The organism is Amycolatopsis sp. WAC 01376 (genome assembly GCF_003947415.1).
In the GTDB taxonomy this organism is placed as follows: Bacteria; Actinomycetota; Actinomycetes; order Mycobacteriales; family Pseudonocardiaceae; genus Amycolatopsis.
The window spans coordinates 1-192,643 of sequence record NZ_QHKL01000010.1 but is presented as its reverse complement, the minus strand read 5'-3'; the positions used below and the strand labels follow the sequence as shown (position 1 = coordinate 192,643).

The 192,643-nt window shown below is 68.5% G+C and carries 173 protein-coding genes, 4 tRNA genes and 1 pseudogene; 71 read left to right on the top strand and 107 right to left on the bottom strand.

All coding sequences use genetic code 11. From position 1 onward, the window contains the following. The first annotated feature begins 259 nt into the window (after positions 1 to 259). Entirely contained in the window at positions 260 to 1,513 is a 1,254-nt protein-coding gene (locus DMH03_RS38450) for an HNH endonuclease signature motif containing protein (RefSeq protein ID WP_125796909.1), read from the top strand. A gap of 1,116 nt (positions 1,514 to 2,629) precedes the next feature. Here the strand turns inward: DMH03_RS38450 and DMH03_RS38445 are convergent. Then, positions 2,630 to 2,974 (bottom strand): MmcQ/YjbR family DNA-binding protein, encoded by a 345-nt coding sequence (locus tag DMH03_RS38445; protein ID WP_125796908.1) that lies wholly within the window; start codon positions 2,972 to 2,974, stop codon positions 2,630 to 2,632. Positions 2,975 to 3,116: 142 nt separating this feature from the next. Here DMH03_RS38445 and DMH03_RS38440 point away from each other — a divergent pair, with 142 nt between their 5' ends. Continuing rightward, positions 3,117 to 3,746, top strand: a complete 630-nt coding sequence (locus DMH03_RS38440; protein WP_125796907.1) for a class I SAM-dependent methyltransferase — start codon at positions 3,117 to 3,119, stop codon at positions 3,744 to 3,746. A 2-nt stretch (positions 3,747 to 3,748) separates the two neighbouring features. Beyond that, the gene (locus DMH03_RS38435; RefSeq protein WP_125796906.1) at positions 3,749 to 4,543 is read left to right on the top strand and encodes a glycosyltransferase; all 795 of its coding nucleotides are present in this window, start codon (positions 3,749 to 3,751) and stop codon (positions 4,541 to 4,543) included. Here DMH03_RS38435 and DMH03_RS38430 read toward each other — a convergent pair. Next, complete coding sequence (locus tag DMH03_RS38430) at positions 4,461 to 5,057, bottom strand: TetR/AcrR family transcriptional regulator (protein WP_125796905.1); 597 nt, start codon at positions 5,055 to 5,057, stop codon at positions 4,461 to 4,463. The two genes, DMH03_RS38435 and DMH03_RS38430, sit on opposite strands and share 83 nt — an antisense overlap. Positions 5,058 to 5,147: 90 nt before the next feature. Here DMH03_RS38430 and DMH03_RS38425 point away from each other — a divergent pair, with 90 nt between their 5' ends. Continuing rightward, positions 5,148 to 6,530, top strand: coding sequence for a cytochrome P450 (locus tag DMH03_RS38425; RefSeq protein ID WP_125796904.1), 1,383 nt, complete (start codon positions 5,148 to 5,150; stop codon positions 6,528 to 6,530). A gap of 82 nt (positions 6,531 to 6,612) precedes the next feature. After that, entirely contained in the window at positions 6,613 to 7,065 is a 453-nt protein-coding gene (locus DMH03_RS38420) for a carboxymuconolactone decarboxylase family protein (RefSeq protein WP_125796903.1), read from the top strand. A 5-nt stretch (positions 7,066 to 7,070) separates the two neighbouring features. On the opposite strand, the gene DMH03_RS38415 is transcribed toward DMH03_RS38420, so the two are convergent. Continuing rightward, a complete protein-coding gene (locus tag DMH03_RS38415; RefSeq protein ID WP_125796926.1) occupies positions 7,071 to 7,787 on the bottom strand; it encodes a metalloregulator ArsR/SmtB family transcription factor in 717 nt (238 codons plus the stop codon). A gap of 134 nt (positions 7,788 to 7,921) precedes the next feature. Here DMH03_RS38415 and folE point away from each other — a divergent pair, with 134 nt between their 5' ends. Continuing rightward, complete coding sequence (gene folE, locus DMH03_RS38410; protein WP_125796902.1) at positions 7,922 to 8,518, top strand: GTP cyclohydrolase I FolE; 597 nt, start codon at positions 7,922 to 7,924, stop codon at positions 8,516 to 8,518. Here the strand turns inward: folE and DMH03_RS38405 are convergent. Continuing rightward, entirely contained in the window at positions 8,508 to 9,758 is a 1,251-nt protein-coding gene (locus DMH03_RS38405; RefSeq protein WP_125796901.1) for an MFS transporter, read from the bottom strand. The two genes, folE and DMH03_RS38405, sit on opposite strands and share 11 nt — an antisense overlap. Positions 9,759 to 9,881: 123 nt before the next feature. Here DMH03_RS38405 and DMH03_RS43080 point away from each other — a divergent pair. Both DMH03_RS43080 and DMH03_RS38400 read left to right on the top strand, forming a co-directional pair. Then, positions 9,882 to 10,160 (top strand): annotated as a pseudogene (locus tag DMH03_RS43080) (SEFIR domain-containing protein); the annotation flags it as partial. A gap of 90 nt (positions 10,161 to 10,250) precedes the next feature. Beyond that, a complete protein-coding gene (locus DMH03_RS38400; protein WP_370311032.1) occupies positions 10,251 to 12,284 on the top strand; it encodes a P-loop NTPase fold protein in 2,034 nt (677 codons plus the stop codon). On the opposite strand, the gene DMH03_RS38395 is transcribed toward DMH03_RS38400, so the two are convergent. Next, positions 12,233 to 12,973: a flavin reductase family protein gene (locus DMH03_RS38395; RefSeq protein ID WP_233611831.1), complete on the bottom strand. Its 741-nt coding sequence runs from the start codon at positions 12,971 to 12,973 to the stop codon at positions 12,233 to 12,235. The genes DMH03_RS38400 and DMH03_RS38395 overlap by 52 nt on opposite strands. Positions 12,974 to 13,227: 254 nt before the next feature. Between DMH03_RS38395 and DMH03_RS38390 the strand changes: the two genes are divergently transcribed. Continuing rightward, the gene (locus DMH03_RS38390; RefSeq protein ID WP_125796899.1) at positions 13,228 to 15,297 is read left to right on the top strand and encodes an AMP-binding protein; all 2,070 of its coding nucleotides are present in this window, start codon (positions 13,228 to 13,230) and stop codon (positions 15,295 to 15,297) included. Positions 15,298 to 15,316: 19 nt separating this feature from the next. Here DMH03_RS38390 and DMH03_RS38385 read toward each other — a convergent pair whose 3' ends face one another. After that, entirely contained in the window at positions 15,317 to 16,942 is a 1,626-nt protein-coding gene (locus DMH03_RS38385; protein WP_125796898.1) for an AMP-binding protein, read from the bottom strand. 107 nt (positions 16,943 to 17,049) lie between these two features. Here DMH03_RS38385 and DMH03_RS38380 point away from each other — a divergent pair, with 107 nt between their 5' ends. From DMH03_RS38380 to DMH03_RS38370, 3 genes are all read left to right on the top strand, one after another. Further along, positions 17,050 to 17,865 carry a helix-turn-helix transcriptional regulator gene (locus DMH03_RS38380; protein WP_125796897.1) on the top strand — a complete coding sequence of 272 codons (816 nt, stop codon included), beginning with the start codon at positions 17,050 to 17,052 and terminating at the stop codon, positions 17,863 to 17,865. A gap of 295 nt (positions 17,866 to 18,160) precedes the next feature. Further along, on the top strand, positions 18,161 to 19,138 hold the full coding sequence (locus DMH03_RS38375) for a GlxA family transcriptional regulator (protein ID WP_125796896.1): 978 nt from the start codon (positions 18,161 to 18,163) through the stop codon (positions 19,136 to 19,138). Positions 19,139 to 19,216: 78 nt separating this feature from the next. Further along, positions 19,217 to 20,206, top strand: coding sequence for an alpha/beta fold hydrolase (locus DMH03_RS38370; protein WP_125796895.1), 990 nt, complete (start codon positions 19,217 to 19,219; stop codon positions 20,204 to 20,206). A 167-nt stretch (positions 20,207 to 20,373) separates the two neighbouring features. On the opposite strand, the gene DMH03_RS38365 is transcribed toward DMH03_RS38370, so the two are convergent. Both DMH03_RS38365 and DMH03_RS38360 read right to left on the bottom strand, forming a co-directional pair. Then, positions 20,374 to 21,333: a DUF6528 family protein gene (locus DMH03_RS38365; protein ID WP_125796894.1), complete on the bottom strand. Its 960-nt coding sequence runs from the start codon at positions 21,331 to 21,333 to the stop codon at positions 20,374 to 20,376. Positions 21,334 to 21,410: 77 nt separating this feature from the next. Continuing rightward, positions 21,411 to 22,367: a hypothetical protein gene (locus DMH03_RS38360; protein ID WP_125796893.1), complete on the bottom strand. Its 957-nt coding sequence runs from the start codon at positions 22,365 to 22,367 to the stop codon at positions 21,411 to 21,413. A gap of 160 nt (positions 22,368 to 22,527) precedes the next feature. Here DMH03_RS38360 and DMH03_RS38355 point away from each other — a divergent pair, with 160 nt between their 5' ends. Then, the gene (locus DMH03_RS38355) at positions 22,528 to 22,824 is read left to right on the top strand and encodes a dsRBD fold-containing protein (RefSeq protein ID WP_125796892.1); all 297 of its coding nucleotides are present in this window, start codon (positions 22,528 to 22,530) and stop codon (positions 22,822 to 22,824) included. Positions 22,825 to 22,830: 6 nt separating this feature from the next. Here DMH03_RS38355 and DMH03_RS38350 read toward each other — a convergent pair whose 3' ends face one another. Then, entirely contained in the window at positions 22,831 to 24,546 is a 1,716-nt protein-coding gene (locus DMH03_RS38350; RefSeq protein ID WP_125796891.1) for a GAF domain-containing sensor histidine kinase, read from the bottom strand. Between the two features lie 131 nt (positions 24,547 to 24,677). Between DMH03_RS38350 and DMH03_RS38345 the strand changes: the two genes are divergently transcribed. Continuing rightward, positions 24,678 to 25,655: a nitroreductase family protein gene (locus DMH03_RS38345; protein WP_125796890.1), complete on the top strand. Its 978-nt coding sequence runs from the start codon at positions 24,678 to 24,680 to the stop codon at positions 25,653 to 25,655. 9 nt (positions 25,656 to 25,664) lie between these two features. Here DMH03_RS38345 and DMH03_RS38340 read toward each other — a convergent pair whose 3' ends face one another. Continuing rightward, entirely contained in the window at positions 25,665 to 26,297 is a 633-nt protein-coding gene (locus DMH03_RS38340) for a response regulator transcription factor (RefSeq protein WP_199749187.1), read from the bottom strand. A 190-nt stretch (positions 26,298 to 26,487) separates the two neighbouring features. Between DMH03_RS38340 and DMH03_RS38335 the strand changes: the two genes are divergently transcribed. Both DMH03_RS38335 and DMH03_RS38330 read left to right on the top strand, forming a co-directional pair. Beyond that, positions 26,488 to 26,793: an ANTAR domain-containing protein gene (locus DMH03_RS38335; RefSeq protein WP_125796888.1), complete on the top strand. Its 306-nt coding sequence runs from the start codon at positions 26,488 to 26,490 to the stop codon at positions 26,791 to 26,793. 71 nt (positions 26,794 to 26,864) lie between these two features. After that, positions 26,865 to 27,266 carry a response regulator transcription factor gene (locus DMH03_RS38330; protein ID WP_233611830.1) on the top strand — a complete coding sequence of 134 codons (402 nt, stop codon included), beginning with the start codon at positions 26,865 to 26,867 and terminating at the stop codon, positions 27,264 to 27,266. An 8-nt stretch (positions 27,267 to 27,274) separates the two neighbouring features. On the opposite strand, the gene DMH03_RS38325 is transcribed toward DMH03_RS38330, so the two are convergent. The 3 genes from DMH03_RS38325 to DMH03_RS38315 are packed head-to-tail and all read right to left on the bottom strand — an operon-like array spanning position 27,275 to position 33,628. Next, a complete protein-coding gene (locus DMH03_RS38325) occupies positions 27,275 to 31,786 on the bottom strand; it encodes a HAMP domain-containing protein (RefSeq protein WP_125796887.1) in 4,512 nt (1,503 codons plus the stop codon). 49 nt (positions 31,787 to 31,835) lie between these two features. Beyond that, complete coding sequence (locus DMH03_RS38320; RefSeq protein WP_370311030.1) at positions 31,836 to 32,915, bottom strand: PAS domain S-box protein; 1,080 nt, start codon at positions 32,913 to 32,915, stop codon at positions 31,836 to 31,838. 32 nt (positions 32,916 to 32,947) lie between these two features. Continuing rightward, positions 32,948 to 33,628, bottom strand: a complete 681-nt coding sequence (locus tag DMH03_RS38315; protein ID WP_125796886.1) for a response regulator transcription factor — start codon at positions 33,626 to 33,628, stop codon at positions 32,948 to 32,950. Positions 33,629 to 33,882: 254 nt separating this feature from the next. On the opposite strand from DMH03_RS38315, the gene DMH03_RS38310 reads away from it, so the two are divergent. Next, positions 33,883 to 34,137 carry a hypothetical protein gene (locus tag DMH03_RS38310; protein ID WP_125781840.1) on the top strand — a complete coding sequence of 85 codons (255 nt, stop codon included), beginning with the start codon at positions 33,883 to 33,885 and terminating at the stop codon, positions 34,135 to 34,137. A gap of 10 nt (positions 34,138 to 34,147) precedes the next feature. On the opposite strand, the gene DMH03_RS38305 is transcribed toward DMH03_RS38310, so the two are convergent. From DMH03_RS38305 to DMH03_RS38280, 6 genes are all read right to left on the bottom strand, one after another. Further along, entirely contained in the window at positions 34,148 to 34,705 is a 558-nt protein-coding gene (locus tag DMH03_RS38305) for a hypothetical protein (RefSeq protein ID WP_233611828.1), read from the bottom strand. Between the two features lie 426 nt (positions 34,706 to 35,131). Then, positions 35,132 to 35,992 (bottom strand): spermidine synthase, encoded by an 861-nt coding sequence (locus DMH03_RS38300; protein ID WP_125796885.1) that lies wholly within the window; start codon positions 35,990 to 35,992, stop codon positions 35,132 to 35,134. Then, positions 35,992 to 36,363, bottom strand: coding sequence for an adenosylmethionine decarboxylase (speD, locus tag DMH03_RS38295; RefSeq protein WP_125796884.1), 372 nt, complete (start codon positions 36,361 to 36,363; stop codon positions 35,992 to 35,994). The genes DMH03_RS38300 and speD overlap by 1 nt, the downstream gene beginning before the upstream one ends. Continuing rightward, the gene (locus tag DMH03_RS38290) at positions 36,353 to 37,495 is read right to left on the bottom strand and encodes a type III PLP-dependent enzyme (RefSeq protein ID WP_125796883.1); all 1,143 of its coding nucleotides are present in this window, start codon (positions 37,493 to 37,495) and stop codon (positions 36,353 to 36,355) included. Before DMH03_RS38290 ends, speD begins: the two co-directional genes overlap by 11 nt. Before the next feature lie 45 nt (positions 37,496 to 37,540). Next, positions 37,541 to 37,729, bottom strand: coding sequence for a hypothetical protein (locus DMH03_RS38285; RefSeq protein WP_125781848.1), 189 nt, complete (start codon positions 37,727 to 37,729; stop codon positions 37,541 to 37,543). Between the two features lie 139 nt (positions 37,730 to 37,868). Then, positions 37,869 to 39,053 carry an MFS transporter gene (locus tag DMH03_RS38280; RefSeq protein WP_125796882.1) on the bottom strand — a complete coding sequence of 395 codons (1,185 nt, stop codon included), beginning with the start codon at positions 39,051 to 39,053 and terminating at the stop codon, positions 37,869 to 37,871. Between the two features lie 93 nt (positions 39,054 to 39,146). On the opposite strand from DMH03_RS38280, the gene DMH03_RS38275 reads away from it, so the two are divergent. Continuing rightward, positions 39,147 to 39,650, top strand: coding sequence for an Lrp/AsnC family transcriptional regulator (locus DMH03_RS38275; protein ID WP_125781852.1), 504 nt, complete (start codon positions 39,147 to 39,149; stop codon positions 39,648 to 39,650). Between the two features lie 155 nt (positions 39,651 to 39,805). After that, positions 39,806 to 42,190, top strand: coding sequence for an excinuclease ABC subunit UvrA (locus DMH03_RS38270; protein ID WP_125796881.1), 2,385 nt, complete (start codon positions 39,806 to 39,808; stop codon positions 42,188 to 42,190). A gap of 72 nt (positions 42,191 to 42,262) precedes the next feature. Here the strand turns inward: DMH03_RS38270 and ligD are convergent, their stop codons facing one another. After that, entirely contained in the window at positions 42,263 to 43,198 is a 936-nt protein-coding gene (gene ligD / locus DMH03_RS38265) for a non-homologous end-joining DNA ligase (protein WP_125796880.1), read from the bottom strand. Between the two features lie 417 nt (positions 43,199 to 43,615). On the opposite strand from ligD, the gene DMH03_RS38260 reads away from it, so the two are divergent. Then, the gene (locus tag DMH03_RS38260; protein WP_125796879.1) at positions 43,616 to 44,299 is read left to right on the top strand and encodes a TetR/AcrR family transcriptional regulator; all 684 of its coding nucleotides are present in this window, start codon (positions 43,616 to 43,618) and stop codon (positions 44,297 to 44,299) included. Here DMH03_RS38260 and DMH03_RS38255 read toward each other — a convergent pair. Both DMH03_RS38255 and DMH03_RS38250 read right to left on the bottom strand, forming a co-directional pair. Then, a complete protein-coding gene (locus DMH03_RS38255; protein ID WP_125796878.1) occupies positions 44,262 to 44,573 on the bottom strand; it encodes a sporulation protein in 312 nt (103 codons plus the stop codon). The genes DMH03_RS38260 and DMH03_RS38255 overlap by 38 nt on opposite strands. Next, positions 44,573 to 45,139, bottom strand: a complete 567-nt coding sequence (locus DMH03_RS38250) for a TetR/AcrR family transcriptional regulator (RefSeq protein ID WP_125796877.1) — start codon at positions 45,137 to 45,139, stop codon at positions 44,573 to 44,575. The genes DMH03_RS38255 and DMH03_RS38250 overlap by 1 nt, the downstream gene beginning before the upstream one ends. An 81-nt stretch (positions 45,140 to 45,220) precedes the next feature. Between DMH03_RS38250 and DMH03_RS38245 the strand changes: the two genes are divergently transcribed. Continuing rightward, positions 45,221 to 46,351 carry an agmatine/peptidylarginine deiminase gene (locus DMH03_RS38245; protein WP_125796876.1) on the top strand — a complete coding sequence of 377 codons (1,131 nt, stop codon included), beginning with the start codon at positions 45,221 to 45,223 and terminating at the stop codon, positions 46,349 to 46,351. Here the strand turns inward: DMH03_RS38245 and DMH03_RS38240 are convergent. Then, on the bottom strand, positions 46,339 to 46,998 hold the full coding sequence (locus DMH03_RS38240; RefSeq protein ID WP_199749186.1) for a GntR family transcriptional regulator: 660 nt from the start codon (positions 46,996 to 46,998) through the stop codon (positions 46,339 to 46,341). The genes DMH03_RS38245 and DMH03_RS38240 overlap by 13 nt on opposite strands. Before the next feature lie 103 nt (positions 46,999 to 47,101). On the opposite strand from DMH03_RS38240, the gene DMH03_RS38235 reads away from it, so the two are divergent. After that, positions 47,102 to 47,902, top strand: coding sequence for a carbon-nitrogen hydrolase family protein (locus DMH03_RS38235; protein WP_125796875.1), 801 nt, complete (start codon positions 47,102 to 47,104; stop codon positions 47,900 to 47,902). A gap of 110 nt (positions 47,903 to 48,012) precedes the next feature. On the opposite strand, the gene DMH03_RS38230 is transcribed toward DMH03_RS38235, so the two are convergent. From DMH03_RS38230 to DMH03_RS38220, 3 genes are all read right to left on the bottom strand, one after another. Then, on the bottom strand, positions 48,013 to 49,341 hold the full coding sequence (locus DMH03_RS38230) for a S9 family peptidase (protein WP_125796874.1): 1,329 nt from the start codon (positions 49,339 to 49,341) through the stop codon (positions 48,013 to 48,015). Further along, complete coding sequence (locus tag DMH03_RS38225; protein WP_125796873.1) at positions 49,338 to 51,659, bottom strand: penicillin acylase family protein; 2,322 nt, start codon at positions 51,657 to 51,659, stop codon at positions 49,338 to 49,340. The genes DMH03_RS38230 and DMH03_RS38225 overlap by 4 nt, the downstream gene beginning before the upstream one ends. A gap of 97 nt (positions 51,660 to 51,756) precedes the next feature. After that, positions 51,757 to 52,335, bottom strand: coding sequence for a helix-turn-helix transcriptional regulator (locus DMH03_RS38220; protein WP_125796872.1), 579 nt, complete (start codon positions 52,333 to 52,335; stop codon positions 51,757 to 51,759). 250 nt (positions 52,336 to 52,585) lie between these two features. On the opposite strand from DMH03_RS38220, the gene DMH03_RS38215 reads away from it, so the two are divergent. Then, complete coding sequence (locus DMH03_RS38215) at positions 52,586 to 53,788, top strand: lytic transglycosylase domain-containing protein (RefSeq protein ID WP_125796871.1); 1,203 nt, start codon at positions 52,586 to 52,588, stop codon at positions 53,786 to 53,788. A gap of 134 nt (positions 53,789 to 53,922) precedes the next feature. After that, complete coding sequence (locus tag DMH03_RS38210) at positions 53,923 to 54,351, top strand: pyridoxamine 5'-phosphate oxidase family protein (RefSeq protein WP_125796870.1); 429 nt, start codon at positions 53,923 to 53,925, stop codon at positions 54,349 to 54,351. A gap of 48 nt (positions 54,352 to 54,399) precedes the next feature. Here the strand turns inward: DMH03_RS38210 and gcl are convergent, their stop codons facing one another. The 7 genes from gcl to DMH03_RS38175 form a co-directional block, all read right to left on the bottom strand. Next, a complete protein-coding gene (gene gcl, locus DMH03_RS38205) occupies positions 54,400 to 56,094 on the bottom strand; it encodes a glyoxylate carboligase (RefSeq protein ID WP_125796869.1) in 1,695 nt (564 codons plus the stop codon). Positions 56,095 to 56,097: 3 nt separating this feature from the next. Next, positions 56,098 to 56,985, bottom strand: coding sequence for a 2-hydroxy-3-oxopropionate reductase (locus tag DMH03_RS38200; protein ID WP_125796868.1), 888 nt, complete (start codon positions 56,983 to 56,985; stop codon positions 56,098 to 56,100). Continuing rightward, positions 56,982 to 57,809: a hydroxypyruvate isomerase family protein gene (locus DMH03_RS38195; RefSeq protein ID WP_125796867.1), complete on the bottom strand. Its 828-nt coding sequence runs from the start codon at positions 57,807 to 57,809 to the stop codon at positions 56,982 to 56,984. The genes DMH03_RS38200 and DMH03_RS38195 overlap by 4 nt, the downstream gene beginning before the upstream one ends. 508 nt (positions 57,810 to 58,317) lie before the next feature. Further along, the gene (locus DMH03_RS38190) at positions 58,318 to 59,241 is read right to left on the bottom strand and encodes a 2Fe-2S iron-sulfur cluster-binding protein (protein ID WP_125796866.1); all 924 of its coding nucleotides are present in this window, start codon (positions 59,239 to 59,241) and stop codon (positions 58,318 to 58,320) included. Next, a complete protein-coding gene (locus DMH03_RS38185; protein WP_125796865.1) occupies positions 59,238 to 60,995 on the bottom strand; it encodes an NAD(P)H-dependent oxidoreductase subunit E in 1,758 nt (585 codons plus the stop codon). Before DMH03_RS38185 ends, DMH03_RS38190 begins: the two co-directional genes overlap by 4 nt. A 10-nt stretch (positions 60,996 to 61,005) precedes the next feature. Next, entirely contained in the window at positions 61,006 to 62,925 is a 1,920-nt protein-coding gene (locus DMH03_RS38180; protein WP_125796864.1) for a molybdopterin oxidoreductase family protein, read from the bottom strand. A 14-nt stretch (positions 62,926 to 62,939) separates the two neighbouring features. Beyond that, complete coding sequence (locus DMH03_RS38175) at positions 62,940 to 63,932, bottom strand: 2-dehydropantoate 2-reductase (protein ID WP_125796863.1); 993 nt, start codon at positions 63,930 to 63,932, stop codon at positions 62,940 to 62,942. Between the two features lie 349 nt (positions 63,933 to 64,281). Between DMH03_RS38175 and DMH03_RS38170 the strand changes: the two genes are divergently transcribed. Continuing rightward, positions 64,282 to 65,010, top strand: a complete 729-nt coding sequence (locus DMH03_RS38170; protein ID WP_125796862.1) for a GntR family transcriptional regulator — start codon at positions 64,282 to 64,284, stop codon at positions 65,008 to 65,010. 310 nt (positions 65,011 to 65,320) lie between these two features. Here the strand turns inward: DMH03_RS38170 and DMH03_RS38165 are convergent, their stop codons facing one another. From DMH03_RS38165 to DMH03_RS38140, 6 genes are all read right to left on the bottom strand, one after another. Continuing rightward, positions 65,321 to 66,703, bottom strand: coding sequence for an OFA family MFS transporter (locus DMH03_RS38165; protein WP_125796861.1), 1,383 nt, complete (start codon positions 66,701 to 66,703; stop codon positions 65,321 to 65,323). A 34-nt stretch (positions 66,704 to 66,737) separates the two neighbouring features. Further along, entirely contained in the window at positions 66,738 to 68,867 is a 2,130-nt protein-coding gene (locus DMH03_RS38160) for an acetate--CoA ligase family protein (protein ID WP_125796860.1), read from the bottom strand. An 11-nt stretch (positions 68,868 to 68,878) separates the two neighbouring features. Then, positions 68,879 to 70,108: a formyl-CoA transferase gene (frc, locus tag DMH03_RS38155; protein ID WP_125796859.1), complete on the bottom strand. Its 1,230-nt coding sequence runs from the start codon at positions 70,106 to 70,108 to the stop codon at positions 68,879 to 68,881. A 16-nt stretch (positions 70,109 to 70,124) separates the two neighbouring features. Further along, positions 70,125 to 71,864 (bottom strand): thiamine pyrophosphate-binding protein, encoded by a 1,740-nt coding sequence (locus DMH03_RS38150; RefSeq protein WP_199749185.1) that lies wholly within the window; start codon positions 71,862 to 71,864, stop codon positions 70,125 to 70,127. A gap of 269 nt (positions 71,865 to 72,133) precedes the next feature. Then, positions 72,134 to 72,961 (bottom strand): formate dehydrogenase accessory sulfurtransferase FdhD, encoded by an 828-nt coding sequence (gene fdhD, locus DMH03_RS38145; protein ID WP_125796858.1) that lies wholly within the window; start codon positions 72,959 to 72,961, stop codon positions 72,134 to 72,136. Next, entirely contained in the window at positions 72,961 to 74,292 is a 1,332-nt protein-coding gene (locus DMH03_RS38140) for an OFA family MFS transporter (RefSeq protein WP_125796857.1), read from the bottom strand. Before DMH03_RS38140 ends, fdhD begins: the two co-directional genes overlap by 1 nt. 109 nt (positions 74,293 to 74,401) lie before the next feature. On the opposite strand from DMH03_RS38140, the gene DMH03_RS38135 reads away from it, so the two are divergent. Next, the gene (locus tag DMH03_RS38135) at positions 74,402 to 75,556 is read left to right on the top strand and encodes an epoxide hydrolase family protein (protein ID WP_125796856.1); all 1,155 of its coding nucleotides are present in this window, start codon (positions 74,402 to 74,404) and stop codon (positions 75,554 to 75,556) included. A 45-nt stretch (positions 75,557 to 75,601) separates the two neighbouring features. Then, on the top strand, positions 75,602 to 76,417 hold the full coding sequence (locus tag DMH03_RS38130; protein WP_125796855.1) for a MerR family transcriptional regulator: 816 nt from the start codon (positions 75,602 to 75,604) through the stop codon (positions 76,415 to 76,417). Positions 76,418 to 76,770: 353 nt separating this feature from the next. On the opposite strand, the gene DMH03_RS38125 is transcribed toward DMH03_RS38130, so the two are convergent. Then, entirely contained in the window at positions 76,771 to 77,547 is a 777-nt protein-coding gene (locus tag DMH03_RS38125) for an alpha/beta fold hydrolase (protein ID WP_125796854.1), read from the bottom strand. Between the two features lie 51 nt (positions 77,548 to 77,598). On the opposite strand from DMH03_RS38125, the gene DMH03_RS38120 reads away from it, so the two are divergent. Both DMH03_RS38120 and DMH03_RS38115 read left to right on the top strand, forming a co-directional pair. Further along, the gene (locus tag DMH03_RS38120) at positions 77,599 to 78,165 is read left to right on the top strand and encodes a GNAT family N-acetyltransferase (protein ID WP_125796853.1); all 567 of its coding nucleotides are present in this window, start codon (positions 77,599 to 77,601) and stop codon (positions 78,163 to 78,165) included. Beyond that, the gene (locus DMH03_RS38115) at positions 78,162 to 78,788 is read left to right on the top strand and encodes a LysE family translocator (RefSeq protein WP_125796852.1); all 627 of its coding nucleotides are present in this window, start codon (positions 78,162 to 78,164) and stop codon (positions 78,786 to 78,788) included. Before DMH03_RS38120 ends, DMH03_RS38115 begins: the two co-directional genes overlap by 4 nt. Before the next feature lie 22 nt (positions 78,789 to 78,810). Here DMH03_RS38115 and DMH03_RS38110 read toward each other — a convergent pair whose 3' ends face one another. Beyond that, entirely contained in the window at positions 78,811 to 79,869 is a 1,059-nt protein-coding gene (locus DMH03_RS38110; protein ID WP_125796851.1) for a cobalamin-independent methionine synthase II family protein, read from the bottom strand. Positions 79,870 to 80,123: 254 nt separating this feature from the next. Here DMH03_RS38110 and DMH03_RS38105 point away from each other — a divergent pair, with 254 nt between their 5' ends. The 6 genes from DMH03_RS38105 to DMH03_RS38085 all read left to right on the top strand — a co-directional run bounded on the left by DMH03_RS38105 (position 80,124) and on the right by DMH03_RS38085 (position 84,454). Next, entirely contained in the window at positions 80,124 to 80,390 is a 267-nt protein-coding gene (locus tag DMH03_RS38105; RefSeq protein ID WP_125796850.1) for a DUF3040 domain-containing protein, read from the top strand. Positions 80,391 to 80,452: 62 nt separating this feature from the next. After that, a complete protein-coding gene (locus DMH03_RS38100; RefSeq protein ID WP_125796849.1) occupies positions 80,453 to 80,878 on the top strand; it encodes a YciI family protein in 426 nt (141 codons plus the stop codon). Between the two features lie 34 nt (positions 80,879 to 80,912). After that, a complete protein-coding gene (locus DMH03_RS38095) occupies positions 80,913 to 81,962 on the top strand; it encodes a DNA polymerase IV (protein WP_199749184.1) in 1,050 nt (349 codons plus the stop codon). A 252-nt stretch (positions 81,963 to 82,214) separates the two neighbouring features. Then, a complete protein-coding gene (ahcY, locus tag DMH03_RS38090; protein WP_199749183.1) occupies positions 82,215 to 83,690 on the top strand; it encodes an adenosylhomocysteinase in 1,476 nt (491 codons plus the stop codon). Between the two features lie 238 nt (positions 83,691 to 83,928). Beyond that, positions 83,929 to 84,084, top strand: coding sequence for a DUF6131 family protein (locus DMH03_RS42475; protein ID WP_007034891.1), 156 nt, complete (start codon positions 83,929 to 83,931; stop codon positions 84,082 to 84,084). Between the two features lie 148 nt (positions 84,085 to 84,232). Continuing rightward, positions 84,233 to 84,454: a DUF2795 domain-containing protein gene (locus tag DMH03_RS38085; protein WP_125796847.1), complete on the top strand. Its 222-nt coding sequence runs from the start codon at positions 84,233 to 84,235 to the stop codon at positions 84,452 to 84,454. Positions 84,455 to 84,611: 157 nt separating this feature from the next. Here the strand turns inward: DMH03_RS38085 and DMH03_RS38080 are convergent, their stop codons facing one another. The 7 genes from DMH03_RS38080 to DMH03_RS38050 form a co-directional block, all read right to left on the bottom strand. Beyond that, positions 84,612 to 84,824, bottom strand: coding sequence for a hypothetical protein (locus tag DMH03_RS38080; RefSeq protein ID WP_125796918.1), 213 nt, complete (start codon positions 84,822 to 84,824; stop codon positions 84,612 to 84,614). Between the two features lie 466 nt (positions 84,825 to 85,290). Then, positions 85,291 to 86,145, bottom strand: a complete 855-nt coding sequence (locus DMH03_RS38075; RefSeq protein WP_125796846.1) for a Ku protein — start codon at positions 86,143 to 86,145, stop codon at positions 85,291 to 85,293. A gap of 118 nt (positions 86,146 to 86,263) precedes the next feature. Next, on the bottom strand, positions 86,264 to 87,490 hold the full coding sequence (locus tag DMH03_RS38070) for a styrene monooxygenase/indole monooxygenase family protein (RefSeq protein WP_125796845.1): 1,227 nt from the start codon (positions 87,488 to 87,490) through the stop codon (positions 86,264 to 86,266). Positions 87,491 to 87,514: 24 nt separating this feature from the next. Next, complete coding sequence (locus DMH03_RS38065) at positions 87,515 to 88,096, bottom strand: ATP/GTP-binding protein (RefSeq protein ID WP_233611827.1); 582 nt, start codon at positions 88,094 to 88,096, stop codon at positions 87,515 to 87,517. 184 nt (positions 88,097 to 88,280) lie between these two features. Continuing rightward, positions 88,281 to 88,664 (bottom strand): DUF742 domain-containing protein, encoded by a 384-nt coding sequence (locus DMH03_RS38060; RefSeq protein ID WP_125781931.1) that lies wholly within the window; start codon positions 88,662 to 88,664, stop codon positions 88,281 to 88,283. Positions 88,665 to 88,683: 19 nt separating this feature from the next. Next, the gene (locus DMH03_RS38055; protein WP_005159022.1) at positions 88,684 to 89,118 is read right to left on the bottom strand and encodes a roadblock/LC7 domain-containing protein; all 435 of its coding nucleotides are present in this window, start codon (positions 89,116 to 89,118) and stop codon (positions 88,684 to 88,686) included. Beyond that, entirely contained in the window at positions 89,115 to 90,344 is a 1,230-nt protein-coding gene (locus DMH03_RS38050) for a sensor histidine kinase KdpD (protein ID WP_125796843.1), read from the bottom strand. Before DMH03_RS38050 ends, DMH03_RS38055 begins: the two co-directional genes overlap by 4 nt. A 273-nt stretch (positions 90,345 to 90,617) precedes the next feature. Here DMH03_RS38050 and DMH03_RS38045 point away from each other — a divergent pair, with 273 nt between their 5' ends. From DMH03_RS38045 to DMH03_RS38030, 4 genes are all read left to right on the top strand, one after another. Next, entirely contained in the window at positions 90,618 to 91,253 is a 636-nt protein-coding gene (locus DMH03_RS38045; RefSeq protein WP_125796842.1) for a TetR/AcrR family transcriptional regulator, read from the top strand. Between the two features lie 31 nt (positions 91,254 to 91,284). Then, complete coding sequence (locus DMH03_RS38040) at positions 91,285 to 93,018, top strand: ABC transporter ATP-binding protein (RefSeq protein ID WP_125796841.1); 1,734 nt, start codon at positions 91,285 to 91,287, stop codon at positions 93,016 to 93,018. Then, on the top strand, positions 93,018 to 95,048 hold the full coding sequence (locus DMH03_RS38035) for an ABC transporter ATP-binding protein (RefSeq protein WP_125796840.1): 2,031 nt from the start codon (positions 93,018 to 93,020) through the stop codon (positions 95,046 to 95,048). The genes DMH03_RS38040 and DMH03_RS38035 overlap by 1 nt, the downstream gene beginning before the upstream one ends. 112 nt (positions 95,049 to 95,160) lie before the next feature. Further along, positions 95,161 to 96,618, top strand: coding sequence for a DNA polymerase ligase N-terminal domain-containing protein (locus DMH03_RS38030; protein ID WP_125796917.1), 1,458 nt, complete (start codon positions 95,161 to 95,163; stop codon positions 96,616 to 96,618). On the opposite strand, the gene DMH03_RS38025 is transcribed toward DMH03_RS38030, so the two are convergent. From DMH03_RS38025 to DMH03_RS38015, 3 genes are all read right to left on the bottom strand, one after another. Further along, a complete protein-coding gene (locus DMH03_RS38025) occupies positions 96,615 to 96,929 on the bottom strand; it encodes an STAS domain-containing protein (protein ID WP_233611826.1) in 315 nt (104 codons plus the stop codon). The two genes, DMH03_RS38030 and DMH03_RS38025, sit on opposite strands and share 4 nt — an antisense overlap. Positions 96,930 to 97,049: 120 nt before the next feature. Continuing rightward, complete coding sequence (locus tag DMH03_RS38020; RefSeq protein WP_125796838.1) at positions 97,050 to 98,561, bottom strand: CYTH and CHAD domain-containing protein; 1,512 nt, start codon at positions 98,559 to 98,561, stop codon at positions 97,050 to 97,052. 66 nt (positions 98,562 to 98,627) lie between these two features. After that, a complete protein-coding gene (locus DMH03_RS38015; protein WP_125796837.1) occupies positions 98,628 to 99,485 on the bottom strand; it encodes a helix-turn-helix transcriptional regulator in 858 nt (285 codons plus the stop codon). Between the two features lie 842 nt (positions 99,486 to 100,327). Here DMH03_RS38015 and DMH03_RS38010 point away from each other — a divergent pair. Further along, positions 100,328 to 101,449, top strand: a complete 1,122-nt coding sequence (locus tag DMH03_RS38010) for an erythromycin esterase family protein (protein ID WP_125796836.1) — start codon at positions 100,328 to 100,330, stop codon at positions 101,447 to 101,449. A 175-nt stretch (positions 101,450 to 101,624) separates the two neighbouring features. Here DMH03_RS38010 and DMH03_RS38005 read toward each other — a convergent pair whose 3' ends face one another. Next, complete coding sequence (locus DMH03_RS38005) at positions 101,625 to 104,591, bottom strand: BTAD domain-containing putative transcriptional regulator (RefSeq protein ID WP_125796835.1); 2,967 nt, start codon at positions 104,589 to 104,591, stop codon at positions 101,625 to 101,627. Between the two features lie 87 nt (positions 104,592 to 104,678). After that, complete coding sequence (locus DMH03_RS38000) at positions 104,679 to 105,389, bottom strand: DJ-1/PfpI family protein (protein WP_125796834.1); 711 nt, start codon at positions 105,387 to 105,389, stop codon at positions 104,679 to 104,681. A gap of 98 nt (positions 105,390 to 105,487) precedes the next feature. Between DMH03_RS38000 and DMH03_RS37995 the strand changes: the two genes are divergently transcribed. The 3 genes from DMH03_RS37995 (at position 105,488) to DMH03_RS37985 (ending at position 108,269) form a co-directional block, all read left to right on the top strand. After that, the gene (locus DMH03_RS37995) at positions 105,488 to 106,465 is read left to right on the top strand and encodes a GlxA family transcriptional regulator (protein ID WP_125796833.1); all 978 of its coding nucleotides are present in this window, start codon (positions 105,488 to 105,490) and stop codon (positions 106,463 to 106,465) included. A gap of 41 nt (positions 106,466 to 106,506) precedes the next feature. Beyond that, positions 106,507 to 107,901, top strand: a complete 1,395-nt coding sequence (locus tag DMH03_RS37990; RefSeq protein WP_125796832.1) for a YibE/F family protein — start codon at positions 106,507 to 106,509, stop codon at positions 107,899 to 107,901. 98 nt (positions 107,902 to 107,999) lie between these two features. Further along, positions 108,000 to 108,269: a hypothetical protein gene (locus DMH03_RS37985; RefSeq protein WP_125796831.1), complete on the top strand. Its 270-nt coding sequence runs from the start codon at positions 108,000 to 108,002 to the stop codon at positions 108,267 to 108,269. A gap of 63 nt (positions 108,270 to 108,332) precedes the next feature. On the opposite strand, the gene DMH03_RS37980 is transcribed toward DMH03_RS37985, so the two are convergent. After that, the gene (locus DMH03_RS37980; protein ID WP_125796830.1) at positions 108,333 to 108,989 is read right to left on the bottom strand and encodes a hypothetical protein; all 657 of its coding nucleotides are present in this window, start codon (positions 108,987 to 108,989) and stop codon (positions 108,333 to 108,335) included. Then, on the bottom strand, positions 108,989 to 109,597 hold the full coding sequence (locus DMH03_RS37975; protein ID WP_125796829.1) for an MBL fold metallo-hydrolase: 609 nt from the start codon (positions 109,595 to 109,597) through the stop codon (positions 108,989 to 108,991). The genes DMH03_RS37980 and DMH03_RS37975 overlap by 1 nt, the downstream gene beginning before the upstream one ends. Positions 109,598 to 109,754: 157 nt before the next feature. On the opposite strand from DMH03_RS37975, the gene DMH03_RS37970 reads away from it, so the two are divergent. After that, entirely contained in the window at positions 109,755 to 110,612 is an 858-nt protein-coding gene (locus DMH03_RS37970; RefSeq protein WP_125796828.1) for a peptidylprolyl isomerase, read from the top strand. Between the two features lie 75 nt (positions 110,613 to 110,687). Here the strand turns inward: DMH03_RS37970 and DMH03_RS37965 are convergent, their stop codons facing one another. From DMH03_RS37965 to ruvC, 11 genes are all read right to left on the bottom strand, one after another. Beyond that, positions 110,688 to 121,049, bottom strand: a complete 10,362-nt coding sequence (locus DMH03_RS37965; RefSeq protein ID WP_125796827.1) for a non-ribosomal peptide synthetase/type I polyketide synthase — start codon at positions 121,047 to 121,049, stop codon at positions 110,688 to 110,690. Then, positions 121,049 to 122,314: an MFS transporter gene (locus tag DMH03_RS37960; RefSeq protein ID WP_125796826.1), complete on the bottom strand. Its 1,266-nt coding sequence runs from the start codon at positions 122,312 to 122,314 to the stop codon at positions 121,049 to 121,051. Before DMH03_RS37960 ends, DMH03_RS37965 begins: the two co-directional genes overlap by 1 nt. Before the next feature lie 426 nt (positions 122,315 to 122,740). After that, positions 122,741 to 123,520, bottom strand: coding sequence for an enoyl-CoA hydratase/isomerase family protein (locus DMH03_RS37955; protein WP_125796825.1), 780 nt, complete (start codon positions 123,518 to 123,520; stop codon positions 122,741 to 122,743). Positions 123,521 to 123,551: 31 nt separating this feature from the next. Then, a complete protein-coding gene (locus tag DMH03_RS37950; protein ID WP_370311031.1) occupies positions 123,552 to 125,858 on the bottom strand; it encodes a bifunctional (p)ppGpp synthetase/guanosine-3',5'-bis(diphosphate) 3'-pyrophosphohydrolase in 2,307 nt (768 codons plus the stop codon). A 102-nt stretch (positions 125,859 to 125,960) separates the two neighbouring features. Further along, positions 125,961 to 126,479: an adenine phosphoribosyltransferase gene (locus tag DMH03_RS37945; RefSeq protein WP_125788103.1), complete on the bottom strand. Its 519-nt coding sequence runs from the start codon at positions 126,477 to 126,479 to the stop codon at positions 125,961 to 125,963. 107 nt (positions 126,480 to 126,586) lie between these two features. Next, positions 126,587 to 127,732 (bottom strand): protein translocase subunit SecF, encoded by a 1,146-nt coding sequence (secF, locus tag DMH03_RS37940; protein WP_233611834.1) that lies wholly within the window; start codon positions 127,730 to 127,732, stop codon positions 126,587 to 126,589. 56 nt (positions 127,733 to 127,788) lie between these two features. Continuing rightward, entirely contained in the window at positions 127,789 to 129,495 is a 1,707-nt protein-coding gene (gene secD / locus DMH03_RS37935; protein WP_199749182.1) for a protein translocase subunit SecD, read from the bottom strand. A 232-nt stretch (positions 129,496 to 129,727) separates the two neighbouring features. Continuing rightward, a complete protein-coding gene (gene yajC / locus DMH03_RS37930) occupies positions 129,728 to 130,135 on the bottom strand; it encodes a preprotein translocase subunit YajC (RefSeq protein ID WP_125796822.1) in 408 nt (135 codons plus the stop codon). A gap of 146 nt (positions 130,136 to 130,281) precedes the next feature. Beyond that, positions 130,282 to 131,358 (bottom strand): Holliday junction branch migration DNA helicase RuvB, encoded by a 1,077-nt coding sequence (gene ruvB / locus DMH03_RS37925; RefSeq protein ID WP_125788100.1) that lies wholly within the window; start codon positions 131,356 to 131,358, stop codon positions 130,282 to 130,284. A gap of 9 nt (positions 131,359 to 131,367) precedes the next feature. Continuing rightward, a complete protein-coding gene (ruvA, locus tag DMH03_RS37920) occupies positions 131,368 to 131,967 on the bottom strand; it encodes a Holliday junction branch migration protein RuvA (protein WP_125796821.1) in 600 nt (199 codons plus the stop codon). After that, positions 131,964 to 132,563 carry a crossover junction endodeoxyribonuclease RuvC gene (gene ruvC / locus DMH03_RS37915; RefSeq protein WP_125796820.1) on the bottom strand — a complete coding sequence of 200 codons (600 nt, stop codon included), beginning with the start codon at positions 132,561 to 132,563 and terminating at the stop codon, positions 131,964 to 131,966. The genes ruvA and ruvC overlap by 4 nt, the downstream gene beginning before the upstream one ends. 77 nt (positions 132,564 to 132,640) lie before the next feature. Here ruvC and DMH03_RS37910 point away from each other — a divergent pair, with 77 nt between their 5' ends. Continuing rightward, positions 132,641 to 133,087, top strand: a complete 447-nt coding sequence (locus DMH03_RS37910; protein WP_125796819.1) for a cupin domain-containing protein — start codon at positions 132,641 to 132,643, stop codon at positions 133,085 to 133,087. 112 nt (positions 133,088 to 133,199) lie between these two features. Here DMH03_RS37910 and DMH03_RS37905 read toward each other — a convergent pair whose 3' ends face one another. From DMH03_RS37905 to DMH03_RS37885, 5 genes are all read right to left on the bottom strand, one after another. Then, positions 133,200 to 133,730, bottom strand: coding sequence for a DUF4262 domain-containing protein (locus DMH03_RS37905; RefSeq protein WP_125796818.1), 531 nt, complete (start codon positions 133,728 to 133,730; stop codon positions 133,200 to 133,202). A gap of 67 nt (positions 133,731 to 133,797) precedes the next feature. Then, positions 133,798 to 134,547, bottom strand: coding sequence for a YebC/PmpR family DNA-binding transcriptional regulator (locus DMH03_RS37900; protein ID WP_125796817.1), 750 nt, complete (start codon positions 134,545 to 134,547; stop codon positions 133,798 to 133,800). A gap of 50 nt (positions 134,548 to 134,597) precedes the next feature. Continuing rightward, positions 134,598 to 135,227 (bottom strand): pyridoxal 5'-phosphate synthase glutaminase subunit PdxT, encoded by a 630-nt coding sequence (gene pdxT / locus DMH03_RS37895; RefSeq protein WP_125788094.1) that lies wholly within the window; start codon positions 135,225 to 135,227, stop codon positions 134,598 to 134,600. Between the two features lie 54 nt (positions 135,228 to 135,281). Further along, entirely contained in the window at positions 135,282 to 135,602 is a 321-nt protein-coding gene (locus DMH03_RS37890; RefSeq protein WP_005159089.1) for an AzlD domain-containing protein, read from the bottom strand. Continuing rightward, a complete protein-coding gene (locus tag DMH03_RS37885; RefSeq protein ID WP_148106389.1) occupies positions 135,602 to 136,315 on the bottom strand; it encodes an AzlC family ABC transporter permease in 714 nt (237 codons plus the stop codon). Before DMH03_RS37885 ends, DMH03_RS37890 begins: the two co-directional genes overlap by 1 nt. A gap of 68 nt (positions 136,316 to 136,383) precedes the next feature. Here DMH03_RS37885 and DMH03_RS37880 point away from each other — a divergent pair, with 68 nt between their 5' ends. Further along, complete coding sequence (locus DMH03_RS37880) at positions 136,384 to 136,950, top strand: helix-turn-helix domain-containing protein (RefSeq protein WP_125788092.1); 567 nt, start codon at positions 136,384 to 136,386, stop codon at positions 136,948 to 136,950. Here the strand turns inward: DMH03_RS37880 and DMH03_RS37875 are convergent, their stop codons facing one another. Beyond that, a complete protein-coding gene (locus DMH03_RS37875; protein ID WP_125796816.1) occupies positions 136,951 to 138,327 on the bottom strand; it encodes an APC family permease in 1,377 nt (458 codons plus the stop codon). 142 nt (positions 138,328 to 138,469) lie between these two features. Between DMH03_RS37875 and DMH03_RS37870 the strand changes: the two genes are divergently transcribed. Then, positions 138,470 to 139,081 carry a TetR/AcrR family transcriptional regulator gene (locus DMH03_RS37870; RefSeq protein ID WP_125796815.1) on the top strand — a complete coding sequence of 204 codons (612 nt, stop codon included), beginning with the start codon at positions 138,470 to 138,472 and terminating at the stop codon, positions 139,079 to 139,081. Further along, positions 139,078 to 140,145, top strand: a complete 1,068-nt coding sequence (locus DMH03_RS37865) for a P1 family peptidase (RefSeq protein WP_125796814.1) — start codon at positions 139,078 to 139,080, stop codon at positions 140,143 to 140,145. Before DMH03_RS37870 ends, DMH03_RS37865 begins: the two co-directional genes overlap by 4 nt. A gap of 141 nt (positions 140,146 to 140,286) precedes the next feature. Here the strand turns inward: DMH03_RS37865 and DMH03_RS37860 are convergent, their stop codons facing one another. Next, a complete protein-coding gene (locus DMH03_RS37860; protein ID WP_125796813.1) occupies positions 140,287 to 140,703 on the bottom strand; it encodes a hypothetical protein in 417 nt (138 codons plus the stop codon). Positions 140,704 to 140,851: 148 nt separating this feature from the next. Here DMH03_RS37860 and DMH03_RS37855 point away from each other — a divergent pair, with 148 nt between their 5' ends. Next, complete coding sequence (locus DMH03_RS37855) at positions 140,852 to 141,688, top strand: TrmB family transcriptional regulator (RefSeq protein ID WP_125788087.1); 837 nt, start codon at positions 140,852 to 140,854, stop codon at positions 141,686 to 141,688. A 4-nt stretch (positions 141,689 to 141,692) separates the two neighbouring features. Here the strand turns inward: DMH03_RS37855 and DMH03_RS37850 are convergent, their stop codons facing one another. The 4 genes from DMH03_RS37850 to DMH03_RS37835 all read right to left on the bottom strand — a co-directional run bounded on the left by DMH03_RS37850 (position 141,693) and on the right by DMH03_RS37835 (position 145,308). After that, a complete protein-coding gene (locus DMH03_RS37850) occupies positions 141,693 to 143,138 on the bottom strand; it encodes a class II 3-deoxy-7-phosphoheptulonate synthase (RefSeq protein WP_125796812.1) in 1,446 nt (481 codons plus the stop codon). A gap of 11 nt (positions 143,139 to 143,149) precedes the next feature. Further along, a complete protein-coding gene (locus DMH03_RS37845; protein WP_125796811.1) occupies positions 143,150 to 143,785 on the bottom strand; it encodes a molybdopterin-dependent oxidoreductase in 636 nt (211 codons plus the stop codon). After that, positions 143,782 to 144,534: an SUMF1/EgtB/PvdO family nonheme iron enzyme gene (locus DMH03_RS37840; protein WP_125796914.1), complete on the bottom strand. Its 753-nt coding sequence runs from the start codon at positions 144,532 to 144,534 to the stop codon at positions 143,782 to 143,784. Before DMH03_RS37840 ends, DMH03_RS37845 begins: the two co-directional genes overlap by 4 nt. Positions 144,535 to 144,648: 114 nt before the next feature. Then, complete coding sequence (locus DMH03_RS37835; RefSeq protein ID WP_199749180.1) at positions 144,649 to 145,308, bottom strand: hypothetical protein; 660 nt, start codon at positions 145,306 to 145,308, stop codon at positions 144,649 to 144,651. A 259-nt stretch (positions 145,309 to 145,567) separates the two neighbouring features. On the opposite strand from DMH03_RS37835, the gene DMH03_RS37830 reads away from it, so the two are divergent. Beyond that, entirely contained in the window at positions 145,568 to 146,770 is a 1,203-nt protein-coding gene (locus tag DMH03_RS37830) for a pyridoxal phosphate-dependent aminotransferase (RefSeq protein ID WP_158633158.1), read from the top strand. Here DMH03_RS37830 and DMH03_RS37825 read toward each other — a convergent pair. The 5 genes from DMH03_RS37825 to DMH03_RS37805 all read right to left on the bottom strand — a co-directional run bounded on the left by DMH03_RS37825 (position 146,721) and on the right by DMH03_RS37805 (position 150,813). Continuing rightward, on the bottom strand, positions 146,721 to 147,683 hold the full coding sequence (locus DMH03_RS37825) for a DMT family transporter (protein ID WP_125796809.1): 963 nt from the start codon (positions 147,681 to 147,683) through the stop codon (positions 146,721 to 146,723). The genes DMH03_RS37830 and DMH03_RS37825 overlap by 50 nt on opposite strands. Positions 147,684 to 147,772: 89 nt before the next feature. Beyond that, positions 147,773 to 148,198, bottom strand: coding sequence for a DUF2000 domain-containing protein (locus DMH03_RS37820; protein WP_125796808.1), 426 nt, complete (start codon positions 148,196 to 148,198; stop codon positions 147,773 to 147,775). A 129-nt stretch (positions 148,199 to 148,327) separates the two neighbouring features. Then, positions 148,328 to 149,320: a sigma-70 family RNA polymerase sigma factor gene (locus tag DMH03_RS37815; RefSeq protein WP_125796807.1), complete on the bottom strand. Its 993-nt coding sequence runs from the start codon at positions 149,318 to 149,320 to the stop codon at positions 148,328 to 148,330. A gap of 95 nt (positions 149,321 to 149,415) precedes the next feature. Beyond that, positions 149,416 to 150,363, bottom strand: a complete 948-nt coding sequence (locus tag DMH03_RS37810) for an LLM class F420-dependent oxidoreductase (RefSeq protein ID WP_233611824.1) — start codon at positions 150,361 to 150,363, stop codon at positions 149,416 to 149,418. 36 nt (positions 150,364 to 150,399) lie between these two features. After that, positions 150,400 to 150,813 (bottom strand): SgcJ/EcaC family oxidoreductase, encoded by a 414-nt coding sequence (locus tag DMH03_RS37805; RefSeq protein ID WP_125796806.1) that lies wholly within the window; start codon positions 150,811 to 150,813, stop codon positions 150,400 to 150,402. Positions 150,814 to 151,140: 327 nt separating this feature from the next. Here DMH03_RS37805 and DMH03_RS37800 point away from each other — a divergent pair, with 327 nt between their 5' ends. The 5 genes from DMH03_RS37800 (at position 151,141) to DMH03_RS37780 (ending at position 155,442) form a co-directional block, all read left to right on the top strand. Further along, positions 151,141 to 152,349, top strand: coding sequence for a 3,4-dihydroxy-2-butanone-4-phosphate synthase (locus DMH03_RS37800; RefSeq protein WP_125796805.1), 1,209 nt, complete (start codon positions 151,141 to 151,143; stop codon positions 152,347 to 152,349). Then, complete coding sequence (locus DMH03_RS37795) at positions 152,349 to 152,774, top strand: PaaI family thioesterase (RefSeq protein ID WP_125796804.1); 426 nt, start codon at positions 152,349 to 152,351, stop codon at positions 152,772 to 152,774. Before DMH03_RS37800 ends, DMH03_RS37795 begins: the two co-directional genes overlap by 1 nt. Before the next feature lie 278 nt (positions 152,775 to 153,052). Beyond that, positions 153,053 to 154,183: a glycosyltransferase family 4 protein gene (locus DMH03_RS37790; protein ID WP_158633157.1), complete on the top strand. Its 1,131-nt coding sequence runs from the start codon at positions 153,053 to 153,055 to the stop codon at positions 154,181 to 154,183. Positions 154,184 to 154,201: 18 nt separating this feature from the next. Continuing rightward, positions 154,202 to 154,969, top strand: a complete 768-nt coding sequence (locus DMH03_RS37785; protein ID WP_125796802.1) for a class II aldolase/adducin family protein — start codon at positions 154,202 to 154,204, stop codon at positions 154,967 to 154,969. A gap of 35 nt (positions 154,970 to 155,004) precedes the next feature. Beyond that, a complete protein-coding gene (locus tag DMH03_RS37780; RefSeq protein WP_125796801.1) occupies positions 155,005 to 155,442 on the top strand; it encodes an NUDIX hydrolase in 438 nt (145 codons plus the stop codon). Here the strand turns inward: DMH03_RS37780 and DMH03_RS37775 are convergent. Next, positions 155,391 to 156,473: a class I SAM-dependent methyltransferase gene (locus tag DMH03_RS37775; RefSeq protein WP_158633156.1), complete on the bottom strand. Its 1,083-nt coding sequence runs from the start codon at positions 156,471 to 156,473 to the stop codon at positions 155,391 to 155,393. The two genes, DMH03_RS37780 and DMH03_RS37775, sit on opposite strands and share 52 nt — an antisense overlap. A 295-nt stretch (positions 156,474 to 156,768) precedes the next feature. Between DMH03_RS37775 and DMH03_RS37770 the strand changes: the two genes are divergently transcribed. Continuing rightward, positions 156,769 to 157,551, top strand: coding sequence for an AfsR/SARP family transcriptional regulator (locus tag DMH03_RS37770; protein WP_125796799.1), 783 nt, complete (start codon positions 156,769 to 156,771; stop codon positions 157,549 to 157,551). On the opposite strand, the gene DMH03_RS37765 is transcribed toward DMH03_RS37770, so the two are convergent. From DMH03_RS37765 to serC, 6 genes are read right to left on the bottom strand one after another with little or no spacing between them, the layout of a single operon-like run. Then, positions 157,473 to 158,738 (bottom strand): MFS transporter, encoded by a 1,266-nt coding sequence (locus tag DMH03_RS37765; RefSeq protein WP_125796798.1) that lies wholly within the window; start codon positions 158,736 to 158,738, stop codon positions 157,473 to 157,475. The two genes, DMH03_RS37770 and DMH03_RS37765, sit on opposite strands and share 79 nt — an antisense overlap. Next, entirely contained in the window at positions 158,728 to 159,432 is a 705-nt protein-coding gene (locus DMH03_RS37760) for an HAD family hydrolase (RefSeq protein ID WP_125796797.1), read from the bottom strand. The genes DMH03_RS37765 and DMH03_RS37760 overlap by 11 nt, the downstream gene beginning before the upstream one ends. Beyond that, positions 159,429 to 159,941 (bottom strand): NUDIX hydrolase, encoded by a 513-nt coding sequence (locus DMH03_RS37755; RefSeq protein ID WP_125796796.1) that lies wholly within the window; start codon positions 159,939 to 159,941, stop codon positions 159,429 to 159,431. The genes DMH03_RS37760 and DMH03_RS37755 overlap by 4 nt, the downstream gene beginning before the upstream one ends. After that, a complete protein-coding gene (locus DMH03_RS37750; protein WP_125796795.1) occupies positions 159,934 to 160,704 on the bottom strand; it encodes a class II aldolase/adducin family protein in 771 nt (256 codons plus the stop codon). The genes DMH03_RS37755 and DMH03_RS37750 overlap by 8 nt, the downstream gene beginning before the upstream one ends. A gap of 36 nt (positions 160,705 to 160,740) precedes the next feature. After that, complete coding sequence (locus tag DMH03_RS37745; protein WP_158633154.1) at positions 160,741 to 161,895, bottom strand: FAD-dependent oxidoreductase; 1,155 nt, start codon at positions 161,893 to 161,895, stop codon at positions 160,741 to 160,743. Next, positions 161,888 to 163,039, bottom strand: a complete 1,152-nt coding sequence (gene serC / locus DMH03_RS37740; RefSeq protein ID WP_233611823.1) for a phosphoserine transaminase — start codon at positions 163,037 to 163,039, stop codon at positions 161,888 to 161,890. Before serC ends, DMH03_RS37745 begins: the two co-directional genes overlap by 8 nt. 213 nt (positions 163,040 to 163,252) lie before the next feature. Here serC and DMH03_RS37735 point away from each other — a divergent pair, with 213 nt between their 5' ends. Continuing rightward, positions 163,253 to 164,632, top strand: a complete 1,380-nt coding sequence (locus DMH03_RS37735; protein ID WP_125796792.1) for a UDP-glucose/GDP-mannose dehydrogenase family protein — start codon at positions 163,253 to 163,255, stop codon at positions 164,630 to 164,632. Between the two features lie 140 nt (positions 164,633 to 164,772). Here DMH03_RS37735 and pdxS read toward each other — a convergent pair whose 3' ends face one another. Both pdxS and DMH03_RS37725 read right to left on the bottom strand, forming a co-directional pair. Beyond that, positions 164,773 to 165,687, bottom strand: coding sequence for a pyridoxal 5'-phosphate synthase lyase subunit PdxS (gene pdxS, locus DMH03_RS37730; RefSeq protein WP_125796791.1), 915 nt, complete (start codon positions 165,685 to 165,687; stop codon positions 164,773 to 164,775). Between the two features lie 191 nt (positions 165,688 to 165,878). Next, the gene (locus DMH03_RS37725) at positions 165,879 to 167,297 is read right to left on the bottom strand and encodes an FAD-binding oxidoreductase (RefSeq protein ID WP_125796790.1); all 1,419 of its coding nucleotides are present in this window, start codon (positions 167,295 to 167,297) and stop codon (positions 165,879 to 165,881) included. Positions 167,298 to 167,461: 164 nt separating this feature from the next. On the opposite strand from DMH03_RS37725, the gene DMH03_RS37720 reads away from it, so the two are divergent. Continuing rightward, a complete protein-coding gene (locus DMH03_RS37720) occupies positions 167,462 to 169,570 on the top strand; it encodes an elongation factor G-like protein EF-G2 (protein ID WP_125796789.1) in 2,109 nt (702 codons plus the stop codon). A gap of 58 nt (positions 169,571 to 169,628) precedes the next feature. Here the strand turns inward: DMH03_RS37720 and DMH03_RS37715 are convergent, their stop codons facing one another. The 6 genes from DMH03_RS37715 to DMH03_RS37690 all read right to left on the bottom strand — a co-directional run bounded on the left by DMH03_RS37715 (position 169,629) and on the right by DMH03_RS37690 (position 173,962). Beyond that, positions 169,629 to 170,102: an XdhC family protein gene (locus tag DMH03_RS37715; protein WP_125796788.1), complete on the bottom strand. Its 474-nt coding sequence runs from the start codon at positions 170,100 to 170,102 to the stop codon at positions 169,629 to 169,631. 12 nt (positions 170,103 to 170,114) lie between these two features. Continuing rightward, a complete protein-coding gene (locus DMH03_RS37710) occupies positions 170,115 to 170,597 on the bottom strand; it encodes an NUDIX hydrolase (protein ID WP_125796787.1) in 483 nt (160 codons plus the stop codon). Further along, positions 170,594 to 171,739, bottom strand: a complete 1,146-nt coding sequence (locus tag DMH03_RS37705) for a glycosyltransferase family 4 protein (protein WP_125788061.1) — start codon at positions 171,737 to 171,739, stop codon at positions 170,594 to 170,596. The genes DMH03_RS37710 and DMH03_RS37705 overlap by 4 nt, the downstream gene beginning before the upstream one ends. 22 nt (positions 171,740 to 171,761) lie before the next feature. Further along, complete coding sequence (locus tag DMH03_RS37700) at positions 171,762 to 172,679, bottom strand: phosphatidylinositol mannoside acyltransferase (protein ID WP_125788060.1); 918 nt, start codon at positions 172,677 to 172,679, stop codon at positions 171,762 to 171,764. Continuing rightward, on the bottom strand, positions 172,676 to 173,317 hold the full coding sequence (gene pgsA / locus DMH03_RS37695) for a phosphatidylinositol phosphate synthase (RefSeq protein WP_125788059.1): 642 nt from the start codon (positions 173,315 to 173,317) through the stop codon (positions 172,676 to 172,678). Before pgsA ends, DMH03_RS37700 begins: the two co-directional genes overlap by 4 nt. A 102-nt stretch (positions 173,318 to 173,419) precedes the next feature. Further along, positions 173,420 to 173,962 carry a MarR family winged helix-turn-helix transcriptional regulator gene (locus DMH03_RS37690; protein ID WP_125788058.1) on the bottom strand — a complete coding sequence of 181 codons (543 nt, stop codon included), beginning with the start codon at positions 173,960 to 173,962 and terminating at the stop codon, positions 173,420 to 173,422. A 117-nt stretch (positions 173,963 to 174,079) separates the two neighbouring features. On the opposite strand from DMH03_RS37690, the gene DMH03_RS37685 reads away from it, so the two are divergent. Further along, positions 174,080 to 174,622 (top strand): YceI family protein, encoded by a 543-nt coding sequence (locus DMH03_RS37685; protein ID WP_125796786.1) that lies wholly within the window; start codon positions 174,080 to 174,082, stop codon positions 174,620 to 174,622. 108 nt (positions 174,623 to 174,730) lie between these two features. Here DMH03_RS37685 and DMH03_RS37680 read toward each other — a convergent pair whose 3' ends face one another. The 5 genes from DMH03_RS37680 to DMH03_RS37660 form a co-directional block, all read right to left on the bottom strand. Beyond that, positions 174,731 to 175,267: an HIT domain-containing protein gene (locus DMH03_RS37680; protein ID WP_125796785.1), complete on the bottom strand. Its 537-nt coding sequence runs from the start codon at positions 175,265 to 175,267 to the stop codon at positions 174,731 to 174,733. Further along, on the bottom strand, positions 175,264 to 177,324 hold the full coding sequence (gene thrS / locus DMH03_RS37675) for a threonine--tRNA ligase (protein WP_125796784.1): 2,061 nt from the start codon (positions 177,322 to 177,324) through the stop codon (positions 175,264 to 175,266). The genes DMH03_RS37680 and thrS overlap by 4 nt, the downstream gene beginning before the upstream one ends. A gap of 137 nt (positions 177,325 to 177,461) precedes the next feature. Then, on the bottom strand, positions 177,462 to 178,076 hold the full coding sequence (locus tag DMH03_RS37670) for a malonic semialdehyde reductase (RefSeq protein ID WP_125796783.1): 615 nt from the start codon (positions 178,074 to 178,076) through the stop codon (positions 177,462 to 177,464). A gap of 108 nt (positions 178,077 to 178,184) precedes the next feature. Beyond that, positions 178,185 to 179,711, bottom strand: coding sequence for a sugar transferase (locus DMH03_RS37665; protein WP_199749179.1), 1,527 nt, complete (start codon positions 179,709 to 179,711; stop codon positions 178,185 to 178,187). An 892-nt stretch (positions 179,712 to 180,603) separates the two neighbouring features. After that, a tRNA-Val gene (locus tag DMH03_RS37660) sits at positions 180,604 to 180,675 on the bottom strand. A gap of 400 nt (positions 180,676 to 181,075) precedes the next feature. On the opposite strand from DMH03_RS37660, the gene DMH03_RS37655 reads away from it, so the two are divergent. From DMH03_RS37655 to DMH03_RS37640, 4 genes are all read left to right on the top strand, one after another. Then, positions 181,076 to 181,501 (top strand): SsgA family sporulation/cell division regulator, encoded by a 426-nt coding sequence (locus DMH03_RS37655; protein WP_005159130.1) that lies wholly within the window; start codon positions 181,076 to 181,078, stop codon positions 181,499 to 181,501. Between the two features lie 136 nt (positions 181,502 to 181,637). Then, a tRNA-Gly gene (locus DMH03_RS37650) sits at positions 181,638 to 181,710 on the top strand. Positions 181,711 to 181,735: 25 nt separating this feature from the next. Next, positions 181,736 to 181,806 (top strand) — tRNA-Cys (locus DMH03_RS37645). 1 nt (position 181,807) lies between these two features. After that, a tRNA-Val gene (locus DMH03_RS37640) sits at positions 181,808 to 181,882 on the top strand. A gap of 49 nt (positions 181,883 to 181,931) precedes the next feature. Here DMH03_RS37640 and DMH03_RS37635 read toward each other — a convergent pair. Continuing rightward, complete coding sequence (locus DMH03_RS37635; RefSeq protein WP_233611821.1) at positions 181,932 to 182,471, bottom strand: hypothetical protein; 540 nt, start codon at positions 182,469 to 182,471, stop codon at positions 181,932 to 181,934. Positions 182,472 to 182,546: 75 nt separating this feature from the next. Beyond that, entirely contained in the window at positions 182,547 to 183,392 is an 846-nt protein-coding gene (locus tag DMH03_RS37630; protein ID WP_125796782.1) for a GNAT family N-acetyltransferase, read from the bottom strand. A 104-nt stretch (positions 183,393 to 183,496) separates the two neighbouring features. Between DMH03_RS37630 and DMH03_RS37625 the strand changes: the two genes are divergently transcribed. The 4 genes from DMH03_RS37625 (at position 183,497) to DMH03_RS37610 (ending at position 188,460) form a co-directional block, all read left to right on the top strand. After that, a complete protein-coding gene (locus DMH03_RS37625) occupies positions 183,497 to 184,840 on the top strand; it encodes an FAD-dependent oxidoreductase (protein WP_125796781.1) in 1,344 nt (447 codons plus the stop codon). A 5-nt stretch (positions 184,841 to 184,845) separates the two neighbouring features. Next, on the top strand, positions 184,846 to 186,066 hold the full coding sequence (locus DMH03_RS37620; protein WP_125796780.1) for an MFS transporter: 1,221 nt from the start codon (positions 184,846 to 184,848) through the stop codon (positions 186,064 to 186,066). Further along, positions 186,063 to 187,151, top strand: coding sequence for an NAD(P)/FAD-dependent oxidoreductase (locus tag DMH03_RS37615; protein ID WP_125796779.1), 1,089 nt, complete (start codon positions 186,063 to 186,065; stop codon positions 187,149 to 187,151). The genes DMH03_RS37620 and DMH03_RS37615 overlap by 4 nt, the downstream gene beginning before the upstream one ends. A 256-nt stretch (positions 187,152 to 187,407) precedes the next feature. After that, positions 187,408 to 188,460 (top strand): hypothetical protein, encoded by a 1,053-nt coding sequence (locus DMH03_RS37610; protein WP_125796778.1) that lies wholly within the window; start codon positions 187,408 to 187,410, stop codon positions 188,458 to 188,460. On the opposite strand, the gene DMH03_RS37605 is transcribed toward DMH03_RS37610, so the two are convergent. Next, complete coding sequence (locus DMH03_RS37605; protein ID WP_233611820.1) at positions 188,412 to 188,786, bottom strand: helix-turn-helix transcriptional regulator; 375 nt, start codon at positions 188,784 to 188,786, stop codon at positions 188,412 to 188,414. The two genes, DMH03_RS37610 and DMH03_RS37605, sit on opposite strands and share 49 nt — an antisense overlap. 77 nt (positions 188,787 to 188,863) lie before the next feature. Here DMH03_RS37605 and DMH03_RS42180 point away from each other — a divergent pair, with 77 nt between their 5' ends. The 4 genes from DMH03_RS42180 to DMH03_RS37590 all read left to right on the top strand — a co-directional run bounded on the left by DMH03_RS42180 (position 188,864) and on the right by DMH03_RS37590 (position 191,273). Continuing rightward, the gene (locus tag DMH03_RS42180; protein WP_158633153.1) at positions 188,864 to 189,013 is read left to right on the top strand and encodes a hypothetical protein; all 150 of its coding nucleotides are present in this window, start codon (positions 188,864 to 188,866) and stop codon (positions 189,011 to 189,013) included. A gap of 29 nt (positions 189,014 to 189,042) precedes the next feature. Next, positions 189,043 to 189,252 (top strand): hypothetical protein, encoded by a 210-nt coding sequence (locus tag DMH03_RS37600; protein ID WP_125796777.1) that lies wholly within the window; start codon positions 189,043 to 189,045, stop codon positions 189,250 to 189,252. Further along, the gene (locus DMH03_RS37595; protein ID WP_125796776.1) at positions 189,249 to 190,457 is read left to right on the top strand and encodes a M28 family metallopeptidase; all 1,209 of its coding nucleotides are present in this window, start codon (positions 189,249 to 189,251) and stop codon (positions 190,455 to 190,457) included. The genes DMH03_RS37600 and DMH03_RS37595 overlap by 4 nt, the downstream gene beginning before the upstream one ends. 399 nt (positions 190,458 to 190,856) lie before the next feature. Continuing rightward, positions 190,857 to 191,273, top strand: a complete 417-nt coding sequence (locus DMH03_RS37590; RefSeq protein WP_233611819.1) for a hypothetical protein — start codon at positions 190,857 to 190,859, stop codon at positions 191,271 to 191,273. A 4-nt stretch (positions 191,274 to 191,277) separates the two neighbouring features. On the opposite strand, the gene DMH03_RS37585 is transcribed toward DMH03_RS37590, so the two are convergent. Further along, positions 191,278 to 192,339, bottom strand: coding sequence for an ArsO family NAD(P)H-dependent flavin-containing monooxygenase (locus tag DMH03_RS37585; protein WP_125796774.1), 1,062 nt, complete (start codon positions 192,337 to 192,339; stop codon positions 191,278 to 191,280). Continuing rightward, on the bottom strand, positions 192,336 to 192,643 hold a 308-nt coding region (locus tag DMH03_RS37580; RefSeq protein WP_148106388.1), incomplete at its 5' end, for an arsenic resistance protein. The genes DMH03_RS37580 and DMH03_RS37585, both read right to left, overlap by 4 nt.

Sequence of the window (192,643 nt, the reverse complement as noted above, 5' to 3'; positions counted from 1 at the left end):
ACTGCGTTCATTACGACCTCGCCAACCCCGAAGAACTCAGCGCCCGCCTGGACGATCTCACCCGCAGGCTGACCGAGCAGACCTGACCACCTCCCCGGTTGACAACAACCATAGGGACACCCCCCCGGCTTGGCGCGACCAAATACGAGAACTAGCGCAAGGAGACCGTTCGCATCACCCGTCAGTGGTAAATGCGCCGGGCTCATTGTTACTTAAAATTACGAACGCTTGTTCGATTGTTTTGCGGTATTCTTGAGGGGTGTCCGAGACCTTTCTTCCCGAGTTGCCGCAGGAACTGTGGCGCGCCGGCAAGCTGGAGCTTGCCCATGGCGTGCAGCAGTCCTTGCAGGTGATCAGGATGGCCACCGCCGGATTAGGGCAGTTCCTGGCGGAGATCGAGTCTCGGGGTGTCAAAGACTTGTACGGCTATGGCCGTACGGCGAACTGGTTCGCCGATATAGCGGGGTTGTCGGTTGGTGAGGCGGGTGCGGTGGTGAACCGAGCCATCGCCCTGAACCCGACCCGGGCCTTGGATGGCACCGAAGTGCCCGCGGTCGCGCCCGCTACGGCTGCGGTCGCTGCGGAGGGGTTGGTCGGGGATGAGCGGATCGACCAGATCCTGGAGATCTTGAAGAAGCTCCCGGCCGACACCTCTGTTGAGGATCGGGCGACTGCGGAGAAGATCCTCGCCACCCTCGCCCGCGACGCCGGACCCCGCCAGCTCGCCGACGCAGAAGCGAACCTCCTCGCGTGGCTCGACCCGGACGGCAACGAACCGAAAGATCCCGAACCCGCTCAGCCGCGCCGCGAGATCACCCTGGAGCGCCGCAAAGACGGCTTCTGGAAACTCACCGGCCTCCTCGACGACGAAACCGGTGCCCGCACCGCGGCGGCGCTGGAGGCGCACGCGGCGCCACGCCCGGTCGACGAATTCGGCCAAGCCGATCTCCGGATGAAATGCGAACGCATGGGCGACGCCTGGGTCGACATCCTGGACCTGGCGATCGCCTGCCCCGACCAGCCCGGCACCAGCGGCTACCGCACCCTGCTGCATGTCACCATCGGCCTCGACAAACTCAAGTCCGGTCTCGGGACCGCCTGCTTGGACTTTGTCGGAACGATGACCGCCCGCGAGGCCCGGCTCGCGGCCTGCGACTGCCTGATGCTCCCGGTCGTGATGAGCGCCGCCGGTGAGCCCCTCGACGTGGGACGGCTGCGACGGTTCGTCACCCCAGGCCAGAGACGTGCGTTGAACATCCGGGACGGCGGCTGCGCGTTCCCCGGATGCCATCGGCGGCCCAAGAACTGCCACGCCCACCACATTCATCACTGGGCAGACGGAGGCCCCACCGATCTCCGGAATCTGGTGCTGCTCTGCGGATTCCACCATCGGCTGATCCATCACGGTGATTGGCAAGTCCGGATGGCCGCTGATGGGTTACCGGAGTTCATCCCGCCCCAATACCGAGATCCCCTCCGAAAACCCCGACGCAACACCCTCCACCACGTGTGACTCGAGGAGCCCGCCAGCCACACCGGCGACGGGCCCCTCGGCATGCCCGGCGGACCGTGGGTCAAGGGAGCGTGTTCCGGCGGCCTGCTTGGGCACCCGCGGTGCCCTCATCTCACGACAGAACGCTCGCGAGCCCCACCTTCGCCCGCTCGAAGTACATGAAGGACCCCTTCCTTGCGCCTAGCTACAGGAAGGGGGCCTTCACGTACTCAGGAACGCGTGAAGGCCCCCTTCCCTCGGCTCAGCCGAGGAAAGGACCCCTTCACGCGCTCAAGTTGTGACCGGCGGTGCCACTGAGACTCCGTGAGGATGACCCCGTTCCGTGAAGGGCCCCTTGAGGGACTCTGGATCCCTCAAGGGGCCCTTCACGGAACGACGACCCGAAGGTCGTGCTCGAGGGACTCGCAACCCGCTCAGTATCACCAGCGTGATCCACGACCAGCCAGGAAACATCTACGAAGACAGCTCGTCCCGCCCTGTCTCTGCACCTGGTCCATCACCGACGTGCAAGCCGACTGGCCCACCGCAGAGCCGAAATCGAAGTCGGACCCCCAGCAACCACAGGCGAAACTCGGGCACCGTCACGACAAATACCCGCGGACAAAAGAAAAGGTCCCGCTTCCGCTCAGCGAAGGCTGGGGGTTCCTGCGAGCAGAAGCGGGAGTTTGTGGCCGATACGGTGGGCCGCCTCTCGGCGAGTGGCACGACACGGCTCCGGCCGAACCGGTATTCCGCGAAGGCGAAGGGTGAGGCCCGGGGGCACCATCCGTACCGACACTCTCTACAACGCACCACCACCCGAAATGTTCCCCACACCAAGCCCCGCCGATGTGACCCGCATCAACACCCGAAAAGCGAGAAAAACCGACAAAAAGACCCGCTCCCGCTCAGCGAAGGCCTGGGGGTTACCTGCGAGCGGAAGCGGGAGCAAAGGCCGATACGGTGGGCCGCCTCTCGGCGAGTGGCACGACACGGCTCCGGCCGAACCGGTATTCCGTGAAGGCGAAGGGTGAGGCCCGGGGGCACCATCCGTATCGACACTCTGTACAACGCATTGCCCCGTAAAACGTTCCCGTCGGAACAGTGACGCGCGTCAACACACAAAAGCAGTAACGCTCAGCAGGGCGGCGGCACCAGTGCGACCAGTTCTTCGGGAGCGGACAGCCGCCATGCCTCGTAGACCAATTCGGTCAGCTCGTCGGATTCGATGCCGTCGAGGTGGACGACGACCCAGCCGAATCCCCCGGCCGTGAACTGGACCTCGAAGACGTCGGGCCGCTCGGCCACGAGGGCTTCCTGTTCAGAGAGCGTCTGCTTGAGGCCGACGGTCTGGGTCCGCGGCCAGTAGTACCCGAAGCGCTTCCCGCGCACGCTGAACGACTCCCACTCCCTCGCGTCGGACCGCTCGACGTCGGCGAGCGCCTCCAGCATCCGGTGGAACTCGTCACTCGGCACACTCATCTTGACCCCAAACCCCAGGAACTTCGGCGCGTCCAGTCTAGACAGGCGGACCGGCCCATCGTCCTCAGAGGACGCGCGGGACGGCGGCCTTCCCGGACGGTAGATTCGCCGAGGGAGATCCACTCGATCCGGGAGCTGCGAAATGGACCGACCGGTCACGGCGGCGGAACTGTTCGACGCCATCGGTTCCGCCTACGAGGACGTCTTCGGGCGGGCACCGGCGGTCGACAGGGCGGTGCGGCACCTGCTGAAGGCGTTGCCGCCGTCGTCGAGGGTGCTCGACATCGGCAGCGGGACCGGCAAGCCGGTGGCCGAGGAGCTCTCCTCGGCCGGACATCGGGTGACCGGGCTCGACGTGTCGCGGGTGATGATCGACCTCGCGCGTGAGCAGGTCCCCGCCGCCACCTTCGTCCACGCCGACGTGCGCGAGTGGACCTCGCCGCCCGAGTCGTGGGAAGCGGTCTGCGCCTTCTTCCCGTTCCTCCAGATGTCGCGCGAGGACACCGAAGCCGTGCTCGCCGACATCGCGCGCTGGCTGGTGCCGGGCGGGCTTTTCGCGCTGGTCACCGTGCCGAGAGATGCCGAGAACGTGCCGGCGGAGTTCTTCGGCCGCACCTTCCTTGAGACCAGTTTCGCGCCGGACGACCTCGTCCGGCGAGTCGAGGCGGCCGGGCTGGAGGTCACCGCAACCCACTCGGAAGTCTTCACGGCGGACGAGCCGGGGACACCGCCGGAGGAACACCTCCTGATCACCGCTCGCCGCCCGGAGTGAGCATGCCGGTCATCAGCGTCCTCACCCCGGTCCACCCACCGAGTTTGCCGTACCTGACCGAGGCGTACGAATCCCTCGCCGCGCAGGAACTCCCGCCGGGCTGGACCTGGGAATGGCTGGTGCAGGAGGACGGCGAGACCGGTCTGCTCGACGGCGGCCTCCCCGCCGACGAGCGAGTGCTGCCCGGCTCGGGCCGCCGGGGCGGACCCGGGGTAGCGCGGATGATGGCGTTGTCTCGCGCGTCCGGGGCGCTGATCAAGGCACTCGATGCGGACGACCTCCTGGCGCCGGGCGCGCTCGCGCGCGACATCGCGGCACTCGAGGATCCGGCGATCGGCTGGACGACCTGCCGGGTGCTCGACCTCCTACCGGACGGGACGACGGCGGGCGTCGACAGCGATCCGGACGAGGGGCCGATCGAACGCGGCGCGATCCTCCGGTACTGGCAGCGCAACGGCTACGTGTCTTCGGTGGTGGCCGGGACGTTGTGCATCCGTCGCGACCTGCTGCTGGAGCTGGGCGGCTGGATGGCGCTGCCCGCGTCCGAGGACACCGGGCTGATCCTCGCCGCCAACGCGTGCTCCGACGGCTACTTCATCGCGACCTGCGGCATGTTCTACCGGAAGTGGGCCGGGCAGGTCACCAGATCCGCGGCGCACAACGACGACGGCGAACGGCTCGCGCGGATGAAGCTGATCGAGGAGCGCGCCGAGGTCATGTTGGCAGGTCGACGATGTCGAGCAGCGCCTTCGCGCACAGATCCCGCGTCTGGTCCCGGGTCAGCCGCCGGTACTTGAGCCAGTCGAGGCAGACCGCGACGACGAAGGCCAGCCAGCCGCGGACGAGCACCCGCAGGGTCTCCGGCGGCTCGCTGTCCGGGCACAGGACATCGAGGATCCGGCGCCCTTGTTCGGCGAAGTTGTTGTCCAGCACCTCACGGACGCCGTCGACGGCGATGGACGTGCCCGAGTGCAGTGCCCGGTAGCCGTCCTCGTTGGCTTCGACGTAGCGGAGGTACGCGTCGAGCCCGGCCGTCAACTGCTCCTCGACCGGCAGCGTGCGGTCGGACTCGGTCATCTTGAGCAGCCGTTCGCCCTCGGCCCTGATGACCTCGGTGACGAAGTCCCGTTTCGTCGGGAAGTAGTGGTAGAGAAGCCCTCGGGACACCTCGGCGATGTCCGCGACCTGCTCGATCCACACGTCGTCGTACGGCCGCTCCGCGAACAGGCGGGCGCCGATCCGCAGCAGCTGTTCCCGCCGCTCGGCGGTGCTCAGCCTGCTGCGGGGCTTCCCGGAAGTACTCGGCGCCATTCGGGCATCGTAGCTACTTGACACGGGTTCAGTAGCAGGCCACGCTCGCTATTGGATGTCGATTCAACAGTGCTCACCTGGAGGGGCTCGATGGCCACCGCTCTCCCCCATCCCCCGCGCCGGATCCCGCTGATCGGTGACGTGCTCGGCGTCTCGCCGAAGACGCCGGTCCAGGATTCGATGCGGCACGCCGCCGAGCTGGGCCCCGTCTTCGAGCGCAAGGTGTTCGGCCGCGGCATCGTGTTCGTCCACGGCGCGAAGATGGTCGCCGATCTCTCCGACGAGAAGCGGTTCGCGAAACACGTCACGCCCGCGATCTCGAACCTGCGCCCGCTCGGCGGTGACGGGCTGTTCACCGCGCACAACGAAGAGCCGAACTGGCGGCGCGCGCACGAGATCCTCGCGCCCGCGTTCAGCCGCAACGCCATGCAGCGCTATCACCCGGCGATGCTGGCGATCACCCGCGAACTGCTGGACGCGTGGGACACGGGCGGCGAGGTCGACGTCGCGGACGACATGACCAAGCTGACGCTGGAGACCATCGGCCGGACGGGATTCGGCTACAGCTTCTCGTCGTTCGAACGCGCGGAACCGCATCCGTTCGTCGCCGCGATGGTCCGCACACTGCGGCACGCGCAGCGGATGGCGCTCCAGCCGCCGGTCATCGGCCCGCTCCTCAGCCGCAAGGCGAACCGGCGCAACGAAGCCGACCTCGCGTTCCTCCACTCCGTCGTCGCCGAGGTCGTCGAGGCGCGCCGGGGCGACACGAGCACCGACGACCTCCTCGGGCTCATGCTGAACACCACGCAGCCGAGCACCGGCGCCGCTCTCGACGAGGACAACATCCGGCACCAGATCATCACCTTCCTCGTGGCCGGGCACGAAACCACGTCGGGCGCGCTGTCGTTCGCGCTGTACTACCTCGCCAGGAACCCGGACGTCCTCGCCCGCGCCCAGTCCGAAGTGGACAAGGTCTGGGGCGAGAATCCCGATCCCTCCTACGAAGAGGTCGCCAAGCTCCGCTACGTCCGGCGGGTGCTCGACGAGGCGTTGCGGCTCTGGCCGACCGCACCCGCGTTCGCCCGCCAAGCCCAAGTGGACACCGTCGTCGGCGGCGAGTACCCGATGCGGAAGGGGCAGTGGGCGCTGGTCCTCATCCCGTCGCTGCACCGCGATCCCGTCTGGGGCGACGATCCCGAGTCGTTCGATCCGGACCGCTTCTCCCCGGAGCGCAACCGGGCCCGTCCGGCGCATGTCTACAAGCCGTTCGGCACCGGCGAGCGGGCCTGTATCGGACGGCAGTTCGCCCTGCACGAGGCGACGCTGGTCCTCGGCATGCTGCTGAGCCGGTACGACCTGCGCGGCGACCCGTCGTACCGGTTGAAGGTGCAGGAGCTGCTGACCCTGAAACCGGAGGGCTTCAAGCTGCACGTCTCACTCCGCGACCGGGCGTCGGTGGCCGCGACCGCCTAGGACTTCAGCACTCCGGTCACATCTCCTTCCCGGCATCCGTCAGTGCGGTGAAAGCAAGACGGAAACCCTGGAGGAGAACATCATGGAAACCCGGATCCCCAACCCCGCACTGGCGAATCCCGCCACCCTGAAGGCCTTGATCGCGCTGGCGGAGTCGACCGGCGACACCGGCGTCCCGAAGACCACGCACTACCTCATGCACGTCCGCGCGAGCCAGATCAACGGATGCAGCGGCTGCCTGGAGATGCACACCAAGGAACTGCGCAAGGCGGGCGAGTCCGACGAGCGGATCTTCACCGTGGCCGCGTGGCGCGACACGGCCTACTTCACCGACGCCGAACGTGCGGCGCTCGCGCTGGCCGAGGCCCTCACCCGCATCGCGGACCGGGCCGACCCGGTCGACGACGAGGTCTGGAACGAGGCCGCTCGTCACTACGACGAAACCCAGCTTTCGAGCCTCGTCCTCTCCATCGCCGCCATCAACACCTGGAACCGGCTCAACGTCGCCACCCGGCAGATCGCCGGCGCCGCCTGATCGGTCTACCGGGCCTGCCGTAGTTCCACACAGCACTCGGCCGCGCCGGGAACGAGGGCCGCTTCCACGTTCCCGGCGCGCACGCCGTTCAGGAAACCGGCCAGGAAGGCCTGGTTGATCCCGCAAACGAGGTCCGGGGCCTCCGCGGCCAGCGGATGGAACGGGCAATTCCGCAGCCGGACGCAGGTCGTGCTGTCCCGGCTCGGCTCGAAGCCGTAGCGGCGAAGCATCCCCTCGGCCACGGTGAGCGCGCGTTCCACGCCGAGCCTGCCGGGCCGGGTCCGCGCGCGTTCCTCCTCGCCCGCCGCGAAACCGCGCTCCCCCGCGACCCGTCGCACGGCATCCCGCGCGGTCTCACCGGACCCTTCGGCGAGCACGGCCTCGGCGAGGATGCCGGCCAGGACCTCGTGACGCCGGGCGGGAAGCTGCACCTGGATGGTCTCGTCGACGGGTTCGTAGACCTTGGGCCTGCGCCCCACCTTCACCATCGGGCCCGCCGCGAAGCCGAATCTGAGCAGGCCCGCCGCCACGAGCTTGTCGAGATGGAAGGCGGCGAGCTTGCGCGAGATGCCGACCGCGGCCGCCGCCTCGTCCCGCGTGACGGGACGCCGCGCGCGCCGGGCGTAGGCGTACATACCGCGGCGGAGGTCGTCGTCGAGTGCCGCCACCGCGGCGATGGCGGGGGCATCGAGGCCGTCCGGGTCTGGCACTGTCACGTACACCACGATATCGCCTATCTCAACCGGCGGAACATCCTGCACTGCGGATCTACCATGTACGATGAGCCGACGGGTGGAAAAACACCCAAAAGTCTTGGTTAAATACACTGGGGATCGCGGTCAGCCTAGGAGGCCTAATGTCCACTCCCGCCTTGCGCGTCGTCCACGAAACCGGGCCGGGGCCGGACCTGGTGGCCGCCGAGGCCGCGGCCGCCGATCTCCTCACCGCGCTGGGTATCTCCCTGGACTCCGAGAGCCTCCGCGGCACCCCGGGCCGGATGGCGCGCGCGTACGCCGAGCTGTTCACCCCGCGGCCGTTCGACCTCACGACGTTCCCCAACGACGAGAACTACGACGAACTCGTCCTTGCCAGGGGGATTCCGGTCCGATCCGTCTGCGAGCACCATCTGCTGCCGTTCGTCGGGGTCGCGCACGTCGGCTACCTGCCGGGCGACCGGATTCTCGGCCTGTCGAAACTGGCGAGGATCGTCGAGCATTTCGCCTGCCGCCCCCAGGTTCAGGAACGGCTCACGAAGCAGGTCGCCGACTGGCTCGACGAGCAACTCGAGCCACGTGGCGTCGGCGTGGTGATCGAGGCCGAGCACTCGTGCATGACCCTGCGCGGTGTGCAGGCCGTCGGTTCGAGCACCGTCACCTCCACCCTGCTCGGCACGCTGCGCGAAGACGCCCGTTCGCGTCAGGAGTTCTTCGCGCTCACCGGGATCAACGGCTGACAGCAGGCTCTTGCGCGTAGGCCGCGGAGACGACCTTGCGGTCGAACACCCGCCAGGTGAGCGCGGAAACGATCACCGCCACCACGAAACCGGCCCAGTACGGCGTCGTCAGCCCGAACTTCGACGCCACCGCGCCGCCGAGCAGCGCGCCGACGCAGTTGCCTCCCGCGATGATGAACAGGCTCGTGCTGCCGACCCGGCCCAGCATCTCGGGCGGAGTGAGCCGCTGACGCAGGGAACTGCCGACGATTCCCCACAGGGCGCCGTGTACCCCGAAGAGGAACAACGTCACCCCGACGACCGGTGCGCTCGTACTCGTCGCGAGCACCAGATGGGTCCCGGCTTCGATCAGCAGGCCGATCCGCAACGTCCAGGTCGGTGTGCACCACGCGATCAGCCGGTCCCCGGCGATCGAGCCGAGTAGCCCGCCCACCGCGATGCAGGTGAAGAGCAGGCCGTAGCCGACGGAGCCCAGCTGGAGCCGCTCCTTCGCGAGCAGAACCAGCACCGAGGTGGCCGCGACGAGCGTCAGGTTCAGCATCCCGATCAAGCCGATCATGGTCCGCAGCAGACGCTGACCGGCGAGCCAGCGGAACCCCTCGGCCACCTCCGATCGCATCGACCGGCGCGCGACCGGCTCGCCGGTGTCGTCACCGGGCCGCGGCCGGTAGGCGCCCGCGATCAGGCCCAGCAGCAGGGCGCTGACCGCGTACGTGCCGGCGTTGACGTAGAACGGGATGCTCGCCGCGGCACCGAACAGGAATCCGCTCAGCGGACCGGAAAGCATGCCGTGGGTCAAGGTCGTCCCGGCGTAGAGCCGCCCGTTCGCCCGCTCCAGCAACGCTTTCGGGACGATCGAGGGCAGCATCGCCCCGCTCGCCGTCCGGAACACGACCTCGCCCGCGTTGATCACGAAGAGAACGGCGTACAGCAAGGCGATGCTCACGTTGCCGGTCGTGATCGCGACCGCGAGCAGCGCGACCGCGGGAACACGGATCCAGTCGAGGGTGATCATCAGTTTTCGCCGGTCCACCCGGTCGACCAGCACCCCGCCCGGCAGGGAGAAAAGCAGCCAAGGTAACCACGCCATCGCGAACCCGCCCGAGACGACGAGCGGTTCGCTGGTGCGGGAGGCGATCAGCAACGGCGCCGCCACCGTCGCGAGGCCGCTGCCCAACGCCGACGTCGTGCTCGCCGCCCAGAGCTTCGCGTACCTGCCGTCGAGCCGTTCCCCAGTCATGAGATCGAAGGTAGCGATCGGTGACCGAGCGGAGGCGGGGTTTCACCCACAGCTGAGCGGCCGCCCTCTAGACTGCCCTCCCGTTCGGCCTTGGGAGGGGACCGCGAATTGGACAGCGCCAGGGTGCGTCGCATCTTCATCAGCTACGCAGATGAGTCGCCGACACACAAGGCTAAGGTGCGTGAGTTCGCAGCGTTCCTACAGACCGAAGCTGGCCTAGACGTCCGCCTAGAGCCACAGGATCGTGACCAGCGAATCGACTGGTCGACATGGCTAGACGACGAGATGGCCAAGGCAGACCTCATCATAATCGTCTCTTCGCCAGCCTATAAGGCTGCAATCGAGAGCACTCAATACAGCAGCTCCAGGTTGAGTTCACTTCAACCAGAAGCCGCAGTTGTCCTGAGGGTGGACCCCCAGCGATTGTTGGCAGTCCAGCTGCCGCTGGGGCCTCCCACAGAACTTCCGCCTTTTCTCGCGCGACAGGTCCCTTTGTACCGCGTAACTAACTTCACTCGCAGTGGAGCTTCAGGGCTCCTTGCCGCGATCTACAATGAACTAGATCCTTTCGCCGCCCACGTCGCCGACTACCGGCCCGACACCGACGACGGCGTCGACCGCCTCGGCATCGGCACCGACGTTCGCATGCTCGCCGACCTGGTGGTCTCCCGGATGATCACCCCTCCCCTGTCGATCGGCCTGTTCGGCAGCTGGGGTTCGGGCAAGAGCTTCTTCATGCGCCAGATGCAATCGCGCGTCCGCGAGCTCGCCGATTCCGCGCGGACGGCGGAAACCGAGGCCGGGACGCACGGGAAGTCCGTGTCGTCCTACTGTTCGAGTGTCCGTCAGATCAGCTTCAACGCTTGGCACTACAGCGAGGCGAACCTCCTGGCCAGTCTCGCCACGCACATCTTCGACAACCTCGCCGCGAGTGGCGCCGAGAACGATCTGCAACGCCAGGCCGATCTGCTCGCGGAACGCCGCAAGACCGAGAAGACGCTTCTCGGCAGGCTCAGCGCCGTCCGGCTCGAACGCAGAACCTTGACGGCCCAGCAGAAACAAGCGAAGCGAAGGCGACGGAAACCGCGCGAGTACGTCCGCGCGGTGTTCGACAGCCTCACCGAGGCGGACAAGGCGTGGATCGCGTCCAGGATCGGCGTCGACCAGCCGACCGCCGAGGATCTCGAACGGCTGGCGCAGGAAACCGGCGGACTGCGGTCGGACGTCGCCGAATTCTGGCGACGGCTGCGGCAGGATCCGGTGCCGCTGCTGGTCCTCATCGGCGGTTTGGTGACGGTCCTGGTGGTCACGTTGCTCGTCGGCCGGTCGCAGGTGTCCGGCGTGCTCGGCGGGCTCACGGTGGTGAGTTCCGCGCTGACCGTCGTCCTGCGGATGCGTGCGAGCGCGGACCGGATCCACCAGGCGCTCGGCAAACTCGGCGGCCCGTCCGAAGAGGACGAGGAGACCGAGCGGCGGCTGGCGGAACTGGACGCCGAGTCCGATAGGCTCGAAAAGGCCGTCACCGAACTCGCGCCCGGGCTGGACCTGGTGTCGTTCGCCGAGTCCCGGGTCTCGGACTACGTCGAACACCTTGGCGTGGTTTCGTTGCTGCGCAAGGATCTCGAGACCTTCGCGACCATGCTCGCCGAGGTGCCCCACGGTTCCGGCAAGATCGAACGGACCGTGCTCTACATCGACGACCTCGACCGCTGCCCGCCCAAGGTCGTCGTCCAGGTCCTCGAAGCCATTCATCTCCTGCTGGCGCTGCCGGTGTTCGTCGTCGTGGTCGGTGTCGACTCCCGCTGGCTCAAGAAGGCCGTCGAGCAGCATTACGAGGAGATGCTCGGCGACGATCCGGAAACCTTCGCCGAGAACTACCTCGAGAAGATCTTCCAAGTGCCGTTCACGTTGTCCCCCATGGACGACCCAGCGTTCGCGGGGCTCGTGCGCGGGCTCGCCGACACCGAGGTCCAGGATGTCTCGCCGTCGCCCACGCCCGCCGAACCGGATCAGGCCACCGGTGATCGCTCTCCGGTCGCCGCCGATTCCCCTCCTCGCGCGGAAGCACCGCGACCGTCATCCGAACAGTCCACAATAGATCTACGCCCTCCTCGACTGGTGATCTCGACGGCGGAACTGGACTTCCTGCCGACGTTGGCGCCGCTCGTCCGGTCCCCGCGCGCCGCGAAACGGCTACTGAACCTGTACCGCCTGCTGCGGGCACGGTTCGCCGGAGAGGACCTGGCGGAGTTCCTCTCCGAGGGCGACCGCGAGGCACCGTTCCGCGCGGTGCTGGTCCTGCTCGCGATCCACGTCGGGCATCCGGAGGCCGTCTCGTGGTTCGCGAACCTCGACGGAACGGGTCCCGAAGACAGCGCCCTCGAAATCGTGCGGTCCATGAACGACCACGAACTGCGGCCGAAGCTCGAACGCGGCCTTGGCGGCGGTTCGTGGCCGGACCTGGCCGTGTCCTATCAGCGCTGGTTGCCGTTGGTGAACCGGTTCTCGTTCGCCCGCGACGACTGATCCCGCGACCGTTCGATGTCGGGCCCCCGGTAGAGCCGCTCGGGGATTTCGGCGAGCGTCGACGGGTGAACCTGCGGACCGAGTCCGTAGAGCTTCTGGAAGCTCATGATCAGCGGCCGCCAGCGGTCGGGGTCGATCCGGTCTTCGGTGCCCGGCATCCGCACGTCGTCGTGGACGTGGACGCGCTGCACGCGGACCTCGAACACGAGGACGCCGCCGCGTTGTTTCGGGTCGCCCTCGGCGAGAGGATGGACGGCCTCGACGACGGCCTCCATCGTCACCGGGCATTCCGCGACGCGCGGCGGCCGGACCGTCTCCGAGGCGACCGGGGTGAGCCCGGCGCGGCCGAACTTGTCCGCTTCGTACCGGTATCCGCGCTCGCGCTTGCGGGCCGGGACGGGATCCGAGCCGGTGGTCAGCGCCAACCTGTCGACGGCGGCCGCCAGCGCGTCGGAAGGGAGATTCAGAACACATTCACGGTTGCGCATGAGATTCTGCGCCGTCTTGGATTTCGCGCCGAGTCCGAGCATGCCCCGCCACCCGAGCCAGAACGCCGACGACATCGGAGCCAGGTTCGGGGCACCCGCCTGGTCGACCGTCGAGAGAAGCACCACCGGGGTGCCGAAGTAGAGGATTCCGGGCTCGATACGGGTGTGCGCGGCCTCGGCCGCCGAGGTAGTAACTGTCACGTTCGTCAGCTTCGCCGCCTCGCGCGCCGGAGGCTGGCGTGAATCGGACGTCGCGATCAACACCGACGGCGGACGGCTTCACACCGCCGCGGCACATACCCTTTGCGAGGTGGCTCCCTTGGCCGGACGGGAATCCGCGGTCGTTCGGAGTATTGCGTTCGGCCGATTGCTGGTAGGTTCGCCGAACTTGAAGACGAAGGAGGCGCCGGCAGCGGCCCGGTCAACACCCGAACGCGCGTGGTGAGGCGAATCGCATGCGAGACGATGTGGTCCAGGCGAGCTCGATTCTCGGGCATTCCCCCGGCCAGGTTTGGGAAGTGATCGGCGATCCCGAGTCCTACTCGAGGTTCGTCGCGGAGATCAGCTGGTGCGAGATCCAGCGGCCCGCCGAACGCGGACGCGGCCCGAAATGCCTCGTCCGGCTGGAACCACGGCAGGGCACGCTCGTCGTCGGTGACATCGAGGCCAGGGTCTGGCGGCCGGGCGAGCACGTCGTCTGGTGCGGCGTCGAGAACGACGGCAACTGGGTCTCGGTCGAGCTGAGGCAGACTCCCGAAGGCGGCACCGAACTCAGCGCGCAGCTGATGCTTCCGGCGCCGCATTCGCATCTGGTGTCCGCCGCGTCGTTCAAGCGCACCGTCCGCGCGCTGACCCGGCGGATCGATCTGCACCTTTCCGGCCGGGCGGCGTCACCCCAAGAGGAACCGGCGCACACCAAGGCCACCACGCTGCACACGGCCAGCACGCTGATCAAGGCCGGGGTGCTCGCGGCCGCGCGGCCGGACAAGATCGCCCGGCAGCTCACCTCGCTGTCGCAGTGGGGCGCCACCGTCGCCGGCGGCTACACCGCCAACGCCGCCCGGGTACCCGAGGAAGTCGCGCTGCACGACGAACGCAACGTCCGGACGTTCAAACAGACGGCCGACCGCAGCAACCAGCTCGCGAACGCGCTGGCCGCGCGCGGGGTCCGCTCCCGCGACCGGATCGCCTTGCTGTGCCGCAACCACGCCGCGATGGTCGAGTCGCTGATCGCGTGCAGCAAACTCGGCGCCGACGCGATCCTGCTCAACACCGGCCTTTCCGCCGGCGCGGTCGCGGACGTCATCGGGCTGCACGAACCGGTCGCGGTCCTCGCCGACGACGAGTTCTCGCGGATCATCGCCGACATCCCCGGCGATTTCCTGCGGCTGTCCACCTGGCCGGAAACCGAGAACGGTTATCCGACGATCGACCAGCTGATCGCCGGGGTGCCCGCCACCAAACTCAAACCGGTGGACCGGATCGGCAGGCTGGTCGTCCTCACGTCGGGCACCTCGGGAACCCCCAAAGGCGCACGCCGTCCGACGCCCAAAGGACTCGCGACCTCGGCCGCCATGCTGGACCGGATCCCGCTCCACTCCGGAGACCGCTTCGTGGTGGCCGCGCCGCTGTTCCACAGCTGGGGGCTCGCCGGGATGCAGATCGGGATGGCCGTCCGCGCTTCGCTTTCGCTGATCCGCCGGTTCGACGCCGAAGAGATACTGAGGACCATCGCCGAACATCGCTGCGGTGTGCTGTTCGCCGTCCCCATCATGTTGCAGCGCATCCTCGACCTGCCCGAACGGGTCCGCAGCCGCTACGACCTCTCGTCGCTGCGGATCGTGGCCAGCAGCGGATCCGCGCTGCCGGGCACGATCGTCACCGAGTTCATGGACACCTTCGGCGACGTGCTCTACAACTTCTACGGCTCCACAGAGGTTTCGTGGGCCAGTATCGCCACGCCCGAAGACCTCCGCGCCGCGCCGACCACCGCGGGCCGCTGCCCGCCCGGTACCCGCGTCGCCATCCTCGACGACGACCACAACCGTGTCCCGCCGGGCTGGGAGGGACAGATCTTCGTCGGCAACGACATGCTCTTCGAGGGCTACACCGACGGCGCCAGCGTGCCGCGCGCGGAAGAACTGATGGCGACCGGCGACGTCGGCTACCAGGACGCCTCCGGCCGCCTTTTCGTCACCGGCCGGGCGGACGAGATGATCGTGTCCGGCGGCGAGAACGTGTCGCCTCGCCCGGTCGAGGAGGCGATAGTCGCGCTGCCCGGCGTCCACGAAGCGGCCGTGATCGGCGTGCCGGATCGCGAGTTCGGGCAACGGTTCGCGGCGTACATCGTCCCGAAACGCGGCGCCCGGATGAGCGCGGACGACGTCCGCGCGTACATCCACCACCGGCTGGCGCGCTTCGCCGTGCCTCGGGACGTGTACTTCGTGGAGGAGCTGCCCCGGAACGCGACCGGGAAGGTGCTCAAGCGGCTGCTGCGAGACGAGACCTGGCCGATCGACCAGTAACGTCCTTTGTGGACGGCACTCAGACGCGTTCCGCGCCTGAGTGCCGTTTCCGCAAGAGGAACCGCTGGATCTTCCCGCTGGGCGTCTTGGGCAGCTCCGGGACGAAGTGCACTTCACGCGGATAGGCGTGGGCGGCGAACCTGGTCTTCACCAGTTGCTGTAGCTCGGTCGCCAGCGCGGTGTCGGCGGAGGCACCGTCCCGGACCACCACGTACGCGACGATCACCTCGCCCCGCAGCGCGTCCGGGACGCCGACGACGGCGGACTCGGCCACGGCGGAATGCTGCTGCAGCACGCTTTCCACGTCGAACGGGCCGATCCGGTAGCCCGCCATCAGGATGACGTCGTCGTCCCGCGAGGCGAAGGTCAGGTACCCGTCGGCGTCCTTGGCGGCGACGTCGCCGGTGTAGTACCAGCGACCATCGGGGCTGAACCGGGCGGCGGTGCGCTCGGGTGCGTCACGGTAGCCCCGGAACCACAGGAGCGGGCTCGCGGGAAGGTCCAGGGCGACACGGCCGCGCTCCCCCGGCTCCGCGATCACGTCGGCGTCCTCGCGGAGCACCTCCACGGCGAAACCTGGCAGGACCCGGCCCATCGAGCCCGGCCGGACCTCGGCGCGCAGGTCCGGATGCCAGGCGTTGCCCACCACCATGCCGAGTTCCGTCTGTCCATAGTGGTCATGGACGCCGACGCCCAGCTTCGACGACGCCCACTCCAGGACGTCCGGGGTCAACGGTTCGCCCGCCGACGAGCAGTGCCGGAGGCGGAGTCCTTCCGGCACCGGCGCGTCCGCGTTGCGCAGGGCGCGGTACACGGTCGGCGCGGCGGCGAAGTTGGTGACACCGAACTTCGCCAGCACCGCCCACGTCAGCTCGGCGGAGAAACCCGCGTGCAGCAACAGGCTCCGCCTGCCGGTCGCCATCGGCGTCATGATCGCGTAGTACAGACCGTAGGCCCAGCCCGGATCGGCGGCGTTCCAGAAGACGTCGTCGGCGCGGACGTCGAGCGCGAAGTCCTGGTACGCCTGGAAACCCGCGAGCGCGCGGAGGGGAATCGGGACGGCCTTGGGGGTTCCCGTGGTCCCGGAGGTGAACAGCTCGACCAGGATCCCGTCCCCGCCGGTCACCGCGGCGCCCGGCAGCGGGGCGGCATCGGCCAGCAGCTCATCGAACGACAGATCGCCGTCGTCACCGGCGCCGACGACCACGATCCGGCGCTCGGGGTCGGCGGGCAGATCCGAGGACGGCGTCAGTTTCGAGCGCTGACCGGAGTCGGCGATGACGACCTTCGTGCCGTTGCCGGTGATGCGCAGCGCGATCGCGGGCGGCGCGAAAGCGGTGAACAGCGGAACGTGCACCGCGCCCAGCCGCCAGATCGCGAGCAGCGCCACGACCAGTTCCGCCGACTTGCCCATCAGGGTCGCGACGCGGTCCCCAGGCCCGACACCGAGGTCGCGCAGTGCCCCAGCGAACCGTTCCGACCGCTCGCGCAGCTCGCCGTAGGTGAGATCGTGGGCCGCCAGATCCGGTTCGACCACGGTGAACGCGACCGCCTCCGCCGGATGCCGGTCGCACAGCAGGGCGGCGGCGCTCGCCCGCTCGTCGCCGTAGACCTCGAGCAACCGCCGGACGTGAGCTTCGGTCATCGTTTCTCCCGGGACTTTCCGAAGGCGTACAGTTCCGGAAATCGTGCGGGCGGGCTCGATCCGTCCACCACCCCCGATCGAGGGGGATCACCGAGGAGGGTGAGCCGATGCCGGTCGACGATGCCCAGCTCCTCGGCGCGGTCTCGGACCTGCGCCGCGACACCGGACTGCCGGTCGGCTTCGCCGGAATCACCGGCGCCTCACCCCGGATGCGGCTGACCGCGTTCCTCGGCAACCGGGGCACCGCGCTGAACGGCCTGTCCGTCCGCGCGGGCTGCGGGCTCGGCGGCAAGGCGCTCGCGCTGACCCGGCCGGTCGTCGCCAATGGCTATCACAGCGCCACCACGATCAGTCACGACTACGACGAGCCGGTCCGCGACGAGGGCATCCACTCGGTGGTCGCGATCCCGGTCGTGGTGCGCCGCCGCGTCCGCGCCGTGCTCTACGGCGGCCTGCGCGACGAGGCCGTCCTTTCCGACCGGACGATCACCGCCGCCTTGCACGCCGCGCGCGACCTCGAACAGACCCTGGCCGTCGAGGACGAGATCGAGAGGCGGCTCGCCGAGGCGAAGCCGCTGGCCGAGCACCACGAGGAGGCCGCGCCGCGTGAACGGCTGCGCGAGGTCTACGGCGAACTCCGGGCACTCTCCGGCCAGATCGCCGACAGCACTCTCCGCGACCGTCTCGACGCGGTCTGCGGCAGCCTCGCCGGCGCCGCTCCCCCGGCGGTGCGCCTGGCACCACGGGAACTGGACGCCGTCGCGCTCGTCGCGCTCGGCCTGACCAACGGCGAGATCGCGCACCGGCTGGGCCTGACCGCGGAAACCGTCAAGAGCTACCTGCGGGACGCGATGCGCAAACTCGACGCGACTTCCCGGTTGCAAGCCGTCACGCACGCGCGGCGAGCCGGTCTGCTCCCCTGACTCAGGACGGCGGCGGCAGCGGGGCCCCCGACGGTTCTAACCCGAATCACCACTCACGACCAGCTGGACCGAACTGGCGGTTTCGCGTGATCGAGTGGACGGCACGTGTGATCCGACGGACGACTCACGTGTCTGGACGGACGACACGCGCACGGGCAGGTTCCGCCGCGGGCCGCCGTCCGCCCAGTCACGCGTGTCGTCCATCCCGACACACGTGTCGTCCATCCAGTCACGCGAAACCGCCACTCACGAGCAACGACCGTCACCACCACTCGAAAGTCCCTAGAATCGGCCCATGAGACGGCTGGCCGTGGTGGTCTTCAACGGGGCGTCGCTCGGCGCGATGTCCTTCGCGTTCGGCGTGTTCGAGATGGCTTCGGCCTTCGGGGAGCTGCCCGACCTCGAACTCAAGGTCGTCGGCGGCGAACCGGGGACCGCGCTGCGAGGCGGCGGCTTGACCGTGCCGGTCCCCGAAGACCTCGGCGCGGTCCGGGACGCGGACCTGGTGCTGGTCCCGAACTGGCGGTCGCCGATGGAGGATCCGCCGGCAGCCGCGCTGGAGGCGCTCCGCGCGGCACACGACCGGGGCGCCCGGGTGGCCGGATTGTGCAGCGGCGCCTTCGTGCTGGCCGCGGCCGGGCTGCTCGACGGACGCCCCGCGACCACGCACTGGGCGATGGCGCCGCTGCTCGCGGCCCGGTTCCCGGCCGTCCTCCTCGACGAATCGGTGCTCTACATCGACGACGGCGACATCCTGACCGCGGGCGGTGGTGCGGCGGGGATGGACCTCGGCCTGCACCTGATCCGTTCATGGTGCGGCGCGGAGGTCGCGAACCGGCTGGCGAAGGGCATGGTCGTCCCGCCGCACCGGCCTGGCGGACAGGCTCAGTACATCGAGTCGCCGATGCCGGAACTCGACGAGGGCGACCCGGTGTCGGAGACGATGGCCTGGGCGCTGACCCGGCTGGACACGGCGCTCCCGGTCGACGAACTCGCCAGGCGGGCGCATATGAGCAGGCGCAACTACGATCGCCGGTTCCGGGAGATCACCGGTGCCGCGCCCGGCACTTGGCTCACTCACCAGCGCGTCATCCGCGCCCAGCAGTTGCTCGAATCCACCGATCTCCCGGTCGACGAGATCGCCAGGTACTGCGGGTTCTCCTCGTCCGCCGCGCTTCGGCCGCATTTCCGGCGACAGGTCGGGGTCACGCCGGTGTCCTACCGGGAGACGTTCGGGACCAGGCTGGGCGTGCCCGAACCCATCCTGTCCTGACAGAGCTGTCTCAAAACGGACCCTGGTTGGCGAGAACACCACTCACGGTCGGCATCTCGGCCCGGCCACGATCGAGACATGACCGAAGACAGCCGTTCCTTCCTCAACCGCCGGTCCATGCTCACCCTCGGCGCGGGGGCCGCGGCCGCGCTCGTGGCCTCGGGTGGTGTCGCCGAGGCCGGCCAGTCCGGCGCCCCGAACGACGCGGCGCTCGCCCGGTCCCTCCCCGGCGGGTTCCGCAGCGAATACGCCCAGGTCGACGGGGTCCGGTTGCACTACGTCGCCGGTGGCCGGGGCGAGCCGCTGATCCTGCTGCCGGGCTGGCCGGAGACGTGGTGGCAGTACCGCGCGATCATGCCGGAGCTGGCGAAGCGGTACCGCGTGATCGCCGTCGACCTGCGGGGCATGGGCGGCTCGGGCAAGCCCCAAGGCGGGTACGACAAGAAGACGATGGCCCGCGACATCTTCGGACTCCTGCGCACGCTGGGCCATCGGCAGGCGCATATCGCCGGACACGACATCGGCGCCATGGTCGCGTTCGCCTTCGCCGCCAACCACCCCGAAGCGACGAAGACCGTCACGCTCATGGACGTCTCGCATCCCGACGAAAGCCTGTACCAGCTCCCGATGCTGGCCCCGCCCGGGCAGCCGGTGAACGTCTGGTGGTTCGCCTTCAACCAGGTCGCGACGCTGCCCGAACAGCTGTTGGCCGGCCGGTCACGCTTTCTCGTCGACTGGATGTTCGACCATCTCGCGGCCGATCCGGCCTCGATCGCCGCTCGGGACCGGGCCATCTACGCCGCCGCGTACGACCGCCCGGACGCGATCCGCGCGGGGAACGGCTGGTACCAGGCGTTCGGCCAGGACATCGAGGACCAGAAGGCCTACGCGAAGATCGCCGCCCCGATGCTGGGGCTGGGCTCGGAGTTCAACTACGACTACCTCGCCGCGGTCCTGCCGTCGAAGGCGGCCGACGTCCGGGTGCGGAAGATCGCCGGTTCCGGGCACTTCGTCGCGGAGGAGCGACCGCGGGCGGTCATCGGCGAGCTACTGACCTTCCTCGGCTGAGCCGATACCCCGGACGGGTCAACGCCGCGCGCTGAACCGCACGATTCACTCGGTCAGGTGAAAGACGCGGCCAGCCGTCATTCTCGCGACGAGGGTCCCTCTTCTCTGGTGTGTCGGTACCGGCCGGGCAGCCCCCCGAACGGCCGGTACCGACACGGAAGTTCAGCTCAACCGATCCACCAGCGGGCCTTGTAGATCCACGCGCCGTGCAGCGCCAGCTCGGCGCGTGGAAAGGCCAGCCGGACGGTGTCCGTGCACCACGTGCACAGATGACCGTCCTGCACCGAGGCCGTCAGGATCTGCCCGGTCCGGGGGTTCGTCGACACACTCTTCACATGCGGCCGGTCGATCTCGCGCGCGCCCGCGTAGCGCTGGGTGAACCCGCCGCTCGTCTTCGAGAACTGGTACACGCCCGCTTCCGTGGTCACCCACAGCAGATCCGGCCGATGCGGAACCGGCTGGAGGTCGTGCCCGCCCTTGCTCGGCACCGGCACGGACCGCTGCTCGGTGAGCACCGGCGCCGCGGGAGTCCCGCCGACGCTCAACGCGACGAGCGCGTCGGTGCCCAAGGCCCACAACACGTTCCGGCCGGCGTCCCAGACCATGCCGTGTGCCCCCACCAGCCGATATTCGGCGTAGGTCGTCGAGCGCTGCCCCTGGGAAGCGGTGTAGACCCGCACCCAGCCACCGGTGCTGGCCGCCACCGCGACGTTCCCGTCCGGCAGCAGTTCGATGCTGTGCGGGTTGGCGGGCCCGCCGACGTTCGCCGCCCAGTACGCCCGGTCGCCCGCCGGATACGGCACGACCGCCGCGAAACCACCCGACGCCGACGTCAGCAGGTACTTCTCGCCGTTGCGTTCGGCGAGTTTCGCGTCGCTCGGGTTGCTCCACGAGCCCGCGAGGTCCGCCAGCCCGTTGGCGGCGTTCGGCGCCCACGCCCAGCTCGGCTTCCGGTTCTGCCAGGACGTCCGGTCGGCGGGCAGCACCAGGATCCGTTTGGACGCCTGCTCGGTGATGACGATCGAACCGCGATCGCGCCCGCCCGCGTCCGCCACCGTCGTCGCGGACGCCGCGACCGAAAGGCCCGCGATGGCCAGCGCCACCAAGGATTTCCGCATGATCTTCATACGGAGACCGAACCCGCTGCGGATGACGGCCGGGTGGCGATGATCGGAAACGTGGGTGTCGACGAGATGACCCGGGATCAGAGGGCCGCCTCCGTCCGCCGGAGCAGCACTTCGCCGACCTGACGGCGTCCCGTCATCGGCACCGGGCGGCCGTATCCGAACCGCAGCACGGTGTGCGGACGGCCGAGATCGGCGAAGACCCGGTCCATCGCGACCCGGGTCTCCGGGGTTTCGAACGGCCTGCCGACGAACGACGTCGCGAGGCCGGCGGCCGTCGCGGTCAGCAGCACCCGCTGCAGCACCATTCCGGCCCGCAGGTCCGCGGCGAGGCCGCCGCCCGCGGTCAGGACCGCGCCGAGCACCGGCTCACCGCCTTCGGGCTCGGCGGCGAAGAACGACTCCTGCGCGGGAATGCCGTGCGGCGACGGTGGTCCAGCCGGTGCCGGGACACCGTCCGGGGCGTTGGCCGCCCGCCGGGTCCACAGCGCGATCTCCGCCTGGAACGCGCCGTTGCGCGCCTGTACGGCCTCGGCCCGGTGCAGCACCCGCGCGACCGCGTTCGCCCGGTCGCCCCGGCCGAACAGTTCCAGCAGCCCGCCTTCCACCAGCGCGGACGCGCGCAACGTCGTCCGAGCCCAGACGGGAACCGGCCGGTCGAGGAACGGACGGCGGTTCGTGTGACGACGGAAGACGGCTTCGGCCAGTTTCCGTTCCTCCGGTGAGGAAAACCGGTCGCCGCCGACCACGAGTTCGGCGAGCAGATCCGGCTCCCCTGGTTCCGGTACGACCCGGACCGAGAGGGTCTTGCCGTTGGAACGCAACGAAACGATCAGGTTGAACATCGCCGCGCCGCACGAAAGCCGTGCCTCGCGGGCGTCCGGGTCGGCGATCCGGAGCACCCTGGCGCGGTCGAGCCGCACCTCGATCCGGTCCCCGTCGACGACGAACCGCCACGGCTGGGTGTTGAGCGGGGACGGCGCGCGGACGGCGGCCGCCACCGCCTGGTCGACGGGTGTGGGTAACGGGATCGTCATGGTGGTCTCCGCGGGAAACTGGGGATTGATCCACCTTCGGCCGGGGTACCCGGCGACCGCAGCGGCCGCCGGTCACGAATTCCGAGGACTTTCGCCCCCGATTCCCCGGAGAGCGAGGACTGAGGACCCTGTGCCACGAACGGCGGCGGTGAGAGCCTCGATGACCGGAACGGAGCCGACGATGACGGACAACTGGACGATCGACGTGTCCCTGCAGCACGAGCCGTACCGAGTGCGCGCGGAGGCGTTGCTCCGTCTCGAAGACGGGGGTGAGTTCGTCGGTGTCGGACTCGCGGAGGCCGGGCTGAGAAACGGTTCCGCCTCCCAGATCGGTGCCTATCTCGCGGTGACGCGGGCACTTTCGGACCTCACCGCGGAATTGCTCGAGACCGTCGCCTCCGACGTCGCCCGCTCGATCGAAGTCGACGGGATCCTCACCGCGCAGTCGGCGAACTGACCGGGGTCAGCGCAAGGGGGCGGACCACTCGACCCTGGTGCCGCCCTCGTCCCGGGTCTCCGCATGGAACGTCCCGCCCGCCTTTTCCGCGCGGTCGCGCAGTCCCCCTGGCTCGCCGGCGGTCCCGGTTCCGTCGTCGGTGACCACGATCCGCAGGACGTCGTCCTTCACGGCGACGCTCACCGAAACCCCGCTCGCCCGCGCGTGCCGGACGACGTTGCCGACCGTCTCCCGCACCACCGCCTCGACGTGTTCGGCGAATGGGAGGGGGATCGAGTCGAGCGGCCCGGACAGGCTGATCGTCGGGTGGATCGGGGTTTCGTCGGTGAGTTCGGCGATCGAGTCGTAGAGCCGGTGCCGCAGCCGGACTCCTTGCTGCCCCGCCTCGCCGCCGTGGAGATCGAAGATCGCCGTGCGGATCTCGTGCACGATCTCGTGCATCTGGTCGATGCTGTCGCCGATCCGCCGCCGCAGTTCCGGGGTGTCCGCCCGGCGGTGGGTGCTCTGCATGGCGAGACCGACCGCGAACAGCCGCTGGATGACGTGGTCGTGCAGTTCCCTGGCGATCCGGTCCCGGTCGGCGAGCACGTCGAGTTCCCTCGCCGTGCGCTGCCGCGCCGCCAGCTGGAGCGCGAGCGCGGCCTGGTCGGCGAACGAGGCCACCACCGGCAGCTGGGCGAGCTCGAACGGGACCGCGCCCGGATTCCGCACCGCCATCAGCACTCCGGACGTGCGTTCTCGCGCCCGGAGCGGCACCACGAGCGTCGGGCCGAGGCCGAACTCGCCCTCGGGACCGAGTGCCAATTCCGGGACGCTGCGCGGGGTCCGGTCGCGGTAGACCGCCCCCGGCACCGAGTCGGCGACGCTGATCCGCGCCCCGGTCAGTTCCGCCGCCCGCGCGCCCGCGCACACCGCGATGGTGAGTTCGTCGGCCTCGTCCTTGCCGACGTCGAGCCCACCGGAACCGGGTAATGCCAGCAGAGTCAGGTCGGAACCGGTCAGTTCCAGTGCCCGCCCGGCGATCAGGTTGAGCGCGTCGACGGGATCGGTGCCGCCGAGCAGTTCCGTGGTGACCTCGCTGGTGGCGGCCTGCCACTGCTGGCGGATCCGCGCCCGCTCGTAGAGGTGGGCGTTCTCGATCGCGATACCCGCCGCGGCGGCGAGCGCCTGGACGACCACCTCGTCGTCGTCGGTGAACCCCTCCCCGCGTTTTTCGGTGAGGTACAGATTCCCGAACACCTCGTCGCGCACCCGGATCGGCACGCCGAGGAACGACCGCATCGGCGGATGGCGCGGCGGGAACCCGACCGAGGCGGGATGCCGCGAGATGTCGGCCAGCCGCACCGGTTTCGCCTCGTCGATGACGAAACCCAGCAGCCCGTGCCCTTTCGGGAGATGCCCGATCTGTTGTTCCGTCTCACCGTCGATGCCGAGATAGACGAATTCGGAGAGCGAACCGTCGTCCGCGATCACCCCGAGCGCGCCGTAGGTGGCTTCACCGAGATCGATCGCCGCCCGCACGATCCGGCGCAGCGTCTTGTCCAGCTCCAGCCCCGAAGCGACCGCGAGCACCGCTTCGAGCAGGCCGTCCATCTTGTCGCGGGTGCCGATGAGCCGTTCGATGCGCTCTTGGAGGTCCCCCAGCACTTCACGGACCCGCAGCTGGGAAAGCGCGCCGGTGACCCGGTCGTCGCTTCCGCCGAGCCGGTCATGAGCCGACATCCTGCTGCGCCTCCGAAGATCGGGACGAGTCGCGGCCGTGGTGACTTTCTCCTCTTTCGGCCCCGCACCGCGGACGGGGACCGTCTCATCGAGACAACCGCATTACCCGTGGCACGGCGGCGGGAGAAACCATGACCATACAAGTCACCGGGGTCGGGCGCTTGAACTCCGAACAGGTGAATTCCGTGCTCCGGTCGGCCACGCTGGCGCCGTCGACGCACAACACCCAGCCGTGGCTTTTCCGCTGCACCGGCACCGGGATCGAACTCCACGCCGATCCGCGCCGGATCCTCCCGGTCACGGATCCGGACGGTCGTGAACTCGTCCTCTCCTGCGGCGCCGCCCTGTTCACCCTCAGGACGGCGATCCACGCCTCGGGTTTCCACCCCGCGACGACCCTCGTGCCGAGCCGCACCGATCCCGATCTGCTGGCCGTCGTCCGTCCGCTCGCCGAACGCACGCCGGATCCGAAGGTCTCGCGGCTCGCCCACGCGATCCCGCGCCGCCGGACCAACCGGCGACCCTTCCTGTCCTGTGCCACCCCGGAAGCCACGCTCGCCGTCCTCCGGCACGCCACCGAACTCGAGCACGCCTGGCTGTCGCGCCTCGACGCCGAACAGTGCCGTCGCCTGCGTGACCTCACCGAACGCGCCCGCCGGACGCAGCTCGCCGACCCCGCGTTCCTCGCCGAACTCGGCCGCTGGACCGGACTGGCCGCGGGCACTCGCGACGGGGTGCCGGCCTACGCGACCGAAGGCGCTCCCGCCGACGAAGGCTGGATCCTCGACGAATTCGGCGAAGCGGACAGCGGCACGCGGCACGCTCCGCTCGTGGTGATGATCGGGTCGCTGACCGACGAACGGATCGACCGGCTCCAGGCCGGTCAAGCACTGCAACGGGTTCTGCTCACCGCGACCGGCGCCGGACTCGACGCGTCGTTCATCTCGCCGCCGACCATGGTCCGCGAGGCCCGTGCCGAACTCCGGCGCCTTCTCGGCTGTGGGGTGTGGCCTCAGGTGCTGCTGCGCGTCGGCTACGGCTCACCGTTGCCGTGGACACCGCGCCGCCCGCTGGAGGACGTCCTGCTCGACACGCTCATCTCCGCTTGAGGCACGCCGTCACTGCCGCCGCAGTTCGGTGGCCAGCACGGCCGCCTGGGTGCGCCGCTGCATCCCCAGTTTCGTCAGCAACCGCGACACGTAGTTCTTCACGGTCTTTTCCGCGAGGAACATCCGCTCGGCGATCTGCCGGTTGGTCAGTCCCTCACCGATCAGTTCCAGCAACGTGCGCTCCTGATCGGAAAGCCCGGCGAGCGGCCCCTTCTTGGCGGCGTCGTCACGGAACTTCGCCATCAGCGTCGCGGCGGCCCGCGTGTCCAGCAACGACCGGCCGAGGCCGACCTCCTTGACCGCCGCCACCAGATCCATCCCCCGGATGTCCTTGATGACGTAACCGCTCGCGCCGGCCATGATCGCGTCCAGCATCGCCTGCTCGTCGGTGTAGGAGGTGAGCATCAGGCATTTCAGTTCGGGCATCTTGGAGCGCAGTTCCCGCGCGAGTTCGACACCGTTGCCGTCCGGCAGCCGCACGTCGAGTACCGCTACATCCGGCCGCAACGCCGGGATCCTCGCCAGCGCCTGGGAAAACGTGGCGGCCTGGCCGACAACGCACAGGCCCGGATCCTCCTCGAGCATGTCCGCGACGCCTCGGCGGACCACCTCGTGATCGTCGACCAGAAACACCCGGAGCATTCCGACCTCCACGGTTTCCCCTCCTCGGATGAGAGCGTACGGCGCACGGCCGGTCACTGCGACAGGCCAAAGGGCCTTGTTCGGCGCCCGTTCGGGTGGCTGCCGCCGTCCGGACCAGGTTCATTTGCATCATTCGAGTCAGGACGTTCTGTTCTTCCCGGGGCGGTCAGGCCGCTGCGACGATCACTTCATGTCCGAGACCATGCTTTCGACGGCCACGCCGGCCGGCTCTCCCGACCCGGCCGACGACGTCGTGGCCATGCGCGACCGCATCCGCTTCTACCGGGCCCGCGCCGAGCAACTCCAGTACGCGCTGGATCACCGGCTTCCCATCGAACAGGCGAAGGGAATCCTCGCCGAGCGTTACCAGATAGACATCGATGCGGCGTTCGAAATGCTTCGCTCGTTCTGCCGCAACAACAACATGAAGATCCACGACGTCGCCAAGACGCTCGTCGGCCAGTCGAGCGAAGGCGATCGCCGAGTGTCTTGCTGAGTCACGCCAAGTTCGGCGGGGGGCCCGCGACCACCACCGGAGCCGCAGATCGCGCGGGCACGGACTGGGTGATGAACCGAACGCCGCCCCCCAGACTTCGGGTGCTCGTCGCGGACGACAACCCGGTGATCGGCGACGCGTTGCGCGCGCTCCTGGAATCCGAACCGGACATCGAGGTGGTCGCCATCGCGCTGGACGCCGGTGAAGCGGTCGCGCTCGCGGAACTGCTGACCCCGGAGGTCGCCGTGCTGGACGTCCGGATCCCCGGTGGCGGCGGCGCGTGGATGGCGCGGGAGATCCGGCGGAGGGTGCCCCGCACTCGGCTGATGGCGTTCTCCGCGCACAGTGACACCCGGTCCATCGCCCAGATGGCCTCCGCGGGCGTCACCGAGTACCTCGTGAAGGGCAGCCCCAACACCGAGATCGTCGCGGCCATCCGCCGCCTCTGCGCGAACAGCGCCGACACGGCCTGAGCTCGGGCTCAGTCCGCGAGCCAGCGTTCCATACAGGTCAGCAGTTCCTCCGCGTTCACGGGTTTGGTGACGTAGTCGCTCGCCCCGGCGGCGAGGCTCTTCTCGCGATCCCCTTCCATCGCCTTCGCGGTCACCGTGATGATCGGCAGGCCGGCGAACCTCGGCATCTCGCGGATCGCGGCCGTCGTCGCGTGGCCGTCCATCTCCGGCATCATCACGTCCATCAGGATCAGGTCGATGCCGTCGTCGGCCAGCAATTCCTCGATGCCTTTGCGGCCGTTGGGCGCGTGCACCACCGAGAGGCCGTGCAGTTCGAGCATCCCGGAGATCGCGAACACGTTGCGGGCGTCGTCGTCGACGAGCAGGACCTTGCGCCCCCGCAGCCGAGGTGGTCCGGCGGGCGGTTCGGTGGCCTGAGCCGTCTCCTCCGGGCTCACCTCGGGCTGGTGCATCAGCGGCAGGATGCCTTCGAGTTCGCTCGCCGAGATGTGCAGCATGATGCGCTCCCGCAGCATGTCCAGCGACGGCAGCAGTTCGACCGGATGCACCCGCGCGTGCCCGTGCAGCAACCGTTCCTGCGCGGCGCTGAGCTTGCGGGTCGCGTACGCCAGCACGGGGACTTCGACCGGATCCGGGCCCTCGGCGAGCCGTTTGAGGAACGTCAACGCGCTCGTCCCGGGGATGCTGGTGTCGAGCACGACGCAGCGGTAGCTGTCGCGCTTCAGCTCCTCGAACGCTTCCGCCGGATCGGACACCGCCTTGACCTGGACCGAACCGTGACTGTCCGCGACGTCGGCCGCGACACCGCGGGCGAGCAGGGTCAGCAGGCTGTTCTGCTCGGTCTCCACCACCAGTACCCGTTGTTCCGCGCCGCCGGTGTCCACTGTGGACGCCGTGGCATCTTCGGAACCGGCTGCCATGGCGAACCTCGCGACCGGCAGGTAGAGGGTGAACGTGCTGCCCGTTCCCAGCGCGCTGTCCGCCCGGATCTCGCCGCCGAGCAGGTAGGCGACCTCACGGCTGATCGACAGGCCGAGCCCGGTGCCGCCGTACTTGCGGCTGGTGGTGCCGTCGGCCTGCTGGAAGGCGCCGAAGATCGATTCGAGGTTTTCCTCGGCGATCCCGATCCCGGTGTCGATGACGCTGAAGGCCACCAGCGATTCGTGCGGGAGCGGGCCTGACGGCGAAACGATCGTGTCGACCAGTTTGACCCGCAGTTCGACGCGGCCGTCTTCGGTGAACTTGACCGCGTTCGACAGCAGGTTCCGCAGGACCTGCCGCAGTCGCTGCTCGTCGGTGAACAGCAGTTCCGGCACGTTGGGTTCCACGGTGACCTGGAAGTCGAGCCCTTTCTCCGCGGTCAGCGGACGGAACGTCGTGCCGACGTAGTCCAGCAACTGACGCAGCGGGAACGGCTCGTGGTGGATGTCCATCTTGCCCGCCTCGACCTTCGACAGGTCGAGGATGTCGTTGATCAGCTGCAACAGATCGGTGCCCGCGGACTGGATGACCTTGGCGAACTCGACCTGTTTCGGCGTCAGGTTCTGGGTCGAGTTCTGAGACAGGACTCCGGCGAGGATCAACAGACTGGTCAACGGCGTCCGGAGTTCGTGCGACATGTTGGCCAGGAACTCCGACTTGTACTTCGACGCCAGCGCGAGCTGCTGCGCGCGTTCCTCGATCTCCTGGCGTGCCTGCTCGATCTCGAAGTTCTTCACCTCGATGTCGCGGTTCTGCCGGGCGAGCAGTTCGGCCTTCTCCTCCAGTTCGGCGTTCGACACCTGGAGTTTCGCCTGCTGCGCCTGGAGTTCCTCCGAGCGGGCCTGCAGTTCCTGTGCGAGCCGCTGGGATTCCTCCAGCAGGGAATCGGTCCGCGCGTTGGCGATGATCGTGTTGACGTTGACGCCGATGGTCTCCATCAGCTGTTCGAGGAAATCCTTGCGGACGGCGGTGAACTCACCGAACGACGCGAGTTCGATGACGCCGAGCACCTGGTCCTCGAAGACGATCGGCAGCACGATCAGGGTGACCGGCGGGGCGGAGCCGAGGCTCGACGAGATCTTCACGAAACCCGGCGGTGTCCGGTCGACCACGATCGGTTTCTTGGTCTGCGCGGCCTGCCCGATCAGCGACTGCCCCATCGCGAAACCCGACGGCGTGTCCGGATCCTCGCTGTGCCCGTAGCTGGTGATCAGCCGCAGCCGGGTGCCATGTTCGCCGATCTCGGTGAGGAACAACGTCCCGTGCTGCGCGCCGACCAACGGGGTCAGCTCGTTCATGATCAGCGTGGCCACCACCCGCAGATCCCGGTGGCCCTGCATCAGGCCCGAGATCCGGGCGAGGTTGGTGTTGAGCCAGTCCTGTTCCTCGTTGGCCCGCGTGGTCTCGCGCAGCGACTGGACCATCGCGTTGATGTTGTCCTTCAGCTCCGCGACCTCGCCCTGGGCCTCGACGGAGATGGACCGGGTGAGGTCGCCGGTGGCCACCGCGCTGGTGACCTCGGCGATCGCCCGGACCTGGCGGGTCAGGTTCCCGGCCAGCTCGTTGACGTTCTCCGTCAGCCGCTTCCAGGTGCCCGAAACACCTTCGACCTCCGCCTGGCCACCGAGCCGTCCCTCACTGCCGACTTCGCGGGCGACCCGCGTGACCTCCGCGGCGAAGGCGGAAAGCTGGTCGACCATCGTGTTGATGGTGGTCTTGAGCTCCAGGATCTCGCCGCGCGCGTCGACGTCGATCTTGCGGGAGAGGTCGCCCTGCGCGACCGCGGTGGTCACCTGGGCGATGTTGCGGACCTGTCCGGTGAGGTTGTTCGCCATCGAGTTGACGTTGTCGGTGAGGTCCTTCCAGGTGCCGGCGACGTTCGGCACCCTGGCCTGCCCGCCGAGGATGCCCTCGGTGCCGACCTCCCGCGCCACGCGGGTGACCTCGTCCGCGAAGGCGGACAGTGTGTCGACCATCGTGTTGATCGTCTGTGCCAGCGCGGCGACCTCGCCCTTGGCCTCGACGGTGATCTTCTGGGACAGGTCGCCCCTGGCGACCGCGGTCGCGACCTGGGCGATGGAGCGCACCTGATCGGTCAGGTTGTCCGCCATGACGTTGACCGACTCGGTCAAGCTCTTCCACGTCCCCGACACACCCTTGACGTCCGCCTGACCGCCCAGCCGTCCCTCGGTGCCCACCTCGCGGGCGACCCGGGTGACCTCGTCGGCGAACGACGACAACTGGCCGACCATCGTGTTGATGGTGTCCTTGAGTTCCAGGATCTCGCCGCGCGCGTCGACGCGGATCTTCTGCGACAGGTCGCCCTTCGCCACCGCCGTGGTGACCTCGGCGATCGAGCGGACCTGATCGGTCAGGTTGTCGGCCATGACGTTCACGGACTCGGTCAGGCCCTTCCACGTCCCCGAAACACCCTTGACGTCCGCCTGACCGCCCAGCCGTCCTTCCGTGCCGACCTCGCGTGCCACGCGCGTGACTTCATCGGCGAACGAGGACAGCTGATCCACCATCGTGTTGATCGTGTTCTTCAACTCCAGGATCTCGCCCCGAGCGTCCACCGTGATCTTCTGCGACAAGTCACCCTTCGCCACCGCCGTGGCCACCTGGGCGATGGAACGCACCTGCGCGGTGAGGTTGCCGGCCATGAAGTTCACCGACGTCGTCAGATCCCGCCACGTCCCCGCCACACCGGGCACCTGGGCCTGCCCGCCCAGCGCGCCTTCGGTACCGACCTCGCGCGCGACCCGCGTGACCTCATCGGCGAACGACGACAACTGATCCACCATCGTGTTGATCGTGTTCTTCAACTCCAGGATCTCGCCCCGAGCGTCCACCGTGATCTTCTGCGACAAGTCACCCTTCGCCACCGCCGTGGTGACCTCGGCGATCGAGCGCACCTGGTCGGTCAGGTTGCCCGCCATGAAGTTCACCGACGTCGTCAGATCCCGCCACGTCCCCGCCACACCGGGGACTTCCGCCTGCCCGCCCAGCCGCCCTTCGCTGCCAACCTCGCGCGCCACGCGCGTGACCTCATCGGCGAACGACGACAACTGATCCACCATCGTGTTGATCGTGTTCTTCAGCTCGAGCATCTCGCCCTTGACGTCGACGGTGATCTTCTGGGACAGATCACCTTTCGCCACCGCGGTCGCGACCTCGGCGATGTCGCGGACCTGTCCGGTGAGGTTGCCCGCCATCGCGTTCACCGAATCGGTGAGGTCCTTCCAGGTCCCCGAGACCGAAGGCACCGCCGCCTGCCCGCCGAGCTTCCCGTCGGTCCCCACCTCGCGGGCGACTCGGGTGACCTCGGAGGTGAACAGCGCCAGCTGGTCGACCATCCCGTTGAAGACGACCGCCATCTCGTTCATCAGGACGTCGTCCACCTGCGGCAGCCTGGTGCTGAAATCGCCGTCGCGAACGGCTTTCAGCCCCTCCAGCAACCGCTGCAGACCCTCGTCGTCGATCGCCCCGCCCACCCGCGCCGCGTCTCTAGGCCCGCGCTTGGCCACCGGTTCCGGCATCGAGGTGCCTCCTTCGTTCCGGCTCCCCGCGGATCCAGGGGGGCGGCCGTCATCTCCGCACGGGTCCGGCCGGGCCCAGCGGAATCCAGAAGACCACCGACGTCCCTTCGCCGGGCCTGCTGGAAATCCGGAACCATCCTTGCGCCGCTTCCGCACGTTCACGCATCGACGCCATTCCGATGTGCTCACCCGACAACACTTCGTGGGCACTCTCGACGTCCGGCTTCATCCCGTCTCCGTTGTCGACGACCTTGGCCAGCAGACCGCCGTCCTGTCCCGTCAGCGAAACCACGACGGCGGTGGCGTTCGCGTGTTTCCGCACGTTCACCAACGCCTCCTGAAGGATCCGGAAGACCGTGACGACGAGGTCGGGCGGCGGCTGGACCGGCAGATCGTGCCGCAGCGTGCAGTCGAGCCCCCAGCCGGCGACGACCTCGTCGAGATAGTCGCGGACGGATGCGACCAGGTCGTCGTCGTTGAGCGCGGGTGGGCGCAATTGGGCCACGAGGATCCGCAACCGCCGGATCGCCCCTTGGATCGCTTCGTCGAGTTGCCTCAATGCGGAATCCCGCCGTTGCGCGGCGAGCATCTGCAACCGCATGCTCACCGCGATCATCGACTGGATGGAATCGTCGTGAACATCCCACGCGATACGACGGCGTTCGGTTTCTTGCGCCCGGACCAAATGCGCGAACGCCTGTCGCCGCTCGGCTTTGTCCTCCTGCGATTTCCGGCGTTCGGTGAGATCACGGGTCACTTTGCCGAAACCGGCGAGGCGGCCCTCTTCATCCCGCAACGCGGTGATCACGGTGTTGGCCCAGAATCGTTCACCGCCGCGGCGGACGCGCCATCCCTCGTCCTCATGACTCCCCAGCTCAGTGGCGATCAGCAGCTCGGAGGTGGGTTTACCGGCGGCGACGTCGTCCTCGGGGTAGAAAACGGAGAAATGGCGGCCGAGGATCTCGTCCTCCGAATACCCCTTGATCCGTTGCGCCCCCGGATTCCAGCTGATCACGCGACCATCGACGTCCAGCAGGTAAATGGCGTAGTCGACGACGCTGTGCATGAACAACTCGAACAGCACAGCGCCGCGGTGATCAGGTGTTCGTTTCGATGGCAGCATGGCCATAGTGCAGCTTGGCACCCGGATACCTCTCCCCGCTACGGCCGTTCGAGGAGGCCATTCTTGCGGGCATGGGCCACCGCTTCGAGTTTCGAATGGGTGCCGGTCTTCACCAGGATCCGCTGCACGTGATTCCGCACGGTATTCCTGGCCAGCCGCAGCTCCTCGGCGATCCGATCGGTTCCCGCGCCTTCCGCGATCAGGCAGAGCACCTGCCGCTCCCGCAGGGTCAGCAACGGCCCGAGCCTGCCGGTGCTCCCTGCCAGCATGGCCAAGGCGCCGCTGAGCAGTTCCGGGTCGATGACCACGTCGCCCGCCGCGACGGTGCGGATCGCCGTGACCAATTCGTCGAGGAGACCGGATTTCAGCAACAGCCCGGCCCCGCCGACCTCCAGGATCCTGGCGACGATGGCACTGTTCGCGTCACCGGTCAGCACGAGCACCCTGCTCGACGGCGAGATCGCGCGGAATCGGGCGATCGCCTCGATCCCGTCGCCGTCCGGCAGCCGCCGATCGAGCAGGACGATGTCGGGCAGGTGCTTCTCCGCCGCGATCATCCCGCCCGCCAGTGACTCCACCGACGCCACCAGGTCGATCTGCGGGAATTCCTCGAAGGCCGCGCCCAGCGCTTCGGCCACCATCTTGTGGTCCTCGACGAGCAGCACCCGGATCGGGGCCGCGGCCGGGGACTCGGGCTGCGGGAACGTCGGGTTCGGCATACACCTTCTCCGTCGATCGTGATCTCGCCGATTCCCGGAAATGGAGGCGAGACGCCGGCGGGCATTCTCCCACCGTCTCCGCCCCACTCGGCGTTTCGAAGCCGACCCGTGACCCGCCGTACCCGGCCGGCGACCGAGAGAGGTCTTTGTGCCTTCGATGGCACGACCTTCGGCGGTGACCGGAACGGCACCCGGTGCCTCATCGTCGAAGGTGACGCCCACCGGATCGGGGGCGAGGGAAAGGGGACCGGGACGTGACCACGAGGATCTGCGAAACCCGCCGCCGTCCCGGCACGCACGCCATCGCCCGCCGGGCATCGATCGCCGCCGAGTGCGAGCGGGCGCCGAGAGTCGTGGCGAAAACCGAGACGCACGCCTCGCTGCTCGACGAGGTCCTGACCGCCATCCGGCATTTCGACGGCGCGGCCTTCGTCAAGCGGTCCCGATGGAACCCACGGGACCGGCGCGTCCAACGGCTGCGCGGCTGGCTCGGCGGCGCACCCGGCTGACCGGCACCCGTCACACCGGGTGCCACCGGCCGATGTCCGGCTCCATCGGCACGATCCGGGTCAGCGACGAGCGGATCCTCAGTTCCGTCGCCCTGTCCCGGCCGCGGGGCCCACGCGGGGCGTACGGGTAGAAGGTGCCGCGTTCCCGGCGGTAGACCATGGTCAGCCTCGGATGCCGCATGTCCCCCAACTCGGCGAAGTCGACCGTCGTATGCAGCAACCAGGTCGCGAACCCTGCCTGCGCCAGGCTCTCGTTGACGTCGGCGAGGTCGTCGAGCAGCCAGCCGAGGTCGCCGTTCTCCCGCCAGCAGCGCACGATCGTCCGCCCGTGCGCGTCGTGGATGACCACGTTGCGGCGGACGGTGTCCCCGGCGAGACCGGCGACGATCTCCGCGTCCGTCCCCGGCCCAGGACGGCCTTCCGCGACGAAGCAGACACTCCCCGACCCCGTCGGGGCCAGCCCGTGCCCGGACCGCAACGTCAACGCCGCGGACCTCAAGTCCAGCAACGGAAGCAGACTCGGCCGCACCGACCGGCCCTTCCCGAGAAGGCTTCCCAAACGCGCCATGACCTCACCGCACCCTTTCCTGTGCGTGAAGCCTTTCCGATGACGCTCTCGCGCCCTAGGGCCGCACGGTCGCGCATCGTGGAGGACAAGTCCCCGGTTCCGGTGACCAACGGCCCTACCAGCGGTCGCCCGTCACTTCACTTCAAGCTCCGCTGGTAGACGACACTCGTGTCCAGACGGACGACACGCGTGACTGGGCGGACGACACGCGTGATCAGGTGGCCGACACGACGGAATCCGGCTGCGGGCGTCGTGTCGTCCCTCCAGTCACGCGTGTCGTCCGCCCGATCACGCGTGTCGTCCGGATTCGACAGCCGGCGTAAGGGGAACGGATCCGCTGGACGTCGCGAAAGCCACTTTCGGGACCCCAGGCGTCGCGAAAGTGGCTTCGCGACACGGCGGGCCGCCTCATCCCGGCGAGAAGTCTCAGCGACGCCGCAGGGAGAAGGGCGGCACCGTGTTCGCCCGCAGCGCGTCTTCGTCCATAGTGGACTCCCCGATCCCCGCCTTGCCGATCCGCTCCGCGACGAGGGCCTCGGGATCGTCGAGCACGTCGGCCCGGCCGCTCAGGAAGGCCCACTCGTGCTCGTCCGAACCGTAGTAGAGAACGGTCCCGAACGACTCGGTGAACCGGCGCCACGACGCGATCAGCGTCTGATTGCGCCACAGCGTCGGGCAGCCCGCCTGGCAGCCGACCACTCCCCCGTCGGAGAGCAGTGCCGTGCACCGGGCCAGGAAGTCGGCACCGTACAGCCGGTTGTGCTGCGCCTCCGGATCGTCGTTCTCGTCCGGCAGATCGATCACGACGACGTCGTAGGTGTCGCCGCGCTCCTGGGCTTCGGCGAGGAACTCCCAGCCGTCGCGGTAGTGGACGCGGACCTTCCCCTCCCCGCGCTCGGCACGGGCCAGCTCGTCGAGGGTGTAACCGTACGGAAGGTGCTCAGCGCAGACCCGCACCGCTTCGGCGTCGATGTCGACGTGATCGACCACCTCTGCTCCGGCGGCGACTGCGAGCTGGGAGGCGACCCCTTCGCTGGAGCCGATGATCAGCACCCGCTCGACGCGTTCGGCGAGCAGCAGCGACGGGACCATCAGCGCCTCGTGGTAGACGAGCTGGCTCAGTTCGGTGCTCTGCCGTTCGTCGTCGCAGAAGAGGGAGATCCCCTGCGCGGTCCGTCCGATGAGGACGGACTGGAACGCGGTACGGCCTTCGAACAGGACCTCGTCGACGTCCCAGTTCCGGGTGAGCCCCGCGCCCATCGGCTCGACGATCACTCGTTGCGCCATCAGTTCTCTCCTCGTTCCACAGTGGACATCCGGACGGTGCCGGCGCCGAGCAGCTTCGCCAGCAGCGCGACCGCGCGCTCCGGATCCGCCCGGTCCCCGCAGGTGAACACGTCCACGAACACCGAGCCGATCTCCGGGTAGGTGTGCACGGAGGCGTGCGATTCGGCCAGCAGCGCGAGCACGGTGACCCCTTGCGGGGCGAAGGAATGCGACACGACTTCGCAGACCGTCGCCCCCGCCTCGGTCACCGCGTCGGCGAGGGTCTTCTTCAGCAGCGAGGCGTCGTCGAGCAGCGACGGCTCGATCCCCTCGAACTCCGCGAGCACGTGGCGACCGGCGAACCGGCCGACGAGCGGTACTTCAGCCGGCATCGGCGAACCTCCCCACACAATAGGTGCGCAACGGCTCGATTCCGTTGAAGGCGACGGACGAGTAGCTGGCGGTGTACGCCCCGGTGCCCGGGATGTCCAACCGGTCACCCGCCTTCAACGACCTCGGCAGCGCGCACGGCGTCCGCTGGTACAGCACGTCGTCACCATCGCAGGTCGGCCCCGCGAGGACCACCGGCCCTTCCGGACCCTTAACGCCGACGGGCTCCAGCCGATACGCGACGGCTTCGTTCTCGCACTCCGCCATTCCGTTGTACCTGCCGACGTCGAGGTAGACCCAGCGGCGTTCGTCGGCGGCGGCACGGGTGGTCACCAGCACGACTTCGGTCCTGATGAGCCCGGCGTCGGCGACGATCACGCGGCCCGGCTCCAGCAGCAGCTCCGGCTCCGGCAGATGCGCCTCGAGAGCGGCGTGGATCACGCCCGCGTAGTCCGTCAGTGAAGGCACGGGTTCCCGGTGCTCGGTGGCGAACCCGCCGCCGATGTTGAGCCGCTCCAGGCCGACGCCGGCGTCGGCGGCGACCTTGGCCGCGGTCGCGATCCCGATCTCCCAGGCGGCCGGATCCGGCTGCTGCGAACCGACGTGGAACGCGATTCCCGGCCGCAGCCCTGCTTCCACGGCCTGGCGGAGCAGCGCCGCGGCCACCTCCGGTTCACAGCCGAACTTGTGGCCGAACGGCGTCACCGAATCCGGGCCGCCGGTCAGCAAACGGACCGAGACCAGCGAACCGGGCGCGTGCTCGGCCAGATTCGCCAGATCCCCGGCGGAGTCCGTGGTGAATTCACGGACTCCGCGTTCGTACGCGAACGCGATGTCCGCCGGCTTCTTGATCGTGTTGCCGTAGGCCAGTTCCGCCGCTCGCGCGCCACGGGACAGGCACAGCCCGATCTCCGCCGTCCCGGCCACGTCGAATCCCGCACCGGCCGACAGCACCGCGTCCAGGACCCCTGGCGTGGGATTCGCCTTGACCGCGTACCGGATCAGCGCGTCCGGGAAGACCGCCGCGACCGCGGCCGCCCGCTCCGCGACCAGGTCGGTGTCCACCACCAGGCAGGGTGTCGGCGGTTCGCGATCCGCCAGGAAGGCACGGATCCGGTTCAGGCTTTCGGTCACACGCCCCAGGGTGTCAAAGGCCGATCACCGGCACGGAACCCGGGGTCACGCCCGGATGTCACCGGAGGTCTGCTCAGGCAGTTCCACCCCGTGCTCGGCGGCCAGTCGCTCCAGGTTGGCCAGGTCGGCGCCGACGGCCGAAGCCCTGTCCTCGTCCGAGGCCTGCTTGGCGATCTGGACGTCTTCCCTCGCCTGCCGTACCCGGTCTCGCAGATTCACCGCGAACTCGCTCATCGTGCACCCCCGATCTCCCGCACCTTGTCTGCTTTCACCCTAGGACCCTCCGAATCGGTCACCCACGTGATCTGCGTCATCACGGGTTCGGTTCGTGTCGGAGTGAAGCAGTATGACGGCAGGGCCCGGGTTTCGCAGATCAGCTGAGCCCGGCCTTTTCAACGGGTTCCGGCGCGGCCGCCCGGCGGCCGATCACCACGAGCGGGGCGAGCGCGCACAGGCCGCCCGCGACGGCGACCAGAACGTATCCGCCCAGGCCGAACAGCTGCCCGGCGAGCAGACTCGCCGCGGCGGACGTCCCCCAGACGAAGGCGTCGACCGTGCCCTGCGCCCTCGTCCGCTGCGCGGGCGGGAGATCGCGGCTGAGCATGCTGCTGCCGCCGACGAACACCAGGTTCCAGCCGTAGCCGAGCAGGAACATCGCGAACGGGATTCCCACGTGATGCGAATCGGGGGCGCCGATCGCGGTGACCGCCGCGACGGTGAGCGTGCCGATCCCGCCGAAGATGGCCGCGCGGCCGCCCCACCGGTCGGCGATCCAGCCGGACAACGGTGCCAGCGCGAACATCCCGATCAGATGGGCGCTCAGCACCCAGCCGACGACGTCGAGCCCCTGACCGTGCTGGTGCAGCTGGACCGGGGTCATCGTCATCACCGCCACCATGGCCAGCTGCGCGCCGACCATCGCCACGAGCGGACCGAGGATCACCGGATTCCGCACGGACATCCGCTCCCGCCTCGGCACGCCCTCCTCCGGGGCGGCGAGCCCACGCGGCAGGGTGGCGACGGCGAGCACCGCGATGGCCACGACCCTCGACGCGGCCGCGATCGGACCGGACAGCGCGGGCAGTTCGGCGGCTTCGGCCTTCGCCGCGGCCGGCGCGATCAAGGCGGGCCCCGCCACCGCGCCGACGGTCCCCGCCCAGACCATTGTGGACAGTGCGAACCCCTTGCGGTGCTCGGGCGACAGATCCGCGGCCGTGTACCGCGAGAGCTGGGCCCCGCTGTTGCCGAAGCCGATCAAGGGCATCCCGGCCACCAGCGCGAGCACGGACCCGCCGAGCACGCCGGCGAACGAGATCAGCGCCCCCGCCACCGCGGCCCCGTACATCAGCACCAGGACGAAGCGCCTGCCGTAGCGAGCGGCCAGGAATCCCGAAGACAGCGAACCCGCGGCGGAACCGAGCACCAGCACCGCGTTCGGCAGCCCGCTCCAGGCGGCACCGGCGTGCTCGACCACGATCAACGCCGCCGTGGTGGACAGGCCGACGACCGCGGTGCTGAGACAGGCGACACCCATGAAGAGCGCGAACATCGGTTTCATGATTCGAATCTAGGGATTCCTGGCCCCTCGGCGAATAGGCTGTCGAAGGCCTCGCGGGGGTGCGAGGCGCATCATGAAAGGAATCCGGGCGCGATGACCTTACGATCGGAAAGAGCGCTGGACGACCTCGACTGGCGGCTCGTCGAAACGCTCCAGAGCGACGGGCGGCTCTCGTTCAAGGAACTGGGCCGCCGTGTGAACCTCTCCGCCCCGGCGGTCGCCGAACGGGTCCGGCGGCTGGAGGAGGCGGGTGTCATCACCGGGTACCGCGCCCAGGTCGACGCGCGCCGTGCCGGGTACGACCTCCAGGCGTTCGTCGAAATGCGCTGCTCTCTCGGCAGCTGTCTGCTGCGCACCAGCAAATCCGACGACTACCCCGAGGTGGTCGAACTGCACCGGCTCAGCGGCGACCGCTGCACCATGCTGAAGGTGCGGGCCGTGTCGCTCGAACATCTCGAAGGTCTCTTCGAACGGCTGGGCAAACACGGCGAGATCCGGTCGTCGGTGGTGCTCTCGACGCAGTACGAGGGCAGGCCGGTCGGGCCGCCGGTCGAGGACTACCTGAAGGCGACCAAGAGCGAGGGCTGGAGCGTCTGAACAGGGGCGCGGAGACCGATCAGGAATCGAGAAGCGGCGGCGGCCCGCGTTCACCTAGCGTGATCACCGATGAGGACGAACGGCTCGGAGCTGGTTAGATCGAGCCGGTGAGGCTGACGGAACGTACACGCGGCCCACGCGAGGATGGAGAGACGATGCGCAAGACCACCAAGCCGCAGCCGCCCGAGGAACACCCCGCCGACAGCCACGACCTGATCCGGGTACTCGGCGCGAACGAGAACAACCTCAAGAACGTCGCCGTCGAGCTGCCGAAGCGACGACTGACGGTGTTCACCGGTGTCTCCGGGTCCGGCAAGAGCTCACTGGTCTTCGACACGATCGCGGCCGAGTCGCAGCGGCTGATCAACGAGACGTACAGCACCTTCGTGCAGGGCTTCATGCCGACGCTGGCCAGGCCGGAGGTCGACGTGCTCGACGGCCTGACCACCGCGATCATCGTCGACCAGCAGCGGATGGGCTCCGACCCCCGCTCCACGGTCGGCACCGCCACCGACGCCTACGCGATGCTGCGCATCCTCTTCAGCCGGATCGGCAAACCGCATATCGGCTCGCCGCAGGCGTTCTCCTTCAACGTCGCCTCGATCTCCGGCGCGGGCGCCGTGACCGTCGAGAAGGCCGGACGGACCACGAAGGAACGCCGCGAATTCAGCATCACCGGCGGGATGTGCGCCCGCTGCGAAGGCCGGGGCAAGGTCAACGACATCGACCTCACCGCCCTGTACGACGACACCAAATCCCTCAACGAGAACGCGCTGACGATCCCCGGGTTCTCCATGGACGGCTGGTACGGCCGCATCCTCCGCGGCTGCGGTTTCTTCGACCCCGACAAGCCGATCAAGAAGTACACCAAGCGGCAGCTGGACGATTTGCTCTACAAGGAACCGGTCAAGCTCAAGATCGAGGGCATCAACCTGACCTACTCGGGGCTGATCCCCACGATCCAGAAGTCGTTCCTGGCCAAGGACCGCGAGGCGATGCAGCCGCATATCCGCACCTTCGTGGACCGGGCGGTCACGTTCGCCGTCTGCCCCGAATGCGACGGGAGCCGTCTCAGCGAGCTCGCGCGGTCTTCGAAGATCAAGCGGATCAACATCGCCGACGCCTGCAGGATGCAGATCAGCGACCTCGCCGGCTGGGTCCGCGGGCTCAAGGAACCATCGGTCGCGCCGCTGCTGGAGAAGCTTCAGCACACGCTCGACTCCTTCGTCGACATCGGCCTCGGCTACCTCTCCCTCGACCGGCCGTCCGGCACGCTTTCGGGTGGTGAGGCGCAGCGCACGAAGATGATCCGGCACCTCGGCTCGTCGCTCACCGACGTCACCTACGTCTTCGACGAACCCACCATCGGGCTGCACCCGCACGACATCCAGCGGATGAACAACCTGCTCCAGCAGCTGCGCGACAAGGGGAACACGGTGCTGGTCGTCGAGCACAAGCCGGAGACGATCGCCATCGCCGACCACGTCGTCGACCTCGGCCCCGGCGCGGGCACCGCGGGCGGGACGATCTGCTTCGAGGGCACCCTCGAAGGCCTGCGCGCCAGCGACACCATCACCGGCAGGCACCTCGACGACCGGGCGGCGCTCAAGGACAGCGTCCGCGAACCCACCGGCAAACTGGAGATCCGCGGCGCCGACCGGCACAACCTCCGGAACGTGGACGTCGACGTCCCGCTCGGCGTCCTCTGCGTCGTCACCGGTGTCGCGGGCTCCGGCAAGAGTTCGCTGATCCACGGCTCGATCCCCGCCGCCGAAGGCGTGGTCTCGGTCGACCAGACGCCCATCCGCGGCTCGCGGCGGAGCAACCCGGCCACCTACACCGGCCTGCTCGAACCGATCCGCAAGGCCTTCGCCAAGGCCAACGGCGTGAAGCCCGCGCTGTTCAGCGCCAACTCCGAGGGCGCCTGCCCGACCTGCAACGGCGCGGGCGTCATCTACACCGACCTCGGCATCATGGCCGGTACCGCGACCACTTGCGAGGAGTGCGAGGGCAAGCGGTTCCAGGCGTCGGTGCTGGAGTACACCTTCGGCGGCAAGAACATCAGCGAGGCACTCGAAATGCCGGTGTCCGAGGCCGTGAAGTTCTTCGGCGAGGGCGAAGGGCGCATCCCGGCCGCACACGCGATCCTCAGCAGGCTCGACGACGTCGGGCTCGGCTACCTCAGCCTCGGCCAGCCGCTCACCACGCTCTCCGGCGGTGAACGGCAGCGGCTGAAGCTCGCGACGCACATGGGCGACAAGGGCGGCGTCTACGTCCTCGACGAGCCGACCACCGGTCTGCACCTCGCCGACGTCGAGAACCTGCTCGGCCTGCTCGACCGGCTCGTCGACGCGGGCAAATCCGTGATCGTGATCGAGCACCACCAAGCGGTCATGGCGCACGCCGACTGGATCATCGACCTCGGCCCGGGTGCCGGCCACGACGGCGGCAAGATCGTCTTCGAGGGCACACCGTCCGATCTCGTCGCGGCCGCTTCGACGCTCACCGGCGAGCACCTGGCGGAGTACGTCGGCAAGTGACGCCCCTGATCACGCGAGTTACGCCTCTGATCACGTGAGTTACGCCTCTGATCACGCGAGTGCGGAGTTGCGCTAATCCTCGGCTTCGAGCCCGTCGCGATCGGCCCACTCGAGCAGGGTGTCGAGCGAGTACGCCGTGTCGTCGATGCCCGCGTGCAGGTCGCCGAGTTCGGCGAAGCGCGCGGGCACGGTGGCGATGGTGAACTCGCGCGGCTCGACGTCGTCGATCTCGTCCCACCTGATCGGGGTCGAGACGACGGCTTCGGGCACGCCGCGGACCGAGTAGGCGCTCGCGATGGTGTGGTCCCTGGCGTTCTGGTTGTAGTCCACGAACAGCTTCGCCGGGTCCCGGTCCTTGCGCCACCAGGTGGTGGTGACCTCGTCGGGCATCCGGCGCTCGACCTCGCGGGCGAAGGCGAGCGCCGCCCGGCGGACCTCCTGGAAACCCCACCGCGGTTCGATCCGGACGTAGACGTGCAGGCCGTGTCCGCCGGAGGTCTTCGGCCAGCCGGTGATGCCGAGTTCGTCCAGGATCTCGCGGACGGTGCCGGCGACCTTCCGCACGGTCGAGAACGGGCAGTCGGGCATCGGATCGAGGTCGATCCGCCACTCGTCCGGGCGTTCGGTGTCGGCGCGGCGGGAGTTCCACGGGTGGAACTCGACGGTCGACATCTGCACCGCCCAGATGACGTCGGCGGGATGCGTGACGCACAGTTCGTAGGCGTGCCTGCCGGAGGGGAAGTCGACGCGGACGGTCTGGAGCCAGTCCGGGGCACCGTTCGGGACCCGTTTCTGGTGGACCTTCTCCCCCGAAACCCCGGACGGGAACCGGTGCAGCATGCACGGCCGTTCCCGCAGCGCCCGTACGATCCCGTCACCGACCGCGAGGTAGTACCGGACGAGGTCGAGCTTCGTCTCACCCCGCGCCGGGAAATAGACGCGATCCGGGTTGGAGACGCGCACCGTCCGGTCGCCGACCTCGATCTCCACCGCCGCGCTTTTCGCCATACAGGCAAACTAACCCGAAAGCCGCCTGCTCGCGCCTCTTCGCCTCGGCTGGTGGTGAACGTCGAACTCTGATGTCGTGAAGGGCCCCTTTGAGACCTTCAACGTCTCAAAGGGCCCTTCACGACATCCCCACGACCGCGAAAACTCACGTGAGCGTCTGCCCGGAGTTCTTCACGTACATGGGGAAGGTGTGAAGGTCGAGTTTCCTCGGCTGAGCCGAGGGAAGGGGGCCTTCACGCGGCATCGTCGTGGCTGGTGGGGTCACCGAGGCTGGAGGGCGGTCCCGGGGCGGGTGAGGGGAACTTTGGGGGACCCTGGGTCCCTCAAGGAGTCCTTCACGGACCTGCGATACCGGCTCCCTGGCGCCCCACATCCGCGTCCGCTCGATCCGGAACGGCGCTCTGCCAGGATGACGGCATGGCAAGGACACGCGCGGAGGCACTGTCCCGCGAGCGCATCGTCGAAGCCGCCGTCGAACTGCTCGACGCGGCCGGCGAGCGCGGGCTGACCTTCCGGACGCTGACCGAACGCCTCTCCACCGGCCCGGGAGCGATCTACTGGCATGTGCCGAACAAGGGCGCGCTACTCGACGCCGCGACCGCGTCCGTCGTCGGCGCCGCGCTGACCGTCGAGGCCACGGGCTCGCCCCTGCGAGAGATCCGTGCGATCGCGCTCGGCCTGTTCGACGCGATCGACCGGCATCCTTGGCTGCCCCCGCAACTCACCGCCCAGCTCTCGCGCAGCCCGTGGGGGTCGGTGACGCCGCGGATCTTCGAAGGCATCGGCAGGCGGGTCAGCGCGCTGGGCGCCCCCGAAGCCACCTGGTTCACGGCGACCTCGGCGCTGGTGCACTACATCTTCGGCGCCGCGGGCCAGAACACCGCGAACTCCGAGGTGCTCGGGCCCGGCGTGGACCGCGCGGAATTCCTCCGCGCCGCGGCGAACGCGTGGGAAGAGCTCGATCCCGCCGAATTCCCGTTCCTGCGGTCGATCGCCGACGAGGTGCGCGAGCACGACGATCGGGAGCAGTTCCTCACCGGGATCGATCTCATCCTCACCGGTATCACCGGCGCCGAGCCCGGTGGATCGTCGCGACCATGACGGCGAACACCGCGCCGAGGAAGGTCACGTCCACCGCCGGGACCCAGCGCACGTCACCGTTTTTGAGCACATAAGCGCCGACGGGTCGCGCAGCGAGCAGGAAACCGCCGCCCTCGCCTTCCTTGCCCTGTTCGGCCCCGTGCCCGCCCCCTCCGCCGCCGACGACGTTCGCGGCCGGGATGATCACGACGCCGTCCTTCTCCACGGGCTCGCCGTAGACGCGCCGGACGGTGAGGTTGTCACGCATGACGCCGACGACCTTCTCGAGTCCCATCAGGCCCCCACCCTGTCCAGTTCCAGCGCGATCGCGTCCCGCAGGAGACCCCGCGCCCTGTCCAGCTCCATCGAACCAGAAAGCCACCGCTCGCTGAGTCCTTCGACCAGGCTGGTCAGCCGTTCCGCGGCGTCTTCGGCCTCGGCGCCGGTGTCATGGACGCGGCTGATCACCTCGGCGACCTCGGCCACCCAGATCCGGGTCGACTCCGCCAGCGGTTCGCGCAGTTCGGGGGTGAAGACCGCGCTGGCCCGCAGTTCGCCCCAGGCGGTGCTGTTCTCCTTCACCGCCTGCGTGTCCTGAAGCTCACCGAACAACATCAGTTCCAACTCGGCGCGCGGATCCGCCGCCTCCGCCGCGGCCTCTTCGGTGTACGCCGCGGCGCGATCGCTGACGAACTCCAGTGTCTTCCGGAGCAGCCCGGCCCGGTTGGTGAAGTGGTAGTAGATGAGCGACGTCGAGATCCCGGCCTCGGCCGCGATCTTCTCGACCCGCAGGCCCCGCACACCGCTGCGCGCGATCACTCGCACGGCCGCTTCCAGGATCTTCTGCTGACGTTCGAACACAGGTCTCACTCTAGCGCATCCTGACTGAATTTTCAGTCAGGATGCTAGAGTGTCACAACCGGCCCGCCCAAGGAGTGCAAAGTGTTCGATTCGTCCCTTCCCCGCCGCACGGTTCTGCGCGCGATGACAGCGGCCGGCGCCGTCGCCGCCGGAAGCGGGGCGTGTGCGGATCCGGCAGGAACCCCCGCCGCGCCGACGGCGGGCCGCAGGCTCGGCGCCGAATGGGAAAGCCACACGCGCACCTATCTCTCCTGGCCCGCGTCGAAGTCCATCTGGGCGGAGGATCTGCCCGCCGTCCGCGAGGAGATCGCCGGCCTCGCCAAAGCGATCGCCGGCTTCGAACCGGTGGTGCTGCTCGCCCGGCCCGAGCACGCCGGCTCCGCGCAGCGGGCGTGCGGCGACACCGTCGAGGTCGTCCCGATCCCGGTCGACGACCTGTGGGCACGCGACACCGTCCCGGTGTTCGTGGAAGAGGCGGGCAAGGTCGCAGGGGTCGACTTCAACTTCAACGGCTGGGGCGGCAAACAGAAGCCGCACGACAAAGACAACGCCGTCGCGAGGTCCGTCTTGGGCGAGTACGGCCTGGCCCGCAGCGGAACCTGGATCACCGCCGAGGGCGGTTCTTTCGAGACCGACGGCGCCGGCACGCTGATGGTCACCGAAAGCTCACTGGTCAACGACAACCGCAACAAGGGCAGGAGCCGCCAGGAGATAGAAGACGAACTGAAGAAGGTGCTCGGCGTCCGGAAGGTCATCTGGTTCGCGGGCGTCCGCGGCGAGGACATCACCGATGCCCATGTCGATTGCCTGGCCCGGTTCACCGCGCCCGGCGTCGTCCTCATGGACAAGGCGGCGCCCGGCTCCCCGCCCGATTCGTGGTCCCGCGCGGCCGATCAGGCGAGGTCGGTGCTCGCGAGTACCGCCGATGCCGACGGCAGACCCTTCACGGTGATCGATCTCGTCCAGCCGGATCCGGAAAAAGTCGAGGGCTACGGCGAAGACAGCGTGATCTCGTATGCCAATTTCTACGTCGCGAACAAGTCGGTTTTCGTGCCGGAGTTCGGCGACGCCACGGCGGACGAACGCGCGCGACGGGTCCTGGGCGAGCGGTTACCCGGCCGCGAGATCGTGCCGGTGAAGATCTCGGCCATCGCCTCGGGCGGCGGCGGGATCCACTGCGCGACGCACGATCAGCCGGGTCAACCTTCCTGAGGCAGCACTGACATCACTTCGGACACCGGCCGCAAATGCTCCTCCAGCAACCGTGACGCCTCTTTCGCGTCGTGGTCGTCCAGAGCGGCGACCAGCGCCCGGTGTTCCTCGTTGATCACCGTCAGCCGTTCCGGGCGTGCCTCCAGCGCGCGGACCGTGACCCGCTGCTGCCGCGAACGCAGGGTGTCGTAGAGCTCGGCCAGGACGGTGTTGCCCGCCGCGTTCACGATGGCCCGGTGGAATCGGCGGTCGAATCCCGAAACGGCGAACCAGTCGCGTTCGGCACCGGCGCTCGCCATCGCTTCGATGAGTTCGGGCAGTTCGACGGGAGCGCCTGCCCGGTTCGCGCAGAGCGCCGCGATGGCGTGCCCTTCGATCAGCCGCCTGCTCTGGTAGACCTCTTCCAGTTCCCTGGCGGTGACCGTGCGCACCTGAGCGCCTTTGCGCGGCAGGAGGCTGATGAACCGCTCGGCCGCCAGCCGGTGGAACGCCTCGCGCACCGGCGTCCTTGACACGCCGACCACGCCGGAAACCCACATTTCGTCGAGGAAACGGCCGCCTTCCAGCTTGCCCGAGATGATTCCGTCGCGCAGCCACGTGTAGACCCGCTCGCGCGCCGGGCCGCCCCCTTCGGCGGTCACAGTCATCTCGTTTCCCCTCTATGCCGTTACTTTCCGCGACTGAGCCTACACCTGGACCAGCCAAGTATCCATCATGTATACAAGAGTTCCACTTATTGGAAGGGGTCCCATGGTGCACGTCGCGGTGGCGCAGTTCGCGCCCGGCAACGACAAAGAGGCCAACCTCGCGCGCGTCTCCTCCCTCGTCGGCGAAGCGGCCGACCGCGGCGCGCGGGTGATCGTGCTGCCCGAGTACTCGCTGTTCACCGTACCGACGATGAGCCGCGAATTCGTGACCTCGGCCGAAGAACTCGACGGGCTGTTCGTCACCGAGCTGCGCGGTCTCGCGAAGGACCGGCAGATCACCGTCGTCGCGGGCATCAACGAAGCGCTCCCCGATGGCGAGCGGATCTCGAACACGCTGGTCGCGGCCGGTCCCGACGGAGCGATCGCCGCGCTCTACCGCAAAATCCACCTGTACGACGCCTTCGGCTTCCGCGAATCGGAACTCGTCCGGCCCGGTGACATCGAAGCCCCGGAGACGTTCGCGGTCGACGGGATCACGTTCGGCCTCCAGACCTGCTACGACCTGAGGTTCCCGGAGGTCACCCGCCGTCTGGTCGACGCCGGCGCCGACGCGGTGCTGCTGCCCGCGGAGTGGATGCCCGGCCCGCTCAAAGAGGACCACTGGACCACGCTGGTCCGGGCGCGGGCGATCGAAAACACGATCTACCTCGTCGCGGCGGGACAGGCCGCACCCACCGGCTCGGGGCACAGCATGATCGTCGACCCGATGGGCGTCGTCGTCGCCTCGCTCGGCGAACGCACGGGAACCGCGGCCGGGGAGCTCTCCGCCGACCGGATCGCCGAGGTACGGGCCAAGAACCCGGCACTGCAACTGCGCCGGTTCGCCGTCACCCCGAAGTCCTGAGTATCTTCTGACCCGGAGGTCCGTTCGTGAAGACACGCCCTCGGGCGTGGTGACGCGGCTTCCGTTCGCCTGGGTGCCGGGTGGCCGCCCGGCACCCAGGCTCCGTTACCTCACGGCACCAGCAGTCCCCAGTGGACCGCCCACGGGACGAACAGCACCGCTCCGGCCAGCAGCAGGCCGACCCGGACTCCCCCGCGTTCCTTCTTCCGCCACCACGAAACCGCCGTCACCACACCGGCGATGACGACACCGATCGCGGCCAGCTGCAAGGTGAGCCAGGGCAGTGTCCGTCCGAAAAGGACCGGACCGGGTGCCATCGCGGCGCCCGTCGTCAGCGCGATGTAGTAGGCGAGGAAACCCGCCGTGGCGAGCAAGCCGGTCGACGCCAGCCAGCGTGCGGGCCTGGCGAGCGGGACTTCCTTGCGACGGCGGAACAACGCCGTCACCGGGTACGCGGCGAACGCCAGCAACGCCAGTGCCCACACCCCGATCTGCACCCACGGCGTCTCGTACCAGGCGAGCGGTGCCAGCGCGACACTCTGGCTCGCCTGCGGTGGCGGCGGGTCGGCGGACGGCTCGTTCCTCACTCCGTTCACCCAGGCCCCGACGAGGTCGAGGTAGCCGGGCGCGAAGCCGTCGAGCTTGTCGAAACCGTCCGTGGTCCGCCGGAGCCCGTGCTGGGCCTGCGGGAACACCTTCAGCGTGTACTGCCGGTTCCCCGCCCGTTCCAGTGTTTCCCGGAAGATCCGGACGGCCTCGCCGGGCGGGGTGAGCCGATCCAGTTCGCCCCACAGGCCGAGCACCGGCTGCCGCACCTTTTCCAGCACCGGCACCGGGTCGTATCCGGCCTCCGGGAACGCGCCGGCGCCCGCGAGGGTCCGCATGTTCGTCGACGCCACCATGTCCACCATCGAGCCGGTGACCCCGCCGCGTCGCAGGTAAGTCTCGAACGCCCAAGACTGCTGGCGATCGGGCGAAACCCCATTCGCGCCGACAGTGACCACGAAAGCGACGTCCTTCGACTTCGACGCCGCCAACGGCGCGACCCAGCCACCCTCGCTCAAACCCCACACCCCGACACGGGCGGGATCCACGCCCGGACGCGAGCGCAGCGCTTGCATCGCGGCGAGCGCGTCGTCGGCGAGGACCGAGTAGTTCCTCTCGAACAGCGAATAACCTTCGGTCCGCTTGTCGTAGATCAGGGTCGCGATCCCCGCCTTGGCGAAGGCTTCCGCCTCGGTGCGGTAGTCGTCCCGGTCGTGTTCGCCGGAGCCGTGCACCATGACGATGCCCGGTGCGAGACCGCCTCCCTGCGGAGCGACCACCGTCCCGTGCAAGGTGACGCCGTGGCTGGTGAACGAGACGTCGCCGTCCGGAGCGGCGGCGGGCACCGGTGAGGAGACCACCACGACGGCGGCCGCGAGCAGCGCGCCGATCATCGCCTGCTCACCCGGACCACGTCGAGCGACGGCGACGCGAGAATGTCCTTCTCGCAGTACCGTTCGGTGACCCATTGCTTGCGCGAGTACAGCTCCGTCTGGTCGCTGTGGTGCGCGGACTTCGGGTTCGCGGACTGCGAGTAGGTCAGCAGCGTCGTCGTGTCCGGGCAACCGGTGCCGTTGAACGCCACGACGTGCAGGTACGTCCCGCCGTGCGTGAACTCGGTGTACCCGCGGGCCGGATCCCATGGCCCGCCAAGGGAGTCGTAGACGCCACGTCCGGCGGTTCCGCCGCCCAGCGGGATCTTCCGGCCTTCGCGGACGACGTAGTGGTTGTCGCCATACCGTGCGTCGAGCGGGATCTTCGCCGCGTTCAGCTCCGCGACGGCGTCGGTGAGCGCCTTGCGGATCGCGGCGTTCCCCGTGTCGAGGGTGTTGGGCGTGTGGACCGGATCCTTGACGTCGAACGGGACCTTCCAGATCGACGGCCCCAGGCGATCCACAGTGGACCAGAACCGGTCGAACAGCAGCGCGCCCGGGCTGTCCGCGTCGGAGCGGCCGTCCCAGCCCGCCAGCGCGGCGCACGCGGCGTCCGTTCCCGGCATCGTGCGGCACATCGCGACGACGTCGGCCCGTACGAGTTCGGCGGCGTGATCCCGGTGCGAGAACATCAGGTCCCGCATCGCTTGCCCCGTGAAGCCGCCCTTTTTCAGCTGATCGGCGATCTCGACGAAACCGCCACGGGTCCGCATGTTCTGTTCGTTGCGAACCGGTCCCACGATCCTGGGGAAGCCGGTCTTCGGCTCGGCGGGGTTGAACAGCCAGTAACTGTCGTTCGAGTTCGCCAGGTAGTCGGCGCGGCTCAGGTTCGGCAGGCTGGACGGGCCGAAGACGCCCGGCCTCAACGCGTCACGGTCGCGGCCCCACGCGCAGGCCGTCCTGGAACCGTCGAGCACCGCGACCCCGTCGGCGTCGAACAGTTCCTTGCCAAGCGGGGTGTTGCAGCGCGAGGCCTTCTCGTCGGTGACGTGCGGGACCCCGTGGATCTGGCTGTACTCCACCCGGCCGCGATCGTCGGTGGCGAGGATGTTCATCCACGGCAGCCCTTGCGTCTCGCGGACCGCGCCGATCATCTCCCCCGCCGTCCGGCCGCGGGCGATCGCGAACATCGAGTTCGTCATGCCGAGGTTCCCGGCGTTCGCGTCCGCGATCGCGAAAGCGCTCGACGCCGTCCACGGCAGTTCCCGCTGCCCGAGCCGGGTCGTCACCGGGCCGTACCTCGTCGTCCACTGTGGACGCACGACACGTTCCAAGGTCCCGTCCGCCTTATGGGACAGGACACTCACGTCGGCCCGCCGCATCTTCTCGGGCTTTCCGTCGACCAGGTAGGTCGTCGGCGATCCGGGTACGAGCTTCAGTTCGAACAGCGTGTACGTGCGGGTCGTGTCGGTGGCGGTGCCGCTCCAGGCGGCGGTTTCGTTGTGTCCCAGCCACATCATCGGGATACCGGGGATTCCGGCGCCGCTGACGTTGAGTTTGCCGGGCAGGCTCAGCTGCGACTGCCACAGCCTGGTCCCGCTCAGCTGCCATGGCAGATGCGGGTTGGCCAGCGAGACACCGCGGCCGTTCGCCGACGCGGCCGAGCCGATCGCGATCGCGTTGCTGCCGATCCCGGTCTCCCCGAGCATCTGCTCGGTACCGGCGCCCGCCGGCGGTGCACCAGGCAGCGACGCGGTGATCGAATCCGCGACCCCGCCCTGGCCGAAGATCATGCCGACCGCGTGGCTGTGCCGGTACACGTCCAGTTCGGTGATCGGCTTCAGCCAGCCGGCGCCCCGGCAGGCCGGGTCGGTGATCTCGCCGGTGCGCAGGTACTTGTTGACCCCCTCGGCGTAACCGCGGATCAGCTCGCGGACCTCGCGGTACGGCCCGCGAGGCGCGGGCTCCGACAGCAGCCGCTCGAGCACGCCGCTTTCGTTCAGACCTTGGAAGTACAGGTCGCTCGCGAGGTTCGAACTCGCCTGGCTCACCCCGCTCGTCGGCGGCGTGTCCGGGCCGAGCCAGCGAGACCGCTCCGCCCGGGTCGTGATCGCGACGTCCGCGATCGCGCAGAGGTTGTCCTTGGCCGCCGCGTACCCCTGCCCGAAGCCCAGGTTCACCCAGTCGTTCGCGACGATGTGCGGAATGCCGTACTCGGTATAGCGGATCGTGGCGTCCGCCCGGGATACCCCGTCCGGCGGTTGCGCGGCCGTCGCGGTCCCCGCCGCGAGCAGGCTCGCCGCGGCGCCGACGGCCGCGATTCTTTTCCAGAGCAGCATGCTGCTCCCCCTTTGCATGTGGAGTAGTTCGTGAAGACACGCCGTCCGGCGTGGTGACGCGTTTCCGGTGGCCGAGTGGCCGCTCTCCCACCGGTTTTCACTTCCCTTCCTGCACCTCCCCGTCGGGATCCGGGAACGCCGTCCAGCGCACGAACACCTTGCGCGCGCCAGGGCCGGGTTCAGGCCGCCAATAGCGGCGCAGCAGGTCCAGGTACTCCTCCCAGAACTGCTTGAGCTCTTCGAGGTTCACGTGGACCGAGCCGCGCGAGAACACCAGCGCGTCACCCCATTCGCCCAGCTCACCGCGACGATCGAGGAACCGCGCCATCTGCTCGAGGTCCTCGGTGAACGCGGCGCGCTGCGCCTCGTCGAACACCGCACGCATCTCGTCGTTCTGCTCGCTGTGCCGGGGCCAGCGGATGTCACGTTGCCGGGCACGCCACCAGCGCTCCTTGCCGTGCGCGAGTTCCGGCGCCTCCTCGACGAAGTCGTACTTCGCCAGTTCCCGCAGGTGATAGCTGGTCGCGCCCGAACTCTCCCCCAGTTCCTTGGCCAGCTTCGTCGCCGTCGCGGGTCCGCGGCCCAACGCCTCCATGATGCGGCGGCGCAACGGGTGCATCACCGCCTTCAGCACGGCGGCGTCGGCGATCTCTTCGGGGGGCGGCGGACCGGTCATGACACCAAGGTAGCCGTGCAAAGGAGATTGTGCAAAGACTTCTTTGCACGCGGTTCAGACCATGCCCTCGAAGCGACCGACGATTCTGCTGACGTTTCGGTGAACTCAGCGTGAAATTGACAACTTCACTACGAAGGTCTTGTGCCGGGCGGACGAAAACTCGACAGGTTCGCGGGTTTTTCGTTGCGTCGTCCCCGAAATTCGGTTGTATCGGATAGTTTTGCCCGGAGTCGACCTAGCGGGAGAAAACATGCCGAAGCACCGCCCTCGACAGACGGACAGGCTGTCCGCCCGGCACCGGACGGCCTTCGCGCTCGCCGGTGGCGCACTCGCCGTCCTGCCCGCGGTCACCGCGTCGGCGGGTCCCGACACCCCGATCGCCGCGCCGAAACCATCGGTACCGCAGAACCAGGCCGCGGCCTGGCAGCCGCCGGCGGGCACGGTCCCGGAGATCGCCGTCGACGGCAGCCTCCCCGAGCCGCCCAACCCGGATCCGCTGATCGTCCCCGGCGGCACCGGCAACGTCGGCGGCTCGTTCGCGCCGTCGGGCGCGCTCGGCATCCCCGCCAGCATGATGAAGGCGTACAAGAACGCGGCCGACATCCTCGCGAAGGAACTGCCCGGCTGCCACATCGACTGGGCGCTGATCGCCAGCATCGGCCGCATCGAATCGAACCACGCGCGCGGCGGCTACGTCGACGCCAAGGGCGACACCCTCGAACCCATTCGAGGCCCACAGCTCAATGGCGCCGGGCCCTTCGCCGCGATCCCCGACACCGACGGCGGCAAGTACGACGGCGACACGGTGTGGGACCGCGCTGTCGGCCCGACACAGTTCATCCCGTCGACGTGGAAGGGCTACGCCTCCGACGGCAACGGTGACGGCGAGTCGAACCCGAACAACATCTACGACGCGACGCTGGGCTCGGGCCGCTACCTCTGCTCCGGCGGCGTCGACCTGACGTCCGAGCAGACCCAGCGCGTGGCCGTGTACCGCTACAACCACTCACTGTCCTATGTGGACACCGTGATCCGCTGGGCGGTGGCCTACCGCGGTGGCGTCGCGACGATGCCGGACAGCCAGGTCCCCGTCGGCGCCCCCGATTCCCAGGACGTCGCCGCCGGCACGCCGGGCGGCCAGGTCCCGGTGCCGCCCCTGCCCGGCACTCCCGCGCCCGGTACGACCACGCCGCCGACCCCGCTGCCCGGCACATCGCAGCCGCCGAGCAGCACCACGCCGCCGAGCAGCAGTTCGCCCTCGAAGCCGAGCAGCACGCCGCCTTCGTCGACGCCTCCCTCGTCGACACCGCCTTCGAGCACTCCGCCGTCTTCGACGCCTCCGTCCTCGACGCCTCCGCCGTCCAGCACCACGACCACCCCGCCGCCGGCCTCGACCCCGGCCGGGGACACCGGCGAGACGAGCCCGACCAGCACCACCACCCCGGCCCCGTGACCACCCGCAATTCGTCACCTACTTGCCAGGACGCAAGTAGGTGACGAATTGCGGGGCGGGGTGCCCGGAATGTCCTGAAGCCCGCACGCGTTGTCGCTTCTCGTAGATCATCAACCGAGAGAAGCGAGACACGGATGTCGTCTTTCGTCATGACCGCCGAGGAACGGGAAGCCTTCCTGAGCGAGGTCCACATCGGGGTCTTGGCCGTGGAGCGGGAAGGACGGGCGCCGCTGGCCGTACCGGTCTGGTACGACTACGAGCCCGGCGGGGAACTCCTGATCTGGATGGACGTCGGTTCGGTCAAGGACAAGGCGATCAAGAAGGCGGGCAGGCTCAGCCTGGTCGCCCAGTCGGAGACGCTGCCGTACAAGTACGTGACGGCCGAGGGTCCGGTCATCGCGAACGACACGCCGCCGACCAGGGAGCAGGCGCTGAAGATCGCGCAGCGCTACCTGCCCGGCGACGAGGGCACGAAGTACGTCGACGGCGCGCTCAGCGACAACTCCGTGCTGGTCCGCGTCCGGCCGGAGAAGTGGCTGAGCAACGATCAGGGCAAGGCCTGACGAACTGACGGTGTCCCGGCGGCTTCAGGCGTGCCGGGACACCGTCGTTCAGCCCGCGATCGGCTCGAACTCGACGACGCTGTCGAGTGCCTTGCCCATCGCGGCGTTCCCTTCGCGTTCGATCATGATCTCCACCAGCACCGGCCGCGACGTCCGCTCGGCCTCCTTGCGCGCCCACTCCAGCGACGTCCGGATCTCGCCCGGCTCGGTGACGCGGGTGCCGGAGCAGCCGTAGGCCTCCATGACCTTCACGTTGTCCGTGCCGATCTTGTCGTAGTGGATGTCGACCTCGAAGTTCATCTCGTAGCCGGTCTCGGCCTGCCGGATGAGCCCGAGGTACTCGTTGTTCAGCATGATCAGCACGAACCCGACGTCGTACTGCGCGGCCACCGCCAGCTCCTCCACCAGGAACTGGAACGAGTAGTCCCCGACGACGCCGACGACTTCGGCCTCCGGTTTCGCCTTCTTGACACCGATCGCCGCCGGGATCTCCCAGCCGAGCGGACCGGCCTGGCCGCACACCTGGTAGTGCCGCGGCTTGTGCGCGCGCTGGAACTGACCGGACCAGATCTGGTACAGCCCGATCGCGGTGACGAAGTAGGCGTCCTCGCCGTAGAACTCGTTGATCTCCTTGAACACCCGGGGCGCCTTGATCGGCGTGTCCTCGAAGTCCTCGCGGCGCGGCAGGCTCTCCTTGAGTTCGCCGATCCGTCGCGGCCACGCGCGATCCCGCGCCAGAGCACGTTTCGACGCCGCCGCGATCAGCGCGTCCAGGAAAGCACCCGTATCCGACACGATGCCGAGGTCCGGCCCGAACACCTTGCCCAGCTGCGTCGGCTCGATGTCCACGTGGATGAACTTCCGGTCGCCCCGGTAGACGTCGAGGTCACCGGTGTGCCGGTCGCCGAACCGCGCTCCCAGCGCCAGCACCAGATCCGCTTCGAGGAAGGCCGCGTTCGCCCACCGCTGCGAGGTCTGGATGCCCGCCATACCGGCGAACAGTTCGTGGTCCTCGGGGAAGGTCCCCTTGCCCATCAACGTCACGCCGACCGGGACGCCGAGCAGTTCGGCCGCGGTCCACAGCCGGTCGCTCGCGTCGCCGAGCACCACGCCTCCGCCCGCGAGGATCAGCGGCCGTTCGGCGGCCAGCAGGAGGTCGAGCGCTCGCTCGACCCTGGCCGGCGACGGCGTCGCCTTCGTGACCGGCAGCGGCGAATCGATGCTGGAGTCCCATTCGATCTCCTGCCGCTGGACGTCGATCGGCAGATCGATCAGCACCGGGCCGGGACGGCCGGACCGCGCGATCCGGAACGCCTCGCGGAACACCCACGGCAGCTGAGCCGCCTCCTTGACCTGCACGGCCCACTTCGTCACCGGTTTGGCGATCTCGACGATGTCGACGGCCTGGAACGCCTCGGTGTGCAGCTTCCGCGAGTCGGCCTGTCCGGTGATGCACAGGATCGGGATCGAGTCGGCCTGCGCGGTGTAGAGCCCGGTGATCATGTTCGTCCCGGCGGGGCCCGAAGTGCCGATCGCGACGCCGACGTTGCCGGTGGTCCGTGCCCAGCCGTCGGCCATATGGGTCGCGCCCTCTTCGTGGCGCACGATCAGATGCTCGATGCCGCTGTCCTGCATCGCGTGATACAGCGGGAGGATCGCGGCACCGGGGCAGCCGAACGCGGTGTCGACGCCTTCACTGACCAGGACGTCGACGACGGCCTGCATGGCGGGGATTCTTGGCATGCGTCACTCCTTGTTTTCCGCGCCGGACAGCGTTTCGACGACCTTGAGCAGGGCGGAGTGATCGAGCGAGCCGTGCCCCATCGCCCGTCCGGCGGCGACGCGCTGGGCGACCAGCCCGGTGAGCGGCAACGCGACCTCGGCCTGCCTGGCGGCGGCGAGCGCGATGCCCATGTCCTTGTGGTGCAGGTCGATCCGGAAACCCGGCGCGAATTCCCGCGCCACCATGGACTTCCGCTTGAGTTCGAGGATCCGGCTGCCCGCCAGCCCGCCCGCGAGGACGTCCAGCCCGACGCCGGCGTCGACACCCGAGGCCTCGAGCAGCACGATGGCTTCGGCGATCAGTCCGTACGTCCCGCCGACCACCAGCTGGTTCGCCGCCTTGACGACCTGGCCCGCGCCGTGCGGTCCGACATGGACGATCGTCTTGCCGACCGACTCCAGGATCGGGAGCGCGGTGGCGAAGTCCGCGTCGTCGCCACCGACCATGATGGACAGTGAGGCCTGTTCGGCACCGGCCTGGCCACCGGAAACGGGTGCGTCCAGCACGCGGATCTCCCGTTCGCCCGCCCGCTCGGCCACCTCGATGGAGGTCTCCGGCCGGATCGTGCTCATGTCGATGAGCAAGGTGCCCGGCTTCGCCGATTCCAGCACCCCGCCCGCCGCGAGCACGACGGCCTCGACCTGCGGGTGGTTCGGCAGCATGGTGATGACGACTTCCGCGCCGGACACTGCGTCCGTCACCCCGTTCGCGGCCCAGCCGCCCGCGGCTTCCAGCCTCGCGAGCGCGTCGGCGTTCGTGTCGAATCCGCTCACCTCGTGGCCGGCGGCGACGAGATGTCCCGCCATCGGCCCGCCCATGATCCCCAGGCCGATGAATCCCAGCTTGGTCATGCCAGTCCCCTTCGTTCGAAAGGCAGCCACGACAGCGAACCCGCGCTCGGCCCGTCGGGTTTGTACTCCACGCCGACCTGCCCGCGGTAACCCGCCGCCTGCAGCTTTTCCAGGTATCCCTCGATGTCCAGCGTTCCGGTCCCCGGCTGGTGCCGCCCTGGGGCATCGGCGATCTGCACATGGCCGATCCGTCCGGTGTGGACGGTCGTGACCGTGTCGAGGTCGTCACCGTTGACCGCCAGGTGGTACAGGTCGGCCAGCAGCTTCACGTTGTCCCGCCCGAGTTCGTCGAGCACCTTCAGCACGTCGTCCGCGGTCTTGAGCGGGTACTTCTCCGCCCCCGACAACGGTTCCAGGACGATCTCCGCGTCGATCCGCGCGGCCGCGTCCGACGCGAGCGCCAGATTCGACAGGCCGAGCTTGTCCTGCCCTGCCGGGTCCGCGCCGTCGATCCGGTTGCCGTAGAGCGCGTTGAACCGGCGGCAGCCGAGCCGCTCACCGAGGTCGATGGCGGAAGCGACGCTGTGCGCGAACTCGTCCTCGCGTCCGGTCCAGGTGACCAGGCCGCGATCGCCGCCCGCCATGTCGCCGGGGAAGAAGTTCAGCCCGGTCACCGCGACGCCCGCCCGCTCGACCGACGCCACGAACGCGTCGACCTCGGCGGCGTCCGGCATCGCCGTCTCGAACGGCCACCAGTACTCGACAGCGGTGAAGCCCGCCGCGCGCGCCGCCTCCGCACGGTCGAGCAGCGGCAACTCGGTGAAGACCAGCGACAGGTTCAGCACGTACGGCAGCGCATGACGCGAACCGGCAAGATCAACCATCGAAACCTCTGCAATTTCGCTATGCGGAAACTTTCTTTCGTATATCGAGAATAGCCCGCTGACCTGTCCTCGGTCAACGGGCGGCAGGAAGCACAGAGAGGGAGAAGTGGGCAGCGAGGCGCAGGTTCTCCTGGTAGTGAGGGCCTCTTTGCCTACTCTGAGGGTAGGGAAGGAGGCTTTCGCTACCGTCGGATGTGGTCCCTGGTGACAGTGGGGCGGCTGCGGCCTCGGCGGCCGGTCGTGAAGTACATGAAGGCCCCCTTCCTTGCGCCTAGCGCAAGGAAGGGGGCCTTCATGTACTTCGGCAACGCGTGACTCGCGTGCCTGGACGCCGCACTCGCGAGTGCGGAGCCTGAACACGCGAGTTACGTCTCTGAACACGCGAGATCCGGGTCTGGGCACGCGAGCACGGTGTCGCGTCACCCAGCCCACCGTCTCGCCCAAGACACGCCACGTTTGCCTTACCCCTCAATAGAACCCGAATCCCCACTCACGACCCACTCGACCGTCAGCGGTTCTGGACGTGCTGCCAGCCGAAGCGGCCCTTGATGCAGAGGTTCCCGTGGGTCACCGAACTCTCGTGCGGAGAGGTGACCTTGACGATCTCGTTGTCCTGGACGTGCAGGGTGAGGTTGCAGCCGACGCCGCAGAAGGTGCAGACGGTGGTCGTCGCGGTCTGCCTGGACTCGTCCCAGGTGCCGTCCTCGCGTTTGTCGTGCTCGCGTTTGAAGCTCAGCGCACCGGTCGGGCAGACCTCGATACAGTTTCCACAGTAGACACACGCGCTGTCCGGGAGCGGGTTCGCGAACTCCGTCGAGATCCGCGCGTCGAAACCCCGCCCCGCCATGGTGATGGCGAAAGTGTTCTGCCACTGCTCGCCGCACGCGTCGACGCACTTGTAGCACTGGATGCATTTCCCGTAGTCGCGGACGTAGAGCTCGTTGTCCACTTTGACCGGCTGGCGCACCGTCGCCGCCGTCATCCCGTCCGGGATCTCGTGTTCCCCCGGACGCCGCTCGTCCCGGTCGTCCGCAGGCGGTGCGGGCGGCCCGAAACGCTCGGGTTCCGCACCGCTTTCGGCCATCCAGCCCGCGACGTCGGGTGTGGTGGACAGATCCGTCGCCGAAGCGAGGAGTTCGAGCACCACCTTGCGGCTGAGCCGCGTCCGATCGGTCTCGGTCCGCACCACCATGCCCGGTTCCGCCTTGCGGGAGCACGACGGCACGAGTGTGCGCGAACCCTCGACCTCCACCATGCAGACCCGGCAGGCGTTCGCCGGTTCGAGGGTGTCGCCGTAACAGAGCGTCGGGACGGTCTTGCCCGCCGCGGCACAAGCGTCGAGAATCGTCGATCCTTCGGGGACACGAACGGCCGCACCGTCCACAGTGAACTCGACGAGCCGTCGCGGAAGTCCAATTTCGACGATGGTCATGACCGCTCCTCCAGCGCGCCCAGCCGGTCGATCGCCGACTCGATGGCGTTCCACGCGGTCTGGCCCAGTCCGCAGATGGACGAATCCCGCATCACCTGGCCGACTTCGCGCAGGAGCACGAGATCGTCCCCGCCGGTACTCAGGCCGCGACCGCCGACGATCCGGTGCAGCGCCTCTTCTTGCCGCACGGTCCCGATCCGGCACGGCACACACTGCCCGCACGATTCGTCCCGGAAGAAGGCCGCGATCCGCAGCAGGAACCCGCCGAGGTCGGCCTGATCGTCCAGCATCAGCACGACACCCGAACCGAGGGTGGTGCCTGCCGCGCGGGCGTCCTCCATGGTCAACGGCAGGCTGGTCTCGTCCGGGCGCATGAAACCACCCGCCGCACCGCCGAGCAGGATCGCCCGGAGTTCCCGGCCATCCGGCACTCCCCCGGCCAGGTCGAGCAGTTCGCCCAGCGTCGTCCCGAACGGCACCTCGTACACGCCGGGACGCCGGACGTTGCCGGACAGGCAGAACAGTTTCGGCCCGGACGAGCGCTCGGTCCCGATGCGGCGGTAGACCTCGCCGCCCTCGGTGAGGATCAGCGGGACGTTGACCAGGGTCTCGACGTTGTTCACCACCGTCGGCTTGCCGAACAACCCCTTCTCCACCGGGAACGGCGGTTTGGTCCTCGGCTCGCCGCGGAAGCCTTCGATCGAGTTGAAGATCGCCGTTTCCTCGCCGCAGATGTACGCGCCCGCTCCCCGCCTGATCTCGATGTCGAACGAGAAACCTCGGCGCCCCATGATGTCCTCGCCAAGGAACCCTCGTTCGCGAGCGACATCGATGGCGTTGCGCAGCACCTTCAGCGCGCGCGGGTACTCACCGCGAAGGTAGACGTATCCCTTCTGCGCCCCGATGGCGAAAGCGGCGATCGTCATCGCCTCGACGAGCGCGAACGGGTCCCCCTCGATCAGCACGCGATCCTTGAACGTGCCAGGTTCGCTCTCGTCGGCGTTGCAGACGAGGTACCGGGTTCGCACCGGTTGCCTCGCGGTGGCGTCCCACTTCCGGCCGGTCGGGAACGCCGCCCCGCCGCGGCCCATCAGTCCCGAGTCGGTCACTTCGCGGATGACCCCGGCCGGACCGAGCAGCAGCGCGTTCCTCAACGCCGCGTAGCCACCGGACGCGCGATAGGCGTCCAAACTCTCCGGATCGACGACGCCTACTCGGCGCAACAGCCGTAGCCCCGGCTCTCCTTGCTGCGGAACGGAAACCGGTGATTCGTCCACTTCGGACATGCCGGCCGCGGCGCGGACGACGTCGCTAGTGGACGCAGGGGCGAGCAACCGTTCTTCGGCGGGATCACCCGCCTCGAAGGCCAGCGCCGCGGGGGCGCGTTCGCAGACACCGAGGCACGGGCTGCGGTGCCAGGTGAACCCGGCGGCGCCGGCGGTCTCGCTCAGCGCGTCGCACAACGCCTCCGCGCCGTTGACCCGGCACGCCAGGTCCGTGCACACGTGGACGACGCGCGGCGGCCGTTCCTTGAGCGAGAACAGCGCGTAGAAGCTGGCGACACCATACGCCTCGGCCGGCGGGACGTTCAGCCGGCGGCAGATGTGGTTCAGCGCTCCCTGGCTGATCCAGCCGATCCGGTCGTTCACTGCGTGCAACGCGGGAAGCAGCTGATCGCGGCCTCCGGCTCCGAGCGCGTCGACCGCCGCCCGCTCGGCGTCCGTCGGTTCGGCGTTCAGGAAGCGCAGGTCCATTCCGGACTCCTCACACGGTGGCGGGCAGCTTCTCGACCCGGATCGCGGCGGCCTTGTACTCGGCCGTCCCCGCGATCGGACAGGTCGCCTCGATGGTGATGACGTTGACGTCGATCTCGTCCGGGAAGTGGAAGGTCATGAACGCCAGCCCCGGACGCAGTCCTTCGTCGATCCGGACCGGCGCCTCGATCGCGCCGCGGCGGGAGGAGATCCGCACGACCTCGTCCTCGACGACGGCGAGTTCGACGGCGTCGGCCAGGCACAGGTCGAGTGTCTCCCCGCGACGCAGCGGCGACGGGAAACCGCCGGATTGGACGCCGGTGTTGTAAGAATCCAGCCGCCTGCCTGTGGTCAGCCGGATCGGGAAGTCCTCGGTGAGCAGATCCACCGGCGGGCTGTGCGCGATCACGGTGAACGGCGCCGGACGGCCGCGTTTCGCCGGGTCTTCTTCCCAGAGGCGCCCGTGCAGGAAGGTCGGCTCGAGTTCGTCCTCGCGATAGCAGGGCCACTGGATGCCGCCGAGTTCCTCCAGCCGCGCGTAACTCATGCCGGCGTGCATCGGCGACAGCGTCCGGAGCTCGTTCCAGACGTCCTCGCCACCCTGGTAGTTCCAGTCGTGACCGAGACGCCGGGCCAGTTCGCACAGCAACTGGATGTCGTCGCGTGCGCCCTCCGGCGGTTCGAGTGCCTTGCGGACGCGCTGCACCCGGCGTTCACTGTTGGTGAAGGTGCCGTCGGATTCGCACCAGGCCGCCGAGGCCGGGAGCACGACGTCGGCCAGCTGCGCGGTCTTGGTGAGGAAGATGTCCTGCACCACTAGTTGGTCCACATTGGACAATCTTTTGATCGTGTGCTCGCAGTCCGCTTCCGACTGCACCGGGTTCTCCCCGATGATGTAGACGCAGGTCAGCTCGCCGCGCTCCATCACGTCGAGCATCTGCGTGAGGTTGAGCCCCTTGCGCGGTGGGATGTCCGAGCCCCACGCCGCGTCGAACTTCGCCCGGACGTCCGCGTCGAGGACGTTCTGGAAGCCGGGCAGCCGGTCCGGGATCGCGCCCATGTCGCCGCCGCCCTGGACGTTGTTCTGCCCGCGCAACGGGTTCAACCCGGCCCCGTACCGGCCGACGTGACCGGCCAAGAGCGCGAGATTGATCAGGGACAGCACGTTGTCGGTGCCGTTGTGGTGCTCGGTGATCCCGAGCGTCCACGAGAGCTGACCTCGATCCGCGCGGGCGTAGGTGTGCGCGAGTTCGCGGATCAGCTCGGCCGGGACACCGGTGACCTCCTCGGCGACCTCGAGTGTCCAAGGCTCGACCGAGGCCGCGAACTCGGCGAACCCCTCGGTGGCACGTTCGATGAAGCCGGTGTTGGCCAGTCCGGAGTGGATGATCTCGCGGGCGACCGCGTGCGCCAGCGGGATGTCCGTGCCGACGTGCAGCTGGAGCTGCCGGTGCGCCCAGCTCGCGGTGCTGGTCCGGCGCGGGTCGATGACGAACAGCTTGGCGCCGCGATGGACAGCCTTGAGCACGTGCTGGAAGAAGATCGGGTGCGCCTCACGCGGATTGCCACCCCAGACGACGATGACGTCGGCGTCCTCGATCTCCTGATACGACGACGTCCCGCCGCCGCTGTCGAACACCCGCGCCAGCCCGGCGACACTCGGCGCGTGACAGGTGCGGTTGCACGAGTCGACGTTGTTCGTGCCGATCACCGAGCGCGTGAACTTCTGCGCCACGTAGTTCATCTCGTTGGTCGCCCTGGCACAGGAAAACATGCCGAAGGCCTCGGGTCCCTTGGTTTCGAGCGTGCGCCGGAACCCGGCGGCGGCGCGCTCCAGCGCCTCCTCCCAGCTCGCCGGGCGCAGCTCACCCGAGTCGCGGACCAGTGGCTGAGTGAGGCGGACGTACGGTTCGGTGTTCTTGCGCTTCATCGGGTCCCTCCGATTCAGTGCGCTCCGACGGGAACGGCGTTCGCGGTCTGGTCGAGCAGGCCGATCGCCGCGTGGACGTGCCGCAGCGCCGGGGCGGGCACGCCGGTCAGCTCCGAGAGCTCGACGACGGCGCCGATGATCGCGTCGATCTCCAGCGGCTTGCCCGCTTCGAGGTCCTGCAGCATCGACGTCTTGTGGTGGCCGACGCGCCAGGCACCGTCGATGCGTTTCTCGACCGACACCTTCGGGTCACCGCCGGCGGCACGGGCGATCGCGAGGGTCTCGTTCATCATCGCGGCGACGAGCTCGCGGGTTTCCGGATGCTCGCAGATCTGGACCATGGTCGCCCTGGTCAGCGCGCTGAGCGGGTTGAAGGCGACGTTGCCCATGAGCTTGACCCAGATTTCGTCGCGCAGGTCGAGTTCGACCGGCGCCTTCAACCCGCCCGCGATCATCGCGTCGGCGAGCGCCGCGCACCGGGACGAAACGCCGCCTTTCGGCTCGCCCAAAGCGAAGCGGGTCCCTTCGAGATGCCGGATCACGCCGGGCTCCTCGATCACCGTCGAGCAGTAGACGACGCAGCCGATCGCGCGGCGCAGTTCGAGGACCTCGCTCACCGCGCCACCGGGGTCGACCGTCTCGATACGGCGGTTCTCGAGCGGATGTCCGGTGAGACCGTGGAAGTACCACCACGGGATCCCGTTCTGCGCGGCCACGATCGCGGTGTCCTCGCCCAGCAACGGCGCGATCAGCGGTCCGCACGAGGCGTACGAATTCGCCTTCAGGCCGAGGAAGACGAAGTCCACCGGACCGACCTCCGCGGGATCGTCGGTGACGTGGGGCCGGGCGGTGAAGTTCCCGCGCGGGCTGAGCACCCGCACGCCGTGCGCGCGCATCGCGTCGCCGTGCGCCCGTCTCGCGATGAGGTGGACCTCCGCCCCGCCTCGGTGCAGCGCGGCCCCGGCGTACGCGCCGATCGCCCCCGCGCCCAGAACAGCGACCTTCATGACGTGCCTCCTGCTCACCCGAGGACCAGATTGCATACAGTATCCTGTAGATAGTCGCCAGGCTACCCCTTGTCGCACTTAGTCCTCTAAATGCGCCGCACGTCCACGTGCTTCAAGCCGTAACTCACGTGCTTCAAGGCGTAACTCGCGTGTTTAGAGCCGTAACACGCTGAAGCGATCCGGGCCCGGCGTGTTACGCCTTCAATCACGCGAGTTACGCCCCCAATCACGCGAGTTGCGCCTTGCGACCAGCCGCATTTAGAGGACGAAATGCGCGATCAAGGGAGATTGTCGGGATTTTGCATACCAAAACCTGTATCCTGGACCGGACGAGTCATCCGGAGGTCCTGTGAGTCAGCCCGTTTCACCCCTTCCCGACCGCGGCCCCACCGGCCGCCGGACGAAGGGCACGCTCAACCCGGCGACGGCCAAACGCGTCGAGCGGCCGGCTCCTCTGCGCCAGGTCGTGTACGACGCGCTCGCGGAGCTGATCATCAACCGGACCCTCGAACCCGGCCAGCACCTGGTCGAGGCGGACCTCGCCGAGTACCTGGGCGTCAGCAGGCAGCCGGTCCGTGAGGCATTGCAGCGTCTGCAGAGCGAAGGCTGGGTCGACCTCCGTCCCGCACAGGGCGCCTTCGTGCACATGCCCACCGACGAGGAAGCCGATCAACTGCTGAGCGTGCGCACCGTGCTGGAGGCACACTCCGCCCGTCTCGCCGCCGACAGGGCAGGCGACGAGGACGTCGAGCGGTTGTGGGAACTGCAGAAGACCGGGCTGGAGGCGTTGGCCGCAGACGACACCGAAGGCCTCGTCGCGGCCAACGCCGCGCTCCACGCGTTCATCACCGAACTGTCCGGCAACACCGTTCTCGGCGAGATGATCGGCATGGTCGATCGCCGGGTCCGCTGGTACTACACGCCGATCGCCCGTCCTCGCAGCCACGACGCCTGGCAGGAACACGAGGAGCTGATCAAGGCCATCGCCGCCGGTGACGCCGTCGCCGCCGAAAAGATCATGAACCAGCACACCGAGCGCACCCGGCAGGCCTTCCACGAACGGCCGAAGGAGGACTAGCGCGCGTTTCATATTAAGGGGTAAGGCAAACGCGGCATGGCCAGAGTTGGCGGCTGGAGCGGGGCCGGCCGGGGAGACGCCTTTCCGACTGTCCATAAGGGACATTTTCCGAGGTGTCAGTGTCCGAGTTGGGCGAGTTGCGCGGTTTGGGGAGGAGGTCGTGAGTGGTAAAGAGGGTTAGAACGCTACTTGCCACTCACGACACCATTTCGTCGCTGGAAAGCGTCTCCTGTGGACACTCAGGTCCTGTCGGCCAGTCCAGAGCCATGCTTGGGCGCGAAGACCGCGAACTTGGCTTATGAAACGCGCGCTAGGCCGGCTTCAGTTCCTGCTCACGCCGCGGAGTCCGCGTGCGCGATCGCCCGGGCTGACGCAGCAGCAGACTGAGCGCGGCCGCGAACAGACTCGTCGCGCCCGCGAGGAAGAACGCGCCGCCGTAACCCCAAGCGACCACGACCATCGCCCCGACGCCGGAGCCGACCAGGCCCGAGATCAGCTTCGAGCTGTACACCAGGCCGTAGTTGCTGGCGTTGTTGTTCTCGCCGTAGAAGTCCGCCGTCATCGCCGCGAACAGCGGGAAGATCGCGCCGCCGCCGAAACCGGAGATCATCGAGGCGAGCAGGAACAGCGGCATGCTGCCGATCGAGCCGGACAGGTACACCGCGAACTGCGCGAGGCCGAGCACGACGCAGACCATGAACAACGTCTGCCGTCGCCCGTAGCGGTCGGAGATCCAGCCGATCACACCGCGGCCGGTGCCGTTGATGATCGCTTTCAGGCTCATCGCCAGCGCGACGATCCCGCCCGCGAACCCCATCTCGTTGCCGAACGGCACCTGCATCGCGATACCGAAGATGTTCACCCCTGCCGTGCACAGCAGGCAGAACCACATCAGCGGCAGCATCCCGGTCCTGAGCGCCTCCTTCGGCGTGTACTGCCGGACCGCCGGCGGGTTCTTCTGCAGGGAACGGCGGATCCGCGGATCGTCGGACACCTTCAACGGGTCCACCTGCGACGGCCACCAGTTCTTCGGCGGGTCCTGGAAGAAGAAACCGCTGACCCCGACGACCGCCGCCAGGAAGAGGCCGACCACGAGCAGGACGCCCGAAAAGTTGGAAAGGTCCATATAGGACGTGAAGATGAAGATGAAGGGCACCGAACCGTAGGCGAAGCCGCCGTTGACGAACCCGGTCTTCCCGCCCCTGCGCTCCGGATACCACTTCCCCACCATGTTCACGCAGGTCGCGTAGACCAGACCGGCCCCGCCACCGCCGAAGAACCCGAAGCCCAGGTACGCCCAGATCTCGCTGGGCGCGTAGGCGAGGGCCAGATAGGACAAGAGGGTGCCTGCCGCGCCCAGCAGCATCGCCGCTTTGGCGGACAGCGTCCCGTTCTCCCGCATCTTCCCGGCGGGGAAGGCGACGATCGCCTGGAAGAACACCCAGACCCCGAGCAACCAGAAGATGGTCGCCCCGTGCCATCCGTGCGCGCCGGCGAGCGTCTCCTCCGCCGACGTGAACGCGTATTCCGAGGAGCTGATGGCCATCATGGCGACCCAGGGCAGGATCACCATCGTCCATCGTGGACGGCCCATGATGTCTCGATCGGTTTCGCCGATGCGATAGATCCGGCCGTTCGAATCGATTACTTCCTTGTACGCTCCGGGTGGTTGAGCCGCGGTCGATGACGTCATTGTCATTCTCCTTGGGTCGGTTTTGGGCCGGAAATCAGCCGAGCAGTCCCGCTGAACGGGCCCAGCGATACTTCGCGCCGAGCACGGCCACCGGCTTCTCCGTCGTGTACGGATAAGCCACGACACCGTGCTCGTACAGAAAACTGCTGGCCTCTTCGACCTCGACATCGCCTGCCAGCGAGGCGACGACGGGCTTGTGGATCCCTTTCGCGCGATATTCGGATACGACTTCCGAAACGAGTTCCGCGAAGATCATCGGCGGGGTGACGATAGTATGCCAATAGCCGAGGATCAAGGCATGGATTCGCTCGTCCGCCAAACCGAGCGCGATCGTGTTCCGGTAGGTGGCAGGTGGTTCGCCGCCGGTTATGTCCACCGGATTGCCCGCCGCGCCGAACGGCGGGATGAATTCCCGGAACGACGCGTCGAGATCGGGCGGGATCTCCATCAGGTTCAGCCCGTTGTCCACGCAGGCGTCGGAAAGCAGGACACCGGAACCACCCGCGCCGGTGATGATGACGACGTTCTCGCCCTTGGGCGTCGGGAGCAGCGGGATGCCGCGCGCATACTCGAGAAGATCGTTCAGCCCGGGCGCCCGGATGATGCCGCTCTGGCGCAGGATGTCGTCATAGACCTTGTCGTCGCCGGCGAGTGCGCCGGTGTGCGAGCTGGCCGCTTTCGCGCCTTGGGAGGTGCGGCCCGCTTTGAGCACGACGACCGGTTTCCGCGCCGAAACCCGTTTCGCCGTTTCCGCGAACGATCGTCCGTCTTTGAGATCTTCGAGATGCATCGCGATCAGCTCGGTGTTTTCATCTTGTTCGAAGAAGGTGAGCAGATCGTCCTCGTCGATATCGGCCTTGTTGCCGACCCCGACGATCGACGAGACGCCCATTTTCGCCGACCGGCTGAACCCGAGGATGGCCATCCCGATGCCGCCGCTCTGCGACGACAGCGCGACCCCGCCCTTGACGTCGTACGGCGTGCAGAACGTCGCCGACAGATTCTCCGGCGTGTAGTAGTAGCCGTAGATGTTCGGGCCGAGGATCCGGACGCCGTGCTTCCGCGCGATCGCGACGACCTCGTCCTGCAGTTCGATGTTCCCCGTCTCGCCGAAGCCGGACGGGATCAGGATCGCCCCGGCCACGCCTTTCCGGCCCACTTCCTCCAGCGCGGCGGGCACGAATTTGGCGGGAATGGCGAACACCGCGACGTCGACGTCGCCCGGCACGTCGGAGATGCTCGCGTAGGCCTTGCGGTCGAGGATCTCGGCGGCCTTGGGGTTGATGGGATGGATCTCCCCCGCGAATCCGCCGTCGACGAGGTTCTTCATCACCGAGTTGCCGATCTTGCCCGCCTCGGCGGACGCGCCGATGACGGCGATCGAAGCCGGTTTCATGATCCGGGTCATCGACGCCAGGATCTCCTCCTGGCTGAACCGCACGGGCTCCCGCGCCGCTTCGGGATCCACCAGGATCCGGACGTCGACGGCGATGGCGCCACCGGGAGTGGCCAGCACCGGGTTGAGGTCGACCTCGGCCAGTTGCGGGAAGTCGGTGACCAGGGTGCCGACGCGGGTGAGCACGTCGGCCAGCGCGTCCCTGCTCACCGGCTCCGCACCGCGGACCCCGCGCAGGATCTCGGCGGCCGCGATGCCGTCGATCATCGAGAACGCCTGGTCACGGTCGAGCGGGGCGAGCCGGAACGTGACGTCCTTGAGCACCTCGACCAGTACCCCGCCGAGTCCGAACGCGACGATCTTGCCGAACGTGGCGTCCGTGGTGGCGCCGATGATCACCTCTTGCCCGCCGCTGAGCAGCTGCTGCACCTGGACACCGGTGATCTCGGCGCCGGCGTCATACGCCTTGGCGTTGGCGACGATGGACCGGAAGCCGTCCGCCACCGCGTCCGCGGTCGCCAGGCCGACCAGTACGCCGCCGGCCTCGGTCTTGTGCAGGATGTCCGGCGAAACGATCTTCAGCACCACCGGGAGGCCGATCTCCTGCGCCTGCGCGACGGCTTCCTCGGCGGTGGCCGCCAGCCGTTCCTCCGGGGTGGGGATCCCGTACGCCTCGCACACCTGGCGCCCTTCCGGAGCGGTGAGCGAGGCCCGTTCCTCGGCGGCGACCTTCTCGAGGATCTTCTCGACGATCTCTTTGTCTGCCATGAAGTTCTCCCTCAGATCACGCCGGCCGCGCGCAGCCGGTCCAGGTCGTCCTCGCCGTAGCCGAGTTCGCCGAAGACCTCGGCGTTGTGCTCACCGAGCAGGGGCGAGCGTTCGACCTCGACCGGCGAATCCGACAGCTTCAGCGGGCAGCCCACGGTTTTGAAGGCACCTCGTTCGGGATGCTCGACTTCGACGACGGAGCCCAGTTCGGCCAATGTGGCGTCCTCCGCGAGCTCCCTGGTGGACAGAATCGGACCGCAGGGGATGTTGTGGGCGTTGAGCGCCTCCATCACCTCCCATTTGGTGTGCTTCTCGGTCCACTCCTCGATCATCCCGAATGCCTTGTCCAATTTGGACAGCCTGGCTTCCGGGGTGGACCAGTCCGGATCCTCGGCGAGTTCGGGTTTCCCGATCAGCCGGGTGATCGGCGCCCAGCCGACCGGCTGGATGATCACGTAGATGTAGTCGTTCGGTCCGCCCGGCGCGCATTTCACCGCCCAGCCGGGCTGCCCACCCCCGGACGCGTTGCCCGAACGCGGGACCTCGTCGCCGAAGACGTCGTTCGGGTATTCGTCGAGCGGGCCGTGCGCCAGGCGTTGCTGGTCGCGGAGCTTGACGCGGCACAGGTTCAGCACGGCGTCCTGCATCGCGACCTGGACCCGCTGCCCGCGGCCGGTGTTCGTCCGCTGGTACAGCGCGGCCAGTATCGCGGCGACCAGGTGGATCCCGGTGCCCGAGTCCCCGATCTGCGCGCCGGTCGCGGTGGGCGGGCCATCCTCGAAACCGGTGGTGCTCATCGCACCGCCCATCGCCTGTGCGATGACCTCGTAGGCCTTGAAATCCGCGTACCGCCCGGGGCCGAAACCCTTGATGGAGGCGTAGACCAGCTTCGGATTCAGCTCGGCCAGCCGTTCCCAGGGATAGCCGAAACGGTCGACCACTCCGGGCCCGAAGTTCTCGACCAGGACGTCCACACTGGACACGAGTTGCTCGAAGACCTGTTTGCCCTGCTCACTTTTCATGTTCAGGGTGATGCTGCGTTTGTTGGCGTTGAGCATCGTGAAGTAGAGACTGTCCACCCCGGGGAGGTCCCGGAGCTGGCCACGGGTGATGTCGCCGCGGCCGGGTGTCTCCAGCTTGATCACGTCCGCGCCGAGCCAGGCCAGGATCTGCGTGGACGAAGGTCCTGATTGGACATGCGTCATGTCGAGGACGCGGACGCCGTCGAGTGCCTTTGCCATCGGTGATCCCTCCCGGCTACTTGTACATGGTCTGGTTCATGGTTCCGGGCGCGTAGACGTCCGGGTCGATCCAAACGTTGATCAGCGACGGCTTTCCGGACTCGCGGGCGCGCAGCAGCGCCGGGCCGATGTCCGCGGGGTCGCGCACCGCCTCGCCGTACCCGCCGAGCATCCGGGCGAACTCGTCGTAGGGCACGTCGCCGAGCGTGTTGCCGACGCGTTCCCGGCCGAGGCCGTACTTCGCCGCCTGGCCGTAGCGGATCTGGTTCATCGAGGAGTTGTTGCCGACGATCCCGACGAACGGCAGGTTGAAGCGCACCAGGGTCTCGAAGTCCCAGCCGGTCAGGCTGAACGCGCCATCGCCGAAGAGGGCGACGACTTCTTTCTCCGGCCGCGCGTGCTTCGCGGCGAGGACGAACGGGATGCCGACGCCGAGCGTCCCGAGCGGGCCGGGATCCATCCAGTGCCCCGGCGCCTTCGGCTGGACGACCTGCCCGGAGAAGGTCACGATGTCGCCGCCGTCGCCGATGTAGAGCGAATCCTCGGTGAGGAACTCGTTGATCTCGTGCACCAGCCGGTACGGGTGGATGGGGTTCGCGTCGGAATGCTGGAACGGCAAGCGCTTCTGCTTCGCTTTGGTCTCGACGTCCTGCAGTTCCTCGAGCCAGACCTTGCGCGCGACGGCACCGTTGCCGACCCGGCCGGTGGCCGCGTCCGCGACCGCGGCGAGCACCTGACCCGCGTCGCCGACGATGCCGAGGTCGACGTCCCGGTTCTTCCCGACGGTGCGGTAGTCGAGGTCGATCTGCACGACGGTCGCGTCCGGCGAGAGCCGCTTGCCGTAGCCCATGCGGAAGTCGAACGGGGTGCCGACGATGACGATCACGTCGGCGTTGTCGAACGCGTACCGGCGCGAGAGCTGGAAGTGGTGCGGGTCGCCGGGCGGCAGTGTGCCGCGCCCGGCACCGTTCATGTACGCCGGGATGTTCAGCCCGCGCACCAGTTCGGCCGCCGGTCCGCTGGCGCGGGTCGTCCACACCTGGCTGCCCAGCAGGATGGCGGGCTTCTTCGAGTGGACGAGGAGATCCGCGAGTTTCTCGATGTCGGCCGGGTCGCCGGCGTTGCGGGTGGACGCCCGGTACCGGCCCGCAGAGGGAACCCGCGCCTTGTCCACCGGGACCTTCGCGTCGAGGACGTCGCGGGGAATCTCCAAAAAGGACGGTCCGGGCGCGCCGTGGTAGCACTCGCGGAAGGCCATCGAGACCAGGTCCGCCACCCGCGCGGTGTCCGGGACGGTGGCGGAGAACTTGGTGATCGGCGCCATCATGTCGACGTGCGGCAGATCCTGCAGTGAGCCCATCTTGTGCTGGGTCAACGCCCCTTGCCCGCCGATCAGCAGCATCGGGCTCTCCGCGCGCAGGGCGTTCGCGACCCCGGTGACGGCGTCCGTCGTGCCCGGTCCCGCGGTGACGACCGCGCAGCCGGGACGGCCGGTGATCCGCGCGTAGCCGTCGGCCGCGTGCGCCGCGACCTGCTCGTGCCGGACGTCGATGACCGCGATGCCCTCGTCGACGCAGCCGTCGTAGATGTCGATGATATGCCCGCCGCACAACGTGAAGATCGTGTCGACGCCCTCCGCCTTGAGCGCCTTGGCCACCAGGTGGCCGCCGGAGATCAGGTCCGGGGCGGGTTCGGAACCGTTGGTGGTGGCCTTCGTCGCGGTGTCCCCCGCAGCGGTGCCGGTCGTTGGCGCCATCGTTCAACTCCTCTTTCTCGCACGCCGGACCTCTCTGATCCGTGCGCTCGTTTCCGGATCTGCTCCGTCCGCGCGTCCTCTGCTCGAAGCCCCTGGTCGCGGCAGACTGTAGATTGCATACCGTATGAGGTAGCCATATAGTTACTCTTCGAACGCTCCGGTGTCCAGGGCCGCTAGCAGGTTTCCTCTCCCATCGAGGGAAAGGTCGCCATCGGCGCTTGATGTCCTGAAGGTCCCCTTTGAGACCTTCAACGTCTCAAAGGGGACCTTCAGGACACGCCGAGGCGGTCCGGGCGGGTGTACACGTTCATGGAAGTGCCCCGCAGGAACCCCACCAGGGTCAGGCCCATCTCCGCGGCGAGGTCCACCGCCAGTGACGACGGCGCGGAAACCGCGGCCAGCAGCGGGATCCCGGCCATCACCGCCTTCTGCACCAGTTCGAACGACGCCCGTCCGCTGACCATCAGGACAGTCCCGGACAACGGCAGCCTCCCGTCACGCGCCGCCCAGCCGACCACCTTGTCGACGGCGTTGTGCCTGCCGACGTCCTCCCGCAGGCACAACAGCTCCCCGTCTGCGCTGAATAACCCGGCCGCGTGGAGCCCGCCCGTGCGGTCGAAGACCAGCTGTGCCGTCCGGAGCCGATCCGGCAGTTCGGCCACTGTGGACGGTGTGATCGACAGATCGTCGCCGTCCACCGGCCAGGTCGCGGTGGTCCGCACTGCGTCGAGGCTCGCCTTCCCGCACAACCCGCACGACGACGTGGTGTAGAAGTTCCGCTCCAGGGAGGCATCGGGCGGGGCGACGCCTTCCGCTAGGACGACGTCCAGCACGTTGTAGGTGTTGGAGCCGTGGGTGGTCGCGCCCGCGCAATAACGGATCGAGTGGATATCCTTCGCGGACCGCGAAACCCCTTCGCCGACAAGGAATCCGGCGGCGAGGTCGAAGTCGTGCCCGGGGGTGCGCATCGTGATCGTCAACGGTTTCCCGCCGACGCGGATCTCCAGCGGCTCTTCGACGGTCAGCGTGTCCGGACGGGCACCCGGCACGCCTTCGACGACGCGGATCACCCGCCGCCTGCTCGTCACACGGCCCATCAGCGGATCGCCGGCAACAGCGACTTCGGCCGTCCCGGCTGGGAAAGCCGCCCGCCGAGCAGTGCGCCGAGAACGCTGAGCGCGCCCGCCACCGCGAACGCGCCGAGGTACCCGTGCGTGGACACGACGAACGCGGCCAGACCGACTCCGAGCAACGCCCCGACCGCCTTGGCGCTGTACAGCACCCCGAAGTTCTGCAGTGCCGACTCCTCGCCGAAGTAGTCGCGGACCAGTGACACCAGCAGCGAGTAGCAACTCCCGTTCCCGAGCCCCGCCAGCGCGGCACCCACGACGAGCCCCACCGCGTGATCACCCGAGTAGAGCAGGACGAACTGGGCGATCCCGCCCGTGGCCAGCGCCAGTCGCAGGATCCGGCGCCTGCCGAGCCGGTCGGACAGTCCGCCGAGCAGGACCCGTCCGGCACCGGTCACCCCGGCGAGCACCGCGAGCGCGACGGTGGCGAGTTCCGGACCGCCTCCTTGCGCGGCCACGAAAGTCGCGAGATAGGCGACATCGAAGAGCAGGACCGCGGCGGCCAGTACGACGATGAGGTACATCGCCACCGCGGTCGGACAGCGGAGCACCTCCCCCGGCCGGTACTCGCGCAGGGCGGGCCGGTTCACCGCGACCCCGCGGTTGCGCACCTTGTCGGCCGCCCACGTACGCGGATCCGGCCGTTCCGGCCACCAGCGGGGCGGCGGATCGCGCAACAGGACCGCGGTGCCCGCGATCATCATGAGCACGGCCACCGCGACCGCGTCCAAGAGCGGACGGCGATTGCCTTCCGAGAGCCAAAACCCGGCCCCCAGCACGAAAAGCACGCTGCCGTACGCGAAAGCGCCGCTGACCGCGCCCACCCGTGCCGGGACGCGATCGGGGAACCAGTTCATCACCGTGCCGACGCAGGTCGCGTAGACGACGCCCGTCCCGATCCCGCCGAGTACCGAGTAGCCGACGAACATCGCGGCAAGGTTGTTGGCGTGCCCCAAGGTGAACATCCCGGTGGCACAGAGCACCCCGCCGGCGATCACCGCGACCGCGGGCGGAAACATCCCGCGCTCGCGCAACCGGGCGACCGGGTACACCGCGCACGCCTGGCACACCGTCCAGAGCGCGAAGGAGGCGATCACTTCGGGGAACGTCCAGCCGTAGGTGTCCATCAGGACCGGCGCGACGACGCCGAAGCCGTATTGCTGGATCCCGGCGGCGAACATCGCCGTCCAGCTGAGCCACAGCATCCACGCCCGGGATCTGCCGACCAGGTCCACGTCGCTCTCGCCGACGCGATACCGGCGGCCGTAGTGGTCTCGCAGGATTCGAGGATCGGGCATGGGTCCCACCCCGCTCACGGCAGATTGTATACAGTATGTAGTCTGGTTATAGCACTCGGGCCGCCGGAAGTCCACGAATTGTCGGACCCCCTCGTTAGCGTCAGCCGGCATGGACAGCACGCCGTTCCAAGTCCGGATCCCGGAGGCCGATCTCGAAGACCTCCGAGATCGGCTCCGCCGTGCCCGCTGGCCCGACGACGAGACCGTCGACGACTGGTCGCAAGGCGTTCCTGCCGCCTACCTGCGTGAACTGTGCTCGTACTGGGCCGGGCACTACGACTGGCGTGCCGCGGAATCCCGGCTCAACGCGATCCCCCAGTTCCGGGCCGAGATCGACGGGCTCGGCATCCACTACCTGCACGCCCGCTCCCCGCATCCCGGGGCGTTGCCGCTGATCCTCACCCATGGCTGGCCTGGTTCGGTCTTCGAGTTCCTCGACGTACTCGGTCCCCTCACCGATCCGGTCGCCCACGGCGGTGACGCGGCGGACGCCTTCCACGTCGTCGTCCCTTCCTTGCCCGGGTACGGCTTCAGCGACAAACCCGCGCGGGCGGGCTGGTCGATCCAGCGCATCGCCGACGCGTGGATCCGCCTCATGGACGGCCTTGGCTACGAGCGCTACGGCGCCCAGGGCGGCGATTGGGGCACCAGCATCACCACGCTCATGGGCCGGACCGCTCCCGCGCGGCTGGCCGGGATCCACCTCAACCCACCGCTGGCGGCGCCGGACCCGGCGACGTTCGACGGCCTGTCCGAGTCCGAGCGGAAATCGCTCGAAGACCTCGAAAGGGCCAAGGCGGACGGTTCGGGTTACGCGATCCAGCAGGCGACCAGGCCGCAGACGATCGGTTACGCGCTGGCGGACTCCCCGGTCGCGCTGTGCGCGTGGATCGTCGAGAAGTTCCAGGCGTGGACGGACTGCGGCGGCCATCCGGAGAACGCATTGACCCGGGACGCGATGCTCGACGACATCACGCTCTACTGGCTCACCGGCACCGGCGCTTCGTCCGCCCGGCTGTACTGGGAGAGCTTCGCCGAGGTGTCGAGCTGGTTCGCCGAGTCCACTGTGGACACGATCACCGTGCCGACGGGCTGTTCGATCTTCCCGCGCGAGACCCCGCGCCCGTCCCGCCGCTGGGCGGAACGCCGGTTCACCGACATCCGATACTGGAACGAACTCGATCGCGGAGGCCACTTCGCGGCCTTCGAACAACCCGGCGTGTTCACCGACGAGGTGCGGGCGTTCTTCCGGCTCGTGCGGTGACCGATTGACTCTGACACCGTGTCAGGCTGTCTGGTGGGAGGCGTCATGTTCAGTATCGGAGACTTCGCCAAGCACGGCCGGGTGACCGTCCGGATGCTGCGTCACTACGACGCCATCGGGCTGCTGCGCCCCGCCCACGTCGACCCGTTCAGCGGCTACCGGTCCTACACCGGCGAGCAGCTGGCCCGGCTCAACCGGGTGATCGCGCTCAAGGATCTCGGCTTCACCCTCACCAAGGTGCAGGAAATCCTCGAAGCGGAGATCGGCACGGACGAATTGCACGGGATGCTGCGGCTGCGCCGCGCCGAACTCGAAGCGGCCATGGAGGCGGACGAGGCGCGGCTCAAGGCCATCGAAGCGCGGCTCCGGTCGATCGAAAGCGAGGGAACCATGCCTTCCGAAGACGTCGTCGTCAAAAGCCTTCCCGCGGTGCGCGTCGCCGAACTGACCGGGACGGCGAGCGGATACGTGAACGAAGAGATCGGCCCCGTCGTCGGGCGGTTGTACAAGGAGCTGTTCGGAGCGCTCGGCCCGATCACGCCGTCGGGACCGCTCATCGCCTACTACGAGGACGACGCCGACGGCGAACGCGTGCTGATCCACGCCGCCGTCACCATCTCGGCCGAAACCGACCGCACCGAAGGATTCTCGACGGTGAGCCTCGCCGAAGTGGAAAGCGCGGCGACGATCCTGCACCGTGGCTCGATGGAGACCATGCTCTCCAGCTACCAGGTGCTGGCGAAGTGGGTCGACGCGCACGGCTACCGCGCGAGCGGCCCGGCACGGGAGTTCTATCTCGAGTGCCCGGAGGACGGGGACAAGTGGGTCACCGAGTTGCAGCAGCCGATCACCAAGGCCTGACCCTCAACCGTGTTCCAGGTGCCTTCGGCGGGTGGGTCGGGATCGCGGGTCCGTGAGGGCCTCCTTCCCTACTCTGAGGGTAGGGAAGGAGGCCCTCACGGCATGCCGCGCTGAGCTGAGCCCGTTCCGAGGTGGCGGGCAGGAACGCCATCTTGAGTCTCAGCGCTACAGCGACAGCGCGTGAAGGCCCCCTTCCCTCGGCTCAGCCGAGGAAACTCGACCTTCGCGCCAGCCCAAGTACATGAAGGACCCCATCCTTGCGCCCAGGTACAGGAAGGGGTCCTTCATGTACTTCACGCAAGAGGCGCCACAGGTCACGCAGTAGGTACCTAAGAGAAGCCTCGCCAGAACCCTCATTGCCACTCGCGCCCGCGATCACCCAGGAAGCCGGTCACAGCGGCCCGGAACTCGTCCGGCGCCTCCAGCCACGGCACGTGCCCGACCCCCTCGAAGCGCACCCGTGTCACCGACGGCAGGGCTTCTTCCAGCGAGTCGACGGCCCACCGGGGCCGGTTGTCCGCCATCCCGTCCACGATCAGTGCCGGCACCCGCAGCGACCGGCAGGCCGAAACGAGCTCCGCTTCCGGCATCGCCCGCATCTCCTCGCTGAGGGCCGCGTTCGCCTCGTAGTTGACCGGGAACCAGGGAGTCGCCATCGCTTCGGCATGGCGCTCGCCGTCGGTCACGAAATCGGCCGTCCATTGCCGCACCGCGCTTTCGCGGCCCTTCCCGCGTGGCTGCTTTCCCACCTTCCGCTGGAACTCCGCGTGCCATTCGTGACCGAGGCCGACGCCCGACACGTAAACGAGCGCGCTCACCCGCTCCGGATGCGCGAGCGCGTAGAGGAGACCGAGATGCGCGCCCCACGAATGACCGAGCACCGGGATCCGGTCGAGGCCGTGCCACTCCCGGACGACGTCGACGTCGGCGACCATCCGTTCGAGTGTGTACGGGCCACGCGGTTCCGAGCGCCCGGCACCGCGCTGATCCCAGCGGATCAGCCGGAATCGCGGACCGAGATCCAGTGTGCCGAACATGTCCCACAGGCCGGGGCCGCCGTGGCAGCACAGGATCGGTTCGCCCCGGCCGGTCGCCGAGGTCCACAGCTCAACGCCGTCGTCGGTGATCACCACGGGATTATCCGATAGGCGGAGCCGCCGTCGTTCGTTATCTTCCGCGACATGACGACGGACACGCCGCCCCAGCGGGCAGCCACCCTCGCTGACGCGCCCGCCATCGCGGCGCTGATGCGGGCCTCGGTGCTGGAGTTGTTCCCCCGGTTCTACGACGAGCGGCAGACGGCGAGCGCGGCCGAGCACGTCGCGCGCCTCGATCCGCGGTTGCTCGAGGACGGCACGTACTTCGTGCACGAGGCGGACGGCGAGATCGTCGCCTGCGGAGGCTGGAGCAGGCGCAACAAGACGCACGCCGGCGCCGGCGATACGGCGGACGACGACCGTCGGCTCGATCCGGCCACCGAACCGGCGCGGGTACGCGCGATGTTCGTCCGCGGTGATTGGACCCGGCGTGGGCTCGGACGCGCGATCCTCGAGTCCTGTCGTGTCGCGGCGAAGGCCGAGGGATTCACCTCGCTGACGTTGACGGCGACCCTGCCCGGTGTCCCGCTGTACCTGTCGTTCGGCTTCACCGAAGTCGAACGGGTGACGGTGACGACGCCCGACGGCGTCGATCTCGCGGGAGCCGTGATGGCCAGGGGCATCGACGATCCGGATAGCATCGGAAGATGATCCCCGGGGCCACCGCACTCTCGTTCGTCTTGATCTGCCTGCTCGGCGCGATGGCACCGGGACCGGATTTCCTGGTGGTGACCCGCAGCGCGATCCTCGGCGGGCGCAAGGCCGGGATCGCCGCCGGACTCGGCATCGCGCTCGGCGTCTTCGTCTGGGTGGTCGCGATCGCGCTCGGGGTCGCGGCGATCCTCACCGCGTCGGCGATCGCCTTCACCGTGGTGAAACTGATCGGCGCCGGGTACCTGATCTTCCTCGGCGTCAAGGCGTGGCTGGCGGTGCGCCGCGGCGACTACAGCGAGCTCAAGGACAGGGTGGCGCCCGTCGTCGTGCCCAAGGAGGCGTTCCGGCAGGGGCTGCTCACCAACCTGTTCAACCCGAAGGTCGCGATGTTCTTCCTCGCGCTCATCCCCCAGTTCCTCCCGCATTCGGCCTCGACCGCACAGACCCTGCAGCTGGCCGTGCTGGCCACCACCGTGGCCGTCGTGTGGACCTTCGTCCTGGCGACGCTGGTCGGTTCGCTGCGGAGGTTCTTCAGCTCCGGCCGGGTGCGGCGGACGATGGACGCGGTGATGGGCACCTTCCTGGTCGGACTCGGGATCCGGGTCGCGGTCCAGAACTGACGAAGGCACCCATCACACGACGTCAGAGGGATTCGGCGGCGAGACGCGTACCTTCGACGCGGGCGGCGATCTTGGCGAACGCGGTCTCCCGCGACGTCGAGACGTCGTCGGCGAACGGCGAGAAGCCGCAGTCGTCACAGGTGCCCAGCCGGCCCGGCGAGATGTACCCCGCGGCCTGGAGAACCCTGTCCCGGACCTCCTCGGCGGTTTCGACGCGCGGATCGATCGGATCGGTCACGCCGACGAAGATCCGCTGCTCGGGCCGGGAGTGCTCGGCGATCACCTTCAGCGCCCGCTCGGGTTCCGCCTCACTCGCCAGCTGGACGTAGACGTTGCCCACCTTCAGCTGGAACAGCGTCGGGAGCAGGCCGGCGTAGTCGACGTCGAGGCTGTGCGCCGAGTCCTGGTCTCCACCGGGACAGGTGTGCACACCGATCTTCTTCCGCTCCTCCTCGGAGAAGCGGTCCAGCACCGCGTTGTTCAGGTCCACAAAGGACTGCAAGAGTCCACCGGAAGGGTCGAGCTTCAGCGACAACCGGCCTTCGGTGAAGTCGATCTGAACGCTGTCGGCACCCGCGTCGAGACTGCGGCGGATATCGGTTTCGGCTTCGTTCACCAGGTCGGCGATGAACTGATCCCTGCCATATCCGGCCAATTCCTCACCGGGATAGACGAGACTGACCGCCGAAGCCGCGATCACCGCCTGCTTCACCGGCCTGGTCGTGTGTTTCTTGACCTCGCGCAGATAGGAGTCGGCGTAGGTCTGATAACGGAACGGTCCGGCGGTGAGCCGCGGAAGCTGCCGGGTGTGCCCGTCAGCGAAGGGGATGACGACGCCGTCCGGAGCCAGCGAAGTGAGGCCCGCCAAGGGATACGTGGCGAAGCTCGGCTTGCCCTGCTCTCCGTCGGTGATGACCGGGGAACCGGTCTCCTCCAGTCGCTTGACGGTGTCCAGGAGGGCCTTTTCCTGCAACTCGCCGAGCCCGTCGGCGTCGAGTCGTCCCGCCGCGTGCTCACCGAACGCTTCGATGAGGTAAGCCGGACGGGGAATACTGCCGATCGGTTCGGTGGGAATGATCATCGCTCGTGTCCTCCCAGATTGAGCAACGCGGCCGCCCTGGCCACAAGCTCAGAAGCTACCGAGCCCTCTCCTCTTTGACGATCTTTCGATGTGCCCAAACCCCTAATGGCGCAACAAATCCACTCGTGGAGACCGACGGTCGCCAAGCCGTATAGGCCGTTATACGAAATCCGGGGAAATTCGATGCTTATCCGGCCCTGCTCCTGGGTATTCCGTGGGTGTCGACGGCCGAGGCGCGCCGAAGGAGAAGCCCGATGCTGAGCCATCACGATCGGCAAGAGCTGGAAAAGATCGAGCGCTGGTTCGAGCTCACCGAGCCGGCGTTGGCCGCTCGGCTCCGCTCCGGCAGGCCCGCCCGGCCTCCGCTGATCCGGCTGGCCGTCCTCCTGGGTCTCGACCTCACCGCCGGCCTGCTGATGCTGCTGGGCGTCGTGGTGAACAGCCCGGCCCTGTTGCTGACCGGGATGATCACCGTGACCGCCGCGGTGATCGTGCATCTGTCCCGGTTCGGTCGCGACTGATCGTCTTCCCGCTCACCGGTAGGGTTCCGGGCGATACGTCCGGTTCACTGGGAGGAAGACGCATGCGGTTCATGATCATCATCAAGGCGGACGAGGATTCCGAAGCCGGGAAGATGCCGCCGATGGAAGCGTTGACCGCCATGGCGAAGTTCAACCAGGACATGCTCGACGCCGGGGTGCTGGTGGGCGGCGAAGGCCTGCAGGAGAGCTCGAAGGGCGCGCGAGTCACGATCAACGCGGCCGGGACCACCGTCACCGACGGCCCGTTCACCGAGGCCAAGGAACTCGTCGGCGGTTACTGGATCGTCGACGTCCCTTCGCGCGCCGAAGCGATCGAGTGGGCGCAGCGCTGTCCCACTCCCCCGCACGGTGACATCGTGCTCGAGATCCGCAAGATCCTGGAAGCCGAGGATTTCGGCGAGAACTTCACGCCGGAGCTGCAGGAGAACGAGCAGCGGATGCGCGACGAGGTCGCCGAACGCTCCTAGCGCGGACACACAGAACGCGGCCTAAGCTCGCTTCATGGCCGTCCGGGAGTGGGTGCGCTGGGTACTTCACGTCGACCTCGACCAGTTCATCGCGGCGGTCGAGGTCGCCCGGCGGCCCGAGCTGCGCGGCAAACCCGTGGTCGTCGGCGGCACGGGTGATCCGGCCGAACGGGCCGTGGTGGCGACGGCGTCGTACGAAGCGCGGGAATTCGGGATCCGGTCCGGGATGCCGTTGCGAACCGCCGCGAAACGCTGCCCGGACGCGATCTTCCTGGCGACGGACGCGCCCGCCTACCAAGAAGTGTCCGATCGGGTGATGGCGACGCTGCGGGAATTCCCGGTGATCGTCGAGGTTTTCGGCTGGGACGAAGCCTTCCTCGGCGCCACGACGGACGATCCCGAAGCGCTCGCCGCCGACATCCGGCGAGAGGTGGCCGAGAAGACCGGGCTGTCCTGCTCGGTCGGTATCGGCGACAACAAGCTGCGCGCCAAACTCGCCACCGGCTTCGCCAAACCGGCCGGGATCTTCCGTCTCGTCCAGGAGAACTGGTGGGGCGTCATGGCCGAGCGGCCGACGGACGCGCTGTGGGGCATCGGCGCCAAGACCACGAAGAAGCTCGCCGAGGCCGGCTATCGCACCGTGCTGGAACTCGCGGGCGCCGATCCGGCGGACCTCGCCGCACGGTTCGGCCCGAAGCTCGGCCCGTGGTACCGGCTCCTCGCCGGCGGGATCGGCGATGCCGAGGTCACCGCGACGCCGTACGTGGCGCGATCCCGCAGCCGTGAGACGACGTTCCAGCAGAACCTCACCGATCCCGGGATCATGGCCGCGGAGGTCGTCGCGCTGGCGAAACGCGTCTCACAGGACGTCGCCGACGAAGGCAGGCCCGCCGCGCGGATCGCGGTCAAGGTCCGGTTCGCACCGTTCCACACCCATGCACACAGCGTGACCCTGCCCGCCCCGACCTCGGATCCCGCCGAGATCGAGAAGGCGGCACTGGCCGTTCTCGGCATGTTCGACCTCGGCAGGCCGGTCCGTCTGCTGGGCGTCCGCGCCGAATTCGCCACGCCCGCGTCGCCTTGACAGCGCTCGCGGCGTTTTGCCATTCTGGGTTCCGGGCCGAGAGGCGCTGCGACGGAATTCTTCCGCCACGCTCGGCCCGCCGCGACAGACGTAAGGGCGCCTCCCACTGCGGAGGTGCCTTTCTTTGCGTCGAAACCCTTTTCCGGCCTTCGTCGTCGAGGCCGTGCGCTGAACCCCCGCACTGACACCGTCCTTCCCGTCACCGGCGAGAAGGACCGCTCCACCCTGCCTTCCTTGATGATTGGAGAACCTGTGAGCCCTACCCTGTCCAAGGTCAACGGGATCGAATTCGCCGTCGCCGATCTCTCGCTCGCCGAGGCCGGCCGCAAGCAGCTGCGCCTCGCCGAGGTCGAAATGCCCGGCTTGATGGCGCTGCGCCGCGAATACGCCGATTCGCAGCCGCTGAAGGGCGCGCGGGTCGCGGGTTCGCTGCACATGACCGTCCAGACCGCCGTGCTGATCGAGACGCTCGTCGCGCTCGGCGCCGAGGTGGGCTGGGTGTCGTGCAACATCTTCTCCACGCAGGACGAGGCCGCCGCGGCCGTCGTCGTCGGCCGGGAGGGCACGGCCGACAAGCCGTCGGGTTCGTCGGTGTTCGCGTGGAAGGGTGAGACGCTCGCCGAGTACTGGTGGTGCACCGACCAGCTCTTCGACTTCGGCGACGGCCGTCTCCCGAACATGATCCTGGACGACGGCGGCGACGCCACCATGCTGATCCACAAGGGTGTCGAGTTCGAGGCCGCCGGCGCCGTTCCGCAGCCGACGGAGGAAGACCCCGAGGAGTACCACCTCGTACTGGAGACCCTGCGCGAGAGCCTCGGCCGCGACACCGGCCGGTTCACCCGCATCGCCAAGGAGGTCCGCGGAGTCACCGAGGAGACCACCAACGGCGTCAAGCGGCTCTACAAGCTCGCCAAGGAAGGCGAGCTGCTCTTCCCGGCGATGAACGTGAACGACTCGGTGACGAAGTCGAAGTTCGACAACAAGTACGGCATCCGCCACTCGCTCATCGACGGTCTCAACCGCGGCACCGACGTGATGATCGCGGGCAAGGTCGCGGTCATCTGCGGCTACGGAGACGTCGGCAAGGGCGCGGTGGAATCGCTGCGCGGCCAGGGCGCCCGCGTGGTCGTCACCGAGATCGACCCGATCTGCGCACTGCAGGCGGCGATGGAGGGCCTCGACGTCGTGGAACTCGACGACGTCGTCGAGCGCGGCGACATCTTCATCACCACCACCGGGAACTTCGACATCATCATGGCCGACCAGATGGCCAAGATGAAGCACAACGCGATCGTCGCGAACGTCGGCCACTTCGACAACGAGATCGACATGGCCGGGCTCGCGAAGATCCCCGGGATCGAGAAGATCGAGATCAAGCCGCAGGTGCACGAGTGGGTCTTCCCCGCGACCGACGGCCGTGAGAAGCACTCGATCATCGTGCTGTCCGAGGGCAGGCTGATGAACCTCGGGAACGCCACCGGCCACCCGAGCTTCGTGATGTCGAACTCCTTCACCAACCAGACGATCGCGCAGATCGAGCTGTTCACGAAGCAGGGCGAGTACGCCACCGACGTCCACGTGCTGCCGAAGCACCTCGACGAGAAGGTGGCCCGTCTGCACCTCGACGCGCTGGGTGTCCGGCTGACGAAGCTGACCAAGCGCCAGGCCGAGTACATCGGCGTGGACGTCGAGGGTCCGTACAAGCTGGACCACTACCGATACTGAGGCACTCCGCCTTCTGAGTGGCGATCGCAAGTCCGTGAAGGCCTCCTTGAGGGACTCTGGGTCCCTCAAGGAGGCCTTCACGGACCGGGCCCGGCATCAACGCCGAGGCCACTAGGCCGAATGCGTGAAAACTTCGGCCGGATGGACCTGTTTTCTCCTGGAGTGGAGCGGGAATTCCTTGAGTAGCCCCACCCCGGCAGCACTCAGGCCGGGCGACTACGAAGGAGAAGGTGTTCCCGTGATCATTCTCGGCGTCATCCTGATTGTCGTCGGTGTCATCGCCAGCATCCCGGTTCTGTACTCGATCGGGATCGCGCTCGCGGTCATCGGCATCATCCTGGCCGTTCTCGGGAACACCGGGAAGGCCATCGGCGGTCGCGCCCACTGGTACTGAGCACCGGACCGAACCGGTACCGAGCCCCCGGTACCGGCGCTGAAACAGATCGGGCACCCGGCGTTCCCCCTCACGCCGGGTGCCCGGTCTGTTTTCGTTCACCGCTCGCCGGGTATCCGCTGCGCACGACGAGAAGGAGGCAGAGCCGATGGCAGGAACGGACCCTCGCCCGTACTTGACGGAGGCGACCTACCCGTGTGGACGCGACGAACTCCTGAGGGCCGCCGCGGCGGCCGGAGCGGGCGATGACGTCCTCGGTCCGCTGGGTGCCCTTCCCGCGCAGGACTACGCGGATGGAGAACGAGTCTGGGAGGCGGTGCGCGCCTGTGACGGCGCTCCGATCCACGACACCGCGAAGGAAGCACCGTGACATGAAGGGGTCCCCCGGCTCCGAGGGGGAGGGAGAGCCGGAGGACCCCGTCATAGTTAACACATTCCCGGCCACGATGTACACGAACGCCCACACCTTCGAGTGGCAATCGGTCGTGATCACCCGAATCGGGCCGGACTGGTGTATTGGCCGCCGGTCAAGAAGCCCGCAGCAGCAGCTGGGCCTCCACCTCGGCGCAGGTGCAGCCGCCGTCGACGTCGAAGCAGTCGATCGTCAGCGTGTGCCGGGCGAAGTCGTAATCGACGCAGCCGTCCTCGCTGCATTCGGTGAAACCACCGTCGAGGTGGACCACCAGGGTTCCGTGGCAGTGGTCGAGTCCGCCGGCGCAGAACGCGCACTCCATGTTCATGCCGCCTCCCGCGATCAGGTCGAAGATCGCTTCGGAAAAGTTCTCCTCGATTGCCTTACTACCACCGAGGGGCGACAGATCCTGACATACGGCGCGGCGTGTCGCGAGGCCCGGCGGGGTGACGACGGGCACAAGTCCACAATGGACGATTTCGGTCATCGAGGGCCAGGCACCGTTCGGCGGCTCGCGAGTGGCAAAGACGGTCAGAACCATCCAGGGTGGCTCAGGTGCCTACTGCCGGTGCGGGGGGGGGTGGCGGTTTCGCGTGACTGAACGGACGACACACGTGTTGGAAGGGACGACACGCGTGATTGGACGGACGGCTCGTGGTTGAACCCGGGCTGCGGTCGTGTCGTCCATCCAGTCACGCGTGTCGTCCGCCGGATCACGCATGTCGTCCGGTCAGTCACGTGACATCGCCGGTCAAGATCGTCCCTACCACTCCCGAGACTCTATTGCCAAAAACCTAGGCGCTCTTCGGGGTTCGCTTGCCGGACGCGGGCTTCTTCGCCGCGGTGGCCTTCTTGGCCGTCGAAGGCTTCCTGCTCTTCTTCGCCTCGCTAACGCTGGCCTGCAAGGCCTCCATGAGGTCGACGACGTCGGCCTTCGCGCCCACGGCCTTCGGCTTCGTGGTCTCGTTCCCCGCGGCCTTGGCCTCGATCATGGCCTCCAGGGCCTCGCGGTAGGAATCGGCGTACTTCTCCTGCTCGAACACCGGCTCCGAGAGCGAGTCGATCAGCGAACCCGCCATCGTCAGCTCCTGCGGCCGCACCTGCGGCGGATCGTCGTGCAGGAACCCGAAATCCGGGACGCGGACCTCGTCGGGCCACAACATCGTCGTCATCGTCAGGACGTCGCTGTGGACCCGCAGGATCGCGAGTGTCTCCCGCTGCCGGATGGCGACCTTCGCCACCGCCACATGGCTCGCCTTCTGCAGCGCGTCACGCAGGACCACGTACGGTTTGACGGCGTTCTTCTGCGGTTCGAGGTAGTACGTCTTGTCGAACTGGATCGGGTCGATGGACTCCAGCGGCACGAACTCGAGGACGTCGATCGCCCGCGACGAAGCCAGCGGCAGTTCCGACATGTCCTCGTCGGTGAGCACGACCATCTCGCCGTCGGGCAGTTCGTAGCCCTTGGCGATCTCGGCGTAGGGCACTTCCTCGCCGTCGATCGTGCAGAACCGCTTGTACTGGATGCGGCCGCCGTCGGACTCGTGCACCTGGCGCAACGAGACGTTCTTGTTCTCGGTGGCCGCGTAGAGCTGGATCGGGATGCTCACCAGCCCGAAGGACACTGAGCCCTTCCACATCGAACGCATCGCGCCGCACCTCCACCGCCGTCACCGACCGTACTCACGCACGGTGACCACGGTAGCCCGAAACGGCGCAACGCGACAGTCCCGCGAACCCGATCGCGGGACCATCGCGGCTCCGGAATCAGGCCTCGGCCAGGTACTTCTCCGCTTTCGCGGGATCGAGGAACCAGTGCTGGAAATCGGTCGGATCGGAGAACCCGTTCGCGAACCGCTTCGCCACGGCGGGCTTCTCCCCCGCCGCGCCGATGATCTGGAGCACGTGCGGGGGCGGCGGCTGCAGCATCGCGTTCGTCCAGATCGTCACGTGCTGGGCGTACTCCCAGTACTTCTCGAACGCCGCGGCCATCCACTCCTCGTCGAACGGCTTGTCCCCGCGATCGAGGATCGAGTCCAGATAGGACGCCGCGCAGTGGCTCGCGTTGTTGGAACCCTGGCCGGTGATCGGGTCGTTGGCCACCACGACGTCGGCCATGCCGAGCACCGCGGTCCCCGAGTCCAGCTTGCCGACCGCGTTCCGCACGACCGGCGTGTACCCGCCGGCCAGCGTCGCCTTCGCGTCGGTCAGCACGGCGTTCCTCGAGCGCTCGTACTCCCACGGGAGGAACTGCTTCATCAGCGACAGGATCCGGTCGAGATGCTGCTGTGGCGAGGGCCGGTCGTCCCAGCAGTCGAGCGGGCCGCCGGGGACACCCTCGAAGAACAGGATGTCGCAGTTCCCGCTCAGCGTGTACGCGGGGATCATGAACAGCTCACCCACGCCGGGGATGATGTTGAACCGCACCGCCGCCTTGTCCGGATGCTCGGGCCGTCGCTCGACGCCGTGCACGTACGCCAGCGAGAGCGCGCGCTGCGGTTCGGTGTACGGCGACCGCTCCGGGATCCGGTCGAACAGCTGGACCAGCTCACCCTTGCCCGCCGCGATGACGACCAGGTCGTACAGCTTCGCCAGCGGCGCCAGATCCGAGGTGGTGACGCCGTGGATGACGACCTTGCCGCCGCGGTCCTCCACCAGCTCCAGCCAGGCCGCCATCTTCACCCGCTGGTCCACCGACTGCGCGTAGTGCTCCAACGGCCCGAACCAGTCCAGCACGCGGCTGGAGTCCGGTCCGGCGATCGAGACGCCGAGCCCCTCGACCTTGACGGTCTCGTCCTCCCACAGGTTCAGCTTGTGGTCCCGCTCGTGTTGCAGGGCGGAGTGGAACATGCACTGGGTCGACATCACCTTGCCGGACCGGATCTCGTCCGGTGTCCGCGCCGACATCACCGTGACGTCGTAGTCGTGGGACAGCAGACTCAAAGCCAGCTGCAACCCCGACTGCCCGGCACCGACGATCAGAACCTTGCGCATCCTCGACGTTCCTCCCAGAACCGTTCAGCTGAGTGAAGCGAACTCGCGACCCGGCCCGGAGACCACCGCGAGAGACAGCGTGTGCGACACGAGTTCCTGCAACGTCGCGACCGCGGACTTCGGATCGCGGGCGTCGCAGGTGACCAGCGGGATGTCCGGGGACAGCGCCAGCGCGTCGCGGACCTCGTCGAGATCGTGCACCGGCATGCCCTCGAACTGGTTGACCGCGACGACGAACGGCAGCTCGGAGTCGTTCTCGAAGTAGTTGATCGCGGCGAACGACTGGTCGATCCGGCTGGTGTCGACCAGCACGACGGCGCCGAGCGCGCCGCGCGAGAGGTCGTCCCAGAGGAACCAGAACCGGGCCTGGCCCGGCGTGCCGAACAGGTACAGGAGCAGGTCTTCACGCAGGGTGATCCGGCCGAAGTCCATCGCGACCGTGGTGGTGGATTTGGTCCCGGGCGGCACCAGCTCGTCGACCCCGGCGCCGGCCTCGGTCATCCATGCCTCGTTGCTCAGTGGCGGGACCTCGGAGACGGAGCCGACGAACGTCGTCTTGCCCACGCCGAATCCACCGGCGACCACGATCTTGGCGGAGATCGCCAAGAGATCTGTGTTCGATTCGGAACCCGCGACCGCATTCGCGTCGCCAGGGCGCTCTTTCACGACCTACTCACGCCCTTCCTGAATGGCGCCCTGACACCCCGAAAGCGGGGCCTGCCGGCCGGGGCGGGTTCGAACTGGGTACTCATGCGGCCAACGACCCGAAGGCTCCGCCGCTCCGCCTGTGTCAGACCGGGAGGCGCTTGAGTCCATCGAGGATCCTCTCGAGCACGTTCGTATCGTGGTTGTAGGCGTGGGCCGTCGGGTGCACGAAGACGGCGCCCTGGGTGGCGAGGTCGCCGATGAGCACCCGGACCACGCCCAGTGGCAGATCAAGTCCCACCGAAAGCTCGGCGATCGAAGAGCGGTCGCGGGCGCGCTCGTACAGCGCGCGCGATTCGGGCATCAGGGCCTCGGCCAGCGACGGGTCGTAGCGCGGGACCGAGATCAGGGTCTCCACGAGCAGCAGCTGGCTGCTCTTGGTCCGGCCGCCGGTCAGCGCGTACGGCCGGATTCTGCGGCTGCGCATCTTGACGGGCCGGTCCGGAGATTGGTCGGTGGACACGGTCATCCCTTCCTTCTCCGGATTCTCAGGCCTGCGGCCGTCGGGCGGTCAGGACCTGCCGGAGTCCCGCTCGCACCTCGGGGGTGAGGGCGTGACCGGCGTTGGTGATGAACTGGGTCATCTCGTAGGCGACGACCTTCATGTCGCAGTCCGGCTCGGTGAGCACCGCGAGCCCGGCCTCGGCGCCGATCCCCATGAACAGGAAGTAGCCGCGGGTGAGCCGGATGATGATCTGCTCGCAGTTGCCCTTGCCGAACAAGGCGGCGCTGTTGCCCGCGAGGCTGAGCAGGCCGCTCGCGATGGCGGCGAGCTGTTCGGCGTCGTCGCTGGACACCGATTCCGAAGCGGTCAAAGGGAAACCGTCGACGGACATGATCAGCGCGTGACTGGCGCCGTGCACCTTGCGCACGAAGTCGTCGAGCAGCCACGTGAAATCCGTGGTCGCGTCCTGGGCGGTCACTGGGTGTTTCCTCCGGTCTCACGCTCGTGCCGGTCGTCGAGAGCGGCACGCTCGCCGTCGCTGAAGGCATCGAGGTCGGCCAGCAGCGCCTCGTGCCCGTCCGCCGCGTCGGCGGGCGGAGTGGTCGGCGGGGCCGGTTCGTCGGGCAAAGTCCTGATACTGCGGGAAACGCGGCGCGGAAGGCCGCTGGCCGTGGTGCCGCCGTCGGCGGGCGGCTCGAAGGCCGTGCGCGGACGCGGGCTGGGCTTCCGTTGTTCCGGTTCCGCCGCGGGGGCGGGGGCGGGGCGGCGCCTCGGCAGCCCGGACGGCGTCGCGACCGGGGTGCCAACGGGTGCCCCATTGGTGATCCTGGTCTGCGGCAGCACGACGGTCTGCGAACCGGACCACTGCTTCTCGGCCAGTTCCGAGACCACCGGGACCGGCAGCAGCACGGTCGCGACCGTGCCGTGCGGGGTGCGGCGGTCGAGTTTGACGGTGATCTCGTGCCGGTCGGCGAGCCTGCCGACGACGGCGAGTCCCATATGCCGCACGGAATCGTCGTCGAGCACCTGGCCTGCCGCCAACCGCTCGTTCAGCGCCGCGAGGCGGTCGGGCGGCATGCCGATGCCCTCGTCCTCGATGCGGATCAGCACACTCCCCTGTTCGGTGAGATGCGCACTGACGCTGACCGGCGAACTCGGCGAAGACTGGTTCGCCGCGTTGTCGAACAGTTCCGCGAGGATCCGGCTGACGTCTTCGGCGGCGAAGCCGACGACACCGAGCGAAACGACGCGGCCGATCGTGATCCGCGAGTAGTGGTCGATCGACGACATCGCGGCCCGCATCACGTCGAGCACGGACGAGATCCCGGCGGTCGTGTCGTCGGCGTCCCGGCCGGCGAGCACGCGCAGGTTCTCGGCGTTGCGCCGCAACCGGGTCGCGAGGTGATCGAGCCGGTAGAGCTCGGCGAGACGGTCGGAGTTCTCCTCCCCCGCCTCCATCGTCTCCAGCTGGGCCAGCAGCTGGTCGAGCAGGTTGAGGTCGCGCAGCGCGACATTGGAGCAGACGCCCGCGAGCGCACCGGCCTCCGGCGCGTCCACGGCGGGCCGCTGTTCCACCGCCGGTTCGACCGGCGGAGCCGACGGAGCGTGCCTGGGCGGTGCGGCGAGGAACTGCGCCGCGGCGACCCTGGAACGGTCCAGAAGAACCCGTGAGCGGTCAAGCAAGCCTCGAGCCCGCGTCACCATGTGCTTCCACTTCTTTCTCTTCGCATACCCGGACCCGTGTCGCACTCCCCAGCACAACGACGGCCATGCAAGCAGAAGTCACTATCCGTGTCCACACTCGGTTCCTGTTCAACCGCTGGCAGTGACGTGGTCACGAACGCGTTACGGCTGGTGAGCGCGGCGCGCTAGGCCATTCGGCTGCATCTTGCGTGTTCCACGACACGGGGGATGTCCGAAAAATGCGGATTGCGCATAAATTTGCGTGCCGCGCAAGTTTTCCTTTAGGCTGGTCGCATGCCCCTCGATCCGCCCGCGCCCTTGGGGCTGCGCGAACGCAAGAAGCGCGCGGCCCATCGCGCCATGAGCGAGGCGGCACTCAGGCTCGCCATGGAAAAGGGCGTCGAACAGGTTCGCGTCGAGGACATCGCCACCGCCGTCGGAGTCTCGCCACGCACGTTCAACAACTACTTCTCCAGCAAGGAGGAGGCGATCTGCTCGTTCATCGTCGAACGGCAGGAACTCCTGCGGGAGGCGCTGCGCGAGCGGCCCGCGGGAGAGACACTGTGGGAGGCGGTCTGCACCGCGACGCTGGAAGCCTACGGCAGCCTGGGAGAACCGAATCGTGGCTCGGTCGAGCTGGCGCGGTCGCTGCTCTTGCACCCGTCGGTGCAGGGCGAGTTCCTCAAGGCGCACGCCAAGGTCGAGCAAGTGCTGGCGGACGCCATCCTCGAACGTGCGGGTGCGGGCGCGGAAAACGCGTTGAACGCGCGGCTCATGGCGGCGATCGTGGAGTCCGCGGTGAAGACGGCGTTCTTCAGCTGGTTGGTCGACGAGGGCGCCAGGCCGTTCCTGGAGACACTCGGCGTCCTCCTGCGCGAAGCCTCGGCGGGCGTCCCCTCGCTCACCGGCCCGAACCCGAAGCAGAAGTGACACCCTACCCACCCCTGGGGGAGAAACCGTAGTGCTGACCAAGCTGTTGCGCGTTCACCTGCGCCCGTACCGGCGAGACCTCTGGCTGATCGTGCTGCTGCAGTTCGTCCAGACCCTCGCCGGGCTCTACCTGCCGACGCTGAACGCCGACATCATCGACGACGGCGTCGTCAAGGGCGACATCGACTACATCCTCGGCGTCGGCGGCGTCATGCTGCTGGTATCGCTGGTGCAGATCGCCTGCTCGATCGGCGCGGTCTACTACGGCGCCCGCACCGCGATGGCGGTCGGCCGCGACATCCGCGGCGCGATCTTCCACCGGGTACAGGACTTCTCCGCCCGTGAGGTCGGCCAGTTCGGGACGCCCTCGCTGATCACCCGCACCACCAACGACGTCCAGCAGGTGCAGCTGCTGACGTTGATGACGTTCACCCTGATGGTGTCAGCGCCGATCATGTGCTTCGGCGGCATCATCATGGCGCTGAACCAGGACGTCACCCTCTCGTGGCTGCTCGTGCTCGCGGTGCCGATCCTCGGCATCTCGGTCGGGATCATCATCGCGAAGATGCGGTCTGCGTTCCGGTTGATGCAGGAGCGCATCGACAAGATCAACCAGATCCTGCGCGAGCAGATCATGGGCATCCGCGTGATCCGCGCCTTCGTCAAGGACACCCACGAGCGGCGGCGGTTCACCAAGGCCAACACCGAGCTGCTGGACGTCTCGCTGGTCGTCGGCAGGCTCATGGCCCTGATGTTCCCCATCGTCATGTTCGTGATGAACGCCTCCAGCGTCGCCGTGCTGTGGTTCGGCGGGCTTCGCATCGACGACGGCAGCATGCAGATCGGCGCGCTCACCGCGTTCCTGTCGTACCTGATGCAAATCCTGATGGCGGTCATGATGGCCACCTTCATGTTCATGATGGTGCCGCGTGCCGAGGTCAGTGCCGAGCGCATCACCGAGGTGCTCGACACGCACACCAGCGTCGTCCTCCCGGCGAACCCGATCAGCCCCGGCGAAGTACACGGACGACTCGAACTGTCCGAGGTGGAATTCCGCTACCCCGGCGCGGAAAAGCCGGTACTGCAAGGGATCTCGCTGCTGGCCAGGCCCGGTGAGACCACCGCGATCATCGGCAGCACCGGCAGCGGGAAGACCACGCTGCTCAACCTGATCCCCCGGCTGATGGACGCCACCGACGGCTCGGTGCGCGTCGACGACGTCGACGTCCGAGAACTGGATCAGACCGTGCTGTCCGACGCCGTCGGGCTGGTGCCGCAGAAGCCGTACCTGTTCGCCGGGACGGTCGCGAGCAACCTTCGTTACGGCAAACCCGACGCCACCGACGACGAACTCTGGCACGCGCTGGAGGTGGCCCAGGGCAAGGACTTCGTCGAACGGATGCCCGAGGGGCTGAACTCCCCCATCTCCCAGGGCGGGACCAACGTCTCGGGCGGGCAGCGGCAGCGGCTCGCGATCGCGCGGATGCTGGTGCGGCGCCCCGAGATCTACCTCTTCGACGACTCCTTCTCCGCGCTCGACTACGCGACCGACGCCGCGTTGCGGCGGGCGCTGGTGGCCGAGACCGCCGAAGCCACCGTGGTCATCGTCGCGCAGCGGGTCAGCACGATCCGCCAAGCCGACCGCATCGTCGTGCTCGACGAAGGCCGCGTCGTCGGCAGCGGAACGCACACCGAACTCATGGACGACAACGAAACCTATCGGGAGATCGTGCTGTCCCAGCTGACCGAGCAGGAGGCCGCCTGATGAGCGCGCCCGAGTCAACAGAGTCCACAGTGTCCTCTTCGGACACGGCGGCGAAACCGGTCGGCGAGCGCGCGAGCGCGGCACGGGGCCCCGGCCCCGCCGGGGGTGCCGGCCGTGGCCCCGCCGCCTTCATGGGCGGGCAGCCCGCCGAGAAGGCCTTGGACTTCAAGGGATCGCTGAAACGGCTGCTGCGCCTGCTGCAACCGCAGCGCGCCATGCTGTACGGCATCCTGACGTTCGGCATCGTCAGCGTCGCGCTGAACGTCATCGGCCCGAAGATCCTCGGCATGGCGACGGACCTCATCTTCGCGGGAGTCGTCGCCAAGGACATGCCGCAGGGGCTGAGCAAGGACCAGGTCATCGCCGGGCTGCGGGCGGAAGGGAACAACACCCTCGCCGACATGTTCTCGGGAATCGACTTCGTCCCGGGTCAGCGCATCGACCTCGACGCCGTCGGCCAGGTCCTGATGTGGGTGCTGCTGCTCTACATCGTGGCGTCGTTCTTCTCGCTGCTGCAGGCGCGGCTGACCACCACCCTGGTCCAGCGGGCGGTGTTCGACCTGCGGGAGCGGATCGAGGAAAAGTTCGCCAGGCTTCCGCTGAGCTACTTCGACCGCCAGCCGCGCGGCGAGGTGCTGAGCCGGGCGACCAACGACATCGACAACCTCGCGATGTCCCTGCAGCAAACCCTCGGGCAGATCGTGTCGTCGCTGCTGATGGTCGTCGGTGTGCTCGCGATGATGTTCGTCATCTCGCCGCTGCTGGCACTGGTCGCGCTGCTTTCGGTACCGGCTTCGGTGTTCGTCGCGGCCAAGATCGGCAAGAAGGCGCAGCCGCAGTTCGTCAAGCAGTGGTCCACCACCGGACGGCTCAACGCGCATATCGAAGAGATGTACACCGGGCACTCGCTGGTCAAGGTGTTCGGCCGTCGCGAGGAGGCCGAAGAGGTCTTCCGCGAGCACAACGACACGCTCTACGGCGCGAGCTTCAAGGCGCAGTTCATCTCGGGCACCATCCAGCCCGCGATGATGTTCATCGGCAACCTGAGCTACGTGCTGGTGGCCGTGATCGGCGCACTGCGGGTGGCGTCCGGAACCCTGTCGCTCGGCGACGTCCAGGCGTTCATCCAGTACTCGCGGCAGTTCAGCCAGCCGGTCACGCAGATCGCCAGCATGGCGAACCTGCTGCAGTCCGGCATCGCGTCCGCGGAGCGGGTCTTCGCGTTGCTCGACGCGGACGAGCAGGAGCCCGAGCCCGCCGAACCCGCGCGGGTGGAGAAGCTCCGGGGCCAGGTCGAGTTCGAGCACGTGTCGTTCCGCTACACCGAGGACACGCCGCTCATCGAAGACCTGTCGCTCACCGTCGAACCGGGGCACACCGTGGCCATCGTCGGCCCGACCGGTGCGGGGAAGACCACGCTGGTCAACCTGCTCATGCGGTTCTACGAACTCGACGGCGGCCGCATCACCCTCGACGGCGTCGACATCGCCGGGATGGACCGCGAGGACCTGCGGGCCAAGACCGGCATGGTGCTGCAGGACGCGTGGCTGTTCGGCGGCACCATCGCCGAGAACATCGCCTACGGTTCCGCGGGCGCCACGCAGGAGGAGATCGTGGCGGCGGCCAAGGCGACCCACGTCGACCGGTTCGTCCGCACCCTTCCGGACGGCTACGACACGGTGATCGACGACGAGGGCGGCACGGTCAGCACGGGCGAGAAACAGCTGATCACCGTCGCGCGGGCGTTCCTGGCGAAACCCGCGATCCTCATCCTCGACGAGGCCACCAGCTCGGTCGACACCCGCACCGAGGTGCTGATCCAGCGTGCGATGAATTCGCTGCGCGAGGGGCGGACGAGTTTCGTCATCGCGCACCGGCTCTCCACCATCCGCGACGCGGACGTCATCCTGGTGATGGAGAACGGCTCGATCGTCGAACAGGGCGATCACGAAACGCTGCTGCGCACCGGGGGCGCGTACTCGCGGCTCTACGCCGCGCAGTTCGCGGAGGCGCTGGCCGAAACCGACTGAGCCAAATCGGTACGAAGGCCCCTTTTCCTGCTTTCACCGCAGGAAAAGGGGCCTTCATCGCACGGTGAGACCGTGAACGGCGCTAGGCTTGCGTGACCCGACCCGGAAAGGGGTGCGCTGGCCGACCATGGCGGAGAAACTCGGCGATTACCGTCGTAAGCGCAGACCGGGGCGGACACCCGAACCCCTCCCCGATCGCGATGGGAAGACCGGGACCGACGATCTCTTCGTCATCCAGGAACACCATGCGAGCAGCCTGCATTGGGACATCCGGCTCGAACGGGACGGGGTACTGGTCTCGTGGGCGGTGCCGAAAGGCCTGCCGATGTCGCCCGATCTCGAACGCCTCGCCGTGCACACCGAAGACCACCCGATGGAATACCTGACCTTCGAAGGTGAGATACCCGCCGGCGAATACGGCGGTGGCACCATGACGATCTGGGACACCGGCCGATACGAAACACTGCACTTCAACGACCACAAGGTCGAGGTCGTCTTCCACGGCGAACGGGCACGCGGGAAATACCTCTTCCTCAATGTGAAGAAGGACGGCAAGGATCGCGGCTGGCTGCTCAAACGGCTCGACCCCGCCGATCCCGGCCGCGCGGAACTCCCTTCTTTCCTCGCCCCGATGCTGACCAGACCGGGCCGTCTCCCGTCGACCGCCGAAGACGCGAAATGGGCCTACGAGTTCGACTGGTCCGGACGCCGCACCCTGATCCGCGTGACCGGGGGCCGGATCACCGCGTACGACGATTCAGGCGACGACGTCACCGGTCTGTACCCCGAATTCCGCGGGCTCGGCGAGCAACTCGGTACCACGGAAGCCTTTCTCGACGGGGAAATCGTCGTCTTCGACGGCGGGAAGCCGAGTCCGGACGGGCTCGGGCACCGCGCGCGTGCGACGAAGGCTTCCGCGAAACGGCTCACCTCGCGCTATCCGGCGTTCTACCTGGTGAACGATCTGCTGCATCTGGAAGGCCGTTCCTGCGTCGAGTCGCCTTATGTCCAACGGCGGGAACTCCTCGGCGAACTCGGGCTCGCCGGACCGCATTGGCAGGTCACCCGGTATTACCTCGGAGACGGTGGCGCGGTCGCGCGAGCGGCCCGCGAACACGGGCTGGCCGGCATCGTGGCCAAACGGGCCGACTCCGCGTATCACCCGGGAAGGCGTACCGGGGAATGGCTTTCCATCACCGGGGCCAGGGTCCAGCAGGTGGTGCTCGGCGGCTGGCGGCCGGGTGGCGGCAGCCGGGCGGGCACGTTCAGTTCGTTGCTGCTCGGCGTCCCGCACGAGGATGGCTTGCGGTACATCGGAAACGTCGGCGTCGGCTTCGCGGCCGACGAACTGGAAGAGCTTTCCCGGCGGCTGATCCGGTTGGAGCGCAAGACATCCCCGTTCCGCTCCGTCCCGGACAAACAGGCACGGGACGCGCGCTGGTCCCGCCCGACCGTCGTCGGCGAGGTCGTCTTCGGCGGCTGGACCGACTCCGGCTGCCTGCGCAATCCGCGTTGGCGTGGTCTGCTGCCGGACGTCAGCGCCGAAGAGGTCGAACTCGACGGGGCCTAGACCATGTCCTGCAAATCCTCCACGTCACGTCGGACGTCGAGATCGGCTCCGACCCCGCTGACGTCCAGGATCCGTGACACCAAAGGGGTCTTCACGATCACCGAGAACCGGGGCGCCACCGCGTTGGCCTCTTCGAGCACATGCAGCCCCGCACAACTGAGGAAACCGACCCTGGAGAGGTCCAGGATCACCTGCTTTCCCGTGACACACGCACCGGTGAGTTCGGTACGGAACCGCCCGACGGTGGCCGCGTCGATCTCCCCCACCGCGGTGAGGACGACGACGCCGTCTTTCCGGCGGCGGGTGGTCACGGCCAGGGGCGATTGTTCGCCGGGAACGCGCTGGCCAGGCAACATTGGGGGCGCCTCTCTCCAGACCACCAAGTTCCCTCGAACGTACTCAGCGAGGCCGAGAGGTCAACCCGGGCTACCTCATTTGAGCCATTTCGGGCGAGAACCTTTGCTCGCCTCTTGCCATTCTCCGGCGAAGCGCCGACGCTCGGCCTCGGCGGAGGCGACGGAACGTCCGTGCAGGAGGCCATAGGTGAAAGCGTTTTCGTTCTCGGCGTAGGCGCGGAGACCGAGAAGCCGCAGGGTCTCCCGGGTGACCACGAGATCGTGATGCGTACCGAGCGTGCTTTGCACCGCCTTGACGTTCTTTCGCCATTTTCGAAGCTTCTTGCCGGACACCGGCCGGACCGCGTCCGCCGCGTACCGGGCGCGCTTCGCCTTCTTGCGCACCTCGTGCAAAGCGGCGTCCTGCTCCGCGCCGCTTTCGAGCTCACTCGCCGCGGCGACGGCCCTGCGCAACTTCCGGTCCGTACGGGCGACCGCCTTGCGTAGTTCCTTCTTGCCTTCCTTGATTTTCCGCGGTTTGCCGACGAGCTTTTCCAGCGCTCGCAACAAATCCGTGTATCGCTTGCTGTCGAGCGCCCGGATGGCGCGCGCCTTCGATTCTTCGGCCTCGCGCGCGAAGTGCCTGGTCATCAGCTGCTCGACGTTGCCAAGCACCAATTCGGCCGGGAGTGCCTTGACCTCGTCGTGCAGGCGTGCGGCCATCACCTCGGTGTCCCTCGCCGGCCCGAGTTCGCCGCCGAGCCAGCGGAGTTCGGCGGCGAGCCCGTTCACGACGTCGGCGTCGAACGAGCGGCCAAAGGTTCTCAAGCCGCTGCGCAGCCGCCTGCTCGCGACCCGCATCTTGTGCACCGCGTCCCCCACATCCCGGCGAACCCCGATGTCGTTGCGTCGCAGCACATCCAGCTGCTCGGCGAGATAATCCACCAGCACCGACCCGGATGCTCCCCGCGCCGAAGGCACGAGCTCGTCGGTCAGCCGCCGAAGCTTCGACGGCCACCTCGACCGCTCCGCGCCCGCGCTCACGACAGCCTGGTCGAGACTGTCGAGCACGGCGGGATCGGCGCCGGGCGAGAGTTCGATCTCGATCTCCCGCCAGCGGTCGAGGTGCGCCTTGTCCCCGCCGGCCTCGCCGGTGACGACGTCGTCGGTCAACGTCGCCAGCTCGCGGCCCTCGACGTCGAGCAAGGCGTACGACGTGCGCTCGGTGCGCAGATGCGCGGCTTGGACGAGTTTGGCGCCGAGGGTGTGCGCCCGGACCAGTCTCGCCAGCGCGCCGGGCACCTTGTCCGGCTTGCCGGACAGCGGGAGGCGGAGTTCCTCGCGCCTGTCCTCACCGACGGGGAGCTTCAGGTGCCAGCCCTCGTCGCTTCCGCCGAGCCTGCGCCGCAGCGTGATACCCGCCTGCGCGAGCCGGAAGTCGGGAGTGTCGAAGTACGTGGCGTCGAGGAGGTCGACCCTCGGATCGGCCTGGTTCGTCACCGGACCGACCGGGACCAGCCGCGGGATGGGCCTGTCGGCCGCCAAGTCGTACTTCCGCTCGATCTCCGCCTCGGCGACCGGGGCACCACCCTGCGTCTTCGACACCACGAACTCCTTCTCCTCGGCTACAGGAAGGATTACCCCAGGAAGCCGCCGAGGGAAACCTCGCCAGGGTCACTCCTCCATCCGGTCGTACCGGTCCGCCCATTCGGCGAGCAGCTGCCGTGACCGCTCCTCGGTCAAGGAATCGCTTTCCAGGCGGGCGACGAGTGAATAATACGCCTCGACCGCCACCCGATCGTCGACGAACACTCCGGCCGCGTAGGAATCCGTGTACACCACCGCCGGATGTTCCGCGAATTCCATGATGGTGAAAGAATTCTCGATCGTTCTGCTCACCTCGTTGCGTTCGGGGACGATACGAATGGAGCAATAGGGCAGGTTCGCCGACAGGACGAGGTGGAGCAGTTGCTCGTGCATGATCCGGGGACCGCCGATGACCGACCGCAGCGCGCGCTCGTGGACGTAGAACCGGCACTTCGGCGGCCGGTCGCGCTGCAGCAACCGCTGCCGGTCCATCCGCGCGCTCACGACCGTGTCCAGCTGTGCCTGGTCGCGGTTGCCGATCAGCTCGAAGGCGGTGCGGGCGTACGGCTCGGTCTGCAACAGCCCGGGAAGGGTCAACGACTCGTAGCGCACCAGCGTGTGCGCGAGATTCTCTTGGATAGCCAGGGATTTCATCGGGTCGACGAGCTCGTCGAAGTACGGCCGCACCCAGTACAGGTCTCCGCCGGGCTGCGTCAATTCCAGCAGCAGGTCACGTTCGGGCTCCGCCTCGCCGCAGGTCGCGAGATACAGCGCCGCGTCCACCACGGACAGCTCGCGCAGCCCTTGTTCCCACCTCGTGACCTTGCTCTGCAACCAGCCGTTACGGCGGCTGACGTCGGCTCCGCTGAAGTGCCTGCGCTGCCGGAACGCCCTCATGCGGTGGCCCAGTTCCCGGGTCCGCGCCGTCGAATCCTTCTCAACCATGCGGGCCAAAGTAGGGCCGAACTCCGGCCGCGCGGTGATTGCCACGCGGTAATTCACCTCAACTGCTGATAACTTGCGCTCGCGCATTTGCGCGAAGCGCCACTTCGCAAGCGAAGCGCCTTCGCGTGCGAAGGGTTCTTTAAGTTTATAGCGGAAGAAGGAAATGAGCGCGAGTTATTCGGAAGTGGATTTGTTGCGGCACGGCAGGCGATCACTGTCGCCTGTGCGCATCACGGCGGGTGACGCCAGGAGCGAGGTGGCACAGTGACGGGTCGCGGCCAGCTCTTATGTCTCGAAGGGCACCTTTGAGACGATGAAGGTCTCAAAGGTGCCCTTCACGACATCCCCACGACCGCGAGAACTCACGTGAGCGCCTGGCTGGAGACCTTCACGTATCTGCGGAAGGTGTAAAGGTCGAGTTTCCTCGGCTGAGCCGAGGGAAGGAGGCCTTCACGGGCCGGGGCCCAGCATCAACCGCAGCCGAAACCACGTAGGCACGTAAGGCACCCTTGACCCTGACCGTCCTTACCACTCACGAGGTCCAGCACTGGCGATGTCACGTGACTGAGCGGACGACACACGTGATCCGGCGGACGACACGCGTGACTGGACGGACGACACGACCGCAGCCCGGCGCTCCGCCACGAGTCGTCCACCCGAACACGCGTGTCGTCCCTCCAAGCACGTGTGTCGTCCGTCCAGTCACGCGAAACCGCCATCCGCGCACCAGCATCACGAGGTCATCGTGCCCACCTGAAGACTGATTTGAGGCTTTGCCAGACCTCACCTGGCCACAAGCGACCAAAGTTTCAACCGAAGGATCAACGATACGCTTGAACCTCATGAGTCAAGACATCCGAGACTTCGTGACCCCTTCCTGTGACCTGCTCGCCCTGGGCGAGCCGACGCACGCGACCCCGGTCTTCGCCGACGTCCGCAACGAGCTGTTCGCCCAGCTCCTCGACCGCGGTTTCCGGTCGATCGCCCTCGAAACGGATCGCGTGGCCGCGCTCGTCGCGAACGACTTCGTCCGGGACGGCACCGGATCCCTCGACCTGGCGATGAGCGAAGGCTTCACACACGTCTTCGGTGGCGTGGAGGCGAACAGGCGACTGATCGCGTGGATGCGCGAGTACAACGAAAACCGGCCTCCCGAGGAGCGGCTTTCGTTCCACGGCTTCGACACCCAGACCGAGAACACGTCCGCGCCCAGCCCGCGGCGCTATCTCGAATACGCCCGCGACTTCCTGGAGCTCGACGTGGACATCGCGGGCCCGGCCGGTGACGACGAGCGCTGGAGCCGCACCGAAGCCGTCATGGACGCGGCTTCGTCGCCCGGCGCCACAGCCGACGCCTACCGGCTGCGAGCGATCGCGGCCGGCCTGCTCGACGCGCTCCGCTCCCGGAAACCGGAGCCGGTGACGAGCGACTGGTCGCGGGCTGAGGTCCACCTCATGGCAGGCATCGATCTGCTGCGCTACCACCGGCAGTGCGCCGAACCGCTCGAGCCGCACGAGCGGTACATGCCCCTTGTCGCCACCAGGGACGCCATCATGGCGCGGAATCTGCTGGACATCCGCGCAGCCGAAGCCGTTCGCGGCAGGACGCTGGTCTTCGCCCACAATCTCCACCTGCGCCGTCAGTCGAGCACGATGCGCGTGGCCGGGACGGAGACGCACTGGTTCCCCGCCGGTGCGCTGGTGGCGCCGCTGCTCGGCGATCGCTACACCTTCGTCGCGACCAGCCTCGGCCGATGCGAGGCCATAGCGCTTCAAGAGCCGGAGCCCGACACCTACGAGGGCTTCCTTCAGAAACACGTCACCACGGCTTGGGGCCTGCTCCCCGCCTCCGACGTCCCGCCCGCGAGCGTCCGGACCGATCCCACTCCGCGGCAGGGCTACTTCCCGCTCGACCAAGGGATTCTCGGCGACGCGGACGTGATCCTGCACGTCAGCGGCGGCTAGCCGTCGAACCGGGTGACGCCTCCAGCCCTCGGAAGGCGTCACCCGGCCACGAGTACGCGCCGCCACCCCCAGTCCCGCGATTTCGGGACGGCGCGAAGTCCGCTCGCCTGAGCCGCAGTCAACACGCCGTCGCCATAACTTCGCCAAACGCCGTCGCCGGTACTCCTTCGCCGGGCTATGCGGGAGTCACCCTCGAGCGGATCTTCGTCAAGGCTTCACGAGCCCGATCCCGCTGGCGCCCGCTCCTGTCCACGGCGGAAAGGTCCCGGAGCGCACGCAGCTCCCACACCGGGAAGCCCAGCTCCCGGAACAGCCCCGCCGCGGTGCGGAGCCCTTCGGCGGCTTCGGTCGCGACGCCTTCGTCGGCCCGCAGACGCCCGAAGCTCAGCAAGGCATAACCGCCGCCGCGCCGGTCTCCGAGCTCGCGGAACGTACTCATCGCGAGGCCAAGATGCTCGGCGGCCCGGCCATGCTCACCCGCCAGACGCAGCGATTCACCGAAGCTGCGATGCGTGTAGGCGACGGCGTGCCGGTGCCCGACGTCCTCGAACAGCTCCAGTGACCGCGAAAGACATCGTTCGCTCTCCCCCGCGTCGCCGGTTTTCGCGTGGAGATCCCCGAAACTACGGAGGACGTGCGCCTCCCAGTGGCGTTCGCGCGAGCTACGGGTGCCGAGCAGGGCGCTCGTCAGCAGCTCACCGGCCTCGTCCAAGCGACCGTTCCGTCGCAGTACGTCGGCGTACCGTTTGGCGGACCGGTCGTGTTGCCGCCCGTCCTCGCAATGGAGCGAAAGGAGCAGGCTCGCTTCGAAGCATTCCTTCGCCCGGCGGAAGTCGCCGAGGTCGTCCCACAGCGAGCCGAACTGGGCCGACGCCATCGCCTGCCCGGCGAGATCACCGCAGTCCCGCAACAGGTCCATCGCCTCCCGCAGGGCGTGGACCGCCGAACCGGCCCGGCCGGAGTCCGCGTCGACGTCGGCGAGCGCGACGAGCGCGGCCCCGGTGCCCGGCTGGTCACCCGCGGCGCGGAATCTCGCCTCGGCCAGCGAGAAGCAGGTCCTCGCCCGGGCCAGGTCCCCCGCGTCGGCGTGGGCATGCCCGAGTTTCAGCAGTTTCCGCGCCTCCGCGGGGAGATCGAGGCGATCGCGCACGATGCCGAACCCGACCCAGGCCGGAGACCCGCCCTTGCGCGGTCCGACGAGATCGCTGTAGGCGTCGGACAGCCGCGCGGTCAGCTCGGTCCAGCCGTGGCTCTTCGCGGTCCGGACGGCGAGCGCCAGATTCGCGGATTCCGCGACACGCCAGCCGATCGGATCGGCCGCGACGCGATCCGAGGCCGCCGCGGGAGCATCACCCCGTCGAGACGGCGGGTATCCGTCGCCGAGTGCGGCGGAAGCGTGTTCAGCCAGCGCCGCCATGACCGTCAGCGCCCGGTTGAGGGCCGCCGGATCGGGCGGTTCCCGGAGCGTGAGCCGGACGAGATCCGGCAGCCGGTACCGAAGGACGCCGGATCGGTCGGGCCCGACGTGGAGCAAGTGGTCGTCCACCAGTTCGTCGAGCAACTCGGCCGTCTCGTCCGACGAACGGCCGAGCATGGCCGCCGCGAACCAGTCGGCGATCTCGGTGGCACCTGGGAAACCGAGCAACCGCAAGGAATTCCGCTGCCGTGGCGAAAGCTCGGCAAGAGCTTCGGCGAGCACCGGGCGGACGGCCAGGTCGCCGGCGGAGAGTTCGTCGAGGCGCAGGCGCTCGTTCTCCAGGCGGGTCGCGAACTCGGCGACGCTCACCCTCGGCCGCAACAGCAGCTTCATCCCCGCCGCCCGCACCGCCAGCGCGAGGCCGTCACAGCAGGCCACCACCCGGCGGACGGCGTCGGGTTCGGCGGACAACCGGGTCTCTCCGGCGATGGCGCCGAGCAGCGTCCGCGCTTCCGGGTAGGACAGCGCGCCGACCTCGACCGGTCTGGCACCGACGAGCCCGGCCAGCCGCCGCCGCGTCGTGACGATCGTCGCGCAGCCGGGACCGTTCGGCAGCAGCGGCCGCACCTCGGCCTCGGACCGGCAGTTCTCGAGGATCACCAGCAGCCGCCGGTCCGCGGTGTGGCTCTGCCACAACGAAATCAGTCCGGCCCGGTCTGCGGGCAGTTCCGCTTCCGCAAGGCCGAGCGCGCGAAGGAGCCCGGCGAGCACGTCACCGGTCTCCCGCAGGTCGGCGACGAGCTGCCCGTCGGGGAACCGCTTGCGCACCCGCCACGCGGCTTGGACGGCCAGCGTGCTCTTCCCCGCTCCCGCCGCCCCGTGCAGCACGACCGGCGCGGGACTTCGCAGCGCACGGACCACGTCCGCCAATTCCGTCGCCCTGCCGGTGAAATCCGGCGTCGCAGGCGGTAAACGGCATGGCGCACCGCCTGCCGACCATCCGGTTCCGGCGATCCGGCGGTGGACCGCGAGCAGCTCCTCCCCCGGCGAGACACCGGCGTGCTCCCACAGCGCGTGACGGCACCGGTCGAGGACGGCCAGCGCCGCGTCCCGCCGCCCGAGCCCGTGCAACGCCTCGGCCAGCCACCCGGCGAGGCGTTCGTCGGCGGGCCGGACGGCCAGCTCGGGTCCCAAGCGGTCGGCGACGGCCTTGTGGTCACCGGCCGCCAGCTCCAGCTCGACGAGTTTGCCCAGCACCGAACTCCGCTGATCCTCCAGCCACAGCCGGTGCGCCTCCACCAGCGGGCCGGCCGGAACGTCGGCGAAAGCCCGGCCACGCCACAGTCCGAGCGCCCGTTCGAGCAGTACCCCGCGCTCGTCACCGGTCGCCCGCGCGGCCGCGGCGGTCAGCTCGGAGAAGCCGGTGACGTCCAGCTCCCCTTCCGACACCGTCAGCCGGTAGCCGCCCTGGCCGGACCGCAGCCGCTGCCGGACGTCGTCCGACGGCACGCCGGGTGACAATGCCTTGCGCAGCTTGGAAACCGCCATCTGCACGACCGCGGCGGCACTCGACGGCGGTCCCTGCGGCCAGAGTTCGTCCACGAGGGTGTCCCGGTGGACGAACTCGTTCGGCCGGGTCAGGAGCACGGCGAGTACCCGGCGGGGCTGAGCCGCCGACGGCAGCGGGACCGAGGCCGCGAGCGGGCCGAGCACCTGGAACTTCACGAGCCACCTATCACCTGTACGGATGACCAGAATGTAACCCGGTGCTATGCCCGTATCGACGATTTCTCACCCGGATGGCCGTCCCCCTTACTTCCCCGTGTGCGCGAGGAGCCGGTCTCGCAGGGCGGGTTCGTCCGCGAGTGCCTCGTTCACCGTGTGCTCCAGCAGCGGCTTGAGGTCCCCGTACGGCCGCTTCGACCAGTCGAGCGGGCCCTGCGGCGGCTCCGGGTCGTATTCGATGACGAACTGGAGCGTCCGCGCGATCTCGGCCCCGACGAGCCGCTCGACCAGGTGCAGTGCGAGGTCGATCCCCGCCGACACCCCGGCGGCGGTGATCACGTTCCCGTCCTCGACCCAGCGTTCGGCGACCGGTTCCGCCCCGAACGCGCCCAGCAGTTCACGGAACATCCAGTGCGTCGCGGCGCGACGCCCCTCCAGCAGCCCGGCCTGCCCCAGCAGCAGCGACCCCGTGCACACCGAGGTCACGAGTTCCGCGTTCGCCCCGGCTTTCCGCAGGTAGCCGATCAGCTTCTCGTCGGCGAGCGCTTTCAGCGTCGGTGCGGCACCGCCGGGCACGACCAGCGCGTACGGCGACGGCACCTCGTCGTAGGTGTGGGTCGCCACGAGCTTCAGCGGGTTATCGGTGGTGACCGGCTCCTTCGTCTCACCGACCACGACCGTCCGATACTCCTGCGTCGTGCTCGCCATCCCGTCCAGCACGGTCAGCGGCCCGACCAGGTCGAGCGGGGTCATCCCCGGATACACCACGAACGCGATCGTCTTCTTGTCGTCTGTCATGGGACAACCGTGGCGCAGACGCGGGGCCGTGGTGGGCCGGATGTCCGGATTCCTGCGAACAACGTCCGGCGGCCGGGCGTTACTGCTAGCGTTCGATCATGCCGGGTTCACCCAGACGAGTGTTGATCGTCGGCTACAGCAATGCGGAGATGCTCGACATCGCCGGTCCGGCGGATGTTCTGGACGCCGCCACCAAACTCGGGGGCAAGCCGGGATACGAGATCATGCTCGCCAGCGTCGACGGCCGCGGCATCCGCTGCGAGTCCGGGCTGACGTTGCAGGCACAGCACCGGCTCGACCAGGTGACCGGCGAACTGGACACGCTGATCGTCGCGGGCGGCACCGGGCACGAGACCGCCGCCGCGGATCCGAGGATGGTCTCCCACATCCGCAGGCTCGCGCAGGACACCCGTCGCGTCGCCTCGGTGTGCACCGGCGCGACCGTGCTCGCCGCTTGCGGGCTGCTCAACGGACGCCGCGCCACCACCCACTGGCGATTCGCGAATCGGCTGGCGGTGAGCTACCCGCAGGTGAACGTGGATCCGGTGCCGCTGTACGTGCGCGACGGCAACGTCTACACGGCAGCCGGGGTGACCAGCGGGATCGACCTCACGCTCGCGTTCGTCGAGGAGGACCACGGCCCGAGCGTCGCCAGGGAGGTCGCCCGCATGCTGGTGACCTACCTGCAACGGCCGGGGAACCAGGCGCAGGTGAGCATGTTCCTGTCCGGCCCGCCGCCCGAAAACCGGCTGGTCCGCGACATCACCGCGTACGTCGCCGAGCACCTCGCGGGCGATCTCGGCACCACCGTCCTCGCCGAACGGGCCGGGATCAGCACCCGGCAGCTGACCAGGTTGTTCGACGCGCACCTCAGCACCACGCCCAGCAGGTACGTACGCGCGGCGAGGACCGAGAACGCGGCGAAACTGTTGTGCGGGACCGAACTTCCGCTGACCTCGATCGCGAGGCGATGCGGGTTCGGCTCCACCGAGACACTTCGCCAGGCGTTCCTCGATCACTTCGACACCCCGCCGTCGGCCTATCGCCGTGTCCACCTTCGGCAGGCGTTCGGCTAGGCCGTGTGCGGCACGCGGCGCGCACTGTGGAGGATATGCGGGTGAACCGCCGCGACCTCTCCGACGACGACACCGGCCCGATTCGCCGGGTTACGGACGCCCCGTCCGATCGTTCGCCCGGAACGTCCCGTTCGCCGCGCCCCGAGGGCGCGCGACGCCCCCGTCCCCCGGCACAGCGGCCGCGGCAGGCCGAACCGGGCAGACGCCGCGCCGCCGAACCGAAGCCCGAACAGGCCGGCCACGGGCACGCGCACGGCCACGGACCGGCGGCGCCCGCGTCGCGCCGGGTCCGGCTGCTGCTGATGTGGCTGCTGATCCCGCTCGCCGTCGCGACCGTCGCCGGCATGGTCCTGCTCTACCCGTGGGGCAAGGATCCGGCGAAAAGCGCCTTCCCCCAGGGAGTCCCGGTGAACGCCACGGTCACCGGGACGATCACCGGCCCGTGTCTCGCCGAGGGACAGGTCCAGGTCGGCGAACCGCCGCCGGACGCGAAACCGTGTCTCACCAGCGAACTGACGATGACCGATGGCCCCGGGACCGGAAAGTCGCTGAAGCTGACGCTGCCGATCGAGCCGAGCACGCCGCGGTTCGCCGCCGGCGACAAGGTGGTGCTGTCCTACAACGGCGGCGACGTCGCGAACCCCGCGTCGTTCCAGATCGTCGACTTCCAGCGGGGTACCCCGTTGCTGCTGCTCGCCGGGTTGTTCGCGCTCGCGGTGATCGTGCTGGGCCGCTGGCAGGGGCTCGCCGCGCTGATCGCGCTCGGGCTGAGCTTCCTGGTGCTGGCGCTCTTCGTGCTGCCGTCGATCCTCGCCGGGGAAAGTCCGCTGCTGGTGGCGATCGCGGGCGCCGGCGCGATCATGTTCGTCGCGCTGTATCTGACACACGGGCTGTCCGCGAGAACCTCGGTGGCGGTGCTGGGCACCTTGGTGAGCCTGGTCCTGATCGGTGTCCTGTCGGCGATCTTCTCGGCCGCGGCGTCGCTGACCGGGCTGGACGACAGCACCTCGCAGCTGATCGGCTCGCTCGGGCACGGGATCGACGCCCGGGGGCTGCTGCTGGCGGGCGTCGTGATCGGCGCGCTCGGTGTGCTGGACGACGTCACCGTGACGCAGACGAGCGCGGTGTGGGAACTCCGGCGGGCGAACCCGTCGCTCGGCTGGCGTGAGCTGTACGGCGCGGGCCTGCGGATCGGGCGTGACCACGTCGGCTCGGCGGTCAACACCCTCGTGATGGCGTACGCGGGGGCGGCGCTGCCGGTGCTGCTGTACACCTCGCTTTCCGGCGTCGGACTCGGCTCGATCCTCGGCGCGGAGAACATCGCGCAGGAGATCGTGCGGACACTTGCCGGAAGCGTCGGCATCGTCGCGGCGGTCCCGGTCACCACCGTGCTGGCCGCGCTGATCGCCTCGCGGGAGCCACAAGAGTCCCTGTAGTCACAGGCGCCTCAAAGCGCGAGCCCACCGCGTGATCACGGGCCGGAGTCGGGTACGAAGAGGCCGCACCCGAGGTTCGCCGCGTGATCGGAGGGGCCATGTTCGACGTTTTCGACGCCGCGTTCGCCGTCCCGAGACAGCTGACCGCCGTGGCGCGGCGCGTCCTCGTCTCGACGCTGGAAGCCGTCGAGGCGGTCCCCAAGATCGCCGCCGCACTCGACGACGTGCGGGCGACGCTCAAGCACTCCGAACGGCTGGCGACCTTCGCCGCGGGCGAACTGCCGGAGATCGTCTACCAGCTGGAAGAGATCAAGACACGGCTGGAGAAGCTGGAGACCGCGAGGGCCCGCCCTGAGCAAGTGTCATGAAAGGGTCGTTCAGGACATTTTTCGTCCTGAACGACCCTTTCATGACACTCGGCGCCACACGGTTCAGTCCAAGGTCGCCACGAACCGGCTGACCGCTTCCATCGTGAACCGCTGGATGTACTTCCCGCTGGGCGCCGCCGAGGCGAGCCGGTAGAGCGGCCGTTCCGCCGCCGCGTCCCCGCGCGCCTCCGACTTCAGTTGCGCTACCAGCAGTTCCGAGAACACCAGGCCGTTCGCCTCGGTGTTGTTCAGCAGCGCGTTCGCCAGCTTGCGCAGTTGCAGGATGCCCAGCTCGCGGCCACCCGCGCCGGAGTACACGGCCATGTCGACCTTCGCGACCTTGCGGCGTTTGCCCGCGTTGACCAGCAGGCTGACCGTCCGGGTGCCGCGCACGTCGCTGATCACCAGGTCGATGCGTTCGGCCGCGGTCAGATCGATCCGCCGCACACCCCAGGTCCGCACGATGAGCGTTTCGCCTTCGAGCCAGACTCGGCGGCGCAGGTTGTAGAACATGACGTAGAGCAGCGGCACCGCGATCACGCCTGCGACCACGAGCCCGGCGATCTCACCGCCGATCAGTCCGGCGATCCCGCCGAACGCGGCCGCGAAGATCACGACGCCGGCGATGCTGGAGCAGCCGCGCCTGCGACGCAGTTTCGGGTCGTCGTGGAACAGCGGGAGACGTTCGGGGGTCTCCGGGGTTCCGGTCGGCTCCGCCATCACGCGCCCGTCCCGGCCAGGAACGGGTTGCCCGCCCGCTCCTGCCCGATCGTGGTGGCCGGACCGTGCCCCGGCAGGACGACGGTGTCGTCGGGCAGCGTCATCACCTTGGCGCCGAGGGACCGCACGAGTTCGTCGCCGTCGCCGGAAGACCGGCCGATCGAACCGGCGAACAGGCTGTCCCCGGTGAGCGCGATACGGCCGCCCTCGGCTGAGGTCAGCCCGAAGACCACCGAACCGGCGGTGTGACCCGGTGTGCGGGACACCGTGATCTCCAGTCCGGCCAGCCTGAGCGGGCCATCGACGAGTGGCACGATCCCGTCCTTCCGTTCCCCGGCGTCCTGACCGAGCAGTGGCCGGTCCGCCTCGTGCAGATAGAGAGGTATCCCGTGGCGCGCGCCGACCTCGGCCGCCGAAGCGACGTGATCAGGGTGGCCGTGGGTGGCGAGCATCGCGACCGGCGTCAGGCCGTGCGCGGAAAGCGCGGCTTCGAGTGGCTCGACGACGTCCTCGCCGGGATCGACGATCACGCATTCACCGCCGCCGTCCGGGGCGAGCAGGTAGCAGTTGGCTTCGAGGGGGCCTGCCGGAAAACCGACAACCAGCACGAAACGCCTCCTCAGATCTTCCGCCGAACAGGTGACAGGATGGCCCTGATCACGATCAAGTAAGCGTAGCGGCCCCTGTACAGGGGTCTCACAGCCTGTGCCCATAGACTCCTCCCACCTCAGACGTGTGAACATCGAGTGGAAACCGGGAGGGCGGGTGCCGACCAACCAGCAGCGCCGCGAAGCCGCGAAGCGCAAGCTCGAGCGACAGATCGTGCGACGGGCCGAACAGGCCAAGCGGCGCAGGATCGTCGGCTCGGTGGCGGTCGTCGGTGTCGTCGCCATCGTGGCGGGCGCGGTGTGGTGGATCGTCAGCAGTAGCAGTGGTGACGATGCCGCCTCCGACGCTTCCCCGAGCTCGGCTCCTCCGACCCCCGAGGTCACCATCCCCACGGAGCGCGCTCCGATGCCGAAGCGGCCGACGCCGCTGGCGAACCCGGTGGCCTGTGATTACAAGGACGACTCCGCCAAGCCGGCGTCGAAGAAGGTGAACAAGCCGGAAGGCAAGGACGTCTCTTCGAACGGCACGGTGAACGTCGTGCTGAAGAGCACCGCGGGCGACATCCCGCTGACGTTGGACCGGGCGCTCGCCCCGTGCGCCGTGCAGAGCTTCATCAGCCTTTCCCAGCAGGGCTACTTCAACGACACCAAGTGCCACCGGCTCGGCACCACCGGCCTGCAGATGCTGCAGTGCGGTGACCCCGAGGCCAGCGGCATGGGCGGCCCGGGCTACACCATGCCGGACGAGGCGTTCAAGGAGATCAAGTACGGCCGCGGCATCCTCGCGATGGCGAAGACGCAGCAGCCGAACTCCGGTGGCAGCCAGTTCTTCATGGTCTACGGCGAGGCCGAACTGCCCGCCGAGTACTCGGTCTTCGGCAGCATCTCCGACGAAGGCCTGAAGGTGCTCGACAAGGTCGCCAAGGCCGGCGCGAACGCGCAGGCAGGCAACGGCGACGGCACCGGCCCGCCCAACACCGAGGTCAAGTTCACCGGCGTCACGGTCAACGCCTGACGTCAAGCTGGAGCTCAACGGCGCGCCCGCCCGGTCGGAAGACCTGGCGGGCGCGTTCGGTTAGGGCCTTACCCCTCATTCGGAGCAGCACTCCAGCATTCGCAGGACGTCTTGGGCGAAGCGGCCGATGGTGGCCGCGTCGAACAAATCCGTCGAATATTCAAAGCTGATTCTCAGCCCGCCGCCGTCTTCGGCGAACACGACGTAAAGCTCTGTTCTGGCGCAGCCCGCCACCGGCGAATCGTGCACGGTCGCCGACAAACCAGGCAGGTTCAGCTCCGACGGCGGGGTCGTGACAGCGGTGAACAACACGGCGGGATACCGATCGACGCCTTGCCCGGCGAGCGCGATCGTCTCGTCGAGCGGAAGTTCCTGATGATCGAGCGAGGCGAACAGCTTCTCCGCCACCGCCGCCATGACGTCGGGTAGTTCCGCGGTTTCCCCAAGTCGGACTCGCAAGGGCACGGCCTCGCCGATCATGCCGACCGTCCGCTCGTGTTCCCGGCGAGTCCGGCGGGCGCTGGAAACGGCGAGGACGAGGTCCTGTTGACCGCAGGTCTCTCGCGCCCACAGCAGGAACACGCTCGCGAGGAGCACGGACCGCGTCGTGCCGGCGGCGGCGGCCACCCCGTCGACGCGGCGAAGCCGTTCGGGAGCGAGGTACACCTGATGCAGATCGCCCTTCCCGCTGGGCCGGGCAGGCGGTTTCCGGTCGTACGGAAGCCGCCAGCGCAGGTCGGCGTCCGCGAGTTCGCTTCGCCAATAGCGGACGTCGGCCGCGTGGTCGTGCCCGGTCTGCCAGCGTGCGTAGTCCGAGTGCTGCGCCTCGGGTTCGGGCAGTGGCGTGGACGTCGTGCCGATCTCGGCGGCATACAGCTCGGAAAGCTCGTGCCACAGGATGTTCATGGACCAGCCGTCACAGACCAGGTGATGCAGGACGAGCACCAGCACCCAGCGATCGACGGCGATCCGGCCGAGCCGGGCACGCAGCAGTGGTGCCTCGGTGAGCACGAAGGGTTCCGCGACGACTGCGCCGCACCAGTCGCCGACCGCGTCGTCAGTACCCAGATGCTCCACCGGCAGATCGAACTTGAACGGGGCCAGCACGTCGATCCGCGGCCCGTCACCGGACAACGCGACACGACCGCGCAAGGCGTCGTGCCTGGCCACCAGCCGGTCGAGAGCGCGGTGCAGCGCCGGCGGGTCCAGCTCACCCCGCAGGTCCACGCGATACCCGACGTTGTACACCTGCGGCTGCGGGTTCTCCGCCTGGCGTCTCCAGAGCCTGCGTTGCAGTGACGTCAACGGCACGGTCCGGGTGACGGCGGGTTCGGGCAGGCCGCCCAGTCGCGCGGCCATCGCGCGGATCGTCGGCGCGCGGAAGAACTCCGTGACCGAGACCGGTATCCCGAATTCCTCGGTGATCCGGCCCGCCAGTCTGACCACCGCGAGCGAATGCCCGCCCACAGCGAAGAAGGACCGATCGACAGCCACCTCGCTCAGGCCGAGTTCGGCGCACCAGAGCGAGTGCAGGCGACGCTCGGTGTCCGTGGACGGCAGAGCGTCGTCCACGTCCATTGCTGTCGACGTCGGCTCGGGCAGAGCGGAGCGGTCCAGCTTGCCGCTGGTGGTCGTCGGCAGCCGGTCGAGCACGACCCAGCGGGTCGGGATCAGGTACGAGGGCAGCTCTTCGGCGAGCGCTTCGGTGATCCGCGCCCACGGATCCGGTGCGGACTGGCCGGCGAACACGACGTAACCGGCGAGTTCCGCGTCGCCATGGTGATCCCGGCGGATGACGACGGCCGCGTCCGCCACCTCGTCCAACCCGGCCAGCACCCGCTGTGTCTCACCGGGTTCGACCCGGTTGCCGCGGATCTTCACCTGGTCGTCGAGTCTGCCGAGGAATTCCAGGGTTCCGTCGCCGCGCCACCGGCCGAGGTCGCCCGTGCGATACCACCGTTCACCGGGCCTGGCTTCGACGAACGCCGCGGCGGTTTCCTCCGGTCTGCCGAGATAGCCCTCGGCGAGCCCGGCCCCGCCGAGATGGATCTCGCCGATGGCGCCGAGCGGGACCGGGTGGCCGGTCTGGTCGAGCAGGAGCAGCCGCACGCCGTCGATCGGGACCCCGATCGGTGGCCGGGGCTCACCGTGCGGATCCACCGGGTGATCCGTGGCGATGAGCGAAGCCTCGGTCGGACCGTACTGGTTGTGCAGCGCGCAATCGGGATGCTCCGCGAGGAAGCGGCGCAGTGCCGGAGTGAGCACGAGCGGCTCCCCGCAGCACAGGATCAAGCGTATCGAGGGCGCGGTGAGGCCGGGTTCGACCAGATGCTTCAGCGGGGTGAACGGCATCAGGATCCGCTCCACGCGGTGCCTTTCGATCACCTCGGCGACAGCGTCGCGGTCCTTGTGCCGCTCGTCGTCGAGCAGCACCAGCGCCCCGCCGGCGGCCAAGGTGGAGAAGATCTCCTGCACGCTGATGTCGAAACTCGGCGACGTCCATTGCAGGGTGCGCATCGGCGGATGCTGATCACGTTGCCAGGCGATGACGTTGGCCGGACCGCGATGCGAGACGAGAACGCCCTTCGGGGTTCCGGTGGATCCCGAGGTGTACATGCAGTACGCGGGCCAATCCGGCCGCACTTCGGGCAGCTCCGGCGCCTTCGGGTCCGGCACGATCTCTTCCGCGAGACGCACCGGGAACTCCCCCAGCGCGGGCTGCGCGACGAGCACCGCCTTCGTCGTCAGCACGAGCACCGCACCGCTGTCGCGCAGCATGAACCGGCACCGTTGCGGTGGCAGCCGCGGATCCAGCGGCAGATACGCCGCGCCGCTCTTGAGGACACCGTAAAGCGCGGCGATCAGCTGGGGGCCGCGCGGCAGGGAGACCGCCACGATCTGCCCGCGGGTGACGCCGAGACCGACCAGCAGACGCCCGATCGACTCGGCGAGAAGGTCCAGTTCGCGGTAGCTCAGCTCACCGTCGTCGCCGATCAGCGCCGTGGCGTCGGGCGTACTGGCGACCTGCCGCTCGACCGCGGTGTGCAGACACCCCGCCGTCCGTTCCGGCGCGCCGTGCTGCCACCGGTCGAGCAGCACCACGTCTTCCCCGGTCGGCGTCGTGAGCTCGGAAAGCCGTGCCGACGGCTTCGTGATCGCTTGGCGCAGAACCTGTTTCAGCAGATTCAGCGCCCGGGCGATGGTCGCTTCGTCGAACAGGTCGGTGCTGTACTCGACCAGGCAGCGCAACCCGTCACCGTGCGCCGTCAGATAGAAGGCGAGGTCGAACGGAACCTCGTCGCGGGCCATGTCCAGCGCGGTGGCCGTCAGCGGCGGCGCGAACGGCTCGTCCACCGCGTTTTCGAATTCGATCAGCACGTCGAACAGGGGATTGCGGTTCGCGGCGCGATCGGGATTCAGCAGGCCGACCAGTTCGTCGAACGGGACGGTCCGATGCTCGTACGCCCGGGTGGTGCGGTCTCTGACGCGCTGGGTCAACTCCGCGAAGGTGGGGTCGCCGGACAGATCGAGGCGGACCGGGACCGTGTCGAGGAAGAGGCCGATCGCGTCCCTCGCGGAGTCCGGCCTGCTGCTGACGACCGTGCCGACCGCGAAGTCCTGCTGCCCGCCGTACCGGGCAAGCACGGCGCCGATCGCGCCGAGCACCGCCATGAACACGGTGCTGCCGCAGGCGGCCGCGACGGCGCGCAGCGGTTCGCCGAGACCGGCCGCCAGCTCGTCGCTCAGTGCGGCTCCCCGCCGGGACGGCACCGGTGGCCGCGGCCGGTCGGTCGGCAGCGCGAGTTCGGGCAGCCCGCCCAGTTCGTCGCGCCAGAACGCGAGATCCTCGTCGGGATCCCCGCTCTCGACCTCGATCTCCGGTCCCGGTCCGGTCCGGATGGCGGGCAGACCCGGCCAAGCGCGGTAGTGCGCGGCGAGATCACGCAGGAACACCGCGGTCGACGCCGAGTCGAAGACGATGTGGTGGGCTACCAGACAGAACAGATGGCGGTCCTCGGCGAGCCGGACCAGCGCGAAGGCGACCAGCGGCCCGGTGTCGAGCGCGAGCCGGGTCCGGGCGAACCTGGCTCGGATTTCGGCGAGGGCTTCGGTTTCGGTGCGCCCGGACAGGTCGATCAGCGGGCACTCGACGGTCATCGACGGCAGCACGGATTTCCGCGGTACGCCGTCCCGCTCGTGGAAGACGGTGCGCAAGGCGGGATGCGCCGAAACCACGCGCGACACCGACTCCCGCAGCGCCACTTCGTCCAGCCGTCCGTCCAGCCGGATCGCCTTGGGCTCGTGGTAGGCACCGGTGCCGGGGAACATCCTTTCCAGGAACCAGATGCGCCGTTGCGCGGGTGAGGGCTCGAGGCCGGACGACTGGTAGCGACGGCGCAGGCCGTCGAGCAGAGGCAACGCGTCGAGCACCTGGTCCGGCGGGACACCGAAATCCACGAAGGCGGCGATCTCGTCGGCCCCCGCCGCCACGAGCGCGTCCACCACCGGTGCGCATCGCTCGGGACTGCCGATCAGGGCACGGGATCCGCAGTAGCGTTCGTACGCGTCGCCGAGCATGAACTCGATGTCCTCATCGGTCGCGCCGTCCAGGTCGATGTTCAGCCCCAGGCTGTCCCCGACCTGGCCGAGCAGCGAAAGCGACGAGCGCAGGTAGTCGCAGAACGGCCGGAACGCCTGCTGCCGCGCGCGTTCGTGGTCCGCGCCGAGGAAGGTGTGCACCAGCACCACGACCCGTCCCGAGCCCGGATCGAGCCCGTGTTCCGCGCGCGTGCGCCGATAGAGCGCGATGTTGCCGGCCAGCGCGGAAACGTCCTGGGTCATCAGATTGGTGACCACGCCGAGATCGGCCGCGGCGGCCCGGCGGTAGCTGTCCGGGTTTCCGACCACGGCGATGAACATCGGCGGGCGCCGCTGGATGGGTGCCGGATGCAGGCGGACCGTGGTGGGCGCGCCGTCGCCCGCGACGAGGGCGATCTCCTCCCCCGCCCAGAGCCGGCGCACGGTGTCCAGCCCCTCGTACATCAGGTCGCGATGGTTGCCGAAGTTCTCCGGTGCCAGCGCGAAATCCCTGGTGTGCCAGCCACTCGCCACGCACAGCCCGACGCGGCCCGAAGACAGGTTGTCCACAACGGACCATTCTTCGGCGACCCGGACCGGATGGTGCAGCGGAAGCACGACCGACCCGGCGTGCAGCCGGATCCGCTCGGTTCGGGCGGCCAGCGCGGCGGCCAGCACCGATGGGTTCGGGAAGAGCGCGCCGAAGGAGTCGAAATGCCGCTCCGGCAACCAAAGCGCATGGAAATCGTGCTCGTCGGCGAACCGTGCGGCGGCCATGATCAGCCGGTACTTGTCCTGCTGATCCCGATCGGGATAGTCGCCGAAGAAGTAGAGGCTGAACGCGCAGCCTGCCCCGGGAGTCGCCGGTTCCGGGGGCGGCACGACGGGCATCGCCGCCGGACGGACCGGGTGCTCGACCGGCTTCGGCGCGGACACCACGGTGTCCGGGGTCCCGCCGCGTGCCACGTCGAGCTGCCGGTGCATCAGCTCCGTCATCTGGCGCATCATGGTCTCGGCGAGCTTCAGCTGCCGGTCCATCAAACCGTGAAGAGACACGTCTTCGACCGGTGTGCCGGGCTCCGGCTCGCTTTCACCGGAGGTGGGAGGCGCTCCGCCGCTTCGCTCGATCAACTCGGCCACTTTCGCCGGAGTACCCGCTTCGGAGAGCAGCTCCCGGATCCCGATCCGCACGCCGAAGGCACGCTCCAGTTCGCGGGCCAGCCCCATCAGGGCCAGTGAATCGGCACCACCCGCCACGAACGACGTGTCCTCGGGCAGGTCGTCGGTGCCGAGCCGGTCGGCGGCGAGCCGCCGGACCTCGGCGAGGACCGCCCCCGAGCTCACCTGCCCGGCGTCGGACGGGGCGGGAGCCGACGGCCGCGCGAAGCGGACCCGTCGGTACGGGTACCCGGGCAACGGGACGCGGCCGCCGGCGGGCGCCAGCTCCGCCCAATCCAGGTCCGCGCCGCGCCGGTACAGCGCGGTCGCCGCGCGCAGCATCGCGGCGCACTCATCGTCGGGCGGGGAGCCCACGGACGGCTGCCAGTACCGGTGTGGGAGGGCGGCGCGTCCCATCGAGCCGAGGACCTCACGCGGCCCGATCTCCAGGTAGGCCCCGCACTCCGCGCGTTCGAGCGCTCGCAGCGACTCGTCGAACCGTGCCGTCTCACGGATCTGCCTCCGCAGGTAGCGTGCGTCGACCGAGGCACCGGCCGGGATCACCCCGCCCAGGTTGCTCGCGAACGGCATCCGCAACGGGCCGAACCGCACCGCTTCGGCCGCGCGTTCGAATTCGTCGAGAACGGGTTCGAGCAGTGCCGAATGGAAGGCCCGGTCCACCGGAAGCCTTTGCCAGGAGAGGTTTTCCCGGTCGAGCAGGGTCTCCGCGGCCGCGATCGCCGCCGACGGCCCGGACAGCACGCAGGACTGGTCGCCGTTGACCACCGCGATCTCCGTCCCGGTCGCGACGGCGAGCCGTCCGCCCCGCTCCGGCGAGACGCGGACCGCGATCATGCCGCCCGCCTCGGTCCCCTGCATCAGCCTGCCGCGCAAGCAGGTCAGCCGCAGCCCGTCGGCCACGTCGATCCCGCCGGCCACGGCGAGCGCCGCGTACTCCCCCAAACTGTGCCCGACCACGAAATCCGGCCGCACACCCCACGACAGCCAAAGCCGCGCCAGCGCGAACTGATGACAGAACAACGCGGGCTGTCCCTCCACAGTGGACAGTACGGCGGCCGGATCCGGCGTGCCGAGCAGAGCGTCGGCCACACCGGCGGTCCCGAATTCCTCGGCGAGTCCCAGCAACTCGTCCAGCGTTTCGCGGAAGACGGGGAAAGTGTCCCGAAGCCGTGCGGCCATCCCCCGGTACGCCGCGCCCTGTCCGGAGAAGGCGAACGCGAGCGTCCCGAACTGGTGCGGCTCAAAGGATTCCTCGCCGATCGTGCCGAGCTCGGCCGCCAGTTCGGCGGTGTCACCCCCGACCACGGCGAGCCGGTGCGACCGATGCGGCCTGCCGAGCGCCATGCTGGCCGCCACGTCCGGCGCCCGCAGCTCCGGGTGCGCGCGCAGATGATCTCGCAGGGCCCCGGTGAGCGCGGACAGCCCCTCGGCGTCGGCGGCCGACACGGGCAGCAGCACCGGTCCCCGCGCCGCCGGTGCCGGCGGGAGCATCGGGGCCTGTTCCAGGATCACGTGGACGTTCGTGCCCCCGACGCCCAGCGCGCTGACCCCGGCCCGCCGCGGTCCGTCGGTGATCCAAGGCGTGTGCTCCGTCGCCAGCACGAACGGGCTGCCTGCCAGCCGGAGTTCCGGGTTGGGCCGGTTCAGGTTCAGGGTCGGCACCAGTTCTCCGTGCTTCAGCATCAGCACCGTCTTGACCAGGCCGGCGAGACCGGCGCAGGTATCCAGATGGCCGATGCCGGGCTTGACCGAGCCCAGTGCGCAGAACCCGGTGTGGCCGTCCTCCGCGTAGGCCTGGCTGAGCGCCTCGAACTCGACCGGGTCGCCGAGCGCGGTACCGGTGCCGTGCGCCTCCACGTAGGTGACGGACGACGCCGCCACCCGGGCGCGTGCCAGTGCCAGCCGGACGACGTCGGCCTGCCCGGACACGCTCGGCGTCGCGAACCCCGCGGTGCGGCCCGCGTCGTTGTTCACCGCCGACCCCAGGATCACCGCGTGCACGGTGTCACGGTCGGCGATCGCCCGGTCGAGCCGTTTCAGCAGGACCGCGATCACCCCGTTGCCGCCGACCGTGCCGTCCGCGCCGGCGTCGAACGCCCGGCAGGCACCGGTCGGCGAAAGGATCCCGCCCGGGTACGGCCGGTAGCCCGAATCCTGCGGGAGATGGACGGCCGCCGCCCCGGCCAAGGCCAGGTCGGCGTCCCCGGTGAGCAGTGCCTGCCCGGCGAGGTGCAGCGCGACCAGCCCGGTCGAACACGCCGTCTGCACCCCGACCGCGGGCCCCGAGAGCCCCAGCCGGTGCGCCACCCGGCCCGCCAGGAAATCGGGCTCCGTTCCCATCGCCGTCTGCATCGCGGTCAGCTCGTCCGGGGCGGGTGGACGCGCGTCTTGAGCGACGTGCCGTTGGTGGCCGTAAAGCTGCATACCCGTCCCGGCGAACACGCCGATCCTGGTCCCCGCGTCCGCCGCCGCGTAGCCGCCCGATTCGAGCGCCTCGTGACAGCACTCCAGGAACAGGCGGTGCGCGGGCGCGGTCAGTGCCGCCTCGTGCGGGCTCATCCCGAAGAAGTCCGCGTCGAACGAGTCGACGTCGTCGAGCGCGCCGGCGACCGGGACCACCCCCGGTCCCCCGCCGTCGAAGGTCCGCACCCGGGATACGCCGTCGCGGAGGTCGGCCCAGAATCCGTCGAGGTCCGTCGCACCGGGCACCCGCACGGCGACACCGATGATCGCGATCCGGTCGTCGTGCGCCGGGGTGGCCACCACGGAGGGCTCCTTCACCCGGCCCGGTCCCGACAGGTGATCGGCGAGCTGGGCTGGGCTCGGGTACTCGAACGCCAGGGTCGGCCGCACCTCCCGGCCGAGCAGCGTGGTCAGCGTCGTGGTCAGCCTGACCACGGTCACCGAGGTCATCCCCGCCTCGTAGAACGGCGTACGCGGATCGACGTCCTGGCCCAGCACCTCCCGGACCGCCGCGAGGACGGTGGCGCGGACGTCGCCGGTGCCCCGCCCGAGTTCCCCGGCGAGCAGCCGTCGCCGCAGTTCGGCGCGCTGGACCTTGCCGCCGCCGGTGCGCGGGAACTCGTCGGGTGCGACCGGGACGACTTTCGCCACGGTCAGACGTAATCGGCCGAAGACCGCTTCCCGCACCGCCTTCGCGACCGCGTCGAATCCGGCCGCGCGCGCCGCGATCAGGATGACCAGGTCCTCGGTACCGGACTCGGCGTTGGGCAGGCCCACGGCGGCCACCTCGCCTGCCTGGGCGCCGCTCGCGGCGCACACGACTTCCTCGATCTCGTGGCAGAAATGGTTCTGTCCATTGAGGATGATCAGATCCTTGGCCCTGCCGGTGAGCACGACCTGACCGTTCGCCAAGAAGGCGAGGTCACCGGTGTCCAGCCACCCCGGCGCCGGGAATGCGGCGCGATTCGCCTCCTCGGCGTGCAGGTATCCGGGGGTGACGCGGGCGGAGCGCACCTGCAGCCTGCCGATCTCACGCTCGCGCAGCAGTTCGCCGCGGTCGTCCACCACCCGCACACTCGCCCCGGGCGCGGGGGAACCGACCGCCACGAACGTGCTGCACTCGTGCTCCTCCGCGGATTCGGGGGCTTCGCGCAGTTCGCCGTCGAGGCTCGACTTCAGCACCCGGTGCACGCTGTCCGGGGTACCGAGACTGCCGAAGGTGATCGCGGTGACCGTCTCCGTCATCCCCCACACCGGCCGGATCCGGCTCTCCTCGATGCCGAACCGGGCGGTCCGGTCGAGAAAGCGCGACATCACCGGCAGCTGGATCTGCTCGCCGCCGCAAACCAGGGTGCGGACCGAGGACAGATCCCGGTCGCGGGTGTCCTCGGCCAGCTCGGCGGCGACCTGCGCGAACCCGAACGTCGGCGACCAGCTGTGCGCGACCCGGTACTCGGCGAGCAGATCCAGCCAGCGGCTCGGCCTGCCCAGTACCAGCTCGGTCGGCACATGCACGTTCGTCACACCGGCGTAGACCTCAAGCACGTGATAGAGGAGCAAGGCACCGCTGTGGTCCACCGGAAGCCAGTTCAGCGTGGTGTCCTCCGGCCGCAGGCCGAGCGCCTCGCGGGACCCGGCCGCGAACTCCATCAGGCCGCGATGTGTCAGCGGGATCGCCTTGGCGGCGCCGGTACTGCCGGAGGAAAGCATCACCAGCGCCGGATCGTCCGGCGCCGGTGAGTGAAGGCCGAGTTCGGGCAGTGCGCTCATCGGCTCGGTCGACACCCGCGCGAGCCGCAAACCGGACAAGCCCGGAACCGTGCCGTCGACGAGCACCAGGGGATCACCCAGCAGCTCGGCCACATGCTTCAGCCGCCGCCGCGACGCGTCGTCCTCCGCCGCGCCCGCCATCGGCACCGGCAGCGCACCACCGAGTACACATCCCCAGAAGGCCGGGAAGAACTCGGCGAGCGGCAGACCGGACAGGACGATCGGATCGCCGGGGCCTGCTCCGAGGTCCCGCAGCCGGGCCCGCACCGCGCTCGCCTTGGCCAGGAGTTCCGGGTAGGGACAGCGATCCGGCTTTCCCGCCGCGTCCAGCGTCACCACCGCTCGATCGGGCGCGCCTGCCGCGGCGTTCCGCAGCGCTTGAGCGAGACCCACTCGCTCGCCCGCCCCCAGTTCGAGCGGTCCCCCGTGAACCAACGCTTCCCCCATCACGATCCTTTCTTCGCTGCTTTCGCGACACTGGGCACCACGCCGACGGCCCCCGACCGGCGGCTCCGAAGGCGCAGCAGGACGATCCCGACCACGAGGACCGGGAGGGCGTGGTAGGCCGCGACGACGACCGGCGGAGGCGCGACCTCGAGCAGCAGGCCGCAGGTGGCCATCCCGGTGGCGAACCCTGCCGTCTCCGCGCTGGCCGACAGGCCGAACAACCGCGCGCGTTCCGCTTCCGGCGCGGCCTGCAATCTGCTCAGATACGCGACCTCGGTGAGCCCGTCGGCGAGGCCCGCGACGAACAGGACCACCACCAGCACCGGGATCGGCAGGCCGGTGAACGCGACCACGAACGCCACCGACATCAGCACGGTCCCGGCGGCGAACGCGCGTTCGCCGAGCCACGCCACCCTGCCGTGGTCCGTCCGGCGGACGACCCACTGCACCGCGATGGTGCCGACGGCCCAAGCCGTCCAGAACCAGCTCATGAACGCGTACGGCGCGCCCGGCCACTCCGCGCCCGCGTGTACCGGCAGGGCCACGTTGTGCGACGCGGAACCGAAGGCGTCGGAGCCTCGGATGAGCACCAGGCCGAGGACGACCGACGACAGTCCGGCCGTCACCCGCGCCCGGGGGCCGTCGGTCGGCACGACCGCTTTCTCTCGGTCGGAACTGTTGGTGTTCAAGGGAAGCAGCCACAATACCGCCGCGGACACCAGGAACGACGCGGCGTTGATCAGAAACGCGGCCTCGAATCCGCCCGCCATGACCACGACGGGCGCCGCCGCGTAGCCCAGCACCGTCCCCAGCGATCGCCCCGCGACCAGCCGCCCGTTCGTCCGTACCCGCCGGTCCTGCCCCACCATCGAGGGCACACTGGTCCGCAGCGACACCGAGAACACCGTGTTGCCCGCACCCAGTACGGCGGCGGCCACGAGCAGCCCGCCCAGCCCGACCGCCTGCCCGGCGACGCCGAGCACGACCATCGCCGCCGCCTGCGCGAGATCCGCGACGACCATCAGCCGCCTTCGCTCATACCGCGTGGCGAGCCGTCCCGCCGGCACACCGAACAGGAAACCGGCGCCGATGCGCACCGCCATCACCGCACCGAGGCCGAGCGGCCCGCCGGTCACTTCCAGCGTGAACAAGGCCAGCGCAATCAGGTTGAGAAAGGTACCGAACGACGACACCGAATACGCCACGAGAAACGCCAAAAGCGCGGCATCCCCAGAACCGGTTTTCCGGCCGCGACGAACGAACATCGAATCCCCTGATCGTTTTCCGGAGCCGGTCGGGCGCTACGTGAATCAGTGCGGTTGACGCTGATGAGCGCACAAAAGACACGGTCGCACCGTGAAAACGACCACTGAAGCCGAAAGTTCGACCATGGACAGAAAAAGAAATAACGTTTCCCCGCAGAGACGCGCCGAGGCACGCCGGCCGCTTTACTTCCCCAGTTTTCCCATCTCGGCGAGAATAACGGCCCGAATTCACCTCGTCAACAGCGGACACCGCCTCCGAACGGCTCGAATTCAATCGAGCACGCCGAGTGAAAGCAAAGCGGCACGGCGACGAGAACTACTCCATCGGAATCCGTGATTATGCCGTTTGCCTCGCCCGGTTCCCGCCGAACGGACGCTCATTCGTCGAGCGGTGACCGGCCGGCTACGCAGTACGACCAACGGGCCTCAGCGGTAGGTGAACTTCGGCGGCCTCCGCGCCAGGAACGCGGCCACACCCTCGGCGTAGTCCTCGCCGTGCAGGGCACCGAGCCGGATCTCGTCCACTTCGGCGTCGGATTCCTCTTGCCCGGCAACGATCTTCTCGATGATGCGGTTCATCCCGCGCACCGACGCCTGAGAACGCGAAGCCAGCGTCTCGACGAACTTCGCCGTCGAGGCCTCCAGCTCACCGGCAGGGAAGACGTCGTTGAGCAGCCCGATCTCCCGTGCCCGCCGCGCGTCGACGAGCTCACCCGAGAGCAGGAAGTACTTCGCGTTCGCGGGGCCGACCAACGAGACCAGCTGCCGTGTCGAGTCGAAGTGGTAGACGATCCCGAGCTTCGCCGGCGTGATGCCGAACCGTGCACCCTCGGCGGCGAAACGGAAGTCGCAGGCGACCGAGAGCTGACAACCGCCGCCGATGCAGTTCCCCTGGATCATCGCCACCGTCGGCTTCCGCGACGCGGTCAGCGCCGCCACGGCACCGTCGACGGCCTTGTCGTAGGTCTCGGCCGCCTCGGCGGTGGACCGCAGGTCACGGAACTCGCTGATGTCCGCGCCCGCCGAGAAATGCGCACCCGCGCCGGTCAGCACGAGGACCTTGATCGCCGGGTCCGCCTCCACCCGCGCCACCACGTCCGGGATCGCCGCCCACATCCCGTAGGTGATCGCGTTCATCTTCTCCGGCCTGGTGAACGTCAGCCGCGCGACCTCGCCGTCGCGAGTGAACTCGAACCCGTCAGTCATGTCCTGAACCCTATCCGGGGCCCACCGGTGGTCACGAAGCCGAAGTGACCCGATACACGTCGTAAACGCCCTCGACGCCCCGGACCACCTTCAGCACGTGGCCGAGGTGCTTCGGGTCGCCCATCTCGAACGAGAACCGGCTGACCGCGACCCTGTCGCGAGACGTCGTCACCGACGCGGACAGGATGTTGACCTTCTCGTCCGCAAGCACCTTGGTGACGTCCGAGAGCAGACGGTGCCGGTCCAGCGCCTCGACCTGGATCGCGACGAGGAACACCGACGAGGCCGACGGCGCCCACTCGACCTCGACCAGCCGTTCGGGCTGCGCTGTCAGGTCGTCGGCGTTGGTGCAGTCGGTCCGGTGGACGCTGACACCGCCGCCACGCGTGACGAAACCGAGGATCTCGTCGCCTGGCACCGGCGTGCAGCAGCGGGCGAGTTTGGCCCAGACGTCGCTGGCGCCCTTCACCACGACACCGACGTCGTTCGAGCCGCGGCGGCGGGTGACGGTGGACGGGGTCGCGCGCTCGGCGAGCTCCTCCTCCGCCTCGTCGACCCCGCCGATGAGCGCGACCAGGCGTTGCACGACGTGCTTCGCGCTGGTGTGGCCCTCGCCGACGGCGGCGTACAGCGAACTGATGTCGGGGTGCCGGAGTTCGGTGGCGACCGCGCCCATCGACTCGGCGGAGACCAGCCGCTGGATCGGGAGGCCGACCTTGCGGACCTCCTTGGTGATGGCCTCCTTGCCGCCTTCGATCGCCTCGTCGCGGCGTTCCTTGGCGAACCACTGCCGGATCTTCGCGCGGGCCTTGGGCGAACCGGCGAACTGCAGCCAGTCGCGGCTCGGCCCCGCCGTCTCGGCCTTCGAGGTGAAGATCTCGATGACCTCGCCGTTCTCCAGCTTGCGCTCGAGCGCGACGAGCCTGCCGTTGACGCGGGCGCCGATACAGCGATGCCCGACCTCGGTGTGCACGGCGTAGGCGAAGTCGACCGGCGTCGAATCGACCGGCAGCGTGATCACGTCACCCTTGGGCGTGAACACGAAGATCTCGCGCGAGGCGAGCTCGTAGCGGAGCGACTCCAGGAAGTCGCCTGGGTCCGCGGCCTCACGCTGCCAGTCGAGGAGCTGGCGCATCCACGCCATCTCGTCGACGTCCACGGCATTCCCGTTGTGGGTGCCCTTGGTCTCCTTGTACCGCCAGTGCGCGGCGATGCCGTACTCGGCGGTGCGGTGCATCTCGTAGGTGCGGATCTGGACTTCCAGCGGTTTGCCGTCCGGCCCGATCACCGTGGTGTGCAACGACTGGTAGACGCCGAACCGCGGCTGCGCGATGTAGTCCTTGAACCGGCCGGGGACCGGCTGCCACAGTGCGTGGACGACACCCATCGCGGCGTAGCAGTCACGGACGTCCTCGACCAGGATCCGCACGCCCACCAGGTCGTGGATGTCGTCGAGGTCGCGGCCGCGGACGATCATCTTCTGGTGGATCGAGTAGTAGTGCTTCGGCCTGCCCTCGACCTTGGCGGTGATCCGCGAGCCTTCGAGGTTGCCGGTCAGCTCGGTGATCACCGAGCGCAGGTACGTGTCCCGCGAGGGCGCGCGATCGGCGACCAGCCGGACGATCTCGTCGTACTTCTTCGGCTGCAGGATGGCGAACGCCAGGTCCTCCAGCTCCCATTTGACCGTCGCCATACCGAGCCGGTGCGCCAGCGGGGCGAGGACCTCGAGGGTCTCGCGCGCCTTGCGGGCCTGCTTCTCGGGCGGCAGGAAGCGCATCGTGCGCATGTTGTGCAGCCGGTCGGCCAGCTTGATGACCAGCACGCGCGGGTCCCGCGCCATCGCGATGACCATCTTGCGGATGGTCTCGGCCTCGGCCGCCGTGCCGAGCTTGACCTTGTCCAGTTTAGTGACGCCGTCGACGAGCTCGCCGACCTTCTCACCGAAGTCCGCTTTCAGGCTCTCCAGCGAATAGCCGGTGTCCTCGACGGTGTCGTGCAGCAGCGCGGCGACCAGCGTCGTGGTGTCCATGCCGAGTTCGGCGAGAATGGTCGCGACCGCGAGCGGATGCGTGATGTACGGGTCGCCGGACTTGCGCCGCTGCTCCCGGTGGAGCTCTTCGGCGACGTCGTAGGCGCGCTGGAGCTGTGCGAGGTCGGCGTTCGGATGCAGTTCGCGGTGGATGACGGCGAGCGGCTCGAGTACCTGCTTGACCGGCGCGGCGCGCTGGGCGGTGATCCGGCGGGCGAGACGGGCACGGACACGGCGCGTCGCGGACGGTGTCGGCGCGGCCCCCTGTCGCGTCGCACCGTTCTGCTCGGTGCCGTCCTTCGAGGACACCGCGGCATCGAGCTCTTGGCTCACCCGCACCTCCTGCGCTTCGTGCGGCCTTCGGACGTCAAGCGTAGCCGCTCCTCCTAGCGGCACACTGAGGACGCCCGCTCAACACACCCGGAGGGCCTCCACACGACGCCCTTCAAGCACGGAACGACCGCCGAGCCCGGCGAGTTCCATGACCACCGACACGCCGGTGACCTGCGCTTTCGCGTCTTCCAGCAGTTTGCAGGTGGCCGCGACCGTGCCACCGGTGGCGAGCACGTCGTCGAGGACCGCGACACGCTGACCAGGCGCGACGACGCCTTCGGGGAGCTCGACGGTCGCGGTGCCGTACTCCAGCGTGTAATCGACCCGGCCCGCGACCCTGGGCAGCTTGCCGGGTTTGCGGATCAACGCCACGCCGAGACCGCGGGAGTAACCGACGGCGGCGGCGAGCAGGAACCCGCGCGCTTCGACTCCTGCCAGCAGGTCGACGTCGGGATCGACGGTGGCGGCCAGCGCGTCGGTGACCGCCTTGAAGCCCGCCGCGTCGGCGAACAGCGGACTCAGGTCCCGGAACAGCACGCCGGGTTCCGGGAAGTCCGGCACGTCGGCGATCAGGTCGAGTGCCTTGTCCAGCTCCATGTGCTTCCTGCTCTCCAGTCGTGCTTCCGGTCCCTGAACGCTAGGAAAGGTCCTTTCATTGCAAATTTTGCAATGAAAGGACCTTTCCTAGCGTTTGACGGCCGGGATTACTTCTTCCGCTTGCCCGACGGGCGGCCCTTGTGGGCCTTCTGGTTCCGGGCGGGCACGCTCGCCGCGGCGGCGTACGCCCTCTCCTTGCGGAGTTCGGCGGCCAGCGAGTCCTCGTCGGCCGGATCGAAGTCGTCGTCGCGCTCCGCGGCGGCCTTGCGGGCCTGGTTCGCGCGTCGCGACGCGACCCGATCGGCCTGCTGCCGGTACTTCGGGTCACGCATCTTGAAGTCGACCAGCAGCGGGGTCGCCAGCGCGACCGACGACAGCACGCCGACCACGGTGCCGGTGAGCTGCACGAGCGCGAGCTCCTGCAGGGTGCCGGAGCCGAGCAGGAGGTAGCCGATCACCAGCAAGCCGAGGATCGGCAGCGCCGCGATCAACGAGGTGTTGAACGAACGCATCAGCGTCTGGTTCAACGCCAGGTTCGCCGCTTCCGCGTAGGTCCGGCGGGTCAGGCCGAGCAGGCCACGCGTGTTCTCGCGGACCTTGTCGAACACCACCACCGTGTCGTACAGCGAGAACCCGAGGATCGTCAGCAGACCGATCACCGTCGCCGGCGTGACCTCGAAACCGATCAGCGAGTACACACCCGCCGTCACCACGATGTCGTTCAGCAGGGTGACCAGTGCCGCGGCCGCCATCCGGGGGTCGAAGTACAACGCCAGGAACAGCGTCACCGCCAGCAGGAAGACCGCGAGCGCGATCAGCGCCTGCCGGGAGATCTCCCCGCCCCAGGACGCGCTCACCGCGCTGTCACTGATCGCCTGGACACTCGGCTGGCCGGAGGTCCCGATCGGCCCCAGTTCCTGGAACAGGGCCTGCTTCACCTTGGCGACCTCGGCCGCGTCCAAGGTGTCCGAACGGAGCTGGATGGTCGACGAGACGCCGCTGCCGACCTTCTGCGCCTCGTCGGCGGGCTTGCCAAGCGAGGAGGCGAAGACCTCCTTGGCCCGCTCTTCGGTGATCTGCCCGCTCTTGCCGTTGGCGGGCAGCTGGATCTGGGTGCCGCCTTCGAAGTCGATGCCGAAGTTGAAGCCCTTGACCCCCATCGACGCGATGCACACCAGCACCAGCGCGCCGAAGAAGAGGTACCAGCGCTTGCGGACGCCGACGACGTTGAACACGCCGCTGCCCACGTACATCCGGTGGAAGACGCTCTCGCGTTTGGTCTCGGTGGTGTTCTTCTCGTCGACCACGGTCACGCCTCCTTGACGTTCGGGCGACCGGTGGCGGGACGGGCCGCCTTGCGCTCCGAGCCCAGCTGCTGCACGGCGCCGAGGCCGAGATTCTTGGGGTTGGACAGGAACTTCGACTTCGACCGGGAGACCATCGCGACCAGCGGATGCGTCACGAGGTAGACCACGACGAGGTCGAGCACCGTCGACATGCCGAGAGTGAACGCGAAGCCCTTCACGTCACCGACGGCCAGCAGGTAGAGGACCGCCGCGGCGAGGAAGCTGACCGCGTCCGCCGCGAGAATCGTGCGCTGGGCACGGGACCAGCCGCGCGGTACCGCGGATCGGAAGGTTCTGCCTTCGCGGATCTCGTCCTTCAATCGTTCGAAGTAGATGACGAACGAGTCCGCGGTGATACCGATCGCGATGATCAGGCCCGCCACGCCGGCGAGGTCGAGGGTGTACCCGATCCACCGCCCCAGCAGCACCAGGACCCCGTACACGATCGCGAACGACAAGCCGAGCGACAGAATCGTCAGCAGGCCGAGCAGCCGGTAATAGAACATGCAGTAGATGAACACGGCCAGCAGGCCGATACCGCCGGCGATGAGGCCCGCCTGCAGCGACGCGAGACCCAGCGTCGCGGACACCGTGGTCGCGTCCGAGGACTCGAACGACAGCGGCAGCGAACCGTACTTCAGCACATCCGCCAGGTCCTTCGCCTCGGTCTGGCTGAACCGGCCGGTGATCTGCGTCTGACCGCCGAGGATCGCGGACTGGATGGTCGGCGCGGAGACGACCTGCGTGTCGAGGACGAACGCCGCCTGCTTCTGGGTGTTCTTCGAGGTGAAGTCGCCCCAGATCTGGGAACCCTCGCTCTTGAAGTTCAGGTTGACGACCCACTGGGAGTTCTGGGTGTCGTAGGCCGAGGAGGCGTCGGAGATCTGCGTTCCGGGAAGGAACTCCGGCTCCAGCAGGTACTTCATCGTGTTCTTGTCACCGCAGGCGACCAGTGGCTTGTCGGTGAGGTCGTTGCCGACCAGCGGGTCCGACACCTTGGGGTCGCAGTTGAGCGCCGCGAAGGCCTTCTCGGCGGCCGCGGCCTGCTTCGCCTGGTCCGTCGACAGCAGATCGGGGTTCTGCCGGAGGTTCCGGGCTTCCTCGATCTCCCTCTTGGTCTTCTCGTCCGCGTTCTCGTCCGGCTGCTGCCGCGGCGCGCCGACCGCGCCACCGCCGCCGTTGGCCGGGCTGCTCGGTGGAGCGCTCGCGCCGGGGGCGCCCGACGTCGTCGGCGAGGCCGAAGACGGCGTGCCCGAAGCGGGCGGGGCCGACGGCTGCGGAACCGGGGTCACCGGCTGCGACGTCACGACCTTCCGGAAGCCCAGCTTCGCGGTCTTGCCAAGGGCCTTGGCCTGGTCGCCCTGCTCGCCGGGGACGGTGATCACGACGTTGCTGCCGTCGAGGACGACCTCGGTGCCGCTGACGCCGATACCGTTGACCCGGCGCTCGATGATCGAGCGGGCCTGTTCGAGGGACTCCCGCGGAGGGTCGCCGCCGTCGGGGTTGCGGGCGGTCAGCGTAACCCTCGTGCCGCCTTGCAGGTCGATGCCGAGCTTCGGCGTCGGCTTTCCGCTACCGGTGAAGAACACCAGGGCGTACAGCGCCACCAGGATCAGGGCGAAGAAGGCGAGATAGCGTCCCGGGCGGAGATGCCCGGCCGGTGCGGCCACTGTGCTTCGGTCTCCTCGAACGGACTGGGTGTTCCCCAATGGACTTGGCTGTTCACACACCGGACGGGAGTCCGGTGGTACCGCGAACCTGCCTCGATGACGATGCCCGGTGAACGGGCACGACTATGACGACGGACACGCACGCAGCACCGAGACACTACTCGGTGCTGCGTGAGCCCGGCGTTGGCCCCGCACCTACGAAAGTCTGGTGTCGGGGATGGCCTTACAACCTCTACTTCTTGCCGTGCTCCAGCGGAGGAGCGATCTGCGCGCCGGACTTCTCCTCGACGCGCTCGTCGTCCTTCGACTCGACGACCGGCTCCTCGACGACGGCCTCGTCGTCAATCGTGTCGGCGTCGTCTACGTCAGTCTCGACGACCGGTGCGACCTTCTCGCGGACGGCCTGACGCAGCCAGGTCGTCACGACACCGGGAGCGATCTCGAGGTCGATCGTGGTGTCGGCGGAAGCGTCGGCGACAGACGCGTAGAGACCGGAGGTGGTCATCACCCGGTCACCGGGAGCCAGGCTCGAGAGCAGCTCCTGCTGCGCTGCCGCCGCCTTCTTCTGCTTACGGGTGCCCATGACGAGCGGAATCGCCACAACGAGCATCAGGAGCAGCGGCAGCAATAACTGGTTCATGATTCTCCATTTCGAGCGGACGCCGCGCGGTGCGCTTGTTTTGTCCGATTTGGCGGGGTGTGCTCTCTCCGAGTGTGCCAGGTGCCAGCGGAAACTCCACCACCACCCGTCGTCACCGCGGGCCTCGGGCCGCGTGAACGGTCCGGTCAGTCCTGGTCGAACAGGCTCGGTCCGCCCTGCTCGCCACGGGTGGCACCGGCCGGGGCCGGCAGGCCGAGGTGCTCCCAGGCGGCCGCTGTGGCGACCCGGCCGCGAGGAGTGCGGGCGAGCATACCGGCGCGGACCAGGTAAGGCTCACACACCTCTTCGACGGTGGTCGGTTCTTCCCCCACCGCGACGGCCAGCGTGGACACGCCGACCGGGCCGCCGCCGAAGGAGCGGACCAGCGCGGTGAGCACCGCGCGGTCGAGCCTGTCGAGGCCGAGTTCGTCGACGTCGTAGACCTCCAGCGCGGCACGCGCGATCTTGCGCGTGACCTTGCCGTCGGCCCGGACCTCGGCGTAGTCGCGCACCCGGCGCAGGAGCCGGTTGGCGATCCGGGGTGTGCCCCGGGACCGGCGGGCGATCTCCTCGCAGCCGTCCCGGTCGATGTCGATGTCGAGGATCGTGGCGGCGCGACGGGCGACCAGCTCCAGTTCGCTGTCGCTGTAGAACTCCATCTGACCGGTGAAACCGAACCGGTCACGCAGCGGGCCGGTCAGCGAACCGGACCGCGTCGTGGCCCCGACCAGCGTGAACGGCGCGATCTCCAGCGGGATGCTGGTGGCGCCTGGCCCCTTGCCGACGACGACGTCGACGCGGAAGTCCTCCATCGCGAGGTACAGCATTTCCTCGGCGGGCCGGGCGATCCGGTGGATCTCGTCGATGAACAGGACGTCACCGGGCGCCAGGTTGGACAGCATCGCGGCCAGGTCGCCCGCGCGTTCCAGCGCCGGTCCGGAGGTGATCCGGATGGCGGCGTTGAGTTCGGCGGCGACGATCATCGCCATACTCGTCTTGCCCAGTCCCGGCGGGCCGGAGAGCAGGACGTGATCCGGCGGGACACCCCGGCGGCGCGCGCTTTCCAGTACGAGTTCGAGCTGTTCGCGCACCCGCGGCTGGCCGACGAACTCGTCCAGTTTGCGGGGGCGCAGCGTGGTCTCGACCTCGCGTTCGCCGGTCTGCGGCAGCGCCGAGAGCGTCTCGTCGTCGGCGTCGAAATCCGTCACGGCTTCATAGTCCATGTGGCTCTGCTACCGCTTCCGCCCGAGGCCCGCCAACGCGGCGCGCAACACGGAAGCCGTCGTGTGGCCTTCGCCTTCGCCGAGCACCTTGTCGACGGCCAGTTCGGCCTGTTTGGCCGGGAAGCCGAGGCCCGCGAGCGCTTCGACGACCTCGCCCCGCAGCGCGCCGGGTGCGACCACCGCCGGTGTGCCGTCGGTCGGGCCGGCGAGCGCGGTGACCTTGTCGCGCAGTTCGAGGGTGAGCCGCTCCGCGCCCTTGCGGCCGATGCCGGGCACCTGGGTGAGCACGGTGATGTTGCCTTCGACCAGTGCGGACCGCAGTTTGTCGGGATCGAGGACGGCCAGCGTCGCGAGGGCGAGGCGCGGCCCGATTCCGGAGACCGTCTGCAGGAGGCCGAACAGCTCGCGGGCGTCGGCGTCGGCGAAACCGAACAGCGTCAAGGAATCCTCGCGGACCACGAGCGCGGTGTGCAGCATCGCCTCCTCGCCGCGGCGAAGCGTCGCGAGAGTGGCGGGGGTGGCCTGCACGGCGAAGCCCACTCCCCCGACCTCGATCACGACGTGGTCGAGACCGATGGAGAGAATTTCACCGCGTACCGAGGAGATCATCGAGCCGCTCCCTGCGTTTTGGCTTCGTGTTTTTTGGCGCGCTGTGCCGCGGCGGCGAGCCTGGCCTTGTGGTTCTTGGCGATCTCGGCGGCCCTGGCCTCGGCTTCGGCGAGCCGGACCCGCATCGGTTCGCGCCACAGATGGCAGATGGCGAGCGCGAGCGCGTCCGCGGCGTCCGCCGGATGCGGTTTGACCTCGAGGCCGAGCAACCGCATGACCATACCGGTGACCTGCGCCTTGTCCGCGCGGCCGGAGCCGGTGACGGCGGCCTTGACCTCACTCGGGGTGTGGAACACGACCGGCACCCCCCGCTTGGCCGCGGCGAGCGCGACGACCCCGCCCGCCTGCGCGGTGCCCATCGCGGTGCGCACGTTGTGCTGCGCGAAAACGCGTTCCACCGCGATGGCGTCGGGCTTGTAGCGATCCATCCACCGCTCGGCGGCGTCGGAGATCCCCAGCAGGCGCACGGCGAGATCGGCGTCCGGCGGGGTGCGCACGACGTCGACGGCCACGGCGCGGACGGTGCGGCCCGTGCCGCCGTCGACCACTCCGAGCCCGCACCTGGTCAGACCGGGGTCGACCCCGAGTACCCGCACGCGTTTCCTCCGCACTTCCGGCGAACATCCGTTCGAGCCTGAGGCTACCCGGGGATCGCTCCGGGCAAGATGAGGACATGCCGAGCCTCGACGAGTTCACCATTCATCTGGGTCTGGAACCGCTTCCCGTGGAGGGCGGCCGCTGGGCGCAGAGCTGGCGCGACGAGACCGCTTCGGCGATCTACTACCTGCTGGCGCCGCCGGAAACGTCTGCGCCGCACCGCCTTGACCGGCTGGAGATCTACGCCCACCACGCCGGCGCGCCGGTGCGGATGCTGCTGCTGTTCCCGGACGGGCGGATCTCGCGGCCGGTGCTGGGCCCGGACGTCTCGGCCGGTCAGCGGCCGCAGGTGGCGGTGCCCGCCGGGGTCTGGCAGGCGTCGGTGAGTACCGGTGAGTGGAGCTTGGTGGGGACCGTGGTGGTGCCGCCTTATACGGACGACTGCGTGGAGTTCCGGGCCGCCGCCGCTTTGGCGGCGGAGTGGCCAGAGGCGGCGGAGGACCTGGCACCTTGGCTGGAGTGAGCCGCATTTAGTCCTCTAGTTGCGGCGGGCGGGCGGTCTCAAACGCTATGAAAGGTCCTTTCCTTGCAAAATTTGCAAGGAAAGGACCTTTCATAGCACGCTCAGCAGAACCTCAGGGACCGTCGACGCCCGGCGTCCAGCTCTCCGGGTCACCGGATTCGGTCAGCACCGGCTGGTACCGCGCGAAACCCTCCGGCGCGTCCGGATGCCACGGGAAGTGCCCGTCCGGCGTGGCGACGATCATTTGCAGCGCCGGGAAGTCCCCGTCCGGGTAGATCAGGAACGCGCTCCCGAAGTACTCGGGATAGTGCCCCTTCGCGACCCGTTCGAAGACCACCGGCGCGCCCTCGAAGAAATCGTCGTAGCGCCTGCCGACCTCGAAGATCTCACCGGCGGCCGCACGGTCGACGTAGGCGTCGAGCAGGACCGGCCCCATGTGCTCGGGCAGTCCGATCACGACCGCTTCCGCGACGTTGTGCAACGCCCAGGCGCACGCGGTGAAGCAGAAGGCCGCTTCCTCCTCGTCGCCCTCGACCGCGATGACCGCGTTCCCTCTCGCCTTCGCCTGCGACTCGATCCACTGGAGGAGTTCGGCTTCTTCGGCGGTGAGGGCATCGGCTTCAGAGGTCGTCACGCGCGACATTCTGCCCCACGCGAGCGCTCGCACCTAGTCCCGGGACCGATTTTCCGCGGTACGACTGGAAAAACGATCAGCCGACCTCGGCCATGACCTCATCGGACACATCGAAGTTCGCGTAGACGTTCTGCACGTCGTCGCAATCCTCGAGCGCGTCGATGAGCTTGAAGACCTTCTTCGCGCCTTCGACGTCCAGCGGGACGCTGACCGACGGCAGGAACGTGAGATCCGCGGACTCGTACTCGAAACCGGCTTCCTGCAAGGCTTTCCGGACCGGGACGAGGTCGGTGGCCTCGGCGACGATCTCGAAATTCTCGTCGAGGTCGTTCACCTCTTCCGCGCCCGCGTCGAGCACGGCCATGAGGACGTCGTCCTCGGAAGCCTCACCCTTGGGCATGATCACGACGCCCTTGCGGTTGAACATGTAGGAGACCGAACCCGGGTCGGCGAGCGAGCCGTTGTTCCGGGTGAGCGCGGTCCGGACCTCCATGGCGGCGCGGTTCTTGTTGTCGGTGAGGCATTCGATCAGCACGGCCACACCGTTCGGGCCGTAGCCTTCGTAGGTGATGGTCTGCCAGTCGGCGCCGCCCGCTTCTTCACCGGCACCACGCTTGCGCGCGCGCTCGATGTTGTCCTGCGGGACCGAGTTCTTCTTGGCCTTCTGGATGGCGTCGTAGAGCGTCGGGTTGCCATCCGGGTCGCCACCGCCGGTCCGTCCAGCCACCTCGATGTTCTTGATCAACCGGGCGAAGAGCTTGCCGCGCTTCGCGTCCAGGTTGGCCTTCTTGTGCTTCGTGGTGGCCCACTTGGAGTGGCCGCTCATCTCTCCTCCATCTACTCCTGTGCCCGCCGCTGAGCACAGTGTCAGTTTGCCTAAGCCTGCCGCACGAGGTCGACGAACAGCCTGTGCACGCGTTCGTCCCCGGTGAGTTCGGGGTGGAACGACGTGGCGAGTACCGCCCCCTGCCGGACCGCGACGATCCTAGCGGCCGCGTCGTCCGAGCCCGGCATTTCGGGGACACTGGCGAGTACCTCGACTCCGTCGCCCGCCTTTTCGACCCACGGGGCGCGGATGAACACAGCGTGCACCGGTCCGCCTTCGACGCCGGTGAAGTCGAGGTCGGCTTCGAAGGAGTCCACCTGCCGCCCGAACGCGTTACGCCGGACGACGACGTCGAGTCCGCCGAGTTGCCGCTGGTCAGGCCGTCCGTCGAGGGCCTGGCGGGCGAGCAGGATCATTCCGGCACAGGAGCCGAACGCCGGCATGCCGTCCGCGATGCGCTCGCGCAGCGGCTCCAGCAGTTCGAAGGTCTCCAGCAGCCTCGACATGGTGGTCGATTCGCCACCCGGCAGCACCAGACCGTCCACTTCGGACAGTTCGCTCGCGCGGCGGACCGGCAGCGCCCGCGCGCCGGCGCGCTCCACCATCGCGGCGTGCTCACGCACGTCGCCCTGCAGTGCGAGCACGCCGACAACCGGCCGTGCCCCCGTCGCGATCGCCACCCGACCTCCCGAAAGACGTTCCCCCTAGCTTAGGCGTCCCGGGGAACGGCCAGGTCAGGGGACCCCGGCCAGCCGCAGCAGGGCGGCGGTCGCGGCGGCCGCCACGACGACCAGCGCGAACGGCGCCTTGCGCCAGGCGAGCACGCCGCCGACCAGGACCCCGGCGGGCCGGGCGTATCCGGCGAACTCGTGCCCTTCGGTGAGCGCGGCGACCGCGACCAGCGCGGCCAGCAGTACGACGGCCGAACGCGCCATCAGTTTCTCGGCCTTGGGCGACACGGTGAACCGCGCCTTCAGCACCGGCCCGGCGAACCGGAAGGCGAAAGTCCCGGCGGCGAGCACGCCGCCGGCGATGATCAGGTCCAGCGGGTCCATCAGTGCACTCCCTCGGGTTCGCGTTCGGCGGGTTCCTTCGCGGCCACTCCGGCCAGCACGCCGACCAGCGCGAGCAGCACCGGCAGCCCGGCGGGCAGGAACGGCGTCGTGGCCAGCGCGACGGCCACGCCGAGGAACACCGGCAGCCGGGTGGCGCGGTCGCGCAACGACGGCAGGACCAGCGCGAGCAGGACCGCCGGGAAGGCCGCGTCGAGACCGAAGGCGTCGGTGTCGCTGATCGCGGTCCCGGCGAACGCCCCGGCGAGGACACCAGCGTTCCAGCACACGAACAGCCCGATCCCGCACACCCAGTACGCCGCCCGGCGCCGCTCTTCGTCGCGCTGGGCCAGCGCGAACGCGACCGATTCGTCGATCATCAGGTGGCTGCCGACGATCCTCGACGACCACCGCTTGCCAAGGACGTCGCCGATCGCGAAGCCGAACGGCAGATGCCGCGCGTTGGCGAGCAGGCCCGCCGCGACGGCCGCCACCGGACTGCCGCCGGCGGCGATGATTCCGACGAACATGAACTGCGAGGCGCCCGCGAAGACCAGTACCGAAAGGAGCATCGGCGCCCAGATCGGGAAGCCGGAGCCCACCGCGATCGCACCGTAGGAGATGCCGACAATGGTGTCGGCGAGGCAGACCAGCCCGATGTCACGGAGAAGATCGCGCCCCAGGACACGAGTGGTTGTTCGCCATATCGAACGCATAGCGTCATACAATGAACGAACGCAGCCGTGTTCGTCAAGGCGAACGCAACGACCGATGGAGCGAACGCATGTCCCCGACCGCTTCCGACGGCGCCCCACTGGACGTCATCGCCACGTCCCTGCGCCGGGAGCGCGCCCGCACCGGGCTGTCCCTCACCGAGGTCGCCAAACGCGCCGGCATCGCCAAGTCCACGCTCTCCCAGCTGGAGTCCGGGGCCGGGAACCCGAGCGTCGAGACGATCTGGGCGTTGTGCGTCGCGCTCGACGTCCCGTTCTCCCGGGTGGTCGAGCCCGAACGCCCCCGCGTGCAGGTCATCCGCTCGGGCAGCGGGCCGACGGTGTTCGCCGAACACGCCGATTACGCGTGCACGCTGCTCAGCTCCTGCCCGCCCGGAGCCCGGCGCGACGTCTACCTGATTCGCGCCGAGCCGGGGAAGCCGCGGCTTTCGGATCCGCATATGAGCGGCATCGTCGAGCACATGATCCTCAGCGCCGGGCGGGCAAGGGTCGGGCCGCAGGACGATCCGGTCGAACTGCTGCCCGGCGACTACATCTGCTACCCCGGCGACATCCCGCACATCTTCGAGGCGCTCGAACCGGGCACGTACGGAGTGGAGATCGCGGAGTACACCTGATCAAGCAGGCTCCTCAGTCTTCTCGTCGGTGACTTCGGCCAGCTTCCAGCCGCCCTTCCGCCGCAGCACCAGGACGTAGTACGCGATCGAAAGCAGGGCGACACAGGCGGTGACGATCAGGCTCGGCCGTCCCACCGCCGGGTCGAGCAGGTTCTGGTAGACGACGAACACCAGCACGGCCAGCGCCAGCACCGGCGCGACCGGGAACCACGGCATCCGGTACTTGGCGTGCGCGGTGGCTCCGGTGCGCCTGCCGACGATCGCCCCGAGGCAGAGCGCCGCGTAAACCGCCACGATCGACGTGCTCGTCACCACCAGCAGCAGTTTCGGGTCGACGAAGCAGAGCAGCGCGGCGACCAGTCCGGTGCCGACGGTGGCCACCCACGGCGTCCCGAACTTCGGGTGCACCGCGGCCAGCGCCCGGTTGACCGGCGACGGCCACGCCCGGTCGCGGCCGCTGCTGAACAGCATCCGCGAACTGATCAGCACGATCGCCAGCACCGCGTTGACGATCGCGAGCGCGACGGCAAGACCGAGCACCGTGTCGAGCGTGCCGCCACCGCGCGAATCGATGAAGTAGGACAGCATGTTCTCCGAGGCGAACAGCGCGTTCAGATCCGGCGCGCCGAGCAGGACCGCGGTCACCGGGATCAGTTCCGCGAGCACCGTGATGCCGAGCGCCAACAGGATCGCGCGGGCGATCCCGCGCGAGGCGTCCTGCGTCTCCTCGCCGAAGTACACCGCCGAGCCGTAGCCGTTGTAGGCGAAGATCGCGACCGAGGTGGCGATCGCGATGGCCGCGAGCGTCGCCGGGCTCCCGTCGGAGGCGACCGGATGCGCGAGCAGCTCGCTGAACGACCGCGCCGGGTTGAACAGCCCGAGCGCGCTGACCACGATCAACGCGATGATTTCGATCGCCAGGAAGATCCCGGTGACCCAGGCGTTCAGCTTGATGTCGAACACCCCGACGACGGCCGCGACCACACAGGTCACGGCGGCGATCACCGGACCGGGCACGCCGGGCATGAGCACGCCGAGATAGGTGCCGACGCCGAGCGCGATCACCGCGACGATGAGCACCTGCGTGATGATCATCAGGCCGAGTACGGCGAAGCCCGGCAGCCTGCCAAGAGTGCGGGTGACGATCGCGTACTCGCCGCCTGCCAGCGGGAACGCCGACGCGAGTTCCGCGTAGACGAAGGCCATGAGCACCCCGACGACCGCAGCGGCCACGAAGCTGTAGAAGGCACCCGTGCCGGCCCCGGAGATCACCCCCGGCGCGATGATGAAGACCGACGAAGCGGGGCTGATCGCGGAGAGTGTGATGAGCAGCGTGCCGAGAGTGCGCAGACCGCGGCGCAGGGCGGGAGTGGACACGGCCGACCTCCTACAAGGTGGGTTCCTTGAATCTCCTTCGAAGAACTGTTGAGCACGCATCAAAGGCCCTGCACCGTGTGACGTCAAGAGCTGATCGCGCTCGACCCTTGCGTTTTTCGAACAAGATTCGAAGAATGAACGCATGGCGAGACCGAGCAAGGCGACGGAGCGACGTGCCGAACTGATCGAGGTGGCCAGACGGGCCGTCCTCGAACGCGGCGTGCTGAACCTGCGGCTGAGGGACGTCGCCGAGGGCGCGGGCCTGTCGTCGGGTTCGGTCCTGTACTACTTCCCCACCCTCGCCGACCTGCTCCAAGAGGTGCAGCGGGAGGCGGTGGCGCGGTTCTGTTCGGCGCGGGAACTGGCCGCGGGCACGAAGGCGACCCCGTCCGGGCGCCTGCTGGCGATGATCCGCAGCGGACTGCCCACCGGCCCCGACGACGAACTCTGCGTACTGCTCTACGAACTCGGCACGATCGCCCGCCGCGATCCCGTGTACGCCGCCCGGCACATCACGCTCTACGAACAACAGGTCCGGATCTACACCGGCATCCTCGAAGCGGGCGCCGCCACCGGCGAGTTCACCCTGACCGCGGACGCGGTGTCGATCGCGCGGAACCTGGTCGCGCTGGAGGACGGCTACGGCCTGCACCTCACCCAGGCCGTGCCGACGCTGGAAACCGCGACCGCCGAAGCGATGTTGCTCTCCTATGCCCGCACAGCCACCTCGAACCCCTTGGAGGACCGTCCATGACCCGCGCCCGTGACCTGGGTGTCCCGCTGCCCGGCCGGACCGGTGAGCACAACGCGCTCACCGACGTCCCCGGCGTCGAGATCGGCTTCACGACGCTCGTCGAGGGCGAGTCCGTGCGGACCGGCGTCACCGCCGTCCTGCCGCGCGGTCGCGAGGATTTCGCCGTGCCGTGCGCGGCGGGGACGTACGCGCTCAACGGCAACGGTGAGATGACCGGTACCGCGTGGCTGGCCGAGACCGGGTCGCTGACCCTGCCGGTGCTGATCACCTCCACGCACGCCGTCGGCCCTTGCCACCGCGGCGTGATCGACTGGGTGGTGCGCGAGCGGCCCGACGTGGCCGCCGAATGGCTGCTGCCGGTGATCGCCGAAACCTGGGACGGCTACCTGAACGACACCACCGCCCCGACAATCCACAGTGGACACGCCGTCGCGGCGATCGACGCCGCGCAAGCGGGTCCGGTCGGCGAAGGATCCGTCGGCGGCGGCACCGGGATGACCTGTTACGGCTTCAAGGGCGGCACCGGAACGGCCTCCCGCCTCGTGTCCTATGGGGACGACGAGTACACCGTGGGCGCGTTGGTGCAGGCCAACTTCGGCTCACGTCGCGAGCTCACCGTCGCGGGCGAACACGTCGGAGCGGAACTCGGCGCCGACAACCCGATGGAGGAGGACTGGGCGGCACCCTCCGGCGCGGGATCGGTGATCGTGCTCGTGGGCACCGACGCTCCCCTGCTGCCCGGTCAGTGCACCTCGCTCGCCCGCCGCGTCCCGCTCGGCCTTGCCCGCACCGGCACCACCGGCTCGCACTTCTCCGGTGACCTCTTCCTCGCGTTCAGCACGGCGAATCCGGGGGCGCTCACCAGCCGGTTCCCGCGAACGGAGCAGGCCGAGTACGAAAGCCTGCGGTTCGTCCCGTGGGGCAGGCTCGACCCGTTCTTCGAGGCCGTGGTGCAGGCGACCGAAGAGGCGGTGCTCAACGCTCTGTTCGCGAACGAGGAGATGACCGGCCACCGCGGTCACCGGGTGCCCGCGATGCCGACAGCGCGCTGGCGTGAGGTCTAGGCAAGGTGGCGTGGTCGGTGCGGGGGGGTCGTGAGTGTTTCGGGTCGTTAGAACGACACATAACACTCACGACCACCCAGCGGCCCCCGGTCCTCGGACACTCCACCAGACAAGACACGTTCGACCTGCCGGTGGCCCGGGTCAGAGCCAGTCCGCCTCGATACCGCGGGCACGCAGCGTCTCAAGTGCTTCCTCGTTGCCCGTGTACAGCAGTGTCATCGACTTCAGGTTGGGGAAGTGCCGCAGGTCGGCGAACTCGTCGACGTCGAACAGGGCGTCCTCGCCGTCCCAGTTCGGCGCGATCTCGAGGTAGATGTCGTTGCCACCGTCCATCTCGATCTCGGTGATCTTCTCCGCGAGCTCGACGGGGACCTCGAGCGCGTCGAAGTAGGCCAGTGCCTCAGGTACCGCTTCGACGCTCCCGGCGTCGTAGGTGAAGCCCTGCTCGGCGGCGTACTCCCGCAGGGTGAACTTCGGCAGAAGGTCCTGGTTGTACATCAGCTCTTGGACGACCGCGAGCTTGAAGTTGCGGTCGGCGAACTGGATCGACTGGCTCATACCCGAAGCCTATAAGCGCCGGCGCGCTGCTCGACGGCGGAGCCTCGGCAAGACCGTCGTTAGCACAGGCAGAACCTCGTAGCGCGCGAGGTGGCACCACGGGACGCCGGATTGACAGGGTCACCCGACCGGCGCAATTCTGCTCCCCGTGAAGAAGAACATGACCCCGACCGCGGCGCAGATGAAGGTGCTCGGCCTCACCGAGTGGGAATCCCGCGCCTATCTCGCCTTGCTGGAGGAGTCACCTTCCTCCGGTTACGGCGTCGCGAAACGGTCGGGGGTGCCCAGAGCGAAGGTGTACGAGGTACTCGACTCCCTGGAGCACAAGGGCGCCGTGCACGTCACCCACGGCGAGCCCAGGCAGTACGGCCCGGTGCCGCCGAAGGAGCTTATCGACCGGGCACGCGAGGAGATGCTGGCCGGCCTGGACCTCGCCGAGGCCGCGATGAACGACTACGCCGAGCAGCAGGACACCAACGCGGTGATCTGGGACATCCAGGGGCGTGAGGAGATCGTCGCCCGCGCCCGCCAGCTCGTGCAGGGCGCCGCACACAAGATCCTGCTGGAGATCTGGGCGCCTGACGCCGGGGAGCTGCGGCGTGAACTGAAGGCCGCGGTCGGCCGCGGTGTGGAGGTCACCGCGGTCGCCTACGGTGACCCCGAGTACCCCTTCGCCAGGGTCTACCCGCACCCGCTCACCGACGAGGTCACCAAGGGCCTCGGCGGACGTTGGCTCGTGGTCAGCGTCGACAACCGCGAGGTCATCGCAGGCAACGTGTCCAGTGCCGGGCTCAGCCGGGCGGCCTGGACCACCCACCCCGGCCTGGTGGTCCCGGTCACCGAGCTGATCCGCCACGACCTCTACAAGCTGGAAGTGCTCGCGTCGCACGGCGACGTGCTGGAGGCCGCCTACGGCCCGGGGCTCAGCGTGCTCCGGGAGAAGTTCGGCGCGGGCGAGCAACGCCCGGAGGGACCCGGCGAATAGGCGTTCACCCCCGAAGCATTTCGGAGATCAGAAAGGCCAGTTCCAGCGACTGTTCGGTGTTCAGCCGCGGGTCGCAGGCGGTCTCGTACCGGGTCGGCAGGTCCGCGTCGGAGATGTTCTGTCCACCACCGACGCATTCGGTCACGTCTTCCCCCGTCAGTTCCAGGTGGACACCGCCCGCGTGAGTGCCGAGGTCCCCGTGCACCTCGAAGAAGCCTTGGACCTCGTCCACGATGCGGTCGAAGTGCCGGGTCTTGTACCCCGTGCTCGCTTCGTGTGTGTTGCCGTGCATGGGGTCGCACTGCCAGACCACCTCGTGCCCGGCGGCCGTGACCGCCTCCACGATCGCGGGCAGCACCGTCCGCACCCGATCGTTGCCCATCCGGGTGATGAAGGTGAGCTTGCCCGCCTCACGATGAGGATCCAGCCGCCGGGCGTACTCGACGGCTTGCCGTCCCGTGGCCTCCGGACCGAGCTTCACCCCGACCGGATTCGCGAGCAGTTCCGCGAACGCGAGATGGGCGCCGTCCAGCTGACGGGTGCGCTCGCCGACCCACAGGAAGTGCCCGGACAGGTCGTACAGCCGGGAGGCCGGATTCTCGTCTTGCTCCCATCGAACCAGTGCGCGCTCGTAGTCCAGCACCAGCGCCTCGTGGCTGGCGAAGATCTCCGTGGTGTGCAACGGAGTGGCGGCCACGCCGCAGGAGTCCATGAACCGCAGGCTGCGCTGGATCTCGGCGGCCAGCGCTTCGAACCGCTCGCCTGCCACCGATCCGCGCACGAAGTTCATGTTCCACCGGTGTACCCCGTGCAGGTCGGCGAGCCCGCCACCGGCGAGTCCCCGCACGAGATTCATCGTGGTCACCGAATTCGCGTAGGCCCCGAGCATCCGTTGGGGATCCGCCACCCGCAGCGACGCCGAAGCGACCGCGGAGTTCACGATGTCGCCTCGGTACACCGGCAGGCCCTGCCCGTCGATGTCCTTCGAGCGCGGTTTGCCGTACTGGCCTGCCATTCGGCCGACCTTCACCACCGGCACGCTCGCACCGTGGGTGAGCACCAGTGCCATCTGCACCAGCAGCCGCACGTTGGCCCGGATGTGGGACTCGGTGTTCGTGGCGAAGGTCTCCGCGCAATCACCGCCCTGCAGCAGGAACGCCCGGCCGCGGGCGACCTCGGACAGCAGGCTCCGGAGCCGGTCGACCTCCGGCCGGACCACGATGGGCGGAACGCTTTCCAGTACTCCGCACACTCGGCGGCGCGCCGATTCGTCCGCCCAGCGCGGTTGCTGCGCCGCCGGCCGGGAACACGCCTCCGCGAGCCGGGCGCGCGGCCCGGCAGGCGAGGGGGCGGCCGCGTCACCGGCCTCGAACCAGGCGGTGGCGGTCCAGTCGATCCACGGATGTTCCCCATCGCGCTCGGCGAGCACGACACCCGGGCTTTCGGCCATGGGCTCTCCGTTCACAGCTCGGTCACTTCGCCGGGTCGATCGATGAAGTGGTGCTTGCCGAGATCGCAGAAGCGGTACCGCTTGGGGCGGATCTGCCCGTCCAGTTCGTAACCGGCTTTTCGCTCCCATTCGCCGAACTCGAACTCGGTGGTGATCTCGAGTCCGCTCAGTCCCTTGACGCTCTTGTACCCGTAGAGGCCGAAATCGATGAGCCGTAGCGGGTAGCCGCGTTCGAGGGGCAGTTCTCCGCCGTTGACGCGGTCGATCAGCAGCGCACGCCTGGCGATCGCGTCACCGAGCGGGATGGTCGATTCGTACACGCCCTTCTCCGGCGTGCCGATGCTCCGCTGCCGGAGGTACAGGCCTTCACCCGTGCCCTGCCAGCCGGCAAGCCGCAACACGTCTTCGAGCAGGACGCCACCCCAGTCTTCCCGCACGCTCCAGTTGCACACGCAGACGTACCGGCGGGACTCCTCCACCCTTGCCACCGGCTGGAGATCACTGTGGGTCAGCCGCCTGAGGATTCCGCCGGGAGCGGCGACCTCCAGGCGCCAGGCGTCGAGGTCGACCCGCTCCGGTGGGCCGTCCTGGTAGTAGCGGAGTGAGCTGGGTTTACGTCCTCGTTTGGTGGGAGTGGGTGCGTTCACGAGTCCGCTCCGTCCACGGGGCGGGCACACCGGAAGCCGATCAGGTTGTCCCGGAGCCCTGGGTGGTAGTGGTCTCGTGCCGAACTTCGGAGGTAGTCGGCGTCGTGCAGCCCGCAGCCACCCCGTGCCACGTGGTCGTCCTCTTCCATCGTGCGGTACAACGGATCCTTCCCCGAGGTGCGATACGCCATCGCATAGTTGTCCAGGCACCATTCGGCGAAGTTCCCGGCCATGTCGTGGCAACCGAACGCGGAGACGTTGCGCGGGAAGTGATCGGGACTGGTCGGCCGGCGCTCCACCGGGTCGCAGTCCGGCGCGAAGTTCGCCAGGGTCAGGTCCGGTTCGTCCTCGCCCCACGGGTACGTGTTCCCCGCGGTGCCCTTGCAGGCGTACTCCCATTGGGCTTCGGTGGGCAGCGTCTTGCCCGCCCAGCGGGCGTACGCCAGTGCCTCCCACCAGCTCACCCCCGTGACCGGCACCTCGGGCGCCGACCAGAGCGGGTCGTCCCAGTAGTTCGGCCGGGTCGCCCCGGTCGACTCCAGCCACGACCATCCCGCCGGCGTCCAGAGCTGCGCCTGCCGGTATCCGCCGTCCTCGATGAATTCGGCGAACTGGCGGTTGAGCACCGGATAAGTGTCGAGGTGGAACGGACTGAGTTCGATCTCGGCGACCGGCTGCTCGTCCGGTGAGAGCGAAGACCCCCGTCTGAACCGTCCGCCGTGAATGAGCTGAACGGATTCCAGCATCATACTGCCCACAACTGATCTCCTTGGACGAAAGAATCGATAAATCGGGCATGCCGAAGCCAGCTCACCGTTTCACGGCGATTGACGTTCGAGTATGCCGATTGCGATTTGTTCTGCCTACTGCGATGAAATCCGGTCACCGGGAGGCAGTCGGGTGAAGACGGACCACAGCATTCGAATGGTCCTGGTCCGTGAGATGAAACGGAGTCCGTGCCGCTGCGCGGCAGGTCTCGTGGTCAAGGCGAGGTCCACTTCGCCGTTCGCGGCACGTTCCGCGGCCGCGCTGGTGGACAACGCGTAATCCACTTCTGCCACTTCGTAGCCGGGTGGAAGCAACTGCCGGATCAGCGCGACGGGCGCCGGATGGGTACTGATCTGGCAGGTCAAGGGCAACGGGCGATCCTGCCGCGAAGCCAGTCCGTACAACGGCGTGTCGAAGACGAACGCCCGCTCGAGACCCAGTACCCGGTCCATGTAGAACTCGCTGACGCCCTGGTACGCGTTGGCGACGAGCAATCTGCTCGCCCGCCCCTCTTTCACCGCGGCCCAGGCTTCTTCGTAAGACGGGAAGAGCTCGACCGCCCCCATATCCCGCGCGATGCCGAGACGGCCCGCCAAATGCCAGCCCGCCGCCTCACTGCTGGTCCCCGCCGGTCCCAGTGTCGCGATCACGTCATCAGGCCGGGCTTCCGAGGAACGGACGACCAGTTCCCGAACCGATTTGCCGACCGTCTCGGGTCTGAGCCGATCCTGGACACGCTCATGCTGGCTCCCCATGCCAATACCCCCTAGGGCCCGGCTCGACCGGACCAAGATCAGTAACCACCCTCATGGTTACTGTGCCCGATGCTAGCAGTGATGATCCGGAAGTCAACGCTTTGACCCGGCGCCGGAAATGGGCTACAACTTCGAATCAGCGTGGCATTGCCGCCCGCGCCGGGGCGTATCGATCACCTTACCGAAATTGTCCTCGGACGCGCCTGGTCCTTTTCCGCGAGCAGTCGCCGTGCCCGACCTGACTAACCAAGGGGGAATCATGATGGCCGAGTTGAATGAGGCCGCCAGCGCGTTACCGAATTCCGGTATCCGGGAAATCGCGGCTCTGGCCGCCCGGCATGCGCACGCCATCCGGCTCGACATCGGAGATCCGGACTTTCCGACGCCGGCTCACGTGGTCGACGCGGCGCACACCGCGGCACGGTCGGGCCGCACCCACTACCTGCCCAGCGCGGGGCTCCCGGACCTCCGCGCGGCTCTCGCCGAGAAAATAGTGGCGCGCAACGGGTACCGAGTCGATGCTGACCAGGTCGTGGTGACACAGGGCGCGAGCCAGGGCATATTCGCGGCTCTGCTCGCGGTGACCCGGCCAGGGGACGGGGTGCTGCTTCCCGATCCGGCTTGGCCCAACTACCTCACGATGGCCCGGCTGCTCCGGCTCCGTCCCGAGCGTTACCCACTGGACGCCGACGCGGGATTCACCCCTTCCGTGCGGCGACTGGAACAGCTCGTCACACCGGAAACCAAGGTGCTGCTGCTGAACTCGCCGTCGAACCCCACCGGCGCGGTGGTGGGCCGGACGCGGATGCGCGAACTGCTGGACTTCGCCCGCGACCACGGTCTCTGGGTCATCTCCGACGAGTGCTACGACGAACTCACCTTCGACGACACCTTCACCAGTGCCGCCGCGGTGGCGCAGGACCGGGTCATTTCGGCCTACAGCTTTTCCAAGACCTACGCGATGCCCGGCTGGCGTGTCGGGTACCTCGCGGTTCCGGCCGACGCCGCCGAAGTCGTCTCCAAGTGCCAGGAGTCCTTGCTCGCCTGCGTGAGCGAACCGGCGCAATGGGCGGCGCTCAGCGCCTTGACCGGGCCGCAGGACCAGGTCGCCGAGATGCGTGAGGCCTATCGGAACCGCCGGGACGCCCTGCTCGGCGTGTTCGGCCACACCGATTCCCGGCCTGCCGTACCCGCGGGGGCCTTCTACGCCTGGATCGACATCACCGCCACTGGCGTGGACGACCGTGAATTCGCGTCGCGCTTGCTCGATCGGCACGGGGTGGCGGTCGCGCCGGGCTCCGCCTTCGGACCGGCGGGAAGGGGTTATCTCAGACTGTCCCTCACCACGTCGGAAGACCGGATCGTGGAAGGGGCGAAGCGCCTGATCTCCTTTGTCGATCGAGAATCCCAGGTCACGACCCAGTCCGGCGGCCGGACTTCCGGTGCTCGTAGCGGGTGGTGATGGTGACGCCGATGACCACGACGATCCCGCCGGCCAACTGCAACGGGGTCACCGACTCCCCGAGCGTGACGACCGCGATGAGCAGCCCGAAGATCGGGACCAGATTGAGCAGGTTCACCGCGGTGCTGGGGCGCAATCGTTGCAACGCCTTGGCATACAGGCCGAGCCCGGCGATCGAGCACAGGACGGTGAGGGCCGCGAGCGAACCCACGGTCGCCGCCGGATGCTCCGGCATACGCCACTGGTCCGCCTCGATCAGGGCCAGTGGCACGAACGCGACCGCCCCGGCGGCCGACTGGTAGTAGAGCACCACGGGGGTGGGATACCGATTGGCGACGGTCCGGGTGACGAAGTTGTACAGCGCCCACACGACTCCGCTCACCACGAGCAAGATGTCGCCGATCAATCGGCTCCCGCCCGCGGAAGGGGCGTAACCGACCACGAAGCAGACCCCGACGATGGCGAACGCGATGCCGATGAGACCGCTCACCTGGGTCCGCTGGCGGTAGATCACCAATTCCAGAAAGGCGGTGATCGCCGGGTACGCGGCGACCAGCAAGGCCGCGTCGGCGGCCGTCGCCAACTGCACCCCGATGTTCTCGATGGCGAAGTAGCACGTGATGCCGAGCAGTCCGCCGATCGCGAGCCTTCGCAGGTCCGCGCCGGACGGCCGAGGGTACCGGCGAATGACGTGGACCCACACCGCCAGCACCAATGCGGCGAGCGCGAACCGGATCAAGCCGATGGTCAGCGGAGGCACGTCGCGCAGCGCGACCTTGGTCAGCGTGTAGGAGCTGCTCAGCACCGCGGCCGCGAGGACCACGCAGACCACCGGGCCGTAGGGAGCGGGCTCCGTGGCCTGCGCGCCAGGTGCGAGATTCGGTAATTCGTTGCCCTGCTTGATCCTGGTCAACCCGGCCCCCCGCGTCGATACTAGTGACTACCCTGGTGGTTACGCTTTCAGGCTAAGGTCGCCGCGGAGGGCTGTCAACGGCGACCGCGTCAGCGCAGCAGCGGCAGACTCCCGGTGAGCCGCTGCACTGCCTTTTTCGGCCCGTACAGCGCCACTCCGAGGTAGTTGATCTCACTGCCCGTCGCCGCTTCCAGGAGAGTGCCGTAGTCGGCGTAGTTCCGGGTTTTCTGCGCGCAGTCGGTGAAATCCACGACGAGCAGTTCGACATCCCTTGTGCAGGCGTCGTTCCTGATCTCCCGCACCTTGTCCGCGGCCGCGGTGAGGATGGGGATCGGGATCGTGGTGATTCCGGCGTGCGCGCTTCCGTCACCGTCCTTGATCACGGGTCCGATGATCGTCTCGACCTGCCTGCCGATGCTCAGGGCCAGCACGGCCGCGGTGTTCGCGGCCAAGCCCGACGGCAAGCCCTCATCGACGACGATCGCCACCTTGTACGGCTGACCTGCGGTGCTCATACGGGTCTCCTGCCCTTTCCGTCCACGGGGTGGATCCCAGCGTAACCACCCTCATGGTTACGCAAGATTAGGGACACGCTTCCCGCACGTCAAACCCGCCCCTGCACAGGACGACCGGGGCGATGGTCCTTACCGGTCGGACACCGGGCGAACCTGAGGCCTGCCGAATTTCGCGGCCATCCCGGGTTCCCCGAACAGCGTGATCCTGGCGATGCCGTCGACGGCCAGGGTCAGGACCGCGATCGCGAACGCGTGATGGGCACCGTCCTCACCACGGAGGTACGCCACGACAGCGGGCTGCCCGTTGGCGCTCGTAGGGACCATCTGCCAGTCTCCAGGCGAGAAGAGCGCGTACTTCGTGAGGTAGGGAACGCAGGTCGCCTTGCCGGAGAACCAGGTCTTCGCCGGCGTCATCTCCAGCGTGGCGTCCTGCCGCAGCAGGCTTTCCAGAGCCGCCGCGTCGGAGTTCTCGAAAGCCGCGATGTACCGCCCCAGCAGGGCGCGGAGTTCCCGGTCCGCGGGCGGGACGACCCGTTCCGCCGCCGGTGAAATCTCTTCGACCTTGGCCCGGGCGCGGCGAAGGGTGCTCTTGACCGCAGCCGTGGTGGTGTCGAGCATGTCGGCGACTTCCGTGGCGGAGAACGCCAGCACGTCACGGAGGATCAGGACCGCGCGCTGCCGGGCGGGCAGATACTGCAGGCAGGCGATGAGCGCGAGCCGGATGCTGTCGCGGACCGCGACCGTCGCCGCGGGATCGTCGTTTTCCGGCCGCACCAAGGCATCCGGCATCGGCTGTAGCCAGCGGACCTCGGGTCCGGCGATGCTCGGCGGGGCCGATGGGTCGTCGGCGGGTCGTCCCAGACCGGACGGCAGCACCCGCCGGTTTCGATGCCCGAGCGCGGTCAGGCAGACGTTCGTCGCGATCCGGTAGAGCCAGACCCGGACCGACGACCTCCCCTCGAACCGTTCATACCCGCGCCACGCGCGGAGGTAGGTCTCCTGGACGAGGTCCTCGGCGTCGTCCACCGAACCCAGCAGGCGATAGCAGTGCGCGAGCAGCTCCCGCCGGAATCCCTCGGTGGCCCGGACGAATTCCCCGTCGTCCGGCGTTGCTTCTCCCATACGGACCCTCCGGCAGGCCGCGAAACAGAGCGGCTCGACCATACTCGGCACTGGGCCGGTCGATCCGGTGGGCGGTGGCCCACCGGATCGACCGGTCAGTGGATGAATTCTTCGGCGAATCGCTGGAGGACATCGAGATCGGTGGATTCGAGGAAACTGATCGCGATCTCCTGGACACCGGCTGCCTCGTAGTCGGCGATGCGCCGATGGATCGTGTCGATACTTCCGATCAGACCGTATTCCCCGACGTCGCCGGGATAGATCGCCTCGGTGCCACCCGGCACGAGAGCCCGTGCCTCTTCATCAGTGTCGGCCAGGATGCAGATCGAAGTGGTCGTCCGGAGAATGGAGTCGTAATCTCTCCCCGCGTCTTCACAATGCCTCTTGAGAACTCCGTACTTGTGCGCCAAGCCGGCCGGGCTTTCGATCACGTTGCAGACGTCACCGTACTGCGCCACCAGTTTCAGCGTGACCTTCTCCCCCGCTCCGCCGATCAGCATCGGAACGTGCGGCCGCTGAACCCCCTTCGGCTGGTTGATGGCACTGTCGACCTGGTAGTACTTGCCCTCGATCGTCGTTTCGTCCTCGGTCCACAGCGAAAGGATGATCTGGACGGCTTCGCGCAACTGGCGAAGGCGCTCCGGTGCTTCCGAATACTCGTACCCGTAAGCGTGGTAGTCGGACTCGTACCACCCGGCGCCGATGCCGAAGGTGAACCTGCCGTGCGACAGCACATCGACGGTGGACGCCATCTTCGCCTGAAGCGCGGGATTACGGTAGTTGTTGCCGGTCACCATCTGGCCGATGCGAATGCGTTCGGTGTCGCGCGCCAATGCCGCGAGGCTGGTCCAGCACTCGAAGAACATCGCCTGGGACGGTGGAATGGTGTGCAGGTGATCCACGATCCAAAGGGTCTCGTAACCGAGTCGGTCTCCGGCGCGAGCCACCTGGCTCACGGTTTCGAAGGCGTCCACGGGATCCGGAATGTGCGCCAGTTCCCGGCCGAAACCGGTGGGCAGGAAAATGCTGAACTTGACAGGCACGATTTCTCGATTCTTTCGCCGGTCCTGGGTGCGGCTTCAGTTCGCCGCGGTCGGGCAGGTGTGATAGGCGTCGACACGCCAGGGTCCATCCGCCCGTGACAACGTCCAGGTGTCCATGGCCCACTGGCCGGCGGGCGGCTCGGCATCGCCTGCCATGACCGTGGCGCTCGTCGCGTTCACCACCGCGGTGTCCGAGCCGACGAAACGGACGTTCCGCACGTCCACGACCCCGCGCGAACCTTTGAGCGGTCCGGCGAAGCCCGCGGCCATGGTGGTGTGGATCGCCTGCTTGCTCCCCAGGAATCCCCCCGGCATGGTGGCTGTCGCATCGTCGGCGTAGGCCGCGACGAAGGCGTCGGCGTCGTTGCCCGCCCAAGCCGCGTAGATCCCGTCGAGTACCGCCCGCACGGCACTTTCGTCGTTCGCGGAATTGGCGTTGCTGCTGGTCATGAGGTTCCTCTCGGCAGGCCGGATCGGTTCGCCCAAAGCGGGGTCAGGAGTAAAGACCGGCCGACGGGTGGAAAGGAGTCGCGGATCCGGCGGAAACTTCCGCGGCGGCCCACGTCGCCCTCGCGTTTCCCTCGAAGGCGACCCTCGATCTGGCTATGATCGACTCGTGGTGCGATTCCACGGTGTGGCCGTACAGTCGGCCGGTTCCGCCGAGGGGGTGGAACGACCCGGTGTGATTCCGGGGCCAGGCGGTGAAACCCCGCGTTCCCTGTGTCCGGCCGTCGCCGGACTCTCCGGGGTACGGCTGTCATGACGGGGTGTTGATCGATGTTCACTGGGCGAATCGGCGAGCTGGGTACCGTCGAAGAGATCAAGGGCGACGTGCTGCGTGTGCGGGCGCCGAAAAGCGCGGACCGCGTCCACGACGGCGGATCGGCGTGCGTCAACGGGGTACGGCTCACCGTACGGCCGGTCGACGGCGTCCTCGAGGCGGCGCTCTCCGCGGAAACCCGGCGCCGGTCGACGTTCGACGCGCTCGCGGCCGGAGACGCCGTCAACATCGAGACGCCGCTTCAGGTCGGTGATCCGCTGGACGGCCATCTGGTGCAGGGTTACGTCGACGCCGTCGGCAAGGTGATCCGGATCGACGACGAAGGCGGCTCCCGCCGGATCTGGCTCCGGCCGCCGCAGCGTCTGCTGGACAGGCTGCTCGCGAAGACCCCGATCGCCCTCGACGGTGTCAGCGTGACCATCGCCGAGGTCCTGCGTGACCGGATTTCGGTCGTGCTGCTCCCGATGACCCGCTCGGCCACCACACTCGGCGATCTGGCGACCGGAGACCGGGTGAACCTGGAACTCGACCTGGTCGGCCGGTTGGTGGAGAAGGCGCCGCCTTCGACCGTGGGAAAGGCGCTGCCCCGGTTGCCGTGGGCCGGTCACGTCGATGGACGCGCCGGTGTGGAGAAGGTGGTGCGCCAACTCGCCGCCGGTGGCGGTGTCGTCGTGTGGGACCCGGAAACCGAGGGCGAGGGCGATGTGATCTTCGCCGGCGCCCGGCTCCGTCCGGAGTCGTTCACCTTCCTGCTGACGCAGGTCTGCGGCTTCCCGGCGGTGCCGTGCGCGCCGGAAGTGCTGCGGCGACTCGAAATCGCGCCGATGCCCGGGGAAGGCGACCGGCAGGGAACGGCGTGGTCGATACCGGTCGACCTCGCCACGGGAACGGGCACCGGCGTATCCGCCGCCGAACGTGCCGCCACCGTGCGGAAGCTGGCCGATCCGGATGCGACGGCCAAGGACTTCCTGCGGCCCGGACACGTGTTCCCGCTCGCCGCCCGGCCGGGTCTGCTCGCCGAGCGGTCCGGGCACACGGAGGCGACAGTCGCGTTGTGCGCCGCCGCCGGCCTCCCGCCGATCGGCGTGTGCTGCGAAGTGATGAACCCCGACGGAACGATGGCAGGCAGCGCCGACCTCGAAGTCGCGGCGCTGCGCTGGGGAATGCCCATGGTGGATTTGGCCGATCTGAAAGCGTGGCTCTGATGACCGCACTGACCCTCGAAGATGCCCGGAAGCGCCTCGCCTCGCAGCCGTTCAGCGTCCTGCTCGGGGCCCGGGTGGTCTCGTTCGGAAACGGCGCCGCGATCCTGGAACTCGACATCCGCGAAGACCTGTTGCAGCAGAACGGCTATCTCCACGGCGGCGTACTCGCCTATGCCGCGGACAACGCGATCACCTTCGCGGCAGGGACCACGCTCGGCCCGGATGTCCTCACCGGCGGCTTCAGCATCAACTATCTGCGGCCGGCGAAAGGAATCCGGCTCGTGGCGGAGGCGCGGGTCCTGCACAGCGGCCGACGGCAGGCCACCTGCCGCTGCGATCTCCACGTGATCGGCGACGACGGGACCACGACACTCAGTGCCGCGGCGCAAGGAACCGTGCTGACCAGGAACGGTCCCACTTCTTGATATCTCGGCGGGACGGCCCGGCGCTCATCGAGGAGCGCCGGGCCGTCGAGCTTTCGCAGACTGTCGCGCATACAGAGCGATCAGGCGCTTCGCCAGGCTTTACGGCTCACCCCTGAGGTCGATCCGTACCGGTCCACAGTAGACGATTCTGATCCCGCCGAGTTGTAGGATCTTTGTGGCGTTCCGGTGGCCTCCCTGTAGGCCCGGTTGGCAGAGTTCACCCAATGGCCAGTCGATGGATACCGCGAACACCAGCAAGCCAGGCGCTCTTCCGGCGCGTGGTACTGACGTGGCTGACAACGGCGTCCGGAGGCGCCGAGCGGTCGACGTTCGAACTGGCGCGGGGCCTTCGCGAACTGCTCGGGATCGAGGTCGTCGTCATCTGGTGGGGCAACGACGGCGTCCCCACGCCTGATCCACCGGGTGTTCGCGTACGGCACGTCACCGACTACGACGCCTACGAACAGGCACTGGTCGCCGAACTCGGTGAGGATTCCGCCGGAACGGTGCTCATCGGAGCGCATCGGACAGCGATGGTCGATATCGCGGCGGCGGATTTCTTCGGCGTACCGGTCATTTCGGTTCTGCGGGGAATCCTCGTCGCGGACCAGCGTCTGCGAACCGTCGACCCCCGAGTACGGCGGCTGGTTCCCCGTCTGCCCGGCGAACTCCACTGGGACATCCTCTCCCGGGCCGACTGCTGGGTAGGTGTCAGCCGGGCCGCCACGAGAAGCATCCGAGAGCTGTCTTCCCGCCCGGTCAACGCGGTCACCATCCACAACGCCGTCCACCTCGATTTGTACCGGGAGCCCCGGAAGCCACCGCTGCCACGCAGATTCTCGGTGGTCGCCCGAACCGAGCCGTGGAAACTGATCGACCGGGTGATCCACGCCTTCGCGCGCCTGCCCGACGAACTCGCCGCGCACGCACAGCTCAACATCTACGGGACCGGTACGGCGTTACCGGATCTCCGGCGGTTGGCAGCCGAGCTCTACCCCGGCCGGGACATCCGATTCCCTGGCCATGTACCGGGTAATCGGTGGCAAGCCGGTACTGATGTCCTCGTCTCGGCCTGCGACATCGAAGGTTTCGGCCGTTCGGTGCTCGAAGCGGGCGGCGCCGGCATCCCGCAGATCGTGCCGGATCGCGGGGGCAGCACCGAACTGGTGATACCTGGGATCACCGGCCTCGTCTACTCCGCCGACGATCCCGGCGGCCTCGCCTTCGCGCTGGCCGAGGCCGCGAGGTGGCCCGCGAGCCGTCTCGACGCCATGGGCAGCCGTGCCCGGCTCAACGCCCGATCGTTCTCCCAGACCCGTTGCTTCCTCGCTTATGCCCGGCTCGCGCGAGAAGTTCGCGCGTGGAACCGGAACCCCTCGCCGCTGTCGGTACCCGACCGGACGGCATAGATCGAAAGGATCGCCAGAATGGGTCACGAAGCCGAACGCCACCACATCATCCGGGCCGTCAGCGACATGACGCGTTGGGGGACGCTGGATCCGGCCGGTGGTTCGGTCAGCGTCCGCGCCGGCTCCGGGAACATCGTGAGCACCACCGCGAGCTCCGCGTTCGTGCGGTGGGACATCACCGCCCGCAACCTGATGGTCTACGGGCCCGAGGGTTCGATCGTCGAGCGCGCCACGGATCTGGCGCCCCCGGACGCGCCACTGCATATGGCGATCTACCGGGAATTCCCGAACTGCAACGCGATCGTGCACTCCCACGCACCGTACAGCCTGGCGTTCGCCTCGCTCGGTCTCGGCGTGCCCTCCTGCACGAACAAGCTCGACACGATGGGCGAGGTACCCTGCTTCACCTCGGACGACCCCGCCGTCAAGGAGGATGTGCTCGCCGGACGGGTCACCATCGATGTCGCCGAATGCATGGGATCGCGCCCGGACGTGATCGCGGGCTACCTTCTCACAGTGAACCCCCAGATGCTGGAACACTTCGGCTCCCGCGCCGACGAGCTGGACAAGCACGGCCTCGGCTTCGTGGTCTACCGGCACGGCGTCTTCGTCTTCGCCCGCCACCTCGACGAGGCCGTCGAGAACCTCACGCGGATTGAGGTCAGCGCCCGGACCGCGTTGTTCCAGGCCACCCTGCACGGCGGGATCAGCGGGATCAAACCCGACGCACTGCACCACCCTGGCTCAACCTGGTCGGAAAGCCTGTATTCGGGGAACAGCCGCTGAGCGCGCGACCGGGCACCAGGGGCGCGTCCGCGGGAATGCTCTTCGACGATCGCGAACGCATTCTCATCGTCAAACCCACCTATAAACCGGGGTGGGGCTTGCCGGGAGGGGTGATCGAGGAGGGCGAGTCGCCGCTCGCGGCGTGCGTGCGGGAACTGCGCGAGGAACTCGGCATCGCCCCGGTGCTCGGTCCGCTTGCCGGGGTCGACTGGATACCGCCGCGCTCCGGCCGGGACGATTCGAACGTGTTCGTCTTCGCCGGCCGGATCCCGGACGAGATGATCCCCGCGATCAGGCTCCCGGCCGACGAGCTGTCGGCCTGCCAGTTCGTCGACAGGCTCAGGTTCCGGGAGCTGATGGCACCGCATATCGCCCGGCGGATCGAGGTCTGCCGCCGGGCGCACGACGCCGGGCGCGTGGCCTATCTGGAATTCGGCTGCGAGGTCCTGTCCGCGCCTTCCGATCCGCGCTGATCGGCAGTAGCGCGGAAAGCGAGCCAGCCGAAGCAGCCGAACCAGAACTCGCGCTCCAGTACGAAACCCGCCTCCCCCGCCTCGGCGATCACCTGCGCACGGGTACGGGGGTGTGCGACCGGGTTCCTTTGCGCGTAACGCAGATCGACCAGTTCCTGGTCATAGCTTCCGGTGCGGAAGTACGCCATTGCCAAGCACACCACACCGCCTGTTCTCACCAGCCGCGCCATACTCTGCCACATCGGCGTCGCGTCCCGCAGATAGTGATAAGCGCCGACCAGCATCGCACCGTCGAAGCACTGCGCACCGGGAAGGGCGAGTGGTTGTTCCAGATCCCCCTGGACAATGCGAGTCCGGGGAGCATCGGCGGTGCGTTCGGCCGAGACTCGGACGAAGTCCGGGCTGACCTCCACGCCGACGAACCGACCCTGGCCACCGCCGGTCGTATGACGCGCGAGTTCAAGCAGCCCCAATCCGGTTCCGGAAGCCAGATCAAGTAAATCGGAACCCGCGGAAACCAGTGTGCGCACCGCACACATTCGAGCGTACCTATAGTACGGGAGTAGCATTCCCTGATCCCAGAGATCGGCGTTCGAGGCATCGAAACCCGACAACGCATGCTTTTCCTCATGGGTCAGAGACGCCACCACACGGCCGAAACTCCCGCTGTACCCGAGCTCCCGGTAACTCGATTTCCCGGTGGCCAGCCGGATCAGCTCATTGTCAATCGATCGTGGCGGCACGTAATCGGTCACCGCACTGAAGCGCGAAGGCCGATTACCGACTCGGCGAACCGCTCCGCACCTGTTCAGCGCTTCGAGAAGCAACTCGGCGACCACCGCCTTGCCCGGCGCAACTCCATGCCGGACCACAAATTGCGCCACGGTCCGCGGTGTGCCGAGCTCGTCGAGCACACCATTCTCCAAGGCCGCGCGATAGATGAACTCGTAACCGGATCGCCGGTATTCCATATAAGCGGATGCCATCCGCTCCGGCCGGATTCGCAGGAGTTCGTCATCGGTGAAGTTCACGACCCCGCCCTCCACGAAAAGACTCGGCGATAAATCCCCGACAGCCATCCTACGCCATTCCGGACATGCCGGAAAAGCATTCCGGAACTAATCCTGGCTTACTCGGCAAGGCCACGGCAGAGATAGCGTCGACACAGCCCGCAGTCAAGGCCCATTCGCATGAAATCGGCCGTTCGATCGCGTTGCATGAACTCCAAACTTGTGACACTCTGGCCTAAAGTGTCATTTTCGCGACCCGACACCTGCGAATGCACTCACGTCACTTGATCTTCGGGCAATGGGGGAGGCATGACGAATGGATTTCCGTGTTCTGGGTCCCGTTGAAGCTGGCCCGGCAAGCCGGATGAGCGGCCTCGGCACGCCGAAGCAACGAGCGCTGTTGAGCATACTTCTGCTCAATGCCAACCACATCGTGTCGGTGAACCGGCTCACCGCGATGCTGTGGGACGGCCCGGCTCCGCGCTCCGCGGTCGCGAACGTCTACAGCTATGTCGCCGGTGTTCGTCGGCTGCTCGACACCGCCGGCGACGCCGGGCGAGACCGTCTGATCACCAGGATGCCCGGATACCTGTTGCGCGTGCGCGCCGACGAACTCGATCTGTCCGTCTTCGAACGGCTCGCGACGCAGGGGCGGGCCGCACTACGCCGGTCCGACCATGAACTCGCCGCCGAATGCCTGAGCAGCGCATTGGATCTGTGGCGCGGAAGACCGCTCGAAGACGTCCGTGTCACCCCCGCGCTGATCGCACCGATCACCGCGCTGGAGGGACGCCGGGCCGACGTGCTGAACGATCTCGTCCAGGCCCGGCTGCGGCTGGGGCAGCACAAGGAAGTGGTGGGTGAACTCCGCGAACTGATCGCGGCTTCCCCGATCTCGGAACTCACTTGGTCGCAGTACATGTTCGCGTTGTACCGGTCCGGGCGCAAAGGCGAGGCCCTCGGCGCGTACCTGGACGCGCGGCGGAACCTGGTCTCGCAGACCGGCGTGGAACCCTCCGCCTATCTTCGCCGCGTCCACCAGGCCATCCTCGCCGGCGCACCCTCCACCGAAGTGCTCGAGCACTGCTGCCGGGACTGACCGGGCCGTTCGGCCATCACCGGCAACAGCGCCCCACCGGCGAGAGGAGCGACCGCGATGACCGCGAACGCCCCCGCATACCCGGCTTTGCCGATGACCGCGCTCAGCACCACCGGACCGGCGGTGGTCACCAGGCTCTGCAGTGTGTGCTGCACTCCCAGCGCACGCCCCAACCGGGCTCGCGCGGCGAATCCGGCGACCGCCGTGGAGGCCAGCCCGTAACCGGTGATCGTCGAGACACAGGCGGCGAGCACCATCACCGTGCCCAGCCAGGTCCTGGTCACCGCACCGATCACGACGAGCGACAGCACGACCGCGTTACCGAAGGCGAAGATCCGCATCAAGCCGAGCGGGGTCCCGAGACGGTCCGCGAGGTAACCGGCCAGCGGCCGGGTGAGCACGGTGAGCAGGAGCGCCCCGCTGAGCAGCCACCCCGCCTGTACCGGGCTCCAGCCTCGATCATCGACGAGGTAACTGACGCTGAACGTGAGCAGCGCGGACTGGGGCAGGATCAGCAACGCGCAGGCCCCGTAGATCCGTCGCCACGGTACCGGCCCGGTATAGCCGGACGCTGTAACGACCGGGGCCCCGTCCGCCCGCGGCTGTCCGCAGAACAGGAACACCACCAGCGCGGTCAGCAGGCAGAGCCCGGCCATCCCGAGCCAGACGACGGACAAGCCGTAAGCGGCCGCGACACCCGGCACGATCGCCGCGGCCAGCGCCGAACTGAGCGGTGTCGCGGTCTGGGTGAGTCCGAGAGCCAAAGCGCGCTGTCGAACGGGAAACCGCCGCACCACCGCCTGCCCGCTCGGTGCGTACACCGAGCTCGCGGTCGCCCCGACGAGGGCGAAGACAGCGAACAGGGCCGCGACACCATCGGTGGCAGCGGCCACGCACAGGAGCAGGGCGCAGAGGGACAGGCCGCACGACATCGCGCACCGTTCGCCGAAGCGGTCGGCGAACAGACCCCAACCCAGCATGGCCACGGTCAGTCCGCCGTTGGCGACCCCGACCAGTGCTCCGGCCAGCGCCAGCGACATCCCTGTCTCCGCACGCAAAGCGGGCAGCACCAGCGAGAGCTGGAACACCGCGGTGGCGCCGACCGCCCAGGCGATCAGGCTCACCGACAGCAGCACCCAGCGGTTCGGCGGCCGGCGGATCGTGAGGCGGCCTGGGTCATCGTCCATGAGCGTGCACCCACGCGGCCAGGTCGCCGAGGCTGCGCAGATGTTCGTGTCGCCCTGGTGGATCGGGGCAGTCACGATGCGGATCGAGGTGCAGGGGCCGGATCCCGGCGGCGAGCGCGCCGTCCACGTCGATACGGGCGGTGTCCCCGACGTAGACCGTCCGCTCGGGTTCGGCGTCCAGTTCCCGCAGCGCGAGGTGGAAGATCCCGGGATCCGGTTTGGCGACGCCGACCAGCGCGGAGTCGATCACCAGGGACACCGGGGTCCCGGTTCCCGGCCCCACCTGGCAGATACCGGCCTGGCGCAACTGTTCGGCCACCACCCCGACCGAGTTGGAGACCACGCCGAGTGCGACCGGCAAGGAACTCAGTGCGCGCAACGACTTCGCGGCTCCAGCAAGCTCGCGCGTCCATTTCGGACCGTCGATGGCGATGGCGAGTTCGACGACCACCCGCTCGACTCGGTCTTCCTCGACCCCGCACGCCCGGGCGAAGGCGTTCAGGTACACCAGGCGATTCCGCGGCGGGAACGCGTCGTTCGCCGCGGTGGCCGCGTAGTGAGCGCGGTCGATCACACCCACGTCGGCCTGCACACCTCCGGTCCGCAGGATCGCGATCACGGCTTCGGCGGCCGGCATGATCAGCACTCCCCCGGCATCCAGCAGTACGGTTTCGACCGGTTCGCGCGGGGTCATCCCGGCCCCTCCCCGGAACCGCCGTACCACGCCGGTTTCGCCGATTCCTCGTAGTACACCGTTCCTCCACCGAGATATCCCTCGACGCACGAGCGAACCCGGCGTTCGGTGTGCGGTTCCACCTCCGGTAGTGCTGACACCGGGAAGAAGCCGAATTCGGCGATCTCGCCGGGGTCGGGTTCGATGGCCGCCTGAGCGGTCTCGGGCAGACGCCCCGCGAACACGAACAGGTTCGACGCCGCGCGGCGAGGCCGGGACGGGAACCACACCACCCCGACCAGCCGCTCGAGCACCGGTGTGATGCCGAGTTCCTCCCGCACCTCGCGAGTGCACGCGGCCAGCGGGGACTCGCCGGCTTCGATCACACCTCCAGGCAGGTCCCAGACCGGCTTGTACCCGGGCCGGACCAGGAGCACCCGGCCGGTGCCGTCGAGCTGCACCGCCCCGGCGGCGCCCCTGGTCCGGGCGAGCTGCGCGTAGTAAGCGCTTTCGGCGGAACCGTCAGACATCCGCGAGCTGCTGTTCGACGGCCAGCCCCGCCTTCGGGAACAACAGGTTGGGCTCGATCCCGGCCAGACCGCCGCGCAGGATCGCCTGGAAGACAGCCGTCCGTGCGCTCATCTCCACCCTGGCCAGGTTCTCCACCGCCTCGGTCAGTCCACGGGCGAAAGTGAAGGCACCATGGCGATAGAGTACGCACGCCAGGCCGTGGCGCTTGAGTTCGTCCGCCCGCGGGCCCAGTTTCTGCTTCAGCTGCGGGATGAGCTGGTAGGTGTCGACAGCCGCGATCTCCGGCCGCTGGGCGATGCCGTCGGGCAGCTTGACCTCGGGCCGGTCCGACTCACCGCTGAGCACCCCGCCCTTGACCGCGGTGTCGTCGGCGATCAGGCAGGGCACCTCGCCCAGGGTGTCCAGCTGGTTGACACAGGAGGGAATGCCCATGCCCAGTGAGGCGAACGCGAGCACATAGGCACTGTGCGCGTGCACGATCGCGCGGCAGTCGGGGAACATCTCGTAGGCGGCCATGTGGATCAGCGCGCCCACCGGCGCCACTCCCCCGGTGCGCTCCCTCAGTTCGCCGGTCGCCGAGATCACCGTCATGTCGCGCGGTGTGACCTTCCAGCGTGCGAACGCCGAACCGGTGGCGGTGACGATGATGTCGCCGTTGTCGGCCCGGACGCTCAGGCCACCGCCGGTAGTCTCGATCATCCCCCAGCGGGCCATGTCGTTGATGCTTTCCACGAGCAGCTGCCGTTCGGCTTCGTACAACATGTTCTCTCCTTTGTCGTTGGCTACCGATCCGGAAACTCAGCGATGCTGGCGAGCCAGTTGTCCCGGGGTCGTGCTCTCCTTGCTCTGGTACTTCTCCCGCGGTCCCAGCCCGAACTCGGGCAGTGGCTGCTCGCCGCCCTCGATCAGGTCAGCGGTGTACTCCCCGAACGCGGGACCGAACTTGAACGCGTGCCCGCCCCCGCCTGCCAGCCAGCCGCCAACCGATTCCGGCACCGGCGCGAGCAGGAAATGCTGATCGGCGGTCAGCTCGTATTGGCAGACGTGCCGCGACACCAGCGGGGCGCCGGCCAGCGCGGGAAACCGGTGGGCGAGCGCCCAGCGGGCGGCTTGCTCGGCCTCCGGATCGGGAGGGCGGTCGGCGAGATCGGGATCGATGACCGGAGCGGCGCCAAGCGCCCCGCCGACTTTGAAGCCGCTGTCGTCGATGTCCCCGGCCCCGTATGCGCCGCCGTCGACCCACACCGGGAGGCCGGGCGTCCGCCAGTGCGGTTCCACGCCGAAGTAGAAGACGTTCTGCCGGACGGATTCGATCTCCGCCAGATGCGGGAACCAGCGTCCCAGCCACGGACCGCAAGCCCAGATCGTCTGATCGGCGGGCAGCACCTTGCCGTCCACGATGGCCCTGCCTTTCGCGTCCGGCCGGGCCTTGGCGATGCGTAACCTGGCACCCGCCCGCAAAGCACGGCGCATCAGGGTCAGGACGCCCAGCCGAGCCCGCAACACGCCACTGCTCGGTTCGTGCAACACGAATTCGAGGTCGTCGCAGCGCACGTCGGGGAAGAAGTCGCGGGCCGCCTCGGGGGCCAGCCGCTCGACCGGGAGGCCCAGCGCCTCGAGACTGCGAGCACTCTGTTCCTCGAATTCGGCCTCTCCTCTGGCGAACCAGACGACGCCCACGTTGTGGAAGAGCTCGATTCCTTCCTCCACCCCGATTTCCTGCCACAACTGCCGGGCCCGCCAGGCCTGGCGGGTGTACCAGACGTCGATGTCACGGCCTCCGCCGTAGGACAACCGGAGCACCCGGGAGGTGTCGTGGCTGGAGCCCCGCACATGTCCCGGTGTGTATTGTTCGACGACGGTGACCGACCAACCCCGCTGGACAAGGCTGTGGGCGATGGACGCGCCGACGATCCCAGCACCGACCACCACCACCGTAGGTGCATCAGGCATTGGACCTCCTTCCCCGCCCGGCCGGTCGGCCGAGCTGTGCGACGGCATGGTCGATACAGGACAACAGCGCTTCGGCGTCGGCGGTCTCGATCGCCGGGAACATGCCCATGCGGATCTGGTTCCGGCCGAAACTGCGATGGGGCTCCAGGTCGAGAATGCCGTGCGCCCGCAGCCCGGCGACCATGTGCGCAGCGTCGATGTGCTCGGCGAACTCGATCGTCGCGACCACTGGCGATCGCTGTTCCGGTTCGGCGACGAACGGTGCCGCGTAAGGCGAATCCTCGGCCCAGCCATAGACCAGCGCGGCCGTTTTCGCCGCCTTGGCCGCGGCGCCGCTCAGCCCGCCGAGGCCGAGCAGCCAGTCGATCTGCTCGCTCAACAGGAACAGCGACGCCACCGACGGGGTGTTGAACGTGAGGTCACGAGCCGAGTGGTCGATGGCGGCCGGCAGGCTGAAGAACTCCGGAATATATCGGCCGCCGGCCGCGATCTCCTCGGCGCGGGCCACCGCCGCCGGTGACATCAGCGCGATCCACAGGCCCCCGTCGGCACCGAAGCACTTCTGTGGTGCGAAGTAGTAGACGTCGAACGCCTCCGGCCGCACGAGCATGCCCCCAGCCGCACTGGTTCCGTCGACCAGCACCAGGGAATCGACATCGGCACCGGGTACCCGGTGGATCGGCATGGCCACGCCGGTCGAGGTCTCGTTCTGCGTCAGCGCGTAGGCATCGACTTCCGGCTCCGCGCGCGGCTCCGGGTGGGTTCCGGGTGGACTCTCGATCACCGAAGGCTCGGCCAGCCACGGCGTGCTCCGGTCGACCGCGGTGAAACGGCCGGAGAACTCACCGAAGGACAGGTGCTGGGCCCGGTTCCGGATGAGGCCGTGGGTGGCGATGTTCCAGAAGGCCGTGCCCCCACCATTGCCGAGCACCACCTGGTAGTCCGCGGGCAGCTCGAACAGCTCCCGCAGCCCGGCGCGAACCCGCCCGAGCAACGCGCGCACCGCGCCACGGCGGTACGAGGTCCCGAGGAAGTCCGCGCCGCGCGAGGCGAGCGCGTCCAGTTGCTCGGGCCGCACCTTTGCCGGGCCGCATCCGAATCGCCCGTCGACGGGCAACAGGCCTTCCGGGAGACTCAAATCCACTGCTTCATCGTCAGGCACAACACCGGATCGTAAAGCCTCCCCGCGGCGGGGGCAGCTCACCGACGGCTCTCTGTGGGACATTTATGGGGCCTGTATGGAAACTGTGTGGACCTATGAAAAAGGGCCGCTTATCAGCCGATTCACACTTGACCTTGCCGAGCGGGACGACGCAGTATCGGACTGGCAGCCCGTGCCACCGAGGGGATCCCAGCCATGCGAATCACCGTTCTCGGGACCGGCTATCTGGGTGCCACACACGCAGCTTGTATGGCTGAAATGGGGTACGAAGTACTCGGCATGGACACCGATCCGGAAAAGATTTCCGCACTCTCCGCCGGAACTCCGCCGTTCTACGAGCCGGGCCTCGAACGTCTTGTCCGAAGACATCTGAAATCCGGCCGACTGCGATTCACCTCCTCGTACGGGGAGATCGAAAAATTCGCAGGCGGCGCACTTACCGTACATTTCCTCTGCGTCGGAACGCCGGAGAAGAAGACCGACAGGGCGGCCGATCTCCATTTTCTCGAAGAAGCGATTCACCGGCTGGCCCCCACTCTGCGCGGGCCGGGTCTGGTGGTCGGGAAATCGACGGTCCCGGTCGGGACAGCGGAGCGGCTCGCCGTCAGCCTGAACCGGCGCGCGCCGGCCGGCGCGCGCGTCGAGCTGGCCTGGAATCCGGAATTCCTGCGCGAGGGCTTCGCCATCGGCGACACACTCAGCCCGGCCCGGCTGGTGTTCGGGGTGAGTTCCCCACGAGCCGAATCCCTTCTGCGCGAGGTGTACCGGATCCCGCTCGCCCGCGGTGTGCCGCTGGTGGTCACCGATCTGCCCACGGCGGAACTGGTCAAGGTGTCCGCCAACGCGTTCCTGGCCACCAAGATCTCGTTCATCAACGCCATGGCCGAGGTCTGCGAGGCCACCGGCGCCGATGTCACCCACCTCGCCCGCGCGCTCGCGCACGATCCGCGCATCGGCGAGCAGTATCTTCTGCCCGGCCTCGGTTTCGGCGGCGGCTGCCTGCCCAAGGATCTCCGCGCCTTCCAGTTCAGGGCCGGCGAGCTCGGCGTCGGGCACACGCTGGGTTTCCTCCGCGAGGTGGATGCCATCAATCTCCGCCGTCGGCGCCGGATGGTCGACCTCACGCGCGAGCGGTGCGGCGGTTCCTTCCGCGGCAAGCGAGTGGCCGTCTGGGGTGCGGCGTTCAAGCCCGGCTCGGACGACATCCGCGATTCACCCGCACTCAGTGTCGCCGCGTCCATCCAGCTCCAGGGCGCCGAGGTGACCGTCTACGACCCGAAGGCGGCCGACAACGCGTGCAAGAACTTCCCGAACCTGAACTACGCGAACTCCGCGGTCGAGGCGGCGACCGGTGCCGACGTGCTACTGCACCTCACCGAATGGCGGGAGTTCCAGGAACTCGATCCGGCGGTGGTCGGCGCCGTGGTCGCCACACGCCAGGTCATCGACGGCCGCAACACCCTGGACGCTCAGCGGTGGAGCGCCGCGGGCTGGGCCTATTACGCACTCGGGCGCCCGCCCGCCGATGACCGTGACCGCTCAGCCCTGTCGGTGCCGACCAGCCCGGACTCGTAGGCGATGATGACGAGCTGGGCCGGTCGCGGGCGTGCGGGCCTTCCCGAGCAACGACGCCAGAAACGGGACCGGCGGCATTCTGGAACACAAGAGGCCCCGTGAACCGACGTCCACAGGGCCTCTTGGCGATCGACCGGCTGTTACCAGCCGCGCTCGGACAGCCGGTGGGGCTCGGGCACGTCGTCGACGTTGATGCCGACCATCGCTTCACCGAGGCCGCGCGAAACCTTCGCGATGACGTCCGGGTCGTCGTAGAAGGTGGTGGCCTTGACGATCGCCTCGGCGCGCTGCGCCGGGTTGCCGGACTTGAAGATGCCGGAGCCGACGAACACGCCTTCGGCACCGAGCTGCATCATCATCGCGGCGTCGGCAGGGGTCGCGATGCCGCCCGCGGTGAACAGCACCACGGGGAGCTTGCCCTTCGCCGCGACCTCCTTGACGAGGTCGTACGGGGCCTGGAGTTCCTTCGCCGCAACGTAAAGCTCGTCCTCGGGCAGCGAGGAAAGGCGGCGCAGCTCCGCGCGGATCTTGCGCATGTGCGTGGTCGCGTTCGAGACGTCGCCGGTGCCGGCCTCGCCCTTGGAGCGGATCATCGCCGCGCCCTCGTTGATGCGGCGCAACGCCTCGCCGAGGTTGGTCGCACCACAGACGAAGGGCACGGTGAAGGCCCACTTGTCGATGTGGTTCTCGTAGTCGGCCGGGGTCAGCACCTCGGACTCGTCGATGTAGTCGACGCCGAGCGACTGAAGCAGCTGAGCCTCGACGAAGTGGCCGATGCGGGCCTTCGCCATGACGGGGATCGAAACGGCCTCGATGATGCCGTCGATCAGGTCCGGGTCGCTCATCCGGGCCACACCGCCCTGCGCGCGGATGTCCGCGGGGACCCGCTCGAGCGCCATCACGGCGACGGCGCCGGCGTCGTCGGCGATCTTCGCCTGCTCGGCGGTGACCACGTCCATGATCACACCGCCCTTGAGCATCTCCGCCATCCCGCGCTTGACCCGGCCTGTGCCGGTGAGCGAGGTGGTGGCCGTGTTCGTGGAGTCGTCAGACACTGCTGGACCTTTCGGAAAGCGCACGAGGTGGGGTGACGCCTTCGAGAGTAGGCCGCTTTTGGACCTCTGAAGCAGGCCAGTTCGCGGCGATTTCAGCAGTCCACTGGGTGATCTGGCCCGCATTTGGTCCTCTGAATGCGGTAGTTGCGCGTGCAAGGACCGCATCCAGAGGACCAAATGCGAAAGGAGGCCTAGCGGGCCAGGCCTTGGGTGAAGGCGAAGAGGCCGTCCGGGTCGTACTTCCGGGCCACCCGGCGCAGTCGCGGGAGGCTGTCGCCGTAGTACGCCTTCGCCCAGTCCGGCATCTCCGGATCGATGTAGTTGACGTACCCGGCCCGCCCGTACTCCCGGCCGAGTTCGTCCCGGACCAGGCCGATCGACCGGCGCGCGTACGCCTCGCCGCCATCCAGGCCACGGGTGATCTGGATGCTCCCCAGCGCCGACCGGTACGGGAAGCACGACTCGCTCGACGGCACCCGCGCGATCGCGCCCCCGTACGCGTCCACGATCGAATACAACTTCGGATCGCTCGTCAGCAACGACGCCAGCGCGCCGGGGTCGGGCACCGGATGGGTCAGCATCCTCGACGTGGCCACATACTCGCCGCGCTGTGCGACAGCGGCGGGGAAGGCGGCCTCCTGCGCGAAGGCGCGCATCGTGGCCAAATGGCCCTGTTCGGTCACCTCGCGTTCGGTCGGCTGAGTGCCGACGCGACGGATCAGATCGTCCAGGAGCGGGTTCACCTGCGCGGCTGAGCCCACGAAGCAGCCACCACAGTTCGCCACCGTCGCGCCGAGGCCCATTCCGGACCACAGTTCGTCCGGCATCGTGGGCTGCCATTCCTGCCAGGCCGCGACCAGCGCGGCCAGCGCGGCGGGCGGGAAGATCAGGTTGAAGTTCGTCAACGTCCTGGCCGCCGCCGTGCGGAAGGTGAACGACGTGACGATGCCGAAGTTGCCGCCACCGCCGCCGCGCAACGCCCACAGCAGGTCCGGCGCGGTCTCCGCCGACACCAGACTCGCTTTCCCGTCGGCGCCGACGAAGCGAACCGATTCCACGTTGTCGCAGGTCAGCCCGTACTTGCGGGCCAGCACGCCGATTCCGCCGCCGAGGGTCAGGCCCGCGATGCCGACCTGAGGGCAGCTGCCGGCGGGCAGTGCGCGGCCCGCCGCCGCCAGCGCCTCGTACACCTGGCCGAGCCGCGCGCCCGCGCCGATCGCCGCCCGGCCGCCGGGCAGGATCTCGACCGTGTTCAGCCGGGACAGGTCGACGACGAGCCCTCTGTCCACAACGGAATAGCCGGCGTAACTGTGCCCGCCCGAGCGGGCCGCGATCGGGATCCGCTGTCTGGCCGCGAAATCGACGCAATTCCGCACGTCGTCCTCGGTCGCGCAGACCGCGACACCGGCGGGCAGCCGGTGGTCGTAGAGGCTGAAGAACCCGAGCCTCACTTCGTCATAACCGGGGTCGCCGGGCCGGAACAGCTCACCCGTCAGCCGGGACCTCAGCCGTTCCCACGGACCACCGCCCTCCGGGATCGCCGCGGGCGCCGCCGCGAGCACCGGAACCGCGCCTGCCAGCCGTAACACCGTTCGTCTGTCGAGCTCCATCGCTCATCCCCCACCGTCGGATCCGCCTCCGGGTGTCCGCCATCGAGCATAACGGCGCTTCGACATTCGGGGGGTCCCTCGCCGGTCGCCTTGCCGCGACGGCCGTCGCGGGTGTGTGATCGAGGACACACCTGTACGCGGCATCGTGTGGTGAGGAGATCGGCATGGCCGACAAACAGAGCAAGAACGGAGACTCCGGGGCCGCCGTCGCTGTGGACGACCCGGCGAAAGTACGCAACGTCGTCCTGGTCGGCCCCTCGGGATCAGGCAAGACGACACTCGCCGAAGCGCTGCTCGCCGCCTCCGGCACGGTGACGCGGGCAGGCTCGGTCGTGGAGGGCACCACCGTATGCGATCACGACCCCGCCGCGGTCCGGCAGCAGCGGTCGGTCGGCCTTTCGGTCGCGCCGGTGCTGCACCAGGGCCACAAGATCAACCTCATCGACACCCCCGGGTACGCCGATTTCGTCGGCGAACTGCGGGCCGGGCTCCGCGCCGCCGACGCGGCGCTGTTCGTGGTCTGCGCGGCGGAAGGCGTCGACGCGGCCACGGTCGCGGTCTGGGAGGAGTGCGCGGCCGTCGGGATGCCGAGGGCGGTGGTCGTCTCGCGGCTCGACCATCATCGCGCCGATCCCGAAGGCGAGATCGCCGCTTGCCAGGAGGCCTTCGGCGCCGGAGTCCTGCCGCTGTACCTCCCCGCTCGCGATGGGCTCGTCGGACTCATCACGCGCCGCTACTTCGACTATTCGAACGGCTTCCCACCCGAGGTCGGCGAGCCGGACGAGGCCGATCTCGCCCGGATGACCGAGGCCCGCAACGAACTGATCGAAGGGGTCATCGCCGAGAGCGAGGACGAGTCCCTGATGGACCGCTACCTCTCCGGCGAGGAGATCTCCGAGGACACGCTGATCGCCGACCTCGAAACAGCCGTCGCCCGAGGCTCCTTCCATCCGGTGATCCCGGTGTGCGCGACGACCGGGGTCGGGCTCGCCGAGGTCCTCGACGGGATCGTGCGCGCCTTCCCGTCCCCGCTGGAGCACGTCCCGCCGGAGGTCACCTCGCCCACCGGCGAACCGCACGCCGGTCTCCGCGCCGATCCCGACGGCCCGCTGGCCGCCGAGGTGGTCCGGACCGCTGTCGACTCCTACGTCGGCAGGGTGTCGCTGGTGCGGGTGTTCTCCGGGACGCTTCGACCCGAACGGCCGGTGCACGTCTCCGGCCACGGTCTCGCCGAACGCGGCCACGAGGATCACGACGCCGACGAACGGGTCGCGCATCTGTACTCGCCGCTCGGGGCGAACCTGCGTGAGGTCCCGTACTGCGTCGCCGGCGACCTCTGCGCGCTCACCAAGGTCGGCTCGGCGGAAACGGGCGACACCGTCTCCTCGCCGGAAGACCCGCTGATCATGAAACCGTGGGCGATGCCGGAACCGCTGCTGCCGGTCGCCGTCGTCGCGAAGACACGCAGCGACGAGGACACCTTGGCGCGCAACCTTTCCCGGCTCGTCGCGGGCGACCCGACGCTGCGGCTGGACCGCAACGCCGAGACCAACCAGCTCGTGCTGTGGTGCATGGGCGAGGCGCACGCCGACGTGGTGCTGTCGCGGCTGCGCGCGGGAGGCGCCGACGTGGACACCGAGCCCGTCCGCATCAGCCTGCGGTCGACCTTCGCCGGACCGGGCCGCGGGCACGGACGGCACGTCAAACAGTCCGGCGGCCACGGGCAGTTCGCCGTCTGCGACATCGAAGTCCAGCCGCTGCCGAGGGGTTCGGGCTTCGAGTTCGTGGACAAGGTCGTCGGCGGCTCGGTGCCCCACCAGTTCATCCCGAGTGTCGAGAAGGGGGTCCGTGCCCAGGCACAGCGAGGGATCGTCGACGACCATCCGCTGATCGACATCCGGGTGACCCTCGTCGACGGCAAGGCGCACAGCGTCGACTCGTCGGACGCCGCGTTCCAGACGGCGGGCGCGCTGGCCCTCAAGGAGGCAGCCGCGGCGGCCAAGATCGCGCTGCTCGAACCGCTCGAAGAGGTGGCCGTGCGGCTGCCGGACGAGCACCTGGGCACCGTCCTGGGCGACCTCTCGTCCCGGCGCGGCCGCGTCCTCGGTACCGAATCGGGTGAAGGCGGCCGCACGGTCATCCGCGCCGAGGTGCCCGCGGTCAAGCTCCTGCGCTACGCCATCGACCTGCGTTCACTGACATCGGGCACGGCGACGTTCACCCGCAGGCACGCCCGGTTCGAGCCGATGCCGGAGGGAGCGGTGACGGGGTGAAGCCGCGTTTAGTCCTCTGAATGCGGTACTTGCGTGTGCATGGAGCGCATTCAGAGGACTAAACGCGGGGTGCCGAGAAGTCGAAGCCGCCGGGACGGCCGTTCCGGTCGGCCAGCAGACCGGCCAGGGTCGCGATGGCGATCTCGGGCGGCGTGCGTGAGCCGATGTTCAGCCCGACCGGGCGATGGACACGGGCGATCTCCCGGTCCGGGACGTCCTGTGCCTGGAGCGCGGCGACGTGCGGGCCGGCGTGGCGCGGATTGCCGAGTACCCCGACCCACCGGGTGGGGCGGTCCAGCACGGCCTTGAGCACGTCGCCGAGTTCGGGCCGGTCGTGGTCGGTGACGACGACGTCGGCGTCCGTGCCGAGTTCCGGCACCGTCGTGACGGCCTCCAAGCCGTTCTCGACGTCCGTCACGCGGGCGCCGTCCGGGTCGAACAGCACCGCCCGATAGCCGAGATCCTCGCCGTAGCGCAGAAGGAAGGACGCCACCGGCGTCGCGAACACAGCCACCAGCAACCGCTCGCTCATGGGTTCGTCCTCCTACAGATCGGGCTCGGCGATCTCGAAGTATTCCGGAAGCCGGGCCGTCCCGGCGAGACCGAAGTACCGGACCTTCCGCCGCCGCCGCAGATGCAGGGTGTCCCGGACGGCGTCGTTGTGCACGCGCCGCGCGATGACGACGCGGTGTTCGGCGTCGGTCAGCTCCTCGGCCAGCGGCGGCGGCAGGGTCGCGCGGTCGACCCGCGCCAGCCGCAGCGTCAGTTCGCTTTCCTCGGCTTCGCGATCTTGCCTGCGCGCCCGCTCGGCACGTTCGGCCAACGCGCGCAGCTCCTCGTCGCCCAGGATCGCGGCGGCCGCCCTGGCGACGACGGCACGCCGCGCGAGGGCCGCGTCGAGCGCCGCCCAGCCCGCGTCCGTGCGGACGTGCAGCCGGTCCAGCCTGTTCGCCGTCGCGAGCAGGAAAAGCCCGCCCAGCACCACGATCGCGGCCACCAGACCGCCGATCCACACCCAGGTCGTCATCGGCTGAACTCGCGTTCGCCCGCGCCGACCCGGCGGGGATCGGCGGCGATCGCCGTCTCGTATACGCGAAGCACCTGCGTGGTGACCACGGACCAGTCGAACATCGCGACCCGCTCCCCCGCGGCCGCCGCCAGCGACACCCGGCGAGCCGGGTCTCCGAGCAGCTCACGCAATCCGTCGGCCAGTGCCGCCGCGTCGCCGGTCTCGGTCAGCATCCCGGCCTTGCCGTCGTCGAGCACCCGGCGGAACGAATCCAGGCCGCTGGCCAGCACCGGGGTTCCCGCCGCCATCGCCTCGGTGAGGATCATCCCGAAACTCTCGCCGCCCGTGTTCGGGGCGCAGTAGACGTCGACGCTGCGCAGTGCCCGCGCTTTCGTCTCGTCGTCGACCTGACCGAGAAGGTCGATATGCGGCGCGAGCTCCGGCCCTGCCTCGCGCCGGAGCTGATCGGCGTCACCGCGGCCGACGACCAGCAATCGCAGCTCCTCGAACTCCGGCAGCAGCATCCGCAACGCCTCCAGCAGCACACCCATCCCCTTGCGGGACTCGGTGTACCGCCCGACGAACCCGACCGTGCCGCCCGCACGCGGATAGCCGTCCAGCGGAAGCGCCCGGGAGAAGAAGTCGACGTCCACGCCGTTGGGCACCTCGACCGCGTCCCCGCCGGCGTGCTCGACCTGGACCCGGCGCGCCAGCGCCGACACCGCGATCCGCGCGGTGATCTTCTCCAGCAGCGGGCGCAGCACCGGCTGGAACGCCGCCAGTGTGCGCGAACGGGTCGTCGCGGTGTGGAAGGTCGCCACGATCGGGCCGTCCGCGACCTTCAGCGCCAGCAGGGAAAGACTCGGCGCGGCGGGCTCGTGCAGGTGCAGGACGTCGAAGTCGCCGTCGCGGATCCACCGCCGCACCCTGGAGTAGGACACCGGGCCGAACTGCAATCGCGCGACCGAGCCGTTGTACGGGATGCCGAGCGCCTTTCCCGCGGGGACGACGAAATCCGGGACGTCGGAGTCTTCGTCGGCCGGAGCGAGGACCGAGACCTGGTGCCCGCGCGCCAGCAGCGCCTTCGCGAGATCGATGACGTGCCCCTGCACTCCACCCGGCACGTCGAACGAGTAGGGGCAGACGATCCCGATCTTCATGACCCGCGCCTGAGCCATCGGCTCAACTCGCTTCGCCGAGCTCGGCCTGTTCCCCGGCTTCGAAATCGGAGAGCCAGAACTTCTGCATCATGTGCCAGTCTGCCGGATGCGCGGCGATGTCCCCGGCGAAGATGTCCGCCAGCGCCTGGGTGGCCGCCGGGACCTCGGACCGGTTCGTGACCCGGATCCGCGGATGCAACCGGATCTGCCAGCCGTCCTCGGTGAACCAGCAGCCCGCCGGGATCAGTGCGGCGCCGGTGGTGGCGGCCAGCCTGGCAGGCCCGCCGGGCATCCGGGTCTGCTCGCCGAAGAACTTGACGGGTACGCCGGAATTCGTCAGGTCCCGGTCGCCCACCAGGCAGATCGCCTTGTTCTCGCGTAACCGCTTGAGCAGTACGCGCATCGCGGAGCTGTCACCGGTCAGCGGCACGATCTCGAAACCGAGCGATTCCCGATAGGAGACGAACCGCTGGTACAGCGACTCGGGCTTCAGCCGCTCCGCGACCGTGGTGAAACCGCCGAGGTAGTCCGCGAGCCAGACGCCCGCCGCGTCCCAGTTCCCGCTGTGCGGCAGCGCCATCACCGCGCCGTTGCCCTCGGCGAGGGCGGCGTCGAGGTTCTCCACGCCGGTGATCGACTGGGCGACCTTGCGGCTGACCTCCTTGTGGTCCATCGAAGGCAGCCGGAACATCTCGTGCCAGTAGCGCGCGTACGAACGCATCGCGCGGCGGGTCAGTTCGTCGAGTTCGACGCCGTCGGCCTGCGGCACCACCCTGGCGAGATTGCGCCGCAGCTGGCGGACGCCACCGCCGTCCCGCCGGACCGCGAGGTCGGCGCCCAGCCCGAAGGTCACCGCGCCTGCGGACTCCGGCAGCAAGCGCGCGAGCCGCCAGCCCGCCGCGTAGCCGAAGTCACTGAGCCGCTGGGAGAACCCGCTCATGCCCCACCCTCCGCGGCGGGTGGCCCGGCCGCCTTGGCGGCCCTCGCCGCCTTGGCCACCGCGGCCGTCCGCTGCAGCAGGGTGATCACCGAAAGCACCGCGAGCAGCCAGAGTGTGATGTCCACGGTGTACGGAACGCCCAGACCGTGCAGTCCGGTTCCCACGAGGGCGATGATCAGGCGTTCCGCGCGTTCGACGAGCCCGCCGTCGGCCTCCAGCCCGGAAGCCTCGGCACGGGCCTTGACGTACGAGATGACCTGCGCGAGCACCAGGCAGATCAACGCGGCCGCGGCGGCCGGGCGGTTGTCGTCGTGGACGAAGCACCACCAGGCAATCGCGGCGAACAACGCGCCGTCGACCAGCCTGTCGCAGGTCGCGTCGAGGACGGCCCCGAACGCCGTGCCGTACCCGCGGGCGCGGGCCATCGCGCCGTCGAGCAGGTCCAGCATCGCGAAGCCCCAGACGGTGAAGGTGCCCCACAGCAGCATGTCGTTGGGAAAGAACGCGAGCGCGCACAGCACCGCCCCGGCCGTGCCGATGACGGTCATCGCGTTCGGGGTCAGCCCGGCACGCACGAGCACCTTCCCCATGGGGTCGGTGACGCGGGAAACGGAGGCGCGCGCGAAAATGTTGAGCATCGGTTCTTCAGGTGCACCTAAGCAGCAGGGTCGGGTGGCCGCCCGAAGCCTATCCACCCGCACCGGCGCCCGTCGTCGTGCCCGCCCTGGAGCGGCTCCCGGTCAGTCCGCTTTGGCCAGTTCGGCAGGCTCCTCGAGATCCGCGAGCGTCCCTTCCCGCAGCGCCAGTTCCGCCTCGGCGGCGGCACATTTCGGCGACAACCGCTCCAGCACGGCGGCGCTGATCTCGCCGAGCGCCTTCACCTGTTCGGGGGTCAGCGGGTCGAAGAGGCTCTCGCGGACGGCCTCGACGTGCCCTGGCGCGGCCTCCTCCAGCGCGGCGAAACCGGCGGGGGTGAGCACCGCCCAGGAGCCGCGTTTGTCGGTGGGGCAGGACTCACGGCGCACCCAGCCATTGGCCTCGAGCCGCGCGACCGCGTGCGAAAGCCTGCTGCGCGACGCCTTGCGCGCGTCGGCGAGCTCGCTCATCCGCAGCCGCCTTTCCGGCGCCTCGGACAGGGCCACGAGCACTTCGTAGTAGGTGTGGGGCATGCCCGCCTCGTGCTGGAGCTGGCCCTCCAGATGCGCTTGCAGCATCCGCGTGGCCGCGGAGAAGTCGCGCCAGACTTTTTGCTCCTCGTCGGAGAGCCATCGGGGTTCGGACATGCCACCCATTCTACCCCTGGTTGAACGCTCAACCAAATTGCGCTACAGTCACTGTTGAGCGCTCAACCAGATGAGGGTTCACCACAGCCGCACCCAGACTTTTGGAGATCGACTTTCATGACCACCACCGAGATCCCCGGCTACGTCACCGGCAAGTGGACGATCGACACCGCCCACTCCGACATCGCCTACACCGTGAAGCACCTCGGCCTGGCGAAGTCCCGCGGCAACTTCACCGCCTTCACCGGCGAGGTCGTCACCGCCGACAACATCCTCGACTCCTCGGTCACCGTCGAGATCGACGCCTCTTCGGTCGCCAGCGGTGTCGACGGGCGTGACACGCACCTCAAGTCCGAGGACTTCTTCCACGTCGACGAGCACCCGGTCGTCACCTTCCGCTCGACCGGCATCCGCGAGGACGGCGGCGACTACGTCATCGACGGCGAGCTCACCTGGCGCGGCAAGACCGTCCCGGTCTCGCTCGAGGCCGAGTTCAACGGTATCGGCACCAACCCGGCCAACGACAACGCCACCACCCTCGGCGTCTCGGCCAGCACCACCGTGAACCGCCGCGACTTCGGCATCGGCCCGGAGGGCAACGCCTTCCTGTCCGAGAAGGTCAAGATCGACATCGAGCTTCAGGCCGCGCTCAACGCCTGAGCGACTTCCGGCTTACGGGTGCCGGGGCAACCAGCGCGCGCAATGAAAGGTCCTTTCCTTGCAAATTTTGCAAGGAAAGGACCTTTCATTGCATTCGGACGGGAGCGGTCACCAAGCATCCGCCAGCAGCTGCCGTGTCTCCCCCAGCAACTGCGGCAGCACCTTCGTATGCCCGATCACCGGCATGAAGTTCGCGTCTCCGCCCCACCTCGGCACCACGTGCTGGTGCAGATGCGCGGCGATTCCCGCGCCGGCGATCACGCCCTGGTTCATCCCGATGTTGAACCCGTGCGCCGAGGACACCTCGCGGATCACCCGCATCGCGCGCTGGGTGAACTCCGCCACCTCGACGGTCTCTTCCGCCGTCAGGTCCGTGTAGTCCGCGACGTGGCGGTACGGCACGGCCATCAGGTGGCCGGGGTTGTACGGGTACAGGTTCAGCACCGCGTACACCGTTTTCCCGCGCGCGAGGATCAGCGCGTCCTCGTCACTCTTCTCGGGGAGACGGCAGAACGGGCAGCCCTCGTCGGGTTTCTTCGACCCTTGCACGTAGGCGAGCCGATGCGGGGTCCACAGGCGCTGCAACGCGTCCTGGACCCCCACACCGTCCTGTCCGACGACTTCAGGGCCATCGGGGCCCGTCACCGGAGGACCGCCTCCAAGCCCGCCACGGTCGGCGAGGAGTTCTCACGGCGCTGGACCCAGCCGGCGATCGCCTCGACGGCGTCGGCCACCGGGACACTGTTGATCTGGCCACCGTCGCGGAACCGGAACGACACCGCGCCCGCCTCGACGTCCTTCGCGCCCGCCAGGAGCATGAAGGGCACCTTCTGCGTGGTGTGGGTGCGGATCTTCTTCTGCATCCGGTCGTCGCTCGCGTCGACGTTGACCCGGATCCCCTTGGCGCGCAATGCCTTCTCGACGCCGCGCAGATGCTCGACCTGGCCCTCGGTGATCGGGATGCCGACCACCTGGACGGGCGAAAGCCACGCCGGGAACGCGCCCGCGTAGTGCTCGGTCAGCACACCGAAGAACCGCTCGATCGAACCGAACAGCGCGCGGTGGATCATCACCGGACGCTGACGGCTGCCGTCGGCCGAGGTGTACTCGAGCTCGAACTTCTCGGGCAGCATGAAGTCCAGCTGGATGGTCGACATCTGCCAGGTACGGCCCAGCGCGTCCTTCGCCTGCACGGAGATCTTCGGCCCGTAGAACGCGGCGCCGCCCGGGTCCGGCACGAGCTCCAGGCCGGAGTCCACGGCGGCGGTGCGCAGCACCTCGGTCGCCTCGGCCCAGACCTCTTCGGACCCGATGTACTTCTCTTCGTTCCGAGTGGACAGTTCGAGGTAGAAATCGTCGAGACCGTAGTCGCGCAACAGGTTCAGCACGAAGTCCAAAAGGGACTTCAGCTCACCGGGGACCTGCTCCAGGGTGCAGAAGATGTGCGCGTCGTCCTGCGTCATCCCGCGCACGCGGGTCAGGCCGTGGATCACGCCGGACTTCTCGTAGCGGTACACGGAGCCGAACTCGAACATCCGCAGCGGCAGTTCCCGGTAGGAACGTCCGCGGGACCGGAAGATCAGGTCGTGGAACGGGCAGTTCATCGGCTTGAGGTAGTAGTCCTGGCCGGGCTTGCGGACCGAACCGTCCTCGTTGTGCTCGGCGTCGAGGTGCATCGCCGGATACATGCCGTCGCGGTACCAGTCGAGGTGACCGGAGGTCTCGAAGAGCGCGCCCTTGGTGATGTGCGGCGAGTAGACGAAGTCGTACCCGGCCTCGACATGCCGCTGGCGCGAGTAGTTCTCCATCTCCTGCCGGATGATCCCGCCCTTGGGGTGGAACACCGGCAGCCCCGAACCGATCTCGTCGGGGAAGGAGAACAGGTCCAGCTCGACCCCGAGCTTGCGGTGGTCGCGCCGCTCGGCCTCGGCGAGGCGCTCCAGGTAGACGTCCTGCGCCTCGGCGGATTCCCAAGCGGTGCCGTAGATCCGCTGCAGCTGCGGGTTCTTGTCGTCACCGCGCCAGTACGCGGCGGCGACGCGGGTGAGCTTGAACGCCGGGATGAACTTGGTGGTCGGCACGTGCGGGCCGCGGCAGAGGTCGCTCCACACGCGCTCCTTGGTGCGCGGGTCGAGGTTGTCGTAGATGGTCAGCTCGCCGCCACCGACCTCCATCACCTCGCTGGTGTCCACATCGGACTTGATGTCGACGAGCTCCAGCTTGAACGGCTCGTCGGCCAGTTCCTTCTTGGCCTCGTCGACCGAATCGAAGACGCGGCGGGAGAACTGCTGCGCGCCCTTCACGATCTGCTTCATGCGCTTTTCGAGCGCCTGCAGGTCTTCCGGGGTGAACGGGGTGTCGACGGCGAAGTCGTAGTAGAAGCCGTCCTTGACCGGCGGCCCGATGCCGAGCTTGGCCTGCGGGAACTGCTGCTGCACTGCCTGGGCGAGCACGTGGGCGGCCGAGTGACGGATGACGCTGCGGCCGTCCTCGGTGTGGGCGGCGACGGCCTCGACCTCGACCTCGGACTCCGGCGCCCAGGACAGATCGCGGAGATTCCCCTCGGCGTCACGCACGACGACGATCGTGTCCGGCCCCTTGGTCGGCAGCCCGGCTTCGCGGACCGCGGTGCCCGCCGTAGTGCCCGCCGGTACCACCACGCGCGGGGCGGTTGCGGCTGCTACTGACGACGGCTGGGACACGATGGACTCCTCGCGGTATAGCGGATGGTTCCCGTGATGTTAGTCGTCAGGCGCGGCGCGGCTCACGCGCATTACCCCTAACAGCACGAAGGCCTCCTTCCCATCGGAAGAAGGCCTTCGCGTATCGCGGGACGAGGTCAGACGGTCTCGACGACCTCGTCGAAGTCCAGCCGCGGCAGGCGGTCGAACCAGGGGTTGTCGCCCGGCTTGCCGACGTTGATCACGACGAGGGACTTCCACGGCTTGTCCGCGAAGAACTCCTTGTCGATGCCCTCGGCGTCGAAGCCGGTCATCGGGCCGGCGGCCAGCCCGGCGGCGCGGACGCCGATGATGAAGTAGCCGACCTGCAGCAACGCGTTGAGCTTGGCGGTCTCGATACGGCCCGCCTCGTCGGCGAACAGGTCCTTGGCGCCAGGGAAGTGCGGGAAGGTGCGCGGCAGGTTCTCGTGGAACTCGGTGTCGGCGGCCAGCACGACGGTCACGGGCGCGGCCTCGGTCTTGGCGCGGTTGCCCTCGGACATCAGCGGGGCGAGGCGCTTCTTGCCCTCTTCGGTGCGGATCACCAGCGCGCGCAGCGGCTGGTTGTTCATCGACGTCGGCGCCCATTTGACCAGCTCGTAGATCGCGCGGATCTGCTCGTCGGTCACCGGCTCGTCGCTGAAGTTGTTCGCGGTGCGGGCCTCGCGGAACAACAGGTCCTGAACGTCCTGCGGGAGATTCAAGGCTTCGGTCGGCTCAACGCTGGTGGTCATGGGTGGATCTTCCTTCCGTACGCATCCTGTACCCGTCCCAACCTAGTTGAGCGCTGAACTATTTCTCGTTCAACTATCGCTTCGTGTGGTTCCGGTCACAGGAACGCGTCAGTAGGCTCCTCGCCCCTGCACCACGGCACGGAAGGTCTTCCAGAGGATCACCAGGTCGAGGGCGAGAGACCAGTCCTCGACGTAACGCAGGTCGAGACGGATGCTCTCGGCCCAGCTGAGGTCGCTGCGGCCACTGACCTGCCAGAGCCCGGTCAGCCCCGGCTTGACCAGGAGACGACGGCGCGCGTCGGGGGCGTACTTCGCGGTCTCCTCCGGCAGAGGCGGCCGTGGTCCGACGAGCGACATCCGCCCGCCCACGACGTTGAACAACTGCGGCAGCTCGTCGAGCGAGTACCGGCGAAGCAGGCCGCCGACCCGCGTGATCCGCGGATCCTTGCGCATCTTGAACAGTGGGCCCGCGCCTTCGTTGTCCGCCTGGAGATCCTGCTTGAGCTTGTCGGCGTTCGTGACCATCGTGCGGAACTTCAGCATCGTGAAGGTGTGGCCGTCCCGGCCGACACGCCGCTGCCGGTAGATCACCGGCCCGCGGTCGTCGAGTTTGATCGCGACCGCGATCACCAGCAGCAGCGGGGAAACGAGAGTGAGGAGCAGGGCGGAGCCGAACCGGTCGAGTGCTTCCTTGACCAGACGGCGGCCGCCGGTGAACATCGGCGCGGTGACCCGCAGCAGCGGCATGCCGAGCACACCGGAGACGTTCAGCCGGGGGCCGGCGACCTCCATCAGCACCGGCGCGACCACCATCTCGGCGGACGTTCCTTCGAGGTCCCAGGCGAGCCGCTGCAGGCGTTTCGGGTTCCAGTGCTGATCGGCGGTCACGGCGACCACCCGATAGCCGCCGCGGCGGACGTGACTTGCCAGGTCGTCGAGCTTCCCGACGACCGGGACGCCTTCCACCTCGCCGCTCCCCCGCTCCGCGCCGGCACCGGAGTACGTGCACACGGCTTCGACCCGCCAGCCGACATGGGGGTCGGCCTTGGTGCGGGTGATCAGATCGGCGACCGTGTCCGGACTTCCCGCCGCGAGCACCGGCAGCAGGCATTCACCGAGCCGTCTTCGCCGGTGCAGCACCTGTCTCAGCGCGTACCGCTGCAGGAACATGACGACCGAGATCATCGGGACGATGATGAAGACCCAGGGCTGCACGGCGAGTGCGCCGAAGAGCAGGCCGCCCAGCGCGACGAGGACGGCGGTGGTCACCAGTCCCCGGCCCAGCGTCCGGTACTCCTCCGCGCCTTCGCCCAGCACGCGCGGACTCCACGCACGGCAGACCGACAGGCCGAAAAGGAACGCCACGGCGGTGCCGAGCGCGTGCATGTCGTGCGGATCCGATCGATCGATCAAGAAGGCGCTCATCACGATGAGCACGAACGCGGTGAAAACGTCACTACCGATGACCCAGGCGCGGTAGCGCGATTCCCAAGCCGCGTACGGCGGCCGCGCCGACGTGGTGTCGACCGCGGCGACATCGCCCGCACCCCGTCGAGGGGCGGACGGGATCGACTGGAGGTCGATGTGCTGCGGCGTCCCGTTGACGGTGGACGACGGCCGCACCGACTCTTCCATCAGACCTCCCGGAGAGGGAATTCCCGAACGCCGGATCAACACGCTGAGTAAATGAGAGCGATTTCGAAGAGTGATCGATTCTCAAGATCCTTCAGCGTCCGATGGGGCGACACACGCCAAGGTATCGGCCACTCTCCGGCCATCGTTACAAGGATTTCCAGCCACACCCTGCGCGAGCATCCGGCAAATGAATGCCCTGTTGATAACAAGATGGTGACGATGCGTAATAGACCGTATCCGCCGAACAACTACTCAAAGTAGTCACGAATTCCCGGTCTTCACGGCCACTTGGAGCATCGCGTCCCCGATCGGCCGAGCAGCCCGGAAAACTCCAAAGTGGACGGTCTCGGGAAGTCGATCTCCGGCCGGTCCATTGTGGATTTCACGGGCCCGGAGGATCACGGCGGGCCGGTCAGGTTCACCGCGCACGGACCTACCTTGTCAATCGGTCACCGGAGTGGCGTTTCGTCACATCACGTCAGCATCACGGCGACCCCTCCGCCGGAGCCGGACGGGTGAGCCCGCCGACCATGCCCCACGTCACTTTCCACATGGTCTGGACCTTTCGACGGCCACTTCGTGCCGAGGATCACAAAGATGTCTCAATAGCCGGACGATGCGACACTTTCGCGATGTGACACGAGGTTCTAGACGAGTGTCCACACCGGCCGGACAGTCGGGCTTCGTCGATCTTCGAACCGGCGGCCCACCGCGACCCTCGCCGCACCCGACGGATTCAGCCGTGCCGTCCGCGATCTCCGCGACGGCAGAAGTACCGTCCCCACATAACCCGCGTCCGACCTGGGGATCGAATGCCTCCGGACGGCTCACCGCCGACGGTCCCCGGAAATGAATCAAGGCCCCGGACCGATGGTCCAGGGCCTTCATCCGGTGGGCGATACTGGGATCGAACCAGTGACCTCTTCGGTGTGAACGAAGCGCTCTCCCGCTGAGCTAATCGCCCGCTCGCGGTGTCCGGCAGACTCTACCCCAAGACTTTAGGGGGCCTGCAAACGGGTGGTTCCCGCCGACCACACTCCGCTCACCAGCAAATACGGAGCGAACAACCACGAGCTAGCCGGGGTTGTCACGGCCGGGGGGCGCCCGCGACGCGTTTCGACATTCATGCGACGGTGCTATCGCGTGACGACTAAACCGCGCAGTATGTACATGTGGACTGCCTGCAGGGCGCATGGATGGCTGCGCGTCGCGCGGGTGATGATGGGGTGACGGAGCATGGACCCGGGGTCCGATGACCCCGTCCGGGTGATCTGCGGCAAAACCGCGTTCCGATCAGCCGGCCGATGCGTCACATCATCGCCACTCGGTTCGACCGGGCCGGGAAGGAGACGAAGGGTAGGACGATGCGCAACGATCACGTGACGCTCCGCTCGACGGCGGTGTTCGACCTCCTGGCGCCGCGGACGCCCGCGGTCCCTGTCAAGGTGGAACTGCGATACGACACTCGCGACCCCTACGCGGTCGTGGCCGCCTTCCGCACCGGCCGCGCCGGCTGGGTCGAGTGGGTCTACGCGCGCGACCTCCTCGCGGACGGCCTCCTTGCCGACGCGGGCGACGGCGACGTACGCATCCGCCCCTCCGTCGAAGACCCCGAGTCCGTCCTCATCGAACTGAACTCGCCCTCCGGGCACGCCATGTTCGAGGCGTCCGCTCAGGAGCTGGCCGACTTCCTCGACCGGACCTACGACGTCGTACTCCCGGGCAACGAGCACCTGTGGGTCGACGTCGATGACGCCCTTACCCACCTGATCCCCAACGATCTGGCCTGATGACGGGCTTGCGAACAGCAAGTGGCACCCCGGTTGCAGGGGCGATTTCGGGGTTCGATAGTGTTCACACACACCACGGCGACGGGGTGAGAGACAGAACCGCGAGGATCTGACCTCCCATCCAGACCGAGGATGTGCGGATGTAGCGCAGCTGGTAGCGCATCACCTTGCCAAGGTGAGGGTCGCGGGTTCGAATCCCGTCATCCGCTCGGAAGGCCCTCTCGGGCCTGACACGGTGGAGTGGCCGAGAGGCGAGGCAACGGCCTGCAAAGCCGTGTACACGGGTTCGAATCCCGTCTCCACCTCGCGCGATTAGCTCAGCGGGAGAGCGCTTCCCTGACACGGAAGAGGTCACTGGTTCAATCCCAGTATCGCGCACCATCTTTTTTCGCAGGTCAGAAGCCCTGCTCCTCCTCGGAGGGGCGGGGCTTCAGTCGTTCAATGGCGATGAAATGGCGATGGCCTTCGGAGCCGTCTCCAACTGCCCGTCACGGAAGGTGGCGTGCAGGTGCGGGAACCACTCCCCCAGCTTCGTCCGCTCACTCGGCGTGAGCGCGACCAACGAGCCGATCCAGCGGGTTTCAAGCGCTTGCAGGATCTGACGGCGCATCAGCGGGGTCACGTGGTCGTAGACCCGCGCGATGCCTTTCATCTTCTGCCCGAGCCGCGCTCGCCGGGCGACTTCGGGGGTGCCGTCCTCCGCGAGCCAGGTGCTGTGGCTGTGCCGTCCCTCGTGGAAGGTGAAGGTTGGCAGGATCGGCTGCATCACTTCCGCAGACCGCGTGTGTTCAGCGTCACTGCCATCCCAGACCGGGCGCCAGTAGCGGTTGCGGAAGTTCGATCGCCGCAGCGGCGCGCCCTCAGCGCTGCAGAGCACGAACGGGAAGCTGTGGCTGTCGATCAGTTCTTCGTAGAAGACCGCGATACTCGGCGGCAACTCCACGCTCCGCGTACCTGCCGGATCGGGCACGCCCGCAGGGTATGACGTCGACGTGGCGCACGAAATCGCTTCGGCCTTGATCCAGCACGTTCCGACCTTTGGGGGCTAGTTGACGGGGCTGCGACGTTCGAGGAAGACGGTGTCGTGCCAGACACCGTCGCGTCGGGCGATGCGTTCGCGGATGCCGACGGTGCGGTATCCGGCGCTGTGGTGCAGGGCGATGCCGGCGCGGTTGTCGGTGAAGATCGAGGTCTGCAAAGTCCAGAGCCCGGCGACGTCGGCTTCGGTGACCTGCTTGAAGAGCAGAGCCTTCCCGACGCCGCGGCCGCGATGGCTTTCGCCGACGTAGACCGATGTCTCGGCGAGTCCCTGGTAGCACTCGCGCTCCGAGACGGGGGTAGCGGCGGTCCAGCCGGCGACCTCGCCGTCGATCTCGGCGACCCACCGATGCCCGGGTAGCCATTTCGCGTCGAGCGCTTTGCGGCTGGGCACTTCGGTCTCGAAGGTGGCGATGCCGGTCGCGATGCCTTCGCCGTAGATCCGGCGAACCGCGGCCCAATCGCCGGCTTCCAGGGCGCGGACGGAGACGTCGTCGGGCACGTTGTCCGGGCAGCACGGACGTGGCGCGAGCATGCCCATGACAGCGTCGGCCGCGTGCGGGAGCCCGCTGCAGCAGGCCTGATTGATCGTCACGACCGTGGCCGTGCCCTCTTTCCGCAAGTGAACGAAACCCACGTCAGCCAGCTTCCGGACGTGGTGGGAGCAGGTGGACTGGCTGCTCCCGAGGATTTCGGTGAGCGCGCCGACGGTCAGGCCGCGAGGCGAGGTCGCGACCGCGTGCAGCAGCTTCACCCGCATCGGCTCAGCGAGACAGGCGAACCACCCGGCATAGGTCGCGGCTTCGCGCTCAGGCAAGAGACCGGCGAGGGGAAGAGGCACAACCGTCGTCATGCCACCCAGTATCGACCAGAATCGATGGTTGCGTCAATCGACTCCGGTCGATACAGTCCCTCGCATCGACTCAATCGAGATGGATCGATGAAAGGTGCATGGGGATGAACGAGCTGCCTGTCGTGGTGATCGGAGCGGGCCCGGTGGGGCTGGCTGCGGCCGCCGAACTGGTAGAGCGGGGTTTTGAGCCGCTGGTGCTGGAGCGTGGCGCGCAGGCGGGCGCCGACGTGGCCGAGTGGAATCACGTGCGGTTGTTCTCGCCGTGGTCCGAACTCGTCGCCCCCGCAGCCGGTCGGCTCCTGGAGACGGCAGGCTGGACCCGGCCCGACGGCGAGGCATATCCGACGGGCTCGGACTGGGCCGATCTGTATTTGCGCCCGCTCGCCGCGGAGCTCGGCGACCGGGTGCGCTTCGACGCCGAGGTCGTCGGCGTCGCCCGCCGGGGACGGGACCGGGTCGTCGACAGCGGCCGCGAGGACGAGCCGTTCACCGTGCACGTCCGCGCCGCCGACGGGACGGAGGAGCGGATCGCGGCACGGGCAGTGATCGACGCGTCCGGCACGTGGTCGACGCCCAACCCGCTCGGCGGCGAAGGACTTCCCGCCGCCGGAGAGCGTGCGGCGGCGGACCGGATCACTTACCGGGTCCCGAATCTGGGCGACGAAGCGGTGCGAGCGCGATATGCGGGCAAGCACGTGGTGGTCGCGGGCAGCGGGCATTCGGCGCTCACCGCGCTGGTCGCCTTGTCCGGCCTCGCGAAGGACTCGCCGGAGGCGCGGATCAGCTGGGTGCTGCGCCGCGGCGCGGTCGGCAACACCTTCGGCGGCGGCGAGGCCGATCAGCTTCCCGCACGGGGCGCTCTCGGCCTGCGCGCCCAGGAAGCGGTGGAATCCGGACTGATCACGGTGGTGACCGGGTTCCGCACCGAGGCGGTCGAACGCGATACCGACGGACGGCTGACTCTGCTCTCCTCCACCGGACAACGGATCGAGCAGGTCGACGAGGTCGTCACCTTGTCCGGTTTCCGGCCCGACCTGACCTGGCTGTCGGAGATCCGGCTCGAGCTGGACCCGACGTTGCAGGCACCGGTCGCGCTCGCGCCGCTGATCGACCCGAACGTCCACTCGTGCGGAACCGTGTATCCGCACGGCGCCAAGGAACTCGCGCATCCGGAGAAGGACTTCTACCTGGCCGGGATGAAAAGCTACGGCCGGGCGCCGACCTTCCTGGCGATGACCGGCTACGAGCAGGTGCGCAGCATCGCCGCCCAGCTGGCCGGAGACCACGAGGCGGCCGCGCGAGTCGAATTGCGGATGGCCGAGACCGGAGTCTGCGGCGGCGCCGGCCTGTTCGACGAGCCGGACGACGCACCGGCCGCCGGTGGCTGCTGCGCGACACCGGAGCCGGAAGTCCTCACCCTGTCCGCACCGTCGGCCGCGGTGCGCTGACGGCTATGCCGATCGCGACAGCCGCGGCGGCGCCCGGGTTGACCGCGTCCGGGTTGCGCCGCGTGCTGGCCGTTCTCTGCGTCACCGAGATCACCAGCTGGGGCATCCTCTTCTACGCCTTTCCCGTGCTGGCGCCGGAAATCAGCCAGACGACGGGCTGGTCGACAGCCTGGGTGATGGCGGCGTTCTCGGCCGGGCAGGTCGTCGCCGCGCTGGCCGGGATCCCGGTCGGACGATGGCTGGATCGGCGTGGACCGCGATCGGTCATGGCAGCGGGGTCGGTACTGGCGGTCCCTGCGGTGGTCGCGGTCGCGCTGGCGCAGAACCTGGTGTGGTTCACCGTGGCGTGGCTGGTGGCCGGGGTCGCGATGGGTGCGGTGCTGTATCCGCCCGCGTTCTCGGCGCTGACCCGCTGGTACGGGCCGCGGCGGGTGTTCGCGCTGACCGTGCTCACCCTGGCCGCTGGCTTGGCGAGCACGGTGTTCGCGCCGCTGACGGCGCTGCTCACCGCGCGCCTGGATTGGCGGGAGACCTACCTCGTCCTCGCGGTGGTGCTGGCCGTCGTCACCATCCCGGCACACCTGTGGGGTTTGCGCGGGCCGTGGCCGCCGGCTGAGCCACCGGAGAGCACGCATCCGGAGCAGAGTGACCCGGCGCGGATCGCACGCGGGATTCCGTTCCGGGGCTTGGTGATCGCGTTCAGCCTGGCGGCGTTCGCCGTCTACGCCGGAGTGATCAACCTCGTGCCGCTGCTCACCGAACGCGGCGTCGACAGCACGACGGCGGCGATCGCCCTCGGCCTCGGCGGCGCCGGCCAGGTACTGGGACGGCTCGGCTACACCACACTCACCCGGCTGACGACGGTCCGGACCCGGACCGCGATCGTGTTCCTCGCCGCCGCCGCGACCACGGCCGTGCTGGGTCTGCTCACCACCACGGCCGGGCTGATCGTCGCCGCGGTCGTGGCCGGGATGGCCCGCGGGGTTTTCACGCTCCTGCAAGCCACCGCGGTGGCCGACCGCTGGGGAACCACCCACTACGGACGGCTCAACGCCCTCCTGCAAGCACCCTTGACCATCACTGTCGCCCTCGCCCCTTGGGCGGGCGCGGCCATCGCGAGCGGCATCGGCGGCTACTCGCCGACCTTCCTCGCGCTCGCGGCGGTCACCGTGGCCGCCGCGGTCCTCGCCCTCGCGGCGACACCTAATCCTGGAAGGAACTCATGAACGACCACGACGTGATCATCGTCGGCGGCGGCCAGGCCGGTCTCGCCGCCGCCCAAGCCCTGCGCAGCAAGGGCTTGAAGCCAGTGATCCTCGAGGCCGGCGCCGAACCGGTCGGGTCCTGGCCCCGGTACTACGACTCGCTGACCCTCTTCTCCCCCGCCCGCTACAGCAGCCTCCCCGGCCTGCCCTTCCCCGGGGCCCCCGAGCACTACCCGCACCGAGACGAGGTCGTCGACTACCTGCGCCGCTACGCCGACTGCCTCGGCACCGAGATCCGCACCGGCCATCACGTCGACTCCGTGACCCACGACGACGGCGTGTTCACCGTGCACGTCGCGGGAGAGACCGCGCTGACCGCACCGATCGTCATCGCCGCGTCCGGCGGCTTCTCCCGCCCCTACCGCCCGGCCCTGTCCGGTTTGGACACCTTCACCGGGAACGTCGTGCACAGTGGCGAATATCGAAACCCGGCGCCCTTCGCCGGGCAACGCGTCATCGTCGTCGGCGCGGGCAACTCGGCCGTTCAGATCGCGGCCGAACTCGCCGGCCACGCCCACGTCACCCTCGCCAACCGGGCACCGGTGAAGTTCGCGCCGCAACGGCCGTTCGGGAAGGACGTGCATTTCTGGTCCGCCGCCGTCGGGTTCGACCACCTGCCGATCGGACATCTGCTGAAGAGCCCGCCGACCACTGCGGTGAACGATCCTGGCATCTACAAGGCCGCGATCCTCAACGGAAAGCCGGACCAGCGGCGCATGTTCACCACCCTCGACGGCGACACCGTGGTCTGGCCGGACGGAACCCGTGAACGCGTCGACACCATCCTGCTCGCCACCGGCTTCCGACCCGGACTGTCCTATCTGGACAAGCTCGGGGCACTGGCCTCCGATGACAGGCCACTGCATGATCGCGGCCTGTCCACCACCCACCCCGGGTTGGCCTACGTCGGACTGGAATGGCAGCGCAGCTTCGCCTCCGCCACCCTGCGCGGCGTCGGACGCGACGCCCACTACGTGGCTAAACGCCTTCCGGGCAGCGTCTCGTCGCCGCGAACAGCGTGTTGCCAACCCGCTTCGGCGCGGTGACGCGCCTGGCGCCAGCGGCTCGCACATAATGCGACCCGCTGGCACCTAGCGAGGAGGCGATCCGTGCGTAAGCCGCTCACACTGGTGATCGAGACCGCGGCAGGGACCGCGATCCGGCGTATCCCGGACGCCTCCCCGCTGCCGGACGCCGCGACGCAGGGGGTACGCGGCCGAGGACGCTGTCCGGGACGCCGCAGCGACGTGGGGGTTGCCGGACTTCGTGTTCCGGCCCGAGCAACAACGTACGGGTTCGGGAGTGCGAGAACTCGGTGACGGGCTGCTCCTGGTCGGCAGCCAGGCAGCGGTTATTCAGTCCAAGAGCCGGACCAAACTCGCCGCCGCGGCGATGACCAACGCGCGAGGGCGGACCATCCAGGTGGTCGGCGAGGACTACGAGTGGCTGACGGTCGTAGTGATCGACCACGCGGATCCGCCCCGCGGCTACCTGCCTCCCCCGGCACCGACCGCCGTCCCCGCGATCGTGATCCTCCGGCGAGACTGGGAGTTCCTGTTCGACCACCTTCGCTCCACCCGCGCGGTGCTGGCGTACCTCATGCGGGCGGCCGGCGGCGACGCCGTCGAACTCGGCGACGAGCCACGCCGCTATCACGAATACGCCGTGGCCGACATCGAAGCCACACCCGATCCAGTACATCCGGCCATCGCACCGTTGGTAGCAGCGAAACCGACCGAAACGATCTCGACCGCACGTGCGCCACTGGAGCCTGCCGGTCACGACGAGCACGCGGCGCATGTCATGCTGCGAATGATCATGGAAGACGTGGCGGAGACACCGATCCCGGAGGAGCGCCAAGCGGACTTGTTGCTCCTGCTCGCCGAGTTGGACGGCCTGCCGATTGAGCACCGGACCGAGCTCGGCCACACCTTGATCAAATTCGTGGAGTCGGCCACGTTGACCACCAGGCAGGGGACGCTTGTGCATAGCCGCACGGTCATCCCGAATCCTGGGGAGTTCGCGCCGATGATGTTCGTGGTGGCCTCGAAGCTCTCGGATGAAGCACGATACGCGCTGATGTTCCGACTACAGGTGCTGCATCACGACTACAGCACCGCGATCGGGGACTGGGAGCACTGCACGCTTGGGGTCATGCTCACCCCGCCGACCATGGACGGCCGGCTGTGGGACACGAGGACAATGACACTCTGGGGCGACCAGGGACAACCGTCCGAGTTCATTGAAGAGCTGCGCGCGATGATCACCGAGGCCGCGGAGTCCGCAGCCTCTCCAGGAGATGATGGTCAGGATACTGACGCAAACCCCGGCGTGGACAGCAAGCCGGACAGCTGACTCAGCGTCTCGGTGCGCGGCCAGTAGTACACCCAAGTGCCGCGGCGCTCGCTGCCGACCAGGCCCGCCTCGCGCAGGACCTTCAGGTGATGGGAGATCGTCGGCCCGGTCAGGTCGAACGCGGCGGTCAGATCACACACGCAGCTCTCCCCCTGCGCGGACGTGATCAGCGACAGCAACCGCAGCCGCACCGGATCACCCAGCGCCTTGAACGCCTTGGCCAAGTCCACCGACTGCTCGGAGTTCAACGGCTCGGCCGAGAGCGGCGCGCAGCAGCCCTGCTCGATCACCGGAAGCAGCTTCAGACCCGATTCTGACTTCGACACCCATCTATATTGACATCCATCTAAGCCAGGAGCAAACTGACGCCACTGTTTCGATAACCGTCTAGATAGGGTTTCCGATGATCAAGCTCCTCCGCCGCCTGTTCACCAGCACGCCGACCGTCGAGTTCTGCGATACGTGCGTGCAGGTATGCACCGGCCAGTGCCGCGCCGACAACCTGCTCGACACCGCCCGCGACCGGGCACTGCAGCTGTCCACGCGCTTCTGACACCCCTCGACACCACAAGGAGTTCTGTGATGAGCAACGAAACTGCCGGCGGTTTCGCCGGTAACCCGGCCGAGGCCTTCACCCCGCCGGCCTCGAGCGGCTGTTGCGGCACCGCCGGCACGACGACGGCCACGAGCACCTGCTGCGGAACCGCCGAAGCGGCGACCGCCGCAGGATCCTGCTGCGACCCGGCCGCGAAGGCCGACGCGGTGGCCAGTGGCGCCGGTTGCTGTTCATGACCGCGACGGTGTCCGGCTCGCGGTTGACTTCCACGGTCGCCGCGTTGGCCGACGACCGGTTCGCGGGCCGTCGGGTGGGGACACCCGGCGGCCGCGCGGCCGGTCGCTGGCTCGCCGGGCAGCTGCGGACGATCGGCGCGTCGGTCACCACCGACGAGTTCCCTGTGGCGGGTGTGCGGGAGCTGTATCGCACGCCCGAGTTCTCGTGGAGCGCGGACTCGGCACCTCGGCGATGGGTGCATCGGCGCGACTTCGCCGAGCACCTCGTATCGGCGGGCGTGCCCGGGCCCCACACGGGCGAGCTCGCGCTCGCGGAGTCCGATGCGTGGCGGGACAAGTGGGTGCTCGCGCCGGACCTGGGAGTTTCGGCGCGAGCACTGACCGAGGGCGCCGCGGGGTTGCTGGTGCCGCGCGGGATCGACGCCGCGGGTTGGATGCCGAAGATGATCGCCGGGCCACCGGTGGGCGCTCTGCCGGTGATCGCCGTCCGCGCCGAACTCCACGAAGAGATGACTCGTGCGGGATCGGGCACGGTGACCGCCTCGATGCCACTACGAACTGTCGACGTCATCGGGTCGAACGTGCACGGTGTTCTCCGCGAACCCGCCGCCGGATCTGCGGGTGTGCTGTTGACCGCGCACTTCGATGGCGTGGGCGACGACCCGGAGCAGCGGCTGCCCGCCGCCGCGGACAACGCCTCCGGGGTCGCCGTCGTCCTCGAAGCCGTACGCCTGCTCACGCCGCTCCTGCCGGACAACGTCGGCCTGGCAGTGAGCCTCCTCGACGGCGAGGAAGCCGGGGCGCGCGGGTCCGCGCACCACGCACCCGGCGTGCGGCCAGGCACCTACGTAATCAACGTCGACGGCGCCGCCCAGCTCGGCGACGGCGCCGCGGTCGAAGCAGGCGGACCCGCGCACGACCTGCTGGCCGCGCTCGACCAAGCCGGCCGGGAAACCGGGGTGCCGTTGCGGGCCGGGGCCATGCCGTCGGACAACCGCCGCTACGCCGCCGCCGGGCTGCCCGCGATCGGGATCGGGATGGGAATGCCCGGCTACCAAACCCCCGCCGAAACCGCGGACCGCGTAGAAACCGAAACCCTCGTCGCGGCGACCCGGCTCGTCATGGCGACAGTGCTTCAGCTGGCGGTCCACTCACGAGGGTTAACCGCGTTGCCTCACAAGGACGAATTACAACGCGAGGGGTGAGATTCCCGCCGCTCCCAGGACCGGAACAGCCGAGTGACCAGCGGCGATCATGTTCCTAGCGTGGAAGAGGTGGCAGGCCACCGAAGACTTCCCCGCAATCAGTACGCGTGCTCGTCATGCGGACGGGCCCATCGCTACGGCTCCCAGCGCGGCGAGGACTGCAGACGGTCTGCTCGCAGCTCCTCGCCCCGATCCGCTCAGACGCGAGCTCCGGTCCACCGGCCAAGCTGGACATCGCCACCGTCGGCGGTCCGGCACACGCCGCCGAGTCCCACACGCGCTCCTCAGCCGCCGCGAATCGTCGCGCCGAAGCCCGCCCCGAAAGTCGAGCGTCGCCAACGAGCCAAGGCGGAGCTGGGTCGTTTCCGGACACAGGTCGCCGACGACGCCGTGGCCTACGTGTTCGATCAGGACGGCTTCTACGTCCGGGTCGCCGACCGCACGCTCGACAACCTCCCGTGGCTGTACAAGACCCGCCGCAAAGGCCACTTCCTCTGCCTCCGCCTCACCGAGCTGGCGACCGGGCTCGAACCGGGCACCTACGCCAAACTCACCCAGACCCCGATCCGTGACGGGCTTCTCCGGCTGCGGTTTCCGCGGTTCCTCGCCGACGTGCTGAGCTCCACGGCGGTGTTCGGGGTCAAGCAGATCCTCGGCGCACTTCCGTATGGCCACCTGGCCACGACGCTGAAAGCAGTGATTCCATTGGTGTGCCCCGATCTGGCCGTCTGCCCGGCACGCGCGGAGGTAATGAAGACCTACGGCTCACCAGCACTGGCCGACCAGCTGAAGACGATCGCCGCAGGCGCCGGCTGACAGGTCACCCGCCGTCGGCGTCCAGCGCGGCATTGATATCGGCGACCGCGGCCCGCGCGGTCATGCCGACACCGATGATCGTGGCCGACGCCGGGCCGGTCCAGTCGCCGTAGCCGAGAAAGTGCAGCCGGGGCTCGGCCACGGCACGGGTGCCTTCGGTGGGGATGCGGCCGCGAGTGGTACGCAACCGCAACGGCGCGAGATGGCTCAGCGCGGGACGGAATCCGGTGCACCAGATGACCGCGTCGGCGCGCTGACGGGTGCCGTCCGTCCACACAGGACCGTCAGGGTCGAGTCGCGCGAACATCTCACGCGGCCGCAGCAGCCCCGCGTCGCGGGCCTCGCGAACGGGCGGGACGGCGACGATGTCGCCCAGCCCGGCGACTCCGGCGGTGTCGGCCTGCCCGGTCTCCAGCGCTTGGCGGCGCCGGGTGGCGACGTCGAAGAGGGCCTTGCCGTCGATGTGGTCGGGCAGGTAGCGCGGTGGACGGCGGGTGACCCAGGTCAGGTTCGCCGTGCCCGCGAGGTCGGCGGCGATCTGCGCGCCGGAGTTGCCGCCGCCGACCACCACGACGTCCTGGCCCGCGAACTCCTCCGGACCCCGGTAATCCACCGTGTGCAACTGACGACCGGTGAACCCGCCCGGCATCAGCGGAAGAAAGGGACGCCACCAGGTTCCGGTGGCGCTGATGACCGCCTCCGCCGCCCAGTCCCCGACGTCGGTGCTCACCTGGAATCCGTGGCCGCCGCGGGATACTCCGGTCACCGTCTCGCCTCGGCGGATCGGGAGTTCGTAGCGTTTCTCGTATTCGGTCAGGTAGTCGACAACGTGCTCGGCGGTCGGATACCCGAGCCCCGGATAGGGCGGCATCGGCCACCCCGGCAACGAGCTGTGCCGCGCCGGGGAGAACAGGCGCAGCGAGTCCCAGCCGTGAAGCCACGCGCCGCCCGGCTGGGCCTGCGCGTCGAGGATGACGAAGTCCAGTCCGGCGCGGCGCAGGTAGTAGCCCGCGGCGAGACCGGCCTGGCCCCCGCCGATGACCACTACCCGCGCTGCGCCGGTCACTCCGCGGGCCCTTTCGCGGTCCAGCGCTTGCGCAGCCAGAGACTCACGTAGACCAAGGCGACCAGGACCGGCACCTCGATCAGCGGGCCGACCAACCTGGCGAGCGCCTGCCCCGACGTCACGCCGAAGACGCCGATGGCGACGGCGATCGCGAGCTCGAAGTTGTTGCCCGCGGCGGTGAACGCCAGTGTCGTGGTGCGCTCGTACGACAGACCCGAAGCCTTGCCCAGCAGATAGCCGCCGACCCACATGATCGCGAAGTACACCAGCAGCGGCAGCGCGATCCGGGCGACGTCGAACGGGC

Bases quoted from the DNA above. Each gene is read 5' to 3' on its own strand.
- DMH03_RS37860 (WP_125796813.1), bottom strand. From the start codon at position 140,703: ATGAGCCAGTCGATCCAGTTCGCCGACCGCAACTTCAAGCTCGCGGTC.
- DMH03_RS38100 (WP_125796849.1), top strand. From the start codon at position 80,453: ATGCGGTTCATGATCATCATCAAGGCGGACGAGGATTCCGAAGCCGGG.
- DMH03_RS38260 (WP_125796879.1), top strand. From the start codon at position 43,616: ATGGCAAGGACACGCGCGGAGGCACTGTCCCGCGAGCGCATCGTCGAA.
- DMH03_RS37615 (WP_125796779.1), top strand. From the start codon at position 186,063: ATGAACGACCACGACGTGATCATCGTCGGCGGCGGCCAGGCCGGTCTC.
- DMH03_RS38160 (WP_125796860.1), bottom strand. From the start codon at position 68,867: ATGGCAGACAAAGAGATCGTCGAGAAGATCCTCGAGAAGGTCGCCGCC.
- DMH03_RS38110 (WP_125796851.1), bottom strand. From the start codon at position 79,869: ATGATCATTCCCACCGAACCGATCGGCAGTATTCCCCGTCCGGCTTAC.
- DMH03_RS38355 (WP_125796892.1), top strand. From the start codon at position 22,528: ATGACCGGAACGGAGCCGACGATGACGGACAACTGGACGATCGACGTG.
- DMH03_RS37805 (WP_125796806.1), bottom strand. From the start codon at position 150,813: ATGACCAGCAGCAACGCCAATTCCGCGAACGACGAAAGTGCCGTGCGG.
- DMH03_RS37700 (WP_125788060.1), bottom strand. From the start codon at position 172,679: ATGAGCGGGTTCTCCCAGCGGCTCAGTGACTTCGGCTACGCGGCGGGC.
- DMH03_RS38430 (WP_125796905.1), bottom strand. From the start codon at position 5,057: ATGGCGCCGAGTACTTCCGGGAAGCCCCGCAGCAGGCTGAGCACCGCC.
- DMH03_RS38000 (WP_125796834.1), bottom strand. From the start codon at position 105,389: ATGACAGACGACAAGAAGACGATCGCGTTCGTGGTGTATCCGGGGATG.
- DMH03_RS38440 (WP_125796907.1), top strand. From the start codon at position 3,117: ATGGACCGACCGGTCACGGCGGCGGAACTGTTCGACGCCATCGGTTCC.
- DMH03_RS37760 (WP_125796797.1), bottom strand. From the start codon at position 159,432: ATGACCCCGCGCGAACCGGTCGAAACCGTACTGCTGGATGCCGGGGGA.
- DMH03_RS37815 (WP_125796807.1), bottom strand. From the start codon at position 149,320: ATGGGAGAAGCAACGCCGGACGACGGGGAATTCGTCCGGGCCACCGAG.
- DMH03_RS37945 (WP_125788103.1), bottom strand. From the start codon at position 126,479: ATGGAGCTGGACAAGGCACTCGACCTGATCGCCGACGTGCCGGACTTC.
- DMH03_RS37795 (WP_125796804.1), top strand. From the start codon at position 152,349: ATGACCGCACTGACCCTCGAAGATGCCCGGAAGCGCCTCGCCTCGCAG.
- DMH03_RS38405 (WP_125796901.1), bottom strand. From the start codon at position 9,758: ATGACTGGGGAACGGCTCGACGGCAGGTACGCGAAGCTCTGGGCGGCG.
- ligD (WP_125796880.1), bottom strand. From the start codon at position 43,198: ATGGCGAAAAGCGCGGCGGTGGAGATCGAGGTCGGCGACCGGACGGTG.
- DMH03_RS37595 (WP_125796776.1), top strand. From the start codon at position 189,249: ATGACCGCGACGGTGTCCGGCTCGCGGTTGACTTCCACGGTCGCCGCG.
- DMH03_RS38140 (WP_125796857.1), bottom strand. From the start codon at position 74,292: ATGCCCGATCCTCGAATCCTGCGAGACCACTACGGCCGCCGGTATCGC.
- DMH03_RS38195 (WP_125796867.1), bottom strand. From the start codon at position 57,809: ATGGTTGATCTTGCCGGTTCGCGTCATGCGCTGCCGTACGTGCTGAAC.
- DMH03_RS38210 (WP_125796870.1), top strand. From the start codon at position 53,923: ATGTCGTCTTTCGTCATGACCGCCGAGGAACGGGAAGCCTTCCTGAGC.
- DMH03_RS38115 (WP_125796852.1), top strand. From the start codon at position 78,162: ATGATCCCCGGGGCCACCGCACTCTCGTTCGTCTTGATCTGCCTGCTC.
- folE (WP_125796902.1), top strand. From the start codon at position 7,922: ATGTCCACTCCCGCCTTGCGCGTCGTCCACGAAACCGGGCCGGGGCCG.
- DMH03_RS38335 (WP_125796888.1), top strand. From the start codon at position 26,488: ATGTCCGAGACCATGCTTTCGACGGCCACGCCGGCCGGCTCTCCCGAC.
- DMH03_RS38275 (WP_125781852.1), top strand. From the start codon at position 39,147: ATGACCTTACGATCGGAAAGAGCGCTGGACGACCTCGACTGGCGGCTC.
- DMH03_RS37835 (WP_199749180.1), bottom strand. From the start codon at position 145,308: ATGGGGAGCCAGCATGAGCGTGTCCAGGATCGGCTCAGACCCGAGACG.
- ruvB (WP_125788100.1), bottom strand. From the start codon at position 131,358: ATGGACTATGAAGCCGTGACGGATTTCGACGCCGACGACGAGACGCTC.
- DMH03_RS37600 (WP_125796777.1), top strand. From the start codon at position 189,043: ATGAGCAACGAAACTGCCGGCGGTTTCGCCGGTAACCCGGCCGAGGCC.
- DMH03_RS38010 (WP_125796836.1), top strand. From the start codon at position 100,328: ATGAGTCAAGACATCCGAGACTTCGTGACCCCTTCCTGTGACCTGCTC.
- DMH03_RS37885 (WP_148106389.1), bottom strand. From the start codon at position 136,315: ATGCGTTCGATATGGCGAACAACCACTCGTGTCCTGGGGCGCGATCTT.
- DMH03_RS38225 (WP_125796873.1), bottom strand. From the start codon at position 51,659: ATGCTGCTCTGGAAAAGAATCGCGGCCGTCGGCGCCGCGGCGAGCCTG.
- DMH03_RS38060 (WP_125781931.1), bottom strand. From the start codon at position 88,664: ATGACCGTGTCCACCGACCAATCTCCGGACCGGCCCGTCAAGATGCGC.
- yajC (WP_125796822.1), bottom strand. From the start codon at position 130,135: ATGAACCAGTTATTGCTGCCGCTGCTCCTGATGCTCGTTGTGGCGATT.
- DMH03_RS38375 (WP_125796896.1), top strand. From the start codon at position 18,161: ATGAGACGGCTGGCCGTGGTGGTCTTCAACGGGGCGTCGCTCGGCGCG.
- DMH03_RS38240 (WP_199749186.1), bottom strand. From the start codon at position 46,998: ATGACTGTGACCGCCGAAGGGGGCGGCCCGGCGCGCGAGCGGGTCTAC.
- DMH03_RS38095 (WP_199749184.1), top strand. From the start codon at position 80,913: ATGGCCGTCCGGGAGTGGGTGCGCTGGGTACTTCACGTCGACCTCGAC.
- gcl (WP_125796869.1), bottom strand. From the start codon at position 56,094: ATGCCAAGAATCCCCGCCATGCAGGCCGTCGTCGACGTCCTGGTCAGT.
- DMH03_RS37785 (WP_125796802.1), top strand. From the start codon at position 154,202: ATGGGTCACGAAGCCGAACGCCACCACATCATCCGGGCCGTCAGCGAC.
- DMH03_RS37685 (WP_125796786.1), top strand. From the start codon at position 174,080: ATGACCACCACCGAGATCCCCGGCTACGTCACCGGCAAGTGGACGATC.
- DMH03_RS37690 (WP_125788058.1), bottom strand. From the start codon at position 173,962: ATGTCCGAACCCCGATGGCTCTCCGACGAGGAGCAAAAAGTCTGGCGC.
- DMH03_RS37850 (WP_125796812.1), bottom strand. From the start codon at position 143,138: ATGGCCGAAAGCCCGGGTGTCGTGCTCGCCGAGCGCGATGGGGAACAT.
- DMH03_RS37735 (WP_125796792.1), top strand. From the start codon at position 163,253: ATGCGAATCACCGTTCTCGGGACCGGCTATCTGGGTGCCACACACGCA.
- DMH03_RS37750 (WP_125796795.1), bottom strand. From the start codon at position 160,704: ATGTTGTACGAAGCCGAACGGCAGCTGCTCGTGGAAAGCATCAACGAC.
- DMH03_RS38180 (WP_125796864.1), bottom strand. From the start codon at position 62,925: ATGAAGCGCAAGAACACCGAACCGTACGTCCGCCTCACTCAGCCACTG.
- DMH03_RS37665 (WP_199749179.1), bottom strand. From the start codon at position 179,711: ATGGAAGAGTCGGTGCGGCCGTCGTCCACCGTCAACGGGACGCCGCAG.
- DMH03_RS37840 (WP_125796914.1), bottom strand. From the start codon at position 144,534: ATGATGCTGGAATCCGTTCAGCTCATTCACGGCGGACGGTTCAGACGG.
- DMH03_RS37780 (WP_125796801.1), top strand. From the start codon at position 155,005: ATGCTCTTCGACGATCGCGAACGCATTCTCATCGTCAAACCCACCTAT.
- DMH03_RS38300 (WP_125796885.1), bottom strand. From the start codon at position 35,992: ATGGCGCAACGAGTGATCGTCGAGCCGATGGGCGCGGGGCTCACCCGG.
- DMH03_RS37955 (WP_125796825.1), bottom strand. From the start codon at position 123,520: ATGACTGACGGGTTCGAGTTCACTCGCGACGGCGAGGTCGCGCGGCTG.
- DMH03_RS38325 (WP_125796887.1), bottom strand. From the start codon at position 31,786: ATGCCGGAACCGGTGGCCAAGCGCGGGCCTAGAGACGCGGCGCGGGTG.
- DMH03_RS38120 (WP_125796853.1), top strand. From the start codon at position 77,599: ATGACGACGGACACGCCGCCCCAGCGGGCAGCCACCCTCGCTGACGCG.
- DMH03_RS38175 (WP_125796863.1), bottom strand. From the start codon at position 63,932: ATGAAGGTCGCTGTTCTGGGCGCGGGGGCGATCGGCGCGTACGCCGGG.
- DMH03_RS37710 (WP_125796787.1), bottom strand. From the start codon at position 170,597: ATGACGACCTGGGTGTGGATCGGCGGTCTGGTGGCCGCGATCGTGGTG.
- DMH03_RS38270 (WP_125796881.1), top strand. From the start codon at position 39,806: ATGCGCAAGACCACCAAGCCGCAGCCGCCCGAGGAACACCCCGCCGAC.
- DMH03_RS38165 (WP_125796861.1), bottom strand. From the start codon at position 66,703: ATGACGTCATCGACCGCGGCTCAACCACCCGGAGCGTACAAGGAAGTA.
- DMH03_RS38380 (WP_125796897.1), top strand. From the start codon at position 17,050: ATGCCGGTCGACGATGCCCAGCTCCTCGGCGCGGTCTCGGACCTGCGC.
- DMH03_RS37910 (WP_125796819.1), top strand. From the start codon at position 132,641: ATGCCGAGCCTCGACGAGTTCACCATTCATCTGGGTCTGGAACCGCTT.
- DMH03_RS37905 (WP_125796818.1), bottom strand. From the start codon at position 133,730: ATGTCGCGCGTGACGACCTCTGAAGCCGATGCCCTCACCGCCGAAGAA.
- DMH03_RS38080 (WP_125796918.1), bottom strand. From the start codon at position 84,824: ATGAACATGGAGTGCGCGTTCTGCGCCGGCGGACTCGACCACTGCCAC.
- DMH03_RS37655 (WP_005159130.1), top strand. From the start codon at position 181,076: ATGCGCAACGATCACGTGACGCTCCGCTCGACGGCGGTGTTCGACCTC.
- DMH03_RS38435 (WP_125796906.1), top strand. From the start codon at position 3,749: ATGCCGGTCATCAGCGTCCTCACCCCGGTCCACCCACCGAGTTTGCCG.
- DMH03_RS37965 (WP_125796827.1), bottom strand. From the start codon at position 121,049: ATGGGGGAAGCGTTGGTTCACGGGGGACCGCTCGAACTGGGGGCGGGC.
- DMH03_RS37800 (WP_125796805.1), top strand. From the start codon at position 151,141: ATGTTCACTGGGCGAATCGGCGAGCTGGGTACCGTCGAAGAGATCAAG.
- DMH03_RS38285 (WP_125781848.1), bottom strand. From the start codon at position 37,729: ATGAGCGAGTTCGCGGTGAATCTGCGAGACCGGGTACGGCAGGCGAGG.
- DMH03_RS38190 (WP_125796866.1), bottom strand. From the start codon at position 59,241: ATGACCATCGTCGAAATTGGACTTCCGCGACGGCTCGTCGAGTTCACT.
- DMH03_RS38425 (WP_125796904.1), top strand. From the start codon at position 5,148: ATGGCCACCGCTCTCCCCCATCCCCCGCGCCGGATCCCGCTGATCGGT.
- DMH03_RS38390 (WP_125796899.1), top strand. From the start codon at position 13,228: ATGCGAGACGATGTGGTCCAGGCGAGCTCGATTCTCGGGCATTCCCCC.
- DMH03_RS37820 (WP_125796808.1), bottom strand. From the start codon at position 148,198: ATGAGCACCGCAGGTCAGCCGTACAAGGTGGCGATCGTCGTCGATGAG.
- DMH03_RS37880 (WP_125788092.1), top strand. From the start codon at position 136,384: ATGTCCCCGACCGCTTCCGACGGCGCCCCACTGGACGTCATCGCCACG.
- DMH03_RS37720 (WP_125796789.1), top strand. From the start codon at position 167,462: ATGGCCGACAAACAGAGCAAGAACGGAGACTCCGGGGCCGCCGTCGCT.
- DMH03_RS37830 (WP_158633158.1), top strand. From the start codon at position 145,568: ATGATGGCCGAGTTGAATGAGGCCGCCAGCGCGTTACCGAATTCCGGT.
- DMH03_RS37765 (WP_125796798.1), bottom strand. From the start codon at position 158,738: ATGGACGATGACCCAGGCCGCCTCACGATCCGCCGGCCGCCGAACCGC.
- DMH03_RS38350 (WP_125796891.1), bottom strand. From the start codon at position 24,546: ATGTCGGCTCATGACCGGCTCGGCGGAAGCGACGACCGGGTCACCGGC.
- DMH03_RS38105 (WP_125796850.1), top strand. From the start codon at position 80,124: ATGCTGAGCCATCACGATCGGCAAGAGCTGGAAAAGATCGAGCGCTGG.
- DMH03_RS38200 (WP_125796868.1), bottom strand. From the start codon at position 56,985: ATGACCAAGCTGGGATTCATCGGCCTGGGGATCATGGGCGGGCCGATG.
- DMH03_RS38320 (WP_370311030.1), bottom strand. From the start codon at position 32,915: ATGGCCATGCTGCCATCGAAACGAACACCTGATCACCGCGGCGCTGTG.
- DMH03_RS37630 (WP_125796782.1), bottom strand. From the start codon at position 183,392: ATGACGACGGTTGTGCCTCTTCCCCTCGCCGGTCTCTTGCCTGAGCGC.
- DMH03_RS37900 (WP_125796817.1), bottom strand. From the start codon at position 134,547: ATGAGCGGCCACTCCAAGTGGGCCACCACGAAGCACAAGAAGGCCAAC.
- secF (WP_233611834.1), bottom strand. From the start codon at position 127,732: ATGTACGTGGGCAGCGGCGTGTTCAACGTCGTCGGCGTCCGCAAGCGC.
- DMH03_RS38330 (WP_233611830.1), top strand. From the start codon at position 26,865: ATGAACCGAACGCCGCCCCCCAGACTTCGGGTGCTCGTCGCGGACGAC.
- DMH03_RS37960 (WP_125796826.1), bottom strand. From the start codon at position 122,314: ATGTTCGTTCGTCGCGGCCGGAAAACCGGTTCTGGGGATGCCGCGCTT.
- DMH03_RS38045 (WP_125796842.1), top strand. From the start codon at position 90,618: ATGCCCCTCGATCCGCCCGCGCCCTTGGGGCTGCGCGAACGCAAGAAG.
- DMH03_RS37980 (WP_125796830.1), bottom strand. From the start codon at position 108,989: ATGGCGGAGCCGACCGGAACCCCGGAGACCCCCGAACGTCTCCCGCTG.
- DMH03_RS37715 (WP_125796788.1), bottom strand. From the start codon at position 170,102: ATGAGCGAGCGGTTGCTGGTGGCTGTGTTCGCGACGCCGGTGGCGTCC.
- DMH03_RS37770 (WP_125796799.1), top strand. From the start codon at position 156,769: ATGGATTTCCGTGTTCTGGGTCCCGTTGAAGCTGGCCCGGCAAGCCGG.
- DMH03_RS38035 (WP_125796840.1), top strand. From the start codon at position 93,018: ATGAGCGCGCCCGAGTCAACAGAGTCCACAGTGTCCTCTTCGGACACG.
- DMH03_RS37870 (WP_125796815.1), top strand. From the start codon at position 138,470: ATGGCGAGACCGAGCAAGGCGACGGAGCGACGTGCCGAACTGATCGAG.
- ruvA (WP_125796821.1), bottom strand. From the start codon at position 131,967: ATGATCTCCTCGGTACGCGGTGAAATTCTCTCCATCGGTCTCGACCAC.
- DMH03_RS38075 (WP_125796846.1), bottom strand. From the start codon at position 86,145: ATGCGTTCGATGTGGAAGGGCTCAGTGTCCTTCGGGCTGGTGAGCATC.
- DMH03_RS37995 (WP_125796833.1), top strand. From the start codon at position 105,488: ATGCCGGGTTCACCCAGACGAGTGTTGATCGTCGGCTACAGCAATGCG.
- DMH03_RS37625 (WP_125796781.1), top strand. From the start codon at position 183,497: ATGAACGAGCTGCCTGTCGTGGTGATCGGAGCGGGCCCGGTGGGGCTG.
- DMH03_RS38015 (WP_125796837.1), bottom strand. From the start codon at position 99,485: ATGGTTGAGAAGGATTCGACGGCGCGGACCCGGGAACTGGGCCACCGC.
- DMH03_RS38130 (WP_125796855.1), top strand. From the start codon at position 75,602: ATGTTCAGTATCGGAGACTTCGCCAAGCACGGCCGGGTGACCGTCCGG.
- DMH03_RS38305 (WP_233611828.1), bottom strand. From the start codon at position 34,705: ATGGCGCGTTTGGGAAGCCTTCTCGGGAAGGGCCGGTCGGTGCGGCCG.
- DMH03_RS38220 (WP_125796872.1), bottom strand. From the start codon at position 52,335: ATGACCGGTCCGCCGCCCCCCGAAGAGATCGCCGACGCCGCCGTGCTG.
- DMH03_RS38315 (WP_125796886.1), bottom strand. From the start codon at position 33,628: ATGCCGAACCCGACGTTCCCGCAGCCCGAGTCCCCGGCCGCGGCCCCG.
- DMH03_RS38235 (WP_125796875.1), top strand. From the start codon at position 47,102: ATGGTGCACGTCGCGGTGGCGCAGTTCGCGCCCGGCAACGACAAAGAG.
- DMH03_RS37745 (WP_158633154.1), bottom strand. From the start codon at position 161,895: ATGCCTGATGCACCTACGGTGGTGGTGGTCGGTGCTGGGATCGTCGGC.
- DMH03_RS38370 (WP_125796895.1), top strand. From the start codon at position 19,217: ATGACCGAAGACAGCCGTTCCTTCCTCAACCGCCGGTCCATGCTCACC.
- DMH03_RS38230 (WP_125796874.1), bottom strand. From the start codon at position 49,341: ATGATCGGCGCGCTGCTCGCGGCCGCCGTCGTGGTGGTCTCCTCACCG.
- DMH03_RS37755 (WP_125796796.1), bottom strand. From the start codon at position 159,941: ATGTCTGACGGTTCCGCCGAAAGCGCTTACTACGCGCAGCTCGCCCGG.
- DMH03_RS38085 (WP_125796847.1), top strand. From the start codon at position 84,233: ATGGCAGGAACGGACCCTCGCCCGTACTTGACGGAGGCGACCTACCCG.
- pgsA (WP_125788059.1), bottom strand. From the start codon at position 173,317: ATGCTCAACATTTTCGCGCGCGCCTCCGTTTCCCGCGTCACCGACCCC.
- DMH03_RS37865 (WP_125796814.1), top strand. From the start codon at position 139,078: ATGACCCGCGCCCGTGACCTGGGTGTCCCGCTGCCCGGCCGGACCGGT.
- DMH03_RS37670 (WP_125796783.1), bottom strand. From the start codon at position 178,076: ATGACCACCAGCGTTGAGCCGACCGAAGCCTTGAATCTCCCGCAGGAC.
- DMH03_RS38420 (WP_125796903.1), top strand. From the start codon at position 6,613: ATGGAAACCCGGATCCCCAACCCCGCACTGGCGAATCCCGCCACCCTG.
- DMH03_RS37705 (WP_125788061.1), bottom strand. From the start codon at position 171,739: ATGAAGATCGGGATCGTCTGCCCCTACTCGTTCGACGTGCCGGGTGGA.
- DMH03_RS37620 (WP_125796780.1), top strand. From the start codon at position 184,846: ATGCCGATCGCGACAGCCGCGGCGGCGCCCGGGTTGACCGCGTCCGGG.
- DMH03_RS38445 (WP_125796908.1), bottom strand. From the start codon at position 2,974: ATGAGTGTGCCGAGTGACGAGTTCCACCGGATGCTGGAGGCGCTCGCC.
- DMH03_RS38185 (WP_125796865.1), bottom strand. From the start codon at position 60,995: ATGGACCTGCGCTTCCTGAACGCCGAACCGACGGACGCCGAGCGGGCG.
- DMH03_RS37890 (WP_005159089.1), bottom strand. From the start codon at position 135,602: ATGGACCCGCTGGACCTGATCATCGCCGGCGGCGTGCTCGCCGCCGGG.
- frc (WP_125796859.1), bottom strand. From the start codon at position 70,108: ATGGCAAAGGCACTCGACGGCGTCCGCGTCCTCGACATGACGCATGTC.
- DMH03_RS37725 (WP_125796790.1), bottom strand. From the start codon at position 167,297: ATGGAGCTCGACAGACGAACGGTGTTACGGCTGGCAGGCGCGGTTCCG.
- DMH03_RS42180 (WP_158633153.1), top strand. From the start codon at position 188,864: ATGATCAAGCTCCTCCGCCGCCTGTTCACCAGCACGCCGACCGTCGAG.
- DMH03_RS38070 (WP_125796845.1), bottom strand. From the start codon at position 87,490: ATGCGCAAGGTTCTGATCGTCGGTGCCGGGCAGTCGGGGTTGCAGCTG.
- DMH03_RS38340 (WP_199749187.1), bottom strand. From the start codon at position 26,297: ATGCTCCGGGTGTTTCTGGTCGACGATCACGAGGTGGTCCGCCGAGGC.
- DMH03_RS37985 (WP_125796831.1), top strand. From the start codon at position 108,000: ATGTTCGACGTTTTCGACGCCGCGTTCGCCGTCCCGAGACAGCTGACC.
- DMH03_RS38280 (WP_125796882.1), bottom strand. From the start codon at position 39,053: ATGAAACCGATGTTCGCGCTCTTCATGGGTGTCGCCTGTCTCAGCACC.
- DMH03_RS38215 (WP_125796871.1), top strand. From the start codon at position 52,586: ATGCCGAAGCACCGCCCTCGACAGACGGACAGGCTGTCCGCCCGGCAC.
- DMH03_RS38050 (WP_125796843.1), bottom strand. From the start codon at position 90,344: ATGGTGACGCGGGCTCGAGGCTTGCTTGACCGCTCACGGGTTCTTCTG.
- DMH03_RS38385 (WP_125796898.1), bottom strand. From the start codon at position 16,942: ATGACCGAAGCTCACGTCCGGCGGTTGCTCGAGGTCTACGGCGACGAG.
- DMH03_RS38345 (WP_125796890.1), top strand. From the start codon at position 24,678: ATGACCATACAAGTCACCGGGGTCGGGCGCTTGAACTCCGAACAGGTG.
- DMH03_RS38360 (WP_125796893.1), bottom strand. From the start codon at position 22,367: ATGACGATCCCGTTACCCACACCCGTCGACCAGGCGGTGGCGGCCGCC.
- speD (WP_125796884.1), bottom strand. From the start codon at position 36,363: ATGCCGGCTGAAGTACCGCTCGTCGGCCGGTTCGCCGGTCGCCACGTG.
- DMH03_RS38135 (WP_125796856.1), top strand. From the start codon at position 74,402: ATGGACAGCACGCCGTTCCAAGTCCGGATCCCGGAGGCCGATCTCGAA.
- DMH03_RS38150 (WP_199749185.1), bottom strand. From the start codon at position 71,864: ATGGCGCCAACGACCGGCACCGCTGCGGGGGACACCGCGACGAAGGCC.
- fdhD (WP_125796858.1), bottom strand. From the start codon at position 72,961: ATGGGCCGTGTGACGAGCAGGCGGCGGGTGATCCGCGTCGTCGAAGGC.
- DMH03_RS38365 (WP_125796894.1), bottom strand. From the start codon at position 21,333: ATGAAGATCATGCGGAAATCCTTGGTGGCGCTGGCCATCGCGGGCCTT.
- DMH03_RS38255 (WP_125796878.1), bottom strand. From the start codon at position 44,573: ATGGGACTCGAGAAGGTCGTCGGCGTCATGCGTGACAACCTCACCGTC.